Source organism: Flavobacterium sp. ACN2 (assembly GCF_002303885.1).
Classification (GTDB): domain Bacteria; phylum Bacteroidota; class Bacteroidia; order Flavobacteriales; family Flavobacteriaceae; genus Flavobacterium.
Map to the genome: position 1 here is coordinate 1 of NZ_MRCM01000015.1, position 165,475 is coordinate 165,475.

Here is a 165,475-nt window from a genome sequence, read left to right on the forward strand (position 1 = left end):
TTGTCCTTTTCTACAAAAAGATTCTTTAATAAATAAAGGATTTCTTGTGCATTTAAATCTTATTTCTACTTTTGTAATTGTATTTTTTACATTTATTATTTCAAACGATTTCATTACCCAAAATTCCTATATAAAAATGATAAAATTAAAAGGCATAACTTGGAATCATACAAGAGGTTTGCTTCCTATGGTTGCCACATCACAGCGTTTTACAGAACTACATCCTGATGTTGAAATTTCTTGGGAGAAAAGAAGTTTACAAGAGTTTGCAGATGCTTCTATTGAAGACTTAGCCAAAAGATTTGATTTACTGGTAATTGATCATCCTTGGACAGGTTTTGGAGCACAGACCAAGGCGATTCTTCCGTTATCTGATTATTTGTCAAACGAATATATTAAAGATCAAGAAAATAATACTGTTGGAAAATCGTACGGAAGTTATGTTTTTCACGATAAATTATGGGCGTTGCCAATCGATGCCGCAACTCCGGTTGCCTCTGCCCGATTGGATCTTTTAAAAAAAAACAATTTAGAAGTTCCTAAAACTTATGATGATTTATTGGCTTTAGCGAAAAAGGGTTTAGTCGCTTTTGCTGGAATTCCGGTAGATGTTTTAATGAGTTTTTATATGTTTTGCTGCAGTTTGGGTGAAGCTCCTTTTCTTTCGGAAGAAAAAGTGATTTCCGAAACCACAGGAATCAAAGCGCTTCAAATGTTTAGAGAATTAGCACAATTAATTGATCCAGCTAACTTCAACCGTAATCCAATTCAAGTTTACGAAGCAATGGTGAATTCAGACGAAATTGCCTATTGTCCGTTCGCTTATGGTTATTCTAATTATTCCCGCGTTGGCTACAGCCAAAACCTTTTGCATTTTTATGATTTAGTAAAATTGAATGACAACCCAATGATTTCTTCTTTGGGAGGAACTGGATTAGCGGTTTCTTCATTCAGCGAACATAATGAAACAGCCATAAAATATGCTGAATTTACTTGTTCATCTCAAGTTCAACAGAATATTTATACCGATAATGGCGGTCAGCCAGGGCATTTACAAGCTTGGAAAAGTGAGCGAATTAATGGTGTAACGCACGATTATTTCAAAAATACGTTGCCAGCTTTAGAACGCGCTTTCCTTCGTCCGAGATATTACGGACACATGTATTTCCAAGATCATGCTGGAGATGTGGTTCGCAATTATTTGATGAATGGCGGAGACGAATTAAAAGTATTGGAAGAAATGAATTCGCTTTACGCGGAATCTCTAAAAATCCAAACCGTATGAGACCTTTAGAAGGATTAGTTGTTCTGGAATTCTGCCAGTTTTTGGCAGGACCTTCAGCTGGTTTAAAATTGGCTGATTTGGGCGCACGCGTCATCAAAATCGAGCGTCCTGTAAAAGGTGAAGCTTGCAGACAATTGAGCATCAAAGATTTATTTGTAGACGATAGCAGTTTGCTTTTTCATACGATAAACCGAAATAAAGAATCTTTTGCAGCCGATTTAAAAAATCCTGACGATTTAGTTTTAATCAAAAAACTAATCGAAAAGGCGGATATTATGACGCATAATTTCAGACCCGGAGTGATGGAAAAAATCGGTTTAGATTTTGAAAATACGCTTTCTATAAATCCACAGATTATTTACGGAACCATTACAGGTTACGGAAATGAAGGTCCGTGGGCAAAAAAACCGGGACAAGATTTATTGTTACAATCGCTTTCTGGATTAAGCTGGTTAAGCGGACGCAAAAGTCAAGGCCCAGTTCCGTTTGGATTGGCTGTAGCCGATTTAATGTGCGGGAATCATTTTGTACAAGGAATCTTAGCAGCACTTCTAAAAAGAGCTAAAACCAAAAAAGGAGTTTTGGTAGAAGTGAGTTTGCTAGAATCTATTCTCGATGTACAATTTGAAGCGATTACTTCTTTCTTAAATGATGGAGGCCAATTACCTGAACGCGGCGATATTAAAGGAAGTGCACATGCTTTTCTGAGTGCTCCTTATGGAGTTTATCAAACGCAGGATGGTTATTTGTCTCTTGCCATGGGTGATTTACTTTTTATTGGAAAAATATTAGGATTGGATTTAAACGCTTTCGCTGATAAACATCTTTGGTTTGAAAAACGCGATGAAATCAGAACAATTTTAAGCGAAAGAATTCAAACCCAAAATTCTGATTATTGGATCGAAATCCTGCAGAAAGAAGGGATTTGGTGCGGAAAAGTGTTCAATTACGAAGAATTAGATAGTCAATCTTTTGTAAATGAATTACAATTGAAACAAACCGTAAAAAATACTGACGGCGAAACTTTGGTAACAACCAGAAGTCCAATACAATTGGATGGAGAAATTCTGTTAAGCGAAAAAGCAGCACCAAAAGTAGGACAAGATAATTTAAGCATACACAAAGAGTTTATTCAAGTTAAATGATACGCAACAGCTTAAATCAAAATCTGTGCAAATCTGCTTTAATCTGCACAAATCTGCGTGAAAAAATCTATGCGCTAAAAGTATTTCACGCAGATTTAAAAAGATTTTAGCAGATCAAATTAGATTTTTAATTGTTGAATAAAAACGATTAAACACATAACCGATTAAACGGTTAAACATAAAAAAAATGAAACCATTAGAAGATTATTTAATTGTAGATTTCAGTCAGTTTCTTTCGGGTCCGTCGGCGAGTTTGCGTCTGGCCGATTTGGGAGCGCGCGTCATAAAAATTGAAAAACCGGGAACGGGAGATATCTGCCGTACTTTATATACTTCTGATTTGATTATGAACGGCGAATCGTCTGTTTTTCATACCATCAACAGAAACAAAGAATCTTTTGCAATTGATTTTAAACAGCCAGAGGAACTTCAAAAACTAAAAAAATTATTAGCGAAAGCAGATGTTGTGATGCATAATTTCAGACCCGGCGTTATGGAACGCATTGGTTTAAGTTATGATGACGTAAAAAGCATCAATCCAAATGTGATTTATGGATCAATTTCAGGTTTTGGAGAACATCCCGATTTGAAAGATTTACCGGGACAAGATTTGCTTTTACAATCTTTAACCGCTTTAACTTTGTTAAGTGGCAATCAAGAAGATGGTCCCGTTCCGATGGGATTGTCGATTGTGGATATGCTTGCCGGAGCTCATTTAGCACAAGGAATTTTAGCCGCTTTATATAGAAAAGCAACTCATAATATCGGAGCACAAATTCAAGTCAGTATGCTAGAATCGGCATTTGATTTTCAGTTTGAAACTATTACGACCTTCTTTAATGACGGAGGCGAATTGCCAGTTCGAACCAAAACCAATAATGCTCACGCTTATTTGGGCGCGCCATACGGAATTTACAAAACTAAAAACGGCTATTTGGCATTAGCAATGGGGTCGATTCCCGTTTTGGCTTCTTTGCTAAAATGTGATGCTTTACTGGCTTTCCCAGAAAATAAATTTACGCTTAGAGACGATATCAAAAATATTCTTGCCGATCATCTGCAAACGCAGGAAACACAATTTTGGCTGGATATTTTAGAACCCGCAGACATTTGGTGTGCAGGAGTTTTAAACTATCAGCAGTTATTTGCGGAAGATGGATTTAAGGTTTTAAATTTTACCCAGCAAGTCGAAATGCTTGACGGCTATACTTATAAAACTACACGCTGTCCGATAAAAATTGACGGCGAATATCTGACTTCAGGAAAAGGTTCGCCGAAACTGGGTCAAGACAACGAGAAAATTATTAAAGAATTTATAGACTGCTGATGGAAAAAATTAGAATCGCCGTTCGAAAATTCGATCCTTTCGAAAGTACACTTCGAAAATTATGGGATGCATTTTCACTTCAAAACAATATAAAAATGGAAGCGGAAATGGTTGCATTGGAACTTCATGATTTATATAAAACCACAATTTCAGATAAAGGTTTAAAAGAAGGAAAATGGGATATTGCCCATATCAATACCGATTGGATTTTTGATGCTGTAAACGAAAATGCGGTTCTTAATTTATTTTCATTAATTGGAGAAAATCCGCCCGAAAATTATCCTTTCGGATGGCATAAATCACTTTTACATTTACAAAAGCTGAGTAACGGCATTTTCGGACTTCCATTTCACGACGGGCCGGAATGCCTGATTTACAGAAAAGATTTATTCGAAAATGAAACAGAAAAAGAGAATTTTAAAAAACAGTTTGGTTACGAACTTGCTACACCAAAAACGTGGCAGGAATTTACTGAAATAGCAACGTTTTTTAATCGTCCCGAACAAAATTTATACGGTGCTGTTTTTGCCAATTATCCCGACGGACACAATATGGTTTTCGACTTCTCTCTGCAATTATGGACACGCGGCGGTTCTTTATTAAACAAAAAAAATCAGATTGACATTCATAATGAAGCAGCGATAAAAGCATTGGATTTTTATCGAAAAATGGTCAATGACAAAAATGCGGTTCATCCAAAATCGAGAGAATTTGGTTCGGTTGAAGCTGGTTTGGCTTTCGCCGAAGGACAAGCGGCAATGGCTATCAACTGGTTCGGATTTGCTTCTATGGCAGAAGTTATAGAAGAATCAAAAGTCAAAGGAAAAATCGATATCACTTCTCTCCCATCCGATCCAGGTTATAAAACGGCTTCTTTGAATGTATATTGGCTGTATACCATTGGTTCTGGAAGCAAACACCAAAAGCTAGCTTACGATTTTTTACGTTTTGCTACAACGCCCGAAAGTGACAAATTATTGACTACAGAAGGCGGAATCGGATGTAGAAAATCAACTTGGAAAGATGCAGAAATTAATACTTTAATTCCGTTTTATCATAAACTGGAAATGCTTCATGAAAATGCATTGACACTGCCTCAAACGCCAATCTGGCCAAAAGTTGCTGAACTTGTTGACGGCGCAGTTTTAAAAGCTATTGAAACCGATATTTCATCGGCAATACTTTTAGAGGAAACTCAGAAAAAAATTAGAGAATTAAGTCAAGGAACAACATTACACGGCTCTGTCAAAAATTAAACTTGACAGGCTTAATTTCAAAATATAGAACAAATGAATATTCCCTATAAACCTTTACTTCCCCAAACAGAACAGCCCATTGTGATTATTGGAGCGAGCGGTATTGTAAAAGATGCACATCTTCCTGCTTACGAAATGGCTGGTTTTAAAGTTTTTGGTATTACCAATAGAACCATCTCAAAGGCATACGATTTACAGAAACAATTCAAAATCGATCATGTTTTTGAAAGTGTTGCCGACGCAGTTAAAAATGCGCCTTCAAATGCTGTTTACGATATTACCGTTTTACCTGATCAATACATCGAAATTTTAGAACAATTGCCTGACGGCGCTGCGGTTTTGATTCAGAAACCAATGGGAAATGATTTGGCTCAGGCACGCGAAATTGTAGAAGTATGTGAAAGAAAAAATCTGGTTGCTGCCATCAACTTCCAACTGCGTTTTGCTTCTTTTGTAAGCGCTGCAAGATATTTAATCGATCAGGGAATTATTGGCGAATTATACGATTTAGAATTCAAAATTACCGTAAATACCCCTTGGGAATTGTTTCCTTTAATTAAAGAACACCCAAGATTGGAGATTCTTTTTCACAGTGTGCATTATATTGACTGCATTCGATCTTTTCTGGGAAATCCTAAAAGCGTAATGGCAAAAACAGCCAAACATCCGCTTAAAAAATTATCTTCAAGCCGATCTACTATTATTTTAGATTATGGCGAAGATAAACATGTTGTGATTAATACGAATCATGATCATCATTTTGGTTCAAAACACGAAGAAAGCTACATCAAATGGGAAGGAACAAAGGGCGCTGTTAAAGCAAAAATGGGCTTGTTAATGAACTATCCTGACGGTTTACCGGACGTTTTTGAGTACGCGCTGCCAAAAAAAGATAACGAAAATGAATACGAATGGACTGAAGTAAAACTGGAAGGTTCTTGGTTTCCAGAAGCTTTTATTGGTGCAATGTCCAATCTGATGCGTTACAAAGAAGGTTCTGACTCAACATTCTCTGCAAGTGTTCAGGATGTTTTAGGCACAATGAAGGTTGTAGAAGCTTGTTATGTAAGCAGTAAAAATGGCGGCATTTCTTTTGATGAAGTGTAATTAAAACACTATATTTCAAAACCAAAAAACAAAATTTAAGTCCACTTTCAAAACAAACCTGATTTTGAAATCTATTTGAAAGAGCTGACAAATAAAAAGAATAAATTATGTACTTTAAATCGACTTTTTTCGAAGATTATCAAATCGACGATAAACGAATAACTTTAGGCAGAACAATTACAGAAACCGATTTCGTAGTTCATGCCGGACACACGGGAGATTTCTTCCCGCACCACATGGATGAAGAATGGTGCAAAACACAGCCTTTCGGACAAAGAATTGCCCACGGAACTATGGTTTTTGCCATCGGAATCGGATTAACTGCTTCAGAAATAAATACAGAAGCCTTTTCTAGAGGATACGACAAAATGCGATTTGTAAAACCTGTTCATATCGGCGACACCATCCATTCTGAAATTACGATTTCTGAAAAAGGAGAAGCCAAAAATCCAGAAATGGGAACTGTAACAGAACATGTAGAAATCATTAACCAGCGCGGTGAAGTCGTTTTGGTATGTGATCATCTATTGCTTGTGAAGAAAAGGTACTAAGATGCTAAGATTCTAAGGTGCTAAGTTTTTAAAAACTTTGCGTCTTTGCTTCTTTGCGAGACTAAAAAAACACTGCTTAAAAATAATCTCGCAAAGACGCAAAGTCACAAAGAAAAAATAAAAAGACTTTGAGTATCAGTGCCTTCGTGGCAAAAGAAAAAAACTTAGAATCTCAGCACCTCAGAACCTTAGAACCTATAAAAAAATAAACTAAAAAACTATCTAAATGCAAATTACAAACCAAGCCGGTGATCAACACGAAGTGCCGACAGAAGGGGGAAAAGGAAATCAGTACCTTTTGCCTTTTATTCTAGTTACATGCCTATTTTTTCTTTGGGGAATGGCCCACAATTTAGATTCTGTTTTGATTCCGCACTTGAAAAAAGCGTGCGAATTAAACAATCGCCAATCTACTCTAATTGATACTTCCGTATTTTTTGCTTATTTTATTATGGCGATTCCAGCCGGAATGCTAATTAAAAGGTTTGGCTATAAAAACAGTATTATTACAGGATTGTTAGTTTTTGCTGTTGGAGCCTTTTTATTTGTTCCTGCCGCTAATACCAGAACTTACGAATTATTTTTATTCGCTCTATTCGTAATTGGCTGTGGATTAACCATTTTAGAAACTAGCGCAAATCCTTATGCGGCGATTTTAGGGCCAGCAGAATCTTCTTCTAAAAGACTAAATTTAGCAGCTTCTTTCAACGGATTGGCAGCCATGGTTGCTCCTATTGTAGGTTCGTTGTTTATTCTTTCAGGAACCAATCATACGCCAGAACAAATGGCAGCAATGCCTGAGGCAGAAAAAGCGGCTTATTTATTAGGCGAAGCAGCTTCTGTAAAAATGCCATACATCGTTTTGGGAAGCATTTTGGTTTTGGTTGCTATTATATTTTACTTTGTACAACTGCCTTCAATGAAAGCTACTCATACAGAAGCTGAAATTAAACCAGGTTTTTTCTCTGTTTTAAAATTCAGACATTTAAGCTGGGGAGTTGCGGCTCAATTTTTTTATGTGGGTGCTCAGGTTTGTATCACAAGTTTCTTTATTCGTATCGCACAGCAAGGTGCTGGGTTAGACGAAAAAACGGCTGGATATTACTTAGGAATCTATGGTTTCCTTTTTATGGCGGGACGTTTTATTGGAACATTCTTTTTACGTTTCGTAAAAGATTACGTTTTATTGTCAATCTACTGCGTAATGAGCGTTTTACTATGTTTAGTAGCTATTTACGGTTCTGGAATCGTAGTGATTTATGCTCTTGGAGGAATTGGGTTCTTTATGTCAATTATGTTCCCTACGATTTTCTCTTTAGGAATTAAGGGCTTAAAATCGAATACAGAAACGGGTTCATCTTGGCTGGTAATGTCAATTGTTGGAGGTGCTATTATTCCTTACGGAATGGGAACTTTAATCGACATGAATCATGACGATATTCAATCAGGATATATTATCCCATTAGTTTGTTTCTTGATTATTCTTTCTTTTGGAGCTTTTGGACATAAGGTGAAAACGGTTTCTGAATAGTTTTTTAGCCACTAATTGCACGAATTAACACGAATTTCTTTTTAATAAAATATTTAAATATCAATTGCCTCCAGCTTTAGCTGGAGGTTTTTTGTTTATTGCAAAGAAAAAGGCTTTAGCCAAACTTTTGCGCTTAGTTTGGCTAAAGCCAATAAATATAGAATCTAGTAACCTCCAGCTAAAGCTGGAAGCAATTCATTTTAGCCATGAATTAGCAAATAAAATACAAAAGCTCCAGAGGAGTGAAATATTTATAGCAAAAATTACCAGCGCAAGAAAAAAAGCTCTGGAGGAGCGATATAATATCATCACAATAGAATTCCCGCGGTTGAAACCGCGGGCTATATCTAAAATATATAAACGATATATTTTATTTCCTTATGGTATAAAATCAAAAACGCCTCCCATTGGAGGCGTTTTCTTTTAGTCATGTTTATTAATGGTTTTTGCCATTACCGTGATCGTGGTTCTTGTCTGACTTTTGTTTGGAGTTATTATTTCCTTTGTTTTTTCCTTTATTGTCTTTATCATTTCCGTAATGATTTCCGTTGTTGCCTTTTGGTTTTTCTCCTCTATTTTTTTGAGGTTTTCCGTGGTAACCTTTCGGATATTCGGCTCTATGTTTTGTGTGATAGTAATAAGGAGAATCTCCTCTGTAATCAGTCAAAACTACTTTGTATCCTGAATATAAATCATAACTTCTATATCTTGACGGAAGTCTTTTTTCGCGCATCCATTTTCCGCCATTATCGTAAATAAATACGCTCTGATTTACATCATAATATACATCAATGTCTGGTAGGTAATAATACCTGCTGTCGTCATAACCTTGTGGCCCCCAATTAGGCGGTGTTCCGATGTTTACATTTACAGATACCTGTGCTTGAGCAAAAAATGCACTCATAAAAAGCACTGAGGCGAATACTAACTTTTTCATGTCTTTAGAATTTAAATGTTAATCTTAATAGATAATAATCGAAAGTAATGCCAAAAATTTGCGTGTTAAGCATTCATTATACAAAATTACTAAAGTAATCGACGAAGAGTGCTTTTTAAACGATATACATTTCAAAAAAACGTCTCAAAAAATTGAGACGTTTTTTATCATTATAAACAATTATTTCCAACCACCACCCAACGCTCTGTACAAATTAATAACAGCTTGCAATTTTTGAAGATTATCATTAACTCCGTTCAATTGTGCTGCTAAAAGATTTTGCTGTGATGTTAATACATCTGTATAGTTAGTTGCAGAACTATATTCTAAAAGTTCTTGCGTAAAGTCTACTGCTTTTTCTAAAGCTGCAATTTGTTTCGCTCTAGAATCTTCTTTTTCAACAGCCATTTGATACGCATACAAGGCATTTGAAACTTCCTGACCTGCTACTAAAAGACTTTGCTGGAAGTTATTGTATGCTTGTAATTGTTGTGACTGCGCTGTAGTCAATCTCATTTTATTTAAGCCATTATTGAATAAAGGCTGTGTTAATCCTCCAATAATCGAATAAAAAATAGAATGGCTGAAGAAATCATTCAATTCTAAATTTGAAAATCCTGTGCTTGCGGTAAGCGTTAGACTTGGATAAAAATACGTTTTAGCCAAATTAGTTGACTCAAAAGCAACTCTGAAATTAAATTCCGCTTGACGGACATCTGGACGATTATTCAATAACTGAGCAGGCATTCCGATTGCAATTTTTTCAGGAATAATCTGTGTTCCTAAAACGCCTCTATCAATTGGCCCAGGCCCTTGTCCAAGTAAAATATTAAGAGCATTTTCGGTTTCACGAATACTTTGTTTCAAGTCTGGAATTAAAACTTCTGCTGCATGCTGATTGGCTTCACTCTGAACAACCGCTGCACCTGTAACAATTGCTCCTTCTTTTAAAGCTTTGATAGTTTCAACGTTTTCGATACGGGTTTTTAACGTTTCTTCCGTAATTCTTAGCGATTCATCATACGATAATAACAAGAAGTAATTATTGGCAATATCGGCGATCAACTGCGTTTGAACTGCTTGTTTTGCAGCATCGGAAGCTAAATAGGTTGCCAAAGCGGCTCTTTTAGAACTGCTTAATTTTCCCCAGACATCAATTTCCCAAGAACTGCTTACACCTAATTTATAAGTTGTAGTAAGGGTATTAATATTGATTCCTGCTGGAAAGTTTAATCCTGCCTGAGATTGTTTATTGTGCGTTACATTCGCATCCAATTGCAATGACGGGTAATAAGCCAATTTACTCTGGCGTAAAGAAGCTCTTGCCTGAACAATATTCTCAATTGCATTTTTCAGATTTAGATTCTGTTCTAATCCTTTTTGAATTAAAGCATTCAGTTTTTCATCTTTAAAAACGGTATTCCAAGGCATATCTGCAATTGTAGTTGAATCTGTAGAAGATTCATCGCGATACAATTGATCTGTTTTTAAAGTAGTGGGGCGTTCGTATTTCTTGGTAACAGAGCACGCACTTATTAGTGCGGCTGTTATTACCAGTAGAATATATTTATTTGAACTATTCGTCATTTTTCTTGTAATTAAATTTTACTCTTTGTGAGCTTCTATTAAATGAATTTCGTCTTCATCGTCATCGTCATCATCATAACCATCTTTCGCTGGACCGCTTATTTTTTCTTGCAAGTTTTGGAAAATGATAAACAGAACCGGAATAACAAATACTCCCAAAATAGTTCCAATTAACATACCTCCAACGGCTCCAGTACCAATCGATTTATTACCAACAGCTCCAGCTCCAGAAGCAAACATTAAGGGAACCAATCCTAAAATAAAGGCAAATGATGTCATCAAAATTGGACGCAAACGCGCTACAGCTCCTTCAATTGCAGATTGTACAACTGGCAATCCTTTACGCCTTCTGTCCAAAGCAAATTCGACAATCAAAATACCATTCTTCGCCAGAAGTCCGATAAGCATGATTAAGGAAATCTGCAGGTAAATATTACTATTTAATTTGAAAATAATCGAAAACAAATAGGCTCCTGCCAGTCCAAACGGAATTGATAATAATACGGCAAATGGCAGAATGTAACTTTCGTACTGTGCACTCAACAAGAAATAAACGAAAACCAAACATAAAATAAAGATGAAAATCGTCTCACTTCCTGATGCTAATTCCTCACGCGTTAAACCCGAGAATTCGTAACCATAACCTGCAGGAAGATTCTCTGCCGCTACTTCCTGAATTGCTTTAATTGCATCTCCAGAACTGTAACCTGGTTTTGGCGCTCCTGTAATCGAGATTGAAGTAAATAAGTTAAATCTCGAAATAGATTCTGGTCCAAAAACTCTTGTCATTTTTACAAACTCGGTAATTGGCGCCATGTTTCCTGCGCTATTACGAACGAATATCTTGTTCAATCCTTCAGTATTCGCTCTAAATTCTGGCGCTGCCTGAACCATTACACGATATTGTTTTCCGAATTTGTTGAAATTCGAAGCGTACAATCCTCCATAATAACCTTGCATGGTTGACAGAATCGTATTGATAGAAACTCCCGCATCTTTCGCTTTCGCTAAATTAATATCCATCATATACTGAGGGAAACCAGGGTTAAACGGCGTTGTTGCATATTGAATTTCTGGACGCTCAGATAATTTAGCTAAGAATTCATTATTCACTTTATAGAACTCAGAAGTCGTGTGTCCACCTTTATCCTGCAATTGGAATTCAAATCCACCACTTTGTCCAAAACCTTGAATGGTTGGAGGCGAAATGAAGAATATACTTGCCTCACGAATACCGCTTGTTTTAGCAAAAAGCTGTCCGATTACATCATCAACGCTAAGATCACGCTGATCCCAAGGATATAATTTTACAATAACCATACTGTAGGCACTACCAGCTCCAGCGGTAAAGTTCTGCCCCACAATACGAAGTGTATTTTTAACGCCTGGAATTGTCTTTGCAATACTATCTACTCTTTTTGCAATAATATCTGAACGTTCCATCGAAGCTGATGGCGGCAAACTAATGTTAGCAAAAACAGTTCCCTGATCCTCTGAAGGAACGAAAGCTGAAGGCGTAGTTTTCATCATATAAACCAATGCCGCACCAGCAACTATAATAGAACCTAATGCAATCCATTTTTTTACAGAAAGGAAACTTACTGAACGTTTGTATCTAGCGGTAACGTTATCGAACGCCACGTTAAATGAAGTATAGAAACGCTGTAAATAACTTTTATGTTTATGATCGTCAGCATGCGGTTTCAATAAAAGCGCACACAAAGCCGGACTCAAAGTCAAGGCATTTACTGCCGAAAGAATAATCGCAACGGCCAGTGTAATACCAAACTGTTTGTAGAAAACTCCTGTAGATCCTCCAATAAAAGTTACCGGAATAAATACCGCGGCCATTACTAATGTAATCGAAATAATTGCTCCAGAAATCTCGTCCATCGCATGAATTGTAGCTTTTTTAGCCGATTTATATCCGTGATCGAGCTTGGCGTGAACGGCCTCAACGACGACAATCGCATCATCGACCACAATACCAATGGCAAGAACCATCGCAAAAAGCGTCAATAAGTTAATCGTAAATCCGAATAAATTCAGGAAGAAAAACGTTCCCACAATCGCAACCGGAACTGCAATTGCCGGAATTAAAGTTGATCTAAAATCTTGAAGGAAAATAAACACCACGATGAAAACCAATATAAAGGCTTCAACCAAAGTATGAATTACTTTTTCGATAGAAGCATCCAAGTTTTCGTTAACGTCCACCATAATAGTGTACTTCATTCCTTTTGGAAAACTTTTTGCCGCTTCTTCAATCAATTTTTTAGAATTGATAATTACATCACGAGCATTAGATCCAGGCGTCTGGCTAATTGCCATCGCAGCCGATTCTACACCGTTTGTTTTAATTGTTGACGAATAACTTAAAGATCCCAATTCTACTTTAGCCACATCTTTAAGTCTCAGCATCTGTCCATTCCCAACAGATTTTATAACAATGTCTCCAAATTCCTCAGCACTTGTTAAACGTCCTTTATATTTAATTACATATTGAAATGCCTGATTTCCATTTTCACCAAATTTACCTGGTGCCGCTTCGATATTTTGTTCGGCTAAAGCTGCCGAAATATCACTTGGAATCAGTTTATATTGTTGCATTACATCTGGTTTCAGCCAGATTCTCATCGAGTAATCTTTTGCACCAAAAACGGTTACATCTCCTACCCCAACAACACGCTGAATTTGCGGTACAAGGTTAATCTTTGCATAGTTTTGAAGAAACGTCTGATCGTAAGCTTTATCATCACTGTATAAAGAGAAAATCAATAAGTTACTACTCTGACTTTTGGTTACTGTAACCCCTGCTTGAGTTACCTCTACTGGCAATAAACTTGTTGCTCTAGAAACCCTGTTCTGAACGTTTACCGCTGCTAAGTCTGGATTGGTACCTACTTTAAAGAAAACTTTAATAGAAGCATTACCATCATTGGTTGCTGTAGAAGTCATGTAAGTCATGTTTTCTACACCATTAATTTGTTCTTCCAACGGAATAACGATACTTTTCAGTACCACGTCAGCATTGGCTCCTGTATAGCTAGCTGCAACGTTTACAGTTGGAGGCGCAATATCTGGATATTGCGATATCGGTAACTCAATTAGGCCTAAAACACCTAAGATGACGATAATAATAGATATTACCGTCGAGAGTACGGGTCTTTGTATAAATTTTTTAAACATTTTTTTTATTTTAAATCGGCGTAAACTGCTTCTTGGCTTTGATTATTAGGTTTAATTTCAGTTCCTTCTTTTAATGAGGCTACTCCTTCTAATACAATTTCATCTCCAGGATTTAAACCGCTTGAAACTACATAATAATTACCTGCTGAATTGTCAAGTACTGTGATATTGGCATTTCTTGTTTTCTTGTCTTTACCTACAACTACTGCAAACATTTTATCTTGTAGTTCAAAAGTGGCACTTTGAGGAATAATCAAAGCTTCTTTTACATCCGTCGGAATACGAACTGTTGTACTGCTTCCGCTTCTGATAATTCCTTTTGGATTTGCGAAACGTGCTCTAACGTTTACCGTACCAGTTTCTGTATTGATTAATCCGTTTACCGTTTCGATATTTCCTTTTTGATCGTATAATGAACCATCAGAAAGCAATAAAGAAACTGCTGGCATACTTTTGATTTTTTGATTTAACGAACCTCCTGCATCTTTAGTAAAACTTAGCAGTGCTTTTTCATTCATTGCAAAATAAGCGTACACGTTACCAATGCTTGAAACTGTAGTTAAAGGTTCTGCAGTATTAGAACTTACCAAACTTCCTAAACGGAAAGGAATTGATCCTACAACTCCATTTACTGGACTTGTAACTGTTGTATATCCTAAATTAACTTTAGCATTTACTAAAGCAGCATTTGCTTGCGCTAAAGAGGCCAAAGCTGACTCGTAAGTATATTGAGCCGATTCTAAATCGTATTTGCTGATAATTCCTTTTTCAACCAATGGCTTCACTTTATTTACAGCCAATTTTGCTGTACTTACCTCTGCTTGAGCACTTTTAATGCTTGCTGTTGCAGTACGAACTTGCTGCTCATATTCTGGAGCACTGATTTTAAACAATGGCTGCCCCGCTTTTACCACTGCTCCTTCATCAACAAAAATCTTATCGATGTATCCTTCAACTCTTGGGCGGATTTCTATATTTTGCTGTCCTTGTATACTAGCCGGAAAATCGCTGTTTAACGTAGCTGATTCTGGCTGTAATGTAACAGTCTTATATTCTTTAATCTGCGGAGCTCCTCCGGCTTGTGCCGATTTGTCATTTTTACCGCAAGAAGCGATAATAAGTGATGCTGCAAGAATGCTTAAAAATGATTGCTTATTCATCTTGAAAAATGTGTAATTATCTATTATATGACAACAAAAGAACTAAAATATAACATGCAAAAATTTTCAAATAGACGAAGAGCCCGATATAATCGATAAAGGTTAGATGACAACCGATGGATTTTTTTTAAATATTAAACAAGTGTTTAATTTTTATCCCGTCGGCTCTAAAATGCTTTTTAGAGACTCTAAATCGGGGTTTAGCGATTGCCCGATTTTCATATTCAAATAAAATGTAATATTGCCCTAAAAATCACAAATTATAATGGCACCGAACTTTTTTAGACCTTATTTATTTACTGGACTACACATTCTTGGCTGGTCTCTATTAGGGTATCTTATGCTGTTTTATATTCCACTGACTTGGAATGTTGTGCTTCCGCAAGCATTCTGGCTTTGGCAGAGTATTATATTGTTTTTATTAATGATTCTTTTTTATTCTACGGCAAAAAAAATAGTTCCAAAAACCATCATTAAAGACAATACTTCGGCATTTTTAATTTGGGCATTTGCTGCGATTATTGCCATGCAATTAATTGCCTATTTTTATACCTCACAAACCGATCTTCATACTCAAATTAGCAAGGCTATCGGCTTTAAAAAATATAAAAATCCGTATTTTGATAATTACGTATTTACTTTGACATTATTGGTTTTAGGAATAAGCACCAGTTGGGCAATGCTAACGCATTGGCAAAAAGCAGCACAGCATAAACAGAAACTGGAACAAGACAAAACAATGGCAGAATTGGCCATGCTGAAAGCGCAAATTAATCCGCATTTTTTCTTTAACTCTTTGAATAGCATTTATTCCTTGACTTATACTGATATCGAAGATTCTAGAAATGCGCTACATACTTTAAGCCGAATGATGCGTTACTTGCTTTACAGCACAGAAGGCGAACGAACTACATTGCTTAAAGAAGTAGAATTCTTAAAAGATTTTATCGCTTTGATGAAACTTCGTGCCAATAGCAAATTGACTATTACCACAGAAATCCCCGAAAAACTGCACGATTATCCAATTGTTCCGATGTTATTACTACCTTTAGTAGAAAATGCGTTTAAACACGGTGTTCATGCAACCGATAAAAGTGAAATACACATTAAACTTTCGCAAAATAACACACATCTAGAATTTGAAGTAGAAAATACTTTTTTCGAAAAAACATCGGTTTCAGATGAAGGCGGAATTGGTTTAACCAACACCAAACGCAGATTGCAATTGATTTATCCAAATCAGCATTATATATCTTTTGGAGTTACCGATCACGGAACATATAACATTAAACTCAAAATAACTTTAGAGCAATGACCGTATTAAAATGTATAGCAGTAGATGATGAACCATTGGCTTTAAAACTGGTAGAAACGTTTATACAGCAGACTCCTTTTTTAGAATTAATAACAACTTGCGATAATGCTGTAGACGCAATGGGCATCATTAGAGAAACAAAACCCGATTTGGTTTTCTTAGACATTAATATGCCTAATTTGACTGGAATGGAATTAGCAAGACTTCTTCAAGATCAAGCTGGACCACTGCCTAAAATCGTTTTTACAACAGCTTACAATCATTATGCAATTGAAGGCTATCGCGTAAACGCTGTAGATTATCTTTTAAAACCTTTCAGTTACGAAGAATTTCTACGTGCTTCAAGCAAAGTTTTGCAATTAACCGAAGAAGCCAATAATACCTTTACAACAATTGCTGCAGATGACGAATTTATCTTCCTGAAAGTAGAATACCAATGGGTTAGAATTTCTCTAAAAGACATCACTTACATCGAAAGTTTAAAAGATTACGTAAAAGTACATCTTGAAGATTCTCAAAAAGCTTTAATGTCTCTTATTTCGCTTAAAGCATTAGAAGAAAAACTTCCATCATCAAAATTTATGCGTGTTCATCGTTCGTTTATTGTTTCGCTTGACAAAATAAGTGCTATTAGTAAAAACTCCATTTTTATAGATAAAATAGAAATCACAGTCGGCGAACAATACAAAGAAGCTTTTAAAACATTGGTCGAAAAGTGGCTAAAATAAAATTAGAATTACAAATATCATGGAAAAAAGATCAAACAAATATTATCTTACTTTAAGCCTTAAGGAATATTCAAATGGTGAGACCGAACCAGCAAAAGAACTCGGAATCGAATTTGATAATCACGACGAAATCTTCGGAATTATCGAAAGAATAAAATCTAAGAACATTTTCGCAAACGAATCTGAAGCAGTTCAATTTGCTTTAGGGTTAAAATTATTTAGCGAAATCAAATTAAAAAACCGCAAAAATCCTCTTTTTGAAGAATTAAATGAAGTTTTTCCGGTCTTCATGAAAAAATTAAAGAGTCTTTAAAATTCTCTTTAAAAATAAGACTTCAGCCCTATTTTTATTGAAGTTTTGAATGTTAAATTTCTGCTAAGAAAAAAACAATACAATTCGTACTGGCAATATTTTGTCACAATTTTCCGTTCCAATTAGGCATGTCCCACTAAATGCTTTTTCCAAAAGAAGTTTAATTTCTGTTTTTGAAATTCTTCTGCTTCATATAAAATGGCATAAGCATTTAGGCATTCTTAATTGAAAATAGAACCGAGAATTTCGTTCGAAACTGACCATTTCAAATTAACGAATCTCTACCTCTTTTTCGAAATGTTCGATAATGCAAAAATTATTTTTTAACCATTAAAATGAAAGCATTATGATAATTCAAAAAAGTATTTTCCTTCTGGCCACCATTCTTGTTTTTGGCAGCTGTTCGAATAATGACAATACTGATCCAGGCACCGACCCAGGACCAACTGGCCCACCTGTAGAAACGGGTACAGCCAACACTACTTATCAGCCCGCATTTTCTGGACAAACACGAGCAGGAAGTATTCAAACTACCACAGAATATGAAGCTAAAATAATCACCAGCGGTTTAAGCGCTCCTTGGGGAGTTGCGTATCTTCCTGACGGACGTCTTTTGGTAACCGAAAAAGCAGGAAAAATTAAAATTGTAACCCAAGCAGGAGTTATTGGTGAGGCATTAACAGGTGTTCCTGCTGTAAATCCTGCAGATCAAGGCGGATTATTAGGTATTTGCCTAGATCCAGCATATGCCACTAACCGAATGATTTATTGGGCTTTTTCTGAAGTTGTTGCTGGGGGAAATATTACCGCTGTCGCGAAAGGAAAAATATCTGATAATGAAACTGCAATTGAAAACGTAACAGTTATTTATCGTTCGAATACGCCAAACGCAAGCACGCTGCATTACGGAAGCCGCATTGTATTTGACAAAACTGGAAATTTATTTGTAAGTATTGGAGAAAGATCTGTTTTACAAACTCGTCCGTTGGCGCAAGCTGTAACGAGCAGTTTGGGTAAAATTGTACGCATTACAACAAGCGGACAAGCAGCACCAGGAAATCCATCTTTTACACAAACGGGGGCTTTGCCAGAACTTTATACTATTGGTCATAGAAATCCGCAGGGCTTGGCTGTTCATCCAACAACGGGTGACTTATGGCAAAGTGAACACGGCCCAAGAGGTGGTGATGAAATTAACCGAATTACAGCTGGAGCAAATTACGGCTGGCCAACAATTACTTACGGAATTGAATATAGTGGTACGAAAATTGGAGAAGGTATTACACAACAAACTGGAATGGAGCAACCGGTCTATTATTGGGATCCTGTAGTGTCACCAAGTGGTATGACTTTCTACGCCGGAAACCGTATTCCAGAATGGCAAAATAACCTTTTTATTGGTTCATTGAGCGGCATGCATATTATACGTTTAGCTTTTAAAGACAATAAAGTAGCGGGTGAAGAAAGAATATTAGCAGGACAAGGTCAAAGATTTAGAGATATTACGCAAGGAAAAGATGAAGCATTATACGCCGTTACCGATCAAGGAAGACTTTACAAAATTGATAAAAAATAGAAAGTAAACTTGTTCACCATACATGCCAAAAAAACGCCCCATATTTGGGGCGTTTGTATTTTATGTTTTTTTTTGTTTCAGGTTTCAAGTTTCAGGTTTCAGGTTAAACGCAACGGAATAAAACATGAAACTTGAAACAAAACAATTAAGCTTTTGCTTTTCTTTTTACTGTACAGCCAATTTCTTTAGTTTGTGTAATTGCTGGTTTTTGACCGCTTTTAAGTGATGCAATTACATCTTCTGCATATTTTATTTTCTGCGGATTATTTCCTTCTGGATCATTGTCGATTGCTCCAACATATTCTACCACATTTCCTTTTGAAGTTTTAGAAACGATAAAGATGTGAGGCGTACGTTTTGCACCATATTCATCAGTGATTTTTTGTCCTGGATCAAATAAATATGGGAAAGAATATTTTTTCTCTTTGGCCAAATCCTGCATTTTTGCAAAAGTATCTGCATTAGAAGCCTCGGGATCATTTGGATTGATTGCAATTACAGGATATCCTTGAGATTTGAATTTTTTATCTAAATCAATAATTCTCTGCTCATATCCAATAGCATAGGGACAAGTGTTACACGTAAAAACAACAATATATCCTTTTGCATCTTTAAAAGATCCAAAAGAAACGTCTTTGTTGTCCACATTTTTCAGTTTGAAATCTGGAGCTGCATCGCCCGCTTTAAGTGTTACAGCATTTTGTGCATGAGATAGAAAAGCAGAAAATGCTAATGCTAGTAATAAGATTATTTTTTTCATAATGGTTTACAGTTTTTTATATTCAGTTAATAATTGTTCGTAGGTAAATTCGCTTTCAACAAATTTTCTTTTATCATTTTTAATAAAAAGCGTAGCTGGAATACTTCCAGACCAGCTCGGATCAATTCTATCAATAAACTCTTGTGGATTACTTTCGTTTAAAAGAAAGACTTCATTCTTTAAATTTTTCCTTTTCACAAACGGAATTACATTCGATTGCAATTTGGATTTAAAATCTAAGCTTACCAATAAAACAGCTACTTTCTCTGATTTATGTTCTGCTCCCAATTTCTCGAAATGTGGCAATTCTTTTATACATGGTGCGCACCAAGTTGCCCAAAAATTGACTACATAAGTGCTGTCTTTTCCGTTTTTAATTCTTTCGTTGAGCTGATTTATATTTAAAAGCTTTACGTTCTGATTGTATCCTTTTACGGAAAAAAGCAGAAACAGAAGAAAAGAAATTTTTAAAAGTTTATTTTTCATAGACCTTTTGATCTTAAATTTAATTTGTTTCTTACAAATATAAACTAATGCTTAATTAGATTTTGTTAATGAAAATTTAATGTACTTTTTAAGATTCTAAGATGCTGAGATACTAAGGCGCTAAGTTTAAAGGTATTATTTTAGAATTTTGTTCAGCTCTATTACATCTTCCTGATAACGCGGGTATGCTGTCACATTCCTCACGCTATGATTTTGATTATTTGTCAAACCAATTTCTTCTATTTCTTCAAATGGAGATTGCATAATTAATCCGTTTAGGAGGCAATCTGCAATATAATTGGAATGTGCATCAAACTTCGGAATTGCATTTAAATGTTTTACCATTATTGGTTTTAAAACAGCTTTTTCATTTTCTTTTATTCCTGTCATTGGAAGAAAAAGAAGAAACAAATTAGGATATTTTTCAAAAGCCAATAATTCATCCAAAGTAAAAAACCAAGCTTCAAAATGTCCTCCTAAATTTCCTATGTAAATATCATTCAGAAAAAAATTGATTTCATATTCGGCAAACTCAACTGCAAAATTTAAATTATCATTTATTCTGCCTGCAACATGTCTTGGATTTTCTTCTATATCATCATAATTAAAAAATATACTTTCCCATTCATAAGCTTCTGTTTCATTAATTTCTACAACTTCTAGAGCTTCATCAATATTTACTTCTTCTTTCTCATCAAAACCTCGTGACCAGCAGAAATAATACTTCCAGAAAAAGGTATTATGGCTGAGTTCTTCGATTTGTATTGTTGTATTCATAATTACAAATTATCTTGAGGTGTCCACATTCTAAAAAATTTAAATATTTTAGAGTATTCTTCCCGTGGTACAAATGCTATACAAACTTCTCGGTTATCTAATGCCGACTCGGTTAAAATAATATGGTCCGGTTCTTTTCCTGCATTTATAAATTCTGTTTCAGAAACCACGCAGACCACTTTTTTAAATATTCCGTTTACCCATTTCTGCATATTTTCGTTTTGCTCAAATTTTCTAAAACAAGCCAAAGATGCGTGGGCAGTTATTACCGGAACCAATTTGTCTGGAACGTCCTGTTTTACTAAAATGTACATTTTCATATTAATCTTATTTCCTTTTTGAGTATTATATCTATACTGCAAATATTTCTAACTACTTTTTCGTTTGATCTCAGGTTATAAACTACTGAAATTATTTAAAACAACTTTTCAAATAGTATTTTTTGTTCGTCTGATAATTGTCTGGCAATTTTAGCAAAATCTTTACTTTGCCCAAAAATCGTATACATAATGCTTTCCCAACAATAATCTGCCATTTCCTGAGGATTATCTCCACTATTTGAATATTCATTTAAATCTTCTTCAGTAAAATAATACGAAATGAAATTCTCCTTGCTATCCAACAATAATTTCAAGCTATTCTCATTTGAAAAATGAGAAATGAAAGTCTTATTATGCGGATGTTCCTGCATGGATAAAACAGCATTGATAAAGACTTTTATAGATTTTTCGGTTATGCCGAACTTCTCCAAAAATACAGGCGTAAATTTGACCTGAAGAGACTGATGTTCGCCATCTACTGTTTTATAATACTCAATTAGCGTATCAAAATATTTTTCTTTTTGTAATCCTAAAGCAAAAACAGCAAAAGTCGATGGCATCGCACAATTCTCGTCTTCAAGATTGTTGTACCATTCGTATTCTTTTTTAGCCAGATTAATATATTCTAAAATATCCTTGTGAAGGTTCGAATATTGAACAGCTCCTGCAAAGAGATAGTTCTGTCCGCATTTTGGAAGTCCTTTTATTGGAAGCAACTCTTTGTTTTTAGATGAAAATGCGATTTCATAGCTTTTAGGAAAATCGGTCTTCAGAAGATTATTTACAAAGTGTAATGCTTTTCTATAGCTTTTTTCTGTTTCTGTAATCAGTTTTATATTTATTGTTGCAAAAACATCATTGGCTTTAGCTGTTAGATCACTGTCTTTATGTGCACTCAATTCTTTTGGAAGTTTTCCTGTTCCGTTTTGCTTTAGTTGAGCTACTTCGTCAGACCCCAATTCTGTTACAACATTAAAATACTCATTTGCAGTAACTGTGGCATAACTTGGACCGTATTTAATATGAGAAACAGCAATATAGCATATAAAACTTAAAAGTTCTTTTTGCTCTTCCGTCAATATGGGTTCTGGAATCTCTTCTGTTGTTTTGGGTATAAAAATCTTGTATTTGCCTTTTTTTACTCTTTCAAAACTATTAAAAACCAATTCGTCTGCTTGCAATCCTAATGTATAACGGTAACTATCAAATCCAGTAAGTTTTCTAAGTTTTTCGACAAATGAAATATAAAATTCTTTTGAGAAAGGTCTGGTCTGGAAAAAATATTCAATTATGGATGATAATAGAAATTTTTCACCCGAATCTAATACATAAGGATTTGGATACGATTTATCAATTGTAACTGTATTGTTATCAATCGCTTCAATGAATTTTTCTAAAAGCGCTTCGTTGCCATCTATTTTTACTAAATAGTTTAATTCTCTCATTATATTTTATTCGTTTTTCTTATAATTTCTTTAAATCCGTTTCGATTCGTTTTTTCGAAAGCAGAAAAGTTTTTAAATCCATTTTTCCTTTTGATTTATTGTCTTCTAGTTCCTTTAATTCAAGGCGGAGTTCTCTGTATCGAATCTCATTTTCTGATAGTTCTTTTTCAGGATAAAGCACATCCAGCTCATCTTCTACATTTGTGTTTTTATTCAAGATTTCTTCTAGCGAGTTTCCTAAAAACACCCAACAGTCATCATCATATCCAAGATTTCCAGCAGGAATGAGAATTATCGGGAAACCCTCGTTTTCTCTGAGATCATAAGCATAAAACTTCCCTCCACCATTAAAAGCTATTGGAAGAAATGCCGGCGCCCAAATTGGAAATCCGTAATTTATATACATCTGGCGAATTTCTTCTAACGAAAAAAAGCCAAATTCACGTTCGCCATTTATAATTCCACCACCGTTTGAATACTGCAAAAGTTCGATATATTCTTTCGGAAGCCTTAGCTGTTGAGGAATAGGGAAATATTTTGGATCTCTACCATTTGGATACAAACTCTCGATATCAGGAAAATTGTCAAACTCATCTTTTGAAAATAATTTGGTAAAGAAATCTTCTGAAACTGATTCTGTTAAAGCCGATTGTTTATCGAAAAAAGTAAATTTACTGAACCACATATTTATTCTGTTTCATCATCTTCATAAGCATCTTCATCATCATACGAAAGATATGACCAATCGATATCAATATTCTCCAGAATGGCATCAAACCGTTCTTGATTGCTTGATCCAATAAAAGCTCCCGTACAATTTTTTTCTTGATCGAATGACAAACTGATTACAGCATAAAAATCATCTGTATATACCTTTTGGTTTTCTCTACTGATTTCAGGAACAAGTGCATAATTTTCTTCAATCAACTTTACAATTTCCAAATCAATTTCTCCAAAATGATTTCCATTAAATTGAAGTCCGCCCAATGTACCGTTGAAAACTGCCATTAGTAGAAAAAAGTTCTCCGTTATTTCAGTTTCAATTTCCCAGTCTGATTTTTCGATTGTATCGTAATTGCCGTAAACTGGAGGATTCTCCTCTGATAAATCTTCCTTTTTAATTCCCCAAAAAGCTACATTTTGATTTTCTTCGTAAAAAACCAGAAAATTATCATCTGAAAATCCGATTTCATTTTCAGGTTTCAAAAGTCTGTTAAAACTGTAATTAAGATTTTCTTCTTTCCCTAATTTCAAATAGTATTCTTTGAGTTGTGAGGGAAGTTTAATCTCTAATGTTTTCTCAAGATCGAGGATTTGATTTTCTGAAAATCCGTAGTTTTCATTTTCAGACAAATTGAAGAGGCGTTTAATTTTTTGAATGTAATTCATTTTGGCTGTAGATTTAATCAAATGTGAAAATACACAAAAACAGTGTAAGATTGCAACTACTTAATACTAGAAGTTTATTTTTTTTAGAAGAATAGACAATTCGTAAAAATTGTTTTTTTTCTAGTCACTTTTTTTTGACTAATTGACTGGCGATGATATTCGGCTGAACTTTGCAGTAAGTTAAAAAACTCGGGAGTCATTTTAAAAATTTCTATGAAAATACTGTCGCTACTATTAATCTTGATTTGCAGTGCCAGCTGCCAGTCACAAACAAATTCAAAAATGAGTGAAGACAAAACAAATCCGCTACTGTGTGATCCTGTTAGCGGAATGTGCGAGATGCCTGTTGGCGAAAAATCGAATGAAAAAACGGCTATTCCAACGGAAAATAAACCTGTAAAAATTATTTATTATACCGATCCTATTTGTTCTTCTTGCTGGGGAATTGAACCTCAGCTTAGAAAATTAAAACTTGAATATGGCGATTATTTTGAAATTGATTACCGAATGGGCGGCTTATTACCCGATTGGAGTTATAACAGTGGCGGAATAAGCAAACCTTCTGACGTTGCACATCATTGGAATGAAGCGAGTTTATATTACGAAATGCCCATTGACGGAAATGTTTGGATTGAAGATCCGTTAGATTCTTCTTATCCTTCTTGCACCGCAATGAAAGCGGCTCAAATGCAGAGTAAAGAAAAAGCTGTGAAATTTATGCGTATTCTTCGCGAAAAGCTTTATATCGATAAAAAGAACATCGCCAAATGGAAAAACATAGCAGAAGCAGCAAAAATTGCCGGTTTGGATGTTAAAAAACTAAAAACCGATTATGATGGAGATGCCAAAAAGCTTTTTCAAGAAGATTTAAATTTAGCCAAAACGCTTGGAGTACGAGGTTTCCCAACCTTATTTTTAGCCGATGCTGATAATAACCAATTAACGGTTTACGGTTCTAAACCTTATGCTGCCTATGAAAATGCTTTATTAGCATTATTTCCCGATGCAAAAAAGAAAACCATTAAAAATGAAACTCCACTAGATTTGTTTGAAATTTTCCCAACATTAGCTCCAAAAGAGTATGCTGTAATTTTGGATAAATCGACTTCTGAAGCTAGTTCTATTTTAGAAAAATTATATCAGCAAGATTTGTTGGATAAAAAGACAATTAAAAATGGTTCGCTTTATATTAAAAAATAAAACTAGTAATGCATGTTTTCAAATTTTTAAAATTAAAAGCCGTAAAGAAATTAAACTTTACGGCTTTTGCTTTTCATTGATTATTTATATTTCTCTCAAAATCAAATCGGCTACAACATCTATTGCCTGATTGATAATCTCTTCTGGATTTCCTTTAAACTCAAAACGTTTGGCAATTTGTATCTCGCCAAAAATGATATGGATAAAAATAGTTCCAACAGGTTTAGACTCACTTTCGCTTCCGCCAGGTGTAGTTAATCCCGTTAAACCCACACAGATATCCGAATTAATATAACGGTAAAAGTTCTGAGCCATTAACTTGGTCACTTCTGCAGATTCGGCACTGTATTGCTCAATTGTTCCCCACGGAATATGAAGCAAATCTTCTTTCATAGACGAATGATAACAAACCATTCCTCCTTTAAGGATTCTTCCGGAATTAAAAACCGTTGAAAATTCATAACACATTTTTCCTGCCGAAGCGCTTTCAGCAAATGCTATAGTTAAATTCTTTTCTATTAAAGCCTTACAACATGCCGTTACCTTATCTGATGCCATATCGATTTAAATTTAATTGCACATTAATCTCATTTCAAATGTAGATTGTTTAAACACAATTGCCTTACATAATTTCTTACAACATTTATAATATAAATAACTGTTAATTATGCAACTATAATGTTTTTTTCTATAAGGTTTCTGATCTATTTACAGGGTAATTTTGTAAATACAGCTTTTCTTGGGGATCTTATAAAAGTATAAGCCAGAAAAAATTAAAAGCCGAAAATAGGTTATTTAAAGAAAAGCTACGGACACGGATTACAGTGAAAACTGTAAAGAATTAGAAAGGTCTTCATCGTGAAGATTCAATATTGGAAATAAATAACAAATCAAAAAAACACTATTATGGAAAAGCAACATAACCATGATTATGGTCAATTTGATCCTGATTATATCGAACAAAACACACTTGTAGATGGTACTTATTCTAATGAAGATGAATTTAAACAAGTTCTGAAACATGATGACCGAGAATTTGGCGAAAGCGATCCCGATCACTACGAACAAAATACGCTAGTTGATAATGATAATTATGCACGAGATGAAGATCCGTATCAATATCAGGAAGAGTTTGTAGAAGATCCTTCACATCCAAAAGGCGATTTTGGGCCGAATACCACTATTCGTTCAGAAAACATTCCGAATGAGGAAAGAATCATCAATGAAGATGATGCTATTACAAATGACGGTACAGAAGACGACTTAAACGATGATTATGATCCTGATTTAGATTACGAAAATAATCGTGAAAAAGAGGAAGATTTGGATAAGGATGAAGAATTGAATGATTTTGACGCAGAACATTATCCTGAAAACCATCCTAGAGAATAGCAAAAATTATCGTAAATTGTAAAGCATTAATTCATATGTCTATAGCAGTTCAAATTGTCTGGCTTTTTGTATTAGCAATTCCGATTGCCTGCATCAGCTGGACTGTCACACATGAAGAGATTTTTAGAGAACCGCATGAATGGTGTGTCAGACATTCTAAAAATGACAAATTTATACTGTCAAGAAAGTTTTTCTATCTTCTCACCTGTGAATATTGCTTTAGCCATTATGTTACAATTGCCTTTCTGATTATTTGCGATTATAAACTTTTGTTAAATGATTGGAGAGGATATTTTTTGGCAGGGTTTTCTCTAGTTTTTATGGCAAATGTTTATATGAGTCTTTTTGCTCTATTGCGCCAAGCTATAAAAAAAGAAAAGGTCGAAATTGAGAAAATTGAGAGTGAAACTGACACTGAAAACAGTAAAAATTAAAAAATAACAAATAAGTATAATTAAAATTAATTGGCATTATGGAGAATTTGAATTTTATAGACCCATTATTACACGGAATTAAACCTGAAAGTAAACCGTTAAATCTGTCAGTAAAACAAATGGTTTGTGCTGGTGTCGGTGCTCTTCTTGCAGCGGCAGTTTTAAAACAAACGGGACATAAAAAAGTAGGTGCTGTTGTAGGGGGTCTTGCGTTACCAATTTTAGCATCGGCTTGTTATAAAAAATACAGTCAGGTATCTAAAGAAAAAATTGATGCGCAGGCAAGCAGCGGTATCGAATACAATCATTAAACGTTTAAATAAACTATCATAAAAAAGAGCGCTTATAAAGTAATAAGCGCTCTTTTTTATTTTTCAGAAGATGGGGATTAAGAAATATTTCCTTCAACCCAATTTAATGCTTTATTGAAATCAGCCTTTTTATAACCACGAAACTCCCCTGGAACAATATAGCTAAATCCGTTTGTAAAGGAGATAATTTCTTCTGTATCGGTAACAATTGCAGCTCTATTCCATTTTCCTAAATGCTTAAGTCCCAAAAGTCCATCTTCTAGCCATGCGCCGGGTGTAAAATTTTTAATGTCTGTATCTAAGACCAATAAAAAATTAATTTCATTGACTTGTTTTACCAAATGCTCAACCGCTGGAGTTACTGTAGTCAAAAAATCTTCTTTTGTTACTTCTGCCAATGCCCTAAAAGCAACAATATTATCTGTCGTGTCAATTTGATGTATCATGATTTTTATTCATTTTGAGTTATTTAATACTGTTCATTTTTAAACATTTTAAGGATGTTCAACACATACTCAAATATACTCATTATCAATCAGATAACACTTACATTTAACTATTCGTTTATTATATTTTTTTAAGATGCTAAGGTTCTAAGGTTCTGAGATGCTAAGATTTATATACTTTGGCAGTGCATCTATAGATTTAAAAAAAAACTTAGAATCTTAGCATCTCAGAACCTTAGCGTCTTTAAAAGAAAAAGCCTGCTTTTTTGAAGCAGGCTTTTTGAAAAAAAATAAAAAATAAACTAACACACAAACTTAATTGTATCCTTGATTTTGTTTGAATTCCTTAGTCACATCGATAGTGGACTGCGGAATTGGGAAAACTCTTCTGTATGGTTCTGAAGCTGGTTTTGCTGTTCCTGGAAGATCAAATTTCCCGAAACGGATCATTTGTGGTCTTCTGTATAATTCCCAGTATAATTCGAAACCAATTTCGTTATATAAAACAGTCTGATCGATTGCAGTCAAAGCTTTTCCTGGTGTGCTTCCGTATAGAGATTCTCTTTTTCTGCTTGTACGCAATTTATTTAAATCATCCATTGCCTGACCCGTATTTCCTTTTCTGAAATAAGCTTCGGCTCTCATGGTATAAATTCCTCCTAAACGGAATAATGGAATATCAACATTACTATTTCCATTTCCTCCTTCTGGATCAAACTCATATTTGAAAATACGTGCTCCCTGATTGATTTCGTTCTGAGCAAAAACTGCCTGAGCTGGATTTTTGAAAGTTAACGAAGGCGTAAAATCCATTCTTGTTGTTGTACTTTTTTCCATGTATAACGGAGAAACTTTAATACGTCCGTTAACCATTTCCAGAGAACCAGACGATAATAAGATTGGTCCGTATTGCGGTCCAAATTCAATTCCTCTATTGAAATGGAACCAAGGTAAATTAGCACTTTTAGGAACAATATCTGTTGCTGGAACGCTTACATCTGTACCATCATTTTTAAACCAAGTTCCGTCAGCATATTGGTATTTTTGCTGAAATCTCGGATCATCATGATTTCCATCCCATGTTGCAAAAAACTCAGGAGTTGTACATGCCGCATTTGTTCCTCTATTGGCTGCAGATGTTCTCTGGTTACGTTCCATACACACATAAGCAAAACTGTTAGAACCGTTTCTGATGTAATCTATCTTCTGAGAAATAGCAAAAATCAACTCTTTTCCTTTATCATTGTCTCTTGCGAAGTTTTTGAAATAATCACTTTCTAAAGAATACTTTCCAGAATCAATCAATAGTGAAGTATAATAAATTACACGATCCATATCTGTTCCTGTACCGGTCGCGGCAGCTTCAGTAAAATTAAAACTTGAAGACGCATTAAAACGGTCTTTAAAAACAGCACGGTTCAAATACATTGTAGCTAAGAATCCGTACGCCGCTTCTTTTGTAAATCTTCCGTGATGCGTTTGCTGCGTTCCCATTTCTGCTAAATCTGGTAATAAAGCTTCAACATCTTTAATTAATTGATCAATTTGCGTATCGGCTTTTAAAATCTGTAATGGTGCATTTGGATTCATCGGATCTCTGTAAGGCGCTTGTCCGTACAAATCTAATGTGGTGTACAAATAATACGCTAAAAGACCTTTCGCTTCCGCTAAAAACAATTTTTTCTCGGGAATTGAACTTTCTTCAACTGATTGAATTGCAGTTAACGAACGTGTAATTCCGTTTGTCAATTTATTCCAGTTATCCACTACAACAGCATTATCCGATTTCCATGTAAACTCATGCATATCTCTCCATTTTCCGCCATCTCCCCAATCACTTCCTCGTGTTGGCAAAATTGCTTCGTCTGTCGTATATTCCTGCAAAGAAAAAATACCTCCGTGATCTACAAAAGTTCCGTCTCCCAAACGGTCGTAAGCAGCTGCAAGAGCTCCGGCAGGGTTTGAAGCATCTTCTCCTAAAACCTCATCCAAAACAACTTCGTCAAGGTTGGTACAGCTTGCAAAAAGCCATATAAAAGAAAATATTGCTAATGTTTTTATATTAAAAATTGTATTTGTCTTCATAATAATTATAGTTTTAAAGTTGCTCCAAAACTGAATGTTCTAGAAGTTGGATAACTTGCATAATCGATACCAATAGATTGATTTCCTCCGTTTGATTTCGGACTGTTAATTAACGGATCGTAACCTGTATAGTTTGTAATCGTAATTAAGTTCTGACCTGTTATGTAAAGCGTTAATCCGTTGATCCAGTTTAATCCTTTCAAGTCAAAATTGTAACCAATACGAGCTGTATTTAATCTAATAAAATCTGATTTTTCTAAGAAAAGAGTTGACAAAATTGGTGAGTTTGCAGCATTTGCTCCAGACTCATAATAACCTGTTGCCACGTTACGGTCTGATGCTAAATTGTTTATGTTTAATGCATTTAAACCTGTATTATTTAATAAATAACCACCTGTTTGCCCGATGATAGAGAAAGAAAACGTAAAGTTTTTATATCTCATATCACTATTAAATCCGTAGTAGAAAGTTGGAAGTGCTCCTTCAATAATAACTCTATCACTATTATCAATTACACCGTCTCCGTTTTGATCTTTAAAGATATTCCCTCCATTTGCATCAAAACCAATGTGTTCCAACAAATAGAATGATCCCGCTGCATATCCGCTTTTATAAATATTTGCATTTACTCCAGATTGTCCAGGTCCTGAAATTGTTCCCGTTAAGATTTCTGAAACTGGAAGATCTTCAATTTTGTTATTTAATGTTGCACCGTTCATGTCAATGTTCCAAGAAAAATTCTTAGTATCTACTATTTTTGACCCCAACATAAACTCGATACCTTTATTGATAATTTTACCGTCAATATTGGTCCAGATTGTAGTGGTTGGACTCAAAGCTTGAGAAGGAACATTCAAAATAGCATCTGTAGTTGTTTTATTGAAATAATCTAACGTTCCGTACAATTTGTCATTCCATAAATTGAAATCTAAACCTACGTTAAATTGCGTCACAACCTCCCATTTCAAATCAGGATTTGGTGTTCTATTTACCGAAACTCCGTTTACTAGATTTAAATCGTCATATAAATAATATCCATCAGCTCCAGACAATGAATAACTTGCCTGCGTAATTTTATTTTCAACTTCTTGGTTTCCTGTCTGTCCCCAACTCGCTCTAAGTTTTAAGTTGTTTAAAGTAGAAGATTCTTTTAAGAAACTTTCGTTAGCAATATTCCATCCTAAGGCAAATGATGGGAAATAACCATATTTGTTGTTTTTACCAAAACGAGTTGATCCGTCACCTCTCATAGAAGCTGTTAAAAGATATCTGTTATCAAAACCATAATTTAATCTTCCAAAATAAGACTGCAATTCATTTTCCTGCGCATAACCTGTTGTTCCAGATTGAGTACCTTTAAAACCTGGATTTATTGAAGGAGGAACACCTTCACCTTGGTTTGAAATTCCGTCGATACTGAAACTTGTTCCCGATCTTTCAAATTTCTGATATGAAAAACCTCCTAAAGCTTCAATTTTATGCTTATCCAAATTTAAATTGTACGTCAGATAATGCTCTACCAAAGAGTTTTTAGAATCTAAATTATTCTGAACATATTTCCCTTTCGGATTCAAATCTGTTAAGTTTGGAAAAATAGTAGTATTTCTCTCTGACATCGAACGATCGATACCAAGGTTCAATTTATACTCTAATCCGTTAACGATTCTAAAAGAAGTTTCAAAGTTTCCTAAAACTCTTAAAGTACGAGTCTGATCGGTATAAATGCTTAATAAATACGCTGGATTATAATGCGCATTCATATTAAAATTGGTGTAATTTCCATTTGCATCAAAAACCGATCTAGTTGGGTTTGCCATTAAGGTATGTACCAGCAATTGTCCGTTAGAACCTCCGTCATCACTTGTAGGAACACCATCGTCTTTGGTTTCACTAGCCGTAAGATTAAATTTTAATTTTAAACGTTTATTGTCTAGAAATGACTCAGCAGCATTAATTCTTCCTGTCAAACGCTTAAAATTGCTATTTCTAATAATACCTTCTTGATCCAATTGTGATACAGAAGCATAGTAATTTCCTGATTCTGTCTGTTTAGAAAATGCTAGCGAATTACTTTTTGTAATAGCTTCTCTAAAAATAACATCTTGCCAATCTGTATTCCCACCGTGATCAAAAGCTTTATCTTTAATTGCATTTCTATATTGTCCTGCACTTAAAACATCTAATTTGTTTGCGACAGTAGAAATTCCTAAAGACGAATCAAAAGTTAGAGTTCCATCTCCTTTTGCTCCTTTTTTAGTCGTTACCAAAACAACTCCATTAGAACCTCTTGCTCCATAAATTGCAGAAGCAGATGCATCTTTCAAAACTGTAATCGATTCGATATCGCTATTATTCAAAAAGTTTAAAGGGTTTTTAGCTTGCGAACTTCCAAAACCAACATTCGTTCCAGATGGGCTCACATCGTCATTAGACAACGGAATTCCGTCAACAACAAACAAAGGCGTACTTCCGCTTCTAATAGATCCAACACCTCTAATCGTTACATTTACTCCAGCTCCAGGCTCACCGCTTGTACTAACCACACGAACACCCGCAACTTTTCCTTGAATTAAATTATCTGGCGAAATGCTTACTCCTTGTTTAAAGTTAGCCGCTTCCAATTGCGTAACTGCTCCCGTAACGTCTTTTTTAGATTGTTTTCCGTAACCAACAACCAAAACTTCATTTAATTCTGCAGTAGCTGGCTCTAACTGAATTGTCATAAAACCGCTCTGTGCAGGAACCGTTTTAGATTTATATCCTACATACGAAATATCGATTGTTTTTCCTTCTCCTACAGTAAGTTCAAAAACACCGTCAAAATCCGTCACTGTTGAGTTTGAAGTGCTCGTTTCTATTACAGATGCACCAGGAATAGGCAATTTATTTTCGTCAACGACTTTTCCTTTTATTTTAATTCTCTCAATAGCTTTGGTATTTACTGCTTTTGGCTCAGCTGTTTTTTGAATTAAAATTAATTTACCATTAATGTTATAATTGAAATTGGCTTTTTTAGAAAGATCATTCAAAATAGCAGTAATAGACTCTGTATTATAATTTACTGTATAAGCTGTATTATCAGCAATTATGGCTTGTCCGTAACTGAATTTGTAATCGGTTTGCTGTGTTAATTTTGAAAAAATAGAGACAAGAGTCGCTTTTTCTATTTTATTTGCTATTTTTGACTCTTTTAATAAAGTTTTACTATAACCGCTCTGAAAGGCAAGTAAAGCTAGAACTAAAAAGACAAAACTCTTTAGATTTAAATAAGAAGGTTTAAAATACATGATTTAAGTAATTGTTTTTACGATGCTTAATTTATTAATGGCAGTTGTTCCCGCAACTGCTTTTTTTGTTTTTAATCCACTTTTACTATTTCGCCATAGACTTTGAATTTTAGGTTTGTGATATAATTTATTTGTTCCAAAACATTTTCTAATGTCGCGTCCTTCTTAATGAATACCGTTAACGGCATTGCTAATACGTGTTTATTATTATACTCAAATGAAACTCCGTATTTATATTGTAAAATGGTGATTACTTGTTTTAAAGTAGTTTGATCTAACGTAACATCTTCATTATACCAATTCACCAAAAATGCTTTATCGGCCAATTGTTTGGTTAATTTTTTACCTTCAAATAAAGCTTCCTGATTCGGTACTAAATCAACAATCTGCCCTTTTCCAGACACATTTACTTTTCCGGTTACTACAATTACCTTACAGTTTAATTTTGATAATTGAATGTGAAATGAAGTTCCCACAACTCTTGTCTGTATTTCGCCAGAATGAATAATGAAAGGATGTTTTTTGTCTTTGGCGACTTCAAAAAACGCGTTTCCTTTTACTAAAGAAACTGTTCTTTGATCGCCTACAAATTTTTCAGGATACTGAAATGATGAGTTTGCTGCCAGATAAATTTTCGAACCGTCACTTAATTGGATAGATTTGGGAATCGATGACGTTTTAAATGTGATTTGTTTTTGGTTTAAAACATTTGGTCTCAAGAAAAATCCTAAACCAAGCAGAAAAAGAATGCTGGCAGCAGCTATATATTTTAAATAAGGACGGAAAGATTTCTTCTTTCCAATTCTTAACTGAATTTCATCGTACATGTTTTGAGATTCGATTTCTGGATTTCCCATAAAATCATTATCCCACTTTGATTTTTGATATTCGCTGAAAGCAAAATCATGTAATAAATTTTCTTCTGCTGATGAAGTTTTTCCTCGCGAACTTTTATCTAGCAAATACTCTAAACTATGTTTGATTCTTTTTATCATAAATACTTATTGTTATGAATAAGTACCAGAATCTCGAAATCGTACTATCGCCAAATATTATGAAAACATCAAGCGAAAGTTATTTTAAAATTTTTGATTGAAAATAATGAATGGCGCCAGCCAAGCCAAGTCTTTTAAGCCTTCGCGAAGTTGTTTTACCGCAGATGAAATCTGATTTTTTACGGTTTGTTTCGAAATTCCAAGCTCCTCTGCAATCTGATCGATTGTCATGTCTTGAAATTTATACATCAGCAAAACTTCTTTTCTTTTCTCCGGAAGTTTATCTAATGCAGCATAAAGCAGATCCATCACTTCTGGATCAATTGTCGAAAAATTGTCAATAATGTAGTCTTCGAATTTTTCTTCCAGAATCGTCTTATCAAAACGATTGTTCTGATAATGTTTGAAAACCTGATTCTTAACCGCGCGAAACAAAAAAGGTTCAATCGCATTAATATTCAGCTCTTCTTTTCTTTCCCATAAATCCACAAAAACATCTTGAACGATGTTCTGCGCCAAGTCTTTATCCTGAGTCATCGTATAAGAAAACGCATTGAGCTTTTTCCAATATTGATTATACGTTTGTTCAAAAATTTCAGGATTATTCATATTATAATTACAGGCTTTTTAATATCGTAAAATAATAAAATGAAAAGCCAATGCTTTTTGCGTCAAGGTTATCTTTAAATTAATAAATAAACACGTTTGTTGTATTAATACTACTTTTTCAAGACAGAAATAGAAATGTCTTTGCGATTTCTTTTTTTTAATCTAACATAGAAACCAATAGCAGCTTTTAACTTAGTCCCTTTCAAAAAATGCAATTTTCTTTTGATGCGTCCCAATCAACAGTATCAATTACATTTTAGAATTATGAAACCATTTTTGTTCACTTTATTATTAGCAGGAGCTTTAAGCGTTCAGGCCCAAAACGACAATCTGAAAATGAACCAGCTTCAAGTTATCGGATCGCATAACAGTTACCGTCACGCGATCGAAACGGACTTATACAATACCATTCAGGCACGAGACACTTCTCGTTCGCTTAAGGGTTTACAATATACTCACATCAGTATTACAGATCAATTAAACAAAGGTCTACGCAATCTGGAAATTGATATTTTTGCTGACGCGAAAGGCGGAAAATATACTCATCCGAAAGGTTTAGATATCGCAAAATCTGAAGAAGCGTACGACCCAGATGGATTAATGAAAAAACCTGGCTTTAAAGTTTTCCACATGCCGGATATCGATTTTAGAACTTCTTGCTACACTTTTGAAATCTGTTTGCAGGAACTAAAAAAATGGTCTAATGCCAATCCAAATCATATTCCCGTTTTTATCACTTTAGAGCCAAAAGACGGCGATGCTAATTTCTTCGGAACAAAACCAGAAGATTTCACTGCATCCGTTTTTGATGAAATGGATAAAGTAATTCGAAAAGAATTAGGAAAAGACAAATTGATTACGCCAGATATGGTACGAGGAAAATACAAAACACTTGAAGAAGCCGTTTTGCATGACAACTGGCCAACTTTAAAAGAAGCAAAAGGACGATTCTTATTCTTATTAGATAATAACGGCGCAAAAAGAGATTTGTACGCATTGAATCATCCGTCCCTTAAGGGACGCGCCGTTTTCATTAACGCCGAACCCGGAAAACCAGAAGCCGCAGCATTATTCAGAAATAATTCTGAAGATCCACAGATTGAAGATTTAGTTAAAAGAGGATATTTAATAAGAACAAGAGCAGATTCTCACACCAAAGAAGCGCGTGCTAACGATTATTCGCATTTTGAAGCAGCTAAAAAATCAGGCGCACAAATCATCACAACCGATTATTATCTTCCAAGCACTTTCTTTAATTCACCGTACCAAATTAAATACGATGATGGAAGTTATGTTAGAAATAATCCTGTTACTGGAAAATAGTTTTTTTTTGTTTCAGGTTTCAAGTTTCAAGTTATTTCTGGAACGGGAAACGTGAAAATTGAAATAATAATAATTTTAACCGCAAAGAGCGCTAAGATTTTTTATTTAAGATTGCGTTTACAAACGCAAAGTTAGCAAAGCTTTGTGTTCTTTGATTTTTATAAATCATGCTCAAAAATCTTTGCGCCCTTTGCGTAAACTCTTTGCGCTCTTTGCGGTAAAAAAAAACAAAACCTATGAATTCAAGATATACATTTTTACATATACTGTTCTTTGTCGTTTTTTTCAACAATACTTCATCAGCACAAAAAGTAAAAAACCTCAACGGAACGCAAATCGCATTTTTATCAGATGTCCATCTACAGGATTTATTCGGAAGATTTTCAGATTCAGATTATAAAGGCGTTATAAATCCGAAAACGGGAGAATATGTTTTGGTGCGAACGATGTCATCTCAGTTGCATTCTACTCGAATATTCAATGAAAATTATTTCGCCTTTATAGCCGCTTTAGAAGATATCGCTAAGCGCAAAATCAAATACGTCGCACTTCCTGGAGATTATACCGATGACGGACAGCCAATTCACGTTCGCGGATTAGCCAAAATATTAGAACAATACACCAAAAAGTACGGAATAGAATTCTTCATCACCACAGGAAATCACGATCCGGTTGGGCCATTTGCTCAAGAATCTGGAAAAGAAGATTTCTTAGGGAATGATGGCAAAAGTCAGCCCATTTTTAGCAAAGACGGCCTTTATAAGCCCAATGTAAACACCGAACAGCCAGTAGTTGTTACCGCCGATATTGCTAAAATGGGTTATTTAGGAATTACAGATCAGCTTCATGATTTTGGTTTTCATCCAAATAAAAAATACAAATTCTGGGCAACTCCATTTTCTACATATTCAAGCAAGAATTATACATTCGAAAAAGCTTTAGAAAGTGCAAAATTGGCAAATCGCGTATACGAAGTAGCACCTGGTTACGAAGTTCCAGATGTTAGTTATGTCGTAGAACCTATCGACGGACTTTGGCTGATGGCCATTGACGGAAATGTTTATATCCCAAAGAAAAATGCTTCTGCAGAGAAAGATTCCAAAAATTACAGCGAAGCCAGCACGGGTTATAACAATGTGCTTTCGAACAAAAGACATCTTATAAAATGGGTTGAAACTATTTCGACGGAAGCCAAAAAACAAGGAAAAACTTTAATCGCTTTCAGCCATTTCCCTATGATTGATTTTAATGATGACGCTTCCGCGGAAATTAAAGAATTGCTTGGTCCAAACAAATGGCAATTAAACCGAGTTCCTGTCGAAGAAGTAGCACAAGTTTTTGCAGATGCGGGATTGAAGATTCATTTTGGAGGTCATATGCATATCAACGATACGGGAGTTCGAACTTCAGCAAAAGGAAATACTTTGGTTAACATTCAGACTCCATCGCTTGCAGCCTACATTCCTGCTTATAAATTATTGAGTTTCAAAAAAGATAATCTCGTAGATATTCAAACCATTACTATTGATAATGTTCCGAGATACAACGAACTTTTTGATTTATACAAAATGGAATATCAGTTTTTACAAAGTCAGAACGCCCAAGACATTTGGAATGCCGATATTTTAAAAACAAAAAATTATCACGATTTTACCGATTTTCATTTAAAAGAATTAGTTCGACTTCGTTTCTTAAAAGACGATTGGCCTTCTGCTTTCAAAGATTTAATATTGAATGTTTCTGCGAAGGATTTACTGGTTTTAGCCAATATGCAATCCAATCAAGATTTTGATTTTATACTAAAAAATAAAGAGCAGTTTCAAGAACAATGGAAAGAAGCTGAAGCTAAATCAGAAAAAATCCTAACTCAGAATAAACTCAAAAAAGAAAACTTTAATTGGACGGGTTATGATCTTCTAGTAGATTTTTATCGTTTTAGAAGTGCAGATGAATTGGCTTTGGCTGATGTTGGAATTCAAAGAGCAAAAGAATATAAAGTTTTGTCTGATTTATTTTTAGAAGGTTCCAAAGCTGATCTTTCAAAAGATACTCCGTTGCAAAAACAGATGAAGTTATTCCTAATCATCTTCAATAAATTCATGCACGAAGTTCCAGCAGATCATTTTACAGTTGATTTGAAAAATGGTGAGATTAAGAGTGTCAAGTGATTCTCTTTTTTAACCGCAAAGCACGCAAAGTTTTTTATCTCTGCAAACCTATTAAAAACGTAAAGTTCGCAAAGCTAAACCTAAAGCTTTGCGAACTTTTTTTATTTTATAAAATTTAGTCTTAAAAAACTTTGCGCTCTTTGCGTAAACCTTAGCGTTCTTTGCGGTTAAACATAAAGCTTTCATCATAAAAAAGGCCGTCCAAATAGACAGCCCTTTTCATCACATTAAAACCTAAAATTTAATGTATCTAAAACCATTATGGCAAATGGGTTATGATTATTTTTTAATAAAACGTCTTACTGTCTTTATTCCGTTTTTCTCTACCGAAATCAGATAAATTCCTGTTTTTAAAGTCGAAACATCAATACTGTTATTGTTTACGGTTTGAGAAAAAACAGTCGCACCGCCTTCTGTATTGATTACATTTACATTTCCACCAGAAACCTCTGTGCTGAAGAAAAGCTGACTTTCAGTCGGATTCGGATAAATTTCTAAACTCGCAATTGATTGTTCTGTGCTTGCAGGAGCAGATTTAGCCGTTGAACCCGATTTTGTAATTCTAAACCAATTTATATTAAAACCTGTGTTTTGAACATATATCCCGAAATTGTACGTTCCAGCATTTACATTTACCGTTTGAGTAATCGTCTGCCAGTTTTGCCATCCTCCTGTATTTGGCACATTTATAGCACCAAGCTGAATAGTTCCTGCATTTAAATCAGATGATAATCTTCCGCCCGTAACTGCACTTGCTACTCGATATTCTATTTGATAGGAACCAGAAGTTGGAAAATTAATATTGTAATAAGCCATCCAGTCGCCTGTGTCGCAATATCCAACATTTAATCCACCACCTGTATCGGTTGTTGCTTCGGTTTGAACACCACTCATCGTATTATAATTTTCAGCCTGAATTGTAGTTCCAGTTGCTGGAGGATTACTTCCTGTAATTACCTGATTAACGGCTGTCAGTAAAGATTTAGATCCTGTTGCATCTTGAGACAATTCCCAAATCATAACTCCGCCTGCGTTTTGAATCGCAAAAGTCGTTTTTTGTTTGATAGTTGGAATTCCGTTATAATAAATCGTATTTCCAACCTGATCCAGATTCTCCGCTCCTGGATATTGCGCTACAATATTCGCATAAGAAATTCCTTGATTAGCAGAGGCTCCAAAACCGTAACCATAAAACGGAAGTCCAATGATAGCTTTACTTGCTGGCAATCCTCTCCCTGTCCAATAATTAAACTGATTTACCGCCATGCTGTAAGGCGAATGCTGTCCCGGATTATTTGGTGCCCAAGGCCCAGTTGCATCATAAGCCATGATATTGATCCAGTCGTAAGCTGCAAAAGTAGATGAAGGTACATTGGCACCACCATATCCTTCTGAAAGCGCTGCTGAAATCAATTTGCCATTGGCATGCAATTTATTAGCCAAAGCAATCACAAATCCGCCGTAATCTCCATTAATTGCTGGACCTTCTAGATCTACGTCTACACCGTCAAAATTATGGGCTACAACATAATCGTAAATTTTCTGAATGAAAGCCGTTCTGTTGGCGGGCGTAATTAAATTGAAATAATTATCACGAATTGGTCCGCCTTCAGAAACAGAACCACCTCCAAGCGATACAAAAACTTTTACGTTTTGGGCATGCGCCGCATTAATAATGGCATTACTTCCTGAATTAAAACTCAAATATCCGTTGGCATCAGGATTTTCAAAAGCAATATTAATATGCGTTAATTTACTGTACTGAATCGTACTCGAAAAAGCATTCAAGTCGATCCAGTTGGGAACGTAAGCTATTACTTTCTTTTGGGCCGAAACTAAATTAAAGACACCCAACACTAAAATAATCATGCATTTCTGCAGCATTCTTTTGTAATTGTTTTTCATAATAATTGTTTTAATAGATTAATAAACTCGTAAACATGGGACGGTTATTTGAGTACTTTCTATTTAGATTTTAGATTGGGATTTGGCTTTGCCAAATCCCAACTAGGATAGTGTACAAGTGATTTCAAAATAATCTAAAATCTAAAATCTGCAATCTAAAATCACTTTAATCTAAACTATTTCTTTATGAATCGTTTGATGGTTTGTTTGCCATCTTTTTCAAAAACTATAAAATAGATTCCTTTTCTAAGATGCGAAACATCAAAACTATTGTTGTTGATTTTTTGAGATGCTACAGTAGATCCTGTTTGTGAATCGACTATTTTTACGCTTCCTCCAGAAAGATCTGTTGTTACATACAACGTATTTTCAACTGGACTTGGATAAACATTTAAAACAGCTTCTTCTGGTTCTTCAAGAGTTTCAACTGAAGCCATTCTTGCTGTTCCTCCTACTACTTTTGTAATTTTAATCCAGTTGATATTCATTCCTGTATTCTGAATGTAGATTCCGAAATTATATGTTCCTGCATTTACATTTACAGTCTGCGAAACGGTATGCCAATTTTGCCAACCTCCCGTATTCGGAATATCAACATTTCCTAAAACGACAGCTCCAGCATTCAAATCAGAAGATAATCTTCCTCCCGTAACACCGCTTGCTACCCGATATTCAATTAAATAAGAACCAGTTGTTGGGAAATTAATATTGTTATACGCCAGCCAGTCCCCTGTTTCTGTATAACCAACGTTTGAGCCTCCACCTGTATCGGTAGTCGCTTCAACTTGAATACCGCTCATTGCTGAATAATCTTCTGCCTGAATCAATACAGAAGTTTGAGAACTAGTTGCTGGAACCAACTTCCATTGTCCGCAAGTTTGATTGTTGTTATCCCATTGCTGTACAATTGCTCCAGAAGCGGTACTAGCTCCTGCCACCTCAACAATTCTTCCGCTATGACGGGCCACAATTTTATAATAGCCATCGCCTGTAGCAACCAAAATAAACTGCTGATTTGTTGTAGCATTGTATGGATACTGTTCTACTCTTGCGCCATTTGCTTTATTGAAGTTATTAATGTCCATTGACATTCCGCTGTGGTTGGCAATGATTTTATACATTCCATCACCTAAATGCGTGAAAGTAAATTTCTGATTATTTCCAGAATTCAAAGCGCCTTGATTGATTCCTGCTCCGTTTGACATACTCGAATTCCAAACATCCATATATAATCCGCTGTTTCTGTTTTGAAGAAAGAAAGTCTGGTTTCCTAAAGTTGTCGTTCCGTTTGCAATAATTCTGATTGAACTTACTTTATCATTCCAAGTGGTATTCAAACAAGAATTATCAGAATTGATTACAGTTGAAGCTCCGCCGAAATTATCATCTTGATATAAAATCGCCTGATAACCGGGAGTAATTTTAAGCGAAGAAATATCATCATTTAAAACTCCTAAAGAATTTAAACGAGCCAGATTATAATCTCCAATCGTTAATCCGCCAGAAAAACCTGTGTAGTTACAATCTTTATAAACAGTGATTACATCTGTTGTAGCTGGAACTGAAGGAGTAGTAAGTCCATAATAACCTCCAAATGTAGCAATGACTTTTGTTGGCTGTGGCGAATGAAGCGATGGCGACTGATCGGCAACGTCATCATACGCAAATCCGTAAGCCAAATTATCAATATTAATTCCTGGTAAATGCCAGAATTTAGAATAATGATTGGTTGGATTTACTTGATAATATTTCGATGCATCGTACCAATTTTGCTGTTGCGGATTTGCTGTTGTAGTATTTACCACATGTCGGTTGATCGCTGCTGTTAACTGAGCCTGAATTACTAAGTCTAAATCTCCATCAACCAATCTTCTGTCCAAAACACCTTTTCCTTCAAGTGCTTCTTGCGTTGTTGGCCTATTTTGAACACGTCCAGTTCTTCCGACAAAAGCACCAGATTGTCCCACCATTTCTAATTGTTCTCCAATAACTCTTCCTTTAAAAACTCCCGCATCTCCTGCATAAAAGATCAAGTCTTCATTTTTGTATTTATTCCAAATCGCATCGATATATGATTTTAAATAATTAGCGTATGGTCCTGATCCTTCAGCATAAGTAGCTGTTTTAGAAGGAGCGGTAATTTCTCCAGTTGCATCATTGACACAGCCTTGAAATTCTGCTGGAACATTCGCTTTAAAAGCTGCAACAATATCTGCATGCTTTTTTAAATCTCCCACCTTCTTTTGATATCCGTTGGCACCAAACAATTCCAATCCCATTGGATATTTATATGAATCGACTCTTGTTGGATTTCCGAAGAAACCATATTGATTATTAGTCAATTCGATCATTTCATACAAAATTCCCTGATTTGGATCTGTTGCGTTCTGCGGATTTGGCGATGCATATCCCGAAGGTGCTCCGCTTGCTCCAAAAAAGTAAAAGTACAATTGTGAACCTTTTGAAATAAAAACTCGACACCCAGCAATTAATGGCAAAGTGAAGGTTTTGTTTGGAATTTCACTCAGTTTTGTAAAACATGCGGCATATTTTGAGTTTTGTCCTGGCCCTGTGTTTCCGCCATAAGTGGGTCCTGTAACGGTATTATAAGAAGCATTCATGGGCAAAACCTGACTTGTCTTGGCATTGACCCAAACGTGATTTCCTGTAGTATAATCGATTCCTACAATGGCAACATATAGGTCGCTGTCTGCAAATGTCGAATTATTACTAATCGTAAATGGTACAGGCCCTTGAGCATGCATTAGGCTTGAAAACACTAAAAAAAGTGTCATCAAAAAAGAAAATCTTTGAAGTCTAATTTTATTCATATCTAAATAATTTTGGGGTTACATAATAATTAGATTCTAAAACTGAAGTCATTTGAAAATGACTAAATAATTCCGCCAGGTGCAATTGGTCTGCCCTCCTTGAATTGCACCCAACGGATTTAAAAATTATTTCTTAATCAACTTCTTACTCCAACTTTTTTGATCTGATTTGAAGTTCAGAATGTAGATTCCTCTGCGAAGTTTACTCACGTCAATTACACTTTCATTTCCTTGAGGTTTATTCTGTAAAATCAAAGTTCCAGAGTTATCATAAATAGTGATCACTTTATTGTCTAAGTTTTCAGGAGATGAAACTTGAACATAGTTTGTTGTCGGATTCGGATAGACGGCAAAAACAGTTTCTTCTTCCTGAGGCTCTTCGGCAACATTCAAAGCCATTCTAGCCGTTGACGAAGATCCGTAAGCTTCAATTTCATACAATGAATATCCGTAAGGAGCCAAAGCTTTTGCTGTACATAAAATGCGAAGATATCTTCCTGTTCCGCTTACCGCTAAATCATCCGTTCCGCCATCGCTTGCCGTTTGTGTACTGATGGTTTCATTTTCTGTAAAAACATTGTCAGTTGAAAGCTGTATTTTATATTGAGTTGCATAAGCAGCTTCCCATTTTAAAACTACTCTGTTAAGTGTATAATTGCTTCCTAAATCCACATAAATCCATTCGGTTGCATTGGCAAAAGAACTCGCCCATCTTGTACCTCCATCTCCATCTGTTGCTTGGTTTGCAGTAAAAGTCGCATTTTCTAATGTCGAAGCCGTTGCTGTTTTAGCCAAAGCTAAATTCACATTTGGAGTTTCTGTAGAGACTAAATTTAAAGCTCTCAGGTTATCAAAATAATAGGTATTTCCAGAATTGGTTCCCGGTTCAAACAAGAAAACAAAACGGTTTACATCATTATCTGGAGTCGAAGCGTCTGGCGTGCTTACATAGGTAAAAGTTATGGTATGCCAAGCGTTACTTTGTTTTACAACTCCCTGATAAATACTGTGTCTTCCAACAGGATAATTGGACGGAACCGAAGCGCTGCTTTCTGCCTGCCAAGAAATAATAGATCCAACTGGCGCAGAAGTGTAAACATCCATTGCAAACTTTCTTGTTCCCGCTTTAAAATCACCTATGTTGTTTAAAGTCGTGTTGAACGAGAAATTATCATACAACTCCGTTGATTTACGAACGTATTTTCCAACATTCGAAGAAGTATTGATTCCGCTTGCATTTGGATTTGCTGTGTTTGCTGTATACGTTCCAATAGCATCTCTAAACGTAATATTGTGAATCGTTTGATAATCTTCATACACTACGCCAGGCGTAAAACTATCTGGAAGCTTAGTCGATCCAATTCTAATATTATCAAAATAATATGTATCGCTTGTGTACGAACCCGAATTGAACAATAAAACCATTTGATTCACTGCCAGATTCGAAGTTCCAGCATCCGGACTGGAATTATAGTAGAAAGTTAATGTTTCCCATTGGTTTTGTTTGGTTGTAATGGCTACGTAACTACTATTTCTTCCTGTCGGATAATTGGCTGGAAGCGAAGTCGCACTATTTTCAAAATTCATGCTTACAACCGTACCAATTGGCGCCGTTGTATAAACATCAATCATAATTTTATTGGTCTGACTTTTGAATAATCCTGCATCTTCAATTGAAGTTTGTGTATTAAAAAAAAGTACATCGTATTGCTCAGATGCATTTCGAACGTACTTCGCCACATTTGCAGATGAGTTAACAGAATTAGAACCCGGATTTGCCACAACAGAATACGTTCCCGTTGTAGTTCCTTTTATAATTTTATTTGCTCCATCATAATTTTGCAAAACATCTGTGGCAATAATCGGTTTCTCTGGCGCTGCTTTTGTTAGCAGATTATCAAAATAATATGTCGCTCCAGAATTAGAATTCGATTCAAAAAGAATTACAACATTATTAATCGCTAATGCGCTCGTATTTGGATCGATTACTTTTTCAAATTCAAATTCAATTGTTTCCCATTTGTTCTGAACTGTTGTAGTAGCTTTAAAACCGCTATGTCTTCCTGACGGATAATTGGTTGCCGTCGTAACATTGCTGTTCTCTAACTGCATCGAAATTTTTGTTCCAACAGGAGCCGAAGTATAAATATCAAACGAAAGTCTTTTTCTTCCGTAAACATAATCGTTCGCATTGGTAATGGTTACATTTCTGATATTCAAAACATCGTACAATTCACTTGAATTTCGAACGTATTTTCCAACCAAAGCAGAAGTGTTAATTCCTGTAGCCGAAGGATTCGCAACAGCTTCTGTCAAAACTCCCGTTTTTACAGGATACAATACATTTCGATTACTCTGGAAATCTTCATGTATTTTTTCAACTGGCAATGCTGGTTCGGTTGTAACGGCAAGTTTGTAAGTATTGACATTACAGCCAGAAACCGTTGCAGCTACAGAAACATCTCCTCCAGAAGTTCCCCAATTTACAGTAATCGAATTTGTTCCCTGCCCTGATGCAATTGTTGCGCCTGCTGGAACTGTCCAGTTATAGGTCGCCCCCGCAATTGCATTTACAGAATAGGTTTTACTAGTTTCATTTTGGTAAACTTTGTTATCTCCTGCTACCGCATATTTAAAACTCCCATCGTAAACACGAACATAATCGACTTGTAATTTTGCTGGGAAATCACCTGGAACTGGCGCTACTCCCGCTCCATTTACACTGGTATAAGGCGTTCCTGCGCTACCAACAGCAAGGTTTAAAATGATATAAAACTGACTATCGTTAAAAGGCCATCCGCCATTAACGGTCGTATTTGGAGTTGCTGTATGAAATAAAACATCATCAACAAACCATTTGATAAAATTTGGTCCCCATTCTACCGCATAAACGTGAAAATCTGAAGATAAATCTGTTGGAGAACTATAGCTTCTACCCGTAAAATGATATCCGTTTCCATCATAATGAATCGTTCCGTCTACAGATTGCGGATTTCTGTGTTTGGCTTCCATAATATCAATTTCACCGGTAAACGGCCAGTTTCCGTTTACAGGAAGCATCCAAAAAGCGGGCCACGCGCCTTGTCCGTTAGATAACTTCATACGGGCTTCAACCCTTCCATATTTTAGAGAATATTTTCCTTCTGTAGTTAATTTTGAAGAAGCATACGGCTGATCTGGGAATGAAGCGCTCGGCTCATACTTTGCCTGAATGTTCAAATAACTGTTTGCACCTTCTTTTACAATTGTCGCCTGATTCGGATCATAGCGCTGTGCCTCGGCATTTCCAAATCCGCAGAGCGACGGACAGCCATTTCCTGAAATGCTTTGCCATTTGGTCAAATCTACCGTAGTGCCATTAAATTCATCAGACCAGACCAATGTATTACATTGGGCTTGAGTTTTAAGAAATGGCAGCAGTAGAAATAAAACTGCCACACAAAATTGTTTTAATAAATAGGAATTACTTTTCGGTGGTCGGCCGAAAAAAAAGTCTTTTTGCTTCATTTTAAATAGGTTTTAGTTAGTAAATGTTATTTCTTCAATAAAAACCATTTAAAAAAAATAGTTTGTATTTTCCGACAATAACAAAGCAATATTAACTAAAAAATCAGGCAAGACTTACATTTTTGAGTACGGTTTGACTACGGTACTATCGAAGAAATGTAACAAATCATCGATGAAATGCATAAAATCACTTAAAATTTCACTTAAATGAGAAAAATTAAAAATTGAGAATAAATTCGGTGATGTTTGTATCTGATGGAAGCTGCAATTTTTTACGAATGCGATAACGGGTATCTTCAACACCACGAACAGAAATTCCTAAAAGCGGAGCAATTTCTTTTGTATTGAAGTTCATTCGCAAATACGCACACAATCGCATATCGCGCGGAGTCAATTCTGGATAACTCGATTTTAATCGCTGCATAAAATTATCATGCAATTGATTAAAGATTTCTTCAAATTCATTCCAATGTTTGTCTCCCTGCAATTCGTGGTCAATCAATTTATTGATTTTCGTCAGCAGGCTGAAATTTACATTCGGATCATTCTTCTTATCAATCTGTCCGATCAATTCTTTAATAGAAAGTAGAATTTCATTTAAATGAATCAAATTGACTGTATTTGAAGCTACTTTAGCATTTTTAAGATTTATTGTCGTTTCGAGATTCTCTCGCACAATAGCCATATTCTGTTGTTCGAATGTCAGTTTCTGTTCGTTAAGTTCTGCACGGCTTCGAAGCAATTCTCTTTCCTGATTCTCTATTAATTGACGGCGTTGACGCTCAGCAACAGATTTCTGATATCTCACAATTAAATAAATTACAACACTATAAAGCACAAAATAAAATAAGTAAGCCCAAAAAGTTCTGTACCAAGGCGGTAAAACTTCAAATCGAAAAACAGCTTCTTCGCTGACCACATCATACATATTTTTTGCTCTAACATGAAAAACATATTCGTTTTCAGGCAAATTGGTATATTCTTTTTCGGTCTGAAGACTGTAATCTGACCATGTTGGCTCAAAACCCTCCAGCCAATATTCGTATTTTGTTGCATCGGCGTCTTCAAAACAAAGTGATGCAAAAGAAAAATGAAGCGCATTGTTAGAATACGCTAATACGGTCGAAAATTTATCGTTTACCGATCCCGTTTTATTTGGAAGAACATCATAACGGCTAGAAAACAACAGACTATCTTTCGGAAAAATGCATTTTACCTCTGAAATAACCGCTTTATATTTCGTTTGATATTTTTTGTTTTTAATGGCACTATAATGAATCAAACCTTCTTGCGTTCCAAAAAACACATCACCGCTTTTTGTCGTCTGTATATTTTCAAATCCAGGAACATATAGGTATCGAAGTTTTCGAAAGGGAAGTTCTTCTGTCTTGAAACTTCCGTTTTTCTGTTTGCTCATTTTTCCTGTATTTTCACCAGAAATGTACCATATATTATCCTGCTGATCTGGTTTTAATAATCGGATATGATTTTCTAATCCCAGATATTTCTTGAAAACAGGATCTGGAATCATTTTTTTTGAAGATACATCTTGTCTGTAAACGCCTTTTGTGGTTCCAAACAAAATCTGATTATCGATTTTAAAGGTATTCAAAAACAAACTCGACGGAAATCCATTTTTATCATTATAAAACTGAATATCAATAACCGAATCATATACTGCATTAAATTTCAATTTATAAATTCCTTTGTAGCCGTGCGCAATCCAAATGTTTCCTTGTTTATCGGTTTCCATTATTCTACTGCTTTCTTCAAACCCTTTTATTCGATGCTGAAAAACCCACGAACCGTTTATTTGTTTTAAAAGATACAATCCAGTATAACCGCCAACAAGAAGCAAATCAGGATGATTCGGGATTAGGATTCCTTGCCAAGCACCATCAATTTTGGCTAACGCTTTCGCGGAATTTCTACTGATTTCAAATATGCCATTTTTTTCAAATGCTAACAACGAATTGCCAAAAACACCAATATTCCAAACATTTTCAGACATTCCAGAAACATACTGAAACGTTACATTTTCTCTTTTTCCACTTTTATAAGCTTCCCAATCGAGCCAAAATACACCATTGTCTGTGCCGATATACAATTTATTCTGGTAAATCTGACTGCAGTAAATTTTGGTTTCAGAATTAGAACTATCTATAATTTTGGATAAAGGAGATGAAATCTGAATTAATGAAATTCCGCCTTTGAGCGTGACCCAAAGATTGCCTTCCGCATCGATTTTAAAATTGGTAACATATTCGTTTTGAAGTCCCATTTGTTTGTCAATATGCTGAATCAAATATCCTTCACTATCAATAACTATCAACCCCGATTGACGGGTTCCAATTCCTAAATAACCGTCCGAAAGTTCAATTCCTGCCGAAATCTGATTTTGTTTTAATAAAGGATCAACTTCGGTTATAAATGGTTTAATCTGTTCTCCATCGAAGATAAAAAGGCCATTTTTTTGAGTTAATACTAAAAGTCCATTTTTGGTTTGAAAAATCTTTCGAACCTGCAATCCAACAAACTGCTGGCTATTTACAACTGGAATTAATTCATTTCCTTTCAGCTTTAATAATCCTTTTTCATTGTTTGTAACATAGATTTCTTTTCCCACTTCGAAGAAATCATCAAAAGAGGTTTTGGCATTAATTACCTTGATTGTATTGTTTTTGTAAATAAAAATCCTTTCGTAAGAGAAAAAAATAACTTCATTATTTCGAATGACCGTATGAAGTACATCCCCAAAATTTCGAGCCGATTTAGGAAGCAATTTTACTAAAGAAGTATATTGATATTGCCCATTTGGAAGCTGAATCACAAACCCGAAATCACCTTGCGCACCCACATACATTTTATCGCTTTTATCAATTGTCATCGACCGCACCATGCTTCGGTTTTCTGGCTGTGTCACAATAGCCCAACGCACACCGTCGAATTGCATAATACCAAAATGATTGGCAAAAAACATCATGCCTTTGGAATCTTGCAAAACATCCCAATTTTCTGATGCAGCTTTATAGGTCTTCGGGCTATAATTAGCTATAAAGGGAACTCCAATCTTTTTGATTTGGGAATTGATAATTGGAGAAATAAATAACAGTAATAGAAATAAAATCTTGATTTTAAGTTTCGTCATTTTTGTGCGGTCTGTAGGTTAATGCAGCGACTTTGGGAAATCACTTCCTAAAAAAGATCCTTTGGGAAAAATCATTTTTTAGGACAAAAAACATTTCTTTTTAAATGTAGTAATAACAATTATTCAATATTACCAAATCAAAAAAGAGAATGTCGAAACTCAAATATATAAAAATTTATTTTAATGCAACAAATTACATTTTAATGAGAGAATTTGATAATTAGAAAATTTGCCAATTAGATAATTAAACTTTGTCAAGGTTCAAAAAGATGTTATTCATTCCGTAGGAATGTCTGGTTGGTAGATTTTTTAATTAGATTCAGAGGTACACGTTCCGTAGGAACGTTTGAATACGCAAATAAAATTCATTTCACAAAACAGGTGTCCCTACAGGACACTATGCAAATGCGTTTTTATTTTTCTACCAACCAGATATTCCTAACGGAATAATTTAATCGTAAAAACAAATCCGCTTCTTACAACAAACCCGACAGGTTTTAAAAACCTGTCGGGTTTAACTTGAAACCTCAAACTTGAAACTTGAAACAAAACAAAACAAACCTTAAACTCCAAGTTTTTCGCTTAATTCTTCATAAGAGCTAAAAAGCTCTGCTCCTTCTTCTTCTAAATCTTCATTATTGAAACCATTTGCAAAACCATAAACTTTAAATCCGCCACTCACTCCAGCCTTAACGCCCGCTTTACTGTCTTCAACCACAATACACTCTTTTACCTCAAAACCCATTACTGCTGCAGCGTGAAGAAATATTCCAGGTTCTGGTTTCCAGCTTCCAATTTGATACGAACTAAATATTCTATCTTCGAATTTATCCAGCAATCCAGCAACTTCAAGATTCAAACGAATTTTATCTACTGGTCCGCTAGAGGCAACGCAATATGGAATTTTTAATTTTTCGATATTTTCGATAAAATCAACAATTCCTTCCATTGGTTTTACCTGAGTTTTAAAAGCTTCAAAACTCTTTTCGCGATATTCTGTTTCAAAATTTTCTGGAAGTTTCTGATCAATTGCTTCTTCAATATGTCTGAAACAATCTTTGAGATTTCGGCCATTAAAATAACGATACGCATCTTCCAATTCCATTTCGAATCCGTGTTCTTGCGCCATTGACAACAATATTCGGTTACCGATTTTCTCAGTATCGACCAATACTCCGTCACAATCGAAAATTATGCATTTAACCATTTCTGTTGATTTTCATTTATTTATAAATTCTTCCCGAACTCAAAATCAGGAAATGTAAATTACGGAAAATAATCTATTTTCTTGATAAAGCTTTTCTGCTCATTTTCAAACTTCTGTACAGAATTACTCCAATTCTGTATTTTTATTTAAGTTTTGATTTGTACTTTTATAATTCTATCAAACCTAATTTTAAAAAATAGTAAACCCTCAAAATTTTGAAAAAACATCTTTTTATCATAACCATTCTGACAGCCAATTTTGCTGCTTTTTCTCAGAATAAAATCATCACAATTTCTAACTCTTTAAAAGTTGACAGAGAATTTGAAACCATCGAATTGACTAAAAAGTCACTTGGATTAAATACCGATTCGAAACTTGAAAACTATGCTGTAAAAGACATTAGCAGTAATACTTTCTTAGAAACTCAAACCGTAGATAATGATGGCGACGGAAATGCAGATGTTTTGCTTTTTCAGCCAAAAATCAAAGCTGCTTCTAAACAGGATTTTGAAGTATTAGTTGGAACAAATCCAAATGCTTCAAAAGTAGTTAGCTGCTATTCTCGTTTTGTTCCAGAACGTACAGATGACTATGCGTGGGAAAACAATAAAGTAGCTTTTAGAACTTACGGGCCAGTGGCTCAAAAAATGGTTGAAGATAAAATTCCTGGAGGTACTCTAACTAGCGGAATCGATGCTTGGCTAAAAAGAGTAGATTATCCAATCATTAATAAATGGTATGAAAAAGCCACAAACGGAACCGGAACGTATCATAAAGATACCGGCGAAGGTTTAGACAACTTTCATGTAGGTGACAGCCGCGGTGTGGGTGGAATTGCTGTAAATGTTGATGGAAAATATTATTTTTCTAAAAATTTCATCAGCTGGAAAACTATTACAATGGGTCCAATCAGAACGAGTTTTATTCTGACTTATGCCGATTGGGATGCAAAAGGCAATAAAATAACGGAATCGAAATTAATCAGTTTAGATTACGGAAGTCAGCTTTCTCGCTTTGAAATCAATATTACGAGAACCAAGCAAATTGCTGCCGGATTAACACTTCATGATAAAAAAGGAACAATCGGAACAAATGTAAAAGAAGGCTGGCTAAGTTATTGGGAGCCAATCGATGATTCTGAAATTGGCACAGGATTGGTTGTTCCAGAAGGCAATTTAATCAGTTTTGACAATCATGTAACAGACGAAAAAGATCTAAGTAATCTGTACGGAAATATTGCCGTTAAGAATAATAAAGCTATTTATTATGTTGGCTTTGGATGGAAAAAAGGAAGTCCGTTTCAAACTAAACAGGAATGGGAAAAATATTTGAGCTCTTTTGCTGACAAGATTAATAATCCTTTGATTGTGAAGGTGAAGAAATAATTATTTTTGCCACTAAAGCGCTAGGACACGAAAGTTTTTAGGCCACAGATTAAAGGATTAAAATGATTTTATTTCACGCAGATTTTGCTGATTATAGCAGATTTAATTTAGATTTTAATTTAAAACAAATCTGCCTAAATCTTTTTAAATCTGCGTGAAACAAAAAACTTTGCGTCTCTGCGGCTTTGCGAGATTAAAAGGTAAAACTAAAAAAACTTAGTGCCGTAGCGGCAAAAAAACTATCGCTTAACAGGAAAATAATTCTCCTTCAAAATAATTTCTAACGGAATATAATGCGTTCGCTCCGTCTCTTCTTGCAGAACCAATTTCTTATACAAATAATTAATACCCATATAACCTTGATCTTCGGGTCTTTGATTGATTAAAAAATCAATTACGCCTTTGTTTAAATATTCGATATTCTCTTTCAGCAAATCAAAACCAATAATTCGAACACCTTTTATATTGTTTTTTTCTAAAAACTCGGCAACAATATACGCTCGAGAATTGGGTACAAAAACGCTGTTTACACCCGAAAACATTTCTAAACTCAATTGATCGATTCCGGAATCTTTTAAGGTAAATTCAGAAAATTTAAAATTGGTCAATTCATCATGGTCTTGAAAATACGAATAGAAACCTTTTATACGTTGCTGATACACAGAAGTGCTTTCGATTTCTCTAGTAATCTTAAAAATTAAAACTTGTCGCTCATTTTTTACGGCAAAACTAATTAATCTTCCAGCTAAATATCCGCTCTGAAAAGCATCTTGCCCTACATAAGCATGTTCGTTTTCTTCAGAAATATTCGAATCGATCATCACAATCGGAATATTCTTTTTTTCATATTCCTTTAAAAACTGAACAGAATCTTCGTAAAAAATTGGTGCAAACAATAAACCATCGCAATCAAATTCCAATACTTTTTGAGCCGATTCTTTAAACGATGCCAAATTATAATCGTAGAAAAAATAATCCAATACAATTCCGAATTTACTGAATTCCAAAGCTGCTTTTTCTATTCCGTCCGTTTGACTTTTCCAATATTCCAAAGTTTCCGATTTTGGAAGGAAAACTGCAAAATGAAACTTTTTATTCAGTGCCAGATTACTTGCCAAAATATTTCGGGTATAACCAAACTCTTCAATTATTGCATTCACCTTATCTACGGTTTCCTGCGCTACTTGTCCGCGTTTGTGTATAATCCTGTCGACGGTTCCGGCAGAAATATTAGCTAGTTCGGCAATTTTTTTAATTGTTATGATATTGATTCTTTTTAAGTTAAAAAAATAAAAGCAGTCGGGTAAAATTAATTTATTTTATTAAAAATAAGTTGTTTTACATCACTTTTTGCATACATTTGTAAAACACCGTGTGCGTACACGCAAATATACATATAACACTGAAAAATAAAAATAATAATCAATTAAAATGATACTAGACTCATTACAAAATGCACCAAAATACTACGGTCTGCATCCAAATTTCAAAAAAGCTTTTGATTATGTAAATCAAAATGACATTGCCAATCTAGAAGAAGGTGCTTTTGAAATTGGAGAAGGTTTAAAACTAATTGTAATTGTTGGACAAGGAAATACAAAAGAAGAAGCCGTAAAAGGATTTGAATGTCATGATAAAAACATCGATATTCAAATTTCGATTAAAGGACCTGAAACTTTTGCATGGAAACCAAGAGAAAAATGCGTGAATCCGAATGGCGACTACAGCGATGAAAGAGACGTTAGATTTTTCCATGATGCACCAGATACTTTTTTTGAAATGCAGGAAAAACAATTCGCCATTCTTTTTCCAGAAGATGTTCACACCGCAATGATTGGTGAAGGAACACTGAAAAAAATCGTTATTAAAGTAAAAATATAAGTCATGAGCACTATTCAGAATTCGATTGATGTCATTGTAAAACAAGGAATGCTTCCATTGTATTTTAATGCAGAGGAAAGCAAAAGCATCACGATTTTAAGAACACTTTATAACTCTGGAATTAGAGCAGTAGAATATACAAGCCGCGGTCCAGAAGCGCTTTCTAATTTCAAAAAAATGGTTGAAGTAAGAAACGCTGAAATGCCAGGAATGCTTTTAGGAATTGGAACCATCAAAAATTTAGCACAAGCAGAAACGTATTATTTAACTGGAGCCGACTTTTTTATAAGCCCAGGATTTGTTCCTGAAATTGCTTCGTTTTTAATTTCTAAAGAAGTTTTATACGCTCCAGGCTGCATGACGCCAACTGAAATTATTGCTGCTGAAAATGCTGGAGTAAAATTCATTAAACTTTTCCCCGGAAACATTTTAGGTCCAGATTTTATGAGTGCCATCAAAGATGTTTTTCCAAACTTAATTTTTATGCCAACTGGAGGTGTTGATACTACTAAACAAAATATCGAAACTTGGTTTAACGCTGGTGTGTCTGCTGTGGGAATGGGAAGCAAATTAATTAGCAAAGAAGTAATGGAATATGGTGCTTACGAGACAATCGAAAAAGAAACCAAAAGGGTTTTGGAATTGATTGAAACAATCAAAAGTTAAATTCCAAATTTGAAAACCCAAATTCCAAACTCAATATGAACTGATGGGGCTAAATAAATCAAAAAAGTAAAAATTAATTATACAAAAATGTGCTTTATTTCCAAATTGGAATTTGGAATTTAAAGTATTGAAAATTAAAAATTAAAATGGATTCAATATTCAATCTACAAGGAAAAATTGCCTTAATAACAGGTGGTGCTGGAGTTCTAGGAAGCAGATTTGCAAATACCTTGGCACAACAAGGTGTAATTGTCGGAATCGTTTCGCAATCATTGGAAAAAGCCGAAAACACAGTAAAAGCCATAGAAGCAAACGGCGGACAAGGTTTTGCAGTTCAGGCGAATGTTTTAAATAAAGAAGAAATAGAAAAAGCCAAAGATTTTATTGTTGAAAGATACGGACGTCTCGATATTCTAATTAATGCTGCCGGAGGAAATATGCCGGGCGCAACCATTCAGCCTGATCAAGCGGTTTATGATATGAAAAGCGATGATCTGCAAAAAGTTATTGATTTAAATATTATCGGAACAATGCTTCCAACTCAGGTTTTTGCCGAACTTTTTGCCAAACAGAAATCAGGAAACATCATCAATATTTCATCGGCTTCGGCACAAAGACCTTTAACAAGAGTTGTAGGTTATTCTGCTTCAAAAGCGGCAATCGACAATTTTACACAATGGATGGCAGTGGAACTGGCTCAAAAATATGGAGAAGGACTTCGTGTAAATGCTATTTCTCCTGGGTTCTTTATTGGCGAACAAAACCGCGCTTTATTACTGACTCCAGAAGGAAAACTGACTCCAAGAGGTGAAAAAATTATCGATCATACGCCAATGGGAAGATTTGGAACTCCAGAAGATATTGACGGTGCGCTTTTATTTTTATGCAGCGATATGTCAAAATTTGTTACTGGAACTATCTTAAAAGTTGACGGCGGATTTGCTGCAACGAGTATTTAAAAACTAATTCACAAAACAACATAATACAAAATGGAACAAACATTAAGATGGTTCGGACCAAATGACCCTGTTTCTTTACAAGATATCAAACAAACCGGAGCAACCGGAATTGTAACGGCATTACACCACATTCCAAATGGAGAAGTTTGGAGTATTGACGAGATCATTAAGCGAAAAGTTGAAATCGAACACGAAAACGGTGATCCTAAAAAAGGTGCTTCTGGGTTAACTTGGTCGGTTGTAGAAAGTATTCCGGTCCATGAAGACATTAAAAAACAGATTGGAAATTATCTTCAATATATTGAAAATTATAAAGAAAGCATTCGCAATCTGGCTTTGTGCGGTATCAAATGTGTTTGTTACAACTTTATGCCTGTTTTAGACTGGTCAAGAACCGATTTATCGTATACAGTTGAAGACGGATCAAAAGCTTTACGTTTTGACATTAATGCTTTTGCTGCTTTTGAATTGTTTATTTTAAAAAGACCAGGTGCAGAAAACGAATACTCTGAAGAACAAAAACAAAAAGCAAAAAGCTATTTTGAAGCCATGACTGCCGAAGATAAAGTAAAATTACAGCAGAACATTCTGGCTGGACTTCCAGGGGCTGAAGAAGCTTATTCTGTTGAAGATTTTCTAGTAACATTAAGTGCTTATAATCATATTGACAGACAGGCTTTAAAGAATAATCTTTTTCATTTTCTGAAAGAAATTATTCCGGTTGCTGAGAGTAAAGGCGTTTTGATGGCTATCCATCCAGACGATCCTCCTTACCCAATTTTAGGTCTACCAAGAGTCGTAAGTACCGAAGAAGATTTGATGGAATTAATGAACGCCGCTCCTTCTCCATCAAACGGATTTACAATGTGTACAGGTTCTTATGGTGTTCGAGCCGATAATGATTTGCCTGGAATTGTGAGACGCCATGGCGACAAAATGAATTTTATTCATTTAAGAAGCACGCAGCGCGATGAAGAAGGAAGTTTTTACGAAGCAAATCATTTGGAAGGCGATGTAGATATGTACGAAGTTGTAAAAGCCATTTTGGAAGTTGAAAAAAGAAATAATACTCAACTACCAATGCGCCCAGATCACGGACATCAAATGCTGGATGATTTGAAGAAAAAAACAAATCCGGGGTATTCTGCAATTGGCCGTTTAAGAGGCTTAGCAGAACTACGCGGACTTGAATTAGGGATCAAACGATCTTTATAATTTTGTTTGCCATTAAGGCGCTAAGACGCAAAGTTTTTTATTTTTTTGTTTCACGCAGATTTAAAAAGATTTAAGCAGATGAACGCAGATAATTTATACATAATAAAATCTGCTATAATCTGCCAAATCTGCGTGAAAAAAAATCCTTTTAATCCTTTTAATCTGTGGCTAAAAAAAAATCGTGCCTTAGCGCCTTCGTGGCAAAACAAAAAAACTAACTAACCACAAAAACCACAAAACCATGATTCGCCAAGCCATTCTTATATCCTGTGGCTTTTTTATAAACACTTTACTGGCACAGGAAATACCTAAAATTATTACTTCAAAAACCAATTATCTTCCAGATTTTAGTTATGCAGGATATCACTTCGGCGAAAGCCAGATTCCTGAACCTAATGGAAAAGTCATCAATGCAGTTGATTTTGGCGTAAAAGCAAATGACGATTTAGACGATTCAAAAGCGCTTTTAAAAGCCTTTAAAGCCGCGAATGCTGCTGAGGGAAATGTCATTCTGCAATTGCCAGCTGGACGCATTATCTTAAGTGAAATACTCTATATTGAAAGAAGCAATTTTGTGCTTCGCGGTACAGGTTCTAACGAAAACGGAACTGAAATCTACTGCCCAAGACCGATGATGTATCTTAAAGATTCTGATGTTTTGGCTGAACTTCGCGAATATTTAACCACTTTTGACAAAAGACAGCGCGAACCTGAAAACAATATCGATTTGCCTTTCTCGCAATACGCTTGGTCTGGAGGTTTTATCTGGACACAGGTTCCAGGCGAACGTGTAAAATCCTATTTGGATAAATACGAACCAGAATCTAATCCGCTGGCGAAAGTCAGTTCGGGGAAAATGGGCGAACATATTATTACGGTTTCTGACATAAAAGGTTTAAAAGTCGGCGATGTTGTAGAATTGCAGCTTTTTAATAAAGATGGCGAAAATGGCGAAATCATCAACGATTTATATCAAGGAGCAAAAGTAAAACCTGGTTCGCATCATTGGAAATTTCCAAAACTTCCCATTGTGAGACAGCAGGTTGAAATCACTAAAATTTCGGGTTCAAAAATTACTTTAAAAACACCTTTAACCATTTCAATTAAGCCAAGTTATCAGGCGCAATTGGTTGAGTGGAAACATTTAAACGAAGTCGGTATCGAGCATCTTCGTTTTACGTTTCCTGATATTCCAAGAGTCGCGCATCACGTAGAACCTGGCAATAATGGTATCTTCTTAACTCGTCTTTTCAACAGTTGGGTTAAAGATGTGAAAATCACCAATGCCGACAGCGGAATTTTAGCCGAAGAAGTTGCTAACGTTACCATTCAAGATATTACAACCGATGGACCGCATTTATCGCATTACACCGTAACTTTAGGCGGCGTGCACAATATTTTGGTTAAGAATCTCAAAATCTATAATTCTGCCGTCCATCCTTTAAGTTTCAACACTTTTGCAACTAAAAATGTGTATCAAAACTGCGAGATATTTACTGACCCACTTCTAGATCAGCATTCAGGAGCCAATCATCAAAATTTATTTGATAATATTACTGTACACATAAAAGCCGACAAAAACAATAGTTACGCCTTATTTGGCGGAGGCGGAGCCGATTATTGGAAACCTTCTCACGGTCCTTTCAGCACGTTTTGGAATCTGAATGTTCAGGTTGAAAATCCAGATCTATCAAAACCAGTTTTATTGTACGGAATGAAAGATGGCGCTTTAGCCAGAATCATTGGTGTTCAAGGAAATACGAAATTTGAAATCAAATACGACATTGATCCGTATATTGAATTTTTGAATACGCCAATTGAGAAGATTCCTTCTTTGTATGATTATCAATTACAGAAACGATTAAAATAGCCAAATATCTGTCACAAATTACAAGGTTTTTTTCGCCACGAATTCACGAATTTCTCTAATCCTTTGACTTGATTTTATTTGTGTTGAAATGGCTAAAAACTCACGAATTATTCAAATTTAGATTATAAATAATTCGTGAATTCGTGGCTAATTTTCAACACACAGAAAAACAATCTTTATAATCTGTGAAATCTGTGGCAAAAAACAAAACTAAACGCTATGAAATATAAAATAGCTTTTCTCGCAATTGTATTTGTTTTAGGGAATTTGTTTTCCCAAAATAAATACCGTCTTAAAAATTTCTCTACGACAGACGGGCTTTCGCAGAGTTCTGTCATTGCCATTCATCAGGATAAATTTGGGCAGATGTGGTTTGGAACCCGTGATGGTTTAAACAAATATGATGGAAGCCGATTTACGATTTTCAGGAATGATGCTGCAGATAAATTTTCGATCAGCAACAATGATATTTTGGCTATTGAAGAAGACAATTCAGGAAAAATCTGGGTAGGAACTTACAACGGACTAAATTGCTATGATCCTGTTTCGAATCGTTTTACAAGATATCTTCACACCAAAGCCAATCATACTATAAGTAATAATGCAGTTTGGAGCATGAGAGAAATTGGAGGAGAAATGTGGTTCGGAACTTCAAAAGGATTAACGATATTCAATAAAAAATCAGGATTATTTACTTCCGTATTTCATTCCGATGATGATGCTTCTACTCTTCCAAGCAATAATATTCTGAGCATTTTAAAAACTAAAAAAGGCGAAATCTGGATTGGAACAACGAAAGGTTTATGCCAATTGACCAGTCGAAAAAATGGTAAATTATCTTTTAAAAATTATCCATTAAACACAACTGACTTACTAAACGTTCAATCGGTTATTGAGGACAAAGATGGCAGCTTATGGGTTGGGACAAAAAACAAAGGACTTTTAAAATTCGATCTAAAAGAAAAAGCTTTTATTTCTTTTTTACCGGCTGAAAAATACCGCGAAATCAATACCGACATTCGCTCTTTAGTAATTGACAATCAAGGTTCTATATGGGTTGGCGGTTATGACGGAATTTATATTTTAGGCAAAGATAAAAGTCTTCAAAAAATCAATAATAGCAATAATGCCAACGGAATCGACAAAGTAAAATCTATTTTTATGGATAAAAAAGGTTCTATTTGGATTGGCTGTTATTACAAAGGCGTTAATCTTTGGGACGTTTCGAATGTCAATTTCTCCAATTACAATCAGAATTCTAAAAAGATTCCGATGAGTTTTGATGTTGTGAGTTCTATTATTTCAGATAAAAACCAAAACATTTATTTTGGAACTGAAGGCGGTGGAATTAGCATTTACAATACAACTACCGAAGCTGTAAGTTACATCAATAGCAAAACTGGACAAACTCATAAAAATGACATCAAGGCCATGTGTCTTGCAGACGATCATATTTTATGGATTGGAACTTTTTCGAAAGGACTATCGGCTTACAATACCATTTCTAAAAGAATGGAAGATAATCGAATTGCATCTGATTTAACCGAATTATTGAAAGAAAGCGGTGTTTATTCTCTTAAAGCTGAAAATAAAATTTTATGGATTGGCACTTTTGGTAAAGGTTTAATTCGTTACAACACATTAGACAAAACCTTCCAAATTATTGGAAATGATACTTCAAAACCTGTTTTTCTAACCAATAATATGGTTCGCAGTATTTTGATCGACAAACAAAATTCAATCTGGCTCGGAACACAAAATGGTCTAAATCGCATTTCGCTTCAAAATTTTGATTCCAAGAAATACCAAATACAACATTTCTTTTACGATCATTCGGCTTTGTCGGGAGATGATATTTTGACTTTGTTTGAAGATTCTCAGAATAAAATCTGGGTAGGAACAAAAGCCAAAGGACTTCATGTTTTTGATGGAAAAAAGTTTACCAGAATCAATCTTAGAATTGGAAATACAGTCATTACTTCCATTCATTCGATTTTAGAAGATGACGATAAAAACCTATGGATCAGTACCAATCAGGGAATTATCAAGTATAATACAATTAAAAAATCGGTTGTAATTTATGATCAGAAAGATGGTTTGGCGAGTAATGAATTCAACGATAATTCGGCTTTAAAATTAGGTTCCAATCAGTTTTATTTTGGAAGTCCGTCCGGTGCAACTTTTTTCGATGCCACAAAAATTTCCTTAAATAAGTATGCTCCACAGGTTTTAATTACCGATTTGAAAATTAAAAACGAGACAGTAAATGCGCATGATAAAGACGGAATCTTAGAACAGAGCGTCGGCTATACTAAAACGATCACTTTGGATTATGACAAGGCAAATTTCTCGATCAGTTTTGCGATTCCAAATTACATTCGATCCAAAAATAACCAATACAGTTATCGTTTGGTTGGTTTGGAAAATAACTGGACAACTACTAAAAACAGTGAAGCTAATTTTGCGATTCAAAATCCGGGCACTTATACTTTTGAGGTTCGAGGAGCCAACAATGACGGCGTTTGGAATCAGGCTCCAACAACTTTAACCGTTATTGTAAATCCAGCTCCATGGCGCAGTATTTGGGCATTTATGCTTTATGGAATTATAATTGGTTTAGGTTTATATGGCCTGATTTGGATTATGAAATCGAAAGCGAGATTGAAACAAAAACTCGAACTGGAATATCTGGAAACGCAGCGTATTGAAGAAAACAATAAGCTGAAACTAGATTTCTTTACCAATATTTCGCATGAATTTAGAACGCCTTTAACTTTGATTTTAGGGCCGTTACAGCAAATTTTAGCCGATTACAACGGAACCAACGAAATGTACAAAAAGCTTCTTGTTATTGAAGGAAGCGCGAATCATCTTTTGAGTTTAATTAACCGTTTAATGGATTTTAGAAAACTGGAAAATCATCAGGTTACGCTGGAATCTGCAAACGGAAATATTGTCAAATTTACCAAAGAAATCTTTCTTTCATTTATCGAATATGCCAAAGACGGCGGATACGATTATACGTTTGAAACTGAAAACGAAGAAATTCTGCTTTATTTTGACCGCTATAAACTGGAACGCGTATTTTATAACCTGATTTCAAATGCTTTTAGATACACTCCAAAAGGCGGTTCGATCAAAATTAAAATCAATCAAGACCAGCAGAATCTGTTTATCGCCGTTGAAGATTCGGGTGTAGGAATTGCCGAGGAACATATCGATAAAATTTTCGATCTGTTTTTTGAAGTTCCAACACATAATCAGGTTCAGAAAAATTACAATAAAGGAACAGGAATCGGACTTTCTATCGTTAAAAACATTGTTAAACTTCATAAAGGAAAAATTGATGTTACCAATAAACCTTCTGGCGGAGTTATTTTTAAAGTGACTTTACCGCTTGGGCGTGAACATCTTCTGGACAACGAAATTATTCCTGATTTTAAAATCAGTGACGATATTGCACAATACGCAGCTCAGTTAGAAACTTCAGAAATTGTAGAAAATGATGACATTGAAGATTTAATTGTAAACGAAGAAAAACAAACGATTTTAATTGTTGAAGATCATAAAGTCTTGAGAAAGTTCATGAAAAACCTGCTCAAAAAAGACTACAATATTATCGAAGCCGAAAATGGTAAAATTGCTTTAGAGAAAGCTTTAAAATTTGTTCCAAATCTGATTATCAGCGATGTGATTATGCCAGAAATGGTAGGAACTGAATTGTGTTCACGAATCAAAGAAAACATCAAAACCAGCCATATTCCGGTTATTCTGCTGACTTCGAGATCGTCATTAGTTTACAAATTTGAAGGATTAGAAAGCGGTGCCGATGATTACATTAGTAAACCATTCAATTTAATGGAATTCAGGCTTCGCGTTAAAAATCTTCTAAATACAACGGAACGTTTGAGAATCAAATTTTCAAGTGAAGACAGTTTTATTCCGTCAGAAATTACGGTTTCTTCTCTGGATGAAGAATTATTGAAAAAAGCATTCAAAATTGTAGAAGAAAATATTTCAAACGAACAATTCGATATTCCGTTTTTCTGTTCAGAATTAGGCGTAAGCCGAACGATGTTATTCTTAAAAATAAAAGCTTGGACCAATTGCACGCCAAACGAATTTATACATGAAATCAGATTAAAACGTGCGGCTCAATTATTAGAACAAAACAAATTAACGGTTTCTGAGATCAGTTATAAAGTCGGTTTCAACAATCCGAAATACTTTAGCAAATGCTTTCAGAAAAAGTACGGTGAAACTCCATCTCAATACGCCGACAAATTTTATAAATCTTCTACGATTAAATTGTGAAATGTGAGATGTCAAATGTGAGATGTTAAATGTGAATTGTTAGAGGTAACTAAACTTTTTACTTTTTACAACTCACATTTAAAATCTTATTTAAACAATTCGCATTTTTAAAGGCTTTAAAAAGGGTATCTGTATTTTTAGATACCCTTTTTTGTATTTCTATTTCTTTTTCGGCCTATACATTTGCGATATGAAAATCAAAAAAACAAAATTCTTATTGCTGCAAATTTTCTTTGTCATCATCATAATCGGAATGAGTTTATTGCTTTTCTACTTTATCTAACTTATTAACCTTAAAACCAAAAAATGAATGTTTACAAACCACAAAAACAAATCGTTTAGATGGTGTTTTCTAGTATCTTTTTTACTGGTAAATATCGTGATGCATGCACAGGAACGAAAAGTAACTGGAAAAATAACTTCCAGCGAAGATTTGCTCGGGCTTCCAGGTGCTAATGTCTATATCAAAAACTCCTCTGTAGGCGCTTCTGCCGATATGGACGGAAATTATACTGTAGTTGTAGGAGAGAAAAATGCTGTTTTAGTTTTCAATTTCGTAGGATTTCAAACGGTTGAAGTTCCAGTTGGAACCAAAAATGTTATCAATGTAAGTTTAAAACCAGATACAAAAGCGCTTGACGAAGTTATTGTAGTAGGTTACGGAACGCGTAAAAAGAGCGACATAACAGGTTCTGTATCTTCTGTAACGGCAAAAGAACTGACAGCTTTTCCTGTTTTAAATGCAGAACAAGCTTTACAAGGTCGTGCAGCGGGTGTTTCGGTAATGACCAATAATGGTGGCGAACCTGGAGCTCCTACAAAAATTAGAGTTCGTGGAGGAACTTCTATTAACGCGAGCGGAGATGCTTTGATTGTTGTAGATGGCTTTGCAGGTGTTTCTATGCCAGCTCCTCAGGACATTGCTTCTATTGAAGTTTTAAAAGACGCTTCGGCAACTGCCATTTACGGATCTCGTGGATCTAATGGAGTTATCATGGTAACAACTAAAAAAGGAAAACCAGGAAAACCAGTAATTGAGTTTAGCAATTCGACTTCTATTCAATCCGTAAATAATAAATTAGATTTATTAGATGCAGATCAATTTGCGGCTTATAGAAAAAGTTTTACTACGCACACGCAAGGTCCTGCAAATACAGACTGGCAAGATGAAATTTATCGTGAAGGAATGATTTCGAATACGCAATTGTCTTTCTCAGGCGGATCTGAAAATATCAGATATTATGTTTCTGGAACGTATTTCAACCAAAATGGAGTTGTAATCAATTCTGGAATTGACAAATACACGATTGTTGGAAATCTTGAGGCCGATTTAACTCCAAAATTTAAAGTAGGTTTAAACACTTTTACAAGCAAGCAGAACAAAGAAGGAATCGTAAGTCAGACAGGTGCTGGAGGAACTGGTGCTGCAGGTGTAATTGCTTCTGCATATCGTTTTATGCCTGATAAAGGAATTTACAATGCAGACGGAACTTATACAACGACTGCTCCAATTGGTGACGATATTGACAATCCATACGCAACGGCAATGGAAAATATTTTGGAAACTGTTTCTATCGTAAACCGAAACAATTTCTTCGCTCAATATCAAATTACTAAAGATCTTGATTTTAAAACTACTTTAGGTTTAACCGATAATAATTCACAAACAGGAAGATTTATTCCTTCCACTTTAATTGCTGGAAAAAACATCAAAGGAGAAGCCTCTGTAAACAACACAAGATTTTCTTCTTTCTTGACAGAGAACTATTTGACTTTCAAACGTGAAATTATCGACAAAGGAATGCTGACAGTTCTTGGAGGATACTCTTACCAGAAAAATAAAAACGAAAATTCGTATGCTGCATCAAGAGGATTTTTGACGAATACGAATTCATACAGAAATTTAGGTGCCGGAACTGTTTTCTTAAAACCTGATTCTGGTTTATCTGAAACTGAATTAATCTCTGCTTTCGGAAGGTTGAATTTTGATTATGCAGATAAATATTTACTAACGTTCACAGCAAGACGTGACGGTTCTTCAAGTTTTAGTAAAAACTACAAATACGGAACTTTCCCTTCTGGAGCCATTGGATGGAACATTAGTAAAGAAAACTTCTTAAAAGACAATAAAACGGTTTCAAACTTAAAATTAAGAGCAAGTTACGGAGCAACAGGAAACCCTTCAATTGGTGCCTACTCTACTCTTTCTAGATTTTCTGAAATCTATTATGTAAGTGGTGACGTGATTACCAATGCGGTACAATTGACTTCATTAGACAATCCGAACTTAAAATGGGAAACGTCTTATCAGCAGGATTATGGTATTGATTTAGGTTTGTTTGACAACAGAATCAGTATTACTGCAGATTATTACAAAACGATTACCAAAGATTTATTGTTCAACAGGCCACTTCCTGGAATTTCTGGAATTGCTTCTCAGCTTCAAAACGTGGGAGAATTAGAAAATAAAGGATGGGAATTAGGAATTAATACCAGAAACTTTATTGGCTCTGATTTTACTTGGTCAACAAACTTTAATATTTCTTCGAACAAAAACAAAGTATTAAAATTGGCTGATAACAAAGATCTTTTAATTAACTCTGCTCCTGGACATTTCTTAGCAACTGAATCGCAGATTTTAAGAGTTGGAGAGCCTGTTGGTTCTTTCTTCGGATTTATTTATGACGGCGTAATTCAGCAAGGTGAAGCGGTTTTACCAGGGAATTTTGAAACTGTTGCAGGTGGTGAAAAATTTAGAGATGTAAATGGTGACGGAAAATTGGATTCTCAAGATAAAACAATCATCGGAAATCCAAATCCAGATTTCATCTTCGGATTCAATAATGATTTCACTTATAAAAATCTTGACTTGAATATCTTCTTTCAAGGTTCGCAAGGAGGTCAAATCTTAAACTATACTTTGATGGAATTGGCTTCTGGAAATAACAACGCTACAACTGAAGTTTTAGATGCTTGGACACCAACTCATACTGATACTAATGTTCCTGCAAATGCAGCAAGAACTAAAAGAATCACTTCAAGATTTGTTTATGATGGAAGTTACATCCGTTTAAAAAACATTTCTATAGGATATAGTTTAGATGAAAAAGTTGTTTCTAAAATGGGATTAAGCAAAGTTCGTTTTTACATCAGTGCACAAAACCTTTGGACCATTACTGATTATCCAGGAACAGATCCTGAAACGAATTACTTGAACGACACGAATTCTAGAAGTAATACCAATTTAGGATTGGATTATGGAGGATATCCAAACGTAAGAACATTTACAGCAGGATTCAATTTAAAATTTTAATCTAATAACCTCTTTGGATCTCGTAATTAAACACATAGAAACATAGATTTTATGTGTCAAGTAAAGAATACAAAAAGAAACATGGTTTCTAAAACATAGCTCTTTATGTGTTCTATAAATAAGTGAAACACCTTTTTAAGAATCTTAAATCTATGTTTCTATGTGTTAAAATTAATTACATCCAATTAGCTCTAATAAAAATACTATGAAAAAATATATAGCTCTTCTTTGCTTTGGAACAATGGCGTTTTTTAGCTGTTCTGATCTAGAAGAAAAACCAATAGGAATTATCCGTCCAGAGAACTTTTTTAATAATACAGACGATTTGCAGGCTGCTGTAAACGGTGCTTTTGCCAACATTGGTCACAATAATTATTGGGGAAGAGAATTTACAATTGCCCTTATGCTTCGTGACGACATGTCTGATATTGGCGACAGAACGACGCAAGCGGCTCGTATTGATGTGAACGATATGTCTATGAACGACACAAACGCACTTGTAGCTAACTTTTGGCCACAATCGTATGTAATTATCACTGCAGCAAATCAGGCGATTGAAGGTGCTAAAAAAACACCTGGTGATCCAGCAAAAGTCAACGCTATTGCAGCTCAAGCGTATTTTGCAAGAGCTTTTGCTTATTATCATTTAGTGCGCCTTTTTGGTGATATTCCGTATGTTGATTTTGTGGTGAATGATGTGAATCAGGTAAACTCGATTGGAAAAACAAAAGAAGCAGATGTTTACCCAAAAATTATTGCCGATTTAGAATTTGCGAAACAATGGCTGGAGGATAAACCAAAAGTAAAAGCTGTTCCGGGGAAAGGTACTGCCGCAGGATATTTAGCGTCTGTTTATTTGACTTTAGGAAATTTTCAAAAAGCCTATGATGAAGCAAAATTTGTGATTACCAACGAAGCTAAATTTGGTTTAGGTTTGGATGCTGATTTTCAGGATTTATTCAACGCTACTAAAACAGCTTCTTTAAAAGAGCCTCTTTTTACAATTGACTTTAATAACTTAACATCAGGAAATTACGGTCAGGATTATACCGCGTTTTTTACTGGATCTTTAAAAGATGATAGTTATAGCTACGGACAAGGATTCTCTGTTGCCGTTCCGTCTTTAAAAGTGTTCAATACTTGGGATCAGAGAGATTATAGAAGAGCGGTAAGTTTTGATACCATTATCAGAAAGAAAACCGGACCGGGAGGAGCATTACAAGTCTTTCCTTCAAGCGATAATGAAAAAGCACCACGCCCACACATTGCAAAATATTTCCGTTTTCCGGGAAAAGCAGGTGCTAATGGAAGAACGTCTCAGCACAACTACATTACCATGCGTTTTGCAGAAGTTTTATTGACGGCAGCAGAAGCTTTAAACGAAATTAATCCGGGAACAACAGAAGCTAATGGTTATGTAAACCGTGTTCGTGCAAGAGCAAGAAACAAAGCGGGTAAATTAGTTTCTTTTCCAGCAAATGTAACTCCAGGCTTATCTCAGGCAGATTTCAGAAAAATGGTTATTGATGAAAGAAGATTAGAGTTGGCTTTTGAATATGTAAGATGGTACGACATTAAAAGACTTAAAATCGGACCCGAAGTATTTGGCCCAGATGGCTTAGAACCACATGCCAATTTTGATCCAAACAAAGATTATTTGTGGCCGCTGCCTGGAACAGAATTGGCTATTAATCCGAATTTAAAACCAAATAATCCTGGTTATTAATTGAACGCGGATGAAACGGGTTTGCTATCTCAAAAGCGCGGATTGAAACGGTTTTTTTTATTACGTTTCGCATAATTGGTTTCCCGCAGATCTTGCAGATTTAGCAGATAAAAGAAAAAAAAGCCAAATCTGCGTTTTCGCAATAGCGAATCCGTCAAATTCGTGTCTAAAAATCACGATCACAAAATATATATTATTTTAATATGAAGAATGTCAGTTTCATTTCTTTAATTCTTGGGTTTGCATCGCTGGTAACAGCATGCAAATCCGGAATTAATACTCAAACAAAAACGACCTCAGCAGCGACAGAAAAACTGGAAACGCGTTACAAAATGTTACTCGATTATCCAGTAGATTCTATGTCTATGCCTAGAAGTATGAATATAAAAACTCTTGAGATTCGCAAAGTACCGTCGAGAGATTGGACAAGTGGCTTTTTTGCTGGAAATCTTTGGCAATTGTACCGATTAACAGGCGATTCAAAATATAAAGAACAAGCTCAAAAATGGACTCCTTTCAGCAAAAAGGAAAGTGTCAATAGTAATTCGCATGACGTAGGTTTTAAAGTGTTTTGCAGTTTTGGAGAAGCTCTAAAAGTGGAAGACAAGAAAGAATACGAAGCGGTAATTGTTAAAGGCGCCGAAACTTTGTGCACAAGGTTTAATCCAAAAGTGGGTTCGATTCGTTCTTGGGATTTCAACAAAGAAATTTGGGATTATCCGGTTATCATCGACAATATGATGAATCTGGAATTGCTTTTTGAAGCATCCAAAATATCTGGAAATCCAAAATACCGCGATGTTGCGATTAAACACGCCAATACAACTTTGAAAAATCAGTTTAGAGAAGACAATTCATGTTACCACGTTATCGATTATAACCCAAATACAGGCGAAGTTAGAAAGAAAACCACACTTCAAGGTTACAATGACGATTCGGTTTGGGCACGAGGTCAAGGATGGGCAGTTTACGGATTTACGATGTCGTACAGATATACAAAAGATCCTGCTTATTTAAAACAAGCCGAAGCAACGGCAAAGTTTTTTATGACGAATAAAAACCTTCCAGAAGACGGAATTCCATATTGGGATTTTAAAGATCCTAGTATTCCAAATTCGGCGCGCGATGTTTCGGCTGCAATGGTGATGGCATCTGCTTTATATGAATTGCATGGTTATACCAAAAATGACAGTTATCTGGCTTTCGCCGATAAACTGATGGCTTCGGTACAAACGGATAACTATATTTTAGATACTAAAATTAAAGCACCGTTCCTATTTGATCACAGTACAGGAAACTGGCCAAAACATGATGAAATTGACGAACCTATAATCTACGCCGATTATTATTTTTTGGAAGCTCTATTAAGAAAAAGTGACAAAGTAACAAAGTAGCAAAGCTTTTTTGCCTTTGTACTACTGAACCTTGAAATCTTTGAGCCTTTGAACCTCTGAACCTAAACACACATGAAGAAATATCAACACAATACATTTTCAATTTTTGCGCTTTTTGTTTTGTTTCAAATTTGTCTGAGCAGCAGTTTTGCTCAGACAAAGATGAACATCAATGACAATTGGCTTTATTTAGAAAATGACACTCAAAAACTAAACGAAGCGCAAAAAGCCTCCAACTGGACTTCTTTAAACTTACCGCATACTTGGAATGCCGAAGATGCAACCGACCTCTATCCAGGATACAGACGCGATGCCAGTTGGTATCAGAAGAAATTAAATATTGCGCAAATCGATAAAAACCATGTTTATTCATTATACTTTGAAGGTTCAAATGTAACCACAAAAGTATATGTAAACGGAAAAGAAGCTGGTTCGCATATTGGTGGTTATATTGGTTTTTCAATAGACATTACCAACTTTATCAAAGAAGGAAACAACGATATTTTTGTTCGTGTGGATAATAGTTATGATATTGAAATTATTCCATCTCAAAAAAGCGATTTCTTTATTTATGGCGGAATCACGCGTGATGTGTGGCTAGTTTCGAAATACAAAAATCATATCGAAAATATAAAAATTACAACTCCTGAAGTTTCTGCTAAAAAAGCTTCGGTGCAAATTGTTTCTACTTTTGTGAACCCTGAGAATTCAAAAGATTTATCATTGACGATAACTTTAAAAAACCCGAAAGGGAAAAAAGTGGCAAGTAAAACCGTTTTGGTTTCAGATAAAACTTCAACAATTACTTTCGAAAACATCAAAAACCCAGAACTTTGGGATACTGAAAAACCAAATTTATACCGACTTTCTGCTGTTTTATCAGAAAAAAATCAAATTAGAGATAGTGTTTCTGAAAAAGTAGGTTTCAGATGGTTTGAATTTAAAGATCATGGTCCGTTTTACCTTAACGGAAAACGTTTATTAATTCGCGGTACACACCGTCATGAAGAACAAGCTGGAGTTGGAGCTGCTATGAGCAACGAACAGCATTGGGCTGATATGAAATCGATTAAGGAAATGGGCGCTAATTTTGTTCGTTTAGCACATTATCCGCAAGATCCTGAAATTTATAAAGCTTGCGACGAACTTGGACTTTTGGTTTGGGATGAACTTCCTTGGTGTCGTGGCGGAATTGGAAATGAAGTGTGGAAAACCAACACCAAAAACATGCTGGAAGAAATCATCAATCAAAATTACAATCATCCAAGTATTATAATTTGGTCTTTAGGAAATGAAATCAACTGGCTTCCAGATTTTCCTGATGGAGATAACGCAGATAAAACCAATGTGTTTTTAAATGAATTGAATGATATTGCTCATAAACTTGATCCGACAAGAAAAACGGCTATCAGAAAATATTATGAAGGATCTCATATTGTAGATATCTTCTCTCCCTCTATCTGGTCTGGTTGGTATTCTGGAAGTTATAAAAGCTACCAAAAAGCAATTGATGTCTACAAAAAAGAATACAAGCATTTTATTCATGCCGAGTATGGCGGAGACAGTCATGTTGGGCGCCACAGCGAAAATCCTGTAACGGGCGAAAATGTAATAAAAGCTGAAGGATGGGAAGAAGCTATTGTACAGACTAAAGTGGCTAACATTGCCCAAATTGGCGATTGGAGCGAAAACTATATAGTTGATTTGTTTGATTGGCATTTGCATATATCCGAGAATGACCCAACGTTTGTGGGAAATATTCAATGGGCATTTAAGGATTTTGCAACGCCGCTGCGTCCAGAAGACGATATTCCATATATGAACCAAAAAGGACTTACGGATCGAAACGGAATTCCAAAAGACGCATATTATGTTTTTAAAAGTTATTGGGCAAAAGAACCTTTCGCTTACATCGAATCGCATACCTGGACGGAACGTCAAGGTCCAGAAAATACGCCAAGAACAATCAGTGTTTTCAGTAATTGCGAGAAAGTAACGCTATTTCATGATGGGAAATCTTTGGGAGAAAAACAGCGTAATCTTTCCCTTTATCCTGCAAATGGTTTAACTTGGGATGTCAATTTTAAAAAAGGAGAAAACGTTTTAATTGCCATTGGTAAAAATAAAGATGGAAAAACGGTTTCTGATACGATAAAAGTCAATTATCGCTTCAATAAAAATGATACTGCTTCTTCGCTTCAATTGTCTTCGGAAAAATTAAAAAACGGCAATTATCTGGTTACGGCAATTGCAATTGACAATAACAATTTACGCTGTTTGGATTATGAAGCGAGTGTCTATTTTCAATGTCTAAAAGGCGGAAAAACATTAAAAAACCAAGGAACACCAACGGGAAGTGAATCTATTAGAATGGCAAACGGAAAAGCTTCTATAGAGGTTATCCCTGACGGTTCTGGCAATCCGATTGAAATGACGGCGTTGAACCAGAGTTTTAAAGGGGAATATTTGAAGATTCCAGTTGAGTGAAAAGATCCTAAGTTGCTAAGGTTCTAAGATTCTAAGTTTTATCGCCTAGTTTGTCATCCTGACGAAGGAAGGATCACACTCGTAACTCTACAAAGATTGGTGACAAAGATTGCGGAGCTTCTAGTGTGATCCTTCCTTCGTCAGGATGACAAAAAAACGAATGAAAAAATCTTTGTGCCTTAGCGCCTTTGTGGCAAAATACATAATAAACAAATTTACAATGAAAAAAATTCTAACATTATTATTCCTGACGTCGTTCGCAATTGGACAATCACAAGGTTTAATTTCTAACGTGTCAAACCGAAATACTACTTCTTTAAACGGAATTTGGAATTACATAATTGATCCGTACCAAACTGGCTTTTACAGCTTTCACCTTGACCAATACGATAAACAGGAAAAACCAGCAAAAGGAGCATTTTTCACGAATTATCATGCTCAAAACAAACAGGAATTGGTAGAATATGATTTTGATAAATCGCCAACAATTACTATTCCTGGCGATTGGAATTCGCAGGTTACAGAACTGAAATATTATGAAGGAAATGTATGGTTTAAAAAGTCTTTCGATTACAATTTAGCAGCCAACAAACGTTTGTTTTTATATTTGGGAGCTATCAATTACAAAGCTGATGTTTATTTGAACGGAAAGAAACTAGGAACTCACGAAGGTGGTTTTACGCCATTTAATTACGAAGTGACTTCTATTGTTCAGCCCAAAGGCAATTATTTGGTTATAAAAGTTGATAATACGCGCCATAAAGAAGATGTTCCGACTGTGAATACAGATTGGTGGAATTATGGCGGAATCACGCGCGATGTAACTTTAATTGAAGAAGAAGCATCTTTTGTAGAAGATTACACTATTCAGCTGAAAAAAGGTAATGCGAATGTTATTTCGGGATTCATCAAGATTAATAATTTAGATCCATCAAAAAATCAGATTTCGATTGCTATTCCTGAATTAAAAATCAATTACAAAGGAAAAGCAGATGCTCAGGGAATTCTAAACTTTGAAATCCCAACGAAAAAGATTTCTTATTGGTCGCCAGAAAATCCGAAATTATATGATGTTATTGTTGACTTTAACGGAAAAAAATTAAACGACAAAATTGGTTTCAGAACAATTGAAACGCAAGGTGATAAAATCTTATTAAACGGAAAAGCAGTCTTTTTAAGAGGAATCTCTATTCACGAAGAAAATGCAAAAGGCGGACGTGCTAATTCTGAAGAAGATGCGCTGCGTTTACTAAATTGGGCAAAAGAATTAGGCTGTAATTATGTTCGTCTGGCACATTATCCGCATAACGAAAACATGGTTAGAGAAGCTGATAAAATGGGATTAATGGTTTGGGAAGAAATCCCAGTTTACTGGACTGTTGAATTTACTAATAAAAATACGTATCAAAATGCCCAAGATCAATTAACGGCTGCTATTACAAGAGATAAAAACAGAGCGAGTATTGTGATTTGGTCTATGGCAAATGAAACTCCAGTTTCTGACGCTAGAAATACTTTTATCACGAATTTGGTAAATCATACAAAATCATTGGATAATACAAGGTTAATTAGCGCCGCTTTATTAACGCATAACGGAAAGATTGACGACGAAATTGGCAAATCGCTTGACATTATTGCTTTCAATCAATATTTAGGCTGGTATGGCGGTAACTTAGAAAATGCTGAAAAAACATTCTGGACTACACCATACAACAAACCTGTTTTCGTTTCTGAATTTGGAGGTGATGCAAAAGCGGGCTTTCATGGAGAGAAAAACGAACGTTGGACAGAGGAATATCAGGAATATTTATACATTCAGAATCTAAAAATGATTGAAAAGATTCCTCACTTAAGCGGGACAAGTCCGTGGATTTTGGTTGATTTTAGATCTCCGAAAAGATTGCTTCCAGGTATTCAGGACGGTTACAATCGTAAAGGCTTAATTTCAAATGATGGTGAAAAGAAAAAAGCTTTTTACATTATGCAGGATTGGTATGCTAAAAAGAAAAAGGAGTCTCAGAATTAATTCGTTATTACCAATTCATTAACAAAAAACAAACTGTAAATTATATGATTTTTCTTCATTATTAACTTACTTTGTAGTTATTCTAAAAATTGTAATCCTATGAAAAAAATTTATTTACTGGCAGTTACATTGTTTGCTGCCTTTACAGTTCAGGCACAAGAAGTGGTGAAATTTGCTCCATTAGACAACAGCCCTGTTGATATTTCTTATTTCCCAAACAAGGCGGTTAAATTCAAAAAAACAGATAATCCAAATCCGATTATCAAAGTTATTTACGCAAGACCTTCTGCAAAAGGAAGAACTATTTTTGGCGATGTTGTAAAGTTTGGAGAAATCTGGAGAGTTGGTGCTAATGAAAATACAGAGATTAAATTCTACAAAGATGTAACTATTGGCGGTAAAAAAGTTCCTGCAGGATATTACAGTTTATTCGCTATTCCAGAAAAAGATAAATGGACGATCATTATCAATAAAGAATTGGATTTATGGGGTGGTTATGCTTATGATGAAAGCAAAGACGTTGTAAGAGTTTCTGTTCCAGTTAAATCTGTAAGCGAAACAATCGAAGCTTTATCTATTGCATTTACAACTCAAGGCAATGTAACAAATCTTGTTATTGGATGGGATAAAACAACTGTTGAATTACCAATTACGATTAAATAAGTTTTAATGATATATGCCACGAAGGCACAAAGTCGCAAAGTTTTTTAAGCTTTGCGACTTTTTTATTTAAGCACAAAGAGCCGATTTTACATAAGCTCTCAAAGCCTTATCACGCAATCTTGTCATTTCGACGAAGGAGAAATCTCCGTAAGTAGCTCCGCAGTAATAATCCATTCTTTGTCGAGTTTCTCGCGAAGATTTCTCCTTCGTCGAAATGACAAAAATGAGGTTACTCACAAAAAAATCCCTTTAAGATCTTATTCTCAAAGGGATTATTGTAATCGTTTTTTATGCTTAAACCTTTGCGGTCTCAATAATTTTATCTAATGTAATTGGTAAATCTCTAACACGTTTTCCAGTTGCATTAAAAACGGCATTTGCAATTGCAGGCGCCATTCCGACTAAAGCTGTTTCTCCTAAACCTTTTGTTCCCATTGGGTTACTGATTGGGTCTTTTTTATTAACGAAGAACACTTCTTGTTTTTCTATATCTGCATTTACAGGAACATGATAATCAGCAAAATTATTGTTGATTGGACGGCCAAAACGATGATCGATTTCTAATGCTTCCATCAATCCCATTCCGATTCCTCCTACTGCTCCACCGAACATTTGTCCCGCAGAAGTTTTCTGACTGATTACGGTTCCGATATCGGCACAAGACACAACATGAGCCAATCTTATCTTACCCAAATTCGGATTCACTAATACTTTTACGAAATGAACCGAAAACGAATAAATGGAATATTTCTTCGCTTCTTCTGCGGCTTTAGAAAGATTTTCTACTTCAAAATCTTCTAATTTATTACTGCTTAAGAGCGCCGCTAATGTAACCGATTTAGATTTGTCTTTTTTAGAAGAAACTGCACCATTTTCAAAAGTTAAATCTGTGAGAGCGATTCCTTTTAAAGCAGGATTTTTACTTCCTAATTCAATTATTTTATTCAACAATAAATTACAAGCATCATGAACAGCAGAACCAACAGACGAAGTCGTTGCCGAACCACCTTGCGTTGGGCCTTTTGGCAATCCGCTTTTTCCCATTTCGACAACTACATTTTCAGCTGACAAACCAATTACTTCAGCTCCAATAGCAGTCATCATAGTTGCCGTTCCTGGTCCCATATCATTTACACTGCATTGCAATACCAAATCTCCATTAGCCAAAAATTTTGCCTTTACAGAAGTTGGGCTTCGATAACAGCCGAAAGTTCCAGTTCCCATTCCGTAACCCACTAGCCAGTTTCCTTCTTTAACAGAACCCGGTTCATTTTTACGGTTTTTCCAGCCTATGCGTTCCATTCCAGCTTCGTAGCATTCTAAAAGAAATTTACTGCTCCAAGGTTTATTTTGTTCCTGATCTTTTTCAGCATAATTGCGTTTTCTGAATTCAATCGGATCTAGGTTTAATTTATAAGCCAATTCGTCCATTGCGCTTTCTAAGGCAAAAGAGCCTGTCGCCTCTCCCGGTCCACGCATCCAGATTGGTGTGCAAGTATCCAAAGGCACAATTCTATAACGTGTCGAAACATTGGCACAATCATAAATAAATCGGGACATGTTTACGGTACCTTCCATAAAATCCTCATAGCTTGAAGTCATTGCAACCGCTTCATGCGTTAATCCAGTCAGTTTTCCATCTTTAGTTGCCCCAAGCCCCATTTTCTGAATCGTGTAAGGCCTGAAACCAACATTGGTAAACATCTGTTCGCGATGCAGTACTAATTTAACTGGACGATTTAGTTTTTTGGCTCCAATTAAAGCCGCTATTTCATACGGCCAAGTATGCAATCCCATTCCGAAAGCGCCTCCAAGATATTCGGCGTGAACCTCAACATCTTCGACAGGCACTCCAAAAACTCCGGCAACACTTTTACGCGTTCCCTCGACACCCTGACTTTTGGTATATAAAATGGGTTTATTTCCGTCCCATTTGGCTATAATATTTGCCAGTTCCATCGGGTTATGCACCTCGGTTGGAATCGTATATTCGGTTTCCAAAATAACCTCAGCATTTTTATAACCATCATGTTCACCACGATGGTAATCATTTCCTTTATCGGTTTCGACTTTCTTTTCCTTTTCAGCTGCTTTTTTAAGTTCTGTCGAATGTTCTTCTTTAAAATAATCGGCTTTAATTAAACTCGCCGCATATCGCATACGTTCAAAAGTATCGGCAATAACCAAGGCAATGGGCTGATCGTAATACAAAACCGAATCATCCTTGAAAATCTGCAAGGGCTGACCAAAATTATGCTTGTCTTTTGCTTTTTCGTAGCCAGCAGGTTTATCCACATTTAAATGCGTAATTATAGCCAAAACTCCTGGCGCCCATTCCGCTTTTTTAGTATCAATGGTTTTAATTCTTCCTTTCGCAATCGTACTTCCTACCAAACAAGCATAAACAACGCCTGCTGTTTTATATTCTGCCGAATAAGTTGCTGAACCCGTTACTTTAGCAAATCCGTCAACTCTATTAATATTACTTGTCTTGCTCATAATTTAATTATTTTGATGCTGCTATTGTAAGTGCTTCTGCTACTGCATTCTCTCCAAGCGTTATTTTAAAATTATTATCCCCGAATCCTTTTGCACCTTTCATAGACAAATGGCCTGCTTGTTTAAATAGATCTTCAGAAACTGTTTTTCCTTTCAGGAATTTTTCTGTTTCAGTCAATCGCCATGGTTTATGTGCCACACCTCCCATAGCCAATCTGACATCATTTATGGTATTATTTTTTACATCTAAAGCCACAGCAACAGACACTAATGCAAAAGCATAACTCGTCCTGTCACGCACTTTAAGATAATGCACATTTTTAGTAAAATTATTATCTGGAATTTCAACAGCAGTAATCAATTCTCTGCTGTCAAGTGTATTGTCTTTTTCTGGTGTATTTCCAGGAAGTTTATGAAAATCAGTAAACTTAATTTCTCGTTTTCCTTTTGGACCTTCTACCAAAACTGTTGCATCGAGCGCCGCCAAAGCCACACACATATCACTTGGGTGAACGGCAATACAACTATCCGAAGTTCCAAAAACAGCTGCCATTCGGTTAGAACCTCCAATCGCACCGCATCCGCTTTTTGGTACTCGTTTGTTGCAAGGCATATCGGTGTTGTAATAATAAGAGCATCTCGTTTTCTGCAGCATATTACCTCCAACGGTCGCCATGTGACGAATTTGCTGAGAAGCTCCAGCAGCTAATGCTAACGCTAATAAAGGATATTTCTCTTTAATAGAAGCATCTTCGGCAACCTGACTATTTTTTGCCAATGCACCAATCGAAACTTTTCCTTTTAAGAACTCTATTTTCTTTAAGTCTAATCCGTTAATGTCAACCAATTTATCTGGAGCGACAATATTCTTCTTCATCAAATCCACCAGATTTGTTCCTCCCGCAATAAACATAGAAGAATCATCTTTGGCTTTTCCTGTAATTGCCGAAGAAGACGACAAAGCTTTAATTATCTGAAAGTTTTTCATATTTCCTTCCCTCCTTCCTTCACTTCCGTTATGGCGTCAACAATGTTATGATAAGCACCGCATCTACAAATGTTACCACTCATATATTCACTGATTTCTTCTCTGCTATTTGCATGGCCTTCTTTGATACAAGCAATTCCAGACATGATTTGTCCAGGAGTGCAATAGCCGCACTGAAAACCATCGTGTTTGATAAAAGCTTCCTGCATTGGGTGCAGTTTTTTTCCTTTCGAAAGTCCTTCAATCGTAGTTACCTGTGCGTTTTGCTGCATCGTTGCCAAAGACAGACACGACAAAATTCTAGTTCCATTTACGTGCACCGTACACGCACCACATTGTCCGTGGTCACATCCTTTTTTGGTTCCAGTAAGCTGTAACTGTTCGCGAAGCAAATCCAATAACGTAGTTCTTGGCTCAATATTTAGATTGTGTTTTGTGCCATTTACTTCAATAGAAAGCGGTACTGTTTCTAAATATTCCGCTATTTTTTCATCCCATTTCTTTTCTGTAGCCATAACCAATGAAGGCGGCGTCAGGGCAAGGGCGGTAAAAAGTCCTGATTTCTTTATAAAGTCACGACGCGAATTGGAATCTTCGGGTGTTACTTTATTCTGATTTGTTTTTTTAGAAGCCATTCAATCTATTTGTTAAATTAGCAAATTCGCTTTTGTCATTCTAACAAATTTAGCGATCTTATGTAAGAAAAAATTATAAAATTCAAACATTACTCTTATTTAGAATAATTACAATTTCTTTCTTTTTTTTAACCGCAAAGAGCGCAAAGGGTTTTCGCAAAGTTCGCTAAGTTATTTTTCTCTCGCAGATTTGGCAGATAATGCAGATTTTGAATACGATGAAAAGATTTACACAGATTCTTTTTGATAGAAATAAATAAAAAATCTGTTTAGATCTGCAAAATCTGCGAGAAACAAAAATTATACACATTAAAATTTTGCGTTCTTTGCGAAAACCCTTTGCGCCTTTGCGGTTAATTTTTTTCAAGTAGATTAATTCTGAAATTGTATTTTTACTGAACTAAGCCCAAATTATGCTACAACAAAAAATCATTTACCTTGATAACAATGCCACAACACGTGTTGATAAACGAGTTTTGAATGCAATGCTTCCGTATTTTACTGATTTGTATGCAAATTCAACAGGAACACATTTAGCGGGATTAACGGTAAAAGAAGCTATTGAAAACGCAGCATGGCAAACGGCAGATTTAATAAATGCCGATGCAGAAGAAATCATATTTACTTCGGGCGCGACTGAGGCAATTAATCTCGCAATTAAAGGTTTAGCCGATCAGGACCGAAAACATATCGTCACCATTCAGACCGAACATAACGCGGTTCTGGAAACCTGTCACTTTATGGAAAGCATTGGTTTTGAAGTAACTTATCTTCCTACTGATTTCCACGGACTTTTGAGCCTTCGACTTTTAGAAGAAATAATCACAGATAAAACTCTGGTTTTCATCGGAATGTTTTCTAATAATGAAACTGGTGTCATACAAAATATCAGTACAATTTCTAAAATATTGAAAGCCAAAAATGTACTTTTTATGTGTGATGCTACGCAGGCGGTTGGAAAAATTCCTGTTGATGTAAAAAAACTCGGAATTGATCTTTTGACTTTATCCGCACATAAATTTTACGGTCCGAAAGGCGTTGGCGCTTTGTATGTTTCGGCGAAAGCCAAAATAAAATTGTCTTCTCAAATTCTTGGAGGCGGACAACAAAGAAAATTACGAAGCGGAACGCTAAATGTTCCCGGAATTATAGGTTTAGGAAAAGCATCGGAAATTGCTGTAAATGAATTAGAAAAAGATCAAAATAGAATTTCTCTATTACGAGACAAACTTGAAAAAGGTTTATTACAATTTGAAGGTTCTTTTGTAAATGGAAATACAGAAAACCGAATTTACAATACTTCTAATATTTGTTTTCCAGGCGTGAATTCAGAACAACTGATTCTGGCTTTGGGAAATATTTCCGTTTCAAATGGCGCTTCTTGCTCTGCAGTTACTTCTAAGCCTTCTCACGTTTTAAAAGCAATGGGCTTGTCTGATGAAGAGGCTTTGAGTTCGATTCGTTTTAGTTTGGGAAGATTTACTACTTCTGAGGAAATTGATATTGCTATTGAGAGTGTTTTGAGTCTCGCTAGGCAGTTTGCCACGAAGACGCTAAGACACTAAGTTTTACTTTTTTAATCTCGCAAAGTCGCGGAAACGCAAAGGTTATTTTTGTCATCCTGACGAAGGAAGGATCACACGCGGGAGCCGACAAAGATTGAGGATTTACTTTATGGAGTTTCTAGTGTCATCCTTCCTTCGTCAGGATGACAAACTGGATCTAGAAAATCTGTGTAAAAAAAACTTTGTCACTCTGCAACTTTGTCCCTTTGTCCCTTTCTTCAGGATGACAAACTGGATCTAGAAAAGCTGTGTAAAAAAACTTTGTCACTCTGCAACTTTGTCCCTTGTCCCTTTCTTCAAGAAATCAACTTAAAATAATCCTCCTCTGTATCAATATCAATATTCCCTTTTTCAAAAAGAACTGAAACTACATTTTCTGTATGCTTTTTAATGAGTTTTTTAGCGCCTTCCTGCCCTTTTAACTCCAGAAGTTCTTGAAAGTATTTTTTATGAAATAAAACTGGCGTTCCTAAAGTTTCAGAGTATGATGAAGCGGCAATTCCTTTTTTTGTTTTATTGGCTTGAATAATTAAATTTTCAAAAACAGCATTTGTCACAAAAGGCTGATCGCAAACTGCTAAAATACATTGCTCACAATCTGGATTTAGAAGCAATAATTCCTTTATTCCTTTTGCAATTGAAGAAGACATTCCGTTTTCCCAGTCAGAATTAAATGCAAATGTGACTTCGGGTAAATTAAGCTCTTTTTCGATTAAATCATGGTTTGAACCTATCACGACTATTACAAATGAATTTTCAACCTTCAAAGCTTCTGAAACGGTGTTTTTCAACAAAGTTGATTCTTTATATTCCAGCAATTGTTTGGGTCTGCCTAATCTGGAAGAATTACCAGCGGCCAAAATAATAATGCCTGTTTTATTTTGAAATCTATTCTCCATAATGAATTTCATCATGTATTTTGCCTTCTTTATATTTCAGCGAAGTTCCTATTCTTTCTGAAGCTACCGCTTTTATTTCCGAAACAATCGATAAAGCAATTTCTTCAGATGTTTCTGCGCCAATATCGAGTCCAATTGGAGTATGAATTCTTTTCATCTGCTCTTCGCTTACTGTTATTCCTTCGATCAAAAGATCGTCTATCATTCGGTTGAATTTTGACTTCGGACCTAAAATTCCGATATAATGAAAATCGGTTTTTAGCAGCGCTTTTAAAACAGCTAAATCATATTTGTAATTGTGCGTCATCAAAGCAAAATAGGTCTGATCGTCAATAACAATATTCTCTAAAAATTGTTCTGGATTTACCACCGAAACTTGATCGGCTTTAGGAAACCGTTTTTTAGTTGCATGTGTTGCGCGTCCTTCGCCAATAGTAATTTTCCAGCCTAAAATTGAAGTCATTTTTACTATAGGCTGAATATCGTTTCCTGCACCAGCAATTACAAGCGAAATAGAAGGTTTTATGTATTCGATTAAAGCTTCGTTGTCGTTTTCTTCCTGAAGTTTTTTCACTACAGAAGTTTTAGTTTTCAGCACTTCTTTTACATCCGAAATTAAATTTAAAACCTCGTTATTATGATTTAAAACAGGACTGTCTTTTCTAAAAAACAAAGTTGTTCCAATCTGAAAAGCATTTCTTTTCAAAGAAAAAACGGTTACAATTACAGCTTCTTTTCTTTCTAATTCCAATTGCTGCAAAAGCTGAATTGGATTATTCGAAATCTCTTCATCAATATATTCAAAAAGAATATGAACGATTCCGTTGCATCCGAGCTGTAAACCCACTTCCGCATCATCTTCGTTATTCGTATTGTAAGTAACTAATTTATTTTGTTTTTGATGGATTGAAAGAAGTGCTTTTCGTAACGCGTCGCCTTCCAAACAACCACCACTTATTGCACCGGTCAATTCTCCATCTTCTGTAACCAGCATGCGAGCGCCAGGTTGTCGATATGACGAACCTTCAACTTTAACGACCGTTGCTAGAGCTGTTTTTTTTCCTTCGGATTTTGCTTGCGAATAGGCTTTAAGAATTTCGTTGATTTCTTTCATAGATACTTCTTCATCAATAGAAACTTAATATTGATGATACTTTTTATTAGCCTAAAAGTAAAAAAATATTACAAACTTAAAGACTGCAAAGTCATTTAAGTTTGTAATATTTTTTTTGAAAAGTCTTATTTAAACTGCCTAAATTATTTTATTCATTTAATTCTAAAAAATAATTCAGCTTAGACTTTATTATTTTTTTGTTTCTGTCTAGCAGATATAGTTTTTCGGGATTTTTACTGTAATAACCGTAATAAACCTGATCTTTTTCTGGTTTATCCCAGTTTAAAATATAGATTGTTCCATCAGGATCTTTCTCTAAACCTCTTTCGGTATTGATATTACCCATTTCTTTAAAGTTTTTTTCAGGCTGTTTCCCTTTGTATGTACTAGATAATTGAAATGTATTATCTGCAACATCAATTTTTAGAACCGTTTCTATTCCTTCACAATCTGCACATGGCAGCGTTCCTTCAAAAACAGAAATAGTATCATCTGGTTCGTTTTTTTCATTACTAGCTATAGTATCTGTCAAAACAGAATTATTTTCATCTTTACTATTTTTAGAATTACAAGATGCTATAAGAGCTGATGCAAAAGCAAGAATAATTATTTTTCTCATAATATTTTTTTTCTTCAAATATAAGGAATATTCTTACTTGTGTGTCGATTTTAAACTTAAAATCTACAGCGATATCACTCCCATAATAATAGCAGTCTGTACGGCCTCTGCGGTATTGGTTACTTTTAATTTTTCAATAATATTTTGTCTGTGGCGTCTTACAGTGTAAACCGAAATATGCATTTCTGTCGCAATTTGTTCGCTTTTATTTCCTTTTGCTACACTCGTCAAAACTTCTATTTCTCTTTTTGAAAGTATATTTTCTATATTGTTTTTATACTTTTCTGGTTCGATTACCTCGCCTGTTTGAATATTAAAAATTTTTCCGTCAATTCCAGTTCGAGGCTGCAAATCTGTTGATGGCAGATATAAACACAATGCAAGAGAGATACTTCCGTTATTAAATGTGTTCAAATAAATTGTACGGTGATTTATATACGTAATTTTATCGTTAGAATCTTTCATTCTCAAACGGCTCAAAGTACTGTAATTACTGTATTCTTCTTTTGGAATTTCTTTTAAAAACTGATAAAAATTGAGTTCTAAAACATGACGTTCAACCAAATCGTCTGAATTGATTTTAGTAAAAATACATTCTTCAAAAGCAGAATCAATTACAGCATTTTCATCTGGAAGCCCGAAAATAGAGCCGAAACTTCCGGCATAAATATAACTTTTATCGGATTGATAATCGGATAAAACGGCTACACATTGCTCTATTTTGACATAATTGATAACAAATTGTTTGTACATTTCGATATCATTTGATTCTCCAATTTCAAATTTTTGTTCTAAAAACGTAGTCATTAATTGGTTTTCTATTGAAGAATTTTGAAGCATTAGAAAGTATAATTGGTTAATTTTAGGTATTGCCTCTTTATTGAAGCCATTCTATTTTTGGAAAACTAAAAATATCACTTTCTATCCCAAAAAAATAATCTATGAAAACATTTTTTTACCACGCCATTATCCTTCTTGGTCTTTCTGCTTTAACGAGTTGCAATACTAAAAACGAAACTGCAAAAACAGCCATGAAAGAAGAAACCAAAACAGATTCTGCATTTGTAAACGGTTCTCCTTGCGACATTAAATTATCTTCTATACATTTTACAAAAGCGATAAACGGCGCCGATACGCTAATTAAAACCGAAGCTAACGAAAAAGTCATTTTTAAAGCTGGCGAAAAATCTGATTATTTTTCTGATCCAGACGGGAAATTGTCGAATACAACAGCGCCAATGCTTTTATCTGAAGTAGACAATACAAAACCTTTTACGCTTACCGCGAAAGTTACGCCTGAGTTTACAGAAAAAGGTTTGTATAATGCTGGTGTCTTATATATTTATGTGAATGATAGCTTTTATCAAAAATTTTGTTTCGAACAAGATGAAAGAGGCAATCATCGAGTTGTAACGGTTCGAACAATGGGTACTTCTGATGATAACAATCACGATATTGTAAAACAGCCTTTTGTTTACATGAAAATTTCTTCTGACACAAAAACAGTTGCCAGTTATTATTCGTTAGATAAAAAGAATTGGCAAATGGTTCGTTTATACAAAAACAATTATCCTAAAAAAATCTGGATGGGAATTAGTACTCAATGCCCTGTAGACAAAGGAACGCAGAGTATTTTTGAAGAGATTAATCTAGAAGAAAAAAGTGTTTCTGATTTTCGCTTAGGAATCTAATCTTGATCTTTTAAGTTCTTGAACAAAAACAAATTGTTATTGTTAACATAATTATTTTTTCAAATTGACGTATGATTTATATTACTAAGTTTTGTATTTTTATCTATAGCAAAATAAATATTACCTAACTTTAATAATAAACTACATGGGAAAATTTGTAATTACTACTAGAGCTAATGGAGAGTTCCAGTTCAATCTAAAAGCTGGTAATGGCCAAACCATTTTAACAAGTGAAGGCTATACTACAAAAGCGGCCTGCAACAATGGTATTGAATCTGTTAAAACCAACGCGGGAGATGATAATCGTTATGATAGAAAAGAATCTAGTAACGGTAAACCTTATTTCAATTTAAAAGCTGGAAATGGTCAAATTATTGGTTCAAGCGAAATGTACGAAAGTGTATCTGCTAGAGAAAACGGAATCGAATCGGTAAAGAAAAATGCTCCTGATGCAACTATAGATGATCAAACGGCTTAAATAAAACATATAATTAAAAATAAAAACGAGGCTCATAAACGCCTCGTTTTATTTTTATAATTCTTTCTTTTTATCAAATTCTTTTAAGATTTTGTCCAGTACTTTTTTTTCTGTCAAATAAAGTTCGTCATAGGTATTGAAATCTCTTTTTTCATTTTCCAATCTTAATTTATTCAGTATTTCAGGTTTCCCTTCTGGAAAATCTATTATCGCAACTACTGATGTAATACTGTTAGGCACCATATCAACTTCAAAACTTCTATTGTAGGAAGCATATTCTAAAACTGCTGTAACATTCAAGAAGTTTTCAACATCTCTACCTGAAAAAACAACATCGAATTTACTACCTATTGGAATGTCTGTGTAATAGGAGCAACATGCAGCTAAGATTTGATTTTCCTTCAAATTCAAACTATTAAATGGATGTTCTGGATTTTTGCTATAATAGTCTTTCATCCTTTCTTGGTCTGCAATCGACGTCAAGATCAAAATAGGAAATATTCCTTTTGAAATTACTTCTGGAGCTGATAGTTCAAGATCTGAAAATATTGCCATAATTTTATTCTGTCCAATTTACAAATTGCAATTTTCTGTTCGCTTTACATTCAATTGAAGAGATATAATATAGCTCATCATTATACCCATCATATTTTTGAGAAGGGGTAAGTTTACCTTCATTTTCCTTAATATAAAAATCGATCAATTCTAAAATTCTGATTCTATCGAATTTTTCTTCATTGTAATTCTCAATTCGGTCCAATTCTTCATAATTGATTATCACATTGTGTAAAGACAGCAATTGCTTTTTCAAATTATTCTCACCCATTATTATGATAGAATCTTCCAATGTCAATACAGCGCTTGTTGGAGATATTTTAAAAATAGGATGATAAACTGTATAAGGTTCTCCCCAATCAAACTTTTTATGTTCTGTCCAACAAAAGGGAATTGTACTTTCGTCTATATCATTCATAACTAATTTTGACTTGGAAATAAATATTCTACATTCTTTCAGCTAATATCTGAAAAAATGTAGAATATGCTAAGCTCCTTCTGAAATCATTCTATTTTTTATTTTTTAACTGATATAAAATAGAGCTGTGAGGTTTTAAATCGGCTGTTATTTCTTTTGAAGTTACTTTTGAATTTTCACCTGTCCACATATTCAAAACTTCGGCTGAAGTAGAAATTCCTAAATCGGAAAGATTCACAGAAACTTTTTGCGAAGCATTATCTGAGATATTGAATAAAGCCAGATAAACACTGCCGTCTTTTGCATTTTTTGATGTCACGGCAATTTTTCCTTCTTTCTGAAAAAGCTGTTTTACATCGCTGCTTTCGTTATGCATTTTTACGACCTCTTTATTAGTTAGTAATGATAAAGTAAAAGCATCATTACTTGGCAAATCTCCTCCAAAAAACAATGGCGATTTGAAAATATTGAAAAATGTAATCAAAGTATATTGTTCGTCTTTGGTTAAACGTGTCATTCTATCTTCGCCTCTTTCTCCCCTTACCGAAATGCGTCCTAGCGGAATCATATCGCAGTCTGGCCAAGTTCCTGGCGCGATATACGGATACCATTTTTGCGCTACATCCATTAAGTGCGTAATGTGTGGCCATGTATCCCAAACATCATCCACCATACGCCACATATTGGCATGAGTGCTTACGTGCGCCGCGGCCGAAATTGGCGTTTCTCCTGGCGATGTGCTTAATACAATTTTGCGTCCGCATTTGTCAATCGCATTTCTAATTAAATTGATTTCAGCTTCATGATACGGTCTTGACAAATCATCAATTTTAATAAAATCTACTCCCCATTGTGCATATAATTCAAAAATAGAATCATAATATTCCTGCGCTCCGGGTTTGTCAGCCACAACGGTATAGTTGTCTCTCAGCCATTCGCATTGCAAAGCGGTGGTATAAACCTGATCTGCTGTAATTCCGTTTGCTCCTTTTATGGGCAGTTTATCTTCAACTGCTTTTTTAGGAATGCCACGCATGATATGAATTCCGAATTTTAATCCTTTTTTATGAATGTAATCTGCTAAAGGCTTAAAACCTTGGCCGTCTTTTGCTGAAGGAAATCGGTTAACTGCTGGCAGATATCTTCCGTATTGATCAATTACGTAACGCGGATCGGTCTGGTTATAGCCTCCTGCTTTGTCGTTTTCTACAAACCAACGAATGTCGACTACGATATATTCCCAGCCAAATTTCTTCAGTTCTTTTGCCATATAATCGGCGTTGGCTTTTACTTCGTGTTCTTCAACTGTTGGTCCGTAACAATCCCAGCTATTCCATCCCATTGGAGGAGTTTGAGCCCATTGTTTGAATTCTTCTTTTTGAAATGCTTTGGTTTGAGCATTTGATAATGTAGACAGAAAAAATATTCCTATCGCCATTGTACATAAGTTTTTGATTTTCATTGCAAGTATGGTTAAGTGTAAGTTATACACTTTAAAAATAATAAAAAAAACGTACCAAGCTGATTTTTTTTTATTTCTCGTATGATCAATCACTTATAAATGAAAATAAAAAATGCAGAAAAGTTACCCTTTCTGCATTCACTATTTTATATTTTTTATTTGTTTTCTTAATCCAATAAAAATACAATCAACCCTCTTGCTCCATGTGCACCAAGAACCAAAGATTGCTCAATATCGGCTGTTTTTGACGGACCTGCGATGAAAGTTCCAAAACCGTATTCCATGTTTCCAATTCTCTGATAGGCTTGCTGCATTGTTGGCATAAGATCTTTTTTATGAACGATAATCGCTAAATACTGCGCAATAAAAGGTGCAACACGCTGTCCTAAAATAGCATCCGTTACCCAAAGTCCGCTGTTTTCTGCTACTCCAAAATGTGCTTTTACAACCGTTAATTCCACATCTTGAAGCGAATGCGGATCAACTGTTTTCCAATCTAAAGAAGCAATCTCAGAAAGTTCTGGAAGCGTTGTAATTAATCGTTTCTCCAGATTGTAATTCGATTTAATGTAATTGATAATTTCATTATAATCAGCAACTTCTACAGGATCGCCTCCAATTCCTTTTAAAACTGTTTTGTAGGTTTCTAATACATCAAATTGTTCGGAACCTAAAAGATTTAGATCAGGCAGTTCTGCAACCTCATTAGGCTGATTTAGTTTTATTCTTTTTAAAATTTCGCCTTTACTACTCATTCTTTTTATTTTTAGATTCTTTCGAATTTTTCTTGTACCATTCTCTAAAAGATTCTTCTGGAACATCTGGCATTTCGCGCTGATCGTACCATTTATTCATTTTATTATTGACCATTCCTGGAACGTTCTTCATTACAAATCTTCCCGATTTTCCAGCAATATTAAAAACCGTTGGATTCGCCAGTACAGTCGCCATCGTTTTCATTGCAACCGTTTTGGCAGTTGGCGTATGCCCTTCTTTCACCAAAACCTGACGCCATTTGTACAATTGATCGTGAATATCAATTTTTACGGGACAAACGTTGGTACAAGAACCGCAAAGTGTACTTGCAAAAGGCAGATCGGCATTTTTGCTCATGTCTAAGTTTGGTGCCAAAATAGAACCAATTGGTCCTGCAACCGCATTATGATAACTATGTCCTCCGCTTCGTCTGTAAACAGGACAAGTGTTCATACATGCTCCGCAACGAATACATTTTAGCGAATTTCTAAAATCTTCTCTTCCTAATTGTGTGCTTCTTCCGTTGTCTACAATTACGATATGCATTTCTTTTCCGTCTCTTGGCTTCTTGAAATGACTTGAAAAAGTTGTAATAGGCTGGCCCGTTGCGCTTCTTGCCAATAATCTCAAGAAAACGCCTAAATGTTCTCTTTTCGGAATCAGTTTTTCGAATCCCATACAAGCGATATGAACGTCTGCCAAATGCGCACCCATATCGGCATTCCCTTCATTCGTACAAACCACAAATTCCCCTGTTTCGGCAACCGCAAAATTGACTCCGGTTAAAGCTACTTTTCTAGTCAAGAAAGTATTTCTCAAACTATGACGAGCAGATTCTGTCAAATACTGCGGATTAAAATTTCCTTTTTCGGTGCCCAAATGTTCGTGGAAAGTTTCGCTTACGTCTTCCTTTTTTAAGTGAATGGCCGGAAGTACAATATGACTCGGTGGTTCTTTTCGAAGCTGCACGATATATTCACCTAAATCAGAATCGATTACTTCAATTCCTTTTTCGGCTAAATAATCATTTAAATGGCATTCTTCTGTAAGCATCGATTTGGATTTCACCATTTGCTTTACATCATGTTTAGCCATGATCGAATGCACAATTTCGTTGTGTTCTTTGGCATCGGCTGCCCAGTGCACAATTATTCCGTTTCGTTGAGCATTAGCTTCAAATTCAACTAAATAATCATGAATATTAGAAAGCACATTAAATTTGATTTGAGAAGCGGTTTCACGCAACAGTTCCCAGTCCTCAATTTGATGTGCTGATTTATCTCTTTTAGCACGCACAAACCATAGCGTTTCATCATGCCAATTGACACGCTCTACGTCTTTATTAAATTTTGCTGCGGCTTCGCTGTGCGGTATTGTTTTTTCTGATGACATTTTTAATGATTTAAAAGTCAATTTTGAAATGTTTATAATGAATTATTTAACCGCAAAGTTCGCAAGGTTTTACACAATCCCGATAGCTATCGGGAGCAAAGCTAATTTTTAATCTTAGCGTGCTTTCTGGTTTTTCTTTGTGCACTTTGCGGTTAAATACTCAACATCTATTTTTAGTTTTCAAGTGAATTTAATATTTCAGCAATGTGAATGGTTTTGATTCTGCTTTTTTGCCTTTTTAAAATTCCATCCAAATGCATTAAGCAAGACATATCTCCACCTGTAATATAATCCACATCATGACTTTCGTGATCTTTAATACGATCTTGCCCCATTTTTACAGAAACCGCTTCTTCGGTAACGCAGAACGTTCCTCCAAAACCACAGCATTCATCTTTTCTCGTTAAAGCAACCAAATCAAGACCTTCAATATTGTGTAATAGTTGTTCTGGTTTCGAGAAAAATGGCGCATTTAATTCAGACATTTGCGAAAGCTTTAATCCGCGCTGACCGTGACAGCTCACGTGCATTCCCACTTTAAAAGGAAATCTACCGTCAATGTGGTCAATTTTTAAAACGTCGGTTATAAACTCAGTAAGTTCGTAAACCGTATTTCGAATTGCTATTGCCTTCTCTTCTTGTTTTTCGTCATGCAAATGGTCTTTTACATGCAAAACACAACTTCCAGAAGGACAAACTATGTAATCAAATCCAGAAAAATTGGCAATAAAATTGGCGTCGCATCCTTTTGTTAAATGCGCATAACCGCTATTAGCCATTGGCTGTCCGCAGCAAGTTTGCCCCATCGGAAATTCGACGTCACAACCTAATTTTTGTAGTAATTCGTAGGTTGCGATTCCTACTTTAGGATAAAATTGGTCGACATAACAAGGTATAAAAAGTCCAATTTTCATGTTGTAGTATTTAGTGTGTTGTTCATTTTGGCGTGTACTGTAAAAATGTAAAAAATACGTTTCTCAGCAAATTTACAACATACAGATCGTTTTTACCTAATGTTTATAGAATTTCAAGTCAATTAAATCGTTCTGAATTGGTTTCGGATTCCAATTATCATGAATCGCCAATGCAGCACCCAAAGCACTCGCCTGCGCCATCGATGCGGCGTAGACTTCAATATCTGGAAAAGCTTCTGCCAATAAATTCATATAAATTGAATTTTTACTGAAACCTCCATCCACAAAAATCTTTTTTACAGGACTGTTATGAATTACCAAATTGGTAGAAAAAACTTGCTGTTCTACCAAATCCAGCATTAATTGGTGATAGGCTGTTTCGTAATTTTTATAATGCGAAAGATCTCTATTTTGAAAAGGGCACTCTTTCAGTATATCAAAATTATATTTTTTAGGATAAAAAATTTGATAATTAAGCGCACGTAGATTGGCTACAATTTTCTTGTCAAAATAAACTTCTTTGTAGGTATCAACTGGAACATTAAAATGCTGCGCCAAACGTTTGGTTTGCACTTCGTGTTCGTTTCCTGCAAATAAACGAGCCGCTTTTACGGGTTTCTCTGTGTACTGCATATAACACAGACAATCGTTTTGCGATTCGTCAAACGTTAAAGGTTTATTATTGAATGGATTTAAAGAAATACTCCAAGTTCCTGTAGACAACAACACAAAAGGTTCTGTAAAATTGATTGTATACGGAATAATGGCCGATGAACTATCGTGAAGACCAACTCCAATTGCCAGATTATCGCGAGTCATAATAACATCTTTTCCAAAATGAATTGGTGGTATTTTATCTGAAATCCCCTCTTCTTTCAGCCATTTATGATATTTCATTTTTTTGAAATTCCACAAATTGGTATGACAGCCAATGCTTGTAATATCAGCATATGCTTCATTCGTTAAAAGAAAACTTAAAAACTGTGGCAAGTGCAAGCAGTATTTTACATTTTCAAAAATTTCGGGTTTTTCTTCTTTCAATCGGTAAATCTGCATTCCCGAATTTAAACTACCCAAAACTGGAGAAGCTGTTTTTATAGCAAACTTCTTCTCTCCTTTATATTTTTCATAGAAATTAGATTTTAAATCCTCTGGATAATCTTTTAGATAATTATACAGAGGAGTTAAAACTTTTCCGTTTTCGTCTACATAAACAAAACTGGCGCCGTAAGTGCTAAAATTGATGGCTTTTAAAACATAATCTTTAAGCTCTTTTATTTCAGATAATCGATCTAAAATCCAATTTTTAAGTACTTCGATATCTTCACACGGAAATCCATCTTCGTCTGTGGTTTCCTCTAGATTAACCGATTTCTCCCAGACAATTTTATAATTTTCGTTAAATAAAAAAACCTTTTTGTTTGTTTTACCAATATCAAAAATCGCAACTACATTCATTCTTTTTAATTGTAAATTGTTAATTATCAATTGTCAATTTATAATTTAACAATTAATAATTGATAATTATAATCCCGTTGCCATTGTTTTTAAACCTCTTTCTTCGATAAGGTTTTGTCTTACTTGAATCGAACGGTATAATGCTACAGGATTTAAAGCCGCTCCAGAACGAAGACGAGCTTCGGCAACTAATGCGCGAACATCTGTACGGAAAGCATTTTGAAGAATTTCTTGTGCTTTTACCACATCATTTTCTTCTTGTGCTTGTTCCAATGCTTTTCTATCTACAGAGAGTGCCTGAGCATAAGCAATCATAATTGCCTCAACAGATTGCAATAAATCTTCTAATGGATCTTTGATATTATGAGAAGCATCGATCATCCAACCTAAATCTTTGGCGTGATTCATTCCTCTTGCATCCATCCCTTCAACCAATTCATTAAAAATCAAGAATAATTGATATGGTTTTAATGCTCCAGCCGTTAAATCGTCATCACCGTATTTTGAATCATTAAAGTGGAAACCTCCTAATTTGTTTTCCATCAATAATAAAGAAACAATCTGCTCAATATTAGCGTTTGGAAGATGGTGCCCTAAATCGACTAAAGTCTGCGCTTTGTCGCCTAACTTTTTAACATACGAATAAGACTGCCCCCAATCTGCTACAGTCGTAGAATAAAAGTTAGGCTCAGCACATTTGTATTCTAAAAATAATTTCCAGTTTGAAGGCAATGCATCGTAGATTTCCTCTAAACTTTCTAAAGTATTTTGATATGCTTTTCTGAAGTTTAACTGCCCAGGGAAGTTAGAACCGTCAGCTAGCCAAATAGTTAAAGACTCAGAACCTAATTCGATTCCGTGTTTAATAACTTCAATATTATGAGCAATTGCTTGTTTGCGAACCGCTTTGTTTACATTTTGTAAAGAACCGTATTTATAAGTGTGCTCAGAGCTTGCTTGATCTTGAAAAGTATTCGAGTTCATAGCATCGAATTTTAACCCATGCTGATTTGCAAGTGTTCTGATTGCTTTATAATCAGTCGGGATATCCCACGGAATATGAAGTGAAATGGCTCCTGAAGCATTGTTTAATTTGTGAAGCAAACCAACATCTTCAATTTTTTCTTCTAAAGAACGAGGTTCTCCTCCTCCAGCGAAACGTCCAAATCTTGTTCCTCCTGTTCCTAAAGCCCAAGATGGAATTGCAATTTGAAAATCGATTAATTTTTGAATAATCGCTTCTGTATCATTAATTTCTGAAGCTGTAAAAACTAATTTATTCTGGTGTTTTTTGATTAAATCTTCGTTATGAGATTCGATGTGGTTTGATCCGATTAACATAGTTATTGATATTTTAATAGAGTCTACAAGATATAACTTTTATATTTCTAGTATATTTTTTTAACAACATAATCCCGAAATTTTTGACGCTGATTTTACGGATTCGCTATCGCGAAGACGCTGATTGACGCAGATTTTATTTTCTGGTTTCACGCAGATTTAAAAAGGATTTTAGCAGATAACGCAAATCTTTTTTTAATCATCTAAAAATTAAAATCTGTTAGATCTGCTTAAATCTATATAAATCTGCGTGAAATAAAAAAATTCGTCTTTTTCCGCGTCTTCGCGATAGCAAATCTGTGTCATCCGCGTACTATAATTTCCATGTGCTTACTATTTTTCAACTTAAAAATTTTATAGCAACTAAACTCTGGTTTTACTTCACTTTTTTGTTACGTTTTCTTTTGTAAAGCAAATTGTTATAGTCTAAAAAAATCTAACGTTCGAAAGAATTCGAACGCTAGACCACAAAAAACCACTTTTGCTTAAACAAACTTATATAAAAAACCTAAACAATCTTTATCTATAAAAGCCCATGGCTACGCCACCGTCTACGTTTAATGCGTTTCCTGTAGATTTACCAAGTAAACCTCCAACAAAAGCATAACAAGCGTTAGCAATATCATCTGGCAATATGATTTCATTTAATAGCGTACGTTTTGCATAGTAAGCCGGAAGTTCTTCAACTGTAACTCCGTATGCTTTTGCACGACCTTCTGCCCATCCGCCAGACCAAATATTAGAGTCTGAAATTACGGCATCAGGATTTACTGTATTGACACGAATTTTATCAGCTCCAAGTTCTGCAGCCATTAAACGTGTTAAGTGCGCTTGCGCTGCTTTAGCCGATCCATAACCAGGATTATTCGGACCAGCAACAACAGCGTTTTTAGAAACGATATTTACAATATCTCCTCCAAAACCTTGCTTGCGCATTACTTCGATTCCTGCTTTAGAAACAATAAATTGTCCTTTTACCAAGATATCATATAATCTATCCCACTCTTCAAGAGTATGTTCTGCAATAGATTTAGAAATACTGATTCCAGCATTATTCACTACAATGTCAACGCCTCCAAAAGCTAAACAAGCTTCGTCTAATGCTTTTTCTGTGCTTACTTCGTCTGTAACATTCAATAAAGTGCTAGAAACGGCATCTTTACCAAAAGCTTTAATAAATTCATCAGATGCGCCTTGCAAACGCTCTTCATTAATATCATTAATTACGACACAAGCACCTTCTTGAGCGAATTTTTTAGCGATAGCTTTACCAATTCCGCCCGCAGAACCTGTGATTAAAGCTACTCTTCCAGACAATGCTTTTGGTTTTGGCATACGCTGCAATTTTGCTTCTTCTAGCAACCAATATTCAATATCAAAAGCTTCTTGGTGCGGTAAAGAAGTATATTCTGAAACTGCTTCAGCGCCTTTCATTACGTTTACTGCATTGATATAATATTCAGATGCCAAACGCGCCATTGTTTTATCTTTAGCAAAAGTGAACATTCCAACTCCAGGATATAAAATCACAACTGGATTTGGGTCACGCATTGCTGGCGAGTTTGATTTTTTACATGCATTGTAATAGTCTTTGTACATGGCACGGTAAGCCTCAAATGCAGGAGCTAGTTTGGCTTTTACAGCAGCAACATCAGATAAATCTTCATTTGGATCTAATTCTAAAACCAATGGACTGATTTTAGTTCTCAAAAAGTGATCTGGACAAGATGTTCCTAATGGTGCTAATTTTGAAAGATCATTAGAATTAATGAATTCCAAAACTCTTGCATCGTCTGTATAATGACCAATCATTTGACGCTCTGACGAACAGAAACCTCTTAAGATTGGCGCTACTTTTGCTGCTTTTAATTTACGGTCTTCTTCTGGAAGACTTTCTATTTTTTTACCTCCAAAAACTGGACGTTTCTTTCCGTAATTATCTTCTAAGTAAGAAGCACATTTCTCGATTACTTCCAGCGTATTGATATAACTATCAAACGCAGTATCTCCCCAAGTAAATAAACCATGAGAACCTAACATGATTCCGCGTAGTTTTTTACCGTTTTTTTCTGCTTCTTCCAAACAAGCTCTCAACTGAAGACCAAGATCAAATCCTGGACGCTGCCAGCCTACCCAGCCAATTTCTCCGTTAAATAATTCTTCTGTGATTTTCTTTCCATCTTTAGCAGCAGCGATAGCAATTGCCGCATCTGGATGTAAATGATCGATATGTTTGAACGGAAGAAAACCATGTAAAGGCGTATCAATAGAAGGTGCTTTAGATGCTAAATCAAAAATACAGTGGTTGAACAATTCTACCATTTCATCTTCAAACTCAATACCTCTGTAAACATTTTCAAGGTTACGAAGTCTGTCCAAATACAAAGCTGCACAACCAGATTTTGTCAACGTTCCAATATCACCGCCAGAACCTTTAATCCACATTACTTCAGAAGATTCTCCCGTAAGAGGATCTTTGTCTGTAATTTTCACAGAAGTGTTTCCACCGCCGTAGTTGGTCAATCTTAAATCAGCCCCTAACAAGTTAGAACGATAAATAAAAAGCGCTACTTCATCACCTGCTAATGCGGCTGCCTTAGCTTCATCCCAAAGGTAGCTTACATGCTTAAAATTCATATTATTAATTGTGTTTGTATTCGACATATAGTATTTTAAATTATTTCTTGTATTTATAATGAGTTACCAATTCCTACCAAAACTATTGCAAGCATAATAAGTCCGATTCCCCAGAAAAAAGTTCTTAAAGTTTTTCTAGAAACTCCCTTCCATTCTTTCAAATAAAATCCCCAAAAGTTTGCTGTTAAAATGATGGTTGCCATATGCAGAATCCACGAACTGGCACCATTTCCAAGTTTGCTTTCTCCCATTCCGTAAAAGAAAAACTGTAAAAACCACATGGTTCCAGCAAGAGCAGAAAACAAGACATTTTTAGTTATTGGAGTAGATTTATCGGTGTAATTTTTAATTGATTTGTTTTTAAAATTTAAATAAAGACACCAGATAAAATTGGACGTTAACCCTCCCCAAAGCAAAACAACATAAGTCACGTTGTTTTGAAATAACGGATTTGCACCATTTACTACAGCATGTTCTGCCATAGATTTTCCAGCTTCGATTCCGTAATTAAAGAAGGAACTTAAAATTCCTGAAATCACGGCTACAATCAAACCTTTTACTAAGTTGAAATCTTTGTCTTTATCTTCGTGACCTGTTGCAAAATCTTTCTCTTTCAGCATTCCTGCTTTTCCAGAAATGGCAATTCCGATTAGATATACAACCACACCCAATAAAACGATCTGACCGCCAGTATTAGTAAGCATGTGAGAAAACGAAATCTTACCCTCTGTTGGAACAATATCATAATAAATGGATGGCACTAAAGCTCCAAATGCAGAGCAGAATCCTAACGTAATTGAATTTCCTAAAGACATTCCTAAATAACGAACGCCTAAACCGTATGTTAAACCGCCAATTCCCCAAATTAAACCCATTGTAAAAGTGAAGGTTTTTATGGATGGAGAAGCTGCTGCAATAATTTCTGTAAAATTTGGAATCGTTAAGTACGCTGCAATTGGCGGCACGATCAGCCAAGAGAAAAATCCTCCTACAAGCCAATAGCTTTCCCAAGCCCAGTCTTTTACTTTTTTAAAAGGCATATAAAAACTACCTGAAGAAAATCCTCCGATAGAATGAAAAATGATTCCTAATAATGATTCCATTTAATAATTTTTAGTTTTTGGTTTGTTAGATAGTGATTTGGTTTTGTAAAATAAGAGAATGTCAAAAACAAAACTGTCCTGTACTATCCTTTACGTATTTCATATTTTTTGTTAAAACTAAAGATTATTAGAAATAACGACTTGTAATTATTGGGTAAATAAATTTAAAATGGCTATTTTAGCAATCGATTTCGTAATTATTGATTCTGCATTAAGGTCAAAATTTAGAAATCATAAAAAAAAGATTACAAGCCTTGACGAATTCTCTTTTTTATGACAAAAATGATTCTGTGAATTAGATTCTTTTTGAAAGAAGAGATTTTTAAAAAAATTATTTAGAATTAAAATGAGTTTCGCTAAAATGCGAAATAAATTTCCTCACAATGAACATGATTAAACTTATTAAAATAGACGAAGACTCTCGAGTTCCCAAATACAAACAAATTGTTGACTCTATTCTTCAGAACATCGCCAACGGAAATTTAAAAATCAATCAAAAAATTCCTTCTATAAATAGTTTCAGCGAAGAATTCTATATGTCTCGCGATACTGTTGAGAAAGCCTATAATATTTTAAAAGAGCGAAAAATCATTTCTTCCATTAGAGGGAAAGGCTATTACATTACTCGAACAAAATTGGAATCTAAGGTCAATATTTTATTTCTGACTAATAAATTGAGTTCGTATAAAATGAAAACCTACAGCTCATTTATTGACACTTTAGGCGCAAATGCACATGTTGATCTACAGATTTATCACTGTGATGAGACTTTATTCTTAAATATTTTAGATAAGTTTGAAGGTGCTTACGATTATTATGTTATTACAACGCACTTTAAAACAGATGAATTAAAACATTTGAGCTTTACTGATGATGTTGTAAGTGCAATTAAAAAAATCCCACAAGAAAAACTCGTAGTTTTAGATAATATAAAATTAGGAACAGGTAACGATGTCATTAAGATTTACCAGGATTTTGAAAATGACATTTATAATGCCTTAAAAGAAGGTCTTTCTAAAATATCAAAATACAAGCGTTTAATTCTAGTATATCCTGATAAAGCGGTTTATCCTTATCCGAGAAGAATTTTGCACGGATTTAGAAAATTCTGTGTGGAACACGAAATCAATTTTGAAATTCTGAGTGAAGTTTACGATGATATGATTCTTAAAAAAGGAGATTTATTTATCACTATTGAAGAATCTGATCTGGTAAATTTAGTGAAACAGATTCGCGATGAAGAGTTTGTTTTAGGAAAAGATATTGGGATCATTTCATACAACGATACTCCTTTAAAAGATTTGCTTGGCATTACTGTAATGTCAACCGATTTTAATGTTATGGGAGAAACCGCTGCGAGAATGATTTTGAACAAAGAAAAAGGTCAGGTAAAAGTACCTTTTAATTTTATCGATAGAAATTCTATCTAAGGTTCTAAGATGCTAAGATGCTAAGATTCTAAGGTGCTAAGTTTTTACTTCCTTAGCACCTTAGAATCTTAGAACCTCCGCACCTCATTTTTTATCATATGGAATGTATTGATCCCATTCCCATGGTGTATAGGAGTCTTTTATTCCTGTTTCCAGTAAATACTTAATTATTTTTCCTGTTGGATAACTGTTCGACATGATGACCATTGCAGTTCCTTTGTCTTGAAAAACAATTCCGTAGTGTTGGAAACCTGAACCTTGCCCTTCTTTAAAAGCGCCATAACCATAAGGACTTTTTACTAATCCCCAGCCTAGACCGTATGAAAGCTCTGTTTTGTCATTCCAGTTTCCATCTTCTAATGCTCCTGGTCCAAACTGATTTTTAGAACGAATGCGAATCTGCGGACTAAACATTTCTTTGTATGATTTAGCATTCAATATTTTTTTATTCAAAATTGCCGTTATAAACTTGCTATAATCTTCTATCGTAGTTTCTAGCGTTCCTGCTCCTCTCGGTGCATTGTCTTTGTCTTTTTCCTGAATCTTTCCATCATTATCATATCCGAAAGCATAATCTTTTTCAAATTTTTCTTGCCATTTATAACTTGAATTTGACATTCCCAGAGGTTTGAATATTCTTTGCTGAGCCATTTCTTCTAAGGTTTTTCCAGTAATTTTTTCCAAAACGACCTGAAGATACGTAAGCCCTTCACCCGAATAACTGTATCTAGTTCCTGGCTCAAACTTAACTTTGAGCTTTTCATCAGATTCAAACCAACGCCAGTTCGGCAAGCCAGAAGTATGATCGAGACACATTCTAGCAGTTATTTTTTTATATTCTGGATATGATTTTAATTCTGTAAAATCTTCGTGCCATACTTTAAAATCATATTCATAAATTGGTTTCGGAAGATAATCCTGAAGTGGTTTGTCTAAGGTTATGACTCCTTCTTCTGCTAGTTTCATAACCAAAACAGCAAAAACCGCTTTGCTCAAAGAAGCTCCATAAAGATTGGTCTGCAGCTCTAACTTCTTTTTGGTTTCGACATTACTAAAGCCAAAAGTCTTCATGTAAACAGGTTTTTTGGCATTAAACACGGCTATAGCCAATCCTTTCACATCGGCTTTGCTCATCAGGTTTTCAATAGTGGCGGTCAAACTATCGGTTGAAATTGTAGTTCGGTCAAGCCTTTTTATGGTGGAATTTTGTGCTTGAACAGCAATTATACTTATAAAAAAAATGATTAAAAGAAGATTTTTCATGATTTTGATTTATTAAGCATTAATTAATCAACTCACTCAACTTTCACACAAAGCCTTTTGAGCAATATGTTTACCTCAAACAACTTGATAATAAGTCAAGTAAAATGATTAAGAATTTTATAATTATTTTAAAACCCATTTTTTATTATATTTCAGTCCATATAATCATACAAATATATTCGGCAGAAAAGCATAAGACAATACTTATAAATAACCATTTTTATGAAAAACATAAAAGATGATTTGAGCAAACAGCTTTTGGAGCAAAAAAACTCAGGAAACTTAAATAATAAAAAGGTTTTAAAAACGTGTCAGGAAATGGCACAGAATTTTGCTGATTTAGAAAATGGCATTGCCGTTTTAAGCGATTTATACAACAATAAAAGTTACATCTATTCGGGCAAAATTGCTCAAGAACTTGAAATTTTCAAAGAAGATCAAGTGCAAGAAATTGAGAGTATTTGGGAAGAAGAGCTTTTTGGCAAATTAAACTCAGATGATGTACTGCAAAAATATCTTTTAGAACTTCATTTTTTTCAGTTCATAAAAACGATTCCGACTGAGGAACGAAGAAACTTTTGTGTAATCAGTAAATTAAGAATGAATGATGAAACCGCAGGGAAATCTTTATTACACAAGATGTTCTATTTTTCGAATCAGTACGAAGATGTAGAATTGGCACTTTGCTTTTATAATTTTGATTTTTCTCTTGCCCTTCACTATGAAGGTGCAATAATAAATACCGCAACTGGAAATATTGTAAAACAGAATGTGAAAGAAAATGAATTCTTTCTTTCTGCACGAGAAAAAGAGATTCTTAAAATGCTTCAGGCAGGAAAACAAAGTAAAGAGATTGCAACTCTCCTATTTATCAGCATCAATACCGTAAGCCGTCATCGACAAAATATTTTAGAAAAAATGAAAGTTAATAATACCGTTGAAGCATGCTCGATTGCGACGAAGCTAAAGTGGATATGAGTTTTTTCTAAGATACTAAGATGCTAAGGTTCTAAGATTCTAAGTTTTTTTTTTAGACGTTAAGAGAAATTCTTAATTCTTAATTCTTAATTCTTAATTCTTAATTCTTAATTCTTTATTCTTTATTCTTTATTCTTTATTCTTACCTCCCAACAACTTTAACCCATAAAAAAACCTCGTCGACTGACGAGGTTTTAGTTGTATTATTTTTTTGATTCTTCGATAGAAACTTTTCTAAACTCTTTTAAAAGTTTTTCAATTTCTAAAGTTGATTTACGTGCTCTTGGTCCAGCAGCTTTAATTCCTTTTTCAGTCAAAGATTCAGCTTCAGCTTTGAATGTTTCAATTTCGGCGTTGATTTTTACTAATAAATCTTTCATGCTTATATATTGTTAAATTAAGCCACAAAAATAAAAGTTTGTGTGATAGTTACAACAATTTTGCTGTTAAATTTAATGCAGTTTTTCATTCATTTCCTTTACAATAAATTGACTTCTGTTCTTTATTAAAAACCAGCAAATACAATATATTAGCAATCAACCACTTACTTTAAAAGTGTTTTTATAACAACTGTTTTAATACGCTCCAGAAAGTATCAAATTAAAACTAGTTTCATCCAAAAAGATGGCTTATACCTCTTCTATTTGTTAATTTTTGAGCGGAAAAATTCCTCAAAAAAGGAAAATTTTACTCAATAAGAGTCTTGTTTAAGTAAACATTCTTTAAAACAAGTCCGTCTATAATGCTTTTATCCATCTTAGTTTTTACAGACTCTATATTTAGATTTTCAAATTTAAAATTACTCAATCTCACATTGGGATCTTTTTCCACACCATAAAAATTAGTGCACTTAAGATTGATATTTTTTAAAGTAATCTGATCGCCATAAGATAACGGAATATTTTGACGGTTTTTCAAATCATAAAACTGTCGCCAAGCAAAAATAGCAAGTCCAGTTTCTGCTTCGCCTTGAATGTTTTCGACTAAAATATATTCGTATCGCTGTGGCGTGTCTGGTCTCATTTTTAGCCACAACATTCTAGAAGCACCTTTTATTTGGCTATTTCTAAAAATTACATTTCGATTATGAATCGCTTCACTTCCATTGGTTAAAGCCGAATGGCAAAATCCAAATGTACAATCCTCAATTATGATGTTTTTATTAGGGCCGTTATTTGGATCTTTATCTGCGTAAGGTCCTTTCCCTCCTTTCAAGGCAATGGCGTCATCATTTACAGACATATAGCAGTTTTTTATCAAAACATTTTCGCAGACATCAAGATCAATGGCATCGGTACTTGGCGCTTTAATTTCAATATGTGGCGAAAAGATGTAAAGATTCAGCAGTTTTACATTATTACATTTATAAAAGTGATTCGTCCAAAAACCTGAATTAATCAATTTTACATCCTGAAACTGAACATTTTTTGAATTCCATACAAAAATTAATCTTGACCTAGAGACTTCAAGATTCGTGCAATCAGGATTCTCACCACGTTTTTTCCAGAAAGCTTCCCAAAACTTTTTTCCATTTCCGTTTATTGTTCCTTCTCCCGAAATAGAAAAATGATCTACCCCATAAGCATTCACCAAGGCGGGAAAATAATCCAGATTTTGTCCTTCCATTCTTGAAGCCATAATTGGATAATCAATAATATTATCTGAGCCTTTTAAAACTGCTCCTTTGGCTAAATATAAAGCTGTTTTAGGTTTAAAGAATAAAGCGCCACTCAAAAAAACACCTTTCGGTACTACAATTACACCGCCACCATTTGCCGATGCAAGGTCAATTATTGCCTGAATGGCTTGCGTTTGGATTATTGTGCTGTCTTTTTTAGCTCCAAAATCTGTTATACGATATTGCTTTCCTAAATCCTTTAATTGCAATTTCTGATCATTTTTAAACCAGCTGCTGATGGGAGTGCCATCAGGAAAAACATCAGTTACCTGCTGCGAGAAAGAAAAATTCAATCCGCTTATAAAAGCTAAAACAATAAAAAACTCTCTCATTTGTACAACGGCCTATCGTTTCAAATTACTTTACTTCGACTTTTATTTTAGCCGAAAGCTGTTTGGCCAAATTGGTCACATAATTAGTAAAAAATGCAGAATCATTAAAACCTTTATCGGCGCTCAGTTCCCAAGCTGCAATCGCATAATAACTGATCTCTTTTTTATTATCAACTTTTAATTTTGCCAAATACGAATCCGTCAGCTGCCCTGTTTTAGGGGCTTCAATATAACCTTGATAAATATTTGAAGGAACTAAAATTGCTGTTCCCAAAATCCATTGGCGTTCATAAGTCAAATAATCGTGCTGAATTAGACATATCCAATCTCCAGCTTCTATAACCTGTAGCGGATTTTTATTATTCAAATTAGAAATTGCAGCTAGAAATGTTTCTTTGCCTTTAATACCATCTATTGAAACAGTATTTTTATAACCATACATTCCAGGCCAAATAGAAGTTGTTTCCTGTACTTGATAAAGATTTTCAGAGGCTTTCCAGTTTTGATAATGGTAGCTTAAAACAGAATTTACCGGTCCTTCTGCTACAATTTTAAAAGCTGTCTTTTCTACATTATTTATGGTGTCATTGCCTAAAATTCCAAGTCGGTTTATTTTATTATCAATCAGCAATGCATAACCGCCTAAACCAACAGAATTCCCAACAGGAAAAATATCTCTTCCCCAATCGTACATCACGTGATAATTATCTTCAACCGCGCCTTTACTGTTTATACCAACGTTTTCGGGAGTTATTCCTGGAAGTTTTTTCCCAAACACATCTTTAGAATTTCTTCCGTCTAGATAATGTCTAAAACCAACTTTGTCGTTCTCCCAAGTCGGTCCGTCTGTTTGGTATTTTTGATAACCTAATTTTTTATGAACCTGATTCGCCATTAAAACCTCTTGTGTATCTGGATGAACAGGAAGATCTTTCCCTTCTCTTTTTCCAAAACGTGCACTGGTTTTTATTGTAAACCTCGGATCTATATCAGACCATTTTAACTGAATGATTTTTTCTTCGTTTGGTGAAAAATCAGTTGTAAAGAAAAGTTCATCCCATTTTCCATCGCCATTCAAATCGTTTGTCTGTGCTGGAATGGTATCTGTTTTTGAAATTAAAATAGGAAAAGCTCCTTTTACATTGCTTTCTCCAATATTCTCTCTTTTTATAGAAATTGCTTTTTGCGAGAGCGCCAAAGAACTACTATTTTTTAAAACAATTGTTTTTTCTGATACATTTTGAGAAACTTTGCAACTCGCTAATAATACTGTAACTAAAGTAATTGGAAGATAAAATAATACTCTTTTTTTCATTCTTTCTTTATTCTTTATTTTTTCAGAACAATTTAAGATTTTTAATTGTTATAATAACACTTAAAAATCAAAAACTTCTAAAAAAAATGAAATTTAATATAAATAAAAAGCAGGATAACGAACAACAATTACCCTGCAATTTAAACACATTACTATCAAATAATATGATCGAAAAAAATATAAAAAATAAAATAAATTACTTCACATTAAAAAATACATTGCTTTGTAATATTCATTAAACTTTGATTGTGATGGATTAGATGGCCTCAATGTCTTTTTTTCCCTTTTGAAATCTAATTTCTTTTTCAAAAAGAGTTTTACTTCTTTAAAAATTTCACGACTAGTTTTTGATTCATCAAACAAAATCAAATTATTGATTTCTTCTAAAAAAGATAAGCTCTTGTAAAGTTGCCTATTAAACAAACAAACTAAAGTATTTGCTCTTTTTTCTTCTTGTAAAAAACTAAGCAACTCTTCTCTCCTGTAGACTACATAAATAATTCGATCATATTGATTTATTGTCCCTTCACATTGATCAGTAAAAGATTTTTCTAAAAATTCAAACTCATCTTTAAGTTTTCTTTTAAACATTTTCAGAAAAAAACCTTGATTATCAACCACTAAAACTCGCTCCTTTTGCATCTTTTTGTTTTTTAAAACAGTAAACTCCTCCATTAACTGAGGGATTCGCTACTAAAATATGTAGCAAAATTAGAGCTGTATCAATCATTCATTAGCTTCAATAAGCCATAAAACAATCATAATAAGGTATTTTTTGATATTATTATTAAAAATGGATTAGACTTTTATCACGTGCATGACATGCTTTTCAACAAATGAAACCAATTCTTCAATCTCTTGACAATTGTGATCTTTCTTTGAAATAGAAATGATATAAGCATTTCTTTCTTTTACGTAGAGAAATAAGAAATTTTTAGTCGAAATAACTTTTTCAATTTTTGTCCATTTATGTTTTAATTCTCTTAACGGAGATCGAACACAAACATCAGAATAAGTAAAAGTGAGTTTATATCTGCTATAAAATTTGTTATACTGGATAAGCCATTTTGTTAAGCAAAAAATCGTTCTAGATATAGCATCCAGAAAAAAGAATTGAATGATCACCAAAAAAACAAGTGTAACCAAACAACTTATCAGCCACTGAAAAAAATCGGCTTCATTAATAAAATCAAGAAAAAGCATCACTAATGCAACAACAAAAAAAACATAGATTAAACCCTCTTTAAACAAGTGTTCAAAGTACATTTTGTTAAGTTTTCTAATTTCAGAAATATTTAACTGAAACTCTAATGAAAAATTAGCCGCTTTCATATTTTTTGTCTTCTTAGGTATATTATTCAAGACAAAAGTATATCAACAAAAAAGTCTTAAATAGACTTAGAAGCTTTTATAATATTAAAATAAGGCTAGATTTATTTCTTTAATCTTTACTTTTTTATCTTCTTTTTACATGAAATGTCAAAAACCAAAAAAGGGGAAATACAAATTCCCCCTTTCTTTTAATTACTTTAAGTTTAAAAACGTTTTACTTAATTCCGCTTTTAAGATTCTTTAGCGAAGCGTCTTTCGAAAGCTTAATTTGGTTAATTACAATTTCAGCAATTTTATTTGCTCCTAACAAGGAAAGGTGCGTATCATCAGCTTTATCTGTGTCATAAAATGCATTTTCTCCTGCTTTGAAATGAAGATGAAGCTGTTTTGATTTTTCTGGCCCGTAAGATTGCTCTAATAATTCGGTGTAGTATTCTAAATCTATAAAAGGCACATTATATTCCTCTGCGACCAATCGAGTTTCTAAAGGATAATCGCCATGTGTGGGTACCAAAACGCCTTTTTCGTTAAAGTTACGTCTTGAAATAGAAGTTAATAATATCGGAATAGCACCTTTTTCTCTACTTTCTTTTACAAAACGAATCAGATTGTATCTGTAAGCTGTATGCGGATTGGTAAATCGTGCTGAGTCTTCAATTTTCTGATCATTATGTCCGAATTCTATAAAAACATAATCTCCTTTTTTAAGTTTGTTATAAACAGAATCCCAGCGTTTTTCATTGATAAAGCTTCTCGTGCTTCGTCCGTTTACCGCTTTATTGATTACTGTTATGTTTTCTTTGAAAAAAGGCTGCAATACCTGAGCCCAACCATGTTCTGGATTTTTGTCCGGATCTTTTTTATTTGCCATTGTAGAGTCTCCAATGCAATACAAAGAGTTTTTTTGGGCAAAACTTACTGTGGTGATAAGTAATGCTAGAAAGATATATTTTTTCATTTTCTTTTGTTTTTTTTAATGCTGAGGGTTTTATTGCGAAGTGTTTTTTTAACGCAAAACTGCAGTGCATCTCTACGAAAAATCTTTGAATCTTTGAATCTCTGAACCTTTGAGCCTTTGCCTCTTTTTATTAAACCTTTGCGAACTTTGCGATTTCTTTGTGCACTTTGCGTTAAAAAAAAGCTTAGCTATAAAATGAGGTTAAAAATCTAATGTTTTGAAACTGCTGTAGGCACTGTTGCTCTTTTACCTATAAAAACATCTGTCATTAAAACGTTTTCTGCGTTTTCATTCGAGAGCGCATTTTTGGCTTCTTTGATTTCTATGTTTTTTAAAGAGATATTCTTGATTTTTTTATCTGCAAATCCCTGAATTACGATACCAGATTCTGACGCTTTGTTACAGGTGATATTAGAGAAATATACATTTGATATCTCTGACTGATAGCCTTTTCCTTCTCCGTGATAATTTGCTGTAATGTATATACAATCTTCTACTTGATCTAACTGGATATTTTGGACAAATATATTTTTGATATAGCCTCCGCGATCGGCATTGGTTTTTAAATAAATGCCTCTTTTTAAATATCCTGCCGTTTTGCAATTTTCTACAAATACATTCTGAACTCCAGCCGACATTTCGCTCCCGATTACCACACCATGAAGTCCTTTAAAATTACAATTTCGTATCACAATATTCTCGCTAGGCGTTGCTGCATTAGCTCTTCCTTCATGATCTCTTCCTGCTTTTATGGCAACATTGTCGTCTCCGTTGTCAAAAGTCACATTTTCAATTAAAACGTCTTTTGCGTATTCTGGATCGATTCCGTCATTATTGTGATTTAAGGATTTGTAACTTATTCCGCGAATGGTAATACTTTCTGATTTTAAAAGATGCAGACACCAAAACGGCGAATTTTCGATTCGGATATTTTCGACTAAAATGTTTTTGCAATTTAAAAACTGAATCATCTGTGGTCGTAAAAAATAGCCTTTTCCAAATTTTCTTTCCTCTAATGGCGTATTGTTGTGATTCATGTCACGGCTTCGGTTTTTACCTTCGTTTTCTTTTGCTTTAAAAGTTTTCCAAGTCTTTCCTCCTTCTCCGTCAATTGTTCCTTCTCCAGAAATGGAAATATTCGTGCAATTATTAGCATAAATAAGCGGACTGTAATTATACAACATCGTCCCTTCCCAGCTTGTTAAAACCATTGGAAGATAATCTTTCGGATTATCACTGAACTTTATTTTAGCCCCTTTTTCAATTCTAAGGTTTACATTGCTTACAAAATGTATCGGTCCGTTGATTTTATAAATTCCTTTTGGAACTATAATTGTTCCGCCTTTATTTTTTTTGCACAAAGCCATTGCTTTATCAAAAGCCTTTTTATTATCTGTAATAGAATCGCCTTTGGCACCTAATGTCAAAACATTAACCCGATAGGAAGTTATTATTGGAAGCTGAATTCGTTTCACAATAGAATCCACTTTAGCTGACGGAAAATCGCTATTCTGTGCAAATGATGCCCACGAAAGGAAGATTAGAAAGAAGTATTTGAAATTCATGTTTTTTTATTTTAAGTGCGTGCTAGTCGCAATCGCAGTCCCAGTTTTCAGTGCCGACTGAAACTGCGACTGAGAACTGGGACTGGGACTAAAGAGAATACCAATTCGCAATCTTATCTTTAAGGATATTTTCTATCGAATATTGTGTTGCTTCTTTTTTTGAAAGCTGATAAGACCATTTTACTCTTTTTGATGGCTGAAATCCTTCTCCGCTACAATTGTATTCGGCATAAAAAGCTTTCTTTTCAGCTTCTGGTTTAGACCAATTTTCCCAACCCTCTGGCTTTATTTGTTTTCCCATTTCGCAGTTTATAAAAACTGTTTTAGCATAAATACGCCACGGCCTTCCTAAATATACCTCTTTTGCCTCTGGGCTTGCAGTCAGTTTACAATTTTTGAAAACAAAACCAAACGAAGTTCCTTCGGGGGTTGAAGCAGCTGTGATATAAGAGCTTTTGATACTGTGAATCGTACAGTTCTCAAATAAGGCGGTTGCGCCTCCAAAAATAAAATCTGTTGTGCCTTCTATATAACAATCCTTAAAATATTGCTTTGCCTCTTTTCCAGACAAATACAACGTATCTTGATTTCCTAAAAGATTACAGTTAATAATTTTAGCGCGGTTGGCTACAACAGACAACGCAATAGCTTGTCCATGCTCACCAGAAGTATTTTTAATCGTTAGATTTGATGCCGTAAAATCGTCCCCTTCAACCAAAAGTGTGTAGGTATAAAAAGTACTATTTCTGCCTAAAGCTATTTTTGAAAAATTATCATCAAAAGTAATAATGGTATTTTCTTTACTTTCCCCTTTCAGAAATACATTAGTATTCCATTCCGGAATTCTAACTTTTTCGTTGTAGATTCCGTTTTTAATAAAAATAGTAACTTTATCATAAGGAAAAGCGGGTGTTGCATAAATTGCATCCTGAATTTTGGTAAAATCTCCCGAACCATCTTGCGCTACAGTAATATAATCTACAATTTTCTTTTCGGCTGCCCCTACTTTTGTACCGTTTTTAACTGCCCAGTCTGGAAATTTTTTTAAAACTTCCTCTGGTGCATCTGAATACCATGAATAGCCATTTCTTCTTTCTGATCCTATTTGATCCAATGATTTTTTCTTAATTCCGTCACGGTCACAAAAGAAAGGTTCATTGGTTTCCAAATCCATAAATCTTGCCCAGATAGGTTTGGCATTTACTGCTGGAATCATTTTTTTATCTACAATTTTTCCGGCGTCATTTAAAACTCTTTTTTCTTCTAAATTGGTAATTTTAGTTTTTTGAAACCATTCTACCGCACTTTTTACAGCGGTAACAACTTCTCTTGACGGTTTGTCAATCGACATTAAAAGCAATACTATTTTTGTTGATTCATAACCGCTTAACGAAGCCAATTCAAAAGCTCTTGCATTTGCTGGCGCCAAAGTCACTTCATCATGCTGTGCGCACCAAGCGGTTAAAACACCATTTTGCTTGTATTGTGTTTTTAAAATACAATCGATTCCTTTATCAAATGATTTTCTGCATTTTTCCACAATTTCTTTTGATGGTTTAATGCTGTAATAATCGGTTTCGTCTGCAACGGCTTTTATTACATTCATAATATTAACCATCGAATCATCATTGTAGGTAATGTGCGTATAATATCCTTTTTTTAACGGATAAAACTGAGGCCATCCTCCGTTTGCATATTGAGCCTCCAGCAGATAATTTAAGCCTTTTAAGAAAGATTCTCTATAACGTTCGTCTTTAACCTGCGCATACATTCTAGACATAAAAAGCATTTCCTGACAAGTTGCTCCGTTGTCTGTAGTAGTTTCTACAGCTGTTTTTTTAAGAGCAATCAAATCTTTTTTCTGCTTTTCGGTCAGCTCATCCTGCATTTGAATATTCTTTGGCCAGCCTCCAATATCTCTTTGGTAGAGCAGTACATTTTCTGCTACTCTTTTCGCGTCTGCGTTTGCAAACCAAGCGACATCACTCTTGCGAATAACATCTGACCATCTTTTATAAGTATTCTGAGCATTTACAGCAAAACTGCAAAGGCATAAAAAAAGCATTATTTGTTTTTTAAACTGTATCATTTCCAACCTATTTTGTTACTCTGAACCAATCAACAGCAACATTCCCCGAATCATTTTTAATTATCTCACCCAAAGCAAAAAGTCCGACTTTCGCTCCAATCCATTTTCCTTCTTTAGCAGTAAAATCTTTTCCTATGGTTTGGTAATTTTTATCGTCTAAACTATACGAAAAACTACAGATCGCACCTTTGCTAATTTTTACTCTTAAATAAATTGTATTTTGCTCAATTAATACAGGCTTGGTTTCAGTCTCTGAAACCGTTTTATCAAAAGTTCCTGTTTTCTGATTCAGATATAATTTTCCGTTCTCATTTTTGAAATTCAGATAACTATAATCTAACCCCATAACGATCAAACCAGTAGTTTCTCCATTTAATCTTGCATTAAAAGTCAGTTTTGTAGTCGCCGTAAATTCTTCTGCTGGAAATTTTTGCAAGAGTAAATTCGGAGCATTAAAAATATTTTTGGTTGTGGTATTGCAAAACAAATTCAAATAACCCAAACTAGTTGGAAAACCAAAGTTGGTCTGTTTATTTGCCTGCCATTGCCATTGCAATCCTAATTTTGGCTCGTTAAATTCATCTGAAGTTGCTGGAACTTCAATCGGATATTTTTTGCCAACATTTGGTTTCTTGTACGTTGTTACGGGCTCACCTATTCCATTTTTATCAAAATCTTCTCCCATAACCGGCCAGTCATTCACCCATTTCATTGGCTGCAGATGCACAATTCGGCCATAAGCGCCTTTATCTTGAAAATGAAAAAACCAATCTTCGCCCGTCTGAGTCGTTACCCAAGCCCCTTGATGCGGCCCATTTATTGCGGTCGAACCTTGTTCTAGAACCTTCTTTTTTTCATAAGGTCCGAAAACATTTTTCGATCTTAAAACAGTCTGCCATCCTGTTGGAACTCCTCCTGCTGGTGCAAAAATGTAATAATATCCATTTCGTTTGTAAAATTTTGGCCCTTCAATTGTGCCTTCGCTTTCGTGTCCGTCAATAACCATAACTTCATCGTTGTTCACTACAGTTCCGTCTGTATTCATGTTACAAACGACTAGCAAGCTTTTAATCTGAGCACGGCTTCCTGCAAAAGCATGTACCAAATAAGCTTTGCCATCATTGTCCCAAAGCGGACTCGGATCAATCAATCCAACTCCCGCTTTAACTAAAAGTGGCTCAGACCAAGGCCCTTGTGCTTTTTTAGCTTTTATCATATAAATTCCGAAATCTGGATCTGGATAATAGATGTAAAATTCGTTGTTGTGATAATTGATGCTTGGCGCCCAAACTCCGTTTCCGTGCTGTACGCTATTGTAGGTTTCAAATGGAGGCTGTTTAGCTAAAGCGTAGCTTATAATTTTCCAATTTACCAAGTCTTTTGAATGTAAAATCGGTAACCCTGGAATACAATTAAAAGAAGAAGCTGTCATATAATAATCATCGCCTACGCGAACAACATCTGGATCTGAATAATCGGCATGAATAATCGGATTGGTGTATGTTCCGTCTCCGTTATCTGGCGTCCAGACTTGTGCGGTATTCTTCTGGAAACAAAAAATGGAAAGAAGAAATAGGATGATTTTTATATTTTTCATTTTTAACTGTTTTTTTTATTTAAACCCGACAGGTTTTAGAAACCTGTCGGGTTTGTCACTTGTTTTTTCTGTGAGTAATTTCTTTGCGATGCTTCGACTTCGCTCAGCAAGACAAAGTAGAGCATCATAACTCCAAACTCATAACTTTAAAAAAATTATCTGTTCAATTCCAAAGCGGCCAAAATAAATGGCCCTGTTGCTTTAGGATCATTGTCTTTTTTTCTTTCGTTTACGTAATATTCGTAAGATCCATCACGATATGGATTCCCGCCTAAACCTGCCACTTGGCAACAGTTTGTTAGCGTAATTCCTCCATCTTGATCTACTTTTTTGATTAATACAGTTGTTAACCCGTCAAAAGCTTTGTTGGCTGCTTTTTTAAATTTAGCTGGCAAATATCCTTTGTTTGCTCCTTTTGCAAAAGCATATGAAAACATTGCAGATCCAGAAGCTTCTAAATAATTGTCTTTTTCACCGCCTTTGTCTGTAACTTGATACCACAATCCAGATTTATCTTGGAATTTTAGTAAAGCCTCAGAAACATTGTTTAAATACTGAATCAACTCTTTTCTTTTTGGATGATCTTTTGGCATGTAATCTAAAACATCAACCAAAGCCATTACATACCAGCCCAAAGATCTAGACCAGAAGTTTGGAGAGTTTCCTGTTTCTTTATTTGCCCAAGGCATTTGTTTGCTTTCGTCCCATCCGTGGTATAATAATCCCGTTTTTGGATCTGTTGCTTTAAGCTGAATCAATTCGAATTGTTTCGCGATATCATCAAAGCTTTTTCCGTTTTCGAATTTAGCTGTGTATTCTGCGTAGAATGGCTCTCCCATGTACAAACCATCCAACCACATTTGATTTGGATAAATTTGTTTGTGCCAGAATCCTCCGCTTTGTGTTCTTGGCTGTTCTGTAAGCTGTTTGCGAATTAGTTGCAATGCTTTTAAATATTTATCTTCTTTTGTATAGGCATAAACATCAAAAAGCAAACGTCCTGGCAATACTAAGTCAATATTGTATTTATCAAATTCGTATGTATTAATGCTTCCGTCAGGTTGCACTAAATTATCCACATACCCTTTTATATAAGCTTTATATCTAGGGTCTGGATTTTTTTTGTATAATTCTTCAATTGAATGCAATACTAAAGCGTGAACGTAATCCCACTTTGGTTTTTTAGCGTCGTCGATCATGTATGCCTCTGGATGGCGTTTCATCAATGTCAAGGCCATTTTATCAGACCATTTTGCATTTTTCCCAATCACAATCTCTTTTGCTGGTTCCTGCGATGTTACTTTACAACTTGTAATGGTCATAAAACAAGCCATCAAAATCGACATAAAATAACTTTGCTTTCTACTATTTTTCATTTCAAAATATATTTAAATTCTACTATTTTTCTAATTCAATTGCTGCTAAAATAAAAGGACCTAATCCATGCGAATTATCTACTTTTATTTTTTCGCTTATATAATATTCGTAAGAACCATCTCGATAAGGATTTCCACCTAACCCTGCACTGGCACAAACTTGAGTAATATGTATTTCTCCGTCTGGATCTACTGTAACGAGTTTTTTTGTAATTCCGTCGAATCCTTTTTCTGCCAACTTTTTATAGCTTTTTGGTAAATACCCTTTTTTTACTCCTTTTGCAAATGCATAAACAAACATTTCAGAACCAGATGCTTCAAGGTAATTTCCTTTTCTATTTCCAGCATCTGTAACTTGATACCATAATCCTGATTTATCTTGATATTTTGCAACAGCTTTCGAAATCTCATTCAAATACTCAATCAGTTCTTTTCTTTTCGGATGTTCTTTCGGCATAAAATCTAAAACATCAACCAAAGCCATCATGTACCAGCCTATAGATCGAGACCAAAAATTGGGAGATGTTCCGGTTTCTTTATTCGCCCAATCCATTTTTTTACTTTCATCCCAAGCATGAAAAAGAAGACCCGTTTTTGGATCTAAAGTATGCTGGTGAATCTGCTCAAACTGTTTTACAATATCATCAAAACTTTTTCTTTGCTCAAACTCAGCTGTATATTGTGCATAAAAAGGAGTTCCCATATACAATCCATCCAGCCACATCTGATTTGGATAAATTTTCTTATGCCAAAAACCACCTGAATTTGTTCTCGGATGCGTTTCCAATTGTTTTCTTAAAAGCTGTAACGCTTTAAGATAACGATCATCTTTGGTTTGTTTATAAATTTCAAAAAGTCCTTTTCCAGCATTTATATAATCAATATTGTAATCTTCTAGTTTATAATTTAGAATATCGCCAGAATTGTTTATAACTGTCTCGTAGTACTCTTTAACGTAATTGAAATAAACTGGATTTTGTGTTTTATTGTACAGATTCTCAAAAGCAGTCATAATAAGACCAAGCTTATAATCCCATTTTGGTTTTTCGTTATTATCAATCTGCCAAGCTTTTGGGTCACGCTTCATAATAGAAAGAGCCATTCTTTCAGACCACTTCAAGTCTTTAGATATAACAATTGTCGTTTCTTGAGCTCTTGCATTCATAAATGAAAAAAGCAGCCCCATAATTACAAACAGTAAACCAAAATATTTTCTCTTTTTATCCATAAAAAACATTTATTTATCTAATTCGATTGCACTTAATAAAAAAGCCCCCAATCCAATTGCACCGTTTTCTTTTGTTTTAGAAACTAGATAATAATAGTTTGTTCCATCACGGAATGGTTTTCCGCCCAAACCTACATTTGATGAAACATTCAAAACATTCACTTCTCCTTTTTTATCTACTTTCACAAATTCTTTTACAAAACTGTCAAATGATTTTTTAGCTGTGGTTTTGTAGCTTGAAGCCAAATAGCCTTTATTGGCACCTTTTGCAAAAGCATAAATAATCATTCCAGAAGCTGATGGTTCTACATAATTTCCGTACAATTCTGGTTTATCAGCAACTTGATACCAAAGTCCTGTATCACTTTTGTATTGATTCACGTTTTTTGCAATCTGATTCAAATACTCCACCAGAACTTTATGTTTTGGGTGCGATTTCGGGAAATAATCTAATGTTTCGACCAGCGCCACCATGTACCAACCAATTCCTCTTCCCCAGATTGTAGGCGAAGTTCCCGTTTGTTTATCTGCCCACGCAATCTCTTTACTTTCATCCCACGCTTGGTAAACCAAACCTGTTTTTTGATCTACAAGATGATTCTGAACCAATTCAAATTGTTTCGCAATATCATCCAGACTTTTTCCCTTTTCGTACTTAACAGTAAACTGCGCATAAAAAGGTTCTGCCATATACAAACCGTCAATCCACATTTGGTTTGGGTAAATCTGTTTGTGCCAAAATCCTCCGCTTGGTGTTCTCGGCTGACTTTCTAACTGATTTCTAAGCTGCCCAATAATCTTCAGATAGCGAGAATCTTTTGTTATATCATATAAATTAAACAGCAGTTTTCCCGGATTTAAACAATCAATATTATATTCCTTAACATCATATTTTTTGATATTTCCCGTACTGTCAATCATTCCATCAACATATTCTTTGATGTAATTCAGGTATTTTTTATTGTTTGTTTTTTGATATAATTTTTCAAATCCCAACAATACAAAACCCATTTTATAATCCCATTTTGGTTTTTCATTTCCGTCAAGCTGCCAAGCATTCGGATATTTATTTAAAATAGAAAGTGCCGTTCGTTCCGACCATTTTAAGTCGTAAGGAATAACATTGTTTTCTGTACTTGTTTGATTTTGCGCATTGATTTTATTTCCAAAAATCAGCAGTAAAACCAGAATGTTTCCAAAAATGAATTTTGTAGAAAGAGATTTACGCATAAAATTACATTTTGCTTTTTTTATTCAGCACTTCTAATTGTTTATCTAAATATTGTGCAAATTCTTCTTTTGTTTTGATTCCGTTTACTTCTTGCTCCCAAGCCCCTAAAAGGTAAAAAGTCACTGCTTTTGTAGTTGGTTTAAAAACTAAAAGATAATCTAAATCTGTATCTGCAATATTTTCGATAGTACTAATTTCATAAAAAATTGCCATTCCTAACTTGTCTGGAACCAAAGATTGTTCTCCGTACGTTGCCAAATATGCCCATTTTTTATTTTTGCTTTCTTTTTTAAGCAATTCACCCGTTTTTGTCTTTACAATTCCTGTACAAATTCCTTGTATTGCTTGAGAAGCTTTAATTGTATGTTGTGTATAAAGCTGATCTGGTTTTATTGTCAATTCTGAAATAAAATCAATTTTATCTGAAGCTGTTTTCCATCCATAGTAATTTACTTTTACTGTAGATTCCTTCGACTTATTAGCCACTGTTGCAATTGTTGAATCTACTTCACGGAAGTGCAATTTTTCGCTGTTTAAATAACGATCGATAGAACCAATTCCGATTCCTTTTCCTGCTTTTAAAATATCAGCTCCCCAATCGCTCATATTGTGATAAGAATCAAATCCGTCTTGCCCTACAAGTGGAAGAATATTCTCTGAAGTCTTTTTTCCGAAGATATCGATAGCATTTCTCCAGTCTAAGTACAAACGGTATCCAATTCTGTTATTTTCCCAGCCTGGTCCTTCGTAACGAATGTCGAAAGAGTGATCTGTATGTTCAGGAGCCAATTTTAATCGGTCCACATTTTTAAAAACAGTTCCGCCTTTATACTTTCTTCCTTCCCATTTTCCGTCTGTTTTTGCAGATATTTCGGCGTAAGTTTTGTTCGTCTTAATATCGTATTTCTGCGCGTTTATGGCAGTTAAACCCGCGAAAAATAAAATTGCTGTGGTGATTTTTGCTTTCATTTCTGTATTCTAAATTATTTAAAAATTTTATCTAAAAATCGTACGCTGTACGTGATTGTTTGCGTAAACCAAGGATCGTAAAACCAAAATGAGTGTGGCGAATCTGGAATGGTCTGCACTTCATTGTAGATTTTATAATTGTTCAAAATCTTGATCATATCATCTCTTCCTGCATGAAATCTCGGAATACTGCTGCAGATGTATAACACGGGTGGCGTATTTTTGTCTGTATGACTTAGTGCCGAAGCATTTTTCCAATTTTCTGGTATCTCATCTGATTTTCCTCCTAGCCAAAATGCTGCCATATCTCCTTCTGATGATTCTGGATGCTTGAATGCCAAAACTCCATCAACATCTATTATAGCGTGGACTTTTGAAGAAGAATTGCTTTTGAAATTTTTATCGTCAAAAAGCGGATAATTATTTGTTGTACCAATCAAAGCTGCCATTTGCCCTCCCGAAGAACAGCCTAAAACCGCAATTTTGTTTGGATCTACATTAAATTTCGCCGCATTGTCCTTAATAAATTTTATCGCATTCTTGACATCAATAACACCATCAGGATATTTTGCTTCTAATGATAATCTGTATTCGATTGCAAAACAAGAATAGCCTTTTGCCGCAATTTCTTTTCCTATAAACTGCATCTGGTTTTTGTTTCCCGATCTCCAACCTCCGCCGTGAATTAGAATCACTGCCGGATTTTTTTTCTTTTTTGTGTTGATAAAAGCATCAAAATGCAAAACACGATCTTGCTCTTTATTGTAAACCAGATCAAACGTTTCTTTTACATCTGGATTTGCTTTTATTTCTGGAATTGTAATAAACGGATGCTTCTTAATTAATTTAGCATAAGTGCTTTTTATAGTATACGACGTATCTACCTGGTACTGCTGACTTTGCATTACAAGGACATTAAAAAACAACGCTAAGATTAATTTAATTTTATGCATTTTTAATCTTTACTTTTTAGTTAAGAAAGGAGTTCGACCTATAGTCAAACCCCTTTTTAACTACTTCAAAAAACATAGTTCTCAAAAAACTAACAAATTACTAATAACCAGGATTTTGAGGAAAATCTTTATTCTGATTCAAATCTAAAGCTGATTGTGGAATTGGTCTTAAAATTTTAAGTTTTCCGTCTATACCAACAAAATTTGCTTCTTTAATTTTATAATTATGAGCTGAAGCTCTTGCAACTAAAGTTCCTGTACGTTTTAAGTCGAACCAGCGTTTGTATTCTCCTAATAGTTCGCGCCCTCTTTCGTCTAAGATATAGTCGATATTAAATTGAGCTGCAGTTGCATTGGCAACACCTGCTCTTCTTCTTACTTCATTTAAACGAGCTAATCCTGTTCCTGGGTTTCCTGCTTTTAAATAAGCTTCTGCTGCAACTAAGTACGTTTCTCCAAGTCTAGAAACAATAATATCTCTTGTACTTACAGGCCCGGTGCTTGATGGAGTTGTTGGATCTGGATCGTCAAATTTCTTAACTGGAATAGTATAACAATCTAAGTTTTTAATTAGCGTATGAGCTGCAGAATATTCTCCCCAAGGGTGGTAAACAAATGTCGAAGCTAATCTAGAAGCATTCGTTGTCATGTATGCCGTTTTATCTGCCGCTGTAAACCATTTTGGTTCGTAAAAATGTCTTATTTTTAAAGAAGATGGATTTGAACTTCTGTAGTACGGATAATATAAAATAGTTTTTGTAACTCCGTTTGTCGTTTCTGGTCCTTCTAAAATTTCAGTCATGAAAGTAGCATTCCATCTAGCATCCCCTTTTTCATATAAGCCTAAAGCATAATCGGTAGGACATAAATTGTAACTTCTTAATGGAGCTCCCGTTTCTGCTCCTCCTAAATAAGAACTGAAATAGTAAAACTGATTGTTACCCAATTTTGTTGGATCTGTACTTGTAGAGGCTTTATCATATTGTACAGAAAAAATGGTTTCTGCATTTAAATCATTTCCTGGTTTAAATAGCTGGTCGAATGCAATTGCTAAAGTCTGGCCTGCAATTGCTGCATCGGCGTAAGCTGCTGCTTTAGAGAAATCATCTGCTTTTCCAAAAGTTTCATATCCTCTTGTTAAATACACTTTTGCCAACAAATCGTTTACTGCTCTTTTATTTACTCTTCCTGTAGTACCATAAGCCGTAGTTCCAACATTCGCCAAAGCAAAATCTAAATCTGCAATAATTTGTGTGTACACTTCCTCAGCAGTATTTCTTGTAAAAGATAAAACTGGAGTAGTAATATTATCCAAAACAATCGGCACACCACCATAAGTCTGCACTAATAAGAAATAAGCATTGGCTCTTAAATAACGTGCTTCACCAACAAGTGTATTTAAATTTGGTGTTTGTTCTGTAATTGTAGAATAATATACCGTCTTGTTAACCGCTTGGATCTGCTGGTAGCATGAATTGTACAAATCGGCTACGTTGTCTGAGGACGGAATTAAAAGTGTATACTGGCTTAATCCTGCTGGTTCTGGAGTTCTTCCTTCAGCATACATATCGGTTCCTGCTTCAAAAAGCCATGGGTTTCCACCATAAATTCCTTTTAGCCAAGCGTAGTTTGTGTTAACCAATAACTGAAATCCTGATGCTGTTTTATATGTTGCGTCTGCCGGTACAAAAGAGCGGCTATCTTCTTCAATATAATCACTGCAAGAACTTACAGCTGCAGCGATTATTCCTATCATTACTAATATTTTTTTCATTTGAATATCTTTATTAAAATTTAACACTTAATCCTAATTGTGTAGTTACTGCCGCTGGACGGTTTACTCCAAAAGGAGAAGCTGCCCATTCTGGATCGTAACCATCAAAATCTGTAAACACAAATGGATCTAGAACATTCACATAAATTCTGAAATTAGAAATTTTTAGTTTTTTCAATAATTCAGAATCTAAAGTGTAACCTAAAGATATATTTTTGATTTTCACGTAAGAAACATCTCTATAGTACCCAAAAAGAGAAGACCAATAAGCTCCTGCACCTGTTGCAACAGGACCTGGTCTTGGGTTTGTAGTATTTGCATTAGCTTCGATTCCTGCACCATTTGTTGGAATGAAATAATCCATTGCTATTTTTTGACGTCCTCTATCGCTTACATCGGCAAAGTTTTGGTGGAAAGTACTTAAAACAGTTTGCCCTTGACTTGTTAAGACTGAGAAATTAAAATCAAATTGTCCTACAACTAATTTAGAATATAAACTTCCTTGCCATTCTGGGTTTGGATTTCCAATTACTGTTCTATCATCTTGGTTAAATTTACCATCTCCATTTAAATCTTTTGGTCTTGCCTGTCCAGGAGCCATTCCGTAAGAGGCTGCCTGAGCCGCTTCGCTTTCTTGCCAAACTCCATCATAAACATAATTGTAATTTGGGTTTAATGGCGCACCAAGTATTAATTTGTTTCCAATATCACTTACTTTGTCCTGATTGTAAATTGACTCTAATTTATTTACGTTTTTAGTAAAAGTAAAAGTCGTTTCCCAAGTTACCTTTCCAGACTTAATGTTTTTTGTAGTCAATAAAGCTTCTATACCTTTATTGCTAACAGATCCAACATTTGCAAACGTATTTTTCCAACCTGTCTCAGCTGGCAATTGCTGTTTGTAAATCAAATTGTCTGATAATCTGTCGTATACATCTACACTACCTGTAATTCTATTTTTTAAGAATCCAAAATCAAGACCCAAGTTGTATTCTCTTGTTTTCTCCCAAGTTAGATTTGGATTTGCTAAGTTTTCTGACTGCCATCCGGGAATAACATTTGAACCTTGTGCATAGAATGTCTGTTGGTTTAAAAGTGCTTGAGATGTATAAGGAGCTACGTTATCATTTCCTGTGTAACCAATACTAGCACGTAATTTTAAATCTGAAACAACTGAGCTATTTGCTAAAAATGATTCTTTACTAAGTTTCCATCCTAAGGCTAATGATGGGAAACTTTCCCATTTGTTACCTTCAGATAAAACAGACGAACCATCCCATCTTGTAGAAGCGGTAATCAAATATTTGTCTTTAAATGCATAGTTTAAACGTACTGCATAAGAGTTTAAGGTGTTTTTCGCAAAAGCCGATTTTATTACATAACTCGTTTGCGCACCAGAACCCATATTATCTGTTCCAACATCAAAAGGCTGACTATTAGAATACATATAAGAGTTTTCGTCTGTATTTGAATACAAACTTTGCAATAATAAAACACTTACATCGTGAACTTCATTGAAAGTATGTTTCAAATCGATTTGATTATCCCAAGTATAATTGAAGTTGTTTATGTTTTCTAAAGTTGCTGAATTTTTTCCGTTTAAGGTTACCCCTGCATTTGTTTGTGCTGTGTAAGCTTTAGAATTTTGGGTATCCATAATTCCTGCAGCAAAAGTTGTTTTAAACGAAAGCCATTTTAGTGGCTGATATTGGAAATACGCATTTCCTACAGTTTGCCATGTTTTTTCTGTTTGAGAAGAATTTGCAATCTCCATTAAAGGATTAACTGTCGAAGTTTTATTGATAGCCCAAGCACCATTAGGATAAGTTAATTTACCTGGTAGAAAAAACAAAGTTCCAATTTGCTCATTTCCATTTGCATCAATTGCCCAAGGAGACATTAATGGACTTAATCTGAATGCGTCCTGCATCGCCAAATCACTTCCTAATTGATTGTCTAATCTTGCAATTGTAACGTTTACTCCTGTAGAAAATTTATCATTTATTTTATGATTCAATCCTAATTTAAAAGAGTATTTATCTGTCGCATCATTTTCAATAAGACCGCGATCACTCTGGATTCCGAATCCTAAGTTATAGCTTAAACCAGAATCTGAACGTCCAGAAATATTTAAATAATTATTCTCTGTCATTCCCGATTTAAGTACAGCATCATACCAGTCAAAATTGTAACCGCTATTGGCACGAGAAACCAATAAAGGACTCTGATTTCCAGCCAAAGTAGCCAATTGTGCCGGCGTTTGGGTAAGAGGCGTTGCACTCATATAAGCAACTTGGTGAAATTTCCACCACTCTTCTCCAGACATCATTTTTGGCAATCTAGTCGCAATTTTATTTCCGTAAGAAGTATCAAAAGTTACACTAATTCCAGCTTTTGCGCTAGTTCCGCTTTTTGTTGTAACAATGATAACCCCGTTTGATCCTCTAGAACCATAAATTGCAGCAGAAGAAGCATCTTTTAAAACATCCATTCTGGCAATATCCTGTGGATTTAAGAAATCGATTCCATCCATTGGCACACCATCTACAACATATAAAGGCGAAGAACCAACCACACTTGGATTATTTGAATCTGCAATTAGGGAATTATTTCCTCTAATTACTACTTTAAATCCATCTCCTGCACGTCCTGATGAAGATGAAATCTGCACCCCAGGCGTACTACCTTGAATTGCCTCCAAAGGATTAATTGTATTTCTTTCTGTGATAGTAGCAGCACTAATGGTACTAACAGAACCTGTAAGATCTGTCTTTTTTACAGATCCGTATCCTACAACCACAACTTCTGTTAATGCGTTTGATTGTTCTGCTAAACTTACATTGATTTTAGTTTTTCCAGCAACACTTACCTCCTGTGTCTGAAATCCTAAATAGCTAATTATTAAGGTAGCTTTACTGTTTGATACATTAATTTTGAAACTTCCTTCAAAATCTGTCGAAGTTCCGTTTTTAGTTCCCTTTTCATTAATGTTTACCCCTGGCAGCGACATACCGGTAGCGTCGGTAATCTTCCCTTCAATTGTTGTTGACTGTGCATAAATAGAACTGCACAGCAAAAAATTCAGGAAAAAGAAAAATACAAAGTACTTATCTTTTTTCTCAGATAATTGTTTAATACTCATGTGGTTTAAAGTTTGGTTAATTGATAGTGTTTAATTGTTGATAGATTCTACTTTTTTCTCATTGATATAGGTATTTATAAAATTTATGTTTTTTACGTTTTTTAGTAAATAGACAGAATCTACTTTCTGGATTTTTACATTTTTTAGTGTAATATTCTCCACTGGAGATGCTGCATAACCTTCTGCCCAAACGCTGTATTTTCCACCGTTTTTTACAGTTACATTCTCTAAGCTTACATTTCTGATTACTGGAATAAAGTTTCCTGTCTGAGATCCGTATACATTGTAAAACATGTTTAGTTTCAAAACACATTCTTTTACAGTTCCCACTTCTAGATTTCGCACATATATATTTTCAATGACTCCACCTCTTTTTGAATTGGTTTTGATACGAATGGCTCGATCCAAATTCGGACTATCCATGACACAGTTTTCGACAAAAACATTATTCACTCCTGCCGAAATTTCGCTTCCAATTACAACACCACCGTGGCCATCGACCATTTTGCAGTTTTGTACAATGATATTTTTACTTGGTATTGCCACTCTTCTTCCGTCTCCGTCACGTCCTGCTTTAATTGCGATACAATCATCGCCCGTATTAAAAGTGCAGTTTCTGATTAAAATATTCTGGGAATATTCTGGATCGCAACCATCATTATTGGGACCATGGCTATTAACCGTTACGCCGTCAATAATCATGTTGTTTGTTTTTATAGGGTGTAAAATCCAAAAAGGAGAATTAATAATTTTCACATCTTTTATTAAAGCCGTATTACACTCGAAAAACTCAATAAAGTTGGGTCTTAAATAACGTCCCTCACCAAAAATTCTTTCTGATACCGGAATTCCTTTTTCTGCCATATCAACCAAAACTTCACGATTTGTCGGATCATTTTGAGAAGGAATACCTTTTTTCCACCCATAACCTTTTCCGCCAGACCAAATCCACCAATTGGTGCTGTCTGCCTGACCGTTTAAAGTTCCTTTTCCTGTAACTGCAATATTGGTTTTGTTTTTTGCATATATAAGAGGAGAATAATTCATTAATTCTGTTCCTTCCCAAGAAGTATGAACAATAGGATAATCTTTTGGATTTAAACTGAAAAGAATCTCAGCATGATCATCTAAATGCAGATTAACATTATTTTCTAAATGAATGGCTCCTGTTAAGTATTTTCCGTTTGGAACCAAAACTTTTCCTCCACCATTTTTTGAACACTCTTGTATTGCTTTTTGGAAAGCCAAAGTGTTTAACGTTTTTCCATCTGCAATAGCACCAAAATCATTTATGTTGTATACTTTATCTGAGAAATGGGTTTGTGGAATGCTTTTTATAACCAAATCCATTCTTTTCCATGGATTATCTGAAGAAACTGACGAAGAGTGTCTTGCACATGATGCTATTAACAGCCCTAAAGCAGCTAAAAAAAGAATCTTTTTAAACGTGATCATCTTATTTGTAATCATTTGCACAGATTTTTCTTATTGGAATATCAAAAACATAAAGTTTTATGTAATCGATTACACGAAAGTAGAAAAATTGTTCTAAGACACCAAATTAATTTAGAAAAAAATTATATATTTAATTTTTATTACAAAAATTAATTACATTTAATGCAAAAAATTAGATAATTTATTATCATTGTAGAATCTAAAACGTTTGAGTTTTTCAATACGGTAATCGATAACAATTTTTATTACATAATGAAAAAAAATGTACTTTTGTCTAAAAATAATCCGAAAAACTTTTTTTGAATGAGTGAAAAAGTAACTATTTACGATATTGCTGAAAAATTAAACATCACAGCTGCAACAGTTTCCAGAGCGTTAAACAATAATCCTAAAATAAAGGAAGCGACGCGAGAGTTGGTTATCAAAACTGCTGCTGCGATGAACTATAAGCAGAACAAACTGGCGCTAGCTTTGAAAAGCGGTAGAAGTAATAATATCGGAGTTATTGTGCCGCGTATTGACAGCAATTTTTTCGCGTCGGTAATTCGAGGAATCGAAGAAGAGCTTTATCCTCACGGCTATCAGGTTATTATTTGTCAGACGCATGAAAGCATTAAAAGAGAAAACGAAAACCTCCATACATTAGTAGATGCACAAGTAGACGGAATTATGATGTCAGTTACGGGTATTTCAGATGAAAATGACAGCGCTTTCAGAAACGTATTAGAAAAAAATGTACCGTTGATATTTTTTGATAGAAGCAAACACATTGATGGCGTAAGTTCTGTAACTATTAATGACTTTAAAGGCGGTTATTTAGCAACTAAACATTTAATAGATGAAGGTTGTAGAAATATTGCGCATTTCTCTGGAGATCAATCTTTAGATATTTTCAAAAACAGGTTTTTAGGATACAAACAAGCTTTATTGGACAACGGACTTTCTTTTAATGAAGAGCATGTTATTTTTACTAAAAGTAGCGTAGAGGCCGGTAAAGATGCTGTCGATAAACTTTTACAGTTACAAACGCCTCCTGATGCTATTTTTTCTTCGAGCGATTTTGCTGCTTTAGGAGCAATACAAGAGTTAAAAGAGCGAAATATCAGTATTCCAGATGAGTTTTGTGTTGCAGGTTTCAGTAACGAACCTTTTACTAAATTCATGGAATTATCTATTACTTCTGTAGATCAGTCACCACTGGAAATGGGAAGAATGTCTGCGCGCGTTTTCTTAGAACAGGTTGACAAAACAGATACAATTAAAATAGAAAAGAAAGTTGTTCTTGCTCCAGAATTACATATTCGTAAATCGTCTACAAGAACTAATTTTTAATATTTTTTATCATAAGTTATATAAGCCCATTTTATAATGGGCTTTTTTTATGCAAGCTTCGGAAAAGCTTAATATTATAGCAAAAAATAAACATTCACAACATACAGCTCCCGCGGAGCTAAATATATTTAGGCTGCAGAAAAATATGTCGCTCCGCCGGGGCTTTATGTTCAATGACTAATTGTTATCTATAAATATTTCGCTCCTCCGGAGCTGTATGTTGTAACCGATTAATCTTTTGCTATAAATATTTCGCTTCTCCGAAGCTTTCTCAAAAAAAAAAGAGACGCACTACTGTGCGTCTCTACATATAAACCTTTGTCACTTTGTATCTCTGTAACTTTGTACCTTTGTACCTAAAAAACTTAAAGCGATACCCCTCTTTTCCAAGGAATAAAATCGTTCTGATTTAAAATAGCAGCTTTTGTTTTAATGTTACCACTGGCAACATCAATAATAAATTCTAACATTTCATCAGCCATTTCATCAATTGATTTTTCTCCAGTGATAATTCCACCCGTATCAATATCGATAATATCAGACATTTTGTTTGCTAGTTGCGTGTTTGATGAAATCTTCACAACCGGTGCAATTGGGTTTCCTGTTGGAGTTCCTAAACCTGTTGTAAACAATACCATATTAGCTCCAGAACCAACCATTGCAGTTGTACATTCTACGTCATTTCCTGGCGTACATAACAATGTAAATCCTGGTTCGTTAATATATTCTCCATAATCGAAAACACCTGTAATTGGCGATGTCCCACCTTTTTTAGCAGCACCAGCCGATTTCATAGCATCTGTAATCAAACCGTCTTTAATATTACCTGGAGAAGGATTCATATCAAATCCTGAACCTGCATCAACAACTGTTTTTTCGTACCATTGCATTAAGTCCAAGAAACGTTTTCCATCCTTATCATCTATACAACGATTTACTAATTCCTGTTCTACTCCACATAATTCAGGAAATTCAGAAAGAATCGTAGTTCCTCCCAAAGCAACTAAATGATCAGATAACACTCCCAAAGTTGGGTTGGCAGAAATTCCAGAAAAACCATCAGATCCACCGCACTCTAAACCAATTCTTAGTTTAGATAATGGAGCTGGCTCTCTCTTAATTTCGTTTGCTTTTTTAATAGCTTCAAAAGTATCTTTTACCACACTGCTCAACATGGTTTCAATTGTCCCAATAGACTGTTGATCGTAAATTAAAACAGGTTTTTTACTGTCTGGATTGATCGCATCTAAAGCTTCTTTGAAAATTGAAATCTGAAGATTCTGGCATCCTAAACTCAATACCGTTGCTCCAGCTACGTTTGGATTGTTTACATAACCCGCCAAAAGCTTCGCTAAACTGTGCGAATCCTGACGAATTCCACCGCATCCACCTTGGTGTGTAATGAATTTTACTTCAATATTATTGAATAAATTGGCATCGTTTGAAGCTTCTTGATTTCCTGCTCCTCCCGTTTCTGATTTTACCAAAGAACGCAACAATAACTGATAATCGTTCTCTTTTGGTTTCATCAATTCTTTCTCAAAAATATCTTTTAAGATTTCGATGTTTCTGTTTTCACAAAAAACCAATGGAAAAAACAACCAAACATTTTCTGTTCCAACCTGTCCATCTTCTCTATGATAGCCCTGCCACGTTCTATCTTTCCACTTGTCCACATTTGGAGCATTCCAGCCAATAGTTTCAGTTTTACCTGTAACTTTATCGCTTTCGTGTTTTACGTTTAGAGTAGAAAGCAATCCGCCTTTTTCAATTTTAGCGCTTGCCTTTCCTACTAAAACACCATACATAATGATTCTGTCCCCTACATTAAAAGGAACCATTGCAATCTTATGTTTCATTTTTACATCAGACTCTACGGTAATTGATTGTCCTTCAAAATCAATCACTTCGCCTGCAGTAAGATCCACCAAAGCAACCGCAACATTGTCGGTTGGGTGAACTTTTATTAATTTTTTCTGCGTTGCCATAATTAACCTTTGTTCTTTTTGTTGTGTTTTTTTATTTTATTCTTTCTTGAAACTTAGCAAAACCAGTTTCAATTCCGTTTGAATCTATTTCTTCTAAAGCAATTGTAATTGCTTTTGTCAATCCAGGAATTTCAGTTAAATCTTCATCCCAGAAACCTTTATTTTGCAATGTTAAACGAGCGATTTTTTCATAGTCATCCGATTTCCAAAGTCCGTTAAAGAATGCTGTAATATCTTCACCATCTTTAACCGGTAAACTTTGACCATTCCAAGTTCCTTTGTAGAAACGAATTAAGCTCGCTAATGAAAAAGTCAAATTAACAGGTAATTCTTTGTTTGCCTTATAATATCCTAATAAACTAGGCAAAACTCTTACTTTGAATTTCGATACAGAATTTAATGCGATATCAGCAAGTGCATGTTTGATAAATGGATTTTTAAATCGGTCCATTACTTCCTCAGAATAGGCCGTAATTTCATTTTTGTCCATATCAAGAGTTTCACTAATTTCACTAATAACGCTATTTACAAATTTTCCGGTAAAATCTCCGTTAACAGTTTCCATTACTAATTTATTGCCATGCAAAAGTGAAAAAGGAACCATTGCCGTATGCGCACCGTTTAAAATACGAACTTTAATCATTTTAAAAGGACGTATATCATCAACGATTTTCACATTCAAATCTGTTTTATGAAAAGGCAATTTTGCTTTTAGATCCTCTCCACCTTCAATAGCCCAAAGGAAAAAAGGTTCAGCCGCAACAATTAAATTGTCCTCATAATCTAATTTATTATTGTATTCTTCAATTTCAGCTCTTGGATATCCAGGAACAATTCTGTCAACCAAAGTACTATGATACGTACAAGCATCTGATACCCAAGTTTTAAATGCATCCTCTAATTTCCATAAATCAACATATTGTAAAATATATTTTTTAAGCGTCTCAGAATTATAATCAATTAATTCACAAGGAATTATTGTAACTCCTTTAGAAGCATCTCCATTAAAATGTTTAAATCTTTCATGTAATAAAACCGTCAATTTTGCAGGAAATGACACTGGTGGTTGCATGTCTGGAGTATCACTTTCAATAAATTCAATTCCAGCTTCTGTAGTATTAGAAACAATAAACTGAAGCTCTTCTTCTTTGGCTAAAGCCAAATAATTTGCAAATTCAGTATATGGGTTTATAGTTTTTACAATATTATTAATCAACACAATATCTTGTATCTTTTCGCCTTTTTTGATTCCGTTCATAAACAAGGTATAAAGACCGTCCTGAGCATTAATCATATTTACCATACCGTCTTTTAAAGGCTGAACTACTGCAATACCGGCATTAAAATCAACTTCTTTATTTAGTTTGTCAAAAGCATAATCAACAAAGGCTCTTAAAAAGTTACCTTCTCCAAACTGAACCACCTTGATTGGCTGTAACTTTTCTAATCCTGTATTTATTCTATTTAATTTTTTCATTTTAAATTTTCTTTAATGCGTTATAAATAACCATTTATAAACCTTATTTCTTCATTTCTGCCTTTAAAATTGCAAAAGAAGCATCACACTCGATTGAGTAAAATAAAATCTGCTGTGAGGAATGGCGGACTCCATTTTTCAAGCGTAATGCTCTATTACAATCTCTAAAAATCTAAAAAAAACTTATAAAATAAGGAGTTAGGCATGATTACCCCTTAATCTATTTTCTAATATCTTTTATAATGTCAAGAACCTGTTTCACTTTTGCAGTTAGTCCGTCGAAGTCTTTGTTATCCAAAATATCTTTTGAGATTAATTGCGAACCTAAACCAACACAAGTTGCCCCAGCCTTCAACCATGAACTTAAACTTTCTACCGTTGGATAAACACCTCCTGTTGGCATAATGTTTGTCCACGGACATGGGCCTTTGATCGCTTTAATAAACTCTGGACCGTAAGTATCAGCCGGGAATAATTTTACGATTTCACAGCCTAATTCTTCTGCTCTAGCAATTTCTGTCAAAGAACCGCAGCCTGGTGACCAAAGCACTTTTCTGCGATTACAAGCTATAGCTATATCTTCTCTAAAAACTGGTGTTACAATAAAATTTGCTCCTAAACTCATGTATAATGAAGCCGAAGCTGCATCTGTAATAGAACCAACTCCTAGAATCATTCCTGGTAGTTCAGCCAAAGCATATTTATTTAAAGCTCCGAAAACTTCGTGAGCAAAATCACCTCGGCTTGTAAATTCCATTAATCTGGAACCTCCTTCATAACAAGCTTTTAAAACTTTCTTACTCAACTCAATATCAGAATGAAAAAACAACGGAACCATACCATTCTCTTTCATTGTCTGAGCTACTTCAATTCTTGAATATTTTGCCATTTTTATTTTAAAATTATCTTGATACTAATGCAGAACCATCACCATCAATCATATTTTCAACTTCTTTTAAGGTAACCAAGTTGTAATCTCCTGCAATTGTATGTTTTAAACAACAAGCGGCAACTGCAAAATCTAATGCTCTTTGGTTATTATTTTGATATTCTAATAAACCATAAATTAATCCGCCCATGAAAGCATCTCCACTTCCTACGCGGTCAACAACTGGTGTAACTTCTTTTACTTTTGCACTGTAAATTGATTTTCCATCAAATAAAATTCCGCCAATTCTTTGGTGCGAAGCACTTACAGAATAACGTAGTGTTGTCGCTGCAATCTGTAGATTCGGAATCAATTCAAACAATTTATCATATACTGCTGGAAGTGATTTTTCGTCCTGATAATTCGGATTTACTTTCGGAATTCCTAACATGAAATAAGCCGTATCAATATCACCTAAAATCACATTGCTGTATTTTAGCATTTCTGGCATAACTTCACTCGGAGTTTTTCCGTATTGCCAAAGTTTTGATCTATAGTTTAAATCGCATGAAATTTTAATTCCTTTCTTATGAGCGACTTTAATCGCTTCTAAACAAGCTTCTCCTGCACTTTCTGAAATCGCTGGTGTAATACCGCTCCAGTGAAACCATTCAGCTCCTTCCAATACTTTTTCCCAATCCACCTGTCCTTTTTGGATAGTCGACATAGCACTGTGAGCACGATCGTAAACCACATTGCTTCCGCGAGTTCCTGCTCCAGTTTCTAAGAAATAGATTCCTAAACGCTCTCCTCCGTAAACAATGTTTTTAGATTCGACATTCATTTTTCTAATTTCTTTTAATGCAGAAAAGCCAATTTCATTTTCAGGCAGTCTGGTAACAAATTCAGCATTTACACCATAATTAGCCAGAGAAACACACACATTAAATTCTCCGCCACCATACGTAGCACCAAATGCTGTAGATTGCGAAAAACGCAAATGTCTTTCTGTCGATAAACGCAGCATGATTTCTCCAAATGCAACTACTCTACTCATATTATCTTTTTTAAATTTTACCATTAAGGCATTAAGAAAATTAAGCTTTACTCTATGTTCTCTTTGCGACTAAAGGTTAAGTTTATTAAGCCAAATCGCTTAATTATCTTTATTATTTAAGTAACTATTTATTAAACCAAAAACTTAATTTTCTTATTTTTAATTTTACCATTAAGAGATTAAGAAAATTAAGCTTAACTGTATGCTTTCTTTACTATTAAAGATTAAGTTTATTAAGCCCACTCGCTTCTTTATTATTATAAGTAACTACTTATTAGAACATAAACTTAATTTTCTTAATGCCTTAATGGTTTAAAAAAAATTAGAATTTGAAATATTCTTTAGCATTGTTATATGAAATATCAGAAACTAATTTTCCGATCCATTCCATATCGTTTGGAAGTTCTCCACGTTTGATTTCGTCTCCCAAAAGATTACATAAAATACGTCTGAAATATTCGTGTCTTGGGAACGATAAGAAACTTCTAGAATCTGTAAGCATTCCAACAAAACAGCTAATTAAGCCCATGTTTGAAAGCGCGTTCAATTGTTTTGTCATTCCATCTTTCTGATCCAAGAACCACCATCCAGAACCAAATTGTACTTTTCCGCGAACGCTTCCGTCGTTAAAGTTTCCAATCATCGTTGCTATAACTTCGTTATCAGCAGGATTCAGGTTATAAATAATCGTTTTAGTCAATTTATCTTTACTGTCTAAAGCGTTTAAGAAAGCTGATAATTTTTGCGCTTGCGGATAATCTCCAATAGAATCCCATCCTGTATCTGGACCCAAAATTCTATGCATACGTGCGTTATTGTTACGCAACGCTCCTAAGTGAAATTGTTGCACCCATCCAAACTCATGATAAGTTTCTGATAAGAAAACTAAAATAGCACTATGGAATTTTAAAACTTCTTCTGGAGATAATTCGCCGTTTTCTCTTTTCTTTTTGAAAATAGCATTTACTTCACTTTCTGTATAGTTCTCAAAATCAATTTGATTCAATCCATGATCACTTAATTTACATCCGTTTGCATTAAAGAATTCGATTCTTTTTCTTAATGCAGAAAGTAAATCAGCATAAGTGTTAATTGCAACTCCGGACACATCCCCTAATGTGTCCAGATATGCATTATATCCATCATTAGCAATTAAGATGGCTTTATCAGGTCTGAAAGCCGTACTCATCTTGATTCCAGTTGAGTTATTAGCGAATTTTTGATGAAATTCCAAACTGTCAATTGGATCTTCTGTAGTACAAACTAATTCAGCATTTACTTTTTTAAGAAGGTTTTGTGTGCTGTAAGCTTGAGAATTTATTTTTTCTGAAGTCTCGATATAGATTTTCTCAGCCGATTTCTCATTCAACAAATCATAAATATCAAAATAACGAGCCAATTCTAAATGTGTCCAGTGGTACAACGGGTTACGCATCGTGTACGGAACTGTTTTTCCCCAGTTTAAGAACTTATCTTTATCAGATCCGTTTCCGGTTACAAACTGCTCGTTGATTCCTAATGTACGCATTGCACGCCATTTGTAGTGATCACCATTAATCCAAACTTGCGTGATATTATCAAAGATTTTATCTTCTGCAATAAACTGTGGATTTAAGTGATTATGATAGTCAATAATGGGCTGATTTTTAGAGTAATTATGGTACAACTCTTCAGCATATTTATTTTCTAATAAAAAATTATCGTGTATGAATTTCTGGCTCATGTCTTTTAAAATATAATTTGAAAATTATTCTTCGTTTGAAGGTTTTCCGATTGTAGCTAAGATTCCTCCATCAACATATAAAATGTGACCGTTTACAAAATCACTCGCTTTTGATGATAAAAATATCGCTGCTCCAGCCAAATCGCTAGGATCTCCCCATTTAGCTGCTGGCGTTCTGCTAATAATAAAATCATTAAAAGGATGACCGTCAACTCTAATTGGTTTTGTCTGTTCTGTAGCAAAATATCCAGGACCGATTCCGTTGATTTGAACATTGTATTTTGCCCATTCTGTTGCCATGTTTTTAGTTAGCATTTTCAAGCCTCCTTTTGCAGCAGCGTAAGCAGAAACGGTATTTCTACCCAACTCGCTCATCATAGAACAAATGTTGATGATTTTCCCTTGTCTTCTTTCAATCATTCCTTTTGCAACATGCTTAGAAACGATAAACGGACTCACAAGATCAATATCTACCACTTCTCTGAAATCTGATACTTCCATATCCAATAGCGGAATTCTTTTAATAATTCCTGCATTATTGATCAAGATATCGATTGGTCCAACTTCGCTTTCAATTTTCGCAACAGCTGCTTTAACTTCTTGTTCTTCTGTTACATTAAATTTGTAACCCACTGCATTGATGCCTTCACTTTTTAATTCTGCTACAGCATTATCAATTTTTTCTTGAGAAGAATTTCCGTTTACTACAATTGTTGCACCCGCTTCACCTAATCCTTTTGCCATTGCCATTCCCAGTCCGTGTGTACTTCCTGTGATCAAGGCAACTTTTCCTTTTATATCAAATAAATTTGTCATTCTTTTATCTTAAATCAGTGATTTTACAAACATCCATATCTCCGTAATCTAAGTTTTCACCCGCCATTCCCCAGATAAAAGTATAATTGCTAGTTCCTGAACCTGAGTGAATTGACCAAGGCGGAGAAATTACTGCCTGATGATTGTTCATCCAGATATGTCTTGTTTCCTGTGGCTGTCCCATAAAGTGACAAACGGCTTGATTTTCTGGAATATCCAAATAGAAATAAACCTCCATTCTACGATCATGAACGTGTGCTGGCATTGTATTCCAAACACTTCCTGGTTTCAATTCTGTCATTCCCATTTGCAATTGGCAAGTGGTTACCACGCTTCCAATAATCATTTGGTTTACGGTACGGTGATTTGCCGTTTCCATTGTTCCTAATTGCAGTTTATTAGCTTCAGCTAAACTTACTTTCTTAGTAGGATAAATGGTATGTGCCGGCGCAGAGTTTAAATAGAATTTAGCAGGATTATTTTTGTCATCACTTTTAAAAACCACCTCTTTATTTCCAGCTCCGATGTACAAAGCATCTTTAAAACCTAACTCATAAGTTGTTCCTTCTACCACAACCGAACCGCTTCCTCCAACATTGATGATTCCTAATTCTCTTCTTTCTAAAAAATAAGGAGCTTTAAGCGGATCAATAGTTTCTAAAGCTAAATCGCCTTTTACAGGAACTGCAGAACCTGCAATGTATCTGTCGTAGTGTGAATAAACCAATACAACTTCATCTTCCTGCATTAAGTCATCAATTAAGAATTCTTCTCTCAATTGCTGTGTATCATACTTTTTTACTGCTTCAGGGCTTGACGCGTATCTTGAACTATATTTTGTCATAATTTTAATTTAATGTAATCGATTGCACAAAATTATATTTTTATATTTAAATAGCATAATTGAAACGAAAAAAATATTTCAATTCTGTTCATTTTTCTTTATAAATTAGTGATTGGGCTATATTTAGGAACCAATGATTTCATTACAATCCAACCCGTTAAGTAGCAAACAGCACAAATGGAGAAAATGATGAAATATCCAGCCTCAATCCCTTTAAATCCCATAAAGGCCATATTGGTATCTTTTGCATAATCAAACAATACTCCAGATCCTTTATTAATTAATGTTGAACCAACACCTCCTGCTAAACCTCCAATTCCTGTAATGGTCGCAATAGCTTTTTTAGGAAACATATCTCCTACTGTTGTAAAAATATTTGCCGACCAAGATTGGTGAGCCGCACCTGCAATTCCGATGATAATAACCGGAACCCAGTAACTGATATATCCTAAAGGCTGTGCGATTAAAGCTAACAATGGGAAAAATGCAAAAATTAGCATCGCTCTCATTCTTCCTTCGTACGGATTCATTCCTTTTTTCTCTACGAAATAAGTTGGAAGCCAACCTCCAATAATAGACAATAATGTAATCATGTAAAGCACAAATAATGGTAATGCAGCTTCTGTAGAATCCATTCCGTAAACAGAACTTAAATACGCTGGTGTCCAGAACAAGAAGAACCACCAAACACCGTCTGTCATGAATTTACCAAATGCAAAAGCCCACGTTTGTTTGTATTTAAAACATTCCATTAAAGAAACTTTTGAAGTCGTTTCTGGTACATAACCAACTAATTTACTGTCGGCAATGTCATCTTGCTGAATATAAGCCAATTCTTCTGGCGTAACTTTAGTATGTTTCTCAGGTTTATCGTACATAAACATCCAGAATCCCATCCAAACAAATCCTAAAGCTCCAATGATAATGAAAGACATTTCCCAACCGAAAGATTTTGCAATAAACGGAATTGTAATGGGCGCCGCCAAAGCTCCAACTGTTGCCCCAGCATTGAAAATACTAGTTGCAAAAGCTCTATCTTTTTTAGGAAAATATTCTGCTGTTGTTTTAATAGCCGCAGGAAAGTTACCTGCTTCTCCAACTGCTAAAACGAAACGAGCAAAAATAAATAAAGCCACACTTACATTGATTACCAATGCTGTATCGCTTATTGTGCTGATTATTTCTTTTGAACCGTGAAACCCTACAAACCATTCTCCTGTAATAATTCCTGAAGTTGCAATACCGCAAAAAGCGTGAAGACAAGCTCCTACAGACCAAATTCCGATTGCCCAAAGAAATCCTTTTTTAGTATCTAACCAATCTACAAATCTTCCTGCAAACAATAAGGATACTGCGTAAAAAATAGAAAACAAAGCGGTAATATTTCCGTAGTCGTTATTGGTCCAGTGGAATTCTGGCGCGATAAAATCGCTCCATGTTAACGAGAGTACTTGCCTATCCAAGTAATTGATGGTAGTCGCAAAAAACAGCAATGCACAAATACTCCAACGGTATTTTCCTGTAGATTTAATGCTTTGTTTTACTGCAACAGTTTCGGTTTGATTCATAGTAAGTGGGTATTATAGTTTTGTAATTTTTGGTCATCTTAAAAGACTATATTTACTGCTTTCTAAAAATATTAAAATCAATAAATTAACACCTTCAAAGAAAATTAATGTAATCGATTGCACAAATATAGTTTTTAATCTGTACAATCCAAATAATATTGTATAAAAAATTATTTTAGCTTCTAAAATAAACATAATACATAAAAAAAAGAATACAAAATTACACATTAAACAATATATTTGTTAAAAGTGAACGGGTGAAATTCATCCTTTTTAAGGGGTAAAATTGTCCTGAAATTTACAATTATGAAAGTATCTTTTTGTAAATTTCACTTCATTAAGACTATCGGTTGCAATTTTTTAAGCAAAAAACGTATAGTATTACAAACCAAATAATTATAAACAAAATTGAAAACTACAAGAACACAATTTTCAAGAGGAATTACATTGAGTTTTCTTCTTTTTTCGGGGCTATTTTCTATGAATGCACAAAATCAAGTAATCTCGTTATGGGATAAAATTCCAGATGAAGTAAAAGCAACCAATTATAAAGAGAAACCAGAATTAAAAGACGGAAAATTACAAAGCACAAGTCAAGTCTCTGTTCCTACTTTGAGCATTTTTATTCCTAAAGCAACAAAACCAAATCAGACTGCTGTTGTAATTTGTCCGGGTGGCGGCTACACGCATTTGGCTTTTGATAAAGAAGGCACAAAAGTCGCTGAATGGTTTAATAGCTTAGGGATTACGGCATTTGTCTTAAAATATAGAATGCCGACTGATTTAACAATGAAGAACAAAAACGTTGGACCTTTGCAAGATGCTCAGGAAGCCATTCGCTACGTAAGACAAAATGCGGCAAAATGGAATATTGATCCTAATAAGGTTGGAATTTTAGGTTTTTCTGCTGGAGGACATTTGGCTTCAACGGCATCAACTCATTATGATGATAAAGTTTATGAATCTGCTTATAAAGTAAGCGCACGCCCTGATTTTTCACTGCTGATTTATCCTGTGATTTCTATGGAAAATGAAATTACGCACAAAGGTTCTCAAACCAATTTGCTTGGAGAAAATCCCTCAAAAGAGTTAATAGATTCTTTTTCGAACGAAAAGAAAGTGACTTCTCAAACGCCACCTACTTTCTTAATTCATGCTACAGATGATACTGTTGTTATACCAGAAAACAGTATTAATTACTATTTGGCTTTAAAGAAAAATGGCGTTTCAGCAGAGTTGCATATCTATGAAAAAGGCGGTCACGGATTTGGATTAGGCGTTGCCGACACTAGCAAATTTTGGACTCGAGATTGCGCTGACTGGCTCAAAGCAAACGGATATAATTAAAAAACAGAAAGGCAAAACTTTTACAAGTTTTGCCTTTTATCAAAAAAAAAAAAAAAACAAAAAGGAATTATAAAAACCGATTTAATATGTTTAAGCAGTAATTTCTTGTTCTGCTGGATTTTTCAATTTAGGAGCGGGAATTGCTTTACTAGCCACTTTTGGTTTTGCAGCAGGTTTCTTTTTACCAAATTTCTGTTTTCCCCACCAGATAATAAATCCTGTAATTGGTAAACTGGCAGAAATTAAACTGGCCAAAAATGCAATAATTTTACCCGTAAGTCCAAGAACGCTTCCTACGTGAATATCGTAATTCATACGTCGGATTTTGTCTGGAATATTGGCTTCGATATACTTTCCTGAAAAAGGAGTTTTAATCGAAATTTCCTTCAGGCTTTGCTGATCAAAACTATAACGATCCATGTTGTAAAAAGTGTATTTCTGCTTGTAAACAAAAGCACCAATCGGATCTGCAGGTTTTCCCGGAATACTAATCATGATTCCGGCTGCCTGAGGATTTTCTTTTCTTAAATTCAATAAAACTTTATCCGCTGTTGTGATATTAAACTCTTTTACATTGGTTGTATCAGATTTTGGAGATTCGCGGTTTTCAGTCAACGGTTTTCCTCCAGAAGTTACCCAATACAAAGATTTACTCCACCATCCAAAACTCCACACTAAGCCTGTTACGGCAATAAAAAACAGGAAAATACAGCTGTAAAAACCAAATACATTATGCATATCATAATTAACACGTTTAAAGCTGGCATCCCATTTAATTTTAAAACTTTTATCTATAATGGACTTAATCCATTTGGTTGGCCACCATAAAACGATGCCCGAAATTAACAATACAACGAAAATTAAAACTGCAACTCCAACGATTGGTCTTCCAATATCATAAGGAAGCCATAATGCGCGGTGTCCGTTCAAAATCCATCTGAAAAAATCTGGTGAGTCTCCTCTAGAAAAAGTCTTCACATTTAATACTTCACCCGTATACGGATTCATGTAAACGCTTATAAAAGTTCCTTGTCTTCTTCCTCCTTTACCCTTCTTTTCCTTTCCTTTTCCTTTTTCGCCAGGTTTTCCTTGAGGTTTCAGTTCAGATTTTGCCTTTTCATTATTTTGGGCTAGGTCTTTTTTTCTTTCTCCTCTTTTTTGTTCTCCTTTTTCACCAGGACCTCCTCTTTCACCTTCTTCTTTTTTCTCAACAAAATAACCTACAATCGCAGCTTCATCTTTTGTACCAAAAGTTACACTGGTAGCTTTTTTATCTTTCATTTTTTTATCTGCAATCGAAACCAATTGCGATGGCAGTAAAAATGCTTCTTTCTGAGGTTTTACAAAACGCCAGTCTTCAATAAAATCTTTTATTTCATTTTCGAAAACATAAATGCAGCCGGTAAGACTGACAATAACTACAATAATTCCAGATGCCAAACCGAGCCACAAATGCAGCCAAGCCATGATGCGCTTAAAAAGCGACTTTTTACTTTTTTTCTTATTATTTGGTTTTGAAGAAGAAAACATAATTGGATAGATAAATAGGATAAATGAAAAAACCGCAAGTCCTCATAAAATAAGGACTTACGGCAAAAAAATATTTAGTATTTTAATTTTTGGATTGCAGTAATTTGTCCGCCTTCCACTTTCATACCTTTTGTTGCAACAGCAGTTGTACCGTTGATTGAGTAAATCCAGTTTCCGTCAGGAGTATTAATACCTACAATTGCAGAGCTTCCGTCTTCTGAAGTAATATTGTAACGGCTAGTTACAGAAGTTAATGTTTCTGGAGCACCTGTTACCCAAGTAAATGTTTGGTTGTAAACATCTGCAATTGCCATTTTAACTGCACCGTTGTTTTTTCCAACATTTCCGTACATTAACAATAAGAATTTACCTTTTGAAATGTAGCTTGTAGAAGAAATTTTATATCCACCAGATTTTTCTTGAACATTAAAGAAGTACGTTTTATCAAACTCTGTAGTTCCTTTTTTGATTCTCACAACCGCAGATGGTTTTGTAGAAGTCATTACAGCATTGCTAGTTGCAATTGCACCAGAGAAACCGTAAGCATCTCCATTTTCATCTTGGAATAATCCGTTTGTGAAATAAGCTCCTAAATAACTTGTACGGTTATCTTTGATTACTTTTTCTAATTTCAATTCTGGGTAGTTGTAAACAGCAACCCAAGTACTATCTGGATTTACAGTTCCAAAGTTGTCTACACCGTCTCCTTTAATACTCATATAAGGCATGTAAACTTTATCTCCAACTTGAGTTGCCCAAGTAAAGAAAGCTCTTTCTCCATTTTTAGCCAATACTTTAGTGTCTTGTTGCGCTTCACCTGTAATAAGCGATTTTGTAGCATCAATTTTGTACATAGAAGCAATAGAAGCACCACTTCTTGGAACTTTAATCGTTAAAATATCTTGGTTTACAGCAGCAAATACGTGTACCGTTTCTGCTTGAAAATCAGATTTTTTAACTAGTTTTCCTTCAGAGTTTAGGTTATAAGTGGTAACAGCTCCTGGATTTCCTTGTCCGTAAAGTAAACTAAAGAAATTGTTTTGTGCTGTAATATAATAACGGTATGTTCCGTCTTGCTCCAATCCGTTTCCTGTAGTTGTGATAACTCCAGCAGAAACATCGTCTGCAGTTAATAAATAATCTGCAATTCCTGCTGCACCAGTTGTTGCAGTAATAATATATTTCGTTTTTCCTGTATCGTTTCCTCCGCCAGTTTCACCTCCTGATTTATCAGAATCACTGCTGCAAGAAAATGCTGTAAAAGCTAAAACAGCTGATAATAAAGCTAATGTTGTACTTTTTTTCATTGTATTATGGTGTTTGTATTAAATTTAATTATTTGATTTACTGAAGTAATATCTCAACTTGATGTAAAAAGCTCTACTTGGTTTTTGTAAGGAGAAATTATCGTAAAGCTTATTATCTAAAAGGTTTTTGCATTCAAAAGCAATATTGTATTTTCCGTTTGCCATCGTATAAACGGCATTCAAATCATGGCTAAACTGCTGCGGAATTTCCAGTTTGCTGTCTTTGCTTCCCATACTTGGCCAAGACAAATAGTACGTATGCACATAAAGCAAGTTGTAACCAACAGAAAGATTGTTTCCTTTTTTCCAGACATTATTAAAAAACATTGTCGCATCTGCATTACCAAATAAATAAGGCATATTCGGAATTCTGTCATTATAGAAAGGAGACACATAGTTCTGATTAGGCTCGTACATTGTTTTGTTTCTAATATTCTGGTATGTAGCATTGAAACCAGCCGTAAAACGATTCGCGTATGAATATCTAACCTCACCATCGATACCGTAATTCGTCACTTTTCCTTGATTGACATTGGTTGTCATGGTTTGGTTATTATTCAATGTCGGACGAATAAAATCTACTGCATTTCTGTGCAAAAGATTTACATCAAATGATAAAGCATTCTTTTCGCTGAAACTCGTCTGATAACTTGCTCCTAAATTATAGTTGTCGCTAGATTCTGGTTTCAAAGCAAGATTTCCTTCTAAATTGTCATTAACATTACCAAAGATTTCCTCTGGAGTTGGCAATCTATACGTCTTTTCATAAGAGGCTTTAATCTGCAGATTACGTTTTAAATAATAACTCGTAGCCGCTCCATAACCCGTTGTAGAAGTATGGTCTACATATTTCTGATAAGCAATATCTCCTGTAGCTCCTGAAGGATTGTAACTTCTAGAATAAGTAGTTTTTAATGAATAATCTTTTAGAAACACAGAAGTACTCCACTTATCATTGTAATCTAATTTATACCCCAATCCTAAAACATTTTTCTGCGTTTTTTTAGGCTGTTTATAAACCAAAGATTCAGGAACCAACTCGTCACTTTCTTTACGATCGAACGTATTAAACGTATTATTGACCATAAAAGAGTGTCTGTCATTAAGTGTATACGTTGCATTGGCTGTTGCTATACCATTGTTGTTATAGAACTTACGAAGCGTTCGGCTTCTTTCTCCTCCCGCACCTTCATATTGTTTGTAATCGCCAAACCAGTTGTATCTTCTAAAAACAGTATCAATATTCTGTTCGTAACCAAAATTGTAATTACCTGTTACATTTACATTAAGTCCTTTAGTAAATAAATCTTTTACCTGATATTTTAAAGTTGGCATTACGATGCTTCCTTTTCTGTAAATCTTTCCAAAAACACTTACCATTCTTGCACCAGTCTGAATATCTGCTTGATTTTCTCCTCCAGTAAAACCAATCATCAATTTATCGGCATATTTTTTACCCGTTACCCCAACATTTACAATCACGGTTTCGTTACGGTACTTATCATGAAAACGTCTCACTCTCTGATTGGGGAAATAAGCACCCGTATTTAAATCGGCTACATCTACATTTACCCAATAGTTATTATCTGAATAGTTCTGAAAAGCATTAATTTCTGTTGTAAAACCGCTTTTTGCCGTATAACCCGCGTTTATGCTGGAACGATGGGTATTAAAAGATCCGAAGGAATAAGAAGCATCCACAAAAGTTCTTGGTTTGCTATTCGTTACAATATTTATTGCTCCACCCAAAGCATCTCCTCCTAACCAAATTGGCACAACCCCTTTGTAAACCTCTACACGATCTGCAAGATTGATCGGAATATTATTAATTTGAAAAGAAGAACCGAAATTATCCATCGGAACTCCATCAATAAAAACTTTAATCTGATTTCCTGAGAATCCGTTTATAGAAAGCTCCGATCTAGAACCTACTCCACCCGCTTCACGGTTACGCACACCAGAAACACGATCCAAAGCATGCGATAAATCTAAAGTTGAGTTGTGTAATTTTTTAGCATCGATTGCGGTTACACTATAAGATTGTTTATTTACTTTATCCGCTTGAGATCTTCCCAATACGGTTACACTTTCTAACTCCTGCAATTCGCCTTCCATTTTAATTGAAACATCCAAATTGCCTGAAACTTCAATCTGTTTTTTCTGAACTGCAAATCCCATTGCTGAGATTTTTAATGTATGTTTTCCTGATGGTACATTTTTTAAAATATAGTTTCCGTTTTCATCTGACATAACACTTAAACCTGTTTTTTCAATGATAACTGTTGCAAATGGAATTGTTTCTCCAGAATTTTCAACAACTTTTCCAGACACTGTGAAACCTTGATTTTGCTGGGAAAATGATAAGAACGTGGTTAGAAAAAATAAACTGGCAAATAAAATTTTTTGAGTTGACATATCTTTAATTAGACTAATTATAAATAACTTTGCTGCAAAAGTACCATCAACGTCTCCAAAAAAGATAGGGAAAAACGGATTATTATTTTGTAAAAACGGATTATATTTTGAAAATCAAAGCCACTCTTCTAACTTCTCAAACGCCCATCATTAAAATTCAAATTGGAGATAAATATTATCCGAAAAGTATTTTAACCGAAGAAAATGTCCATATTGAAAATGACCATTCGGAAAAAATAATTAGCCGCCATTTCATAACCGACGGATTAGTCCTATTGGATACGCAATTGTATTTCTCCAATTCTAAAACTATTCTTTTTGAAATTGACGAAGAATCAATTGTTATGAATTTTATTTATAGCAGTAACATAGAAACTCATATTGATCAATTGGAAAGTGAAAAGTATTCTAAAGAAAATACACACAATATATTTTACACCAATAATTTTAAAGGATCATTTAAAATTCCGGCTCACAAAAATGTAAACTATCTTTCGATTATTCTTTCTAAAGAGTTTTATTATAACATCATTAACGAAGATTGGCAGCTGCATGAAAAATTTTCAAAAAAAATTCTTCAGAAGCAATCCGGTTATTTAATCTCAAAATATCTTCCGTTTACACCAGCAATTCAGTGGGTAACTTCGGAGATAAAAAATTGTACAAGAGAAGGTCTTTTAAAAAGAATTTATATCGAAAGTAAAATTAAAGAGCTCCTTATTCATCAGCTCGAAACATTAATTATCAAACCTTTACCAGCAGAAAATATCAACGAAGAAGATTACAGCAAACTTTTAGAAGCAAAAAAAATACTAGAAAACGATTATCGCAATACACCTACTCTTCCTGAACTTTCCAGACTTATTTCGCTAAACGAATTCAAATTAAAAAAAGGCTTTAAAGCTTGTTTTGGAACAACTGTCAAAAGCTATATCATAAAACTTAGAATGGAGCATGCCAAAGAATTATTTCAAGCCAAAGCCTTTACGGTAAGCGAAGCGGCGTATAAATGCGGATATAAAGACGTTTCTCATTTCTCGGCCGCGTTCAAAAACTATTACGGATTTTCTCCCCAAAAATTTAAAATCAATACCGATATCCTTCAGTTTTGGTTTCTCGCTTTTTCATTTATATGCTAAAAAAGGGTTTTAAAATTCAGTCCGTCGACTTCCTCTTAAAACCCTTAAAATAAGACATTAATGTATAATCTAAACTTTTTATACAAATACCCACGATCAAATGAATATGTCAAAATTTAATTCAAAAAAAATGTTTCTCCAAAAAACATGAATTAGTTAAAATCTAAAAAATGACATTCTAAAAAAGGTAAAAAACAGCATTTGTTTTTAAATTTCAACATGCCAAAAGTAGAGCCCTTAAAAGAGAATACCTTACGGTTTTCCTCATTGCATGAAAAAATTAACAATATTATTTACAATTAAAAACCTTAAGTGATTGTACTGCAAAATATTGCCAAAATATACTTTAACTAAATTTTAGTATAATAAAATATCAAATTCATACATAAAAAGGACGAAAAAAGCCAAAAAAAATATTTCTTGTCCTAGATTAAGTCTCTTTTTCCCAAACCCTCGCTACATTTGCATGTAATTCTTTTAATTAGATAATTAGAATCTTAGAACCTCAAAAAAATGAAACAACTGCAATTTTTATTACTAGGAAAAAATGAAGCTATTTTGGCTATTCTACTTCGTCTCGTTAATGCAGATGAAAATTGGAACGCAGTAGCTTTTAATAATGAAAAAGAAGCACAAGAATACTTTCAGAATAATATCATTGATATTGTTCTTTTGAGTTCTGCAATTGAAGATCATGTCGAAAAAGAATTTACTTCTTTCTGCTTAAAAAATCAGCCAAATGTTGAAGTCATTGAGCATTTTGGCGGCGGAAGCGGTTTGTTGAAATCTGAAATTCTGCATCGATTGCATCTAAAAGGAAAGATTTAGCATACATTACTCTTTTTTAAACATAATAAAAATCCACTTATTGATTATAAGAAATTTATGCTACTTTTGAGAACACAAATTTAAACCAATACCTCAAAAAGTAAGTTTCTTAAGATGAAAAAAAGCATCATTCTTTTATTAATTTGTTTTTCCTTTCAAATAGGAACTTCACAAAAAATCTATTTCGAAAAAAGCAATTACAAAGACAGTCTGTCTCTTAGCAAAAGCATACCGCTTCTTGCCAAAAAAGTACTTCCTCTTTATAAAAATCCAAGCAAGGCCTCTTACTTAGACAATTATGCCAGAATACAATCTGTTGCAGGAGATTTTAAAGGAATGCATGAGACTTTTGTGACCTATTCGCAGGAAATTTTAGGTGACAGTATTACCAACAGACCTCTAGGATTTGTTTACAAAACGTATGCAAAAACAGCCTCAAAAGAACCTAAAACTAAAGCTGATTTTGAAAAAACCTTTACAACCGAGTTCTACAAATTATACAATACTTTAAATGTAGATGGAAAAAGCTGGGCCGAAGGGTATTATGAATTAAAACTATCCGACATTAAAAACGATTTTGAAACACAGCTTAAAGCGGTTCAAGATAATGACAGCATTAGTGTAGAAAATGCTGCGCAATTATGCCGACAATATTCTCGCTATTTGATTTTAAGCAAAACACTTTCACTTGCTCATAAAATAATTGCAAAAATCGAAGCCGATACTTATATAATAGACCGCGATATCATTATTACATTGCCCAACGGAAGTACAATTTCTGCTACGATGGTCAGACTTAAAAATGTATCTGAACCACAGCCCGTGGTAATGAAATATAATATCTATGCAGGAAATGAAGTTAGTGACTGCAAAGAAATTGCGAATATGGGCTATGTGGGTTTTGTTGCCAATACACGCGGCAAACGTTTAAGCAATGATCCAATAGAACCTTATGAACACGATGGCGACGATGCGTATCATATTTTGGACTGGGTTAGCAAACAGCAGTGGTGCAATGGTAAAATCGGATTATACGGCGGCAGTTATTTAGGTTTTAGCCAATGGAGCGCTGTAAAAAAAGTACATCCTGCTTTAAAAACAATTGTACCGCTAGTTTCTGTTGGTGCCGGAATCGATTTTCCGATGCAAAATGGAATTTTTATGAGCTATGCCTTAAAATGGATTCATCTGGTTACCAATACTAAATTAACAGATCTCAATAGCTTTTTGAACAGCAAAAAATGGGACGAAGTTTTTACGCAATATTATAAAACCGGAGCGAGTTTCCGTTCCTTAGACAAAATTGAAGGCAATCCTTCTCCTCTATTTCAAAGATGGCTGGATCATCCTGCTTATGATAGCTACTGGCAAAATATGACGCCTCAAAAAGAAGCTTTTGCCAATATTAATATTCCTATTTTAAGCACAACTGGTTATTATGATGACGACCAGCTTGGGGCGATGTACTACTACAATCAGTACCAAAAATATAATAAAAGCGATAATTATTATCTTATAATCGGGCCGTATGATCATGGCGGTTCGCAAGGCACTCCTCGAAAAGAATTAGGAGGTTACACTATCGATGAGGCGGCAAATATTCCAATTAATGCCATTATCTTTCAATGGTTTGACCATATTTTGAAAGGTGCAAAACGTCCTGAAATTTTAAAGGATAAAGTAAACTTTGAAATTATGGGCAAAAATGAATGGAAAAGTGTTGCTTCGTTAGACAAAATGCACAATGATAATCTAACCTTTTATTTAAGCGGCAGCAATTCGAAATATTCATTACAAAAAACAGCCCCTAAAAAAGCCGTTTCTATTAACCAAACGGTTGATTTAACAGATCGATCTGAAATTAATATCTATAATGATGACTACGTAAATGGTTTTCCTAAAGTTATAGATTCGATTTTTAAACCAGAAAAACATCTGTTGGTTTTTGAAAGTGATCCTCTTGAAAATGCAACTATAATTAGCGGTTCCTTAAAAACATCGTTAAAAATAAGTACCAACAAAAAAGATATTGATATAGAAATACAGCTTTACGAAAAAACAGCCAAAGGTCAATATTTTGCTTTAACCAACAATTTGCAAAGGGCCAGTTTTGCAAAAGATAGAACCAAAAGACAATTATTGATTCCTAATAAAATAGAAACAATTGACATTGAGCAAACTTTTATAATTTCTAAAGAATTAGAAAAGGGAAGTTCGATTGTAATCGTATTAGGAGCTAACAAAAATCCGAATTGGGAAATTAATTACGGTACAGGTAAAAATGTGAGCGACGAAACCATTGCTGACGCCAAAGAACCTTTACAAATAAAATGGTATTCTGATAGTAAAATCATAATTCCAATTTTAAAATTGTAAAAACATTTTTCAGCTATGGAAAAAACATATTCAGTTGTATTTTATTCGAAAGGATTAGTCGAGCCTGTTAAAAAATTGAAAGACTTTTTGAAAAGCAAAATCGATTGGTACAACAGCTGCAATTCTGAAGCGCATATTACGATTTGTGAGTTTACAATTGACGAGTCTCAATTCGATTCTATCAAACAAAAGCTTTCTAAAGTTTCGGATACTTTTACGCCTTTTGAAGTGTCTTTAAATCACTTTGATTCTTTTCCGAATGCTGGCGCTTTCTTTATTGGTGTAAATGAAGATTCAGAAAAAAATCTTGTTCCGATTATGAAAAAGATTCATGAAACTTTGAAGTTTTTAAAACTCAAAAAAAGCGACAACCCGCACCTATCAATCGGACGAAGATTAACTCCCGAAAATCTGAAAATTGCTTCTGAGCTTTTTACCACAATTGATCTTCAATTTGAATGCAATGAAATTGTTTTAAGGGAATTTGATCCCAAAGTAAAACAGTTTTTTGTGATTGATGCTTTTCCTTTTGGAAGTAATCCAGAACCTGAGTTTTTGCAGGGGAGTCTTTTTTAACCGCAAAGAGCGCAAAGACGGTGCAAGGTTCGCAAAGATTTAAGCAATTTGTAAGCGTAAAGTTTGTCATTTCGACAAAGGAGAAATCTCCACAAGTAGCTCTACAAAGATTGGAGATTCAGCTTGCGGAGTTTCTTGCGAAGATTTCTCCTTCGTCGAAATGACATAAAATGTGTATAAAACTTTGCTAACCTTGCGAAAAAAACTTTGCGCTCTTTGCGTTTAAATAAACACAACGAAAAACAACCTGAAACTTTAAACCTGAAACTTTAAACCTGAAACAAAACAAACCAAAACCAATCTTTATATTTTTCGTATATTTGAATTTCGCAATTCACAAATATGAAATCCCTAGATTCCTTTTACCAAGATATTACCGAAGGCTCAACTGTTGATCCTACTTCTTTATTGCCAAATGACATTCAGAAAGAAATCGGGCACTTTAATGTTTTCGACATAAAAGAATTGCTGGAGCGCATGAAAGGAAAACCTGGAATGCCTTATGACCGCAGAGCGTATTACAAAATAAGTTTAATTAGAGGCCACAACAAAGCAGAATATGCCGATAAAGTAATCGAAATCGAAAAACAAGGATTATTATTTGCAACTCCAAAAATTCCGTACAATTATTTACCGCAAGACACCAATCAAGGCGGGCAATTTTGCGTTTTTACCAGCGAGTTTTTATCTAAAAACAAAAGCGGAATTGATCTGGACGAACTTCCTATTTTTGCTTCAGACGGTTATCCCATTTTTCAGCTTTCTGATGAAGAAGTTTCAGAAGTAGAATTGATTTTCAACAAAATACAAAAGGAAATTAATTCTGATTATATTTACAAGTATGATTTAATCCGAAATTATGTGGCTGAATTAATCCACTTCGGACAAAAATTACAGCCTATTACAGCGTTATATTCTAAGCATAATTCGGCAGCAAGAGTTTCATCTTTATTTGCTGAATTATTAGAAAGACAATTCCCTATTGAATCTCCAAATCAGCGATTAGAATTGAGAACAGCGAAAGATTTTGCCGAAAGATTATCTGTTCATGTGAATCATTTAAATAAGGTTTTAAAAGAAAATACCGGAAAAACCACAACCGAATTAATCAGTAACCGACTAACAAACGAAGCCAAAATACTTTTAAAACAAACCGATTGGAATATCTCTGAAATTGCTTATTCGCTTGGTTTTGAAGAATTAGCGCATTTCTCTAATTTTTTTAAAAAACAAACTTCTTATACGCCGGTAGCTTTTAGAGCTTAAATTTTGTTTCAAGTTTGAGGTTTCAAGTTTGAGGTTTCAGGTTTCAGGTTTCAGGTTTCAGGTTTCAGGTTTCAGGTTTCAGGTTTCAGGTTTCAGGTTTCAGGTTTCAGGTTTCAGGTTTCAGGTTTCAGGTTTCAGGTTTCAGGTTTCGTAGAACTTTGTCAAAGTTTGAAACTTTGACAAAGTTTAACACAACGTTTTGGAATTTGGAATTTGAATTTTGGAATTTATCACTCGTGATTTGAATTTCGCAAACATTCATTTGATATTTACAACTCCCCAACTCTACTTCGCTCCTACCTTTGTCTCATCAAATTAAAAGAACGAAAAGATGAATTTATCAAACAACAAAATCTTAATAACTGGCGGTGCGAGCGGTATCGGACTTGGACTTGCCGAACGATTTATTCAGGAAAACAATACCGTGATTATTTGCGGAAGAAGAGAATCGGTTTTAAAAAACGTAAAAGCAAAATTTCCTACGGTTATAACAAAAGTATGCGACTTATCTATAGAACAAGAACGAATCGCTCTTTACGAATGGATTGCTGCAAATCATCCTGATTTAAACGTTTTAATCAATAATGCGGGAATTCAGAATTGGGTTTCGGTTACTGATGCTGATTTTTACGAAAGTATGAAAGCAGAAATCAGCACCAATATTGAAGCGCCTTTGCATTTAACTTCCTTATTTATTCAGTTGCCATCGCTAAAAACAGTGATGAATGTAACTTCTGGATTGGCTTTTTCTCCTTTTGCAAAAGTTCCAGTTTATTCGGCTACAAAAGCATTTTTTAGATCGTTTACACTTTCGCTTCGTCATTTATTAAAAGAAAAAAATATTGAAGTAGTCGAAATTATTCCACCAGCATTAAACACAGATTTAGGCGGAATCGGTCTTCACGACGCACATCCAAGCGTAAGCAGTTTTATCGAATCTATCTTCGAACAACTAAAAGAAGGCAGACAGGAATTGACCTTCGGCACAAGCGAAACCAGATTAAACGCAAGCGCAGAAGAATTGAGAAATCATTTTAATGCAATGCATCCATAATTGTAAAATGTTAAAGGTGAAATGTAAAAAGACAGAAACATTCACACCAAACATTTTACAACTCACATTTTACATCTAACATTTTACAAATTAAACAATTATAAAAAATGGCAGTAAATACAAAAATAGCTCTAGTTACAGGCGGTAGCAGAGGTTTAGGAAAAAACATGGCAATTGCAATTGCAAAAAAAGGACTTGATGTAATTATCACGTACAACAGTAAAAAAGAAGAAGCTGATTTAGTAGTAAAAGAAATTGAAGAGTTAGGTCAAAAAGCAGCTTCATTACAATTAAACGTAGCTGAATCTGGAACTTTTGATTCTTTCTTTAAAGAAGTAGAAGCAACTTTAAAAAACACATTCAAAACCGATAAATTCGACTTTTTAGTAAACAATGCCGGAATCGGAATTCACAATTCTTTCATTGGAACAACCGAAGCTGAGTTTGATCAATTGACTAATATTCAGTTTAAAGGACCGTTTTTCTTAACTCAAAAAGGATTAAACGTAATGAATGACGGTGGCGGAATTGTAAACATTTCGACAGGTTTAGCTAGATTTTCTTTCCCTGGTTATGCAGCTTATGCATCTATGAAAGGCGCTATTGAAACTTTAACCAAATATCAAGCAAAAGAATTAGGAGCAAGAAAAATTAGAGCTAATGTTGTGGCTCCTGGCGCTATTGAAACTGATTTTGGAGGCGGTGTAGTTCGCGATAACGAACAAATGAACCAGCAAATCGCTTCTGTAACGGCTTTAGGAAGAGTTGGTTTACCTGACGATATTGGCGGTGTTGTTGCCTTTTTATGTTCCGAAGATGCAAGATGGGTAAATGCTCAAAGAATCGAAGTTTCTGGTGGAATGATGTTATAAGAGGTTTCAAGTTTCAAGTTTCATGTTTAACCGCAAAGAACGCAAAGGTTTACGCAAGGTTCGCAAAGTTTTTTACATAAAGCTTTGCGAACTTTGCGTTTATCTAAACATAAAGCTTAGAAAAAACCTTGCGCACTTTGCGGTTAAAACACACAAACAATATCAACTTGAAACTTGAAACTTGAAACAAAAAAAAACAAAACCCGATAAGTAACCAAAAACTTATCGGGTTTGTCATTTCAAATAATATTTGAATTAGTAAAGCGTTTTAGTTTTTTTCTACAGAGACATTAAAACCGCCCTCTGCGTCAAAAACAATATCATAAAATTTAGTATCTTTTTCTATACCAACTTCGTATGTTGTTTTTTTCTTATCGTCTACCACCATTGCAATTTCTAGAATCGCTTTTGCTTTATAATTCTTTTTTAAATACGACTGTGCTTTTATCGGAAGCTGTTTAAACGAGATCTGCAATTCATATGCTTTCATGTTTCCAAGATTATCGTAAATCGCTACCGCTTTTGTTCTGTCATCTACATTGTATCGCGCTTCATACCTGATCTCATCTGCGTCGTCACCAACATATTCTTCCGACCAGACTGGTACTTTTCCCGGATATTCTCTCTCAAAAGCAAATCGGATTTTTTCTGGAGGTGTGACCACTTTTTTCATATTGGTTCCCTCCTGCGCAATTAAAAAACTACTGCATAAAAAAGTAAAAGACAAAAGCACGTTTTTCATAGTTTCATTTTTTAAATTAAACTTTAATAACGTATTAAAAGTACTACTTTTTCTATTACGATAATAGGAAGAAATTAACATTTTTTCTCGGAAGAAAAAACTCTTTTAAAATCAAGCATTCAATTACAATTCTAGCTTTTTTAATCGGTCTGTTAGTTCTCTTTTATAAGTAATTCCGATTGGGATTCTTTCATTTTTAATCACCACAAAATCTTTTTCGGTTGCATCAATTTTATCCAGCGCCACGATGTACGATTTATGAATGCGCATAAAACTCTTTTCAGGAAGACATTTTTCAAACTCTGTTGTCGTGATAGAAGCCAGATACGTTCTTTTGATGGTGTGAAGTTTTACGTAATTACCAAAACTCTGTGCATACAAAAGCTGGTCCAATTCAATTTCCATTAAATAGCCATCGACTTTTACGTTTACTGAGTTTACCGTTTCTTCTGTTTTTTGTTTTGCACTTTCTGTAGCAAAAAAACGGTCAATTGCTTTTAAAAACCTTGGAAAATAGATTGGTTTCAGCAAATAATCAATCACTCCGTAATCATAGCTTTCCAATGCAAATTCAGAATAGGCCGTGGTTAAAATAGTCTTTGGATGCGTTGGAAGAATTTTAAGCAGTTCCATTCCCGAAATCTCAGGCATATTTATGTCTAGAAACATTAAATCGACTGAATTTTCTCTGAGATAATTCATCGCTTCAATGCCATTATATCCTTGAAAAACCAATTCTAACTGCGGATTCTGTTTAATATAATTAGCCAGAACATAATGCGCAGCGGGTTCATCATCTATAATAATGCATCTTTTTGTTTCTCTCATCCTACAAACTTTTTAAGCTGTATTTGTAAATCTACAATATAAGTCTGTTTATCGTCTTTTACATCCAATTTATAGTCTTTTCCATAAATTAAATTCAGACGTTCAATCGTATTTTTCAAACCGATTTTGGTCGAAATCACATCGTTTTTCTTCGGAATTGAATTGGCTACATGAAGATGCAACAATCCACTTTCAACAGTAATATTAATTTTTACGAAGCAATTTTCGATAGCACAAGTTCCGTGTTTAAAAGCATTTTCTATAAATGCAATTAGCAGCATCGGAGAAATTTTATAGGTGTATTCGATATCTACTTTACTTTCAAAATTAATCTCGCAACGATAACCCACACGCTCTTTTTCTAGCTGAACGTAACTGTTTATAAATTCCAATTCGTCTTCTAAAGAAACACATTGTTTGCTGTTGCTTTCTAATTGGTAACGCATTAATTGCGAAACTTTCATAATCAAATCTGGCGTTCTGTCTGGAAACTGAAGACTGATTCCGTAAAGCGTATTAAATGTATTGAATAAAAAATGCGGATTTAATTGTCCTTTCAATGAATTTAATTGCATTTGATTGAACAATAAAGCCGCATCGGTTTGTTTTCTGTGAATACGATAAAACTTAAAAACAATAATCGGACTCAGAATGCAGACCAAAGTCCCTAAAACACTCGCCAACTGGTAGGCATAACTTCTCTGATGTGAGTTCTGATACAAATGGCATTTGGCAAACATATCCATTCTTGTAATTTCATACAAAATGACAGAAAATACAAAAACTCCAAAAAGCGTTAAAATGATATAGGTAAAAGGTTTATTTGCTTTGAATAAAATAGGAAGCAGAAAAAAGCGATTAAACTGGGCATGCATGTACAAAACGCAATAGAAAAATATACCCATTGCAATAGAAACGAAAGAACTAAATAACATCCAATCATTTTTTAGGGTATATATTGTAAAGGAGAAAAGGACAACGGCAACCTCCTGCCACCATTTGTTATCCAGTATGTTATCAATTTTTTTGTTCATTCTTAATTTTGAAATAGTTTACAAAGTACGAACAAATATTTAATTAATTTTTTCAAAAAATGACCAATTCAATTCGTCATTTACTAGTGCAGTACATCACTTAACCTGACTTTTATCAGTATAAGAGAAATAAATTTGTTTCATCAAAACATTTTATATCACACCTTGAGTTTATGTATTTCAAAAAAATTACCTTATTATTTTTCTTGATTTTTGCCTCAATCGGTTACGCTCAAACCCTGTCTTTAAAAGAAGCAGTAAAAACAGGTCTTGAAAACTACGGTTCTATCCGGGCAAAAAACAATTACACCAATGCATCAAAAGAGACTCTAAAACAATCTCGACGTGATTATCTGCCGAACTTAAATTTATCGGCACAGCAAGATTACGGAACTGTAAACGGACAAAACGGACCGTTGTATGGTTTTGGTGGTTTAGGAGTTGCTTCATCAGGTTTACCTCTTCCTGAACAAAACTGGAATTCGGCGTTTGGTGCGCTTTATCTAGTCAACATGAACTGGGATTTTTTCACTTTCGGAAAAACACAGGAAAAAATCAATTTATCTAAAATTGATGTTCAGGCCAAAGAAAAAGACTTACAGCAGGAAAAATTCCAGCAGGAAATTAAAATTTCGGCTGCCTATTTAAATCTATTGGCAAGTCAGAGATTGCTGATTTCTCAGCAGAAAAATCTAGATCGCGCAGAAGTTTTCAAAAAGACAGCTGTTGCAAGAGTTAAAAACGGATTATTGGCCGGAGTCGATTCTACATTGGCTACAGCTGAAGTTTCTAAAGCTAAAATTGCTTTAAACTTAGCAAGGAATTTCGTTAAGGAACAAAACAATAAATTGGTCGATTTAATGGGCGTTGCGCCTCAGGATTTTGTTACCGATACGCTTTTTGTAACTCAGATTCCAAAAGAATTGATTCAAGGAAATGCAGCAAATGACAGTCTTCATCCGTTATTGCAACTGTACAAAACCAAAATCGATTACAGCAATCAGCAGGTTAAATTATTCAAGCGTTTTTATTATCCGACCATGAGTGCTTTTGGGGTTTTACAAACCAGAGCTTCAGGATTTGACAATACTTATGCTACAGACCAAAATGCTTTTAGCAGAAACTATTGGGATGGCGTAAATCCAGACCGTACCAATTATTTGGTTGGTGTTGGAATTACATGGAATTTAACCACTCCTTTTAGATCAAGCAAACAAGTAAGCGCTCAGAAATTTGTTTCTCAGGCTTTACAGGAAGAATACAATCAGGCCGATAGAGAATTGAAATCGCAATTGAATTTTGCCGAAGATAAGATCAAAATTACGTTAGAAAATTATGCCGAAGCGCCTATTCAGGTTGATGCGGCAAAAAGAGCTTACGTACAGAAATCGACATTATACAAAAACGGTTTAACCGATCTGACCGATTTAACACAAACGATGTATGTTTTAAACCGTGCCGAAATCGACCGTGATATTGTCAACAATAATGTATGGCAGTCGTTCTTGCTAAAAGTAGCCGCAACGGGCAATTTTGACTTATTTATAAATGAATTTTAACTATAGATCCAAATGAATTTAATACGTTTTGCACTCCGCAAACCCATTTCCATATTAGTATTGGTTGCGGGTCTATTTTTCTTCGGAATTGGTGCCATCAAAGACATTAAGGTAGACATTCTGCCAAAAATGAATTTGCCGGTTATCTATATTGCGCATCCGTTTGGAGGTTACACGCCAGACCAGATGGAGGCTTATTTTGCCAAAAACTACGTAAACGTTTTACCTTTCTCGAACGGTATCAAATCGGTAGAAACCAAAAATATTCAGGGGTTAATGATTATGAAATTAACCTATTATGAAGGAACCAACATGGCTCAGGCAGCTGCCGAGTTAAGTGCGCTTTCCAACAGAATCCAAGCGGCTTTTCCTCCAGGAACACAGCCTCCGTTTATCATTCGTTTTGATGCTTCTTCACTTCCAATTGGACAATTGGTTTTGAGCAGTAAAATACGTTCCAACAACGAATTACAGGATTTAGCCAACGTTTATGTTCGTGCTTCGTTTACGGCGATTCCTGGTTTATTATCTCCAGCTCCTTTCGGCGGAAGCCCAAGAACTATCGAGGTAAACGTTGATCCAGATTTATTGCGTTCTCATAATATGACGCCAGACCAGATTGTTGATGCGATTCGTTTGAACAACCAAACGGCTCCATCTGGAAACGTGCGTATGGGCGACAAAAACTATATTACGCCAACTAACAATACGATTAAAGAAGTTAAAGATTTTGAACAGATTCCGTTATTCAAAGGCGGTGTTCAGAACTTAAAATTAGGCGATGTTGCGTCTGTAAAAGATGGTGCCGATATTACGGCAGGTTATGCTTTGGTAAACGGAAAACGTTCGGTTTACATTAGTATTGCAAAAGCGGGAGACGCTTCGACTTGGGATGTGGTTCAGAAATTGAAAAAAGAGCTTCCTAAAATTCAAAGTACGCTTCCTGAAGATGTAAACATTACGTACGAATTTGACCAGTCGGTTTATGTAATCAACTCGGTTAAAAGTTTGATTACTGAGGGAATTATTGGTGCGGTTCTAACTGGTTTAATGGTTTTATTATTCTTAGGCGACCGTCGTGCGGCATTAATCGTAATTATGACGATTCCGATTTCGATTATTTCTGGGGTTTTATTCCTGAAATTATTCGGACAGACGATTAACTTAATGTCATTATCAGGATTGGCTCTTGCAATTGGTATTTTGGTGGATGAAAGTACGGTAACCATCGAAAATATTCACCAGCATCTCGACATGGGAAAACCCAAGGCACTCGCCATTTGGGATGCCTGTCAGGAAATTGCTTTGCCTAAATTGTTGATCCTTCTTTGTATTCTAGCCGTATTTGCGCCAGCATTTACCATGGTCGGAATTCCGGGAGCATTGTTCTTGCCTTTGGCTTTAGCGATTGGATTCTCAATGGTAATTTCATTCTTGCTTTCGCAGACTTTTGTTCCTGTAATGGCCAACTGGATGATGAAAGGTCATGAAAAACACGAACACGCACCCAATATAACAGACGATGAAGCAGAGTTTAACGCCTGCGGATTAACGCCTGAATCGGAGCAAAATTTAATTGGTCAGAAAAAAGATTTGGTTGAAAGAGAAGATTTCAACAACGACGGGAAAGTAAGCGGTTTCGAAAAATTCAGAAATCGTTTCATGCGAACTTTAGATCGTTTGTTTGTTCATAAAAAAGCAACGACTATTATTTATCTAACGGGATCAATTATTCTGGCGATTGTATTTCTTACTTTTATCGGAAAAGACGTTTTCCCGAGAACCAATTCAAGTCAGTTTCAATTGAGAATGCGCGCCATTGACGGAACGCGTTTGGAAAGAACAGAAGAACAAGCCAGAGTTGTTTTAAAAGAATTGGAGAAAATGGTGGGTAAAGATCATATCGGAATTACGTCTGTATATGTCGGCCAGCACCCTTCTCTATTCTCGATCAACCCGATTTATTTGTTCATGGCAGGTTCTCACGAAGCGGTTTTCCAAGTGAGTTTAAAAGACTATCATGAAGATATGGACGACTTTAAAGATGAGTTTAGAGCAAGACTTAAAAAAGTACTGCCTGATACAAAACTTTCTTTTGAACCAATCGAATTGACGGATAAAGTTTTAAGCCAAGGTTCTCCTACTCCAATCGAGATTCGAGTGGCCGGAAAAGACAAAAAACGAAACGAATTGTACGCCACTCAAATTGTAGACAAATTAAAAGCGATTTCTTATTTCAGAGACGTACAGATTGGTCAGCCCATTCATTATCCAGCAATGAATATTGATATTGACAGAACTCGTGCGGCTGAATTGGGAGTTGACATGAATGATATTTCACGTTCATTGGTTGCTTCAACCTCATCTTCTCGTTATACCGAAAAAAACAACTGGGTAGACGAAAAAGCAGGATTATCGTATTCTGTTCAGGTTCAAGTGCCATTAAATAAAATGAAAAGCAAAACCGATATTGGAGAAATTCCAGTATTGAAAAATTCGCTTCGTCCTGTTTTAAGCGACGTTGCGAAAATTACACCGGGATTTGTAAGCGGTGAAAATGACAATTTAGGGGCCATGCCATACATTACCGTTACGGCAAACATCTACCAAACCGATTTAGGTACGGCATCAAAAGATGTGAGCAAAACAATTAGTGCCTTGGGCGAATTACCTCGTGGTTTGTTTATCACGCCAATTGGACTAAGTACTGTATTGACCGAAACATTAAGCAGTTTGCAAACGGGGTTATTGGTTGCCGTTTTCGTAATCTTCTTAATGTTGGCCGCTAACTTCCAATCGTTTAAAGTTTCGCTGGTTATTTTAACAACAGTTCCTGCCGTAGTTTTAGGATCTTTATTAATGCTGACGCTTACAGGTTCAACGTTGAATTTACAATCGTATATGGGAATCATTATGTCCGTCGGAGTTTCTATTGCCAACGCCGTTTTATTGGTTACGAATGCCGAACAGCTTCGAAAAATAAACGGAAATGCCTTAGAATCTGCGCGTGAAGCGGCTGCGTTGCGTCTTCGTCCGATTATCATGACTTCGGTTGCGATGATTGCGGGAATGTTGCCAATGGCAATTGGTCACGGCGAAGGAGGCGATCAGGTTTCTCCGTTAGGAAGAGCGGTTATTGGCGGATTATTATTTTCTACTTTTGCCGTATTATTAATCCTTCCGCAGATATTTGCGTGGGCACAAGAAAAAACATCGACACAATCTGTTTCTTTAGATCCTGAAGACGAAGAAAGTATCCATTATATCTCATCATTAAAACCAAAAAATGAACACTAAAATTATAAAATATAGCCCGCTGTTTCTAGCAGCAGTATTTTTTCTGAACAGCTGTAATTCTAAAAAAGAAGAAACGGTAAAAGCGGAAATCGAACCTAAAGTAGAAACTTTCGCTTTAGCGAAAGAAAAACTAACAACAGAATTGCGTTTACCAGCCGAATTAACGGGTTTCCAACAAGTTGATTTATACGCAAAAGTGAGCAGTTTCGTAAAATTATTGAAAGTTGATATTGGTACGAAAGTAAAAAAAGGACAGCTTTTGATTGTATTGGAAGCTCCAGAAATCAGTTCGCAATTGGCTGCAGCCGAATCAAGATTAAAATCGATGGAAGCCATTTACGCCACCAGCAAAAGCACGTACAACCGTTTGTATGAAACAAGCAAAGTTGAAGGAACAATTTCTAAAAATGATTTAGAAATGGCAAGCGGTAAAAAGAACTCCGATTATGCACAATACCAAGCGGCCGTTGCGGCGCACAAAGAGGTAGGCATTATGAGAGGTTATCTAGAAATCCGCGCTCCTTTTGACGGCGTTGTAGCAGCTAGAAATGTGAATTTAGGAACCTATGTCGGCCCAGCAGGAAAAGGATCTGATTTACCATTATTGACGATTCAGCAGCAGGATAAACTGCGTTTGGCGGTTTCTATTCCGGAATTGTATACGGGATATTTACACCAAGGTGACGAAATGAGTTTTAATGTAAAATCGTTACCAGAAACTTTTACAGCTAAAATTACCAGAATGTCTGGCGCATTAGATTTAAAATTACGCTCAGAAAGAGTTGAAATGGACGTTCATAACACCAAAGGAAATTTATTGCCTGGAATGGTTGCCGAAGTTTTGTTACCGCTTAACGCGAAAGACAGCACATTTGTAGTACCAAAATCGGCTGTAGTGAATTCTGCGGAAGGTTTATATGTGGTGAAAGTAGTAAACCACAAAGCGACAAGAGTTGACATTAAAAAAGGAAGAGAAATCGAAGATAAAATTGAAATTTTCGGCGACTTAACTCCAAACGATAAACTGGTAAAAATTGCCAGCGAAGAAACTAAGGAAGGCGATGTCATAAACGAATAACCTGCGTTTTAGTCTTCAATTTAGTGATTACCAAAAACTGTACGCATTCTTAGGAATGCAAATTTAAAAATTTGCCTAAAAGGGCAGTTCTTCTTTAATTGGAAGGACTGTCCTTTTTTTTGTTTTTTTTAGCAAAATAGCCCACATGATTCCTTATCATAACTACCTTAGTTTTTTTTTAGAATACCTAAGAACTTTTTTAAGTTTGAAGGTACTTTTTTTGTTTGAAATAATATATTTGTTTATTCTTCCTACAATATCTAAAAAACTTTTATAAACTGATGACTCAAAAAGAACGCAATATTATTGAAAAATTTAAAAAAAAAGTTGTAAACGAATTAGAAGTCAAGGAATTTGATTATGAATATGACAATATGTTTGAATGTATTTATCTGCATTTTCCTCATGAAGAAGAAGAATCGATAGAATACTCAATTGATCAAATTGAAATATATCTAGATGAACTAGATTCAATAAAATTTTATCAGGATTGTTCAAAAGTTACAACTAATACAATTACTCAAAAAGTAATTCAAATTTCCTCTAAATCAAATTTTTACTATTTACTCGCTTTAGGTCTTTTTTATAAGCAAACTCCAGAAAACATTTATATTAATATCGTTCAAAATCCATTATTAATTGGCATTGGAGCAGTGAAATCAAACAATTACAACGATTATAATCCCCCATGCTCAAGCCATTTAGCTATTGAGATAAATTATCCCGATTTTGATTCTAGACTTTCGGAAGAAAAAGAAAACGAACTAATAAAAATTTTTATGTTTGAATTGTCACACGCTCATAACATTAGTTTTGAATTTTCTACTTATATGTTGCAAAAGGAATATGACTTCGACGACGCTAAAATTGATATTTTGCATTCGACTGACTTTATATATAATATTCCTCTTGAAGAATATAATTATGGAATGGACTTATTTTTAAATGCAAATCAAAAGTTAAGTCCTGATCTTCAATTTATATCATATTATAAAATTTTTGAATATTACGCGCCAATACAAGCAAAAATAGAAGCTTTTGAGTCAATGAAATTAAAGCTATCATCTTCAAAAGCCTTAACTCATGACGCAAATTTTATAGCATCTATTTTTGAATTGGCTAAAAACTATGATCGAAGTGTTAGAGATAGTGAATTAATAAAATCATTAATAAATACGGCATTTGATTTAGTCGATCTTTATGATGATTTGCCACAAACTGTGAAGAAAAAATTGAAACAAAATGAATTAAAATATAATTCAAAAACTGAAACTAAAGATAGAATTGTAAATGAATTAGGAGCTATTCTTTATCAAACCAGAAATTCAATTGTTCATGCGAAATCAAATTATGATATTAAAGGAAGTGAAATTGAAATAAATGACTTACCTGAGCTAAATCACTTTATGCATAAAGCTAGTTATAGTATTATTCGTTGGTATTCAAGTTTGCCAAAACATCTAAAAATAAATGCTTAATCTAGCTTTTAAAATCATTATAAAATTATGACTCTAAATTGGAAAGAAATAAAAGCTTCAATAAAAAAAAACATTAAAAAATTAAATAAGATTTGTGACAATTATCAACCAACTATTCAAGCTATTGGTATTATTGTTGGATTGTATATTATTTATCTAACGTACAAAAGCGTAGAGATTTCTAATTATCAACTGCAATTATCTTTAAAACAAGAATCTCAAAAAGAACTACCTATTTGGCATTTTGAGATTAATGATTCTACCTCGATTGCAAAAATGAAACCTTTTACGGAAGATGTCAAACTTGAAATTGCAACTGCTTATTTTTCGGAAAAATTATTTTTTAAAAAGTCAAACAAATGGAACATCGATGGGCCAGATTTCAATTTTCATATGACTATGTTAAAAGCCTATTTAGAAAAATTAGTCCTTGCTAATTCAACTCATAAAGATTCGATAGTCTCAATATCTGACAGAAATATGATTCCTGTAGGAATTGAAGTTTCTTATATTCAATATGGACAAGTAAAAACGGCTAATGCTATCTTTGCCATCCAATACACTTGGATAAGAAATGATGAATACAGTGTTGATATTAAAATTGATGGTATTCGATTTATGCGATATTTATATGGTAATGAAAATATGATCCAAGAATTAGATAAAATAATCGATAAAGAATTTAAAACCTTAAAAAAGCCAAATACAAATTGATTTAAATTCTCCAAACACTGTTTTAAAACCTCGACCTTAAAAAATCGAGGTTTTTAAATTTAATAAATCTTTACTCCTCACTCAAATAAGGATTCAAAATCTCCACCAATTCATTGAGCCAATAATAATTGTCTTCAAAATTGGTTAGTCCAATTTGGAGGGTTTCGTGTTGTCGCATTACGCCGAGAGTTACTAGGAAAACGATAAACTTTTTATAAATTTGATTTTCACAAATAACGTTCGTCTATTAAAATCAATAATGTATGCCTTCTGAAAGTAAATTAGAATATAAATATGGAAAGCTTTGGGTCAAAGATGGCTTTTTGTTGGTATTTTATATTTTCCTCTTTGACGAACTAAAAAATGATAATAAATATTTTATTGAACTAAAAAGGGAACTCGTTCAAAACATCGATAATATATTTATAGACATGTTTGCCTTTCTTAATTTTAATGAGTTTATAATTTCAGATGAAATAAAAAATATTTTAATAAATCACATCGAAAACATAATTTTAAAAATGGACGAAGAAAGTCATTATTTTTCACTACAAAATTTAGACGAAATATTATCTCAGGTCAGAATTTATCATTTAGAAAATTTGGATTATGAGCCTTCAAATGAAATAATTCTAAATAATTATGGTGATAATTTTCATACAGTAAAAAATAATTACATTGAGGAGTTTATTGAAATAAAATCTTTACTTGAAAAGGATTATCGTATATAAATAATAAAACCTCGACCTTAAAAAGTCGAGGTTTTTCATTTTTACAATTTACTCCTCACTCAAATAAGGATTCAAAATCTCCGCCAATTCATTGAGCCAATAATAATTGTCTTCAAAATTGGTTAGTCCAATTTGGAGAGTGTCGTGTTGTCGCATTACGGCGAGAGCTAAAATGCAATTTACTTGTCTTAAGATTTTAGCCATATCTTCTGGATCTATAATATGGTTAAAAAAATCAATCAGCCTTGTTTCGGCTTCTTTGGAAAGGGTGTTTGAATTCATAATGTCGTAATATTAGGAATATAAAAACCCTTGCATCTAAGTGTTCCTAACGCTTACGACGGCGTTTACGGTCGTTTCCGATACCGTACACATAATACAAGGGCAAATCTTGCTCTAATTTAAAGTCGTAATTTTTTAGGAACTTCAAATGTAGAGAAAATTTTTTAAAAAGAAAGATTTTTCTTTCAATAACTTTATTTTATTCTACGATAGAGTGACAAAGAATAGCTTTAAAAACAATCTGCTTCGTAACTTTTCACTAATTCAATTACTCCTTCTTGACCATTAATCTTTAAAATCTTTTTTTCCACCTTTTCTAAAACTACTGGACAATCTGACATCTCTCGAGTAATAACTTTTTTCGAAACCAATCTGCTTAAGCCCATTGCTTCCATATAGGATATTTTACCATTATTAGGTCTTTCAACCACATAAAAATTCACTGCTGTATGACCTGGTTTTATTACTTTGAATAATTTAAGCTTATTTGAGTAAAGTAATAATCCAAATACTTTATCCTCAATAGTGATAAACTCAACTAGTTTACCATCATTCGTAAAAGCAAAAGATTTCAGTTCAGTAGGTAAAAATTCTTTCTTTTTATTGCTCGCATCATAAACTTTCAATTTATTTTCTAAGTCAAGAACCATTAAATTTTCAGATGAATAATTTCCATCTATTTTATAATCTTTTATCGTATCATTACTCTTTGTAATAATTTGAATATTTACTTTTTGAGCAATTGACTTAAATGCTGAAAGAAAAATAAAAAGTACTAAATAAAAATGTTTCATAGAATTAATTAAATTATTTATTAGATTAAAAAAAAGCACTTAAACCATTAAAACTAAAAAGTTTTAAATTCTGTAAATGCTTTGGTTTGTGCCAAACAAAGAAAGAAAATATTTAATATAAATCAAATTATTATAAACGCTGTAATTAGTCTCGCTTGCCAAACTAAAGAACCCGATAGCGCGGATTTGTAATCCGTGCCCGCAAACCAATGAACATATTCTATTTCTAAAAACAAAAAATCTCGATTTATTTAAAAATCGAGGTTTTTCCATTTTATGAACCTTACTCCTCACTCAAATAAGGATTCAAAATCTCTGCCAATTCATTGAGCCAATAATAATTATCTTCAAAATTGGTTAGTCCAATTTGGAGGGTTTCGTGTTGTCGCATTACGCCGAGAGCTAAAATGCAATTTACTTGTCTTAAGACTTTAGCCATATCTTCGGGATCTATAATATGGTTAAAAAAATCAATCAGCCTTGTTTCGGCTTCTTTGGAAAGGGTGTTTTTGTTCATGTCTTCCATTTAGTGAATTAAAGCCTTTGGTAAGACATTGTAACGTGAATTACTTGTCAAACCATAAAGGCAAATTTTACTTTATTTTAAATGTGAAGATTTAAGAGCTTCAAATGTAGAGAAAAACTTTTTTAAAAAGAAAGATTTTTCTCTCAATTAATATATTACTTTTATCAAATATAAGAAATCTATATTTCAGGAGGTACTTATCGCATTTTTGTCATTGCGACGTAAGGAGAAATCTTCGCGATCCCGAAGCTTCGGGACGCAAACTAAATCGAATATCTTTGTCGATATGCGCGTGTGATCCTTCGTTCCTCAGGATGACAAACTGTACTTAAACATTTGTCAGGCTGAGCAATCCCGAGGCATCGGGAGAAACTCCACAATCATTTTAAAACATAGCCTCCGGTTTCAACCAGAGGAACGCAAAGATTTATCCTCATTTTATTTAAAAAATCAATTGCCTCCAGTTTTAACTAGAGGTATAAATAAAAGCGAGAAAAAAGGCTTTAGCCAAATGCGCATTTTGGCTAAAGCCTATTATTATAAAATCTTATCAAATACCCTAGTTAAAACTAGGGGCTATTCATTTCTAATCTTTGTCGAGCTACTTGTGGAGATTTCTCGTTCCTCGAAAATGACAAATAAGAATTAAAAACATGTATATTCGTACAAAAAATACAATGTTTAATCTGCAACTTGGCTTTCATACTTATTACATCTACATCATAACAAATGAACATCGAACATCTTTTTACATTGGTGTAACCAATAATTTAAAACAAAGATTGGCAAAACATAAAGAAAACATAGACTTGAATATAAACAGTTTTGCAGCAAAATATAATATTCAGTTTTTAGTTTATTACGAAAAATTCACTTGGATACAGGAAGCAATCGCCCGAGAAAAAGAATTAAAAAAATGGCGAAGAGATAAGAAAATTGAATTGATAAGAAGTTTTAATGAAACTTTTGAATTTCTTAATTTTCATTTTGAATAAAAACATATATCTCATAATGTTTGTTAGTTCTGAAATTGTCATTTCGACGTAAGGAGAAATCACACCAGAAATTCTACAAAGTATTTCGCCAATCTTTGTAGATGTACGAGTGTGATTTCTCCCTTCGGTCGAAATGACAAACTGGAAGCAAAACGACGAAACAAATTTTAGGATGATCGAGGTCAAAGCCCCACAATATTCAACAAAAAAAAATGCAGGATCAAAATATGATCCTGCATTTTTTTATAATTTGATAAATCTAAATAGAAATTTCTTTTTTAGACTCTCTGGCGCTCATGTATTCCTTCTTTAATTTCTTCCACCATTTTTTTATTAAAAGCGGGCAAATCATTCGGGTTTCGGCTGGTTACTAATCCGTTGTCTACGACTACTTCTGAGTCTTCCCATTGTGCTCCGGCATTTTTCAAATCATTTTTAATAGAGAAGAACGAAGTTACTTTTCGACCTTGTAAAACATCGGCATCTACCAGAATTTGAGGTCCGTGGCAAATAGCGGCTACTGGTTTTTTACTTTCAAAAAAGGAACGTACAAAATTTACAGCCGCTTCTTCTCTTCTCAATAAATCAGGGTTTATTACTCCTCCTGGAACAACCAAAGCATCGTAATCTGCTTCATTTGCCTGATCTAATACGACATCAACATTATATTCTTTGCTCCAATTTCCGTCTTTCCAAGATTTGATAGTTCCAGATTTCAAACTGACGATATCTGCATTCCAACCTTGCTCTTCCAGATACGCTTTAGGCGATGCTAATTCTGATTCTTCAAAACCGTTTGTTGCTAATATGGCGATATTCTTTTTCATAATTTCAAATATTTAAAATGTTATTAATTTTGATTTACCTAAAATTAGTTATTTCAAACCCCCAGTAGAAATAGACGCTGTTAAAGC

The 165,475-nt window shown here is 34.6% G+C and carries 129 protein-coding genes; 52 read left to right on the forward strand and 77 right to left on the reverse strand.

Going from position 1 to position 165,475, the window contains the following annotated elements; genetic code table 11:
• From BSF41_RS17050 to BSF41_RS17085, 8 genes are all read left to right on the forward strand, one after another.
• Window positions 1-1,285, forward strand: a 1,285-nt coding sequence (locus tag BSF41_RS17050; protein ID WP_371611501.1) for an ABC transporter substrate-binding protein, incomplete at its 5' end; no start/stop codon positions are given.
• Window positions 1,282-2,430: a CaiB/BaiF CoA-transferase family protein gene (locus BSF41_RS17055; protein WP_095930706.1), complete on the forward strand. Its 1,149-nt coding sequence runs from the start codon at window positions 1,282-1,284 to the stop codon at window positions 2,428-2,430. The genes BSF41_RS17050 and BSF41_RS17055, both read left to right, overlap by 4 nt.
• 187 nt (window positions 2,431-2,617) lie before the next feature.
• Window positions 2,618-3,757, forward strand: a complete 1,140-nt coding sequence (locus BSF41_RS17060) for a CaiB/BaiF CoA-transferase family protein (protein WP_095930707.1) — start codon at window positions 2,618-2,620, stop codon at window positions 3,755-3,757.
• Window positions 3,757-5,013, forward strand: coding sequence for an extracellular solute-binding protein (locus tag BSF41_RS17065; protein WP_095930708.1), 1,257 nt, complete (start codon window positions 3,757-3,759; stop codon window positions 5,011-5,013). The genes BSF41_RS17060 and BSF41_RS17065 overlap by 1 nt, the downstream gene beginning before the upstream one ends.
• 33 nt (window positions 5,014-5,046) lie before the next feature.
• Window positions 5,047-6,120: a Gfo/Idh/MocA family protein gene (locus tag BSF41_RS17070; protein WP_095930709.1), complete on the forward strand. Its 1,074-nt coding sequence runs from the start codon at window positions 5,047-5,049 to the stop codon at window positions 6,118-6,120.
• Window positions 6,121-6,227: 107 nt separating this feature from the next.
• Window positions 6,228-6,671, forward strand: a complete 444-nt coding sequence (locus BSF41_RS17075; RefSeq protein ID WP_095930710.1) for a MaoC/PaaZ C-terminal domain-containing protein — start codon at window positions 6,228-6,230, stop codon at window positions 6,669-6,671.
• Between the two features lie 226 nt (window positions 6,672-6,897).
• Window positions 6,898-8,202: an L-fucose:H+ symporter permease gene (gene fucP, locus BSF41_RS17080; RefSeq protein ID WP_095930711.1), complete on the forward strand. Its 1,305-nt coding sequence runs from the start codon at window positions 6,898-6,900 to the stop codon at window positions 8,200-8,202.
• 64 nt (window positions 8,203-8,266) lie between these two features.
• Window positions 8,267-8,629: a hypothetical protein gene (locus BSF41_RS17085; RefSeq protein ID WP_095930712.1), complete on the forward strand. Its 363-nt coding sequence runs from the start codon at window positions 8,267-8,269 to the stop codon at window positions 8,627-8,629.
• Window positions 8,630-8,638: 9 nt separating this feature from the next.
• Here BSF41_RS17085 and BSF41_RS17090 read toward each other — a convergent pair whose 3' ends face one another.
• The 4 genes from BSF41_RS17090 to BSF41_RS17105 all read right to left on the reverse strand — a co-directional run bounded on the left by BSF41_RS17090 (window position 8,639) and on the right by BSF41_RS17105 (window position 15,075).
• Window positions 8,639-9,139 (reverse strand): hypothetical protein, encoded by a 501-nt coding sequence (locus BSF41_RS17090; protein ID WP_095930713.1) that lies wholly within the window; start codon window positions 9,137-9,139, stop codon window positions 8,639-8,641.
• A 180-nt stretch (window positions 9,140-9,319) separates the two neighbouring features.
• On the reverse strand, window positions 9,320-10,726 hold the full coding sequence (locus BSF41_RS17095) for an efflux transporter outer membrane subunit (protein WP_095930714.1): 1,407 nt from the start codon (window positions 10,724-10,726) through the stop codon (window positions 9,320-9,322).
• 18 nt (window positions 10,727-10,744) lie between these two features.
• Entirely contained in the window at window positions 10,745-13,915 is a 3,171-nt protein-coding gene (locus BSF41_RS17100) for an efflux RND transporter permease subunit (protein ID WP_095930715.1), read from the reverse strand.
• 5 nt (window positions 13,916-13,920) lie between these two features.
• Window positions 13,921-15,075: an efflux RND transporter periplasmic adaptor subunit gene (locus tag BSF41_RS17105; protein WP_095930716.1), complete on the reverse strand. Its 1,155-nt coding sequence runs from the start codon at window positions 15,073-15,075 to the stop codon at window positions 13,921-13,923.
• Window positions 15,076-15,340: 265 nt separating this feature from the next.
• Here BSF41_RS17105 and BSF41_RS17110 point away from each other — a divergent pair, with 265 nt between their 5' ends.
• The 4 genes from BSF41_RS17110 (at window position 15,341) to BSF41_RS17125 (ending at window position 19,007) form a co-directional block, all read left to right on the forward strand.
• Window positions 15,341-16,390: a sensor histidine kinase gene (locus tag BSF41_RS17110; protein WP_095930717.1), complete on the forward strand. Its 1,050-nt coding sequence runs from the start codon at window positions 15,341-15,343 to the stop codon at window positions 16,388-16,390.
• On the forward strand, window positions 16,387-17,118 hold the full coding sequence (locus BSF41_RS17115; protein ID WP_095930718.1) for a LytTR family DNA-binding domain-containing protein: 732 nt from the start codon (window positions 16,387-16,389) through the stop codon (window positions 17,116-17,118). The genes BSF41_RS17110 and BSF41_RS17115 overlap by 4 nt, the downstream gene beginning before the upstream one ends.
• A 19-nt stretch (window positions 17,119-17,137) precedes the next feature.
• Window positions 17,138-17,431, forward strand: coding sequence for a DUF3861 domain-containing protein (locus BSF41_RS17120; protein WP_095930719.1), 294 nt, complete (start codon window positions 17,138-17,140; stop codon window positions 17,429-17,431).
• A 346-nt stretch (window positions 17,432-17,777) separates the two neighbouring features.
• Entirely contained in the window at window positions 17,778-19,007 is a 1,230-nt protein-coding gene (locus BSF41_RS17125; protein WP_095930720.1) for a PQQ-dependent sugar dehydrogenase, read from the forward strand.
• 145 nt (window positions 19,008-19,152) lie between these two features.
• Here the strand turns inward: BSF41_RS17125 and BSF41_RS17130 are convergent, their stop codons facing one another.
• From BSF41_RS17130 to BSF41_RS17160, 7 genes are all read right to left on the reverse strand, one after another.
• On the reverse strand, window positions 19,153-19,767 hold the full coding sequence (locus BSF41_RS17130) for a thioredoxin family protein (RefSeq protein WP_095930721.1): 615 nt from the start codon (window positions 19,765-19,767) through the stop codon (window positions 19,153-19,155).
• Between the two features lie 6 nt (window positions 19,768-19,773).
• Window positions 19,774-20,253: a TlpA disulfide reductase family protein gene (locus tag BSF41_RS17135; protein ID WP_095930722.1), complete on the reverse strand. Its 480-nt coding sequence runs from the start codon at window positions 20,251-20,253 to the stop codon at window positions 19,774-19,776.
• A gap of 135 nt (window positions 20,254-20,388) precedes the next feature.
• Window positions 20,389-21,030 carry an Imm19 family immunity protein gene (locus BSF41_RS17140; protein ID WP_095930723.1) on the reverse strand — a complete coding sequence of 214 codons (642 nt, stop codon included), beginning with the start codon at window positions 21,028-21,030 and terminating at the stop codon, window positions 20,389-20,391.
• 2 nt (window positions 21,031-21,032) lie between these two features.
• On the reverse strand, window positions 21,033-21,344 hold the full coding sequence (locus tag BSF41_RS17145; RefSeq protein ID WP_253251847.1) for a hypothetical protein: 312 nt from the start codon (window positions 21,342-21,344) through the stop codon (window positions 21,033-21,035).
• A 101-nt stretch (window positions 21,345-21,445) separates the two neighbouring features.
• The gene (locus tag BSF41_RS17150) at window positions 21,446-22,795 is read right to left on the reverse strand and encodes a DUF6138 family protein (RefSeq protein WP_095930724.1); all 1,350 of its coding nucleotides are present in this window, start codon (window positions 22,793-22,795) and stop codon (window positions 21,446-21,448) included.
• A gap of 19 nt (window positions 22,796-22,814) precedes the next feature.
• Window positions 22,815-23,480, reverse strand: coding sequence for an SMI1/KNR4 family protein (locus tag BSF41_RS17155; protein ID WP_095930725.1), 666 nt, complete (start codon window positions 23,478-23,480; stop codon window positions 22,815-22,817).
• A 2-nt stretch (window positions 23,481-23,482) separates the two neighbouring features.
• Window positions 23,483-24,184 (reverse strand): hypothetical protein, encoded by a 702-nt coding sequence (locus BSF41_RS17160; RefSeq protein WP_095930726.1) that lies wholly within the window; start codon window positions 24,182-24,184, stop codon window positions 23,483-23,485.
• Window positions 24,185-24,466: 282 nt separating this feature from the next.
• Between BSF41_RS17160 and BSF41_RS17165 the strand changes: the two genes are divergently transcribed.
• Complete coding sequence (locus BSF41_RS17165; RefSeq protein WP_095930727.1) at window positions 24,467-25,384, forward strand: DsbA family protein; 918 nt, start codon at window positions 24,467-24,469, stop codon at window positions 25,382-25,384.
• Between the two features lie 84 nt (window positions 25,385-25,468).
• On the opposite strand, the gene BSF41_RS17170 is transcribed toward BSF41_RS17165, so the two are convergent.
• Entirely contained in the window at window positions 25,469-25,942 is a 474-nt protein-coding gene (locus tag BSF41_RS17170) for a CinA family protein (RefSeq protein WP_095930728.1), read from the reverse strand.
• A gap of 348 nt (window positions 25,943-26,290) precedes the next feature.
• Here BSF41_RS17170 and BSF41_RS17175 point away from each other — a divergent pair, with 348 nt between their 5' ends.
• Genes BSF41_RS17175 through BSF41_RS17185 form a run of 3 tightly spaced genes read left to right on the forward strand, consistent with a single transcriptional unit; the run spans window position 26,291 to window position 27,521 of the window.
• The gene (locus BSF41_RS17175) at window positions 26,291-26,776 is read left to right on the forward strand and encodes a hypothetical protein (protein WP_095930729.1); all 486 of its coding nucleotides are present in this window, start codon (window positions 26,291-26,293) and stop codon (window positions 26,774-26,776) included.
• Between the two features lie 35 nt (window positions 26,777-26,811).
• Complete coding sequence (locus BSF41_RS17180; protein ID WP_095930730.1) at window positions 26,812-27,210, forward strand: hypothetical protein; 399 nt, start codon at window positions 26,812-26,814, stop codon at window positions 27,208-27,210.
• Window positions 27,211-27,248: 38 nt separating this feature from the next.
• Window positions 27,249-27,521 (forward strand): hypothetical protein, encoded by a 273-nt coding sequence (locus BSF41_RS17185; RefSeq protein ID WP_095930731.1) that lies wholly within the window; start codon window positions 27,249-27,251, stop codon window positions 27,519-27,521.
• A gap of 77 nt (window positions 27,522-27,598) precedes the next feature.
• Here the strand turns inward: BSF41_RS17185 and BSF41_RS17190 are convergent, their stop codons facing one another.
• The 5 genes from BSF41_RS17190 to BSF41_RS17210 all read right to left on the reverse strand — a co-directional run bounded on the left by BSF41_RS17190 (window position 27,599) and on the right by BSF41_RS17210 (window position 34,943).
• Window positions 27,599-27,967, reverse strand: coding sequence for an STAS/SEC14 domain-containing protein (locus tag BSF41_RS17190; protein WP_095930732.1), 369 nt, complete (start codon window positions 27,965-27,967; stop codon window positions 27,599-27,601).
• A gap of 315 nt (window positions 27,968-28,282) precedes the next feature.
• On the reverse strand, window positions 28,283-30,052 hold the full coding sequence (locus BSF41_RS17195) for a RagB/SusD family nutrient uptake outer membrane protein (protein WP_095930733.1): 1,770 nt from the start codon (window positions 30,050-30,052) through the stop codon (window positions 28,283-28,285).
• Between the two features lie 5 nt (window positions 30,053-30,057).
• Entirely contained in the window at window positions 30,058-33,339 is a 3,282-nt protein-coding gene (locus tag BSF41_RS17200; RefSeq protein ID WP_095930734.1) for a TonB-dependent receptor, read from the reverse strand.
• Between the two features lie 71 nt (window positions 33,340-33,410).
• Window positions 33,411-34,334 (reverse strand): FecR family protein, encoded by a 924-nt coding sequence (locus BSF41_RS17205; protein WP_095930735.1) that lies wholly within the window; start codon window positions 34,332-34,334, stop codon window positions 33,411-33,413.
• 84 nt (window positions 34,335-34,418) lie between these two features.
• Entirely contained in the window at window positions 34,419-34,943 is a 525-nt protein-coding gene (locus tag BSF41_RS17210; RefSeq protein ID WP_095930736.1) for an RNA polymerase sigma-70 factor, read from the reverse strand.
• Window positions 34,944-35,207: 264 nt separating this feature from the next.
• Here BSF41_RS17210 and BSF41_RS17215 point away from each other — a divergent pair, with 264 nt between their 5' ends.
• Together BSF41_RS17215 and BSF41_RS17220 are read left to right on the forward strand one after the other, a co-directional pair.
• Window positions 35,208-36,266 (forward strand): phosphatidylinositol-specific phospholipase C1-like protein, encoded by a 1,059-nt coding sequence (locus BSF41_RS17215; protein ID WP_095930825.1) that lies wholly within the window; start codon window positions 35,208-35,210, stop codon window positions 36,264-36,266.
• Between the two features lie 236 nt (window positions 36,267-36,502).
• Window positions 36,503-38,434 (forward strand): metallophosphoesterase, encoded by a 1,932-nt coding sequence (locus tag BSF41_RS17220; protein ID WP_095930737.1) that lies wholly within the window; start codon window positions 36,503-36,505, stop codon window positions 38,432-38,434.
• 279 nt (window positions 38,435-38,713) lie between these two features.
• On the opposite strand, the gene BSF41_RS17225 is transcribed toward BSF41_RS17220, so the two are convergent.
• From BSF41_RS17225 to BSF41_RS17245, 5 genes are all read right to left on the reverse strand, one after another.
• Window positions 38,714-40,339: a glycosyl hydrolase family 18 protein gene (locus BSF41_RS17225; RefSeq protein WP_095930738.1), complete on the reverse strand. Its 1,626-nt coding sequence runs from the start codon at window positions 40,337-40,339 to the stop codon at window positions 38,714-38,716.
• A gap of 176 nt (window positions 40,340-40,515) precedes the next feature.
• Window positions 40,516-43,170: a beta-1,3-glucanase family protein gene (locus BSF41_RS17230; protein ID WP_095930739.1), complete on the reverse strand. Its 2,655-nt coding sequence runs from the start codon at window positions 43,168-43,170 to the stop codon at window positions 40,516-40,518.
• A 126-nt stretch (window positions 43,171-43,296) separates the two neighbouring features.
• Complete coding sequence (locus BSF41_RS17235; RefSeq protein WP_253251848.1) at window positions 43,297-46,608, reverse strand: family 16 glycosylhydrolase; 3,312 nt, start codon at window positions 46,606-46,608, stop codon at window positions 43,297-43,299.
• Window positions 46,609-46,894: 286 nt separating this feature from the next.
• Window positions 46,895-49,825, reverse strand: a complete 2,931-nt coding sequence (locus BSF41_RS17240; protein ID WP_095930741.1) for a triple tyrosine motif-containing protein — start codon at window positions 49,823-49,825, stop codon at window positions 46,895-46,897.
• 562 nt (window positions 49,826-50,387) lie between these two features.
• A complete protein-coding gene (locus BSF41_RS17245) occupies window positions 50,388-51,032 on the reverse strand; it encodes an HAD family phosphatase (protein WP_095930742.1) in 645 nt (214 codons plus the stop codon).
• Window positions 51,033-51,247: 215 nt separating this feature from the next.
• On the opposite strand from BSF41_RS17245, the gene BSF41_RS17250 reads away from it, so the two are divergent.
• The gene (locus tag BSF41_RS17250) at window positions 51,248-52,417 is read left to right on the forward strand and encodes a DUF4861 family protein (RefSeq protein WP_095930743.1); all 1,170 of its coding nucleotides are present in this window, start codon (window positions 51,248-51,250) and stop codon (window positions 52,415-52,417) included.
• 239 nt (window positions 52,418-52,656) lie between these two features.
• Here the strand turns inward: BSF41_RS17250 and BSF41_RS17255 are convergent, their stop codons facing one another.
• On the reverse strand, window positions 52,657-53,727 hold the full coding sequence (locus BSF41_RS17255) for a substrate-binding domain-containing protein (protein ID WP_371611530.1): 1,071 nt from the start codon (window positions 53,725-53,727) through the stop codon (window positions 52,657-52,659).
• Between the two features lie 121 nt (window positions 53,728-53,848).
• Between BSF41_RS17255 and BSF41_RS17260 the strand changes: the two genes are divergently transcribed.
• The 12 genes from BSF41_RS17260 (at window position 53,849) to BSF41_RS17315 (ending at window position 74,931) form a co-directional block, all read left to right on the forward strand.
• Entirely contained in the window at window positions 53,849-54,298 is a 450-nt protein-coding gene (locus BSF41_RS17260) for a YhcH/YjgK/YiaL family protein (protein WP_095930745.1), read from the forward strand.
• 3 nt (window positions 54,299-54,301) lie between these two features.
• Complete coding sequence (locus tag BSF41_RS17265; RefSeq protein WP_095930746.1) at window positions 54,302-54,964, forward strand: bifunctional 4-hydroxy-2-oxoglutarate aldolase/2-dehydro-3-deoxy-phosphogluconate aldolase; 663 nt, start codon at window positions 54,302-54,304, stop codon at window positions 54,962-54,964.
• A 146-nt stretch (window positions 54,965-55,110) separates the two neighbouring features.
• Window positions 55,111-55,923: an SDR family oxidoreductase gene (locus BSF41_RS17270; RefSeq protein ID WP_095930747.1), complete on the forward strand. Its 813-nt coding sequence runs from the start codon at window positions 55,111-55,113 to the stop codon at window positions 55,921-55,923.
• 30 nt (window positions 55,924-55,953) lie between these two features.
• On the forward strand, window positions 55,954-57,138 hold the full coding sequence (gene uxuA, locus BSF41_RS17275; protein ID WP_095930748.1) for a mannonate dehydratase: 1,185 nt from the start codon (window positions 55,954-55,956) through the stop codon (window positions 57,136-57,138).
• 241 nt (window positions 57,139-57,379) lie between these two features.
• A complete protein-coding gene (locus BSF41_RS17280; protein WP_095930749.1) occupies window positions 57,380-59,008 on the forward strand; it encodes a right-handed parallel beta-helix repeat-containing protein in 1,629 nt (542 codons plus the stop codon).
• A gap of 219 nt (window positions 59,009-59,227) precedes the next feature.
• The gene (locus BSF41_RS17285; RefSeq protein ID WP_095930750.1) at window positions 59,228-63,322 is read left to right on the forward strand and encodes a two-component regulator propeller domain-containing protein; all 4,095 of its coding nucleotides are present in this window, start codon (window positions 59,228-59,230) and stop codon (window positions 63,320-63,322) included.
• A 310-nt stretch (window positions 63,323-63,632) separates the two neighbouring features.
• Window positions 63,633-66,635, forward strand: coding sequence for a TonB-dependent receptor (locus tag BSF41_RS17290; RefSeq protein WP_095930751.1), 3,003 nt, complete (start codon window positions 63,633-63,635; stop codon window positions 66,633-66,635).
• A gap of 205 nt (window positions 66,636-66,840) precedes the next feature.
• Complete coding sequence (locus BSF41_RS17295; protein WP_095930752.1) at window positions 66,841-68,361, forward strand: RagB/SusD family nutrient uptake outer membrane protein; 1,521 nt, start codon at window positions 66,841-66,843, stop codon at window positions 68,359-68,361.
• A 203-nt stretch (window positions 68,362-68,564) separates the two neighbouring features.
• A complete protein-coding gene (locus BSF41_RS17300; RefSeq protein ID WP_095930753.1) occupies window positions 68,565-69,755 on the forward strand; it encodes a glycoside hydrolase family 88 protein in 1,191 nt (396 codons plus the stop codon).
• Between the two features lie 72 nt (window positions 69,756-69,827).
• On the forward strand, window positions 69,828-72,242 hold the full coding sequence (locus BSF41_RS17305) for a glycoside hydrolase family 2 TIM barrel-domain containing protein (protein ID WP_095930754.1): 2,415 nt from the start codon (window positions 69,828-69,830) through the stop codon (window positions 72,240-72,242).
• Window positions 72,243-72,462: 220 nt separating this feature from the next.
• Entirely contained in the window at window positions 72,463-74,268 is a 1,806-nt protein-coding gene (locus tag BSF41_RS17310) for a glycoside hydrolase family 2 protein (RefSeq protein WP_095930826.1), read from the forward strand.
• A gap of 99 nt (window positions 74,269-74,367) precedes the next feature.
• A complete protein-coding gene (locus tag BSF41_RS17315; RefSeq protein WP_095930755.1) occupies window positions 74,368-74,931 on the forward strand; it encodes a DUF2911 domain-containing protein in 564 nt (187 codons plus the stop codon).
• 66 nt (window positions 74,932-74,997) lie between these two features.
• Here the strand turns inward: BSF41_RS17315 and BSF41_RS23795 are convergent, their stop codons facing one another.
• From BSF41_RS23795 to BSF41_RS17330, 4 genes are read right to left on the reverse strand one after another with little or no spacing between them, the layout of a single operon-like run.
• Window positions 74,998-75,168: a hypothetical protein gene (locus BSF41_RS23795; RefSeq protein WP_172426931.1), complete on the reverse strand. Its 171-nt coding sequence runs from the start codon at window positions 75,166-75,168 to the stop codon at window positions 74,998-75,000.
• A gap of 57 nt (window positions 75,169-75,225) precedes the next feature.
• Window positions 75,226-77,430, reverse strand: a complete 2,205-nt coding sequence (locus BSF41_RS17320) for a xanthine dehydrogenase family protein molybdopterin-binding subunit (protein ID WP_095930756.1) — start codon at window positions 77,428-77,430, stop codon at window positions 75,226-75,228.
• 7 nt (window positions 77,431-77,437) lie between these two features.
• Complete coding sequence (locus BSF41_RS17325; RefSeq protein ID WP_095930757.1) at window positions 77,438-78,418, reverse strand: xanthine dehydrogenase family protein subunit M; 981 nt, start codon at window positions 78,416-78,418, stop codon at window positions 77,438-77,440.
• Entirely contained in the window at window positions 78,415-79,053 is a 639-nt protein-coding gene (locus tag BSF41_RS17330; RefSeq protein WP_095930758.1) for a 2Fe-2S iron-sulfur cluster-binding protein, read from the reverse strand. The genes BSF41_RS17325 and BSF41_RS17330 overlap by 4 nt, the downstream gene beginning before the upstream one ends.
• A gap of 413 nt (window positions 79,054-79,466) precedes the next feature.
• Here BSF41_RS17330 and BSF41_RS17335 point away from each other — a divergent pair, with 413 nt between their 5' ends.
• Window positions 79,467-80,618 carry a cysteine desulfurase family protein gene (locus BSF41_RS17335; RefSeq protein ID WP_095930759.1) on the forward strand — a complete coding sequence of 384 codons (1,152 nt, stop codon included), beginning with the start codon at window positions 79,467-79,469 and terminating at the stop codon, window positions 80,616-80,618.
• 296 nt (window positions 80,619-80,914) lie between these two features.
• Here BSF41_RS17335 and BSF41_RS17340 read toward each other — a convergent pair whose 3' ends face one another.
• The 4 genes from BSF41_RS17340 to BSF41_RS17355 form a co-directional block, all read right to left on the reverse strand.
• On the reverse strand, window positions 80,915-81,532 hold the full coding sequence (locus tag BSF41_RS17340; RefSeq protein WP_253251849.1) for an NTP transferase domain-containing protein: 618 nt from the start codon (window positions 81,530-81,532) through the stop codon (window positions 80,915-80,917).
• A complete protein-coding gene (locus BSF41_RS17345) occupies window positions 81,507-82,631 on the reverse strand; it encodes an XdhC family protein (protein WP_095930761.1) in 1,125 nt (374 codons plus the stop codon). Before BSF41_RS17345 ends, BSF41_RS17340 begins: the two co-directional genes overlap by 26 nt.
• Before the next feature lie 148 nt (window positions 82,632-82,779).
• Window positions 82,780-83,250, reverse strand: coding sequence for a copper resistance protein NlpE (locus BSF41_RS17350; RefSeq protein WP_095930762.1), 471 nt, complete (start codon window positions 83,248-83,250; stop codon window positions 82,780-82,782).
• 63 nt (window positions 83,251-83,313) lie between these two features.
• Window positions 83,314-84,057, reverse strand: a complete 744-nt coding sequence (locus BSF41_RS17355; protein ID WP_253251850.1) for a response regulator transcription factor — start codon at window positions 84,055-84,057, stop codon at window positions 83,314-83,316.
• A gap of 134 nt (window positions 84,058-84,191) precedes the next feature.
• On the opposite strand from BSF41_RS17355, the gene BSF41_RS17360 reads away from it, so the two are divergent.
• Both BSF41_RS17360 and BSF41_RS17365 read left to right on the forward strand, forming a co-directional pair.
• The gene (locus BSF41_RS17360; RefSeq protein WP_095930764.1) at window positions 84,192-84,941 is read left to right on the forward strand and encodes a DUF1349 domain-containing protein; all 750 of its coding nucleotides are present in this window, start codon (window positions 84,192-84,194) and stop codon (window positions 84,939-84,941) included.
• 145 nt (window positions 84,942-85,086) lie between these two features.
• Window positions 85,087-85,419: a YegP family protein gene (locus tag BSF41_RS17365; RefSeq protein ID WP_095930765.1), complete on the forward strand. Its 333-nt coding sequence runs from the start codon at window positions 85,087-85,089 to the stop codon at window positions 85,417-85,419.
• A 54-nt stretch (window positions 85,420-85,473) separates the two neighbouring features.
• Here the strand turns inward: BSF41_RS17365 and BSF41_RS17370 are convergent, their stop codons facing one another.
• The 10 genes from BSF41_RS17370 to rhaT form a co-directional block, all read right to left on the reverse strand.
• Complete coding sequence (locus BSF41_RS17370; protein ID WP_095930766.1) at window positions 85,474-85,974, reverse strand: hypothetical protein; 501 nt, start codon at window positions 85,972-85,974, stop codon at window positions 85,474-85,476.
• 4 nt (window positions 85,975-85,978) lie between these two features.
• Entirely contained in the window at window positions 85,979-86,392 is a 414-nt protein-coding gene (locus tag BSF41_RS17375; protein ID WP_095930767.1) for a hypothetical protein, read from the reverse strand.
• Window positions 86,393-86,483: 91 nt separating this feature from the next.
• Complete coding sequence (locus BSF41_RS17380; protein ID WP_095930827.1) at window positions 86,484-87,854, reverse strand: glycoside hydrolase family 27 protein; 1,371 nt, start codon at window positions 87,852-87,854, stop codon at window positions 86,484-86,486.
• 167 nt (window positions 87,855-88,021) lie between these two features.
• A complete protein-coding gene (locus BSF41_RS17385) occupies window positions 88,022-88,609 on the reverse strand; it encodes an LUD domain-containing protein (RefSeq protein WP_095930768.1) in 588 nt (195 codons plus the stop codon).
• Window positions 88,602-90,002 carry a lactate utilization protein B gene (locus BSF41_RS17390; RefSeq protein WP_095930769.1) on the reverse strand — a complete coding sequence of 467 codons (1,401 nt, stop codon included), beginning with the start codon at window positions 90,000-90,002 and terminating at the stop codon, window positions 88,602-88,604. Before BSF41_RS17390 ends, BSF41_RS17385 begins: the two co-directional genes overlap by 8 nt.
• Before the next feature lie 173 nt (window positions 90,003-90,175).
• Window positions 90,176-90,916 carry a (Fe-S)-binding protein gene (locus BSF41_RS17395; protein ID WP_095930770.1) on the reverse strand — a complete coding sequence of 247 codons (741 nt, stop codon included), beginning with the start codon at window positions 90,914-90,916 and terminating at the stop codon, window positions 90,176-90,178.
• A gap of 96 nt (window positions 90,917-91,012) precedes the next feature.
• Window positions 91,013-92,374, reverse strand: coding sequence for an FGGY-family carbohydrate kinase (locus tag BSF41_RS17400; RefSeq protein WP_095930771.1), 1,362 nt, complete (start codon window positions 92,372-92,374; stop codon window positions 91,013-91,015).
• A gap of 66 nt (window positions 92,375-92,440) precedes the next feature.
• Window positions 92,441-93,715, reverse strand: coding sequence for a TIM barrel protein (locus tag BSF41_RS17405; protein ID WP_095930772.1), 1,275 nt, complete (start codon window positions 93,713-93,715; stop codon window positions 92,441-92,443).
• A 519-nt stretch (window positions 93,716-94,234) separates the two neighbouring features.
• On the reverse strand, window positions 94,235-96,379 hold the full coding sequence (locus BSF41_RS17410) for a bifunctional aldolase/short-chain dehydrogenase (RefSeq protein WP_095930773.1): 2,145 nt from the start codon (window positions 96,377-96,379) through the stop codon (window positions 94,235-94,237).
• 26 nt (window positions 96,380-96,405) lie between these two features.
• Entirely contained in the window at window positions 96,406-97,455 is a 1,050-nt protein-coding gene (rhaT, locus tag BSF41_RS17415; RefSeq protein WP_095930774.1) for an L-rhamnose/proton symporter RhaT, read from the reverse strand.
• Window positions 97,456-97,844: 389 nt separating this feature from the next.
• Here rhaT and BSF41_RS17420 point away from each other — a divergent pair, with 389 nt between their 5' ends.
• Window positions 97,845-98,885, forward strand: coding sequence for a GntR family transcriptional regulator (locus tag BSF41_RS17420; RefSeq protein ID WP_095930828.1), 1,041 nt, complete (start codon window positions 97,845-97,847; stop codon window positions 98,883-98,885).
• An 84-nt stretch (window positions 98,886-98,969) separates the two neighbouring features.
• On the opposite strand, the gene BSF41_RS17425 is transcribed toward BSF41_RS17420, so the two are convergent.
• Window positions 98,970-100,148 (reverse strand): serine hydrolase, encoded by a 1,179-nt coding sequence (locus tag BSF41_RS17425; RefSeq protein ID WP_095930775.1) that lies wholly within the window; start codon window positions 100,146-100,148, stop codon window positions 98,970-98,972.
• A 222-nt stretch (window positions 100,149-100,370) separates the two neighbouring features.
• Between BSF41_RS17425 and BSF41_RS17430 the strand changes: the two genes are divergently transcribed.
• Complete coding sequence (locus tag BSF41_RS17430) at window positions 100,371-101,126, forward strand: response regulator transcription factor (RefSeq protein WP_095930776.1); 756 nt, start codon at window positions 100,371-100,373, stop codon at window positions 101,124-101,126.
• Window positions 101,127-101,329: 203 nt separating this feature from the next.
• Here the strand turns inward: BSF41_RS17430 and BSF41_RS17435 are convergent, their stop codons facing one another.
• The 17 genes from BSF41_RS17435 to BSF41_RS17515 form a co-directional block, all read right to left on the reverse strand.
• Complete coding sequence (locus tag BSF41_RS17435) at window positions 101,330-101,506, reverse strand: histone H1 (RefSeq protein ID WP_008467640.1); 177 nt, start codon at window positions 101,504-101,506, stop codon at window positions 101,330-101,332.
• 307 nt (window positions 101,507-101,813) lie between these two features.
• A complete protein-coding gene (locus tag BSF41_RS17440; protein ID WP_095930777.1) occupies window positions 101,814-103,136 on the reverse strand; it encodes a glycoside hydrolase family 28 protein in 1,323 nt (440 codons plus the stop codon).
• A gap of 25 nt (window positions 103,137-103,161) precedes the next feature.
• Window positions 103,162-104,451, reverse strand: coding sequence for a DUF4861 family protein (locus BSF41_RS17445; protein ID WP_095930778.1), 1,290 nt, complete (start codon window positions 104,449-104,451; stop codon window positions 103,162-103,164).
• Between the two features lie 201 nt (window positions 104,452-104,652).
• Window positions 104,653-105,126 carry a hypothetical protein gene (locus tag BSF41_RS17450; RefSeq protein WP_095930779.1) on the reverse strand — a complete coding sequence of 158 codons (474 nt, stop codon included), beginning with the start codon at window positions 105,124-105,126 and terminating at the stop codon, window positions 104,653-104,655.
• A 123-nt stretch (window positions 105,127-105,249) separates the two neighbouring features.
• The gene (locus BSF41_RS17455; protein ID WP_095930780.1) at window positions 105,250-105,783 is read right to left on the reverse strand and encodes a YcxB family protein; all 534 of its coding nucleotides are present in this window, start codon (window positions 105,781-105,783) and stop codon (window positions 105,250-105,252) included.
• 214 nt (window positions 105,784-105,997) lie between these two features.
• Window positions 105,998-106,741 carry a rhamnogalacturonan acetylesterase gene (locus BSF41_RS17460; protein ID WP_095930781.1) on the reverse strand — a complete coding sequence of 248 codons (744 nt, stop codon included), beginning with the start codon at window positions 106,739-106,741 and terminating at the stop codon, window positions 105,998-106,000.
• Between the two features lie 209 nt (window positions 106,742-106,950).
• On the reverse strand, window positions 106,951-108,306 hold the full coding sequence (locus BSF41_RS17465; protein ID WP_095930782.1) for a glycoside hydrolase family 28 protein: 1,356 nt from the start codon (window positions 108,304-108,306) through the stop codon (window positions 106,951-106,953).
• Between the two features lie 88 nt (window positions 108,307-108,394).
• Window positions 108,395-110,395, reverse strand: coding sequence for a pectate lyase (gene pelA / locus BSF41_RS17470; protein ID WP_095930783.1), 2,001 nt, complete (start codon window positions 110,393-110,395; stop codon window positions 108,395-108,397).
• Between the two features lie 7 nt (window positions 110,396-110,402).
• On the reverse strand, window positions 110,403-111,992 hold the full coding sequence (locus BSF41_RS17475) for a glycoside hydrolase 43 family protein (protein WP_095930784.1): 1,590 nt from the start codon (window positions 111,990-111,992) through the stop codon (window positions 110,403-110,405).
• A gap of 155 nt (window positions 111,993-112,147) precedes the next feature.
• Window positions 112,148-113,368 (reverse strand): glycoside hydrolase family 105 protein, encoded by a 1,221-nt coding sequence (locus BSF41_RS17480; protein WP_095930785.1) that lies wholly within the window; start codon window positions 113,366-113,368, stop codon window positions 112,148-112,150.
• Window positions 113,369-113,390: 22 nt separating this feature from the next.
• A complete protein-coding gene (locus BSF41_RS17485) occupies window positions 113,391-114,596 on the reverse strand; it encodes a glycoside hydrolase family 105 protein (protein ID WP_095930829.1) in 1,206 nt (401 codons plus the stop codon).
• Window positions 114,597-114,605: 9 nt separating this feature from the next.
• Window positions 114,606-115,826, reverse strand: a complete 1,221-nt coding sequence (locus BSF41_RS17490) for a glycoside hydrolase family 105 protein (RefSeq protein WP_095930786.1) — start codon at window positions 115,824-115,826, stop codon at window positions 114,606-114,608.
• 4 nt (window positions 115,827-115,830) lie between these two features.
• The gene (locus tag BSF41_RS17495; RefSeq protein ID WP_095930787.1) at window positions 115,831-116,796 is read right to left on the reverse strand and encodes a DUF4861 family protein; all 966 of its coding nucleotides are present in this window, start codon (window positions 116,794-116,796) and stop codon (window positions 115,831-115,833) included.
• A 14-nt stretch (window positions 116,797-116,810) separates the two neighbouring features.
• Window positions 116,811-117,749, reverse strand: coding sequence for an alpha/beta hydrolase (locus tag BSF41_RS17500; RefSeq protein ID WP_095930788.1), 939 nt, complete (start codon window positions 117,747-117,749; stop codon window positions 116,811-116,813).
• A gap of 100 nt (window positions 117,750-117,849) precedes the next feature.
• Window positions 117,850-119,523: a RagB/SusD family nutrient uptake outer membrane protein gene (locus BSF41_RS17505; protein WP_095930789.1), complete on the reverse strand. Its 1,674-nt coding sequence runs from the start codon at window positions 119,521-119,523 to the stop codon at window positions 117,850-117,852.
• Between the two features lie 13 nt (window positions 119,524-119,536).
• Complete coding sequence (locus BSF41_RS17510) at window positions 119,537-122,665, reverse strand: TonB-dependent receptor (protein ID WP_095930790.1); 3,129 nt, start codon at window positions 122,663-122,665, stop codon at window positions 119,537-119,539.
• 30 nt (window positions 122,666-122,695) lie between these two features.
• Window positions 122,696-124,135, reverse strand: coding sequence for a glycoside hydrolase family 28 protein (locus tag BSF41_RS17515; protein WP_095930791.1), 1,440 nt, complete (start codon window positions 124,133-124,135; stop codon window positions 122,696-122,698).
• Window positions 124,136-124,423: 288 nt separating this feature from the next.
• Here BSF41_RS17515 and BSF41_RS17520 point away from each other — a divergent pair, with 288 nt between their 5' ends.
• On the forward strand, window positions 124,424-125,452 hold the full coding sequence (locus tag BSF41_RS17520; protein ID WP_095930792.1) for a LacI family DNA-binding transcriptional regulator: 1,029 nt from the start codon (window positions 124,424-124,426) through the stop codon (window positions 125,450-125,452).
• Between the two features lie 365 nt (window positions 125,453-125,817).
• Here the strand turns inward: BSF41_RS17520 and BSF41_RS17525 are convergent, their stop codons facing one another.
• From BSF41_RS17525 to BSF41_RS17560, 8 genes are all read right to left on the reverse strand, one after another.
• On the reverse strand, window positions 125,818-127,440 hold the full coding sequence (locus BSF41_RS17525) for a UxaA family hydrolase (RefSeq protein ID WP_095930793.1): 1,623 nt from the start codon (window positions 127,438-127,440) through the stop codon (window positions 125,818-125,820).
• 31 nt (window positions 127,441-127,471) lie between these two features.
• Window positions 127,472-128,917 carry a tagaturonate reductase gene (locus BSF41_RS17530; RefSeq protein WP_095930794.1) on the reverse strand — a complete coding sequence of 482 codons (1,446 nt, stop codon included), beginning with the start codon at window positions 128,915-128,917 and terminating at the stop codon, window positions 127,472-127,474.
• Between the two features lie 220 nt (window positions 128,918-129,137).
• Window positions 129,138-129,806: a bifunctional 4-hydroxy-2-oxoglutarate aldolase/2-dehydro-3-deoxy-phosphogluconate aldolase gene (locus BSF41_RS17535; RefSeq protein ID WP_095930795.1), complete on the reverse strand. Its 669-nt coding sequence runs from the start codon at window positions 129,804-129,806 to the stop codon at window positions 129,138-129,140.
• A gap of 13 nt (window positions 129,807-129,819) precedes the next feature.
• Window positions 129,820-130,842 (reverse strand): sugar kinase, encoded by a 1,023-nt coding sequence (locus tag BSF41_RS17540; protein WP_095930830.1) that lies wholly within the window; start codon window positions 130,840-130,842, stop codon window positions 129,820-129,822.
• A 322-nt stretch (window positions 130,843-131,164) separates the two neighbouring features.
• Window positions 131,165-132,565, reverse strand: coding sequence for a glucuronate isomerase (uxaC, locus tag BSF41_RS17545; RefSeq protein WP_095930796.1), 1,401 nt, complete (start codon window positions 132,563-132,565; stop codon window positions 131,165-131,167).
• A gap of 24 nt (window positions 132,566-132,589) precedes the next feature.
• Window positions 132,590-133,381, reverse strand: a complete 792-nt coding sequence (locus BSF41_RS17550) for a gluconate 5-dehydrogenase (protein ID WP_095930797.1) — start codon at window positions 133,379-133,381, stop codon at window positions 132,590-132,592.
• Window positions 133,382-133,385: 4 nt separating this feature from the next.
• Complete coding sequence (kduI, locus tag BSF41_RS17555) at window positions 133,386-134,225, reverse strand: 5-dehydro-4-deoxy-D-glucuronate isomerase (protein WP_095930798.1); 840 nt, start codon at window positions 134,223-134,225, stop codon at window positions 133,386-133,388.
• Between the two features lie 98 nt (window positions 134,226-134,323).
• Entirely contained in the window at window positions 134,324-135,793 is a 1,470-nt protein-coding gene (locus BSF41_RS17560; RefSeq protein WP_095930799.1) for an MFS transporter, read from the reverse strand.
• A 408-nt stretch (window positions 135,794-136,201) separates the two neighbouring features.
• On the opposite strand from BSF41_RS17560, the gene BSF41_RS17565 reads away from it, so the two are divergent.
• Window positions 136,202-137,140, forward strand: coding sequence for an alpha/beta hydrolase (locus BSF41_RS17565; protein ID WP_095930800.1), 939 nt, complete (start codon window positions 136,202-136,204; stop codon window positions 137,138-137,140).
• Between the two features lie 90 nt (window positions 137,141-137,230).
• On the opposite strand, the gene BSF41_RS17570 is transcribed toward BSF41_RS17565, so the two are convergent.
• The 3 genes from BSF41_RS17570 to BSF41_RS17580 form a co-directional block, all read right to left on the reverse strand.
• Entirely contained in the window at window positions 137,231-138,607 is a 1,377-nt protein-coding gene (locus tag BSF41_RS17570; RefSeq protein WP_253251851.1) for a PepSY domain-containing protein, read from the reverse strand.
• A 137-nt stretch (window positions 138,608-138,744) separates the two neighbouring features.
• Complete coding sequence (locus BSF41_RS17575; protein ID WP_095930802.1) at window positions 138,745-139,977, reverse strand: DUF4374 domain-containing protein; 1,233 nt, start codon at window positions 139,975-139,977, stop codon at window positions 138,745-138,747.
• Between the two features lie 24 nt (window positions 139,978-140,001).
• Window positions 140,002-142,392, reverse strand: a complete 2,391-nt coding sequence (locus tag BSF41_RS17580; RefSeq protein WP_095930803.1) for a TonB-dependent receptor — start codon at window positions 142,390-142,392, stop codon at window positions 140,002-140,004.
• Between the two features lie 107 nt (window positions 142,393-142,499).
• On the opposite strand from BSF41_RS17580, the gene BSF41_RS17585 reads away from it, so the two are divergent.
• From BSF41_RS17585 to BSF41_RS17615, 7 genes are all read left to right on the forward strand, one after another.
• Complete coding sequence (locus BSF41_RS17585) at window positions 142,500-143,531, forward strand: helix-turn-helix transcriptional regulator (RefSeq protein ID WP_095930804.1); 1,032 nt, start codon at window positions 142,500-142,502, stop codon at window positions 143,529-143,531.
• 513 nt (window positions 143,532-144,044) lie between these two features.
• On the forward strand, window positions 144,045-144,359 hold the full coding sequence (locus BSF41_RS17590) for a hypothetical protein (protein WP_095930805.1): 315 nt from the start codon (window positions 144,045-144,047) through the stop codon (window positions 144,357-144,359).
• A 114-nt stretch (window positions 144,360-144,473) separates the two neighbouring features.
• Window positions 144,474-146,735, forward strand: a complete 2,262-nt coding sequence (locus tag BSF41_RS17595) for a CocE/NonD family hydrolase (RefSeq protein ID WP_095930806.1) — start codon at window positions 144,474-144,476, stop codon at window positions 146,733-146,735.
• A gap of 15 nt (window positions 146,736-146,750) precedes the next feature.
• A complete protein-coding gene (locus tag BSF41_RS17600; protein WP_095930807.1) occupies window positions 146,751-147,311 on the forward strand; it encodes a 2'-5' RNA ligase family protein in 561 nt (186 codons plus the stop codon).
• Between the two features lie 342 nt (window positions 147,312-147,653).
• Window positions 147,654-148,577 (forward strand): AraC family transcriptional regulator, encoded by a 924-nt coding sequence (locus BSF41_RS17605; RefSeq protein ID WP_095930808.1) that lies wholly within the window; start codon window positions 147,654-147,656, stop codon window positions 148,575-148,577.
• 331 nt (window positions 148,578-148,908) lie between these two features.
• The gene (locus BSF41_RS17610; protein ID WP_095930809.1) at window positions 148,909-149,631 is read left to right on the forward strand and encodes an SDR family oxidoreductase; all 723 of its coding nucleotides are present in this window, start codon (window positions 148,909-148,911) and stop codon (window positions 149,629-149,631) included.
• A gap of 107 nt (window positions 149,632-149,738) precedes the next feature.
• The gene (locus BSF41_RS17615) at window positions 149,739-150,503 is read left to right on the forward strand and encodes an SDR family NAD(P)-dependent oxidoreductase (protein WP_095930810.1); all 765 of its coding nucleotides are present in this window, start codon (window positions 149,739-149,741) and stop codon (window positions 150,501-150,503) included.
• Window positions 150,504-150,771: 268 nt separating this feature from the next.
• Here the strand turns inward: BSF41_RS17615 and BSF41_RS17620 are convergent, their stop codons facing one another.
• The 3 genes from BSF41_RS17620 to BSF41_RS17630 all read right to left on the reverse strand — a co-directional run bounded on the left by BSF41_RS17620 (window position 150,772) and on the right by BSF41_RS17630 (window position 153,107).
• Complete coding sequence (locus BSF41_RS17620; RefSeq protein WP_095930831.1) at window positions 150,772-151,245, reverse strand: hypothetical protein; 474 nt, start codon at window positions 151,243-151,245, stop codon at window positions 150,772-150,774.
• 123 nt (window positions 151,246-151,368) lie between these two features.
• Window positions 151,369-152,073 carry a LytTR family DNA-binding domain-containing protein gene (locus tag BSF41_RS17625; RefSeq protein ID WP_095930811.1) on the reverse strand — a complete coding sequence of 235 codons (705 nt, stop codon included), beginning with the start codon at window positions 152,071-152,073 and terminating at the stop codon, window positions 151,369-151,371.
• Complete coding sequence (locus tag BSF41_RS17630; RefSeq protein WP_095930812.1) at window positions 152,070-153,107, reverse strand: sensor histidine kinase; 1,038 nt, start codon at window positions 153,105-153,107, stop codon at window positions 152,070-152,072. The genes BSF41_RS17625 and BSF41_RS17630 overlap by 4 nt, the downstream gene beginning before the upstream one ends.
• 173 nt (window positions 153,108-153,280) lie before the next feature.
• Here BSF41_RS17630 and BSF41_RS17635 point away from each other — a divergent pair, with 173 nt between their 5' ends.
• The 6 genes from BSF41_RS17635 (at window position 153,281) to BSF41_RS17660 (ending at window position 161,964) form a co-directional block, all read left to right on the forward strand.
• The gene (locus tag BSF41_RS17635; RefSeq protein WP_095930813.1) at window positions 153,281-154,666 is read left to right on the forward strand and encodes a TolC family protein; all 1,386 of its coding nucleotides are present in this window, start codon (window positions 153,281-153,283) and stop codon (window positions 154,664-154,666) included.
• A 12-nt stretch (window positions 154,667-154,678) separates the two neighbouring features.
• On the forward strand, window positions 154,679-157,963 hold the full coding sequence (locus tag BSF41_RS17640) for an efflux RND transporter permease subunit (RefSeq protein WP_095930814.1): 3,285 nt from the start codon (window positions 154,679-154,681) through the stop codon (window positions 157,961-157,963).
• Window positions 157,953-159,041 carry an efflux RND transporter periplasmic adaptor subunit gene (locus tag BSF41_RS17645; protein WP_095930815.1) on the forward strand — a complete coding sequence of 363 codons (1,089 nt, stop codon included), beginning with the start codon at window positions 157,953-157,955 and terminating at the stop codon, window positions 159,039-159,041. The genes BSF41_RS17640 and BSF41_RS17645 overlap by 11 nt, the downstream gene beginning before the upstream one ends.
• 281 nt (window positions 159,042-159,322) lie before the next feature.
• The gene (locus tag BSF41_RS17650) at window positions 159,323-160,519 is read left to right on the forward strand and encodes a hypothetical protein (protein ID WP_095930816.1); all 1,197 of its coding nucleotides are present in this window, start codon (window positions 159,323-159,325) and stop codon (window positions 160,517-160,519) included.
• Between the two features lie 27 nt (window positions 160,520-160,546).
• On the forward strand, window positions 160,547-161,233 hold the full coding sequence (locus tag BSF41_RS17655; RefSeq protein WP_095930817.1) for a hypothetical protein: 687 nt from the start codon (window positions 160,547-160,549) through the stop codon (window positions 161,231-161,233).
• A 263-nt stretch (window positions 161,234-161,496) separates the two neighbouring features.
• Window positions 161,497-161,964 (forward strand): hypothetical protein, encoded by a 468-nt coding sequence (locus tag BSF41_RS17660; RefSeq protein ID WP_095930818.1) that lies wholly within the window; start codon window positions 161,497-161,499, stop codon window positions 161,962-161,964.
• 48 nt (window positions 161,965-162,012) lie between these two features.
• Here the strand turns inward: BSF41_RS17660 and BSF41_RS17665 are convergent, their stop codons facing one another.
• The 3 genes from BSF41_RS17665 to BSF41_RS17680 all read right to left on the reverse strand — a co-directional run bounded on the left by BSF41_RS17665 (window position 162,013) and on the right by BSF41_RS17680 (window position 163,557).
• On the reverse strand, window positions 162,013-162,246 hold the full coding sequence (locus BSF41_RS17665) for a hypothetical protein (RefSeq protein ID WP_095930819.1): 234 nt from the start codon (window positions 162,244-162,246) through the stop codon (window positions 162,013-162,015).
• A gap of 230 nt (window positions 162,247-162,476) precedes the next feature.
• Window positions 162,477-163,040, reverse strand: coding sequence for a hypothetical protein (locus BSF41_RS17670; RefSeq protein ID WP_095930820.1), 564 nt, complete (start codon window positions 163,038-163,040; stop codon window positions 162,477-162,479).
• A gap of 283 nt (window positions 163,041-163,323) precedes the next feature.
• A complete protein-coding gene (locus tag BSF41_RS17680; protein WP_095930832.1) occupies window positions 163,324-163,557 on the reverse strand; it encodes a hypothetical protein in 234 nt (77 codons plus the stop codon).
• Between the two features lie 686 nt (window positions 163,558-164,243).
• Between BSF41_RS17680 and BSF41_RS17685 the strand changes: the two genes are divergently transcribed.
• The gene (locus BSF41_RS17685) at window positions 164,244-164,561 is read left to right on the forward strand and encodes a GIY-YIG nuclease family protein (RefSeq protein WP_095930833.1); all 318 of its coding nucleotides are present in this window, start codon (window positions 164,244-164,246) and stop codon (window positions 164,559-164,561) included.
• Between the two features lie 278 nt (window positions 164,562-164,839).
• Here BSF41_RS17685 and BSF41_RS17690 read toward each other — a convergent pair whose 3' ends face one another.
• The gene (locus BSF41_RS17690; protein ID WP_095930822.1) at window positions 164,840-165,388 is read right to left on the reverse strand and encodes a type 1 glutamine amidotransferase domain-containing protein; all 549 of its coding nucleotides are present in this window, start codon (window positions 165,386-165,388) and stop codon (window positions 164,840-164,842) included.
• Window positions 165,389-165,475 lie beyond the last annotated feature (87 nt).

Coding starts and splice junctions, on each gene's coding strand:
- BSF41_RS17055 (WP_095930706.1), top strand. CDS start 1,282: ATGAGACCTTTAGAAGGATTAGTTGTTCTGGAATTCTGCCAGTTTTTG.
- BSF41_RS17060 (WP_095930707.1), top strand. CDS start 2,618: ATGAAACCATTAGAAGATTATTTAATTGTAGATTTCAGTCAGTTTCTT.
- BSF41_RS17065 (WP_095930708.1), top strand. CDS start 3,757: ATGGAAAAAATTAGAATCGCCGTTCGAAAATTCGATCCTTTCGAAAGT.
- BSF41_RS17070 (WP_095930709.1), top strand. CDS start 5,047: ATGAATATTCCCTATAAACCTTTACTTCCCCAAACAGAACAGCCCATT.
- BSF41_RS17075 (WP_095930710.1), top strand. CDS start 6,228: ATGTACTTTAAATCGACTTTTTTCGAAGATTATCAAATCGACGATAAA.
- fucP (WP_095930711.1), top strand. CDS start 6,898: ATGCAAATTACAAACCAAGCCGGTGATCAACACGAAGTGCCGACAGAA.
- BSF41_RS17090 (WP_095930713.1), bottom strand. CDS start 9,139: ATGAAAAAGTTAGTATTCGCCTCAGTGCTTTTTATGAGTGCATTTTTT.
- BSF41_RS17095 (WP_095930714.1), bottom strand. CDS start 10,726: ATGACGAATAGTTCAAATAAATATATTCTACTGGTAATAACAGCCGCA.
- BSF41_RS17100 (WP_095930715.1), bottom strand. CDS start 13,915: ATGTTTAAAAAATTTATACAAAGACCCGTACTCTCGACGGTAATATCT.
- BSF41_RS17105 (WP_095930716.1), bottom strand. CDS start 15,075: ATGAATAAGCAATCATTTTTAAGCATTCTTGCAGCATCACTTATTATC.
- BSF41_RS17110 (WP_095930717.1), top strand. CDS start 15,341: ATGGCACCGAACTTTTTTAGACCTTATTTATTTACTGGACTACACATT.
- BSF41_RS17115 (WP_095930718.1), top strand. CDS start 16,387: ATGACCGTATTAAAATGTATAGCAGTAGATGATGAACCATTGGCTTTA.
- BSF41_RS17120 (WP_095930719.1), top strand. CDS start 17,138: ATGGAAAAAAGATCAAACAAATATTATCTTACTTTAAGCCTTAAGGAA.
- BSF41_RS17125 (WP_095930720.1), top strand. CDS start 17,778: ATGATAATTCAAAAAAGTATTTTCCTTCTGGCCACCATTCTTGTTTTT.
- BSF41_RS17130 (WP_095930721.1), bottom strand. CDS start 19,767: ATGAAAAAAATAATCTTATTACTAGCATTAGCATTTTCTGCTTTTCTA.
- BSF41_RS17135 (WP_095930722.1), bottom strand. CDS start 20,253: ATGAAAAATAAACTTTTAAAAATTTCTTTTCTTCTGTTTCTGCTTTTT.
- BSF41_RS17140 (WP_095930723.1), bottom strand. CDS start 21,030: ATGAATACAACAATACAAATCGAAGAACTCAGCCATAATACCTTTTTC.
- BSF41_RS17145 (WP_253251847.1), bottom strand. CDS start 21,344: ATGTACATTTTAGTAAAACAGGACGTTCCAGACAAATTGGTTCCGGTA.
- BSF41_RS17150 (WP_095930724.1), bottom strand. CDS start 22,795: ATGAGAGAATTAAACTATTTAGTAAAAATAGATGGCAACGAAGCGCTT.
- BSF41_RS17155 (WP_095930725.1), bottom strand. CDS start 23,480: ATGTGGTTCAGTAAATTTACTTTTTTCGATAAACAATCGGCTTTAACA.
- BSF41_RS17160 (WP_095930726.1), bottom strand. CDS start 24,184: ATGAATTACATTCAAAAAATTAAACGCCTCTTCAATTTGTCTGAAAAT.
- BSF41_RS17165 (WP_095930727.1), top strand. CDS start 24,467: ATGAGTGAAGACAAAACAAATCCGCTACTGTGTGATCCTGTTAGCGGA.
- BSF41_RS17170 (WP_095930728.1), bottom strand. CDS start 25,942: ATGGCATCAGATAAGGTAACGGCATGTTGTAAGGCTTTAATAGAAAAG.
- BSF41_RS17175 (WP_095930729.1), top strand. CDS start 26,291: ATGGAAAAGCAACATAACCATGATTATGGTCAATTTGATCCTGATTAT.
- BSF41_RS17180 (WP_095930730.1), top strand. CDS start 26,812: ATGTCTATAGCAGTTCAAATTGTCTGGCTTTTTGTATTAGCAATTCCG.
- BSF41_RS17185 (WP_095930731.1), top strand. CDS start 27,249: ATGGAGAATTTGAATTTTATAGACCCATTATTACACGGAATTAAACCT.
- BSF41_RS17190 (WP_095930732.1), bottom strand. CDS start 27,967: ATGATACATCAAATTGACACGACAGATAATATTGTTGCTTTTAGGGCA.
- BSF41_RS17195 (WP_095930733.1), bottom strand. CDS start 30,052: ATGAAGACAAATACAATTTTTAATATAAAAACATTAGCAATATTTTCT.
- BSF41_RS17200 (WP_095930734.1), bottom strand. CDS start 33,339: ATGTATTTTAAACCTTCTTATTTAAATCTAAAGAGTTTTGTCTTTTTA.
- BSF41_RS17205 (WP_095930735.1), bottom strand. CDS start 34,334: ATGATAAAAAGAATCAAACATAGTTTAGAGTATTTGCTAGATAAAAGT.
- BSF41_RS17210 (WP_095930736.1), bottom strand. CDS start 34,943: ATGAATAATCCTGAAATTTTTGAACAAACGTATAATCAATATTGGAAA.
- BSF41_RS17215 (WP_095930825.1), top strand. CDS start 35,208: ATGAAACCATTTTTGTTCACTTTATTATTAGCAGGAGCTTTAAGCGTT.
- BSF41_RS17220 (WP_095930737.1), top strand. CDS start 36,503: ATGAATTCAAGATATACATTTTTACATATACTGTTCTTTGTCGTTTTT.
- BSF41_RS17225 (WP_095930738.1), bottom strand. CDS start 40,339: ATGAAAAACAATTACAAAAGAATGCTGCAGAAATGCATGATTATTTTA.
- BSF41_RS17230 (WP_095930739.1), bottom strand. CDS start 43,170: ATGAATAAAATTAGACTTCAAAGATTTTCTTTTTTGATGACACTTTTT.
- BSF41_RS17240 (WP_095930741.1), bottom strand. CDS start 49,825: ATGACGAAACTTAAAATCAAGATTTTATTTCTATTACTGTTATTTATT.
- BSF41_RS17245 (WP_095930742.1), bottom strand. CDS start 51,032: ATGGTTAAATGCATAATTTTCGATTGTGACGGAGTATTGGTCGATACT.
- BSF41_RS17260 (WP_095930745.1), top strand. CDS start 53,849: ATGATACTAGACTCATTACAAAATGCACCAAAATACTACGGTCTGCAT.
- BSF41_RS17265 (WP_095930746.1), top strand. CDS start 54,302: ATGAGCACTATTCAGAATTCGATTGATGTCATTGTAAAACAAGGAATG.
- BSF41_RS17270 (WP_095930747.1), top strand. CDS start 55,111: ATGGATTCAATATTCAATCTACAAGGAAAAATTGCCTTAATAACAGGT.
- uxuA (WP_095930748.1), top strand. CDS start 55,954: ATGGAACAAACATTAAGATGGTTCGGACCAAATGACCCTGTTTCTTTA.
- BSF41_RS17280 (WP_095930749.1), top strand. CDS start 57,380: ATGATTCGCCAAGCCATTCTTATATCCTGTGGCTTTTTTATAAACACT.
- BSF41_RS17285 (WP_095930750.1), top strand. CDS start 59,228: ATGAAATATAAAATAGCTTTTCTCGCAATTGTATTTGTTTTAGGGAAT.
- BSF41_RS17290 (WP_095930751.1), top strand. CDS start 63,633: ATGTTTACAAACCACAAAAACAAATCGTTTAGATGGTGTTTTCTAGTA.
- BSF41_RS17295 (WP_095930752.1), top strand. CDS start 66,841: ATGAAAAAATATATAGCTCTTCTTTGCTTTGGAACAATGGCGTTTTTT.
- BSF41_RS17300 (WP_095930753.1), top strand. CDS start 68,565: ATGAAGAATGTCAGTTTCATTTCTTTAATTCTTGGGTTTGCATCGCTG.
- BSF41_RS17305 (WP_095930754.1), top strand. CDS start 69,828: ATGAAGAAATATCAACACAATACATTTTCAATTTTTGCGCTTTTTGTT.
- BSF41_RS17310 (WP_095930826.1), top strand. CDS start 72,463: ATGAAAAAAATTCTAACATTATTATTCCTGACGTCGTTCGCAATTGGA.
- BSF41_RS17315 (WP_095930755.1), top strand. CDS start 74,368: ATGAAAAAAATTTATTTACTGGCAGTTACATTGTTTGCTGCCTTTACA.
- BSF41_RS17320 (WP_095930756.1), bottom strand. CDS start 77,430: ATGAGCAAGACAAGTAATATTAATAGAGTTGACGGATTTGCTAAAGTA.
- BSF41_RS17325 (WP_095930757.1), bottom strand. CDS start 78,418: ATGAAAAACTTTCAGATAATTAAAGCTTTGTCGTCTTCTTCGGCAATT.
- BSF41_RS17330 (WP_095930758.1), bottom strand. CDS start 79,053: ATGGCTTCTAAAAAAACAAATCAGAATAAAGTAACACCCGAAGATTCC.
- BSF41_RS17335 (WP_095930759.1), top strand. CDS start 79,467: ATGCTACAACAAAAAATCATTTACCTTGATAACAATGCCACAACACGT.
- BSF41_RS17340 (WP_253251849.1), bottom strand. CDS start 81,532: ATGATGAAATTCATTATGGAGAATAGATTTCAAAATAAAACAGGCATT.
- BSF41_RS17345 (WP_095930761.1), bottom strand. CDS start 82,631: ATGAAAGAAATCAACGAAATTCTTAAAGCCTATTCGCAAGCAAAATCC.
- BSF41_RS17350 (WP_095930762.1), bottom strand. CDS start 83,250: ATGAGAAAAATAATTATTCTTGCTTTTGCATCAGCTCTTATAGCATCT.
- BSF41_RS17355 (WP_253251850.1), bottom strand. CDS start 84,057: ATGACTACGTTTTTAGAACAAAAATTTGAAATTGGAGAATCAAATGAT.
- BSF41_RS17360 (WP_095930764.1), top strand. CDS start 84,192: ATGAAAACATTTTTTTACCACGCCATTATCCTTCTTGGTCTTTCTGCT.
- BSF41_RS17365 (WP_095930765.1), top strand. CDS start 85,087: ATGGGAAAATTTGTAATTACTACTAGAGCTAATGGAGAGTTCCAGTTC.
- BSF41_RS17370 (WP_095930766.1), bottom strand. CDS start 85,974: ATGGCAATATTTTCAGATCTTGAACTATCAGCTCCAGAAGTAATTTCA.
- BSF41_RS17375 (WP_095930767.1), bottom strand. CDS start 86,392: ATGAATGATATAGACGAAAGTACAATTCCCTTTTGTTGGACAGAACAT.
- BSF41_RS17380 (WP_095930827.1), bottom strand. CDS start 87,854: ATGAAAATCAAAAACTTATGTACAATGGCGATAGGAATATTTTTTCTG.
- BSF41_RS17385 (WP_095930768.1), bottom strand. CDS start 88,609: ATGAGTAGTAAAGGCGAAATTTTAAAAAGAATAAAACTAAATCAGCCT.
- BSF41_RS17390 (WP_095930769.1), bottom strand. CDS start 90,002: ATGTCATCAGAAAAAACAATACCGCACAGCGAAGCCGCAGCAAAATTT.
- BSF41_RS17395 (WP_095930770.1), bottom strand. CDS start 90,916: ATGAAAATTGGACTTTTTATACCTTGTTATGTCGACCAATTTTATCCT.
- BSF41_RS17400 (WP_095930771.1), bottom strand. CDS start 92,374: ATGAATGTAGTTGCGATTTTTGATATTGGTAAAACAAACAAAAAGGTT.
- BSF41_RS17405 (WP_095930772.1), bottom strand. CDS start 93,715: ATGTTAATCGGATCAAACCACATCGAATCTCATAACGAAGATTTAATC.
- BSF41_RS17410 (WP_095930773.1), bottom strand. CDS start 96,379: ATGTCGAATACAAACACAATTAATAATATGAATTTTAAGCATGTAAGC.
- rhaT (WP_095930774.1), bottom strand. CDS start 97,455: ATGGAATCATTATTAGGAATCATTTTTCATTCTATCGGAGGATTTTCT.
- BSF41_RS17420 (WP_095930828.1), top strand. CDS start 97,845: ATGATTAAACTTATTAAAATAGACGAAGACTCTCGAGTTCCCAAATAC.
- BSF41_RS17425 (WP_095930775.1), bottom strand. CDS start 100,148: ATGAAAAATCTTCTTTTAATCATTTTTTTTATAAGTATAATTGCTGTT.
- BSF41_RS17430 (WP_095930776.1), top strand. CDS start 100,371: ATGAAAAACATAAAAGATGATTTGAGCAAACAGCTTTTGGAGCAAAAA.
- BSF41_RS17435 (WP_008467640.1), bottom strand. CDS start 101,506: ATGAAAGATTTATTAGTAAAAATCAACGCCGAAATTGAAACATTCAAA.
- BSF41_RS17440 (WP_095930777.1), bottom strand. CDS start 103,136: ATGAGAGAGTTTTTTATTGTTTTAGCTTTTATAAGCGGATTGAATTTT.
- BSF41_RS17445 (WP_095930778.1), bottom strand. CDS start 104,451: ATGAAAAAAAGAGTATTATTTTATCTTCCAATTACTTTAGTTACAGTA.
- BSF41_RS17450 (WP_095930779.1), bottom strand. CDS start 105,126: ATGGAGGAGTTTACTGTTTTAAAAAACAAAAAGATGCAAAAGGAGCGA.
- BSF41_RS17455 (WP_095930780.1), bottom strand. CDS start 105,783: ATGAAAGCGGCTAATTTTTCATTAGAGTTTCAGTTAAATATTTCTGAA.
- BSF41_RS17460 (WP_095930781.1), bottom strand. CDS start 106,741: ATGAAAAAATATATCTTTCTAGCATTACTTATCACCACAGTAAGTTTT.
- BSF41_RS17465 (WP_095930782.1), bottom strand. CDS start 108,306: ATGAATTTCAAATACTTCTTTCTAATCTTCCTTTCGTGGGCATCATTT.
- pelA (WP_095930783.1), bottom strand. CDS start 110,395: ATGATACAGTTTAAAAAACAAATAATGCTTTTTTTATGCCTTTGCAGT.
- BSF41_RS17475 (WP_095930784.1), bottom strand. CDS start 111,992: ATGAAAAATATAAAAATCATCCTATTTCTTCTTTCCATTTTTTGTTTC.
- BSF41_RS17480 (WP_095930785.1), bottom strand. CDS start 113,368: ATGAAAAATAGTAGAAAGCAAAGTTATTTTATGTCGATTTTGATGGCT.
- BSF41_RS17485 (WP_095930829.1), bottom strand. CDS start 114,596: ATGGATAAAAAGAGAAAATATTTTGGTTTACTGTTTGTAATTATGGGG.
- BSF41_RS17490 (WP_095930786.1), bottom strand. CDS start 115,826: ATGCGTAAATCTCTTTCTACAAAATTCATTTTTGGAAACATTCTGGTT.
- BSF41_RS17495 (WP_095930787.1), bottom strand. CDS start 116,796: ATGAAAGCAAAAATCACCACAGCAATTTTATTTTTCGCGGGTTTAACT.
- BSF41_RS17500 (WP_095930788.1), bottom strand. CDS start 117,749: ATGCATAAAATTAAATTAATCTTAGCGTTGTTTTTTAATGTCCTTGTA.
- BSF41_RS17505 (WP_095930789.1), bottom strand. CDS start 119,523: ATGAAAAAAATATTAGTAATGATAGGAATAATCGCTGCAGCTGTAAGT.
- BSF41_RS17510 (WP_095930790.1), bottom strand. CDS start 122,665: ATGAGTATTAAACAATTATCTGAGAAAAAAGATAAGTACTTTGTATTT.
- BSF41_RS17515 (WP_095930791.1), bottom strand. CDS start 124,135: ATGATTACAAATAAGATGATCACGTTTAAAAAGATTCTTTTTTTAGCT.
- BSF41_RS17520 (WP_095930792.1), top strand. CDS start 124,424: ATGAGTGAAAAAGTAACTATTTACGATATTGCTGAAAAATTAAACATC.
- BSF41_RS17525 (WP_095930793.1), bottom strand. CDS start 127,440: ATGGCAACGCAGAAAAAATTAATAAAAGTTCACCCAACCGACAATGTT.
- BSF41_RS17530 (WP_095930794.1), bottom strand. CDS start 128,917: ATGAAAAAATTAAATAGAATAAATACAGGATTAGAAAAGTTACAGCCA.
- BSF41_RS17535 (WP_095930795.1), bottom strand. CDS start 129,806: ATGGCAAAATATTCAAGAATTGAAGTAGCTCAGACAATGAAAGAGAAT.
- BSF41_RS17540 (WP_095930830.1), bottom strand. CDS start 130,842: ATGAGTAGAGTAGTTGCATTTGGAGAAATCATGCTGCGTTTATCGACA.
- uxaC (WP_095930796.1), bottom strand. CDS start 132,565: ATGAGCCAGAAATTCATACACGATAATTTTTTATTAGAAAATAAATAT.
- BSF41_RS17550 (WP_095930797.1), bottom strand. CDS start 133,381: ATGACAAATTTATTTGATATAAAAGGAAAAGTTGCCTTGATCACAGGA.
- kduI (WP_095930798.1), bottom strand. CDS start 134,225: ATGACAAAATATAGTTCAAGATACGCGTCAAGCCCTGAAGCAGTAAAA.
- BSF41_RS17560 (WP_095930799.1), bottom strand. CDS start 135,793: ATGAATCAAACCGAAACTGTTGCAGTAAAACAAAGCATTAAATCTACA.
- BSF41_RS17570 (WP_253251851.1), bottom strand. CDS start 138,607: ATGGCTTGGCTGCATTTGTGGCTCGGTTTGGCATCTGGAATTATTGTA.
- BSF41_RS17575 (WP_095930802.1), bottom strand. CDS start 139,977: ATGAAAAAAAGTACAACATTAGCTTTATTATCAGCTGTTTTAGCTTTT.
- BSF41_RS17580 (WP_095930803.1), bottom strand. CDS start 142,392: ATGTCAACTCAAAAAATTTTATTTGCCAGTTTATTTTTTCTAACCACG.
- BSF41_RS17590 (WP_095930805.1), top strand. CDS start 144,045: ATGAAACAACTGCAATTTTTATTACTAGGAAAAAATGAAGCTATTTTG.
- BSF41_RS17595 (WP_095930806.1), top strand. CDS start 144,474: ATGAAAAAAAGCATCATTCTTTTATTAATTTGTTTTTCCTTTCAAATA.
- BSF41_RS17600 (WP_095930807.1), top strand. CDS start 146,751: ATGGAAAAAACATATTCAGTTGTATTTTATTCGAAAGGATTAGTCGAG.
- BSF41_RS17605 (WP_095930808.1), top strand. CDS start 147,654: ATGAAATCCCTAGATTCCTTTTACCAAGATATTACCGAAGGCTCAACT.
- BSF41_RS17610 (WP_095930809.1), top strand. CDS start 148,909: ATGAATTTATCAAACAACAAAATCTTAATAACTGGCGGTGCGAGCGGT.
- BSF41_RS17615 (WP_095930810.1), top strand. CDS start 149,739: ATGGCAGTAAATACAAAAATAGCTCTAGTTACAGGCGGTAGCAGAGGT.
- BSF41_RS17620 (WP_095930831.1), bottom strand. CDS start 151,245: ATGAAAAACGTGCTTTTGTCTTTTACTTTTTTATGCAGTAGTTTTTTA.
- BSF41_RS17625 (WP_095930811.1), bottom strand. CDS start 152,073: ATGAGAGAAACAAAAAGATGCATTATTATAGATGATGAACCCGCTGCG.
- BSF41_RS17630 (WP_095930812.1), bottom strand. CDS start 153,107: ATGAACAAAAAAATTGATAACATACTGGATAACAAATGGTGGCAGGAG.
- BSF41_RS17635 (WP_095930813.1), top strand. CDS start 153,281: ATGTATTTCAAAAAAATTACCTTATTATTTTTCTTGATTTTTGCCTCA.
- BSF41_RS17640 (WP_095930814.1), top strand. CDS start 154,679: ATGAATTTAATACGTTTTGCACTCCGCAAACCCATTTCCATATTAGTA.
- BSF41_RS17645 (WP_095930815.1), top strand. CDS start 157,953: ATGAACACTAAAATTATAAAATATAGCCCGCTGTTTCTAGCAGCAGTA.
- BSF41_RS17650 (WP_095930816.1), top strand. CDS start 159,323: ATGACTCAAAAAGAACGCAATATTATTGAAAAATTTAAAAAAAAAGTT.
- BSF41_RS17655 (WP_095930817.1), top strand. CDS start 160,547: ATGACTCTAAATTGGAAAGAAATAAAAGCTTCAATAAAAAAAAACATT.
- BSF41_RS17660 (WP_095930818.1), top strand. CDS start 161,497: ATGCCTTCTGAAAGTAAATTAGAATATAAATATGGAAAGCTTTGGGTC.
- BSF41_RS17665 (WP_095930819.1), bottom strand. CDS start 162,246: ATGAATTCAAACACCCTTTCCAAAGAAGCCGAAACAAGGCTGATTGAT.
- BSF41_RS17670 (WP_095930820.1), bottom strand. CDS start 163,040: ATGAAACATTTTTATTTAGTACTTTTTATTTTTCTTTCAGCATTTAAG.
- BSF41_RS17680 (WP_095930832.1), bottom strand. CDS start 163,557: ATGAACAAAAACACCCTTTCCAAAGAAGCCGAAACAAGGCTGATTGAT.
- BSF41_RS17685 (WP_095930833.1), top strand. CDS start 164,244: ATGTTTAATCTGCAACTTGGCTTTCATACTTATTACATCTACATCATA.
- BSF41_RS17690 (WP_095930822.1), bottom strand. CDS start 165,388: ATGAAAAAGAATATCGCCATATTAGCAACAAACGGTTTTGAAGAATCA.